This is a genomic window from Pseudomonas sp. v388 (assembly GCF_003935425.1).
Classification (GTDB): Bacteria; Pseudomonadota; Gammaproteobacteria; order Pseudomonadales; family Pseudomonadaceae; genus Aquipseudomonas.
This window is the reverse complement of sequence record NZ_RHQN01000006.1, coordinates 57672-283747: the sequence shown is the minus strand read 5'-3', so window position 1 is coordinate 283747 and position 226076 is coordinate 57672. Positions and strand designations below refer to the sequence as shown.

The window sequence follows — 226076 nt, the reverse complement described above, 5'->3', positions numbered from 1 at the left end:
TCGCTGCACGGCTATTTCCTGCGCCCAGGCGACGCCGGGTTGCCGGTGGTCTATCAGGTTGACCGGGTGCGCGACGGCGGCAGCTTCAGCACGCGCCGGGTCACGGCCATCCAGAAAGGCAAGCCGATCTTTACCTGCAGCGCCTCATTCCAGTACGACGAAGAAGGCTTCGAACACCAGACTTCCATGCCCGACATCGTCGGCCCGGACAACCTGCCCTCGGAGCTGGAGCTGCTCACACAGCGTGCGCACCTGATCCCTGAAGCGATGCGCGACAAATTCCTGTGCCCCAAGCCCATCGAGTTTCGCCCGGTCACGGCCGAAGACCCGTACAACCCCAAGCCGGGCGAGCCGGTGAAGTACGTGTGGTTTCGCGCCGACGGCACCTTGCAGGACGTACCGGCGCTGCATAAATACATGCTGGCCTACGCCTCGGACTTCAATCTGCTGACCACTTCGCTGCTGCCGCACGGCAAGACCGTATGGCAACGGGACATGCAGGTTGCCAGCCTCGATCACTCATTGTGGTTCCACAACGATCTGCGCGCCGATGACTGGCTGCTCTACGCCATGGACAGCCCATGGGCCGGCAATTCCCGTGGTTTCTCCCGGGGCAGCGTGTTCAACCGCGCCGGGCAACTGGTGGCATCGGTGAGTCAGGAAGGCCTGATCCGGCACCGCAAGGACTGGGCATGACCCTCGACCAGGTTCGCCACTGGGTGTTCGACATGGACGGCACCCTGACCATTGCGGTGCATGATTTTCCGGCGATCAAGCGGGCGCTGGAAATTCCGCTGGAGGACGACATCCTCGGCCACCTGGCGGCTCTGCCTGCCGAGCAATCCATCGCTAAGCACGCATGGTTGCTCGAACATGAACGTGAACTGGCGGTGGCGTCGCAACCGGCGCAAGGCGCGGTGGAACTGGTGCGTGAACTGGCTGCGCGGGGCTATCGGCTGGGTGTGCTGACCCGCAACGCCCGGGAGCTGGCGCATATCACCCTGGAAGCGATTGGCTTGGCCGACTGTTTTGCTGTCGAGGATGTACTCGGGCGTGATGAAGCGACGCCGAAGCCGCATCCTGCAGGGCTGCTGAAACTGGCGCAGGCGTGGGATGTAGAGCCGTCGCGAATGGTGATGGTCGGCGATTATCGCCATGATCTGGATTGCGGCCGGGCGGCAGGCGCCAGGACCGTGCTGGTCAACCTGCCGGAAAACCCCTGGCCGGAGCTGACCGACTGGCACGCAGTGGATTGCATCGCCTTGCGGCGGATGCTGGGTTAATCCCCGTAGGAGCGAGCATGCTCGCGAAGACGTATTTCCGGGCGATGCGTCTGTTGCGGATGCATCGGCCATTCGCCAGCAAGCTGGCTCCTACAGCGAAGGCGTATTTCCAGGCGATGCATCTGCTGCGTCGGTACCGACCGTTCGCCAGCAAGACGGATCGCCGCCCGCTGGCTCCTACAGAGGGGCTGCGCGGCCTTTTTTACAACCCCTTGAACAACGCCGCCTGGCCTTGCGGTGAGGTGAAGATGCCGTCGCCGCTGTGGCCGATCCCGGGCACGATCACCAATTGCTGGTTCAAGCCCTCGGGGTGACGCTTTTCCAGATACTCGAAGTAATTCTGCCCACGCTGCAAGCGTGATTCACCTTGCGCTTCAGCCGCGCAGGTCTTGTCCAGCGCCGGGTGGTTGCGGTCGGTGTCCAGCTCGCCCAGCAGGTAGGTGATATCGCGCTTCACGTAAGCCTGCTCAATCTGCGTCGGGATTTCCTTGCCCGAGTAGAACGGCACCTTGTTCAGACCGTATTTCCAATCGTCGAAGTTCGGGCAGGTCTTGGCCGACACCGGCTGCGGGCGCTCGGCCGTGAACCAGGCGTAGGACGACGGGTTGGCGATCACATAGCGAAGTTTCACGCCCTCGCGGTGCAACAAGGCATCTTCCTTGCCGCCGATCATCGCGTAACGCTGCACCACCTGCGCGCCGCCGGAGTGACCGGCGATCACGATTTCCTTGAGGTTGGGAAACAGCTTGCTGTCACTCAATCGCTTGAGGATATGGTCCAGCACCACGAACGAACTGATCGGCTTGGGCCCGACGGCGGCGCCGCCTTCCATCCAGCTGTCGTGATGCCAGCGCAGGATGGTTTCAGGCAGGTGGTGCGCCACAATGTCACGTTCATCAAGAAACTGCGGCGCGATCAGCAAGGTCTTGCTGCGTTCCCTGGACTGGTTGGCGGCGCGCTCGATGCTGCGCAGGTACGTCTGCGCATTGCGCAGCCGACCGTGCAGCATGATGACCACCCGCTCGATGCGCGGTTTGGGGTGAACCCATTCCTGGCTCAGGCCCAGTGTCGCCTGGCTGCCATTGATAGCCAGCCGGTCAGGGCTGATCGATACGACCGCTTGATCCTCGGCACGAGCCATCGGGCTCAACAGGGCAGTGCTCAACAACAGGGCCACAAGCGGTTTGATCATGTATTCAGAGACTCTTGGCGGCGAACGTGTCGCATTGATTGATTTGGCCTTGCGCAAAACCGGTCTTGAACCAGCGCACCCGTTGGGCGGAAGTCCCGTGGGTGAAGGAGTCCGGCACGACATGGCCACGGCTTTGCTGCTGCAAACGATCATCGCCGATGGCGTTGGCCGCGTTCAGTGCCTCTTCAATATCACCCGGCTCCAGCCAGTTCAAACGGTTTTGTGCGTTATAGGCCCAGACTCCAGCCAGACAGTCGGCCTGCAACTCCTGGCGCACCAGCAGACCGTTGTCGCCTTCCATGCGTTGCCCGGCCTGGCGAGCCGCCTGAACCTTGGCCGAAACCCCCAACAGGGTCTGCACGTGATGCCCCACTTCATGAGCAATGACATAGGCCTGGGCAAAATCTCCAGCCGCCGAAAAGCGCTGGGCCATCTCGCGGAAGAACGCGGTATCCAGATACACCTGCTGATCTGCAGGGCAGTAGAACGGCCCGGTCGCCGAGGTGGCAAAGCCGCAGGCTGAGTTGACCTGGCCGCTGAACATCACCAGGGTCGGGTCCTTGTACTGGCGGCCGTTCTGGGCAAAGACCGCACGCCAGGTGTCTTCGGTGTCGCCCAGAATGCTGCGCACGAATTCCGCCTGCTGATCGTTGGCAGGTGGTGCCTGATGTGTCTGCGACGAGGGCGGTGCGGATTGCTCGGTCATCTGGCCGGTGAGCTGACCCAGGATCTGCATCGGGTCCTGACCGGTCAACAGGCCGAGCGCGACGATGATCACCACGCCGCCCAGGCTCAAGCCCTTACCGCCGATGCGCATGCCGCCGCCACCGCCGCTGTCACCACGTGCGTCGACTACGTTGTCGCTGCGACGGCCTTTTTTCCAGAGCATGTCGGGTTCCTCTCTCGGATCGTGCAAAAAGTGTAGCTGTAGAGGGAACGTGACGACATTTAGTTCGCTTGAACCTGGAAAACGCGTGGATCCTGCGACCTAGCGATGGGCCGGCTGGTGTTCGGCCTTCACCGAATGGATGAATGCCTGCATCGCCGAGGACTGGATGCGGTGGCGCCGAGTGATCAGCCCGTAAGGCGGCAGCCGCGCCTCGAAGCTGATGGGCAGCACCGCCAGCAGGTCGCGGCCCGGATAGTCCTCGACCACCGACAGCGGCGTGACGCCCAGCATGTCGGTCTGCTGCACCAGCGAAAGCAGGGTCATGATCGAGGTGGTTTCAACGATGCTGCTGGGAATGTCGACCCGTGCGTTGTGGAACACCTGGTTGATGATCGAGCGCATCGGGCTCGGATGCTGTTGCAACACCCAGGTCAGGTTCTGCAACTGTGCCCAGTCCAGAGTCTTGGCCTGCGCCAGTGGATGCTGGGCACCGGCGACCACGCACAGGGCTTCCTCGCCCAGGCTGTCGAAGATCAGTTCTTCGGCGCGGGCGCCGCTGGGGATGCGGCCCAGCACGATGTCCAGTTGGTCCTGCAAAAGCGCCTGGACCAGTACGTCACTGGTGTCGACCTGAATACTCATCGACAAGCGCGGATGGCTGTTCTTCAGGTGGGCGATGGTGCGGGTCAGCAGACCGGACGCCAGCGCCGGAATGGCGCCGACCGCCACCCGGCCCAGGTTGCCCGATTCCAGCGCCACCAGTTCCTCGCGCATGCCGCTCAACTCGGCGAACACCATGCGCGCGTAATAGATGACCGTTTCCCCGAAAGGCGTGGGGCGCATGCCGCGCGGCAACCGTTCGAACAGCTCGACGCCCAGCAGGTCTTCGGCTTCATGCAGCATCTTGGTGGCGGCCGGCTGAGTCATGCCGATGTGATCCGCCGCCCGCCGCAGCGAGCCCAATTCCTGTAGCGCCAGCATCAGCCGCAATTGCCGCAGGCGTAACCGGCTGTGGATAACAGTGGCGACAGGAATTCGGGTCATCGTCGTGGTCTCGGCAGACAGGTGCGGCGAGCCTGCCAAGAAACGTCCGACGTTGCCAGCCTTGCGTGTCAGGATATCGATTTTGCTTTGCCCTCCGTGCGACTGCGGGCGCTGAACAGCGACCTGATCGCCGCGCAAATCATCGGCCAGAACAGCATCAGCAGCGCCGCGGTCGTCAGGCCGCCCACCAGCGGGTTGGACCAGAAAATCCCGACGCTGCCGTCCGAAAACAGCATCGACTGGCGAAACGCGTCTTCGGCCTTGTCGCCCAGCACCGCCGCCAGCACCAGCGGCGCAATCGGATAACCCAGCTTCTTGAACAGATAACCCAGCGCGCCGAAGCCCAGCATCAACGCAATGTCGAACAGCGAGTTGTGCACTGAATAGGCACCGATTGCGCACACCATGATGATGATCGGCGCGATGATCGAGAACGGAATGCGCAGGATCGAGGCGAACAGCGGCACGGTGGCCAACACCACGATCAGGCTGACCACGTTGCCCAGATACATACTGGCGATCAGGCCCCAGACGAAATCATGCTGCTCGACGAACAGCGTCGGGCCGGGATGCAAACCCCAGATCATCAAGCCGCCGAGCATGACCGCCGCAGTCGCCGAACCGGGAATGCCAAGGGTCAGCATCGGCAGCAGGGCGCTGGTGCCGGCCGCGTGGTCGGCGGTTTCCGGTGCGATGACGCCTTCCACTTCACCCTTGCCGAACTGGTCGCGGTTACGCGAGAAGCGCCGGGCCAGGCTGTAGCTCATGAACGAAGCCGCCGTCGGACCGCCGGGCGTGATGCCCATCCAGCAACCGACCAGCGTGCTGCGCAGAATCGTCAGCCAATAGCGAGGCAGTTTCGCCCAGGTGCGCAGGATCGTCATCGGCGTGATGCGCGCATGCTCGCCGCGAAACACCAGGCCTTCCTCGACCGTACAGAGGATCTCGCCGATGCCGAACAGGCCGATCACCGCCACTTCGAAACTGATGCCGGTCATCAGGATCGGCTGGTCGAATGTCAGGCGCAGGTTGCCCGACACGGTGTCCATGCCGACCGCCGCCATGGCAAAGCCAATCAGCATCGCCACCATGGTTTTGAGCGGTGGGTTCTTGCTCATGCCGATGAACGTGCAGAACGCCAGCAGGTACACCGCAAAGAACTCCGGCGAGCTGAACGACATGGCGAATTCGGCGATGCGCGTCGAGAGAAAGGTCAGCAGCAGCACGCCGGCCAGGGCGCCGATCAGCGCGGAACTGAACGCGGCGGTCAACGCTTCGGCGGCGCGACCCTGCCGGGCCATCGGGTAGCCGTCGAAGGTGGTCGCCACCGACGACGGTTCGCCGGGAATGTTGAACAGAATCGAGGTGATCGAGCCGCCGAACAACGCGCCCCAATACATGCACGACAACAGGATGATGGCCGACACCGGCGACATGGTGAACGTCAGCGGCAGCAGCAACGCCACGCCGTTCGGGGCGCCGAGGCCGGGCAGGACGCCGACCAGAATGCCCAGCAGCACGCCGATCACCATCAGCCCGATGTGGCCGGGCGTCATGATCAGGCTCATGCCCTGCATCAGGGAATCGAACTCGCTCATTGCAGCGATCTCCCGGCCATCGCCAGCCAGTCGCCCATGGGGCCGGCATCCAGCGGCACCTTGAACCACAAGGCGAAGATCAGGTAACTGGCGAGCACCGCGCCGCCGGACACGCTGCAGATCATCAGCTTGCCGTAAGGCTTGGCCCGCAGGCGGTCGCGCCACATGAACCAGCCGATGAAGGCTGCCGACGCCAGGTAGATGCCGGTAAAGGGCATGGCGGCGACGAACAGCGCGATGGGGATGAACACCGACATGACCTGGGCAAACGCGGCTTTATTGACGAAGCTGACGCTCAGCGCCTGCCAGCGAATAACCGTCAGCACGATGTTGCCCAGGCTGGCGCAGGCCAGCAGCAGGCCGATGTAGAACGGGAAATAACCCGGCTCAGGACCGGAATCACCCCAGCCGATGCCCTGTTCGAGGCTGCCGTACATGACCACGGCGCCGATCAGCAATGTGAAAAGCGCAAGGCCGAGTTCCACCCAACGGGTGCCGACCAGCGAAGACGTGGGAGAAGAATGGGACATGGATCACCTCCAGCGTGAAGCTGCCGGGCGCACGACGGCCGAGCCGGCCGGCCATGCGCACGCAGCGGGGCGAATCACTTTTGCAGCCAGCCGGCTTCCTTGAACACCGGCGTTACCCGCGCGGTGTCCTGCTCGATGTAGGCGGTCAACTGCTCGCCCTGCAGGAACGTCGGCACCAGCGCATTCTGTGCCACGTAGGCCTTGAACTCCGGCGCCTCGGTCACCTTGCGCATCAGCTCCACGTAGAACGCACGCTGCTCGGCGCTGACGTCGCCGGGCATGAACACGGTGCGCGGGAAGCGGTACTCGTCGATGCCCAAACCTTGTTCATGACAGGTCGGTACGTCGGCCCAGGCTTTGTCACCGGCGACTTTGTCGGTGTAGCGCATGCGTTCCTTGCTGAACACGCACAGCGGCCGGACCTGATCGCCGCGCCACTGGCTGATGCTTTCGCTGGGGTTATTCACGTTGGCCGCGATGTGCTTGCCCGCCAGTTGCGTGGCCGCTTCGCTGCCGCTCTTGAACGGGATGTACACCAGCTTGCTGCCGGTGGTTTTGTTCAGCAGCAGGGTCAGGGTCTGGTCCACATCCTTGGACTGGCTGCCGCCCATGCGCAGTTTCGAGCTGTCGCCTTTCACCGTTTCATACAGCCCTTTGGCATCGGCCCACGGCGCGTCCTTGTAGGTCCAGAGGATGAAGTCATCCTGGGCCACGGCGGCGATGGGGGTCAGCTCCTGCCATTGGTAGCCCAGTTTCGACACCAGCGGCAGCAGGTAGATGTTGTTGGTGCCAATCACGATCTTGTCGGCATCGCCCTTGGACATCTTCATGTCCAGAAAAGCCTCGGCGCCATTGCCGCCGCCCTTGTTGAGCACGATGGTGTTCACGTCCAGCAGCTTGTGGGTGGTGATGATCGACTGGATCAGACGGCCCAGTTGGTCGGTGCCGCCACCAGGGCCGCCGGCGACCACGATTTCGACGTTCTTCTCCGGCTGCCAGGCATGGGCCAGGGCGGGAAGGGCGCTTGCGCAAAGGAGGGTGCAGCCGAGCAACAGACGTGAAGCGCCTCGGAAGGATGCGTTTCGCATGGTGAAACCTCTTTTTTTCTTGTAGTTGTTATGAAAAAAGACTGCGGTTCGACGATGCCGGGGGGCGAACCTTGGTACGGAGTGTGCGAAGCTCGGCGTTCGGCGTCTACTCAAAACAATACATACGGCGATAACCTAGGGTTATCGCAACATGGACGGCGACGGCTGCCGTGACATAGCCCATTCTCCGGTTAGGTATAGCCTGACGTTATCAGCGTATTTCAAGTTTTGATTAGACGGTTATCGGTGTGCCTCCGATAGTGACGCCACGGCGCAGCCTCGATGCAGCACCGGGCAGCACATACCCACAAAAACAATAAAGAGGTAGGCACCATGGCTCGTCACAGCGCCGATGCGCACTTGCCTGCGGCAAATGCGGATCAACGGCCATTCAACCCGGCAATCTCCACCACCGCCCGAGCCACCACGGTGCGCTGGCGGATCTTCGCAATCATCTTCCTGCTGACCATGGTCAATCTGATCGACCGGGTTTCCCTGTCCATCGCCATGCCCACAATCGCCAACGAATTCTCGCTGTCGCCGAGCATGCAGGGCTTGATTCTGAGCAGCTTTTTCTGGGCCTACGCCTTGCTGCAGGTGCCCGGCGGCTGGCTGATCGACCGCTATGGCCCGCGCCGGGTGATTACCTGGTCCACCGGTTTGTGGGGCACGTTCCAGGTGCTGGCCGGGCTGGCAACCGGTGGTGCGTCCATGTTGTTTGCGCGAGTCGCGCTGGGCGCCGCCGAAGCGCCGTTGTTCCCGTCGGGCGGCAAGCTGATTTCGCTGTGGCTGGCGCCCAGCGAACGCAGCCGTGGCGCGGTGATGATGGACAGCGGCAGCCCGCTGGGCGTGGCACTGGGCGGGCTGATCATCGCTTACCTGATTGCGACGCTCGATTCATGGCGTCTGGCGTTCGTGATCGCCGGTGTCGCGACCCTGGCGCTGGCCTGGGTCGCCCATCGTTATCTGCGTGACGATCCGGCGCTGCATCCGCAGGTCAACGCTCAGGAACTGGAGAAGATCAACGCCGGCCGCGCCACGCCCGCCGCTGAAGCCGCCCGTGAACAGGTCAAGGGGCTGGGGATTGCCGGTCGTTCGCTGGCCGGGCTGCTGATCGGCCGTTCCAGTTGGGCCATGGTGTATTTCGGCCTGTTGACCTGGGGGCCGAGCTACCTGGCGCAGGCGCGCGGTTTCGACATCAAGGGCATCGGCGCGGCCACCTTCGCCATTTTCATCTGCGGCGCGCTGGGTTCGCTGGCCGGCGGTTTTCTGTGCGACGGGCTGATCCGCAAAGGCGTGCGCCGCGGTCTGGCGGTCAAGGGCCTGCTGACGTTCTCCGGCCTGGTCGCGTTGTGCGCGCTGCTGTTACTGCCGACCCTGAGTAACCCGTTCGGCGCAGTAGGCTTGCTGGCCATGACCGCATTCTTCCTGATGTGGGGCAGCCTGTACTGGAGCTTTCCGGCGCTGTTGGCTGCACCTTCGCGAGTCGGGCTGATCGGTGGCGTGATGAATCTGGCCGGCAGCGTCGGCGGGATCTTCGTGCCGATCCTGGTCGGCGTCATCCTGCAATTCTTCGGTGGCTTCGGCGCGGTGCTGGCGTTCTTCGCCATCTGCGCGGCCCTGTTCGTCATGGCCACGCTGTTCATCAGCCTGGATGGCAAGCGCGAGGTGAGCGATGTCTGAACTCTGGAACGGCCCGATTGTGGACGCCCATCACCATTTCTGGGACCCGCAGACCAATTACCATCCCTGGCTGGCACCTGAAGCGAACATTGCGTTTCGCTACGGCGATTACTCGGCGATCAAGCGTCGGTACTTGCCGCCGGACTATTTCGCCGACGTCGGTGCGCATCGGGTGATGCAGACCGTCTACGTGGAAACCGAGTGGGACCCGCGCGATCCGATAGGCGAAAGCCGCTTTGTCGAGCAGCTTGCGGCGCGCTACGGCGTACCCAACGCCATGGTCGCCCAGGCCTGGCTAGACCATCCCGATGCCGTGGCGGTGCTGACCGAACAGGCGGCGTTCAGCGCGGTGCGCAGCGTGCGTCACAAGCCCGGCGGCCCCGCGTCGCCGCAGCAGGTTGGTGAAGTGACCAGCCTGATGAGCGACGAACACTGGCGCCGCAGCTACGCCGCACTGCACGGGCTGGGTCTGCACTTCGACCTGCAGACACCCTGGTGGAATCTGGACGAAGCCGGGCGCCTGGCGCGGGATTTTCCGGAAACCACCTTGATCCTCAACCACGCCGGCCTGCCGTCCGACCGCAGTGAGCAAGGCCTGGCCGGTTGGCATGCGGCAATGGTGCAGCTGGCCGAGCAACCCAACGTGGCGGTGAAAATTTCCGGTCTCGGCCAGCGCGGCAAACCCTGGCGCGCACAGGACAACGCCTGGATCGTGCAGGAAATCATCGCCATGTACGGCAGCGAGCGGGCGATGTTTGCCAGCAATTTTCCGGTCGACAGCCTGTGCGGTTCGTTCGACGACATCTACAGCGGCTTCAAATCCATCGTTCGTGATCTGCCCCCCGCCGATCAGGAGCGCCTGTTCTACAGCAACGCGCGACGCATCTACCGTTGCGAATCTCCAGCCACCGACCAGACGTGGCCTGACCACATGAGGAATCGAGCATGAACAAGACCCGAATCGCGATGGTGCTGGGTGACCCGGCGGGCATCGGCCCGGAATTGATCGCACGCCTGCTGAGCGATGCGCAGGTGCGCAGCCAGGCGCAGGTGATCCTGATTGCCGATGAAGGCGAGATGCGGCGCGGCATGGACATCGCCGGTCTGGAATTTCCCTACCGTCGCGTGGAAGCCCTCGACCGGCTGGAGTTCACCGACGACGTGCCGCTGTTCTTTGACTTCCGGGGTGATACCCATGGCGAGTTTGCCCGCAGCGAAGCCAGTGTCGCGGGCGGGCGCTACTGCCTGGATACGCTCAAGCTGGCGGTTGAATCCACCGCCGCCGGCAACACCGATGCGGTGCTGTTCGGGCCGCTGAACAAGACGTCCCTGCACATGGCCGGCATGGCCCACAACGATGAGCTGCACTGGTTTGCCGAGCTGCTGGGCTTCGACGGGCCGTTCTGTGAATTCAACGTGATGGACAACCTGTGGACCTCGCGGGTGACTTCGCATGTGGCGTTGTCAGCGGTACCGGCGATGATCAGCCATGACCGGGTGGTGCAGGCCATCGAGCTGATCGACACCGCGCTCAAGCGCAACGGCCTGGAGCGGCCGCGCGTCGGCGTCTGCGGCCTGAACCCACACAACGGCGACAACGGCTCGTTCGGCCGCGAAGAGCTGGACATCATCGGCCCGGCCGTCAAGACCGCGCAGGCCCAGGGGATCGCCGCCGAAGGACCGTATCCGGGCGACACGATCTTTCTCAAAGTGCAGGGCGATGCCAGTGCGTTCGACGCGGTGGTCACCATGTACCACGACCAGGGCCAGATCGCGATCAAGTTGATGGGCTTCTCCCGTGGCGTCACGGTCCAGGGCGGCCTGCCGATTCCCATCACCACCCCGGCCCACGGCACCGCGTTCGACATCGCCGGGCAAGGCAAGGCCAACGTCGGAGCGATCCGCCAGGCCTTCGAAATCGCCTGTCGGATGGGGCGCGGCGGTTACTGACCACCCCGTCCTTCACTGCGGGAACGGACCGGGCGGCGCTCCCACGCAATGGCAATCCGATAACCCATTAACGCGGCACGGCTTTCAACCGATCACCTGCGGCTATCACTGGATACGCAGAAGTGATTAGCCGCCCAACCGGCGTGCTGGCTAAAGTCGAGCCATCGGTAGCCCGGCTGCGGCCTGGCTATCGACCGACAACTACAAGAAGCCGTCCTGCTCCCCGCAGGTTCCCATCGGCACTATTACGCAGTGGCAAGGAAACTGTCCCTATGAAAATCAAAGCGATCCGTACCCGTGTATTCGAGTGGAAAGGCAAGGTCGTCCCGCCTCAGGCACATTTTTGCACCAATGCCAGCGATATCCTGTTCGAGCGTGGCGATGCCATGGGCTCGTTCCGTTTCCACGGCTGGCTGGTGGTGGAAGTGGAAACCGACTCCGGCATCGTCGGCATCGGTAACTGCGCGCTGGCACCCCGCGTCGCCAAGGAAATCATCGACACCTACCTGGCACCCATCGCCATCGGGGAAGACCCGTTCGACAACGAATACATCTGGCAGAAAATGTATCGCCAGAGTCACGCCTGGGGCCGCAAGGGCATTGGCATGGCGGCCATCTCGGCCATCGACATCGCCATCTGGGACATCATGGGCAAAGCGGTGAACAAGCCGGTGTTCAAACTGCTGGGCGGCCGCACCAAGGAAAAAATCTGGACCTACGCGTCCAAGCTCTACGCCAACGACAATCTGGACCTGTTCCTCGAAGAGGCCCAGGGCTATCTCAATCAGGGTTTCACCGCCCTGAAGATGCGTTTCGGCTACGGCCCGAAAGACGGGCCGGCCGGTATGCGCAAGAACATTGAACAAGTCCGCGCGCTGCGCGAACTGGCCGGGCCGGATGTGGACATCATGCTCGAATGCTATATGGGCTGGACCCTGGAATATGCACGTCGAATGCTGCCCAAGCTGGCCGGATTCGAGCCGCGCTGGCTGGAAGAGCCGGTCATTGCCGACGATATCGAAGGCTACGTCGAGCTGAAAAAAATGGGCATCATGCCGATCTCCGGCGGCGAGCATGAATTCACCTCGTATGGCTTCAAGGATCTGCTGGAGCGCCGCGCTGTCGACGTCATCCAGTACGACACCAACCGTGTCGGCGGCATCACCGCAGCCCGCAAGATCAACGCGCTGGCCGAAGCCTGGTCGGTGCCGGTCATTCCCCATGCCGGGCAGATGCACAACTATCACCTGACCATGTCCACCACCGCGTCCCCGATGGCTGAATTCTTCCCGGTGTTCGACGTCGAGGTCGGCAACGAACTGTTCTACTACGTGTTCAAGGGCGAGCCGCAGCCGGTCAACGGTTACATCCAGCTTGAAGACGACAAGCCGGGGCTGGGCCTGGAAATTTCCGATGAATACCTGAGCGAGTTCAACATCGTCGAATGACGAAGGCTCACCACGCGTCGCCGTTATGTCGGCGACGCCTCGGAATGGACAGGAGGCTGCAATGCGCTTGATTCAATTTGAAAACGACACCGGGCGGCGTCAGGTGGGAATGGTCGACGGCGACCGCATCAACGTGGTTCGCGACACCGCCAGCACCCGCGAACTGGCCTTGTCGGCCATCGCCGCACAACACAGTCTGGAAACCGAAGTGCTGAAACGCGGCACCGCGCCGGGCCCGTCCTACGCCCGTCTGTTGGAAAACCGACAGGTCCTGCCGCCGCTGGACCATGAAGACCCGGCCCATTGCCTGATCAGCGGCACCGGCCTCACGCATCTGGGCAGCGCCTCGGCGCGGGACAAAATGCATCAGCAGGAAGGTCAGGTCGAAGCGGGCATGACTGACACCATGCGCATCTTCAAATGGGGCATCGAAGGCGGTAAACCGGCGGCCGGCCAGGTCGGTGCGCAGCCCGAATGGTTCTACAAGGGCGACGGCCGCATCGTGGTCCGGCCCGGCGCGGATTTTCCGGTACCGAACTTCGCCGAGGATGCCGGTGAGGAACCCGAACTGACCGGGCTGTATGTCATCGGTCACGACGGCCAGCCGTATCGACTGGGCTATGCGCTGGGCAACGAGTTTTCCGACCACGTCATGGAACGACGCAATTACCTGTATCTGGCCCATTCCAAGCTGCGCTTTTGCGCGTTCGGCCCGGAACTGCGCATCGGCGAGCTGCCACGGCACCTGTCGGGTATGAGCCGGGTGCTGCGTGACGGTGAGGTGGTATGGGAAAAGGAATTCCTCAGCGGCGAGGACAACATGTGCCACAGCCTGGCGAACCTGGAGTACCACCACTTCAAGTACGCACAGTTCCTCAACCCGGGTGACGTGCATATCCATTACTTCGGCACCGCCACACTGTCATTCGCCGATGGGATAAAGGCCCGGCCCGGCGACCGTTTCCAGATCAGCCTCGACGAGTTCGGTGCACCGCTGGAAAACGGCATCGGCGAAGGCGCCGCGCCGCTGGCGCCGGGGCAGGTCCGCGCGCTGTGAACCGGTCGGTCAGCCTTGGCGTTTGTCCAGGCTGACCGGCTCGACCGGCGAGGCATCGGCAAAACGATCCACTTGGCGCAGGGATTTGAAACCCACCATCCAGGCGCCGACCACGCCCAGCGTGCACACGCCGCCCATGATCGCCGCAGGAATCGCGCCCATCAGCGACGCGCTGGTGCCGGCGCGGAACTCGCCCAGTTCGTTGGAAGAACCGATAAACAGCATATTCACCGCGTTCACCCGGCCACGCATGTTGTCCGGCGTGGAAAACTGCACCAGCGCCGAGCGAATGTACACGCTGACCATATCCGCAGCACCGGCGATCAACAGCGCCAAACACGACAGCCAGAACAGTGTCGAGAGGGCGAAGACCAGGTTGGCGATACCGAAAATGCCGACCGCCAGGAACATGGTCATGCCGACATTGCGATCCAGCGGACGCATGCTCAGGTACACCCCGACCGCCAGTTCGCCCAGGCTCATCGAAGCGCGCAGCACGCCCAGCCCTTGCGGCCCGAGGTGCAGGACTTCGTGGGCGTAGATCGGCAGCAGAGCCACCACGCCGCCGAGCAATACGGCGAACAGGTCCAGGGAAATGGTGCCGAGAATGATCGGCCGCGAGCGAATGAAGGCGATGCCGGCGGTAAAGCGCTGCCAGGCGCCGTCGGTGAGGTCCATGGGCTTGCCGGCGAACGGCGTCGGCACGCGGCTGAGCAGCACGATCCCCGCGATGAAGGCGGCGACGCAGGTCGAATAGGTCAGTTCGGCACCGCCCAAGGCGTACAGACCGCCACCAATCAGCGGGCCTGCCACCGTTGAGCAGCGCATGATCACGCTGTTGGTGGCAATTGCCGAAGCGAGTTTTTCCCGTGGGACGATCTGCGGCAGCAGACTTTGCAGCGCCGGGCCGGTAAAGGCGCGGGCACCGCCGTAGAGCACCAGGGCCGCGTAAATCAGGCGCACGTCTTGCAGATTCAGGGCCGAGAACACCAGCAGAATCAAGCCGCACAACGCCTGCACGCCCCAGCTCAGGCGCAGGATCAGCTTGCGGTCGAAGCGGTCGATCAGGTCGCCGGCGGGCATCAGCAACAGAAGCATGGGCACGAACTGCGCAAGGCCGACGTAGGCCAGCGCCATGGGTTCGCGGGTCATGTCATAGACCTGCCACGCCACCACCACGGCCTGAATCTGCATGGCAAACACCGCCAGCAAACGCGCCATGATGAAACTGAGAAAGCCCGGCTGCGCGGACAGTTTGAAAGACGTGGCGGAGGATTCAGAACTCAAGACGGCATCCCATCGAAGCGGCGAACACGCGGTCGCGTTTATACCTTAATGCATCGATAGGCTGCTAATTAAATAGTTCACATTTGTGCGTGTCAGGGGCTTGTTGGCGGACTGATGCTGCGCCTGCACCGGCCCCTTCGCCAGCAAGCCGGCTCCTACAATGATCGAGGATGCTTGAAATCTGTGGGAGCCAGCTTGTTGGCAAAGACCACCTCAACGTCGAACCAGCAACACCCCGGACTCCATGTGGTGGGTGTACGGGAACTGGTCGAACATTGCGCAGCGTTCGATGCGGTGGGTGTCGTTCAACTGGGCGATGTTGGCCGCCAGGGTTTCCGGGTTGCAGGAAATGTACAGAATCCGGTCGAAACGACGGGTCAGCTCGCAGGTGTCCGGGTCCATGCCGGCACGCGGCGGGTCGACGAATACACTGCCGAACTCGTAGCTCTTGAGGTCCACGCCCTGCAGGCGACGGAACGGACGCACGTCGTTGAGCGCCTGGGTCAGCTCCTCGGCGGACAGACGCACCAGCGTGACGTTATCCACCGCGTTGTCTTCCAGATTGCTCAGCGCCGCATTCACCGACGTCTTGCTGATCTCGGTCGCCAGCACCTTGCGCACGCGGGTTGCCAGCGGCAGGGTGAAATTTCCGTTGCCGCAATACAGCTCCAGCAGATCGTCTTGCCGCTCGCCCAGTGCCTCGAATGCCCAATTCAGCATCTTGCCGTTCACCGTGCCGTTGGGCTGGGTGAACGCACCTTCCGGCTGGCGATAGCTGAAACGGCGGCCGGCGACGTCCAGTTCCTCGGTGACGTAATCGCGCCCGATCACCAGCCGTTGCCCCTTGGAACGGCCGATCAGGCTGACATTCAGCTCGGCGGCCAGGATTTCGGCTTCCGCCTGCCAGGCGTCGTCCAGCGGGCGGTGATAACACAGGGTGATCATTGCGTCGCCGGCCAGGGTGGTCAGGAAGTCGACTTGAAACAGCTTGTGATTCAGCGTCGCACTGGCTTCCCAGCGCTCGCGCAGCACCGGCATCAGCGCATTGATCCGCTCGCTGGCAATCGGCAGGCCTTCGAGCAGGATCGGGGTGCGGTTGTCGCCGGGATTGAACATCGCGTAATAGCGTTTCTGATCCTCACGCCACAGGCGGAATTCTGCGCGCAAGCGGTAATGCTCGCGCGGCGAATCGAATACCTGCGGCTGCGGCGCATCGAACGGCGCCAGCAGCTCGCGCAGACGGTTGGTTTTCTCTTCGAGCTGACGGTCGTAGCTCGCGGGATCGAAGGGAACACTCATGCGTTGAACCAGCCCAGCTTGATGACGAACAGAATCGACAGGATAACCAAAGCGGCGTTCAGCTCCCGACCACGGCCCGACAGCAGCTTGATCGCGGTCCAGGAAATGAAGCCGAAGGCGATGCCGTTGGCGATGGAGTAAGTGAACGGCATCGCCAGGGCAGTGATCACCACTGGCGCGGCGACGGTAATGTCGTCCCAGTCGATCTCGGCCATGCCGGATGCCATCAGCACGGCCACGAACAGCAGGGCCGGCGCCGTGGCGAACGCCGGAACGCTGCTGGCCAAGGGGGCGAAAAACAACGCCAGCAGGAACAGGACCGCCACCACAATGGCCGTCAGGCCGGTGCGGCCACCGGCGCTCACGCCCGCAGCAGATTCGATATAGCTGGTGGTGGTCGAGGTGCCCAGCAGGGAACCGGCCATGGCGGCGGTACTGTCGGCGATCAGCGCACGGCCCATTTTCGGCATGTGGCCGTCCTTGCCCATCAATCCGGCACGCTTGGCAACGCCGATCAGGGTGCCGGAGTTATCGAAGATATCCACGAACAGGAAAGCGAAGATGATGCTGACCAGGCCAACGTCCAGCGCGCCCATGATGTCCAGTTGCAGGAAGGTCGGCGCCAGCGACGGCGGCATCGACACGACACCGCCGAACTGGCTGAAGCCCAGCAGGATCGAGACGATGGTCACGGCCAGGATGCCGATCAGCACGGCGCCGCGCACTTTGAGTTTGTCCAGGGCGACGATCAGGAAGAAACCCAGGGTGGCCAGCACCGGTGCCGGCTGCTTGAGGTCGCCCATGCCGATCATGGTGGCCGGGTTGCTGACCACGATTCCGGCGTTATGCAGGGCGATCAGCGCCAGGAACAGGCCGATACCGGCGGCAATCGCCGAGCGCAGGGGCAGGGGAATGCTGTTGATGATCCATTCGCGGATGCGGAAGATCGACAGCACGAAGAACATCACCGCCGAAATGAACACCGCACCCAGCGCGACCTGCCAGGTGTGGCCCATGTGCAGGACCACGGTGTAAGTAAAGAAGGCGTTGAGGCCCATGCCCGGCGCCAGGGCGATCGGGTAGTTGGCAATCAGGCCCATCACCGCCGAGCCGATGGCGGCCGCCAGACAGGTGGCGACGAACAGCGCGCCCTTGTCCATGCCGGTTTCGCCGAGGATGCTCGGGTTGACGAACAGGATGTAGGCCATTGCCAGGAAGGTGGTGAAACCCGCGAGGATTTCGGTCCTCACATTGGTGTTGTGTGCCTTGAGTTGAAACAGCCTTTCCAGCATGTCTGGCTCTCCGTGACGCGGCCTGCGTCGTGAATGATACGACTCCAACAGCAAAGCACAGACTGCCGGAGCAGCCCGTCTGTATTTCGCGGGTCGGAAAAAGCCGCGCATCATACCAGCAGCTTGCCGCGCTGGCTGCCCGTGGATGAGCTTCGCGCTCATCGAGAATGGCTGAACGTTGCATACCCCACGAAGTCGTACCCCTCAAGACGCATATAAATGCGCTGGATGAGTACCTACCGTGAGGTTTCCATGAGTGCAACGAACCCGAACCCCAAGGATTTCGCCGGTCACGCGATCTCGCTGACCCTCAACGGCCAGCCGCGTCAGCTGACTGTTCAACCCTGGACCACGCTGCTGGACCTGCTGCGTGACGGCCTGGACCTGGTCGGCACCAAGAAAGGCTGCGACCACGGCCAGTGTGGCGCTTGTACCGTACTGCGCGACGGCAAGCGCATCAATGCCTGCCTGACGCTGGCGATCATGTGCGACGGCGCCGAACTGACCACCATCGAAGGCTTGGCCGACGGCGAACAGCTGCACCCGATGCAGCAGGCGTTCATCAAACACGATGCGTTCCAGTGCGGCTATTGCACGCCGGGGCAGATCTGTTCGGCGGTGGGCCTTGCGAATGAAGGCCGCGCGCACAACCGCGCCGAGATCCAGGAACTGATGAGCGGCAACCTGTGCCGCTGCGGTGCCTACAGCAATATTCTGGCGGCGGTGGAAGAAGTGCTGCCGCAGATTCAGGTTACCCAGGTAGAAACGGAGGCAGGCCGATGAATCCTTTCGCCTATAGCAAGCCGGCCGATGTGTCGGCAGCGATTCACCTCAGCGGCCCGGCCACGCGTTTCATTGCCGGCGGCACCAATCTGCTCGACCTGATGAAGGAAAACGTCGCACGGCCCGAGCATCTGATCGACATCACCGGCCTGCCGCTCAAGGATGTCACCGAAACCGCCAGCGGCGGCCTGTTGATCGGTGCGTTGGTGAGCAACGCCGATCTGGCCTGGCATCCGCTGATCGAGCAGCGCTATCCGCTGTTGAGCCAGGCAGTGCTGGCAGGCGCTTCGCCGCAGCTGCGCAATATGGCCAGCACCGGTGGCAACCTGCTGCAACGCACCCGTTGCTATTACTTCTATGACACCAAGGTGCCGTGCAACAAGCGCGAACCGGGCACCGGCTGCCCAGCGAAGGACGGCGTCAATCGGATTCACGCGATTCTCGGCGCCAGCGATCAGTGTGTGGCGACACATCCTTCCGATATGTGCGTGGCCTTGGCGGCGCTGGAAGCGGTGGTGCATGTGCAAGGGCGTGGCGGTCTCCGCACCATCGAGTTCGCCGATTTCCATCGCCTGCCGGGCGATACGCCGGAGCGCGACAACCTGCTGGCCGACGACGAGCTGATCACCGGCATCGAACTGCCCGCCGAGAGCTTTGCCGGCCACAGCAACTATCTGAAGATTCGCGATCGTGCCTCGTACGCGTTTGCCTTGGTGTCGGTAGCGGCCGCGCTGGAGATGGACGGCGGCGTGATCGGCAAGGCCCGCATTGCATTGGGGGGCGTGGCGCACAAGCCATGGCGTGACAAGGCCGTCGAGCAGTTGCTGGTCGGCAAGCCAGCCACCCGCGAACATTTCGCTGCGGCTGCCGACGCGATGCTGGCCGATGCTCAGCCGCTGGCGCACAACGCATTCAAGGTCAAACTGGCACGTCGGGCGATCATTCGCGCCCTGAGCGACGCCGCTGTTGGAGGTGCCGCCCAATGAACACGCCATTTTCCCCCATGGGCCAACCGGTCGACCGCGTTGATGGTCGGCTGAAAGTCACCGGCCACGCGCGTTATGCCGGCGAATACCCTGAAGACGGTCTGCTGCACGGCAGCGTGGTCTCCAGCAGTATCGCCAGCGGGCGCGTGCTCACTATCGATACCCGTGAAGCCCTGAAGGTGCCGGGTGTTGTTGCTGTAATCGACCACACCAATCGCCCGCCGGTTGCCAGCTACGACGAAAAATACGAAGACGCCGACTCGGCCGAAGGCTCGCCGTTTCGCCCGTTCTACAACGACAAGGTGCTGTACAGCGGCCAGCCATTGGCATTGGTGGTAGCCGAAACCCTTGAGCTGGCGCGGCATGCCGGATCGCTGGTGCGCATCGAGTACGAGCAAAAGCTTCACGAGACCGATTTGAGCACCGCTCTGGATCAGGCCCACGATGCGCCTGCCGAATTGCCCGAGCCACGCGGCAATTTCGAGGCCGAGCTGGCAGGCTCGGCCCTGAGTGTCGACGTGACCTACAGCACGCCCAGCGAATATCACAATCCGATGGAGCCGCACGCTTCCACCGTGCTGTATCAGGCCGACGGCAGCCTGAATATCCATGACAAGACTCAAGGCCCACAGAACTGTCAGGACTATCTGCACAAGGTCTTCGGTCTGGATAAAGACAAGATCCGCGTCCAGGCAGCGTTTGTCGGCGGCGCATTCGGCTCGGGCCTGCGCCCGCAGTATCAGTTGCCCTTGGCGGTGATGGCCGCGTTGCAGCTCAAGCGCTCGGTCCGCGTGACCCTGACTCGTCAGCAAATGTTCACCTTCGGTTACCGCCCGCGCACCGTTCAGCGCTTGCAGCTCGGCGCTGCGGCCAACGGTCGTTTGCTGGCGGTCGGGCACGAGGCAATCGGCCAGACCTCACGGTTCGAGGACTTCACCGAACACGTCGTCGAGTGGAGCGGCATGCTCTACCACTGCGACAACGTCAAGCTGACCTACAAACTGGTGCCGCTGGACGTGTACACCCCGCTGGACATGCGCGCGCCCGGTGCGGCGCTGGGCATGATCGGCCTGGAATGCGCGATGGACGAACTGGCCTGCGCGGTCGCCATCGACCCGGTGCGGCTGCGGGTCATCAACTTCGCCGAGCGCAACGGCAACGAAGACAAACCGTATTCGAGCAAGGAATTGCTCGAATGCTATCGCCAGGGCGCCGAGCGTTTTGGCTGGGAGCAGCGTAATCCGGAACCGCGCAGCATGCGGGAAGGACGCCAGCTGGTCGGTTGGGGCATGGCCGGTGGTGTGTGGGAAGCCATGCAGAACAAGGCCAGTGCCAAGGCGCGTATCGATGCTCAGGGTAAATTGGTGGTCAGCAGTGCCACGACGGATATCGGCACCGGCACCTACACGGTCATGACTCAGATCGCTGCCGAGTCTTGCGGTGTCGAGCTGGACAACGTCACGTTCCTGTTGGGCGATTCGTCGTTGCCGACCGCGCCGCTGCAAGGTGGCTCGTTCACGGTTTCTTCGGTAGGTACTGCGGTTCAGCAGGCGTGTCAGGCCCTGCAGCGCCAATTGCTGGAAGTGGCCAAAGAGCTGCACCCGGCGTACGCCTCGGCGACCCCCGACCAGGTGCGATTCGAGGCGGGTCAACTGCATCTGGGTAACCAGGCCGTGTCCATGGCTGAACTGGCGGCGGCCCAGGCTGACGGCGCCATCGAAGTACAAGTCGATGCCGAACCTGACAAGAAGCGCGACGCCTACGCCACGGCCACGCATTCGGCGGTGTTCGTCGAAGTGCTGGTGGACGAAGACCTGGGCACGATCCGCGTCAACCGGGTGGTCAACGCAGTGGCAGCGGGCCGCGTGGTCAATCCGAAAATGGCCCGCAGCCAGATTCTCGGCGGCGTGGTCTGGGGCATGGGCATGGCCCTGCAGGAAGAGGCGTTGCTCGACCATGACCTGGGTCGACCGATGAATCACAGCCTGGCCGAGTACCACATCCCGGTGAACGCGGACATCGGCGACATAGACGTGCTGTTCGTCGAGGAGCACGACGAGATCGTCAACGCGCTGGGTTCCAAGGGCGTGGGCGAAATCGGCATCGTCGGTGTCGCGGCAGCGATAGCCAATGCGGTCTACCACGCCACCGGCAAGCGGGTCCGGGAATTCCCGATCACGCTGGATAAGTTGCTGTAGCACCGGTCCCTTCGCCAGCAAGGCGGCGATCCGCCTTGCTGGCGAAAACGGTGTTTCTGGCAAAGCATTTTCTGCGTATGTGCCGGCCTCGTCGCGAGCAAGCTCGCTCCTGCCGGTCTGCAGCATCTGCGCCAGAGCGGGTGGGGCAACTCGTCACGCGACAAAAGACCACACGGCCCAAGTCCCTAAACCGGACTACTCTTTCACCGTCGGCTGACATGTGTCAAAGCAATGCAACACAAAGTATGAGCCGGCCGTCCTGCCGCCCGCAGCAGGATCGAACCACTAGAAATGCAAGTACTCCACACCGTAGGGGTATTCACTATTGGCCCATAGGGCCAGCAGCCGGTTTCACCTGAGAGAGGAACACATATGTTCGGTTTGGAGGCTATCGATCTCGCCCGAATTCAGTTCGCATTCACGATTTCGTTTCACATCCTTTTCCCTGCCATCACCATCGGTCTGGCAAGTTATCTGGCTGTGCTCGAAGGCTTGTGGCTGAAAACCCGCGAAGATGTCTATCGAGACCTTTACCATTTCTGGTCCAAGATCTTTGCCGTCAACTTCGGTATGGGCGTGGTATCCGGGCTGGTCATGGCCTATCAGTTCGGCACCAACTGGAGCCGTTTTTCCGACTTTGCCGGTGCTGTCACCGGGCCGTTGCTGACCTATGAGGTCCTGACGGCGTTCTTCCTCGAAGCCGGTTTCCTCGGCGTAATGCTGTTTGGCTGGAATCGCGTCGGTCGCAACCTGCACTTTTTCTCCACCGTGATGGTGGCGATCGGCACGCTGATCTCCACGTTCTGGATTCTGTCGTCCAACAGCTGGATGCAGACGCCGCAAGGCTTCGAAATCATTGATGGCCGGGTCATCCCGACCGACTGGTTCGCCGTGGTCTTCAACCCGTCGTTCCCGTATCGCCTGACGCACATGGCGATCGCCGCGTTTGTGGCAACCGCGTTCTTCGTCGGTTCCTCGGCCGCCTGGCACCTGCTGCGCGGTCGCGATACGCCGGCGGTTCGCAAGATGCTGTCGATGGCCATGTGGATGGCCCTGCTGGTCGCGCCGATCCAGGCAGTGGTCGGCGACTTCCACGGTCTGAACACACTCAAGCATCAGCCGGCGAAAATCGCGGCTATCGAAGGTCACTGGGAAAACGTCGGTGACGAGCCGACCCCGCTGATCCTGTTCGGTATCCCCGACATGAAGGAAGAGCGCACCAAGTACGCGGTGGAAATCCCGTACCTGGGCAGCCTGATCCTGACTCACAGCCTGGACAAACAGGTTCCGGCGCTCAAGGAATTCAAGCCTGAAGACCGTCCTAACTCGCTGATCGTGTTCTGGTCGTTCCGGATCATGGTCGGTTTGGGCATGCTGATGATCCTCACCGGTCTGTGGAGTCTGTGGTTGCGCAAGCGCGACGCGTTGTACACGTCCCGGCCGTTCCTGTACCTGGCGTTGTGGATGGGGCCATCCGGCCTGATCGCGATCCTGGCCGGCTGGTTCACTACCGAAATCGGCCGTCAGCCGTGGGTTGTCTACGGTCTGATGCGCACCGCCGATGCTTCGTCCGGTCACAGTGTGGCGCAGATGAGCATTACGCTGGTGCTGTTCGTGGTGGTCTATTTCGTTCTGTTCGGTGCAGGTCTGGGCTACATGATGCGTCTGGTTCGCAAAGGGCCGAAAGCCTACGTCGAGCACGTGCCGCACGGCGGTCCCGGCCAGAAACGCACTCCAGCCCGTCCGCTCTCCGCTGCCGTTGAAGGCGCCGAAGAAGGTGACGAAGTTGACCAGCTGAGCAAGGGGAACTGAGTCATGGGTATTGATCTTCCGCTGATCTGGGCCGTCATCATCATCTTCGGCATCATGATGTATGTCGTGATGGACGGCTTCGACCTGGGTATCGGGATTCTCTTCCCGTTCATGAAAGAGAGCCATGACCGCGACGTGATGATGAACACCGTCGCGCCGGTCTGGGACGGCAACGAAACCTGGCTGGTACTGGGCGGCGCTGCGCTGTTCGGCGCTTTCCCGCTGGCCTACGCCGTGGTGCTCTCGGCGCTGTACCTGCCGCTGATTTTCATGCTCATGGGCCTGATCTTCCGCGGCGTGGCTTTCGAATTCCGCTTCAAGGCCACCGAAGCCAAGCGCCACCTGTGGGACAAGGCGTTCATTGGTGGCTCGCTGGCTGCGACCTTCTTCCAGGGCGTTGCGCTGGGGGCTTTCATCGAGGGCATTCCGGTAGAAAACCGCCAGTTCGCCGGGGGTTCGCTGGACTGGCTGGCACCGTTCCCGATGTTCTGCGGCCTGGCCCTGATCGTCGCTTACGCGCTGCTGGGTTGCACCTGGCTGATCATGAAGACCGAAGGCCCGCTGCAAAAGGCCATGCACGATCTGGCACGCCCGTTGGCGCTGGTGCTGCTGGCGGTCATCGGCATCGTGAGCCTGTGGACGCCGCTCGCTCATCCGGATATCGCGAATCGCTGGTTCAGCATGCCTAACCTGTTGTGGTTCATGCCCGTACCGATTCTGGTGCTGGTGACCATGTACGGTCTGTTCAAGGCGGTGGCGCGCAATGCTCACTACACCCCGTTTCTGTTGACGCTGCTGCTGGTCTTCCTGGGCTACAGCGGTCTTGGCATCAGCCTGTGGCCGAACATCATTCCGCCGTCGGTTTCGATCTGGGATGCCGCTGCGCCGCCGCAAAGCCAGGGCTTCATGCTGGTGGGCACGCTGTTCATCATCCCGTTCATCCTGGGCTACACCTTCTGGAGCTACTACGTGTTCCGGGGCAAGGTGACCACCGAAGACGGTTATCACTAGTTTGCAGAGGAGTTTGGCGATGTCTGGCAAGAAACCCGTACATCACGAGCCCGATCCGGCAATGAGCAAGCCGCTGTGGCAGCGGCTGGCCTGGCTGGTCGGCATATGGGCCGGCAGCGTGTTGGCGCTGTTCATCGTCGCCAGCCTGATGCGCATGTTCATGAATGCTGCGGGTCTGACCACTCACTGACCTGCTTGCGAATACCTTTTCGACCCTCCTGACGGAGGGTTTTTTTTTTGCCTGCGGGAGCGCTTATTTACGGGCTTTGAGGATCACGAACTTGGGCGTGGCCGCCACTTGCTCGACGCCGCGGAACAGGCGCGCCAGCTTGCTGTGATAACCCAGATGCCGATTGCCGACGATATACAGGGCTCCGCCGGTCACCAGCGCGGCGCGTGCCTGCAGGAACATGCGCCAGGCCAGATGGTCACCGACCACCTGTTGCTGGTGGAACGGCGGGTTGCACAGCACCACGTCCAGAGAATCCGGCTCCTGAGCGGCCAGGCCGTCGCCGGCATGAATCAGCGCCTCCCGATCGCCGAACACGGCCTGCCAGTTCTGCGCAGCGGACTGCACCGCCATGAAAGACTCATCGACCAGCGTGTAGTGAGCGTCGGGATTGTCCAGCGCGCTGGCGATGGCTAGCACTCCGTTTCCGCAGCCCAGATCGGCGACCCGCGCGGTGCCGAGATTTTTCGGCAGCCAGGGTAGAAAGGCTCGGGTGCCGATATCCAGACCTTCACGGCAGAACACGTTGGCGTGGTTGACCAGCTCGATAGCGGGCTCGTCCAGCGAATAGCGGGTCGGGTAGGGCGAGGGCAGGACTTCCCGCGGTTGCGGCGTTGCGAACAGCAGGCGCGCCTTCTTCACTGCCAGTGAGGCTTGAACCGGCCCGACGTAGGTTTCCAGCAAGTCACCCGCCGAACGCGGCAGGTGCTTGACCATGGCGGCAGCCACCACGCGGGCACCGGGTGCCAACTGGCCTTGCAGGCGAACCAGCTGTTCTTCGAGCAATGCGAGGGTCTTGGGGATGCGGATCAGTACCCAGTCGAACGGGCCGGTCAATGGCTCGCTGGCCGGGACCAGCGGCACTGCGTCGTAGGCCATGCCGTTACGCGTCAGGTTTTTCTCCAGGCCTTGGGCCGCCAGATACGAGTCGGTACTGCTGACCACTGTCGCATGTTGCGCCAGACTGGCGGCCAACGCGCCGAAACTGTCATTGAGCACCAGTACCCGGCTTTGCAATGTCAGGCCGGTTTCGGCCACGTGGCTGAGCAGATACTCATCGGCAGCGTCGAACGCTTGCAGCGGTTCGTCCTGTTGCTCGGGCTGGCGAATGAGGTCAAGTTGAGCGAACGGGCTGATGAGCAGGGGCATGGGCAGGCGAACTCTGGGCAATCGAACGTATGTCTCGCAAGCCTGATCGGCCAGGCTCGCTGAAGCCGGTGATTCTACGTACTTTTGCCTTTTGGCACCTGCCAACTTGCCGGGTGTCGCGCCGGTAAATAACGCGGTTGTTCAAAACATGCCGTGCAGGGCTGCCTGCACGACGGCTGCAGTCTTGTTGCAAACCCCCATTTTCTGAATCGCGCTGGCGATGTGGAAATGAATGGTGCGTTCCTTCAGGCAGAGAATGATGGCGATATCGCCAGCCGTCTTGCCCTCTGCGGACCACTTGAGGACTTCGATCTCTCGATGAGTGAGTGTCTTGGGTTTGAGTGAGCGTAGTGAATTGCTTTCCATGTGTTCCATGATCGCCTCCATACCTTTGATGGCGAGCCAACGTGTACTGATCCTCATGAAGAAAATAGATCGGGAATCTGATACGCAAAGCGCGTGTAGACGGATGGGCTGCCTGCAGGTTTGCACGCAAAAAGGCAGCGAATCGCTGAAAACGCCGTGCCAGTGGGGTTGGCGGCACGGCGATATGTCAGACCCTTAAGACAGGTTGATAAGTACCAGAACCAAATACTCTAACTCCGTATCGCCGCTCAAGGACAAGCCACTACAAACCAGCGGTGTTTATCGCGCGCGCTTTGCGCGAAACTGGTTCGGGACTTTCACGATTCAGGAGCCAAAGGCGCACCATGACCGTCAGCGAAGACAAGTTCACCCGTCAGACATTGCAGCGCGTTACGCCCCTGACGCCCAACCTGTTCACCCTGCGCACCACGCGTGATCCGGGTTTCCGGTTCAGGGCCGGGCAGTTCGCGCGACTGGGCGTCACCAAGGCGGACGGTACGACGGTCTGGCGTGCCTATTCCATGGTGTCGTCGCCTTACGATGAATTTCTGGAATTCTTCTCCATCGTGGTTCCGGACGGAGAATTCACCAGCGAGCTGAGTCGCTTGCGCGAGGGCGACAGCGTGCTGATCGACAAGCAGGCTTTTGGTTACCTGACGCTGGATCGCTTCACCGACGGCCGCGACCTGTGGCTGTTGTCCACAGGCACAGGCGTGGCCCCGTTCCTGTCGATTCTTCAGGACTTCGAAGCCTGGGAGAAATTCGAGCGCATCATCCTGGTCTACAGCGTGCGCGAATCCAGGGAGCTGGCTTATCAGGAACTCATCGCCGAACTGACCCGACGCGAGTATCTCGCCGAATACGCCGACAAGTTCGTGTTCGTGCCGACCGTGACCCGTGAACGGCATCCGGGGGCACTGAACGGACGCATTACCGGTCTGATCGAGAGTGGCGAGCTCGAGCGCGCGGCAGGCGTCACGCTGACGCCCGAGCACTCAAGGGTGATGCTGTGCGGCAATCCGCAGATGGTCGACGACACCCGGGCACTGCTCAAGCAGCGCGACATGCGTCTGGCCCTGTCCCGCAAGCCCGGTCAGATCGCCGTGGAAACCTACTGGTAAGCCCGCGACCGCCGAACCTTGCGGGTTGCGCCATCAGAGTGGGCGGTGAGGATCGACCACCACAGGTTCGCTCGGCTTGTGCTGCTCTTTGAGCAGGTCGCGAATCTCGCTGAGCAGAACTTCCTGCTTGGAGGGCGCGGCCGGGGCACTGGGCGCCTTGGCTTCTTCACGCTTGAGACGATTGATGGCCTTCACACCCATGAAGATCGCAAACGCGACGATCACGAAGTCGACCACGGTCTGGATGAACTTGCCGTAGGCCAGCAATACCGCCGGGGTGTCGCCTTGTGCGGCGCGCAGGGTCACAGCCAGGTCGCTGAAATCCACGCCACCGATCAACAGGCCCAACGGAGGCATGATCACATCGCCGACGAACGACGAAACGATCTTGCCGAATGCTGCGCCAATGATGATACCGACGGCCATATCGACCACGTTACCTTTGACGGCAAAGGCTTTGAATTCGCTGAGTACGCTCATGGGTCATTCCTTGTTACAGATGAGTTGATCATGTGCAGTGTAAAGCAGCGATGGCTATCGCGGCGGGCACACGTTAAATCGACCGGGTCTGGCCGGGTAAGTTTTATCGGAACGTGAAAAACCCCGTGCGACCGGGCTGAGGCAAGCGGCATCTGCGTTATCATGGCCGCTTTTGCGACTGGGGTTGTCATGGCCAAGGCCAAACGCTTGTACGGCTGCACTGAGTGCGGCGCGACTTTTCCCAAGTGGGCAGGCCAGTGCGCCGATTGCGGTGCCTGGAATACGCTTGTCGAAACCATGATCGAGGCCAATGCCCCCGCCGCGCCCAGCGGCCGCACCGGTTGGGCCGGCGCCCAGGCGCAGATCAAGACCCTGGCCGAAGTCAGCGTCGAACAGATCCCGCGTTTCTCGACCCACTCTGCCGAGCTTGACCGCGTGCTGGGCGGCGGTCTGGTGGACGGCTCGGTGGTCCTGATTGGTGGCGACCCCGGCATCGGCAAGTCGACCATTCTCTTGCAGACCCTGTGCAATATCGCCGAGCGCATGCCGGCCCTTTATGTCACCGGCGAAGAGTCCCAGCAACAGGTTGCCATGCGTGCGCGCCGCCTGGGCCTGCCCCAGGACAAACTGCGGGTGATGACTGAAACCTGCATCGAATCGATCATCGCCACGGCGCGGGTCGAGCAGCCCAAAGTGATGGTCATCGACTCGATCCAGACCATCTTCACCGAGCAGTTGCAATCGGCCCCAGGCGGCGTTTCGCAGGTCCGTGAGAGCGCGGCGTTGCTGGTGCGGTATGCCAAGCAGAGCGGCACGGCGATTTTCCTGGTCGGTCATGTCACCAAGGAAGGCGCGCTGGCCGGTCCGCGGGTGCTGGAGCACATGGTCGATACGGTGTTGTACTTCGAAGGTGAGTCCGACGGGCGTCTGCGCCTGTTGCGCGCGGTGAAGAATCGTTTCGGTGCGGTCAACGAACTGGGTGTGTTCGGCATGACCGACAAGGGGCTGAAAGAAGTCTCCAACCCATCGGCGATTTTCCTGACGCGTGCACAGGAAGAAGTCCCCGGCAGCGTGGTCATGGCGACCTGGGAAGGGACGCGGCCGATGCTGGTGGAAGTCCAGGCGTTGGTGGATGACAGTCACATGTCCAATCCACGGCGGGTGACGCTGGGCCTGGATCAGAACCGTCTGGCGATGCTGCTCGCGGTCCTGCATCGCCATGGCGGCATTCCGACTCACGATCAGGACGTTTTCCTTAACGTGGTGGGCGGGGTCAAGGTGCTGGAAACCGCGTCCGACCTGGCCTTGATGGCGGCGGTCATGTCGAGTCTGCGCAATCGACCGTTGCCGCATGACTTGCTGGTGTTCGGCGAGGTGGGCTTGTCCGGCGAAGTGCGGCCGGTGCCCAGCGGTCAGGAGCGGTTGAAGGAAGCCGCCAAGCACGGCTTCAAACGCGCCATCGTTCCCAAGGCCAACGCCCCGAAAGAAGCACCGCCGGGCTTGCAGATCATTGCCGTCACCCGCCTCGAACAAGCGCTGGATGCGTTGTTCGAGTAGGAGTGGGCGTTATTCAGCTAAACCTCAATCAGAGCCGCCAGCTCCCGGTCCAGCTCGTCGTGGTCCGCCAGGTTCAGCTCGATCAGGCGCTTGAGGTGGCTGATCGACTCCAGGCCGATGTGCAGGCAGACAAACCCCAGCTGATTGTGATCGTCGTGCATCAGTCGCGTTTCCATCTCCACATACACGTCAGGACTCAGGTAGATATCGACGAGAAACGGTTCGTCCGGGTTTCCGGTCCAGGGTTCCGGTCGCTCGATCAGCAGGCCTTTGAGTGACAGGTCCACGAGCTGCACTTTCCAGCGCCGCTCACCCTGGCTCAGTTCGGTCTTGGCGTCGAAAGCGATGCGTTTGAAGCGACGGCGATCTGCATGGGGGTCGGTCATCGAATGAACTCTCCTGGATGCGACTGCCTGCACCACGTGGCCAGGCCTGGAATCAACAGCACCTTCATGTACCGACGATAGACCTGAATGGCCTGCTCGGACAGCGCCGGACGTAACATTTATGAGCCGGGTCGGCAGGCCCCGAGCCGGGCTTTTACTTCTCTCAATACAAATCCCTCTCTAGACCAATGTGGGGGTGGCCTTTCGCTGTGACAGCGCTAAACTCCGACTGCTTGCCTTCTAGTCAACTCTGCTGGAATAAGAAAATGAAAAATAATAATAGTCTGATGCGCCATGTTCCCTGGCTCATAGTCGCAATTGTTGGGGCATGTGCCCTGGGGGTCGTGGCCCTGCGCCGCGGAGAAGCAATCAACGCCTTGTGGATCGTGGTGGCGGCGGTCGCCATCTATCTGGTCGCTTACCGTTACTACAGTCTTTTCATTGCACGACACGTCATGCAACTTGACCCGACGCGGGCAACGCCTGCCGTGGTCAACAACGATGGTCTGGACTATGTGCCGACCAACAAACACATTCTTTTCGGCCATCATTTTGCAGCCATCGCCGGCGCCGGACCATTGGTCGGCCCGGTGTTGGCAGCGCAAATGGGCTATCTGCCCGGTACGCTCTGGCTGATCGCCGGCGTGGTGCTGGCCGGCGCGGTGCAGGACTTCATGATCCTGTTCCTCTCCACACGCCGTAACGGCCGTTCGCTGGGCGACATGGTCCGTGAGGAAATGGGCCGCATTCCCGGCACCATCGCCTTGTTCGGCTGCTTCCTGATCATGATCATCATCCTGGCGGTGCTGGCGCTGATCGTGGTCAAGGCCCTGGCCGAAAGCCCGTGGGGCATGTTCACGGTCATGGCGACCATCCCGATCGCGATGTTCATGGGCGTCTACATGCGCTACATCCGTCCGGGCCGCATCGGCGAGATTTCCATCATCGGTGTCATCCTGCTGCTGGCTTCGATCTGGATCGGCGGCGCTGTGGCGGCTGACCCGAACTGGGCGCCGATGTTTACCTTCACCGGCGTGCAGATCACCTGGATGCTGGTGGGCTATGGTTTCGTGGCGGCGATGCTGCCGGTCTGGCTGCTGCTGGCGCCGCGTGACTATCTGTCGACGTTCCTGAAAATCGGCACCATCGTGGCTTTGGCCATCGGCATTCTGGTACTGGCGCCCGAGCTGAAAATGCCGGCCCTGACCCAGTTCACCGACGGTACCGGCCCGGTCTGGAAAGGCACACTGTTCCCGTTCCTGTTCATCACCATTGCCTGCGGCGCGGTCTCGGGCTTCCACGCCCTGATCTCGTCGGGCACCACGCCCAAGCTGCTGGATAACGAAGTCAACGCCCGTTACATCGGTTATGGCGGCATGTTGATGGAATCCTTCGTCGCCATCATGGCCATGGTTGCCGCTTCGGTAATCGAGCCGGGTGTCTACTTCGCCATGAACAGCCCAGCGGCAGTAGTGGGCAGCGATGTCGTGTCGGTGGCGGCGACGGTCAGCAGTTGGGGCTTCACCATTACCCCCGATCAACTGACGGCGGTTGCCAAGGATATCGGCGAAAACACTATCCTGGCCCGTGCCGGTGGTGCGCCGACCTTGGCGGTGGGTATCGCGCAAATTCTTCACCAGGCGCTGCCGGGTGAGAACACCATGGCGTTCTGGTACCACTTCGCGATTCTTTTTGAAGCGCTGTTCATCCTGACAGCGGTAGACGCCGGTACTCGCGCCGGTCGCTTCATGCTTCAGGATCTGCTGGGCAGCTTCGTGCCGGCCCTGAAACGCACCGAGTCCTGGACGGCCAACGCGATCGGCACCGGCGGTTGCGTAGCGCTGTGGGGTTACCTGCTGTACCAGGGTGTCATCGATCCGTTGGGCGGCATCAACACCTTGTGGCCGCTGTTCGGTATTTCCAACCAGATGCTGGCCGGTATCGCCCTGATGCTGGCGAGTGTGGTGCTGATCAAAATGAAGCGCCAACGTTACGTGTGGGTTACTGTGCTGCCTGCGACCTGGCTGTTGATCTGCACCGTGACGGCGGGCTTTATCAAGCTGTTCGATTCCAACCCTGCGGTCGGCTTCCTGGCCCTTGCCAAGAAATACAGCGCAGCGGCGGATGCGGGTCAGATCCTGGCTCCGGCCAAGACCATGGACCAGATGCAGCATGTGATTTTCAACGCCTACACCAACGCCGGCTTGACCGTGCTCTTCCTGTTCGTGGTGTTCAGCATCCTGTTCTACGCCTTGAAAATCGGTATCGCCGCGTGGGGCAAGAAAGAACGCACCGACAAGGAAGCACCGTTCCAGGCGATGCCACCGGCGCCAGGTGTTTAATGAAACCGTCCAGCAGAGGGTATGCCCATGTTCAATGACCTGAGTCGCCTCGGGAAATACCTCGGTCAGGCCGCACGCCTGATGGTGGGCATGCCGGACTACGACACCTACGTCGAGCACATGCAGAACACGCATCCGGACAAGCCCCTGATGACCTATGAGGAGTTCTTCCGGGAACGCCAGGAGGCGCGTTACGGCGGCAAGGCCGGGCCGAAGTGCTGCTGATCCGCTTGTACTGAGTTATCGTAGAACCCGCGCGCCGCAGGCCACCACCTGCGGCGCGTTTTCATTTCCAGCCCGGCGACCCACAGAGGACTTTATGAGCGAGCTTCAGACCATCCCCGTTACTGTCCTGACCGGCTTTCTCGGCGCTGGCAAGACCACGCTGCTGCGCCATCTGTTGAAAGCCGAGCACGGCCTGAAGATCGCGGTGATCGAGAATGAATTCAGCGATGCCGGGATCGACAGCCAGTTGCTGGGCACGGATCCGGTGCAGGTCATGACCCTGTCCAACGGCTGCGTGTGCTGCACTATTCACACCGACCTCACCAAAGCGCTGTATCTGCTGCTCGAACGCCTGGACAGCGGCGAGATCGCCTTTGACCGCCTGGTGATCGAATGCACCGGCTTGGCCGATCCTGCGCCAGTGGCGCAAACCTTCTTCATCGACGAGGAACTGCGCGAGCGCTACATCCTCGATGGCATCATCACTTTGGTCGACGCCGCCCACGCCGATACGCACCTGACTCAGACCATTGCCCAGGCGCAGATCGGCTTTGCCGACCGACTGCTGGTGAGCAAACGTGATCTGGTGGACGACGCGACCTTCGATGCCCTGAGTGCACGCCTGTCCCGCATCAACCGCCGCGCGGCTATCCGCACCGTCGACCACGGACGCATCGACCTCGCCGAACTGCTGGACGTGCGCGGCTTCAACCTCAACGCCGACCTCGGCGGCGGCATGAGCCTGCGCCCGGTTGCGCCTGCCGGCCAATCTGCCGACCGCATCACCAGCCTGGTGCTGCGCACCGACCAGCCGCTGGATATCGACAAACTCAGCGCCTTCATGAACGACCTGCTGGAAGACCACGGCAAGCAACTGCTGCGCTACAAAGGCGTACTCAACATCGCCGGCGAACCGCGCCGACTGGTGTTTCAGGGCGTGCTCAAGCTGTACGGCTTCGACTGGGATACCGAATGGGCCGAAGGCGAGCAGCGGGAAAGTGTGATCGTGTTCATTGCCGATGAATTGCCGGAAGAGAAGATTCGGGCGGGGTTTGCGCAGATGGCTGGCTCGTAACCTAGGGATGGCAGGTTGGAGCGGCTGGGGCAGTAAGCCGCTTCTTTATTGCGCTTTGCAGGCCTCCAGCTCGGCTTGTGTTTTAAGAGTCGTCTCGATGCCCGAACGATATTTGCAGTAGTCGATGACCTGCTTTCGTTCCTCCTCATCCAGTTCATTCAGCCGCTGGTCGTCGGCATCACTGTCGAAAATGTTCACGAAAGTCATTTGAAACGTGGGTGTCCTTTTTATAAAAAAATGAGCCTATTGTCTTCCGCTCAGCGTGTTTCGTAGTAGCCGGTGAACAGTAGAGCGAACAGGGCGAGCGCTGCGATAAATGTGATCTTCTTCATAGGTCTGTCAGTATAAGGGGGTAGTGGTAACACTAGTCTCTTTGGATTGCGGTCAATCCTGCGCGCATCCAGGGCTCAGTAGGTCGAGTATCATGCTAGCGGCGTTTGCATTCTTCCAGTTGTTCTTCGTTCTCCAGTCGAGTGTCTATCCCCAGTCTGTATTTGCAATAGTTAATTACGATGTTGGCTTCCACGGAGTTCAAGTTGGCGAAATTGTTGGTGTCGCCGTCTCTTGTATATAGGTTCTTGAATTTCATTTGAAGTGTCGGATATTTCTTTATAAAAAACACTGTTGATTCGTCGTGGATGCTTTGCGGCGTGTAATACCCAATGTACAGGTGTGCGGTGGCTATTAATGGCATTGCTATAAAAATTATTTTCATTCTGTAGATAATATAGTCAGTTGGCTTGAACGATCTACGCCTTCTCCGGTTACGAAGATTTTGCTAGCGATTTGGGAGTACTCATGCGCACAGAACCCGCTGCTTGTTGAGTGGTTTGGTTCCGACTGTTGTGTGTTACCAAGCTGTACAGGCCGCCAACTCATCTTCTGTTTCCAGCTTGGAGTCAATTCCCAAACGATATTTCCAATAGCTAATAACCTTTTGCCGTTGCTGGGTAGTGAGTTCGTGAAGCGGTCTCGGGTCAGTGTTGTTAGCGTGTATGTTGTAAAACTTTATTTGTAGTGTGGGGCTTTTTTTAATAAAGAAGTGGCTGTGAAGTTCCGCATCTTCAATGGAATTGTAATAGCCAGTAAATAGCCATGTGAGCGTGCCCAGCAGGAGTGCCGCGAAATATTTTTTCATGCCCTAGGTTTTTCATATGGTTTGGGTCGGAAGGTCTAATATTTTTAATGTCATTTGTCGATGTCGATGAGCTTCCAAGAAATCGCCAAAGCGATTCTGGGGCAGGAGGAAAAGTACGTATGCTCACTGCGGCTTGGGGCAGCTAAGCTTGGCTTCCTGCAGCAGCTCTTCATAGGGTTTGTGATATCTCGCATCGTAGGGGGCAGCGCTAATAAAATAAAGTTTTTTGATGTAGAGGCTGTCACTGTATCTCACTCTGAGTATCCATTGCTCTCCCTTGTATGTAGCGGAGAGTCTGAAGTAATGAGCGTCTATTTGGCTGTCTTCATTGATGTAGGTGTGTATATATTGCAAGCGTTGGTGCCAATTTTTTGTCTTTAATGTTTCATTTATGAACTCTATGGCAGCTTGCTGCTTTTGAGGGGGTGAGGTGTAGGTGTCGATTTCGATATTTTTGTTTTCTCTGAAGTCATCATCTGGAAAAGACTTAGGAGTTTTGCTTACCAAATGCCAGCGGATGCAATTATATGCCCACTCGCCAGATCTCACATATCTGTCGCCTTTGATGACTATGCCGTTGCCCCAGTCGGTGACGTAATAATTGTCGTAAGGCAAGAAAAGTAGGTATCCGAGTGTTAGCGAGAGACCTGTATATTTTTTTTTAAGCATTGGGTTTGAATTCAATTAACCCTCTAGCGGGGCCGTAAGGCGAACTGCCTGGCGCTACGGGTTTTAAAGCACCGGAACGTTGGTACGTGGAAGTAAATTTTTCTTTGCTGCCTTTTCGCTCATTCATGGCTGCACCCCACTCACCGCACCATTCTTCACCAGGCAAGCTTTTGGATGTGATTTTACAGATCTCTCCCTCCCGCCTATCCATAAAAGACCCCCAAGTATTCTTGTAGTCCGACCTCGTCACAAACGCATGAACCGGAACCTTCAGATGATTCGCCAACTTCTGCGCCAGACTTGCCTCGGACTGTGGATTCAGTTGGACCCCCCCTTCAATTTCCAGATCCTGTGGGTTACCCATGCCGGTGCGGCAGGCGAAAGAGGTGATTTTTGCGGTCGGGCTGAAGGCCGCAGGTGAGAATTGTTGGTAGTTGTGCAGCCCAAGCGACATCGTTGCCTCTTCCTCCAGCTGATAGCCAAAGGAAACATGCAAGGGGATGCCGTGGCTGAACAGGTCGAATCGGGCTACCGGATGCTTCTGGCGATCCTTGCCGCTGTTGATGTAACCGATTAGCTCATCCGCAGTGTTGATGGTCTTGAACGCAGCCTGGTAAAGATCCGCCGATTCGCGAGCGGCATCGATCATCGCCTCGCTGTAGCCAGAGTTGAATACGATCAAGGTTCGTGGTCTGGCCGGGTGTTCACGTTTGTACTCCTTCAATTGGCGAACAGCTTGCCCGATGAACATCATCTTATTGCCCGCAGCTTCGTCGTGCTGGCTGCCCGCAACCGCGATCAACTCAGGAAGATCGGCTTCAGGAGCCTGCGGGAAGGGCGCATCGCTACTCTGCACCAACGCCCCCGCATCCCGAGCCCGCTCTTCAAGCTTCGGATCACTCAGCAGCTCTGCCATGAGCTCTTCATCAACCGAGCCATCCGCCCTGACGGCCCCAAGCGTGCCGAAATTCACCACCAGTTTCGAGGTCATGAAATTCACTTCGCCGCCCACGCAGTCATGGCTGCCGTTGGTGATGGTGCCGCCGTGGCTGGTCAGGCTGCCTTTATGGGCCATAGGGCGGTCGTTGACGAGGATGTGGGGGAAGCCGGAGACGATCACTGCGCCGCAGCCGGTTATATCGCCCACACGTGCGACCGGGATGCCGTCTACAGATACGGTGCCGCCGACCGGGATGATGGGGGTGATGCCGTGGATAAGTGTTGGGCAGGAATGGAAGTCGGTCTGTCGGGCGATGGGAATCATGGTCGGCCATGCGGTAGCGAAGAGGGCTGCATCCTCGCGCTTGGGGCCGGGGGTTTATGTAGGGCGGTTCATCAGTGGCTGACGGAAAGGGCTGAGCGGGTTGTCATCGTATGCCTTTATGGCCAAAGTCGCGGGCAAGCGCGCTCCTACAAGCTCTTAGAATGCTAGAAACAGAAAAGCCCGGCACAGGGCCGGGCTTTTCAGTGCTGCGGGTGACTACGCTATCAAGCGCCGTAAACCGGCAGCTTGGCGCAGATGGCCTTGACCTTCTCACGAACGACGTCGATTACCGCTTCGTTGTTCAGGTCAGCCAGGATGTCGCAGATCCAGCCGGCCAGTTCCTTGCACTCTGCTTCCTTGAAGCCGCGAGTGGTCACAGCCGGAGTACCGAAGCGCAGGCCGGAGGTGACGAACGGGGAGCGTGGGTCGTTCGGGACGGAGTTCTTGTTCACGGTGATGAAGGCGCGGCCCAGGGCGGCGTCTGCGTCTTTACCGGAAATGTCCTGCTTGATCAGCGACAGCAGGAACAGGTGGTTTTCAGTACCGCCGGAAACCACGTCGAAACCGCGCTCGATGAACACGCCGGCCATGGCCTTGGCGTTCTTGACCACTTGTTGCTGGTACGCCTTGAACTCAGGCTGCAGCGCTTCCTTGAAGCACACGGCCTTGGCGGCGATGACGTGCTCCAGCGGGCCGCCCTGGGCGCCTGGGAATACGGCAGAGTTGAGCTTCTTCTCGATGTCGGCGTTGGCGCGCGCCAGGATCAGCCCGCCACGTGGACCGCGCAGGGTCTTGTGGGTGGTGGTGGTCACCACGTCGGCGAACGGGACCGGGTTCGGGTAGACGCCAGCGGCAACCAGACCGGCCACGTGGGCCATGTCGACGAACAGGTAGGCACCGACCTTGTCGGCGATTTCGCGGAAGCGCGGGAAGTCGAGGATCTGCGAGTAGGCAGAGAAACCCGCAACGATCATTTTCGGCTTGTGTTCAACGGCCAGGCGCTCGACTTCGTCGTAGTCGATCATGCCGTTGGCGTCGATGCCGTACTGAACGGCGTTGTACAGCTTGCCCGACGAGCTGACGCTGGCGCCGTGAGTCAAGTGGCCGCCATGCGCCAGGCTCATGCCCAGGATGGTGTCGCCGCCTTGCAGCAGGGCCAGGTAAACGGCCGAGTTGGCCTGGGAACCGGCGTGCGGCTGAACGTTGGCATAATCGGCGCCGAACAGTTCCTTGGCGCGGTCGATGGCCAGCTGCTCAACGACGTCGACGTACTCGCAACCACCGTAGTAACGCTTGCCTGGATAGCCCTCGGCGTACTTGTTGGTCAGCACGGAACCCTGAGCTTCCATGACCGCCGGGCTGGTGTAGTTTTCCGAGGCGATCAGCTCGATGTGCTCTTCCTGGCGCAGAGCTTCTTGCTCCATGGCGGCAAAAAGATCGGAGTCGTACTTCGCGAGAGTCAAATCACGGCTGAACATGGCATTCCTCAAGGGGCATGGCAGAAAAGGGGGGCATTCTACCCCATCGGGTTTTATCTGGCATATGAAAGGCAGTCATGTGCCGGATGAATGGGGTGCAGGTTTTGTTGTAGGTGCGCGCATCGGTTCTGCTGCCGCTCTGTAGCAGATCGCCAGCCAGTTGGCTCCTACAAGCGGTGTATTTCTGCTCAGTCGAACATGAACAACGCGTCGTTGCTGAATTGCGCTTCGAACTGGCTGGCGGGCATCGGGCGGCCGAAGAGGTAGCCCTGGACTTCGTCGCAGTCGTGCTGGCGCAGGAACTCCAGCTGTTCGTGGGTCTCGACGCCCTCGGCGATCACGGCCAGGTTCAGACTGTGGGCCATGGCGATGATGGCGCGGGCGATCTGGGCGTCCTGTTCACCGGATGGCAGGCCGTCGACGAAGGTGCGGTCGATCTTCAAGACGTCGATAGGGAACTGCTTGAGGTAGTTGAGCGACGAGTAGCCGGTGCCGAAGTCATCGACTGCAATGCTCAGGCCGAGCTTTTTCAGGCCGTCGAGGATCTGCATGGCCTCGCCGACTTCACGCATCAGGATGCTCTCGGTCAGCTCCAGTTCCAGGCAGGCCGGTGGCAGGCCGGTTTCGCCCAACATGCGGGCGATACGGTTGCCCAGTTGACCGTCCGAGAACTGCCGCGCCGAAATGTTGACCGACACCTTGGGGACCCGCACTTTCGCCATGTGCCAGCTCTTGAGCTGACGGCAGGCTTCGGCCAGCACCCAGTCGCCGACTTCCACTACCAGGCCCAGTTCTTCGAGCACCGGAATGAAGTCATTGGGCGGCACCAGCCCGCGCCGCGGATGGCGCCAGCGCAGCAGGGCTTCGGCACCGGTCAGCCGCTTGCCGTCACCGCTGAACTGCGGTTGGTAATAGAGGGTAAATTCCTGCTGTTCCAGGGCATGGCGCAGGTCGCTTTCCAGTTCCAGGCGCTCCAGCGCCGTGGCGTTCATGTCCGCCTGGTAGAACTGGAAGTTATTCTTGCCACGCTCTTTGGCGTGGTACATCGCCGTGTCGGCGTTCTTCATCAGCTGGCTCAGTTCGTGGCCGTCCTGCGGGCTCAGGGCGATGCCGATACTGGCGGTCACGAAGAACTCCCGGCCTTCCAGCACGAATGGCGTGACCAGACTGTTGAGGATCTGCTCGGCCACGTGAATGGCGCGGTTGAGCGCGATGTCGCGGGTTGCGCCCGGCTGCAGCAGCAAGGTGAACTCGTCGCCACCCATGCGCGCCACGGTGTCGTCGTTGGCGACACAGGCGAGCAGGCGGGTTGCCATTTCCTGAAGCATCCGGTCGCCGGCCGCGTGACCGAGCGAGTCGTTGATCGGTTTGAAACGGTCCAGATCGAGGAACATCAGCACCACCCAGGCCTGCTGCCGTTCGGCATGTTGCAGCGCAGAATGCAGGCGGTCCTGGAACAGCGTCCGGTTGGGCAGAAGAGTCAGTGCGTCGTAATAGGCCAGGCGGTGGATGTGTTTTTCACTGGCCTTGCGTTCGCTGATGTCACTGAAAAAACACACGTAGCTGGCCAGGTCGCCTTCGTCGTCGACCACGGCGGTGATGCCCACCCAGGCCGGATACTCCTCGCCGTTGCGCCGCCTGAGGCTGATCTCGCCTTCCCAGGTACCGGTCTCATTCAGCTCTTTGAGGATGTAGCGCAAATGAGTCCGCTGCTCGCCCTCGACCGTCAGCAAGCCAGGCAACTGGTCAAGAACCTGCGACGCTTCATAGCCGCTCACTCGCGTGAACGCCTCGTTGACCTGCACGATATAGCCCGCCGGGTCGGTGATCAGAATCGCCGAAGTCGAGTGCTCGAATACGGTGGCGGCCATGCGCAGGTCTTTTTCGGCCCGACGTTGCTGGCTGATATCGCGGCCGACGCCGAGCACGCCTTCGAAGGTGCCGTGCTCATCCCAGACCAGCACCAGGCGCAGCTCTATGGGAATCTTGCGGCCATCGGCGCGCAGGGAGTCGAACAGAAACAGTTGGGTCGGAATCTCGGTGCGCAGCGCAGCCAGCGCTCGAGGCGAGTCCAGCACTTTGCGAATGCGCGCCAACAGGGCATTGAGGCCGGCCATCTGCTGTGGATTGGCAACTGTCGAGTCCCAGCCATGCTGGATGATCCATTCAGCGTCGTAGCCCAGAACGCCCAGGACCGATGGGCTGACATAGTTGGTCTTGAGCGTGTTGTCGGTAGAGAAAATGACGTCGCTGATGCTTTCGGCGAGCATGCGATAGCGTTGTTCACTGTCGCGCAGTGACTGGCTGGCCGAAACCTGCTCGGTGATGTCTTTCGCCACACCGATGATCCGCGTGACCAGATTGTCCCGGTTGCGGGCCAGAGCCTGTTCGCGAATATCGAAGCAGCGCCAGCGGTTGTCACTGTCGCGAAACCGCAATACGCACTCGGACAGCTCGTTGTGCCCGTGATGACGCTGGCGCAGGCGCATGTCCTGGTAGACCTTGGCGTCTTCGGGATGCAGCAAAATCTCCCAGAAAAACTCGCCCATGGTGTGCAGCTGGGTCCTGCTGTAGCCCAGCGTCTGGCCCAGGTGGTGGTTGCTGTAGATCATCCGTTGGCTCAGCACGTCCTGCACATACAGATGATCGGGCACGGTGCGCACCACATCCGACCAGAAGCTTTCGCGCTCCTGCAGCGACAGTTCGATCTGCTTGCGGCTGGTGATGTCGCCGATGCTGAGAATCACGGCGTCAAAGTCGGCGCGGGTTTCCGGCAGGCGTAGAACCAGCCACAGGTGCTGGTCCTGACCGTGTTCGCGGGTGATGCGGATTTCCAGTTCGAGCCGCGCCTGTTTGTCCAGCATCGCCTCTATGATCTGCACGCCGATGCCGGGGCTGGCCCGCGACTCGCCTTCGATCAACTGCCGCCAGGCCTGTTCTGTACAGGTGACGTTGAGCAGATCGAGGGCGACCTGGTTGACCTCGGTGATGCGCAGTTGCTGAAGCAACCGCTTGGCATGCCCTGAGTGAAGTTTGAACAGCTGCTCGAGATCGTCGCGGGTCCGAATCTGCAAGGCTTCCAGTTGCTCGGGCAGGCCCGAGATGTCCAGCACGCAGATCGCCACGCCGGCGCCTTCGAAAATGTCCCGATAGCGGCGACGGCTTTCCAGCAACTGGCGCTGGCGGCGACGCAGGCTCAGCAGGGTGGCCAATGGCAGGATGGCGAACAGCAGACCGACCATGGCTTTGCCGATCAGCGGCGCGACGAGTTCCTGGCGGGCCTTGTGAGCGTCGAACAGGCCCCGCAACTGCCAGTCGCTATTGCTTAGCGGTTGCAACAGCACGGTCTCGGGTTGTCCTCCCTCGGCCTCGTCATTTGAGGAAGCTTCGCGCAGCAGCGTCCGTTGTGTGCTGCGTTCTTCCAGCTGCCAGAGGTGCTGGGCATCTTGCCTGGGCTGGACGATCAATGTCTTGAGGATATCCGGATCGAGTCGGGCGACCCAGTAGGCGCCGCTGGCGCTGCCGGTCTGGCGCAGCAGCAGATAAACGAGCGAAGCGTCTTCGGATGAACGGTAGAAATAGGGCCGGTCTGCGGCTTGGGCAAGCGTGCTCTTGAGAAAGGCGGCGTCGCGAGCCCGTGCGCTGTCATTGATGACATCGCCGGCCGAGGTCAGCCAGGCGATGCTGCGCAAGGAGGGCAGGGTTTCGCTCAGGCCGATCACCGTTTGCGGTTGCTCCAGCCGGACGCCCGAAGAAGCGGCTTCTTCCAGCAGATTGACGGTGACCTGAGCGTTGAGCGCCATGTTCAGGCTCAGCCGGTCCGCCTGTTGGAGGCTGTGATCCAGGCTGCGCTGGCGTTGCCTGTCCTGGGTTTGATGGAACTGATCGACCTGCTGCCAGATCAGCAGCGCAAGCATCAGCAACACCAGCACGGCCAACGCGCCCCGTAGCGAGCCATGTAATGGCCTGACGCTGCCGCTGGAGAGGCTCGTGGGCGATGAGGGCGATGTTGTAGGCAAACCGTTGCTCCTGACTACTGGACTGAAGCAGCGAATACGTTATGCCTGACGCCCAGAGGGCGCATAGCATGCCTTGAGTTGTGGCAGAGTGCCAGACCCCGTTGGCCGGATCGTTTGCCCTGCAGGCTGCATTCGGGTAGCTTTACGCAAGTCCGACTCCTGCATTAGTGAATCCACTGTGTGCACATATCGATCCAGTTTCAGATCTGCCCGCATGCCGAAGTCGGTTTCCCGCCTGCCTTGATTCAAGGCGCGGAATGCCCGGGCGGCAAGTCCGGCAGGCAAATAAAAGCTTTTTTCAGGGCAGGGCCACAAGGGTGCTCTAAAAACGTAGGCAAGGCAGTCAGCGCAAGGCAAGAACAGGCGAAAAAGCGCAGTTTACCGGTTGTAAATGAGCATTTTGAGCCTGTTTTCAAAGCAGCGATGGCAACGCAGGTAGTTTTTAGTGGTGTCCTTGGGCTCCGTCTCATCCCTCCTTATCGCAGACGCTAGGTTTTCATTCCATGGCTCAATACGTCTACACCATGCATCGGCTGAGCAAAGTTGTGCCGCCGAAGCGTGAAATCCTGAAGAACATTTCCCTGTCTTTTTTCCCCGGCGCCAAGATCGGCGTACTGGGCCTCAACGGTTCGGGCAAGTCGACCCTGTTGAAAATCATGGCCGGCGTCGACACCGAGTTCGACGGCGAAGCGCGTCCGATGCCGGAGCTCAACGTAGGTTATCTGCCGCAAGAGCCACAGCTTGACCCCAACAAGACCGTTCGTGAAGTGGTCGAGGAAGCGGTCAGCGTCATCAAGGACGCCCAGGCGCGTCTGGACCAGGTCTACGCCGAATACGCCGAGCCGGACGCCGACTTCGACAAGCTGGCGGCCGAGCAGGCCAAGCTGGAAGCGATCCTGCAGGCCAGTGACGGTCACAACCTAGAGCGTCAGCTGGAAGTCGCCGCCGATGCGCTGCGTCTACCGGCCTGGGACGCCAAGGTGTCCGTGCTGTCTGGTGGTGAGAAGCGCCGCGTGGCGCTGTGCCGCCTGCTGCTGTCTGCGCCGGACATGCTGCTGCTCGACGAGCCGACCAACCACCTGGACGCCGACTCGGTGGCCTGGCTCGAACACTTCCTGCACGACTTCCCGGGCACCGTGGTTGCGATCACGCACGACCGTTACTTCCTGGACAATGTTGCCGGCTGGATTCTGGAACTGGACCGCGGCGCCGGCATTCCTTACGAAGGCAACTATTCGGGCTGGCTGGAAGCCAAGTCGGATCGTCTGGCCCAGGAATCCAAGCAGCAGAGCGCTCACGAGAAGGCCATGAAGGACGAGCTGGAATGGGTCCGCAAGGGCGCCAAGGCACGTCAGTCCAAGTCCAAGGCTCGTCTGCAACGCTTCGAAGAAATGCAGTCGCAGGAATTTCAGAAGCGCAGTGAGACCAACGAGATCTACATCCCGGCCGGTCCGCGTCTGGGTGACAAGGTCATCGAATTCAAGAACGTCACCAAAGGCTATGGCGACCGCGTGCTGATCGACAACCTGTCGTTCTCCATGCCCAAGGGCGCGATTGTTGGCGTGATCGGCGGTAACGGCGCCGGTAAATCGACCCTGTTCCGCATGCTGATGGGCAAGGAAACGCCTGATTCGGGCAGCATCGAAATCGGCGAAACCGTACAGCTGGCCTGTGTGGACCAGAGCCGTGACGATCTGGACGGCAGCAAGTCGGTGTTCCAGGCCGTTTCCGATGGCTCGGATGTGATCCGCATCGGTAACTATGAAATCCCGTCGCGTACCTACGTCGGTCGTTTCAACTTCAAGGGTGGCGACCAGCAGAAGTTCGTCAAGGACCTGTCCGGTGGTGAGCGCGGTCGTCTGCATTTGGCGCTGACGCTCAAAGAGGGCGGCAACGTCCTGCTGCTCGACGAACCGTCCAACGACCTCGACGTTGAAACCCTGCGTTCCCTGGAAGAAGCTTTGCTCGACTTCCCGGGCGCCGCGATTGTGATCTCCCACGATCGGTGGTTCCTTGACCGCGTGGCTACCCACATCCTGGCGTACGAAGACGACTCGCAAGCCGTCTTCTTCGAAGGCAACTACACCGAGTACGAAGCCGACCGCAAGAAACGCCTGGGCGAGGCCGCCACCATGCCGCACCGCGTGCGTCACAAGAAGCTGGCGTAATCCAAAACCCTTCGTCGTATCGCCGCCCGCTGCGGGCCGCGATCCGACGAAGGGACCGCTGGTCACGCAGCAGATTTACGGTTCACGCCGACGCGTCAAACTCACCCCTCATCCGCCTCGATCAACACCACTTCGATCATCTGATCGCCCGCCGGACGCTTCCACAGCACTTCATCGCCCACCTGCGCTCCCAGCAAAGCGCGGCCAAGTGGCGAGCCCCAATTGATCAAGCCCTGACCGGCATTGGCCTGGTCTTCTCCCACCAGTTGCACCCGCTGCCGCTTGTCATCTTCATCTGCGAAGGTCACCCAGCTGCCGATCTGCACCTTGTCGGTGGACAGCGCTGGCGTGACGACCTGAGCCGTTTGCAAGCGTTGGGTGTAGTAGCGCAGATCGCGTTCCAGATCCGCCACCCGCTGTTTATCGGACGTATCACCCAATGCTGTCTGGGCGCTGTGCTGGACCTGCAAACTGCGCACCTGCTTTTGCAGCAGCACCAGGCCGCGGGCGGTGACGTAGTTGGGTTGGTTGCTGACCAGACGCTCGACCGGTTGGCTGGCATCGGCGGCGGCGTTGTCTTCGTTGACGAATGCGCGACTCATAACGTTCCTCCCTCAATAGAGGTTGGGCCATGTGCGCAACCGATTGGTTTCGTCGGATGTCTAGCGCGGTCGGTAAGCCTCGCTGGCGCTGCGGGATTTTTCGCGTTCCCAGTCCCGGTCCCGATCGCTCAAACCGGCAGGCGTTCTGTCGCGGCTATCCTGCATGGCCTGGCATTGGCGAAAGCCATCGGCCCAGCCCTGGGAGTAGAGCGAATCTTTCAGAAAGCGGGGCGCGTCCTTCTTGAATTCCCCACCAATCGCGCCGGCCGCCTGACGGCCACTGCCACATCCATCCTGATACCCGTCGGCAAACGCGGGCGGATAACCCTCGGCCAGCAGTTGATCACGGGTGGACTGACAACCTGCCAGCCCGACGGCCAGCGACAACAACACCCAACGCAGCTTCATGGTGGCTTCCTCTTGTATGAGAGGAGTCTAGAAGGCAATTTGTGACTTATTTGTAAAAAATAGGTGGGTGCAAGGAATGGTTGCTGCCGCTGCGCGCCAGATCGCCAGCAAGACATCAATAGTGATACCACTTCACCTCGAGCATCACTTCATTCTGCGGTGAGCTCAGATGAGTGAATTCGCGCTGAGCGCTAAGCCGCAGGCCCAGGTTGCGCGACAGTTCCCATTGCTGGTTGAGGCTGATGCTGCGGCGAACCTCGCCATTGGCGAAGTAATCGCCTTTGGCTTCCAGACTCAGGTTGCCCAGCGGATTGCGCCACAACACGCCGGTGTTGAACCCGGCCGCGGGCGAAATGAATTCGGCGAAGTCATTGTTGTGTTCGAGGCGTGCCGTGCCCAGCGCAAAGCCCAGCACTTCATCGCCCAGCTGCCACGTGCCGCCGGCGCCACCGTTGACATGGCTGACCAGATTTTCATCCCCGTGCTTGCCGGGCACTCGCTCCAGGCCGCCGGTGACTTGCCATGACCAGGGTTGCAGCAGCGCATTGCGAGGCGTCAACGAGCGGATGGTGGCCAGATCCAGCTGCTGAACCTGCCAGTCATTGCCTTCGTATTGACGCAACTTGAGCTGCAGGATTTCGATCTGCGCGCCGAGCGGAAAACCGTAAGCGTTGTCATTCAGATCGTGATAGGCCATGCGCAGGCCGTATTCGGCGAATGCCCGATCATCCCGACTGCCCACGCCCAGCTGCCAGGTGCGGGACTCATGGCCCTCTTCGGGCAGGCCGGGCTGCGCAATGTCCAGCTCCGGCGGTGGGTTGCGGTTGATCGCCTGCAACAGCTCGAAGCTGCGCTGGGACCGGTTAGCGTCGCGCTCCAGGCCGTTGGCGCGATAGCGCTCCAGGCGATAGGCCGCATCCTGGATCAGCGCCTGACGCTCTTTGGGCAGTGCAAGGTAATCGGCAGCCTTGAGGCGGGTCTGATCGGCGCTGACCTTCAAGACCCACTGCTGTTCGTCATCACTCAGCGGTTCGGCGCGGCTGAGCAGTTCACGCTCACGGGAAGGGCGATAGACCGTCTTTTCCACAAGGCCCGCGGCCTTGATGGCTTTCACGGTATCGGTCGGAATGGCGGTCAGGCCGAACTGGTCTGTCAGCTTCAGGCCGGGCCTTGCGACCTGCAATAGTTCGAGCAGGCGATACGAGCAGTTTTCATCGAAGAAAAAGTAGCTGAAGCGGATCTGTTTCAGCTCCCAGACGTGCTCGACCATGCGCCCGGTTTCCTCGGGCGTCAGGTTCAGCCGGTATTCCCACAGGTCGCGGTTCTCCAGGCTACGGTATTCCGACAGTTTTTCCTGATAGGGCACCAGCGCGAACAGGCCCGGATAGCCGCCCATCAGGCCTTTCCAGGCATACAGGATGCTGTTGTCCATGCCCTCGATGTAGGCGCCGAAGTTGATTGCGTAGCTGAGCAGCGTGGTGTCGTTGGTCCTGGCGCTGGCCGGGTCAATGCGCAGCAGCGTGTGGCCGAACATCGACGAAGGGCTGTTGAGGTAGGCCGCCGGAAAGATCAACACCGTGCTGTCCGGCGCAACATCCTTGAACCAGCTTTTGTAGTCCTTGCAGTCCGGTGCCGGAAGGTCGGTCAGTTTCAGCTCATCGCGCAACCAGCGAGTGCGCGCCGGGTAAACGCATTGAGCGTGGGCCTGAGCGTCGCCGACCGGGGCGTAGAGGGCCTTGAGGGTCGCGCTCAGCTCGGCTTGCGGATCAGGGGCGCCGTCTGCCGCGAGAAAGAATTTGGGGTCGTCGACATAGCTGCGCCAGCCGCCCAGCTTGCCGGCTTCATAGTGGCCCAGTGAAAGCCAGAACGGTTGGTTGGCCAATTGCTGCAAACGGTCGGCCGCCACTTGGGGCATGGCGGACAGTGGGGCGCAGACAAAGAGCGCCAGGTACGCAAGACGTTTGAGCATAGAGGGCAACTAGATCAGAAATGAGAGAACCGCTCCCCGGAACGGGGAGCGGTCAGCGACTTTAAGCCTGGGTAGCGTATTTGGCCAGGGTCGGGTCGTTTTTCAGCACCGCATTGGTGTTGTTGTGGACGTCTTCAGCAGTGGCGTCGGCCTTGGTGAAGATCTGCGAGAAATGCTCGTGGGTGACTGCGGCGAAATGCGCACGGTCTTCAGGTGCAACGCCCAACACGACCGCGTAGGTGGTCAAGGCTTCGCCCTTGCCCATGGCCATGTCCTTGGACAGCTCGTCCATCATGCCATTCATGGCCAGCCAGGACTTGCCGCCGTAGGTCAGCGCGCTGTTGGTGGAGCAGCCATTGGTGCCCGAGGTCATGCCGAAGGTGGCGTTACCGGACGTACCGTTGGTGGTGGAAGCCAGGAAGTGAGCCGGCGTGCCGCGCTGGCCTTCGAACAACATGTTGCCCCAGCCGCAGTCCGGGCCGCCCGGTGCTTGAGCCATTGCGTTGATGGAAACAGCGGTGAAGAGCGTACCAAGAAGAATCCGTTTCATAGCTTATTCTCTATTTATTCAACCAAGGGTCGGGGTTCTTGACGCAATCCGGCTCGAAACTGGTTGTGCCTGGCTCTGCAGCTTGAACAACAGAACTTGGTTCACCGATGACAGGCCGAACGGCTCATCAAGTCAGATGGCCATCAAATAATCATCTGCGCACGTTGGAGTTTAGGCAGGTTCCCGGGGTTCCGTGGATTATTGCAATTTGTTGCCCGAAAAGCGTCGGTACCCTCGTCGTGGCCCGTGTTTGCGCATGCGCCAGCCATTCAGGGTTTTCCTGTCTTGCAACTGGCGTCCGGCGAGCGCCAGAATGCCGACATCTGCCCCGCCTGATGTAAGGAACACTGATGCCCGATTCTGTCGCAGCCAGCCTTCGTCTAGCGCCTCACGCGCTGACACGTCCGTTTTCCGCTGAACAGTTCAGCTTTTCGACGACCAATGATCTGGAACCCTTTCGTGGCGTACTCGGCCAGGAGCGAGCCGTAGAAGCGCTGCAGTTCGGGGTCGCGATGCCACGCCCTGGTTACAACGTGTTCGTCATGGGCGAGCCCGGCACCGGCCGCTTTTCCTTCGTCAAGCGCTACCTCAAGGCCGAGGCCAAGCGCATGCAGACCCCGTCGGACTGGGTCTACGTCAATAATTTCGATGAGCCGCGCGAGCCGCGGGCGCTGGAGTTGCCTCCGGGCAGTGCTCACGAGTTCATGGCCGACATCGGCGGCCTGATCGACAACCTGCTGGCGACATTTCCCGCAGTATTCGAACACCCGTCCTACCAGCAGAAGAAAAGCGCCATTGATCGCGCGTTCAATCAGCGTTACGACAAGGCGCTGGATGTCATCGAGCGTCTGGCGCTCGAAAAGGGCATTGCGCTGTACCGCGACAGTTCCAACATCGCCTTCACGCCGATGGCGGACGGCAAGGCGCTGGACGAGGCCGAGTTTTCCCAATTGCCGGAAGCCGAACGCGAGCGCTTTCACGACGATATTTCCGGTCTCGAAGAGCGACTGAACGAAGAACTGGCCAGCCTGCCGCAGTGGAAGCGTGAGTCGAACAACCAGCTGCGTCAGCTCAATGAAGAAACCATCATCCTGACCCTGCAACCGCTGCTGGCGCCGCTGTCGGAGAAATATGCCGAGAACGCCGCCGTCTGCGCCTACCTGCAGGCGGTGCAGGTTTACCTGCTCAAGACTGTGGTCGAGCAACTGGTCGACGACAGCAAGACCGATGCCCAGGCGCGCAAGTTGCTTGAAGAGCAATACAGCCCCAGCCTGGTGGTTGGTCACACCCATGATGGCGGCGCGCCGGTAGTCTTCGAACCGCATCCGACCTATGACAACCTGTTTGGCCGCATCGAATACAGCACCGATCAGGGCGCGCTCTATACCACCTATCGGCAGTTACGCCCCGGTGCACTGCATCGCGCCAATGGCGGTTTCCTGATTCTGGAAGCGGAGAAGATGCTCAGCGAGCCGTTCGTCTGGGACGCGCTCAAGCGCACGCTCCAGTCGCGCAAATTGAAGATGGAGTCACCGCTGGGCGAGCTGGGGCGCGTCGCCACTGTGTCCCTGACGCCGCAGGTCATTCCCTGGAACGTCAAGATCGTCATCATCGGTGCGCGGTCGTTGTACTACACCCTGCAAGACCTGGACCCGGACTTCCAGGAAATGTTTCGGGTGCTGGTGGACTTCGACGAAGAAATTCCCATGGTCGACGAAACCCTGGAGCAGTTTGCCCAGCTGTTGAAGACGCGGACCTCGGAGGAGGGCATGGCGCCCTTGACCGCCGATGCCGTGGCGCGCCTGGCGACCTACAGCGCTCGGCTGGCCGAGCACCAGGGACGCCTGTCGGCCCGGATCGGCGACCTTTTTCAACTGGTCAGCGAAGCGGATTTCATTCGCCAGCTGGCCAGCGACGAACAGACCGATGCCGGCCATATCGAACGTGCGCTCAAAGCCAAGGCCACTCGCACCGGGCGCGTGTCCGCCCGGATTCTGGATGACATGCTGGCCGGTATCATTCTGATCGACACGGACGGCGCTGCGGTAGGCAAGTGCAACGGCCTGACCGTGCTGGAAGTCGGGGACTCGGCCTTTGGTGTGCCGGCGCGCATTTCCGCCACGGTGTATCCGGGCGGCAGCGGCATTGTCGATATCGAACGCGAGGTCAACCTCGGCCAGCCGATTCATTCCAAGGGCGTGATGATCCTGACCGGGTATCTGGGCAGTCGCTATGCCCAGGAATTCCCGCTGGCGATTTCCGCCAGCATTGCGCTGGAACAGTCCTACGGCTATGTCGACGGAGACAGCGCTTCACTGGGTGAAGTCTGCACACTGATTTCGGCCTTGTCCCGCACGCCGCTCAAGCAGTGCTTTGCGATCACCGGTTCGATCAACCAGTTCGGTGAAGTGCAGGCGGTAGGCGGCGTCAACGAGAAGATCGAAGGCTTCTTCCGGCTGTGCGAAGCGCGCGGTCTGACGGGGGAGCAGGGCGCGATCATTCCCAAGGCCAACGTTGCCACGTTGATGCTGGATGAACGCGTGCTGCAAGCCGTGCGCGCCGGTCAGTTCCACGTCTACGCCGTCAGCCAGGCTGACGAGGCGCTGAGCCTGCTGGTGGGCGAAGCGGCTGGCGAGCCCGACGAGAACGGCGAGTTTCCCGAAGGCAGCGTCAATGCACGAGTGGTGGAGCGCCTGCGCGATATCTCGCAGATGCTCAGCGATGAGGACCTCAAGGACGAACTGGAAAAGGAGCCTGCGCAGCTGCAACCCGAACTCAAGGCCTGACCGCTTTCGGGCCGGGTGTCGGGCGATCTTCGGGTCGTCCGGCTCCCGTTCATCCGGCGTGCTTTCCGTGCGCCACTTTTCTTCTATCCTGAATTATCACAAGAGTGGCCGGACAAACCGGCGCACCCTCCGCTTCCGCTCAAGCAGGGAGGTGAAGACTATCACTCGCGAGGAACTCGCCATGTCGCGTAGCCTCTGTCTTACCCGTCAATGCCTTGGGCTGATGACCCGAATCGAGTGTTCGGTTCGCCCGCTGTGTGGTGAAAACGGCATGTGGATGCTGTTGTTTGCCGCCGGCATGTCCGGCGAACAGCCGTCGGCGATCAAATCCCAAGGGCCGTTCAACGGTCTTCCCGCCGCCGAAGGCGTGCTCACCGCCATCGCTGAAAGCCTGGCACTGCACGGCTACCAGCTCAGCGATGACATCCCGATCTGGAGCCTGCACCTGCAAAGCGAGCTGCGCCGGATCAACAACGACCTGTCAGGCTACCAGCGCTCCTCTCCCTTCTGATCGACTGGCCTGATTGCTGCGTTATTTCGTCGCAGGGTTAGAGTCGACTGTTCCCGCTGATATACTCGCCCGTCATTTTTCATTCTCTGGCGAGTCGCAATGGAACGTTTTTTTGAAAATGCCATGTACGCATCGCGGTGGCTGCTGGCGCCGATCTACTTTGGCCTTTCTCTTGGATTGCTGGCGCTGGGCCTGAAGTTCTTCCAGGAGATCTTCCACGTCCTGCCCAACATCTTTGCGCTTGCTGAAGCCGAGCTGATCCTGGTACTGCTGTCGCTGGTCGACATGGCCCTGGTTGGCGGCCTGCTGGTGATGGTGATGATCTCCGGCTACGAGAACTTCGTATCCCAGCTCGATATCGATGAAGACAAGGAAAAGCTCAACTGGCTGGGCACCATGGATTCGTCTTCTCTGAAGATGAAAGTGGCTGCGTCCATCGTCGCCATCTCCTCGATCCACCTGCTGCGGGTGTTCATGGACGCCGCCAACATCGAAGCCGAGCACCTGAAGTGGTATGTGATCATTCACATGACCTTCGTGGTGTCTGCCTGTGCAATGGGTTACCTGGATAAAGTCACCAAGCACTGAGTCCGGTTGCACATGCCGCCCGCCTTGAGCTCGAACCGAGCCGGGCGGGCGGTTGCGTTTCTGGCATGTGCTTTGGGGATGCTGTAGAACAGGGGGGCATCTTCCCGGTCGCAGACGAGGCTCGTTCATGAACGTTCAGGAATTCACCCAGCACGCCCAGGCCGGGCGTGTGCGGGAACTCAATCTGATTTCCATCGAAGGCGGGATCTATCTGCTGGAAGTCTGTCTCGATGATGTGTCGCGGATGCTCAAGGCCCGCGATGGCAAAAGCCTGCACCTGCGCTCTGTCGAGCACGCGCGGGACCTGCTCAAGGATCTGCCGGTGATTCCGTTCTTTCTCGTGCATGCCGTCGCCCATGACGAGCTGTGCGGCATGCCGGCCAGCGAACCCTCTGTGATGCGCCTGCCGATCGCTTTTCACTCGGCCTGGTCTTGAGCTGTCGCAGCGTTGCGACCCGGCGCGGTAGGGTCTGAAAGGGCATCTGTGCTAGTCTGCTGGCCCTTTTATTCGGGGCGCACCGCCACAGACACGCGCCCCTCTGCGGAGCAGCGTCATGTCCGAAGTCAATTTGTCCACCGACGAAACCCGCGTCAGCTACGGCATCGGCCGTCAGCTGGGCGACCAACTGCGCGACAACCCGCCACCGGGCGTCGACCTGAATGCCATCGTGGCCGGTCTGACTGATGCGTTCAACGCTCAGCCGAGCCGTGTCGGTCAGGAAGAAATGTCCGCTGCCTTCAAGGCGATCCGCGAAATCATGCAGGCCGAAGCTGCCGTCAAGGCCGAACAGGCTGCGGGCGCGGGCCTGGCTTACCTGGCTGAGAATGGCAAGCGTGAAGGTGTGACCACCCTGGCTTCCGGTCTGCAATTCGAAGTGCTGACCACCGGTGATGGCGCCAAGCCCACCCGTGAAGACCAGGTGCGCACGCACTACCACGGCATGCTGATCGACGGCACTGTATTCGACAGCTCCTACGATCGTGGCGAGCCTGCTGAATTCCCGGTCGGTGGTGTGATTGCCGGCTGGACCGAAGCGCTGCAACTGATGAACGCCGGCAGCAAGTGGCGTCTGTACGTGCCAAGCGAGCTGGCCTACGGCGCGCAAGGCGTGGGCAGCATCCCGCCGCACAGCGTGCTGGTGTTCGACGTGGAGCTGCTGGCCGTTCTGTAACGGCTGGTCGGCTACCCATGCTTGCCGGGCGAATCCTGTGGACTCACCCGGCATCAGCTTTGCGGTGGCGTCATCTTCAGTGCAACTCCCCCATCGGGCGCAACGCCCGGGCATAGCAGAACAGAAACAGATTGCGCACCATTTCCTTGAGTACCACCGGCTCGCTTGAGCTGAGACTGTGCACGTCCAGGTCGCCCTGATCCCGTAGCTCCTCCAGTGCTTCTTCCTCAAGTACAGCGCACACCTCGCCGGTTTCCCGGTGCAGGATACGCAGGTAAGGATGTGGGCGGTCCAGCCATGCATCGATCAAATAAGTCATGTCTCATCTCCTGTAGCGGTTAGATGAGAATAATTCCTATCAAGATAATAGCAAGCTTCTATTTGAGATTAATTCGCATTTTGCGCCGAACGGTTGATTCGTGTCAGCGGGAGCGCGATGGCAATAAAAAACCCGTCACAAGGACGGGTCTTTTCAAGCAGCTGAATCGATCAGTGCGTGCGGGCTACTGCGAATTCGCTCAGCTCCACCAACGCGTCGCGGTACTCGCTTGGCGGCAGCGTTTCCAGGCAGGCGATGGCGCGTGCGGCGAAATCGCGGGCCAGCCGGGCGGTGTAGTCCAGGGCGCCGGCGCTCTCGACGGCATTGCGGATGCTTTCGAGATCTTCCAGGCCGCCTTTCTGAATAGCCTGGCGGACCAGGGCCGCCTGTTCGGGCGTGCCTTCGCGCATGGTGTAGATCAGCGGCAGGGTAGGCTTGCCCTCGGCCAGATCGTCACCGACGTTCTTGCCCAAAGTCTCGGCATCGCCACGGTAATCGAGCAGGTCGTCGACCAGCTGGAACGCAACGCCCAGGTGATCGCCGAAGGTACGCAGCGCTTCGCTCTGCTCCGGGGTCGCCTGGCACAAAGCCGCAGCGCTGTGAGTAGAGGCCTCGAACAGCATGGCGGTCTTGCCGCGGATGACCTCCATGTAGGTTTCTTCGGTGGTGCTGGCGTCACGGACCTTGGAAAGCTGCAGCACTTCGCCTTCGGCGATCACGCGGGTGGCCTTCGACAGGATCTGCATGACCGGCATCGAACCCAGCTCGACCATCATTTCGAACGAGCGGGAATAAAGGAAATCGCCGACCAGTACGCTGGGCGCATTGCCCCACAGGGCGTTGGCGGTGGAGCGGCCACGACGCATGCCGGACATGTCGACGACGTCGTCATGCAGCAGCGTGGCGGTGTGCAGGAATTCGATGGTGGCGGCCAGCAGGCGCAGATCGTCGCCTTCACGGCCAAGCGCCTTGCCACACAGCAGAACCAGCAGCGGACGCAGTCGTTTGCCGCCGGCGGACGTGATGTAATCGCCGATTTTCGAGACCAGCGGTACACGCGACGTCAGCTGCTTCTTGATGATAAGGTCAACGGCACTAAAGTCGTCCGCCACCGCGCGGTAGAAGGCTTGGGGTTGCATCAGCGACACGTGCTCCGGATAGGTTGCGCCGCATGCTAGGTCGCGGGTCAGGGCGTGTCAAGGCATGACGAGCGGCCCCTTGCAAGCGCTGTGGTCCTTGCGTACAATCGCGCACCCTAACTTTCCTGGGCAGCACCTGCCTTACGCAATTGCACAACGGGCCGTTCCAGCCCTGTGCAGCCATGCCAGCCGATACTCTTCTTATAAAGAGCTGGGTGAGCAGGATTTTCGGAGAAATACCATGTACGCAGTAATTGTTACCGGTGGCAAGCAGTACAAAGTCGCCCCAGGTGAATACCTGAAAATCGAAAAACTGGAAATCGCTACTGGCGAATCCGTCACTTTTGACCGCGTCCTGCTGGTTGGTAACGGCGACGACGTCAATATCGGTGCTCCAGTGGTTGCTGGCGCTACCGTCGTGGCTGAAGTAGTTTCGCAAGGTCGTCACGATAAGGTTCGCATCATCAAGTTCCGTCGTCGTAAGCACCACATGAAGCGTATGGGCCACCGCCAGTGGTACACCGAGATCAAAATCACAGGTATTCAGGCTTAATTCAGCCTAATCCTCATTTGGAGAATTGACTCATGGCACACAAAAAAGCTGGTGGTAGTACCCGTAACGGTCGCGACTCAGAAGCCAAACGCCTTGGTGTGAAGATGTATGGCGGCCAGGCTATCATTCCTGGCAACATCATCGTGCGTCAGCGCGGCACCCAATTCCACGCTGGCTACGGCGTTGGCATGGGTAAAGATCACACTCTGTTCGCTAAAGTCGAAGGCGTGATCAAGTTTCAGGTCAAAGGCGCCTTCGGTCGTCGCTACGTGAGCATCGTTCCGAAGACTGAAGTCTCCGCAGCGTAATCACGCAGTAGCTGAAAAGCCCTGTCTTGCGACGGGGCTTTTTTGTTTGTAGAGGTAGGTGAGTCTCTTGCAAAGCTGTTTGTGCGGGCTGTTGTGATGTTGACCCTTGAGGTCACTGGTTTCTGATCGGTATCGCAACGCTCATCTTTGCAAGAGTCTTATGTAATTTATGTGGTTCTGCTCGTCCCTGTGGCGGGAGGCGTGCGTTATGAAATTTGTAGATGAAGTATCCATTCGAGTAAAAGCCGGCGACGGCGGCAACGGTTGCATGAGCTTCCGTCGCGAGAAATTCATCGAGAACGGTGGTCCGAACGGTGGTGACGGCGGCGACGGCGGCTCGGTCTACATGATCGCCGACGAAAACCTGAACACCCTGGTCGACTACCGCTACACTCGTCACTTCGACGCCGAGCGCGGTTCCAATGGTGGCAGCACCGACTGCACCGGGCGCAAGGGCGAGGAACTGGTGTTGCGGGTGCCGGTCGGCACCACCATCATCGATGCGACCACCCAGGAAATCATCGGTGACCTGACCAAGGCCGGTCAGCGCATCATGGTTGCGCAGGGCGGCTGGCACGGATTGGGCAACACCCGTTTCAAATCCAGCACCAACCGTGCGCCACGCCAGACCACGCCGGGCAAGCCGGGCGATCAGCGTGACCTGAAGCTGGAATTGAAAGTGCTGGCGGACGTGGGTCTGCTGGGCTTGCCGAATGCCGGCAAGAGCACGTTCATTCGCTCGGTTTCGGCGGCCAAGCCAAAGGTTGCGGACTATCCGTTCACCACGCTGGTGCCGAACCTGGGTGTGGTCAGTGTCGATCGCTGGAAGAGCTTCGTGGTGGCGGACATCCCGGGTCTGATCGAAGGCGCTTCCGATGGCGCGGGCCTGGGCATTCGCTTCCTCAAACATCTGGCGCGTACCCGTCTGTTGCTGCACCTAGTCGACATGGCGCCGCTGGATGAAACCAGCGCTGCGGACTCGGCTGAAATCATCGTCAATGAGCTGGTCAAGTTCAGTCCGGCCCTGGCAGATCGTGATCGCTGGCTGGTGCTGAACAAGTGCGACCAGTTGCTCGAGGACGAGCAGGAAGCGCGCAAGCAGGAAATCGTCGAGCGCCTGGAGTGGACTGGTCCGGTGTACGTGATTTCGGCCATCTCCAAGCAGGGTACCGAGCAGTTGTCTCGCGACATCATGCGTTACCTCGAAGAGCGCAGTCTGCGCATTGCTGAGGAGCCTGGTTACGCTGAAGAGCTGGCCGAGCTGGATCAGCGCATCGAAGACGAGGCGCGTGCCCAGCTGCAGGCTCTGGATGATCAGCGTGCCCTGCGCCGTAGCGGCGTGAAGAGCGTGCATGACATCGGTGACGATGACTGGGATGAGGAAGATGTGGATGATGAAGATGGTCCGGAAATCATTTACGTCCGCGACTGATCGCTTGCAGTAAACTTGAACGCCGCTACCGAGTGATAGCGGCGTTTTTGTATCCCGAATTTGAAAACTCTCTGGCTAAGGTTGGAAGATGATGCGCAGCAAAGTGACGGGCGCCCAGCGCTGGGTTGTGAAGATCGGAAGTGCCTTGCTCACGGCGGATGGCAAGGGGCTGGATCGCACGGCCATGGGTGTATGGGTCGAGCAGATGGTGGCGCTGCATGAGGCGGGTGTCGAACTGGTCCTGGTTTCTTCCGGCGCCGTGGCCGCCGGGATGAGCCGTCTGGGCTGGACCGTTCGACCCAGTGCCATGCACGAGTTGCAGGCCGCTGCTGCCATCGGTCAGATGGGGTTGGTGCAGGCCTGGGAGTCGAGCTTTGCGGAACACGGTCGGCACACTGCACAGATTCTGCTAACCCATGACGACCTTTCCGACCGCAAGCGTTACCTGAACGCGCGCAGCACGTTGCGCGCGCTGGTCGAGCTGGGTGTCGTGCCGGTGATCAACGAGAATGACACGGTCGTTACCGATGAGATTCGCTTTGGCGATAACGACACGCTTGCGGCACTGGTCGCCAATCTGGTGGAAGCCGACCTGCTGGTGATCCTCACTGATCGCGATGGCATGTTTGATGCCGACCCGCGCAATAATCCCGAAGCCCGGTTGATCTACGAAGCACGTGCCGATGATCCGGCACTGGACGCAGTCGCGGGCGGTACCGGCGGTGCGTTGGGTCGTGGTGGGATGCAGACCAAGCTGCGTGCTGCGCGGCTGGCGGCGCGCTCCGGTGCGCACACCGTCATTGTCGGTGGTCGCATCGAGCGTGTGCTGGCGCGCCTGAAGGGCGGTGAGCGCCTCGGGACCTTGCTGTCGCCTGAGCGCGGCATGCTGGCCGCTCGTAAGCAGTGGCTCGCCGGGCACTTGCAGACGCGCGGCACGCTGGTGCTGGATGACGGTGCGGTCGCAGCGCTGGCCAGGGATCACAAAAGCTTGCTGCCGGTGGGGGTGAAGCTGGTCCAGGGCAGTTTTCGTCGCGGCGAGATGGTCGTCTGTGTGGCGGCGGACGGACGAGAGATCGCACGCGGCCTGAGCAATTACAGTGCGGTCGAAGCGCAGAAGATCATTGGTCAGTCCTCGGACGCCATCGTCCGTGAGTTGGGTTATATGGCTGAGCCTGAGCTGATCCATCGCGATAACCTGGTACTGGTTTGATTTGCGCTCTGCAAGGAAAAGTCCGATGCGTTTAGTGAAGGGTGTTCTGGTCGCGCTGCTGGCCTTGCCGGTAGTGGCGGCCGCCGAGGAAATCGGTCAGGTGTCGACGGTGTTCAAGGTATTGGGGCCGAATGACCGGATCGTGGTCGAGGCGTTCGATGATCCGAAAGTCGAAGGCGTGACCTGCTATCTGTCCCGTGCCAAGACTGGCGGGGTCAGGGGTGGTCTGGGGCTGGCGGAAGACCGTGCCGAGGCGTCCATCGCTTGTCGGCAGGTCGGGCCGATCCGCTTCCAGCCTCCGCTCAAGGAGGGTGAAGAGGTGTTCAAGGAGCGCACGTCGCTGGTCTTCAAGACCATGCAGGTGGTGCGCTTCCTCGACAAGAAGCGCAATGCGCTGGTGTATCTGGTCTACAGCGACCGCCTTATCGAGGGTAGTCCGCAGAATGCCGTGACGGCGATTCCTATCCTGCCGTGGCCCGAAACGCCCTGATCTTTGCTTGCGGCATCAAATCTCAGGCAATAAAAAACCGACCCTTGGGTCGGTTTTTCAACAAGCTGGACGCTTAGGCGGCAGCAGCAAGGCTCAGGGCCTTGATGTGACCATTCAGACGGCCTTTATGGCGAGCAGCTTTGTTCTTGTGGATGATGCCTTTGTCGGCCATGCGGTCGATAACAGGCACTGCCAGAACATAAGCAGCTTGCGCTTTTTCAGCGTCTTTTGCGTCGATGGCTTTAACTACATTCTTGATGTAGGTACGAACCATGGAACGCAGGCTGGCGTTGTGGCTGCGACGCTTCTCAGCCTGTTTTGCACGTTTTTTGGCGGAAGGTGTGTTGGCCACCGTCGAGCTCCTCGAAAGACTTTGTGAAATAGCGAACAAAATAGGCCGCGAATCATGCCGATGACTGGAAGAGTTGTCAAGGGCAGTTAGGGCGTTCCGCTGAGTGGTCACTACATTTTTCCGGAGGATTCATTTCCGGCGTGCGACCTGTAAACTCGCGGGCTTTGACTTCGGGCCTTTTGCGGCGCGGAGTATCGCATAAATGGATCGCTCCATCGCAGATCCTTTGGCAAAGGCGCACAACTCTTTACATGAATCTACTCAAGTCACTGGCTGCGGTCAGCTCCATCACCATGCTTTCCAGGGTGCTGGGCTTCATTCGCGACACGATCATCGCCCGCACCTTCGGTGCCGGGATGGCCACGGACGCCTTTTTCATCGCCTTCAAGCTGCCCAACCTGCTGCGCCGGATCTTCGCCGAGGGTGCGTTCTCCCAGGCTTTCGTGCCGATCCTGGCGGAATATAAAAGCCAGCAGGGCGAAGAGGCGACCCGCACTTTTGTCGCCTATGTCACCGGCTTGCTCACCCTGGCGTTGGCGCTGGTCACGCTGCTGGGCGTGGTGTTCGCGCCGTGGGTGATCTGGGCCACGGCCCCCGGCTTCGTCGATTCTCCTGAAAAGTACGCGCTGACCACCGACCTGCTGCGGGTAACCTTTCCTTATATATTGCTGATCTCCCTGTCTTCGCTGGCCGGCGCGATCCTCAATACCTGGAACCGCTTTTCCGTTCCGGCCTTCGTGCCGACGCTGCTGAACGTCAGCATGATCGGTTTCGCCCTGTTCCTGACACCGTACTTCGATCCGCCTGTCATGGCGCTGGGCTGGGCGGTGCTGGCCGGTGGTCTGTTGCAACTGCTCTATCAACTGCCGCATCTCAAGCGCATCGGCATGCTGGTGCTGCCACGTCTGAACCTGCGTGACTCAGGCGTCTGGCGGGTAATGAAGCAAATGTTGCCGGCGATCCTCGGCGTCTCCGTCAGTCAGATTTCCCTGATCATCAACACCATCTTCGCCTCGTTCCTGGTCGCAGGTTCGGTGTCGTGGATGTACTATGCCGACCGCTTGATGGAGTTGCCGTCCGGAGTGCTGGGCGTGGCATTGGGTACGATCCTGTTGCCGATCCTGTCGAAAACCTACGCCCAGAAGGATCGCCACGAATATTCGCGAATCCTCGACTGGGGCTTGCGCCTGTGTTTCGTATTGGTGCTGCCGTGTACGCTGGCCCTGGGCCTGCTGGCTGAGCCGCTGACGGTGTCGCTGTTCCAGTACGGCAAGTTCGACGCGCTGGACGCGGCCATGACCCAGCGTGCACTGGTCGCCTATTCGGTGGGCCTGCTGGGCATCATCCTGATCAAGGTGCTCGCGCCGGGGTTCTACGCGCAGCAGAACATTCGCACTCCGGTGAAGATCGCGGTATTCACCCTGATCGTGACTCAGTTGCTCAACCTGGCCTTCATCGTGCCGTTACAGCACGCGGGGCTGGCGCTGGCGATCAGTGTCGGTGCCTGCATCAATGCCGGCCTGCTGTTCTGGCAGTTGCGTCGTCAGGATCTGTTCCAGCCGCAACCGGGCTGGACGAAGTTCCTGATCAAGCTGATCGTCGCAGTCACGGCCATGTCGGCGGTATTGCTGGGACTGATGCACATAATGCCCGCCTGGGACCAGGGCCAGATGCTCGAACGGTTCATGCGCCTGGGTGTTCTTGTGGTCGCGGGTGTGGTTACCTATTTCGCCATGCTGCTGTTGATGGGCTTTCGCCTCCGGGACTTTGCCCGCAAGGCGATCATGTAGACATTTTCAAAAGGGTGGCTGCCGGTTTTTCGCAGTGCGTGCCGGCAGCCGTTATCGGGCCTTGGCGTGTTGCCTGTCGTCCTGGGCCGTGTGTGGTTATAATCGGCCACTTTATGAGCAAGAAGTGCGTTATGCAGCTGGTCAGAGGCCTCCACAATCTGCGCCCCCATCATCGGGGCTGCGTCGCCACGATTGGCAATTTCGACGGTGTACACCGCGGCCACCAGGCTATCCTGGCGCGGCTGCGCGAGCGTGCGGTCGAGTTGGGTCTGCCCAGCTGCGTGGTGATTTTCGAGCCGCAGCCGCGTGAATTCTTCGCCCCGGAGACGGCTCCGGCCCGACTGGCCCGCCTGCGCGACAAGCTCGAACTGCTCGCCGCCGAAGGCGTGGACCGGGTGCTGTGCCTGTCGTTCAACCAGCGCCTGAGCAAGCTCAGCGCTGTGGAGTTCGTCGAGACCGTGCTGATCGATGGTCTGGGTATCGAGCATCTGGAAGTCGGCGACGATTTTCGCTTCGGTTGCGACCGCATCGGCGACTTCGACTTCCTGCAACAATTCGGCGAAACCCACGGCTTTACCGTGGAAGCGGCGCAGACCGTTGAAATCGATGGCGTTCGCGTCAGCAGTACCAAGGTGCGTAAGGCCCTGGCTGGCGCGGATTTCCCCCTTGCCGAGCGCTTGCTCGGCCGCCCGTTCCGGATTGCCGGACGGGTACTGCACGGCCAGAAGCTGGCGCGCCAGTTGGGTACGCCCACGGCCAACGTGCAGCTCAAGCGTCGTCGCGTGCCGTTGAGCGGGGTTTACCTGGTCAGCGTAGACGTCGACGGCAAGGCCTGGCCGGGAGTTGCCAATATTGGTGTGCGTCCGACCGTGGCCGGAGACGGCAGTGCCCACCTCGAGGTACACCTTCTGGATTTTGCCGGTGATCTTTATGGCCGGCGTTTGACGGTGGCTTTCCACCACAAGCTGCGTGATGAGCAGCGTTTTGCCTCGCTGGAGGCGCTCAAGACGGCGATCAATGCGGACGTCGCCGCCGCCCGTGCCCACTGGCATGGTTAACTGCAAATCAAGAGCCTGAAATGACCGACTATAAAGCCACGCTAAACCTTCCGGACACCGCCTTCCCTATGAAGGCCGGCCTGCCCCAGCGCGAGCCGCAAACTCTGCAGCGCTGGGACAGCATTGGCCTGTACCAGAAGCTGCGCGAAATTGGCAAGGATCGTCCGAAGTTCGTCCTGCACGACGGCCCTCCTTATGCCAACGGCACGATTCACATCGGTCATGCGGTCAACAAGATCCTCAAGGACATGATTCTGCGTTCCAAGACCCTGTCGGGCTTCGACGCGCCTTATGTTCCAGGCTGGGACTGCCACGGTCTGCCGATCGAGCACAAGGTCGAAGTGACCCACGGCAAGAACCTGCCTGCCGACAAGACGCGTGAGTTGAGCCGCGCCTATGCCGCCGAGCAGGTCGAAGGCCAGAAGTCCGAATTCATCCGTCTGGGTGTTCTGGGCGACTGGAGCAATCCGTACCTGACCATGAACTTCTCCAATGAAGCCGGGGAAATCCGTGCGTTGGCGGAAATGGTCAAGGGCGGCTTCGTCTTCAAGGGGCTCAAGCCGGTCAACTGGTGCTTCGACTGTGGCTCGGCTCTGGCCGAAGCCGAAGTCGAATACCAGGACAAGAAATCCTCGACCATCGACGTCGCGTTCCCGGTTGCCGACGAGGCGAAGCTTGCTGCGGCATTCGGCCTGCCTGCGCTGGGCAAACCGGCTTCGATCGTGATCTGGACCACCACCCCGTGGACCATCCCGGCCAACCAGGCGCTGAACGTTCATCCGGAATTTGAGTACTCGCTGGTCGACGTCGGCGACAAACTGCTGGTGCTGGCTTCCGAGCTGGTTGAGAGCTGCCTGACGCGCTACAAGCTCGACGGCGCGGTGATTGCCACGACCACCGGCCAGTCGCTGGACCTGATCAACTTCCGCCACCCGTTCTATGACCGTCTGTCGCCGATCTATCTGGCCGACTACGTCGAACTGGGCGCCGGCACCGGTGTGGTCCACAGCTCGCCGGCCTACGGCGTCGATGACTTCAACATCTGCAAGCAATACGGGATGAGCAACGACGACATCCTCAGCCCGGTGCAGAGCAACGGCGTGTATGTCGAGTCGCTGGAGTTCTTCGGCGGCCAGTTCATCTTCAAGGCGAACCAGAACATCATCGACAAGCTGCGCGAAGTCGGCAGCCTGATGGACACCGAAACCATCAGCCACAGCTACATGCATTGCTGGCGCCACAAGACGCCGCTGATCTACCGCGCCACCGCGCAGTGGTTCGTGGGGATGGACAAGCAGCCTGATGCCGGCGACACCCTGCGTGAACGTGCGGTCAAGGCCATCGAAGACACCAAATTCGTGCCGGCCTGGGGTCAGGCGCGTCTGCATTCGATGATCGCCAACCGTCCGGACTGGTGCATCTCGCGTCAGCGCAACTGGGGCGTGCCGATCCCGTTCTTCCTGCACAAGGAAAGCGGCGAACTGCACCCACGCACCGTCGAGCTGATGGAAGAAGTGGCCCAGCGCGTCGAGAAAGAGGGCATCGAGGCGTGGTTCAAGCTCGACGCCAGCGAACTGCTGGGCGACGAAGCCGCCAAGTACGACAAGATCTCCGACACGCTCGACGTCTGGTTCGATTCCGGCACCACACACTGGCACGTTCTGCGCGGCTCGCACCCGATGGGCCACGACAGCGGTCCACGCGCCGACCTGTACCTGGAAGGCTCCGACCAGCATCGTGGCTGGTTCCACTCGTCGCTGCTGACAGGTTGCGCCATCGACAACCACGCGCCATATCGCGAACTGCTGACCCACGGGTTCGTGGTCGACGAGAATGGCCGCAAGATGTCCAAGTCGCTGAACAACGTCGTGGCTCCGCAAAAGGTCAATGACTCGCTGGGCGCCGACATCATGCGTCTGTGGGTTTCGGCGACCGACTATTCGGGCGAAATGGCGGTGTCGGACCAGATCCTGCAGCGCAGCGCCGATGCCTATCGCCGCATTCGTAACACTGCGCGCTTCCTGCTCTCCAACCTGTCGGGCTTCAACCCGGCGACCGACATCCTGCCGGCCGAGGAAATGCTCGCCCTGGATCGTTGGGCGGTGGACCGCGCCTTGCTGCTGCAACGCGAGCTGCAAGAGCATTACGGCGAATACCGCTTCTGGAACGTGTACTCCAAGATCCACAACTTCTGCGTGCAGGAGCTGGGTGGTTTCTACCTGGACATCATCAAGGACCGTCAGTACACCACTGGTGCCAACAGCACCGCGCGTCGCTCCTGCCAGACCGCGCTGTTCCACATCTCCGAAGCGCTGGTGCGCTGGATCGCACCGATCCTGGCGTTCACTGCAGACGAGCTGTGGCAATTCCTGCCGGGCGAGCGCAACGAATCGGTGATGCTCAACACCTGGTACGAAGGCCTGACCGAAATGCCGGAAGGCTTCGAGCTGGACCGCGCCTATTGGGAGCGGATCATGGCGGTGAAGACGTCGGTCAACAAGGAAATGGAAAACCTGCGCGCTGCCAAGGCCATCGGCGGCAACCTGCAGGCAGAAGTGACCCTGTACGCGGAAGAGTCGCTGGTGTCCGATCTGTCGAAGCTGGGCAACGAGCTGCGCTTCGTACTGATCACCTCGACTGCCAGTGTCGCACCGCTGGTATCGGCTCCGGCCGATGCGGTCGTGACGGAAGTGGCTGGCCTGAAGCTGAAAGTAGTCAAATCCGGCCACACCAAGTGCGCCCGTTGCTGGCATCACCGCGAAGACGTCGGCGTGAATCCGGAACATCCGGAAATCTGCGGTCGTTGCGTGGACAACATCAGTGGTGCCGGCGAGGTGCGTCACTATGCCTAACTCGGCGCAGGGCCGTTTTGGCCGTTTGAGCTGGTTGTGGTTGAGCGTGCTGGTCGTGGTCATTGACCAGGCCAGCAAGTACTACTTCGAAAACCGGCTGGATCTGTACGAGCAGATCGTGATCATTCCCGACTACTTCAGCTGGATGCTGGCGTACAACACCGGAGCGGCGTTCAGCTTTCTCGCCGACAGCTCCGGTTGGCAGCGCTGGTTGTTTGCGCTGATCGCGATCGTGGTCAGTGCAGTGCTTGTCGTCTGGCTCAAACGTCTCGGCCGCGACGACACCTGGCTGGCGGTGGCGCTGGCGCTGGTATTGGGTGGGGCGCTAGGTAACCTGTATGACCGGGTCGCCATCGGACACGTGATCGATTTCATCTTCGTACACTACAAAGAGCATGGCTTCCCGGCGTTCAACGTGGCCGACAGCGCAATTACCGTCGGTGCGATCATGCTGGCGCTGGACATGTTCAAGAGCAAGAAAACCGGAGAAACCGTCAATGACTGATCAGTCTTCGGCCTCGGGCGCAGCAAACGAGTTGCGCATCGGCCAGAACACGGAAGTCACCCTGCATTTCGCCCTGCGTCTGGAAAACGGTGACACCGTGGACAGCACGTTCGACAAGGCTCCGGCCACGTTCAAGGTCGGTGACGGCAACCTGTTGCCAGGTTTCGAAGCGGCGATTTTCGGCTTCAAGGCTGGCGACCGCCGGAGTGTGCAGATCCTGCCGGAAAACGCCTTTGGTCAGCCCAACCCGCAAAACGTGCAGATCATGCCACGCTCGCAATTCCAGGACATGGAACTGTCGGAAGGCTTGCTGGTGATCTTCAATGATGCGGCCAACACTGAACTGCCCGGCGTGGTGAAAGCGTTCGATGACGAACAGGTCACCATCGACTTCAACCACCCTCTGGCCGGCAAGACCCTGGACTTCGAAGTGCAGATATTCGAAGTGAAGGCGATACTGGCTTCCTGAATGGCTCCATGACCCGGCTTCGGCCGGGCTGCTCCGCACGTAAATACGAGGCACAGCATGCAAATCAAACTCGCCAACCCCCGCGGCTTTTGTGCCGGTGTGGACCGCGCGATCGAAATCGTCAATCGTGCCCTGGAAGTGTTTGGTCCGCCGATTTATGTGCGCCATGAGGTCGTTCACAACAAATTCGTCGTCGAAGACCTGCGCTCGCGTGGCGCGATCTTCGTCGAAGAGCTCGACCAGGTGCCGGACGACGTCATCGTGATCTTCAGCGCCCACGGCGTTTCCCAGGCGGTACGCACCGAAGCTGCCGGTCGCGGACTGAAAGTGTTCGACGCCACCTGCCCGCTGGTGACCAAGGTGCATATCGAGGTTGCCCGCTACAGCCGCGACGGCCGTGAATGCATCCTGATCGGTCACGAAGGCCACCCGGAAGTCGAAGGCACCATGGGGCAGTATGACGCGAGCAACGGTGGCGCCATTTATCTGGTCGAAGACGAAGAAGATGTTGCCGGTCTGCAGGTTCGCAACCCTGAAAGCCTGGCATTCGTCACTCAGACCACCTTGTCCATGGATGACACCAGCCGGGTGATCGACGCGCTGCGGACACGCTTCCCGGCCATTGGCGGTCCGCGCAAGGACGACATCTGCTACGCCACGCAAAATCGCCAGGACGCCGTGAAACAACTGGCCGACGAGTGCGATGTGGTGCTGGTGGTCGGCAGCCCGAACAGCTCCAACTCCAATCGCCTGCGTGAACTGGCCGAGCGGATGGCGACTCCGGCGTACCTGATCGATGGCGCCGAAGACATGCAGCGCAGCTGGTTCGACGGCGTTGAGCGCATCGGCATTACGGCCGGCGCCTCGGCACCGGAAGTGCTGGTGCGCGGCGTGATCCAGCAGCTCCACGCCTGGGGCGCGACCGGCGCCGATGAGCTGGCGGGGCGCGAGGAAAACATCACGTTCTCCATGCCCAAGGAACTGCGGGTCAAGTCGCTGCTGTAAGTCGCTTCATGCGCAGGGTGGGTGCGGGGTCCTGGTGTCTTCGACCCTTACCCGACCTGTGATGCTGACGATGATCCGGTAGTGGCTGACCGGCTGGTCTTTCACGCAGACGTGCAATGTGCCATTGGCGGCTCGCCGCAAGCCCCCGAGGCCGTCGAAGCTCAGGTACTGCGCCACCTTGCTGTTACCGACGATTCGGGTTTTCGCGCCGCTGGCCCGCTCGACCAGCAGCACGTCCTTTTCGTCGGGGCCGCGGCCGTCCAGGTCGGTGATGATCCTCCAGCCGTTGCTCCAGTCTGCATCAATGGCATGAATCGTTATCACCTGACTGCGTGTCACGGCGGTGAGACGTGCCGAGCGGATACCGCTCGCCAGTTCCTGGGCGGCGGCCTGTCTGCGCTGGCTACCCAGCAGGTCAGTGAAAGAAGGGGCCGCCGCGCCAGCCAGCACTGCCAGCAACGCCAGTACGATCAGCAGCTCGATCAGAGTAAAACCTCCATGTTTCACACGCTTTCCTCCCTGGAAAACACGGTTGGCAACGCTTCCGGGCACTCGTCATCGCAAAACTACCGTACGTCCCGCTATGGCTTTTCCAGAGGCGTTGCTGCCTTATAGTCGTAACGTCTAGGAGACACTCAATGCGCCGTATCGCCAAGGGATTCAGCCTCGTGGAATTGTTAGTCACTGTGTCCCTGGTGGGCATCCTGGCTGCCATTGCCATCCCGAATTTCAGCAGCTCCATTCAGAACAACAAAGTGGAAACCGAGGTGAGCGATCTGCAGCGGGCGCTCAACTATGCGCGTCTTGAGGCGATAAACAGAGGAGTGACGGTACGCATCGCGCCAACCAGCGGAACCGACTGGGCGACCGAGTTGCAGGTGACCCTGGCCACTGCGGCAACGGTCTTGCGCAAGGTTCCGGCTTTAAGCAGCGGCGCGACACTGGTGGTCGCTAACGTCAATGCGATGGACTTCAACAATCTCGGCGGCTTGAACACGCCGAGCTCGGCGGTGGCGATGACTTATACGCGTGGCTCGATAACCAAGACCGTCAATGTCTGCCTGACCGGGCGGATCACGGTAGGTGTAAGTTCACCATGCGGAAATTGACTCTACAGCGCCAGAACGGCATGACCCTGATCGAAGTTCTGGTCTCGGTCCTGATACTTGCCATCGGCCTGCTGGGCGCGGCAGCGATTCAGCTCAACGCCCTGCGCTACACAGACAGCGCAACCATCAGCAGCCAGGCCAGCTTCATCGCCTACGACATGATGGATCGCATACGCGCCAACGTTGACGGCAACGCGTCTGCCAACGGTTCGACCGACGTGCTGGCGCTCTATGACCTTCCCATCGCTGGTACTGCGCCTGTCGGTAACCAGACCAATGCCAAAGACCAGGATCTTGCCGATTTTCGGGCCAACATCGAAGGGCTGCCAAGCGGTACCGGCAGTATCGTTGTCAAACCGAATCGATTCGTGACCATTACTGTCGGCTGGGACGACACCCGCGCCGCAGCCGCCACCGCGCAGGCTTCCGGCGGGACAGCCCAGGCCAGCAATCCGCAGAAAATCGAGATTACCTCACGCATCGGTGTGACCCCATGAGAAAGCTTTCCAGAGGCTTCGGTCTGGTCGAAATCATGGTGGCACTGGTCCTTGGGTTGGTCGTCAGCCTGGGCATCATCCAGATATTCACCGCCTCCCGAAACACCTTCGTGACGCAGAACGCCTCGGCACGCATGCAGGAAGATGCGCGCTTTGTCTTGAGCAAGATGCTTCAGGAGTTGCGCATGGCGGGGATGTATGGATGTTTGCAGCTGGACAGCGCGCTGGCGACGGGGGCTATCGCCAGGCCCGCTGCGCTCACTAATCCGATCCTGTGGGATGCCACCAACAGGGCCCTGACGGTAGTGACCGCTGATGTCGGAACGTCCGGCACGTCGCCCACCTGGACGATCATCTCGGATTGTCAGACCACTGCTCAGCTCTATCCCAATTCCAAAGCGCCGGCGGCAGGGCAAACCGCCTTCCCACTGCGACAGCTGATTTACAGGCTGAACGGAACAGATCTGACGATGCAGCTAGGCACGGCTCAACCGCAGCCCTTGCTGCAGAACGTCCGTAGCTTTGAGATTTCGTTCGGAATGAAGGGCCAGCCCATGACCTACTCCCTTGCGGCCAATCCGATCACTGCCGGCAATGGGGCGGATGTCCTGAGCGTCCGAATCAGGCTTGAGCTGTCCGATCCGGACGCGAGAGTTCGGAACCAGCAGTTCAACGCAGTCGCTTACCTGCGCAACCGTTTTTGATGCGAGCCTGAACATGACCACAGAACGAAGAGCATTGAGCCCCAGGTTCGCCCGACAGCAGCAGGGCATGGTGTTGCTTGTCAGCCTGGTGTTTCTGTTGCTGCTGACCATGTTGGGCATTTCCTCCATGCAGAACGCGACCTTGCAGGAGAAGATGGCCGGCAGTGTGACTCAGCGTAACAAGAGCTTTCAGATGGCGGAAGCGGCTCTGCGGATGGGAGAGTCCTCGATCAAGGCCAAGGATTTCAAGATGGATAAATGTGTCGGAGACACGCGTTGCGCTCCTCCGGCGGAGGCCGCGACCGTCAATTCCGAACAAACCAATAATACTTCTGGTGTGGCATGGAAGGCAGGCGGCGGCGGCTACTTTGGCCTCCAGAACCTGGGCACGACGGCCACGCCGATCATACGGCCCAATTGCAGCGGGACGGTCACGCTATACCGCGTCACAGGAGTCGCCACCGACGGCGCCTCGACTACCGTACTGGAGAGTATTTATGCCAGTTGCTGAGACGATTCGCCGGTGCTTGAAATATATCTATGGCGCGGGGCTGATGCTTTACCTCGCAGCACCCGCCTATGCATTTACCCCGGCCCAAGTGCCACTGTTGAGTTCCTCGGCCGTGACGCCCAACGTCATGCTGCAGGTAGATAACTCCGGCAGTATGGATACCATCATCTTTGATGCAGGCTTCGATGCCTCGCTGCCCAGAACAGCAGTTTATAAATCTCGCTATGTCTGCATTCTTGTGCTGTGCTCGTACGTTCAAGGGGAAGAGATTTCGACTGCGGAAAACAGCTATGTAACTTTGAGCAGCTTGAATACCGACGGCTGTGGAAGCAACTACAGTTTTTTCAGAAACGGGGCTGTCATATGCTTACGTTTGCCCGATCCGGCTGAGGGGCGTACGACCCGTTACCCTGGGAGATATCTTTCCTATCTGGTCGCTCAAGCCGCAGCAAACAAGACCGTTACCGTTTCCAGCGAAAGTCGGATGACGGCAGCTGTTTCAGTCGCACGCAAGCTGGTTGAGGCTAACAGCTCCCTGCGCATCGGTCTCGCAACCTACAACCCTGTGAACCGTGACAATGGGCCCGGTGGCAATATCCTGCGTGATGTTCTAGACCTGAGCTATGTTGCACCCAGCGTATATCAACCCGATGGAGTCAATGCGAAGACGGCCAAAGAGAACTATGACGCGCTTCTCAAGGCTATCGATAATTTAAGGGCAGTGGCCAATACGCCCTTGGCTGAAACGTACTATCAGGTAACCCGTTATTTTCGAGGCCTCTCGCCTTTCCCAGCTTATGGTGGCTCGCCTTCGATTTATACAAGCCCTATTCAGTACCGTTGTCAGAAAAACTATGGGGTCGTTCTTACCGATGGTTTGCCGACCTACGACAGAACTTTTGCCACCGATGACCCGGACGATCCTTTGGACAGCTCGAGACGGAGGCGCCTGCCCAACTGGGACGGGATCAGCAACGACGGGCCTCTGCGGGATGAGAGTAATGAAGGGGACTCGCTATATCTGGACGATATCGCCCAGTTCGCCTACGACATCGATATGATGAAGGGGCCATCGACGAACCAGCGCAAAGAACTCACTGGAAAGAACTGGGACACTGCAGGTTTTCCCAAACAGAACCTGACCACCTATACCATCGGCTTCACGCTCGATAACCAGATGCTGCTCGATGCTGCCGACAATACGCACGGGCGCGGAAAGTATTTTCAGGCCAACGACAGTGCCGGACTTACGTCTGCGCTGAACCTGGCACTGAGCGACATCTATGCCAAGGCTGGTTCCGGCGGTGGCGGGGCGGCAAGCTCTTCAACGCTGGCGACCGGCACGCGTTATTACCAGGCCCTGTACGATCCCACCGACTGGCACGGTACGATCAACGCTTTCAACCTCAACCCCACAACCGGCGAAAGCGACTCGCTCGCCTGGACCACTGACACAACCATAACCACGAACACGACAGCGCCGACATTTGAAACGTGGGCCGCCTCCAGAGCAGTCTTGGAGTTCTCGAATCTGACCGCTGCGCAACAGGTAGACATTACCGCCACGCTGCCAACAGGAGTAACAGGCCCCGAACTCATCGCATGGGCGAAAGGCACTGCCAATGCAAAATTGCGTGCTCGTACTCGCCTTTTGGGCGACTTGATCAACACCAACCTGACGGTTGCCGTGCCTTCGGCCAAGACTTCGACCGACTTCGGTACGGGGCCTTCCTACACTGATTACCTGACAAGAAAGGCCGCGAGCATGCCCTTGCGTTTGCTCGTGAACGCCAACGATGGCTTCTTCAACGTGATCAACGGCGACGGCAGGCGTACTTACGCTTATATGCCGTCGACCGCGCTGACGTCGCTTGCGACTATTGCGTCCACCACGTACGGCTCAGGCGTCCATAAATTCACGGTCGACGGCCCGATTTCCGTGTTTGACACGCAACAAGCGGGAGGTGCCTGGCGTACGGTTGCGGTAGGTGGGCTTGGTGCCGGCGGCAAAGCCTTTTTCGGCATCAAATTGTTCGAGGGAATTAGCAGCACAGTCAGCGCTCTGTGGGAGGTGAAGGCACCTGGTACTAACACGCCAGCCGATAAGTTCAACAACCTCGGGTATACATACTCCAAGCCTGAAGCCGCTCGAATGGTAAACGGGACTGGCATTGTCGTGGTAGGGAATGGGTACGGCAGTTTTACCGGAAGAGCTTCGTTGTTCGTGTTGAACGCTAGTACCGGAGAACTGATCGCCGAGATTCCCACCCCAGCGACCGAAACCGACAACGGGCTGTCGTCAGTGCGGTTGCTGGTCAATGCACAGAACGTGGTCCAGGCCGCTTATGCAGGCGACCTGAAAGGGCGATTGTGGAAGTTCGACCTCAGCGGCGCGGCCGCGACCAGCTGGAAGGTGGCCTATGACGGAGCGCCACTGTTTACGGCTCCCGGTAAAGCCAGCCAGCCGATCACTGTGCAGCCTTTCGTGCTGGACCACCCAGTGAACGGAAAGATCATTTACTTCGGCACGGGTAAGTTCCTGGAAGCCACAGACAAGCAAACCAACGGGCAGCAGGCTTTTTATGCGGTATGGGACGCCAATGGTGCATCCGGGGACCTTGGTCAGGGCAGCTTGCAAGTTCAGAACTCAGTCGAGACGGTCAATGACTCCGGCGGCAGCTACTTCAAATCGACAGGGAATAACGTGGATTGGACCACCAAGAGGGGCTGGTACATCCCACTATTCACCTCGGCGCCCTATATCGGAGAACGCATTATTTTTCCAGCCCAAACCAGTCGTGGACGAATCCTGTTCACTACGGCTGCCGTTAACTCCAGCGATCCTTGTGAAAGTACAGGAACGGGGCGTTTGTTCGAACTGGATGCCGCAACCGGAAACATGTTGACCTACGCCGTGCTGGACACCAATGGAGACGGCTTGGTCAATGCCTCGGACAAGCTGATTGCGGGAGTGAGTATAGGCACCGGCATACCTGTTATTACCGCCGTCCTCGAGCCGGCAGGTGCCGGGACCAGCGACTCGTCCCCCGCCGACGATTACAAGTATCTGCAGGACTCCAGCGGAAACTGGCAACGGTTACCCGAAGAGGGCGGTGCGGCTAGTGTTTTCCAACGCATCATGTGGCGACAAATCCAGTAGGGAAGTGATTATGCGAGCGACAACCAAAGGCTTTACCTTGATCGAACTCATGATCGTGGTCGCAATTGTCGGTATTCTGGCGGCCATTGCGTATCCCAGTTACACCGAATATGTGAGGCGTACCCATCGGGCCGATATCGCGACGTTGTTGAGCGAGCAGTCCCAGATACTGGAGCGTTGGTACTCGAGGAACGGTGTCTACAACGGGACCCCTGGGCCGACGATATCCGGTGGCAACACCTACTACGATATCGTGCCTACGCTCGCCCCTCAGACCTTCTCCCTCGCCGCGACCGGCAAAGGCATGATGGCCAATGACAAGTGCGGCGTATTCACGATTACCAACACCGGTGCACGCACCAACACAGGCGGCACCGTCACCAGCACCAAAGAATGCTGGGGCCGTTAACCTACTTTTTTGCCAGAGACCAAGATGCCCAAGCAACACGTTGTGATCGTCGGTGGCGGTGTCATCGGATTGTTGACCGCCTTCAACCTTGCATCCGAACAGATCGGCGTGACGTTGCTTGATCGGTCCGGCGTTGGCCAGGAATCATCATGGGCCGGTGGCGGGATCGTCTCGCCGCTCTATCCATGGCGTTACAACCCTGCGGTCACGGCGCTGGCGCATTGGTCGCAGGACTTCTACCCACATCTGGCCGAGCGCCTGTTCGGCAAAACCGGCATCGATCCCGAAGTGCATAAAACCGGCCTCTACTGGCTGGATCTGGACGACGAACAGCAGGCGCTGGAATGGGCCGCCCGCGAGAATCGTCCGCTGCAACCCATCGACGTCGCTACCGTACACAAGGCGGTTCCGGCACTGGGTGGCGGTTATTCTCGGGCGGTCTATATGGCCGACGTCGCCAACGTGCGCAATCCGCGCCTGGTCAAATCCCTCAAGGCGGCCTTGCAGGCCATGCCCGATGTCGAGATTCGCGAGCACTGTGAAGTTCAGGGTTTCGTCCAAAAAGGCGAAGTGATCGCGGGCGTTCGTACCTCAATGGGCGAGGTGCTGGGTGATCGCGTGGTGCTGGCGGCTGGCGCCTGGAGTGGAGAACTGCTCAAGACGCTGGGGTTGGCGCTGCCGGTTGAACCGGTCAAAGGCCAGATGATTCTGTACAAATGCGCGTCGGATTTTCTATCGAGCATGGTGCTGGCCAAAGGGCGTTATGCGATTCCTCGCCGCGACGGGCACATCCTGATCGGCAGTACGCTGGAACATGAGGGTTTCGACAAGACCCCGACTGATGCGGCGCTGGAAAGCCTCAAGGCCTCGGCCATCGAATTGTTGCCGGCACTGGCAGATGCCGAACCGGTTGCCCAATGGGCCGGACTGCGTCCCGGTTCGCCGCAAGGCATTCCCTACATCGGCCCGGTGCCGGGTATCGATGGCTTGTGGCTCAACTGCGGCCATTACCGCAACGGCCTGGTGCTGGCCCCGGCGTCCTGTCAGTTGTTGACGGATCTGCTGCTGAAGCGCGAGCCGATTATCGACCCGGCGCCCTATGCTCCAACAGGGCTGTAACTCTCCGCGTTCCCAGTTCCGTCTTCGCCGGCAGCCGGCTCCTCCAGGTCAAGCACGCGCTCTGTAGAAGCCAGCGGGCGGCGATCCGTCTTGCTGGCGAAGGCTCAATCCAGCCCCAGCTTCTTCAAGCGATAGCGCATCGACCTGAACGACAGGTTCAGCCGTTGCGCCGCGGCCGTGCGATTCCAGCGGGTTTCTTCCAGCGCCTGGAGGATCAGTTTGCGTTCGATGCTTTCCAGATAATCTTCCAGATTGTCGATGTCGGCGAGGCTGGGGCCGTCTTGTTCCTGAGGCGCAACAGAATCGGACAGGCGCAGGTCGGACGCATGAATCTCGTCGTTCTCGCACAAGGTATACGCCCGCTCCAGCATGTTCTCCAGCTCCCGCACGTTGCCGGGAAAACGGTAACTGCGCAGGGTTTCCAGCGCCGAAGGATGCAGTTTTGCAGCCGGCTGCCCGCAACTGCCGGCGAGGCGTTGCAGCACGCTGGCGGCCAGCGGGTCGATATCCTCGCGCCGCTCACGCAGGGGTGGAACGCGTAATTCAATGACGTTCAGGCGGTAATACAAATCCTGGCGGAAGCGCCCGGCTGCCACTTCCGCACTGAGGTCTTTGTGAGTGGCGCAAAGGATCCGTACATCCACCACTTGTTCCTGCTGGTCGCCGACGCTGCGGATGGATTTTTCCTGGATGGCCCGAAGCAGTTTCACCTGCATGTTCACCGGCAGGTCCGCGACTTCGTCAAGGAACAGCGTACCGTCATGGGCGGCCCTGAACAGGCCGGGCTTGTCTTCATGGGCGCCGGTAAAACTGCCTTTGCGATGCCCGAAAAACTCGCTTTCCATCAGCTCGGAAGGAATGGCGCCGCAGTTGACCGGCACGAACGGCTTGTCGCTGCGCGGACCTTGTTCATGGATCAAGCGGGCCACCAGTTCCTTGCCGCTGCCTGACTCACCGCTGATGTAGATCGGCGCCTGGCTACGCGCCAGCTTGCTGATCTGCTTACGCAAGGTGCGCATGGGCGGCGAGTTGCCCAGCAAGCGGCTGTCGATGCTGCGCTCATTCTGTGCCACCGGATGCAACCGCAACGCGCTTTTGACCAGTTCCCGCAGGCGGTGCAGGTCCACCGGCTTGGTGAGGAAATCAAACGCCCCGGCCTTTAACGCGTGGATGGCGGTATCCAGATTGCCGTGGGCGGTGATCATCGCCACCGGCAGTTGTGGATAGCTCTGCTGGATATGCTGCACCAGTTCCAGGCCGTTGCCGTCGGGCAGGCGCATGTCGGTCAGGCACATGTCGAATGACTCGCGCGCCAGCCAGTCACGCGCCTCGGCCACATTGCGGGCGCTGCGAGTCTCGAGCTTCATGCGTCCCAGCGTGATCTCCAGGAGTTCACGGATATCGGGCTCGTCATCGATTATCAGGATCTTTTGCCGTGGGCTCATGCTCAGCTCGGTTTGAACGGGTGGGCGAAGGTAATGCGCAGACAACTGCCGCCGCCTTGGCGCGGGCTGTAATTGAGGTACGCCTGGTTGCTTTCGCAGAGTTCGCGCGAAAGGTAGAGGCCCAGCCCCGTGCCTTTGCTTTCCGTGGTGAAGAACGGCTCGAATATCTTGCTCAGGTGCTGCTGCGCCACGCCCTGGCCGTCATCCACAACCTCAAGGGTCGGCAGATCGCTCTTGGGGTCGTGAAACAGTTTCAGCCACACCTGAGCTACGTCATGGATCTTGCCGCTGTGGCGCAGTCCGTTCTGCAACAGGTTGGTCACCACCTGAGTCAATTGCTCCGGGTCCATGCGCGTGGTCAGCGTGCCTTGGCCGATCTCGGTGTGCGTGAGCTGGTGGGGTGGGGCGCTGCGGCGAATGTCCGCCACGAAATTCTCCAGCCACAGCTTCAGGTCCAGCAATTCGGGTTGCGATTCGCGGCGCCTGGAGAGTTGCAGGACGTTCTCGATCACCAGGTTGATGCGCCGCGACTGGTCGAGAATGATCTGCCCGAGGCGTCGGTCCGGTGCTTCAAGCTCTTCGGATTCGTTGAGCAATTGAGCCGCATGGCTGACCGCACCCAGCGGGTTGCGAATCTCATGGGCGATGCTGGCGGTAAGACGCCCCAGTGCCGCGAGTTTGAGTTGCTGCGCCTGCTGGGTGATCTGCGACAGATCTTCGAGAAAGATCAGCGTCTGGCGCTGGTCTCCACGGTTGAGGGCGGCAAAGCTGGGTTGCAGAATGGGGCCCAGTGCCGAAGTGGTGATGCTGCGCGGCACCATGATCGGGTTGATCATCCATTGCCGCAGGCGGTCGACCAGCTGCGGGGAATAGTCGTCGATCACTTCTCCGACCAGTTGCTCGTGGCCCAACAGGGTCAACGCGCCTTGGTTGGCGAGCAGGACCTGGCGGCGTGCATCCAGCACCACGATACCGGTACGCATCCGTTGCAGGATCAACGCATTGAGTTCTTCCAGATTGTCGACATCCGCCGCCCGTTGCTCTGCCAGCACCTCGCTGACATGCATGCGCGAGGTCAGCGCCTGCACCAGCAGAGCGGCGGCGAAGCACAGGGTTCCCAAAGAGCCTGCCTGCACGTAGTCATTGGAAACCGCCGGGGTGCTGAAGCTGATGTAGAACGTCAGGTAGATGATGCCGATGGCCGAAGTCGCGGCGATCACCAGGCCGAAGCGGCCGCGCAGCAGAACGTTGCTGATCGCGACCGAGGCGATCAGCAGATTGCCGATGCCGCTCGAGGGTCCGCCAGCGGCGTAGAACAGACCCGACAGCAGGATCGCGTCGATCATTGCCAGGCTGAAAAGCTGGGCTTTGCGGCGGGGCCGTTCCAGCAGCACCACCACCAGAATGTTGAATACCAGATACAGCCAGCAGCCCGCGCGGAACAGGTTGGTGTCGGCCATCTGCAGCAGTTCGGTGTCCAGGCTGCTAGAGATCAGCAGGACCAGCAAGACGCCGATGGTCAGCCGATACAGGTGGTACAGGCGCAGGATGCGCTGCGCCTGCGGACTGTCGAGTGACAGCGTTTCAGCGGTCACGAGCCGCAGGGCCTTCCAGCCGGTGCGACTCGCTGCAATACCATTGCTGTTCCTGGCTCAATGCACGGTCACGAGGAAGATGAACGCCACAGTTGGCGCAACGCACCATGGGAGCCGCGGCATCTCCAGGCGGCTGAGGGCGTTTTTTTGGTGTGGGTGGGTTGATCAGACGCTTGACGAACCAGATCGCAATCGCGATCAATGCGGCCCACATAATTATGCGAAACATGAGTACCAGCTTTGTGAGGGAAGTTTGAGCAGTGTAGCCAAGCTGCGGGCGGCCGGACAGAGGCGAATCGTTGCAGCTCCAGGCACGGAGGTGGAACGGCAGGCATAAAAAAAGAGGCCCGCAGGCCTCTTTCTTCAAACGCAGGTATCAGTCGAACAGACCCAGGGTCATGTAGCTGAACCAAGAGCGGCTTTTCTCGCCTCGCGCTTGGGCTTCTTCCTCGGCTTGCTCGTCCAGTTCCGCCTGGTTTTCCGGCAGCAACTCTTTCGGGATGGCGTCCTTGGCGTCCTGGTACTGACGCTGGACATCCTGGTTGGCGCGGGTCTGACCCGGCGGCAGCGGCGTGCTGCCGTCGATCAGGCCCAGCGTCGCCTTGGACAGCCACGAGCGGTTGTCGGCCTCGGCCTGACGTGGCGTGAACTCGCCATCGGCCAGTTGCGGGTGATTCGGGTAGTTGGTCTTGAGGACTTCCAGGCTGGTGGCTGCCAGTTCGTCCAGATGCAGGCGCTGGTACGACTCGACCATCACGGCCAGGCCGTCGGCAACCGAAGGTGTTTCCTGGAAGTTTTCCACGACGTAACGGCCACGGTTGGCCGCAGCGACATAGGCCTGACGGGTCAGGTAGTAGTCGGCTACGTGAATTTCGTAGGAAGCCAGCAGGTTGCGCAGGTAAATCATGCGCTGCTTGGCATCAGGCGAGTAGCGGCTGTTGGGGTAGCGGCTGGTCAGCTGGGCGAATTCGTTGAACGAGTCGCGAGCGGCGCCCGGGTCGCGCTTGGTCTGGTCCAGCGGCAGGAAGCGCGCCAGCAGGCCGACATCCTGGTCGAAGGAGGTCAGACCCTTCATGTAATAGGCGTAATCGACGTTGGGGTGCTGCGGATGCAGGCGAATGAAACGCTCGGCAGCCGACTTGGCGGCCTCGGGTTCACCGTTCTTGTAGTTCGAGTAGATCAACTCGAGCTGGGCCTGATCGGCGTAGCGACCGAACGGATAGCGTGATTCCAGCGCCTTGAGCTTCTCGGTGGCGCTGTTATAGCTGTTATTGCCCAGGTCGGCCTGCGCCTGCTGGTACAGCTCGACTTCGCTGAGGTTTTCGTCGATGACTTCCTTCGACGAACAGGCCGCAGTCGTTGCGAGGATGGCGATCAGCAGCAGGTGTTTCACTTGCATGGCGGCTTGCGTCCCTATAACGGCCCGCTGTCTTGGGCGTGGCCGTCCTGTTATGATGAGCGCCCCGCGAAACCTGCGGGACAAAAGACGCCGTATTTAACCACAAGCGCGCTGCCGAAACCAAAGGCTAGCCGCCACCTAGTCTGGTCATGTCCGAAAATATAGAACTCCGCGCAGAGGTGCCGTCCGAATTGGGTGGTCAACGCCTCGACCAAGTCGCCGCACAATTATTCGCTGAGCACTCGCGCTCGCGCCTTTCCGCCTGGATCAAGGACGGCCGCCTCACTGTGGACGGTGGCGTGCTGCGCCCGCGTGACATTGTGCATGGTGGCGCGGTCCTGCAACTGATCGCCGAGCAGGAGGCCCAGGGAGAATGGGTCGCCCAGGACATCGAGCTGGATATCGTCTACGAAGACGACCAGATCCTGGTGATCAACAAGCCGGCCGGGCTTGTCGTGCATCCGGCCGCCGGCCATGCCGATGGCACCTTGCTCAATGCGCTGCTGCATCACGTACCGGACATCATCAATGTCCCGCGTGCCGGCATCGTGCACCGTCTGGACAAGGACACCACCGGCTTGATGGTCGTTGCCAAGACCATCCAGGCGCAGACGCAGCTGGTTACCCAGCTGCAGAGCCGCAGCGTCAGCCGTATCTATGAATGCATCGTGATCGGCGTGGTGACGGCGGGCGGCAAGATCGATGCGCCTATCGGCCGTCACGGTCAACAGCGCCAGCGCATGGCGGTGATGGAAGGCGGCAAGCAGGCGGTCAGTCATTACCGTGTGCTGGAGCGCTTCCGTTCCCATACCCATGTGCGGGTCAAGCTGGAAACCGGCCGCACTCACCAGATCCGCGTGCACATGGCGCACATCAACTATCCGTTGGTCGGCGACCCAGCCTACGGTGGTCGTTTCCGCATTCCGCCGGCAGCCAGCCTGACCATGGTCGACTCGCTCAAAACGTTCCCGCGTCAGGCGCTTCATGCCCGCTTCCTGGAGCTGGATCACCCGACGACCGGCAAGCGCATGAGCTGGGAATCGCCACTGCCCGACGACTTCGTCTGGCTGCTGTCGTTGCTCAAGCAGGACCGCGAGGCGTTCATCGGGTGAACGACTGGCTGATTCCCGACTGGCCCGCGCCTGCATCGATCAAATCGTGCGTGACCACGCGTTCCGGTGGGCTTAGCCTTCCCCCGTTCGACAGCTTCAATCTGGGGGATCATGTCGATGATCGTCCGGAGGCGGTTGCCAGCAATCGCCTGCTGCTGACTTCCCGGCTCCGGGTCCAGCCCGCCTGGCTACGTCAGGTGCACGGTGTGGCGGTTGCCCACGCCGATCCGACGGTGGTTGCCGAGGCCGACGCCAGCTGGACCGACACACCCGGTATTGCCTGCACCATCATGACCGCCGACTGCCTGCCGGCCCTGTTCTGTACGCGGGACGGCAGTCGTGTCGCAGCTGCCCATGCCGGATGGCGCGGGCTGGCGGCCGGAGTGCTGGAAGCTACGGCGGCCAGTCTTCAGGTAGCGCCTGACCAGATAATGGTCTGGCTCGGTCCTGCCATTGGTCAGCAGTCCTTTGAGGTGGGTACCGAAGTGCGCGATACCTTTATGAACACTCATCCCGAAACCGCTTCCGCGTTTCTGCCCAGCATGAATGCCGGCCGGTTCATGGCCAACATTTATATGCTGGCGCGTCTGCGTCTGGCCGCTCAAGGCATTACCGCCTTTTATGGGGGCGGTTTCGATACCGTCACCGATCTGCGCTTCTTTTCCTATCGTCGTAGCGCCCGCACCGGCCGCTTCGCCTCGCTGATCTGGATCGAACACGCCTGATTACCGGCTATCCGCGCAAGGCCAGCTAGGCTTTCCTGACCATTGGCCTGACTTGTATCAATCGAACCAAGCTTGAAACCCGCAGAATCGGCCGCATCTACAGGGCTATCCAGCAGGTTTTCGTTATAGGTGTGTTCATTGCTCCGGCCTGCATTGAAAGGAAGGTGACTAATGCGTATCGATAGATTGACCAGCAAGTTGCAATTAGCGTTATCCGATTCCCAATCGCTTGCCGTTGGCCTCGATCACCCGGCCATCGAGCCTGCGCACTTGATGCAGGCGTTGCTTGAACAGCAGGGCGGTTCGATCAAGCCCTTGCTGCTGCAAGTGGGTTTCGACATCAACAGCCTGCGCAAGGAGTTGAGCAAAGAGCTCGACCAGCTGCCGAAAATTCAGAACCCCACCGGCGACGTCAACATGTCGCAGGATCTGGCGCGCTTGCTCAACCAGGCCGACCGTCTGGCGCAGCAGAAGGGTGACCAATTCATTTCCAGCGAGCTGGTGCTGCTCGCTGCGATGGACGAGAACAGCAAGATCGGCAAGTTGCTGCTCGGCCAGGGCGTCAGCAAGAAAGCACTGGAAAACGCCATCAACAACCTGCGCGGTGGCGATGCGGTCAACGACCCCAATGCTGAAGAGTCCCGCCAGGCGCTGGACAAATACACCGTCGACCTCACCAAGCGTGCGGAAGAGGGCAAGCTCGACCCGGTGATCGGTCGCGATGACGAGATTCGTCGCACCATCCAGGTCCTGCAGCGCCGCACCAAGAACAACCCGGTTCTGATTGGCGAGCCAGGCGTGGGCAAGACCGCCATCGCCGAAGGTCTGGCGCAGCGCATCATCAATGGCGAAGTGCCGGACGGCCTGCGCGGCAAGCGCTTGTTGTCGCTGGATATGGGCGCGCTGATTGCCGGTGCCAAATATCGAGGGGAGTTCGAAGAGCGCCTGAAATCGCTGCTCAATGAACTGGGCAAGCAGGAAGGGCAGATCATTCTGTTCATCGACGAGCTGCACACCATGGTCGGCGCCGGCAAAGGCGAAGGCTCCATGGATGCGGGCAACATGCTCAAGCCGGCGCTGGCCCGAGGCGAGCTGCACTGCGTCGGTGCCACCACGCTCAATGAGTACCGCCAATATATAGAGAAGGATGCGGCGCTGGAGCGACGCTTCCAGAAAGTCCTGGTGGACGAGCCGAGCGAGGAAGACACCATTGCGATCCTGCGTGGCCTCAAGGAACGCTATGAGGTTCACCATAAGGTCGCCATCACCGACGGCGCGATCATCGCGGCGGCCAAGCTCAGCCACCGCTATATCACCGACCGCCAGCTGCCGGACAAGGCCATCGACCTGATCGACGAAGCCGCCAGCCGCATCCGTATGGAAATCGATTCCAAGCCGGAAGTGCTGGATCGTCTTGAGCGCCGCCTGATTCAACTGAAGGTCGAGTCCCAGGCGCTGAAGAAAGAGAAAGACGATGCTGCGATCAAGCGCCTGGAAAAACTCCAGGTCGAGATTGAGCGGCTGGAACTGGAATATGCCGATCTGGAAGAGATCTGGACCTCTGAGAAAGCCGAGGTCACCGGCTCTGCGCAGATCCAGCAAAAGATCGAGCAGTCTCGTCAGGAGCTGGAAGCCGCGCGGCGTCGTGGCGATCTGAACCGCATGGCCGAGTTGCAGTACGGGATCATCCCGGACCTGGAACGTAGCCTGCAGATGGTCGACCAGCACGGCAAGCCCGAGAATCAGCTGTTGCGCAACAAGGTGACCGAAGAAGAAATCGCCGAAGTGGTCTCCAAGTGGACCGGTATTCCGGTTTCCAAGATGCTCGAAGGCGAGCGCGAAAAGCTGCTGAAGATGGAAAGCCTGCTGCATCAGCGCGTTATTGGTCAGGATGAAGCAGTGGTTGCAGTGGCCAATGCCGTGCGCCGGTCCCGTGCCGGCTTGTCCGACCCGAATCGCCCAAGCGGCTCGTTCATGTTCCTCGGCCCGACCGGCGTCGGCAAGACCGAACTGTGCAAGGCGCTGGCCGAGTTCCTGTTCGATACCGAGGAAGCGATGGTCCGTATCGACATGTCCGAGTTCATGGAGAAACATTCCGTGGCGCGGCTGATCGGTGCGCCGCCGGGCTACGTCGGCTATGAAGAGGGCGGTTACCTGACCGAAGCGGTGCGTCGCAAGCCGTACTCGGTGATCCTGCTCGATGAGGTAGAGAAGGCGCATCCGGACGTGTTCAACATTCTGCTGCAGGTGCTGGAAGACGGCCGCCTGACCGACAGCCATGGCCGCACGGTGGATTTCCGCAATACCGTGATCGTCATGACGTCGAACCTGGGTTCGGCACAGATCCAGGAATTGGTCGGCGACCGCGAGGCGCAGCGTGCTGCGGTGATGGATGCGGTCGGCTCTCATTTCCGTCCGGAATTCGTCAACCGGATCGACGAAGTGGTGATCTTCGAACCTCTGGCTCGTGATCAGATCGCCGGTATTACCGAGATCCAGCTGGGGCGCCTGCGCAGCCGTCTGGCCGAGCGCGAGCTGTCGCTGACCCTCAGCCCCGAAGCAATGGACAAGCTGATTGCCGTCGGCTACGACCCGGTCTATGGCGCACGGCCGTTAAAGCGCGCCATACAGCGCTGGATCGAGAACCCGTTGGCGCAGCTGATCCTGTCGGGCAGCTTCGTGGCAGGCTCCAGCATCACCGGCTCGGTGAGTGACGACGAGATCGTGTTTGCCTGATTTCGCCCTGCTATATGGACGCCAGCGAAGGGCTCCCCGATGGGAGCCCTTTTTTATGGAGCAGCCGTGCTGAAAAACCGAAGCGGGGAGGCGATCTGAAAAAAAATCGCAAATCATTGTCTTCAAAGCAATTTAGAGGGTTGACAGGGGTTTTTAAAATTGTAGAATAGCGCGCCTCAGAGACGTGAACGCAACGATACAAACGCGGCGTAAACGACGAAGAGATTGAAATTGAACGGTTAACAGCAGGTCAGTTTCAATGCGGTAAGTTGTAAAGTTGAATCTGAAATCGATAGTTCCGCGATAGCTCAGTTGGTAGAGCAAGTGACTGTTAATCACTGGGTCCCTGGTTCGAGTCCAGGTCGTGGAGCCAGATTTCGATAGATTCGCTGTTTCAGTCGGGGTATAGCGCAGTCCGGTAGCGCGCCTGCTTTGGGAGCAGGATGTCAGGAGTTCGAATCCCCTTACCCCGACCATTTTTGGGTCGTTAGCTCAGTTGGTAGAGCAGTTGGCTTTTAACCAATTGGTCGTAGGTTCGAATCCCACACGACCCACCATTTTTGGCTAGTTTGTATCTGGCCGGATCTTAGGGAGTGATGCATAACAGCGTCATCCAGATAAAAAGCGCCTTTAATTAGGTGCTTTTTAGCATCATCGGGGTATAGCGCAGTCCGGTAGCGCGCCTGCTTTGGGAGCAGGATGTCAGGAGTTCGAATCCCCTTACCCCGACCATTTTCGCCTGGCTGTTTCAGGGTTGAAAATCAAGGATTCAAAATCAGTTGTTTTGAATCCAACAAAAAGGCGTCCTTCGGGACGCCTTTTTTGTTTTCAAGCTCTGTAGGAGCGGACTTGTCCGCGAAGAGGCCGGTCCAGACGCAAGAGACAAGGCGCCTGACACGACGCCTCCGCTCCTACCACATCCTTATAAACTCAGTGCAACTTCATCCGCGGCTCAGTCCCCTTACCGATCCGGCTGCCCAGCATCAGCATCAACGTTCTGAACGTGCCATACAGCGCCATCTGGTGCATGCGATACAGCGAGATGTAAAACATCCGCGCCAGCCAGCCCTCCAGCATCACACTGCCCATCAGGCTGCCCATGAGGTTACCGACTGCCGAGAAGCTCGACAGCGAGATCAGCGAGCCGTAGTCCTTGTAGGTGTATTCCGGCAGCGCCTTGCCTTCGATTCTGTAGCGCAGCGATTTGACCAGTAACGAAGCCTGCTGATGCGCCGCCTGGGCACGCGGTGGCACATTGCGGTCGCTGCCTTTCTGCGGGCACGCGGCGCAGTCCCCGAAAGCGAAAATGTTCTCGTCGCGCGTCGTCTGCAAGGTAGGCAGCACTTGCAGCTGATTGATGCGGTTGCTTTCCAGACCCGCCAGTTCATGCAGGAAACCCGGTGCACGGATGCCGGCAGCCCAGACTTTCAACGTCGCGGGGATGAATTGCCCGCTGGCCGTTTTCAAGCCTTCGGCGGTCACTTCGCTGACGGCCGAGTTGGTCAGGACCGTCACGCCCAATTTCTCCAGGGTCTTGTGTACCGGGCCACCGATTCGCTCGGGCAAGGCCGGCAATACCCGCGGGCCAGCCTCGATCACAGTGATGCGCAGGTTTTCCGGCTTGAGCTGGCCCAGGCCGTAGGCCGCCAGTTCGTGCGCCGCGTTGTGCAGTTCTGCCGCCAGCTCCACGCCGGTCGCTCCCGCACCGACGATGGCCACGGTGATTTCCTGGGTGCCGTCGCTCTCGCCGGCATGCGCGCGCAGGTAGTGATTGAGCAGCAACTGGTGAAACCGCTCGGCCTGCTTGCGGCTATCCAGGAACAAGCAGTGCTCGGCCGCGCCCTGCGTGCCGAAATCATTGGTGGTGCTGCCAACGGCCAACACCAGCGAGTCATAGTTCAGACTCCGCTCTGGAACCAGCTCGGCGCCCTGTTCGTCGAGGGTCGCGGCCAGATGGATCTGCTTGCTTTCGCGGTCCAGGCCGGTCATACGCCCCAACTGGAACTGAAAGTGGTTCCACTTGGCCTGGGCTACATAGTTCAGCTCATCCTCGTACGAGTTGAGCGAGCCGGCGGCCACCTCGTGCAGCAGCGGTTTCCAGATGTGGGTGAGGTTGGCGTCGACCAGCGTAACGCTGGCCGTGCCTTTTTTGCCCAGGGTCTTACCCAGACGGGTAGCCAGCTCCAGACCGCCGGCGCCTCCGCCAACGATGACAATGCGATGAGTCATTAGGATTTCTCGAAAGGTTAAAGGAATTCGTAAGCCCGATCTTCGCGAGCGCAAGGCAGCTCATAGCGTCAGATGGCTCAATAAACGGCTCAACAGGCCCAGGCCGGCCACCACGACAATCAGCAGCACAAGAAGCAGCCAGGGCCGGAAGGGGCGGCGCTCGACTTGATGCTGGGGGGCTCGAAGGTACTCTTCGACACGCCTTTGGTCGTCGGGGTTCAGGCGGCTGCTCATTTTAGCCTCTTGATGAACCGAGATGTGACTGGGCACCGTCCTGCGTAACGTCAGACAGCGGCTCGACCTGCAAGCCGTCGTCCAGTCGGATGATCCCGCTTTGTATCACTCGCGCAGTGATTCCGCCATGGCCGCGTACCGCCTGAAAGGTCCCGTGGCCGAGGCGTTGCTCGAGTTTGGCGCAGGGTTGGCACCAGCCGGTGGTTTCGAAGATGGCCTGGCCGATCCGGAAACGCCGGCCCTTGAGGCTGAACAGATTGATGCCGCTGATCACCAGGTTGCGTCGCAGGTCCTGCGGCAGTATGGGCTGTTCGGCACTGCGGCCCAGGATAGAGCCGACCACTGCCAGATGCTCCCACTGAATCAGCGTGACCTGCCGTGCATTGCGCGGGCCGGGGCGGGCGTGATCGCCGGTCAGCCCCGCTTCACGCCGGGCCTCCACGGCCTCCAGCTCGATCATCTCGGCCCGTGATACCGGGCGTACACCGATCCAGCGCACGCGACCTTGCTGCGGCACGTCGGCCAGCAATTCTTGCAGCGGGCTCATAAACTGATTCCAACATCAAAGACCACACTGCGGCCCAGGTTGGTCCGCAGGAAATCCGGAGCGTCCGGGTGCGCGAACAATACCCGAGCGAAGGTCGGCCCGACCAGTGACAACGAGCGCCAGCCCTGGCGCAGATATTCTGTTGGAGGCGGGAAGTGGCTGTTGAGGTCCAGCACTTCGCGTTTCAGACTGGCGAAGGCGATGATGTCCAATTCACCCAGGTCCAGACCACGTTCCTGGTAGTTATGGGCTTTTTTGCGCAGAGTCGGGGCGAGCCGGCGCAGCAGTTCGGCCGCAGGTATCCGCTTGGGCTTGGCTTCACGGCGTACCAGCTGGCTGAGGGAGAACGCGCTGCGTCGGCGTTCCAACTCTTCGCGCCACTCATCGTTCAGACGTCGGCCTTCGTCCAGGACAAAGAACACTTCGAAACAGGCATCGCGAAACAGCACGTCCGGCGGTTCCTGCCCCGCGGATGTGAAGTCCTCATTGCGATGGGCTATGTTGAGGCCTTGCAACAGGCGTTGGCAAACCCAGCGCTCGCGTTCCCACTTCCGCGCGTTGGAAAGAAAGGTGTTGGCTTGTTCGGCCTGGATCGTCAGCAGGCGCAGGTAGTCTGAATCGTCCATGTGCCCAAGCTTAGCGTCACGGACGCCTCGACTGAAAGAGTGATCTGAAGGGGTGGACTGGCTTTTTCATCGATGTAGTCTGTCCTCCGGCCATCGCGTCCGAACCCGGCAACGCATTTCTCGCCCAGGCCGGGCGTCAAACGCGCCAATACTCTTGAGGATACGTCTTTGAAACTCCTGCCCATCCTGCTCCTGGCCTTGCTGCCGCTGACTGCCCACGCTCTGGAAGCCGGCGACCGCCTTACGCCGTGGACGCTGCTCGATCAATACGATCAGCCTTACACCCTCGACGGTCAGGCCCAGACACTGCTGGTGGCCCGCAGCATGGAGGCCGCGAAGCTGGTCAACGCAGCGCTGGAAAACAAGCCCAAGGGGTTCCTCGAGTCGCGCCAGACCGTGTTCGTTGCTGACATCCAGAAAATGCCGGCGTTGATTGCCCGGATGTTCGCAATCCCCAAGATGCGGGACTATTCGTACCGGGTGATGCTGGACCGCGAAGCACGCATCGTACCGCAATACGCCGGTGACGAAGATAAAGTGCTGTGGTTGCAGTTGCGCGACGGGCAACTGGTCAGCCGGCAGCAGTTCAGCAGTGCCGAGCCATTGCGCGCCGCCCTCGAACGGCCATGATCGGCGCACAGGTACTGACCGCAGGCACCCAGACCCTGGGCTGGCTACTGTATGTGCCTGTGCTGGGTTGGGCGATCTGGCGTTCGCCCTGGGTCGAATTGTGCAGCGACCGCCGCCGGCAGCACCTGCTACTGGGCACGGTATTCGCGCTGTTGTTGCTGTGGCTGGTGCGGCGCGACTTCGACACCGGCGTTGCCTACCACTTCATCGGCATGACCGCCGTGACCTTGCTGTTGGACTGGCCGCTGGCGCTGGTTGGAGGGTTCACGGCGCAACTGGCATTGGTCGCTTCGGGGCGGCAGGATCTGGCGGCATTGGGTGTCAACGGCGTGCTGTTCGTGGCGCTGCCGGTGCTGGTGACGGAAGTCTGCGCCATTCTGGTCGAGCGAGCGCAACCCAAAAGCCCCTTTGTATACATCTTTTGCTCCGGATTTCTCGCGGCAGCTGTCGCGGCGCTGCTGAGCCTCACGTTGGCGCTGAGCGTGCTGAAGATGGAGGGGATTTTCGAGATGCCGTACTGGCTGAGCGATTACGTCGGTTACCTGTGGCTGCTGGTTTTTCCCGAAGCATTCATCAACGGCATGGTGATCAGCGCCTTGGTGGTCTTCAGCCCCGAATGGCTGGAAACCTTCAACCGCACCCGCTACCTCTCGGCACCGTGGAATGATGATGACAGTTGAAGGTCAGAGGCGTTTGGGTATGCAGGAGCCAGCGGGCGGCGATCCGGCTTGCTGGCGATGAGGCTGGAATAGACGCAGAACATACCTCGCCAGGACTTGCGCTTTCGCGAACAAGCTCGCTCCTGCAGGACGTGTGTTTGTTTAATGCCCGCGCGGCGGCTGGTCGAAATCACCCGAAAACAGCTCGTCTTCGGCATCAGGGCTGACTGGAATCGCATGTTCTTCGGCAGCCCACGCCCCCAGATCAATCAGCTTGCAACGGTCCGAACAGAACGGCCGGGCAGGGCTGGCAGCGCTCCACTCCACCGGGGCTCCGCAGGTAGGGCATTGGACGGTTATTGGTTGGCTCATGGTCGGCCTCCACTCAAAGTTAGATAAAAATGATGCAGCCGCTCGACTTCGCGCTTGAGCCAGGCGTGGTCGCGGTCATTGACCAGCACGTCGTCGGCATGACTGAGCCGATCTTCACGCAGCGCCTGGGCCTTGAGGATCGCCTCGACCTGTTCCTGGCTGGAGCCGTCGCGCAGCATGGTGCGTTCGATTTGCAGGGTCTGCGGCGCATCGATCACCAGCACACGCTGCACCGTACTGTAGTGGCCGGACTCGATCAGCAGCGGTGAGACCAGAATCGCGTAAGGCGATTGCGCACGAGCCAGATGCTCTGCGATTTCCAGCCTGACCAGCGGATGCAGCAAGGCCTCCAGCCACAGCCGTTGATCGGTATTGGCGAAGATCCGCTTGCGCAGTGCGCTGCGGTCCAGCTCGCCACTGGCCTGCAGAACCTCAGAGCCGAAATGCTCGACGATGCGGGCCAGCGCCGGACGGCCAGGCTCGACCACCCAGCGCGCGGCGTGGTCTGCGTCTACGGTATGGATTCCCAGATCGGCAAAACATCGCGCCGCAGCGCTCTTGCCGCTGCCGATGCCGCCCGTAAGGCCAAGAATCCAGGGTGTTGAAGCGGCTTGGGTCATCTGAAACCGGCAAATTGCAAATAGGAGTCGGTTATTTGACCACCCCAGAGCAAAGCGATCCAGCCTGCGATTGCCAGATAGGGTCCGAACGGGATTGGCGTACCCGCCTCAACCCTGCGCACCCGCAGCATGATCACGCCCAGAACGGCCCCCACCAGTGACGACATCAGAATCGTCAGCGGCAGGATCTGCCAGCCACCCCAGGCGCCCAGCATGGCCAGCAGTTTGAAGTCGCCGTAGCCCATGCCTTCCTTGCCGGTCACCAGCTTGAACAGCCAGAACACCGACCACAGCAGCAGATAACCGGCGACTGCGCCCCACAACGCGTCGCTGAGCGACGTGAACAGCCCGTAGGAATTGACGATCAGGCCCAGCCACAGCAAAGGCATGACCAGCGAATCCGGCAGCAGCTGGTGATCCACGTCGATCATGCTCATCGCCAGCAGACCCCAGGTCAGCACCAGCATTGCCGCGGTCTGCCAGCCATAGCCGAAATGCCAGGCGACGTAAGCCGAGAGCACGCCACACGCCAGCTCCACCAGCGGATAGCGTTTGCTGATCGAGGCGTTGCAGTGGGCGCAGCGGCCACCGAGCATCAGGTAACTGATCACCGGCAGGTTTTGCCAGGCTCGGATCGGTTGATTGCAGTGCGGGCAGCTGGAGTGAGGCAGTATCAGGTCGAACCGCGGTGCTGGAGGTTCGGCGGGCAGGCCGAGCATTTCCCGGGATTGAGTTTTCCAGTCGCGTTCCATCATTTTCGGCAAGCGGTAGATCAGCACATTCAGGAAACTGCCGACCAGCAAACCCAGTACGCCGCAGGAAATAATCAAGGCCAGCGGGTACAGGGCCAAAAAATCGAGTAAAGGCATGTCAGACGACGTTTCCGAGTTGGAAGATGGGCAAATACATGGCGATGACCAAGCCGCCGACCACGACACCCAGCACGGCCATGATCATCGGTTCCATCAGGCTGGTGAGGCTGTCGACCATATTGTCCACTTCGGCCTCGTAGTAGCTGGCGACCTTGTCGAGCATGTTGTCCAAAGCGCCGGATTCCTCGCCGATGGCAGTCATCTGGATTGCCAGGCTCGGAAACACCTGGGTAGAGCGCATGGAGAAATTGAGCTGCATGCCGGTTGAAACATCTTGCTTGATCTTCATTACGGCATTCTTGAACACCACGTTGCCTGTGGCACCTGCAACCGAGTCCAATGCTTCGACCAACGGCACACCGGCCGCAAACGTCGTCGCGAGGGTGCGGGCGTAACGGGCGACCGATGATTTGTAGATCAAAGGGCCGATGATCGGCACTTTCAGCAGAAAGCGGTCGATGCTGTCGCGGAATTTCTGCGATTGTTTATAGGCGCGTTTGAACATGAAGAATCCGGCAACGAACAGGCCGATGATCGCCAGCCACCACTGCTGAACCACGTTGCTGAGTCCTATAACCATCAGGGTAAATGCCGGCAGTTCGGCGCCAAATCCTGCGAAAACCGACTGGAATTGCGGGACGACCTTGACCAGCAGAATACCCGACACGATGATTGCCACAACCAGAACCGCGATGGGATACGTCATCGCCTTTTTGATCTTGGCCTTGAGCGCTTCGGTCTTTTCCTTATAGGTCGCGACCCGGTCCAGCAGGCTTTCCAATGCACCGGCCTGTTCACCGGCATCCACCAGATTGCAAAACAGCTCATCAAAGTATTCGGGCTTCTGCCGCAGTGCCGTCGCAAAACTGTTACCCGCCGAGACTTCCTGTTTCAGGGAGTCCACCAGTGCGCGCATGTTCGGGTTTTCGGCACCTTCGCTGATGATGTCGAATGACTGCAGCAGCGGCACGCCGGCCTTCATCATGGTCGCCATCTGCCGGGAGAAAAAAGCGATATCCAGCGGCTTGATCTTCTTGCCCTTGCTGAACAGCGACGTGGATTTTTTGCGCACCTTGGTCGGGTTGATGCCCTGTTTGCGCAGTTGCGCCCTGATGAGCGGCAGACTGTGACCGCTCAACTCGCCGCTGACCTTGGTGCCTTTACGATCCACGCCTTCCCAGGTGTAGACGATGACTTTGGGTGCCTTAGTGGCCATGCTCAATCCTTGGTCACGCGGTTGACTTCTTCCAGGCTGGTGATGCCCTGCATGGCCTTGTGCAGGCCGGAGGTGCGCAGGTCATTGAAGCCGTCCTTGCGCATCTGGACGGAGATATCCAGCGAGTTGCCTTCCTCCATGATGATGCGTTCCAGCTCCGGCGTCTTCTTGACCACCTCATAAATGCCGACGCGACCCCGATAGCCGCCGTTGCAATGATCACAGCCTACCGGGCCGTAGATCTTGAACTTGCCGATCTCCGCTTCCGGAAAGCCTTCCTTGAGCAGCGTGTCGTGGGGAATGTCGACTTCCTTCTTGCAGTGCGGACACAGCTTGCGCGCCAGCCGCTGGGCAATGATCAGGTTGATGGCGGTAGCGATATTGAAGGCCGCTACGCCCATGTGATGCAGGCGCGTCAGGGTTTCGGCGGCGCTGTTGGTGTGCAGCGTGGAAAGCACCATGTGACCGGTCTGCGAGGCCTTGATAGCGATTTCGGCGGTTTCCAGGTCGCGAATCTCGCCGACCATGATCACGTCCGGGTCCTGGCGCAGAAACGCTCGCAGTGCCTGGGAAAAGTCCATGCCCTGGCGCGGATTGACGTTGACCTGATTGATGCCTTCCAGGTTGATCTCGACCGGATCTTCGGCGGTGGAAATGTTGATATCCACGGTGTTCAGGATATTCAGACCGGTATACAGGGAAACGGTTTTACCTGAGCCGGTCGGCCCGGTGACCAGAATCATGCCTTGCGGTTGCTTCAGCGCTTCCAAATACAGCGCTTTCTGATCCGGCTCGTAACCTAGCGCGTCGATGCCCATCTGCGCACTGGTCGGGTCGAGAATACGCATCACGATTTTCTCGCCCCACAGCGTCGGCAGGGTGTTCATCCGGAAGTCGATGGCTTTGTTCTTGGAGACCCGCAGCTTGACCCGGCCGTCCTGAGGCTTGCGCCGCTCGGAGATGTCCAGGCTGGCCATGACTTTCAGGCGCGCGGCAATCCGGCTTGCCAGGTGAATCGGCGGCCGGGCGACTTCATGCAGGATGCCGTCGGTGCGCAGGCGCACCCGGAAAATCTTCTCGTAGGGCTCGAAATGCAAGTCCGAAGAGCCGAGGCGAATGGCGTCCATCAGCATCTTGTTGACGAAACGCACGACTGGAGCGTCGTCGGCATCGCTTTGCCCGCTAAGGGAGGTTTCCTTTTGCGGCCCATCAATGGCTTCGATTTCCAGGCCCAGATCGACGTCGGCCAGGTTGCCCATCCCATTGTCGGTGTCGAAGAACTTGTCGATGGCGTTGGTGAGTTTGTCGTCCTCGACCAGAATCGCTTCAGTGGTCAGGCCGGTGCTGAACTGGATATCGGTCACGGCCTGGTGGTTGGTCGGGTCGGATATGCCGATGAACAGCTTGTTGCCTCGACGCCACAAGGGCAGCGCATGGTGCTGGCGCGCGAGCTTCTCGCTGATCAAGCCCTTGGGTTGGCTTTCCTTGTCGAGGGTGGCCAGGTCCATGAACGGGATACCGAACTGGTCGGAAGCCATCTCGGCCAGCGTCAGACTTTTGACCAGCTGGTTCTGGACCAGATGAGTGATCAGCGAAATCTTGTCGCGGCGTGCTTGCTGGAGGGCTTGCTGCGCGGCTTTCTCAGTGAGTAATTCGGCCAAGACCAATTGTTTGGCCAAACCGGTGAGGACAACATCAGTCATAAAACCACCAGACACAGACAGTGTGAGGGTTATAACGCAGTCGGCGGGTGGTGCCAAATGGTGGAGGGGGATGTGACGAAAATTGTCAGTTTCTGTTGATTTCCGAGGGTGATTGGGTCGGCAGAAACGCGGTTTTGGTCAGCAACAGTTCAGGAAGGCGGGTTGGCACGACGCGTGCTATTACCTTCTCAAGGCACCACTAATTGACGCCTCGGAGAAGTAGATATGAACGCACAAAAAGGTTTTACGCTGATCGAGCTGATGATCGTGGTTGCGATCATCGGTATTTTGGCGGCGGTAGCAATCCCTCAGTACAACTCCTACACCATGAAGGCCCGCTATTCCGAGGTTATCTCGGTTGCCAATGGGTATCAGGCCGCTGTAGCTGCGTGTGTTCAGGAGCTTGGCGGCCGTGTCGGTTGCAACTCCGGCACGAACGGTATTCCTGCTACTCAAGCTACTACTCACGTTGCGTCAGTAGCTGTAGCGGATGGGGTAGTTACTGTTGTTCCAACGGCAACTACCAGCGCTGCAGCCACCTACGTAGTTACTCCTGTTCCAGGCGTTGGTGCTCTGACCTGGACTCAAAGTGGCGGATGCCTCACATCGACTCCAGCCCTTTGCAGGTAATGACGTTCTGGATGTGCCCGGTTTGCCAGCTAAAATGATTGCGCAATAAGGTTTAGCCGGAATAGCTCAGCCCGGTAGAGCAGCGCACTCGTAACGCGAAGGTCGCAGGTTCGATTCCTGTTTCCGGCACCAGAAAACGAAAAGCCCGATCACATCACGGATCGGGCTTTTTCGTTTCTGTCGTTTGAGCCTGTAAGGCAAAACCCGCCTTCATACATCTTCAGCAGGATTTCCCCAGGCTCATCCGAGTTATCTCACCACTTGATCAACCCGTGGCTGCTTGCGAAACCGGCGGCGGATCACGATGATTACCGCCAGCACAAGCAGCGCGAAAACGCCGAAGAAGATCGCGTTGAACACCGGGAAGGGTTCGTCGCGGCTGCTGGTCATCTGGATTTCGGTCACGTTGGGGAACATCGAGAGGATTGTGATGCGCCAGCCGTAGTAACGAATCAGGGCCAACTGGTTGGCGTCGCGGGAATAGCCCTGGGCCTTGGCCTGGATATCCGCCGAGTCGAACTTGAAGTACCACGGGAAGCTCCAGGCGGTGTCCTCGTTGCGGTAAACCACGACCTTCTTGGTGTCCGGGTGTTCGGTGTTGATGAAATACACGTCGCGGGTCGGGCCGTCGGCCGGGTTTTCGGCGTTGACCACGCCGTCAGCGTCCATTCGTTTTACTTCCACGCCAGTGATCATCACGACATCATGACGCGGCAGGACGTAGTAAAGGCTCAAAGCGCCGATCCCCAGTGCAACCAGTACCACAAGCCAAATCGACCTTCTAAGCCACTTCATGTCATTGTCCCCTATCGAAAAAATTGCGTGACTTTGCCCTAAACCGAACACATTGAAGCAAAACAGTTATTACAAAATTCGACAAGGCCCGTTCAGAGCGCCTCGTCCCCCGGAGATCTACATGATTTGGTTCCTTGAAGGGCAGTCCAGCCAGCGCGAAGTCATCATGGGTGCGCGCGAAACATTACCGGCATCAGTGAAGATCATTGCCTCCCACCGCCATGACCGTCTGGAAATCACCGGGCAGGCGGATCAGGCGTTGCAGGAACCGGCCGCGAACGAGGAGCGTATCGACTGGGTCATCGATACGGCACGAAGTCTAGGCGTAAAAGTCGTCGTGGCCGGGCGGATCGGCAGCTTTTATGAGACCCATCGCGACCGCTTCGTCGCGCAGGATCTGGATCTGGTAACCGGTGGCACCTCCATGCAAACCTTTCTGGAGGTGGATGACAAAAGTCGATTCACCGCAGCCGCCCAGGCAGCGGGCCTGGCCTGCATCCCTGGCATTACCGCGAATGACGCGGAGCAGTTGCAGGCGGCGTACCGGGAACTCAGCAAGACCGGCGAAGTGTGCATCAAGCCTACAGTCGGGATTTTCGGCCACGGATTCTGGCGCTTCAAGGACGATGTCGACGATTTCCGCTGCTTCGCCAACCCGGACGCCCGCGAGACCACTTTCGAGGCGTACTTCAACGCCTATCGCAAATCCGAGGCGCGAGCGCCGATGCTGCTCATGCCCTACATGCCGGGCAGCGAATGCTCGGTCGATATGGTCTGTGAGCAGGGTAAAGCGATTGCCTTCGTCGGTCGCCGCAAGCAGGGGACGAATCAGACCTTCGAACGCGACAGCGAGGCGGTCCGTCTCGCCGTCCAGGCGGCCGAGCATTTCGGCTGCGACGGTTTGATCAACGTCCAGACCCGCGACGATGCCGACGGCAATCCTCGCCTGCTGGAGATCAACCCGCGCTACTCGGGCGGCATCGGCTACACCCGAGAAACCGGGGTCAATCTGCCCGGCATATTTGCGGCCCGCCGCCTGGGAATGAAAGAACCGGAAACACATTGGCAGGAGAATATTAGAGTCAAGGCCATCACCGTCGCTGTACGGGCCTCGGTTTGATCAGGATAATAGTTTTTTGCTATTACTTATCGCTCTAATCATGGAGGATCGAGCATGAAGGTGCTGGCACCGGGTGCAAACGTCGCGTTGGCCAATTCCGATTGCACCTGGAATCTGGAAACCGGCAGGAGATCGGTTTTCGGAGAGTACGGCGCCGTTGCGTTGCTGCCGGTCAATGAGAAGCGCCAGCCCATGGGTGAGCCTGCGTTGCTCCATCAGGAACAAAGCTGGATGGCGTGGAGCGGAGGCCCCGAGAACGTGGGCTGTTCGCTGCAGCTCAGCCGTCTGCCAGCCGGCAGTGACCGCGTGTTGTTGTTGGTCTATGTGTTCGCCGCAATGGGGCCTGTGAGGGAAATGGGCAGCCTGCATCTACAGGTGGACGCGGATATCGAGCACCGGGTGAACCTGCAGGACAACGGCGAAGCGGCGATCATCATCGGCGAGTTCTACAAGCGCAACGAGCAATGGAAGTTTCGTGCCTTGAGCGAAGGCTCGGCCTACGGGCTGTCGGCGTTCGGACGCAAGATCGGGCTTGAGGTGGACGACCGGCACCCGCGCCGCCCGTCCGGTGGTTCGGGTGGTGGTCCGCGTCATGAGTCTGCGACCGGTACGGCCTTCGTGGTCGGACCGGGGCACGTGATGACCTGCGCCCATGTCATCGAAGACATGAACGTGCTGCACATCACCTCCCTGGAAGGCCGTTACAAGGTCGAGCCGGTGGTGGTGGACCGGCGCAACGATATCGCGCTTTTGCGGGTGCAGGGTGCATCGCCGCTGCGGCCGTTGACCTTCCGCGATGGCGAGGGTTGCGAGCCGGGCGATACGGTGGTGGTGCTGGGCTATCCGCTGGCGTCGATTTCCGGCGGTGGGTTGCAGGTCACACAGGGCGGAATCTCGGGGCTGTTCGGTTTGCACAGCGACGCGAGCCTGTTTCAGTTCACGGCGCCCATCCAGCCCGGTTCCAGCGGCAGCCCGCTGTTCGATCACGGCGGGGCGGTCATAGGGATGGTGACCTCCACCGTGCCGGACGGGCAAAACATGAATTTCGCGGTGAAATCCGCGCTGCTTTTGTCTTTTCTACAGGCCTGCCGCGTCGATGCGTCCCGCGCCCGTGTAGAAAAGTCGTATACCACTACAGAAATCAGTCGCTCTGCACAGGCATCGCTCTGGCTCGTCGAAGCCTCTCGGGAGTGATGCCGGTCCCCCTTTTTCTGGGGCGGCAGGCGTCAGGGGCATCGGCCCCGTTAAATCAGGAATTGAATGATGGACAGCAGCACAGCTCTTTCCAAACCTGCAACGCTTAGTGCTGATCTGCTTCGTGGGCGCCTGGACGTAATGGTCGACGCTTCCACCATTGCTCCGGACTCGTTGTTCGGCTTCGCCGAGCGCCGCAATCCCAAGCGTGCCTTTCTGTTCGTATCCCGGGTACTGGGGCGGCACATTCCTGTGCGCCCCAGCGTAATGCTCAAGAGTTTCGAAGACCTGGCGCACAAGATCCCCGCCGATCTGCCTGGCCCGGTGCTGGTCATCGGCATGGCGGAAACGGCAGTGGGCCTCGGCGCCGGCGTGCATCGGGCCTACAGCCGGACGCGCCCGGACGCCCTTTATCTGGTGAGCACTCGCCACCCGACCGGCACCGAGCTGTTCGCTCGTTTCGAAGAAGAACACAGCCACGCCAGTGCCCATCTGCTGCACCTGCCGACCGATCCTGCCTTGCGCGAAATGATGCTCAACGCCCGCTCGCTGGTGCTGGTCGATGACGAAGCCTCCACCGGCAAGACCTTCATCAACCTGCACCGCGCGCTGGTCGACGCAGGGCTGAACAAGCTCGAACGCGTCGTGACCTGCGTGCTGACCGATTGGTCGGCAGGCGCGGTCAGCTCCACCATGGGGGCGGTGGCCGAGCAGGTATCGTTGCTGCAGGGTTCGTATTCGTTCGCCGAGGATCTGGCCGCGCCGCTGCCGGAGATGCCGGAAGTGGGTACGGTCGCGGCAGGAGACTGGCCGCTGGTGACCGCCAACGATTGGGGGCGGCTGGGTGTGCGCTCGGTGGTCGATACCCTGGCGCCCGGCTTGCAGGTGGCCAAAGGCGAACGCGTACTCGTGGTCGGCACCAGCGAGTTCGTCTGGCGCCCGTTCCTGCTGGCCGAGCGCCTGGAAAAAGCCGGGGCGGACGTGCACTTCAGTTCCACCAGTCGTTCGCCGATTGCCCTGGGACATGCCATCGGTCATGCGCTGTCTTTTTCCGACAACTATGGGTTGGGCATTCCGAATTTTCTCTACAACGTGCAGCCCGGTCAGTTCGACCGCGTGCTGATCTGTACCGAAACCCCGCGGCAGGCCGTGCCCGCCGAGCTGGTCCAGGCGTTGAACGCTGAGGTCATCTGTGATGAATAACGATCGCCCGCTGATTTTCGTGGACCTCGACGACACGCTGTTCCAGACCGCGCGTAAGACTGCTCCCGATATCGAGAAACATGTCGCGACCGTCGACATCGTGGGTAACCCCAACGGCTACATGACCAACGTGCAACAGTCATTCGCGCGCTGGCTGCTGGCCCATTCCGATGTGGTTCCGGTCACCGCCCGCAGCGTCGAGGCGTTCAGCCGGGTCAAACTGCCGTTCACCGCAGGCGCCATCTGTTCCCACGGCGGGGTGATGCTCGATGCGACAGGGCGTCTGGACCGCGACTGGAACGAGCAGATGACCCAGACCCTGGCGTCGTACCAGACGCGTCTGCACGAACTCAGCGCCACGACCTTGGCAATCGGCCAGGAGCAGGGCGTGTCGCTACGGGGTTGGGTGGTCGAGGAAGCCCGGCTGTTCCACTACGTGGTAACCAAGCACAACGAAAGCGACGACGGCATTCTGGATCGGGTGCTGGCCGAGGTCCGCGCGCGCGGTCTGCTCGATGGCATGCATGTCCACGGCAACGGCAATAACCTGGCTTTCCTGCCCGATGGCCTGGCCAAGCGCTACGCGGTGCAGGAGTGGCTGCGTCGCGACAAGGCGGTCAACGGTGAGCGTCCGGTGCTGGGTTTCGGCGACAGCATCACTGACCTGGGTTTCATGGAGGAGTGCCACTGGTGGGCAACGCCTGCCCGCAGTCAGCTGGCAAAAATGTTCGCAGGTCTGACCCATGAGTCCGGTGCGATCCATGAGTGACGCCGTGCACGGGCTGGACACGGTGGGCAGCGGCAGCTATCTGCCGGATGATGTGCATTTCCTGCTGCGCAGCGTCGATCTGCAGACCACGGGCGTGGAAGAAAAGGAACGCTTGATTCAGAGCGGGCAAAAGCATTACTCGGAGATGATCAGCCAGGAATCGGCCCCCAGCGACGCGCATCAGCGGCTGTTCGAACGGACCCTCGAACAGAACGGCGCGCGGATGGCCGCAGACGTCCAGGCGCTGGCCCAGGCGCTGGTCCGTGAATACCCCGCCGGTGAGATCGTTCTGGTGTCGTTCGTGCGCGCCGGACTGCCGTTGGGGGTTCTGCTGCGTCGGGCGTTGCTGGGTCTGGACCGCAAGGCCGTTCACTATGGCATCAGCGTGATCCGTGATCGAGGGATCGACCCGGTGGCGCTGGAGGCCATCGTCCGGCAGCACGGCGCGCAGAATATCGTGTTTGTCGACGGCTGGACCGGCAAGGGCGCGATCAGCGGTGAAATCAGGCGCAGTCTGGCAAGCGACCCGCGCTTCCCGAAAAACCCGCGACTGGTCGTGCTGGCCGATCCGTGCGGCGCCGCCTGGCTTGCCGCATCGTCGGAAGACTGGGTGATCCCGTCCGGGATCCTGGGGGCGACGGTGTCCGGTCTGGTGTCGCGTTCGATCTGGCCGGCCGACGGCGGCTTGCACGGCTGCATGCTATACGAGCACCTGCGCGGCCAGGACGTGACCCAGGCCTTTATCGAGCGGATCGAACGGCATCGTCGCAGCCTGCCGTCAGTCGCCGACGTCGCGCCATGGACGCCGGGGCAGGGTGAAATGTTGCAAGCCGGGGCGCAGAAGGTGGTCAACGATCTCGCCGCACGTTTCGGTATCACCAACCTCAATCGCGTCAAACCGGGCATCGCCGAAGCGACGCGTGCGGTCATGCGGCGGGTGCCCGACCATGTCCTGGTGCGCAGTACCGCAGACAGCGACGTACAGTTGCTCATGCACCTGACCGAAAAAGCGGGTATCCCGGTCGAAGAGGCCGGCGCTGCCCTGGGGCCCTATCGGGCAGTCACCATCATTCGGAGTCTCAGCTAATGGCCATACTTTCGCCTTATGCTTTGGGGGCAACGCTCTACATGCCTGCTACCCGGGATGACATTCTCGATGTGGTATTCGCAGAGAAACTCCCCGAACTGCGTTCGCTGGTCGTGTGCCTGGAAGACGCTGTAGCACTCATCGACGTAGAAACCGCGCTCTCCAACCTGCGCGATGTCCTGACCCGCATCCACGACCGCGGCGGTCGACCCGCCCAAGGCCCGCTGCTGTTCGTGCGCCCGCGTGATGCGCAGATGGCCCGGATCCTCAACGACTGGCCGCTGATGGCGCACGTCGACGGGTTCGTCGTGCCCAAGCTTTCGCTGAACAGCCTGCCCAGTTGGGAAGCGGCGGTGACCAACCCGGCGCTGGCGCTCATGCCGACGCTGGAGACGCCGGAAGTGTTCAATCCCACCGCAATGGTCGAGCTGGGACAAGCCCTCAAGGCCAATCTCGACGAGCGGATCATCGCGCTGCGCATTGGCGGCAACGATTTGATGGGCTGCCTGGGCCTGCGTCGCCATCCGGCGATGACGCTGTACGGCACGCCCATGGGCTACGTTATCCCGATGCTGGCCGGTGTCATGGGTTCGCAGGGGTTTGCCCTGACCGCGCCGGTCTTCGAGCAGTTGGCAACGCCGGAGATCCTCAAGCAGGAACTGACGCTGGACATCGCCAACGGTCTGGTCGGTAAAACGGCGATCCATCCGTCGCAGATTGGTATCATCCAGAACGCTTTGCGCGTCAGTCTGGAAGACATGAACGCCGCACGGATGATTTTGAACTCTGTCGCACCGGCGGTGTTCAAGTACAACGACGCCATGTGTGAACCGGCCACGCACTACAAATGGGCAACCCACATCATGGAGCGCGCCAAATGGCATGGGGTCCTGCCGACTCCCGCTTCCATCGTGGATGCCAGCATTCGACTTGCTGAGGCAGCTAGCTAAATGATTGAGCCCGATCTGGAAGTCGAAGTCGAACAGCGCCTGCTGGCGGTCTTCGACTTCGATGGGACTTTGACCCATCACGACAGCTTTGTACCCTTTCTCAAATTCGCTTTCGGTCAGCGCCGATTTTCCGTGCGCATGGCCCGGCTGGTGTTGCCGAGCCTGAGCTACCTGGCCCGACGCGTGACCCGCGACGAACTCAAAGGCCGCTTGATCAAGGCCTTTCTGACCGGTGTCGAAGAGCAGTGGGTCAGGCAGAAAGCCGAAGAATTCTGTGAACGCTACTGGTCGCGACTCATGCGGCCGGCGGCGCTGGAATCGGTTGCGGCAGAAATTGATAAAGGTGCGATTGTCACCTTATGTTCAGCATCACCTGAGATGATCCTGCAACCTTTTGCGGATCGCCTGAAAGTCGAGTTGATCGGCACCAATCTGGAGGTGATCGACGGTAAACTCACCGGGTTGATCGAAGGGGCGAATTGCCGCTGCGACTCCAAGGTTGCGCGGCTTGAAGGGGTCTACGGGCCGCTTTCGCAGTTCCGCGTGAGGGCCTGGGGCGACACTCGGGGTGACCACGAATTGCTCGCCGCGGCGCAGGATGCGCACTGGCGACACTTCCATCCGTCATGGCGACGGGGCAGCTATAAAGTGCCGGCCAAAGAGCCCATTAACGCCAAGTTACACATTCCTGATGGCAAAGATGACTCCGCAAGGTAAGGCTGTAACACTTTTATCCGAATTCCGTAGTTCACATGGAGCGAAAAATGGCACTCACTTTGGCAAAAAACCAGACGATTTCCCTCGAGAAAACCGCTGGTACCGGCCTTAAGAAAGTCAGCATGGGCCTGGGATGGGATCCTGAGAAAGCCAGCGGTTTCTTCGGCAAACTATTGGGCGGCGGCGGTGGTGACATCGACCTCGATGCCTCCTGCATCATGCTCGACGCCGACAAGAAGCCGCTGGATCTGGTCTGGTTCCGCCAGCTGCAATCGCGTGATGGTGCCATTCAGCACTCCGGCGACAACCGTACCGGCGAAGGCGCAGGCGACGACGAAACCATCAGCGTCGATCTGGAGCGCCTGCCGGCTACCGTGAAATACCTGGTCTTCACCGTGAACTCGTTCACCGGCCAGAACTTCGAAAAAGTCGCCAACGCCTATTGCCGTATCGTCGATCTGGGCAGCCGCAACGAGTTGGGCCGCTTCGACCTGTCCGAGAAAGGCCAGCACACTGGCGTGGTCATGTCGTACCTGTCGCGCACCGCAAGCGGCTGGGACTTCACCGCTGTCGGTCAGGCCACCAATGGCCGTACCGCTGACGATCTGGTCGACCTGGCCATTGGAGCCGTGCGCGGATGACCCAACTTGTCCCAGGTGCGAACGCGCCGGTAGCGACCGGCCCGTTGACGGTAACGGTCAGTTACTCGCCACTGGCGGGCGCGGACATCGATGTGTCTGCGTTCCTGCTGACCGGCACGGGCAAGGTCCGTGGCGATCACGACATGTGTTTCTACGGCCAGAAGAGCGTGAACGGCGGTGCGGTCCAGCTGACGGAAGCGTCGACCGGTCGTGCAGTGTTCAGCCTTGATCCGAGCCGTCTGGATGCGGTCATCGAGAAAGTCGCGCTGACCGCGACCATCTATGAAAACAAGGCCAGCTTCGACAGCGTGTCGCAGTTGGTCCTGAGCATCACCGGTGGGATCGAAGCGGTCATACCCACCTCGGGCATGAAGGAAACCGCGCTGATTCTGGGTGAGTTCTACCTTCGCCAGGGCGCGTGGAAATTCCGCTGCGTGGCCCAGGGCTTTGCCGGCGGCCTTGAGCCTTTGGCCAAGAACTTTGGCGTGGAAGTGGCCGCGCCCGAAGCGCAGCCTGCTCCTGCTCCTGCTCCTGCTCCTGCTCCTGCTCCTGCTCCTGCTCCTGCTCCTGCTGCACCGGCGCCAACGCCTGCGCCTGCCGTGAAATCGACGGTCAGCCTCAGCAAGATCACGCTGGACAAGACGCGCGCTTCGATCAGCCTGGAAAAAACCAGTGCCGGTTTCGGCGAGATCAGGGTCAACCTGAACTGGAACCGTCGCAGCGAAAACAAGGGTGGCGGCTTCTTCTCCATGAAGAAGAGCAATGCAATCGACCTTGATGTAGGCTGCCTGTTCGAGTTGCAGGACGGCCATAAAGGCGCTGTCCAGGCGCTTGGCAACTCGTTTGGCTCCCTCAATACCGAGCCGTTCATCAAGCTGATGGGCGACGACCGTACCGGTTCGGTGAGTGACGGAGAGTGGCTGCACATCAACGGTGCCCACTGGAACAAGATTCGCCGCATTCTGGTCTACGCCTTCATTTACGAAGGGGCGCCGAACTGGAAGGAAACCGACGGTGTGGTCACCATCCATGCGCCGAGCCAACCGCCTATCGAGGTACGCCTCAATGAGGAGGGTGGTCGCCAGGGCATGTGCGCGATCGCTCTGCTGGAGAACGACAACGGCGCGGTCAAGGTGACCCGTCGCGTTGACTTCCACAATGGGCACAGCAACATGGACAAAGCCTACGGCTGGGGTATGCGCTGGGCTGCAGGTTCCAAGTAAACAAACGATGATATTGTCTGAGGCTGGCCTTGCCGCCTCACGGGGGATTGAAATGCTGGACTGGCTGAAAACGAACGCAACTGCGGCGCGCGACAAGCTCGCTTCTGAAGTCTCCAAGTTCAAGAACCGCGAGTTCATGGACGCCGTGGTCTCGGGTTGTGCCCTGGTCTCTGCGGCGGATGGCGATATCAGCTCCAGTGAAAAACAGAAAATGGCCGGCTTCATCCAGAACTCCCAGGAACTGAAGGCCTTCGACATGAAGGTTGTCATCCAGGCGTTCCAGGACGCATGCGCCAAGTTCGAGTTCGACGTGGAAATCGGCCGTGCCGAAGCGTTGAAAACCATTGGCAAGATCAAGAACAAAGAAGACGCCGCCCGCCTGCTGGTGCGTGTCTGCTGTGCCATCGGTGGCGCAGATGGCAGCTTCGACGAGAAAGAGCGGGAAGTCTGCCGCCTGATCTGCCGTGAGCTTGGCCTGACTCCATCCGATTTCGACCTGTAACTTTTATCCCCTGAGGAACGCAGTTAAATGGAAAGCACCGCTATTGGCTTCCCTCCACTCACCATGGCCGTCTTCATCGGCCTGGCCGTTGTGGCCATGGCCATCGACATGTTCTCCCACCGCGGGAACAAGCCGATCACGCTCGCGCAAGCGTCTGCCTGGTCGATTTTCTGGGTTGCCATCTCGCTGGCCTTCGCCGGCTTCCTGTACGTGCAGCACGGCTCTGAAGTCGCCACCCTGTTCGTAACCGGTTATGCCCTCGAGAAAGTACTGAGCGTCGACAACCTGTTCGTGTTCATGGCTCTGTTCACCTGGTTCAAGATTCCGGATGGCCTGCGCCACCGCGTTCTGTACTGGGGCATCATCGGCGCCATCGTGTTCCGCGGCATCTTCGTCGCCATCGGCACCGGCCTGCTGGCTCTGGGCCCGTGGGTCGAAGTGGTGTTCGCGATCATCGTCGCCTGGACCGCCATCATGATGCTGCGCGCCGGTGATGACGATGACGAGGAAATCGATTACTCCCAGCACATGGCGTATCGCTTCGCCAAGAAGCTGTTCCCGGTCTGGCCGAAGCTGCACGGTAGCGCGTTCTTCGTGCGCCGCTCGGTCCTCGAAGAAGAAGTGAAGAAGCCTGAGAACGCCGGCATCAGCCTGGCTGCCAAAGGCGCGCTGTTCGCGACCCCGCTGTTCCTCTGCCTGGTCGTCGCCGAGATTTCCGACGTGCTGTTCGCCTTCGACTCCGTTCCGGCCATCATCGCCGTGAGCCGCGAGCCGCTGATCGTGTTCTCGGCCATGCTGTTCGCCATCCTGGGCCTGCGTACTCTGTACTTCGTGCTTGAAGCACTGAAGCGCTACCTGGTTCACCTGGAAAAAGCGGTCATCGCGCTGTTGTTCTTCATCGCCATCAAGCTGGGCCTGAATGCGACTGACCACATCTTCCATCACGGCTACAACATCAGCGCCAATGCGAGCCTGCTGGTCGTTGTGGTAGTACTGGCGATCGGCATCATCGCCAGCCTGCTCTTCCCGGGAAAGGAAGAGTCGGCTGAAGAAAAAGCGTAAAACACTGGATAAAGGAGATTAACGAATCATGGCTTTGACTCTGCAAAAAGGTGGCAACCTTTCGCTGTCGAAAACCGACCCGACCTTGACCAATGTCCTCATCGGCCTCGGCTGGGACCCGCGTGCCACTGACGGCCAGGAGTTCGACCTGGATGCCAGCGCATTCCTGCTGAACGCTAGCGGTAAAGTCCGTAGCGAAGCTGATTTCATTTTCTACAACCAGCTCAAGAGCCTCGACGGTTCGGTCGAGCACACCGGCGACAACCGCACCGGCGCTGGCGACGGCGACGATGAGGTGATCAAGGTTGACCTGACCCGTGTTCCTGCGGATGTCGAGAAAGTCGTATTCGTCGTGACCATTCACGATGCCGATTCTCGCAAGCAGAACTTCGGTCAGGTGGGCGGTTCGTTCATCCGCGTGATGAATGAGAAGTCCGGTTCGGAAATCGTCCGTTACGATCTGGCTGAAGACGCTTCGACCGAAACCGCGATGATCTTCGCCGAGCTGTACCGCAATGGCAGCGAGTGGAAATTCCGCGCCGTAGGCCAGGGCTATGCAGGTGGCTTGAAGGCTGTAGCCAACGCTCACGGTATGAATTTCTGATTCGTACCCCACCCATTTTCGAGAAGGATTACGCACATGGCTGTAAGTCTGAGTAAAGGCGGCAACGTTTCCCTGTCCAAGGAAGCACCTGGCCTGACGGAAATCACCGTTGGCCTGGGCTGGGATCCGCGCGTCACTGACGGCACCGAGTTCGACCTGGACGCTTCCATTTTCATCGTTGGTGAAAACGGCAAGGTTCTGGACGACAACAGCTTCATTTTCTACAACAACAAGAAATCGGCCGACGGTTCGGTCGAGCACTTGGGCGACAACCGCTCCGGCGCGGGCGAAGGCGACGACGAGTCGGTCAACGTCAAGCTGACCGGTCTGGCTGCTGCTGTGAAGAAGCTGGTTTTCGCCGTGACCATCCACTCCGCCGACGAGCGCAAGCAAAGCTTCGGTCAGGTTTCCAACGCTTACATCCGCGTTGTGAACAAGGCTGACGGCAAGGAAATCGCGCGTTACGACCTGTCGGAAGATGCATCGACCGAAACCGCAATGATCTTCGGCGAGCTGTATCGCAACGGCGAAGAGTTCAAGTTCAAGGCCATCGGCCAGGGCTTTGCCGGCGGCCTCAAGCCATTGGCAGAAGCACACGGCGTCTCGATCGGCTAAACCCGAACGGCACCCAGCAAAAACCCCCGCCAGTGATGGCGGGGGTTTTTTATTGGCGGTCTCTGCCGGTGGGGCGGACCGGGCGGCGCTCCGCTTGTCCGCGAACAGGTCTGCAAAGCCGTACCAGGTGTATTGTCTGGAATGCCGCTTTCGCGGACAGGTCCGCTCCTGCCGTCAGAGAATCCCGGCCGTTTTCGCCGCCTTGAGCCAGTCCGGAAACTCTTCCATCAGCAGGTCGTAGAGTTTCTCTTCCGGAATTTCGTCGAGGCGGTCCAGGGCGAAGAAGTTGCAGTTGTCGACCACGCGGCCATCCATGTCGTCCAGTTTCTCCAGGATGCCGTAGCCGCGTCCGCCCAGGCCCACGAACTGCCAGAAGATCGGCAGGCGCGCAGCTTCGATCATGAGTTTGGTGATCTTGCTGTTTTCATGCACGCCGCCATCGCTGATGAACAGGATGTAGACCGGCGTCTTGTCGCCCGACTGCTTGTAGTAGTCGATGACCATGCGCATGGTCTTGGGCTCATCGTTGACCCTTGCTCCCAACTCCCACTTTTTCCAGCCGCCGTGATCCGTAGCGATATAGTCCTTGAAGTTGCTCAGGGTCACCGGCGACAACTGCTGGGGCTTGGCGCCGAACGCCCAGCAGTCCAGCGCGCCGTCGTCGTCGAAATGCACCGCCAGCGGCAGCAGGCGATTGACGACTTCCTGCACATGGCCGCGTGTATATTGCGCATTCATGGAGCCAGAGGCGTCGAGCACCAGGCCGACCCGCGCCTTGGTGTCGGTCAGTTTGGCTTTTTCCAGGCTGATCTGGGCTTTCTTGGCGAGGCTGACGAGTTGCGGCGCTGCGGCGGCGATTTTCTTCTCCAGGGAAATCCTGGCCGGTGCCGCAGGCGGTGGCGGCGCATCGGCAATCTCGCCGCCGAAATGCACCACCAGCGCGTCCAGCCCGGCGTTGTAGCCCTGCAGGTTCGACGCCAGACGCCATTCGCCGTTCTTGCGGTAGATATCGGCAACCATGATCGCCTTCTCTGCCGCGAAGGTCGCGCCGGAAAAGTCACAGCGAGCCGCTTCACGGCCGGATGCATCCTTGATGGCGAAGTGGCTCGCCCGAATGTCGCTCATCACGCCGGGGCCATCGATGGAGGCGGTGAACACCAGCCTGTCGATAGAGGCGGGAAGACCTGCCAGTGCCAGGTGGAACTCGCCGCCATCGGACTGCCTGACGCTGCCGCAAGGGCTGGCCGGCTGGTTGAAAAAGACCATGTACCGATCATCCGACAGCTTGCCCTGGGCATCCACGCCGAAGCACACGAAATCGATCTCATGAGGCGACTGGATGCCGATGGACAGCGTCAGCTCCGAGCCCTGAAGCAGCGTGGAGAGTGGGATGCGTTGGCCTTGAGCAATCTGCATGGGTCTTCCTTGGGAATGTGAGCAATCATCAGCAACTGAAAACGTCAGGTTCGATCAACGCTCGCTTCGGGCGACGCCGGCAGGACTCGCCGCCAGCATGCGCCCGGCCAGGCGGGAAAACGGCAGGCTTTGCAGCCAGACGGTGCCGGGTCCGGTCAGGCGGGCGAAAAACACACCTTCGCCGCCGAACAACATCGACTTGATGCCGCCGCCCACCATCCGGATGTCATAGTCGACAGTCTGGGTCATCGCGGCCAGACAGCCGGTGTCAACGTCAAGCGCTTCGCCCGGCGCCAGATCGATCTTGCGAACGGTTCCGCCCATATGAACGAACACCCAGCCGTCGCCCTCAAGCTTTTGCAGCACGAAGCCCTCGCCGCCGAACAGGCCGGTCAGGATCTTCTTCTGAAACTGAATGCCAATGGCGACCCCTTTGGCACCCGCAAGAAAGCTGTCCTTCTGACAGACCAGCTTGCCGCCGAAGTCGCGCAGGTTCAGCGGCAGGATGGTGCCGGGGTAGGGCGCTGCGAAGGCGACACGGCCCTTGCCGGAACCCTGCTGGGAAAACACTGTGGTGAACAGGCTCTCTCCGGTCAACAAACGCTTGCCGGCGCCGAGCAGTGAACCCAGCAGGCCCGACGACTGCTGGCTGCCATCGCCAAACAGGGTCTCCATCTGCACATCACAGGTTTTGTACATCATGGCGCCGGCCTCGGCGACGGCGCTTTCACCCCGGTCCAGTTCCAGCTCCACGAACTGCGTTTCCGTGCCGTAGAGCTTGAAGTCGACGCCCTCGGTGGTCTGGGACGAGCCGTAGCCGCCGGAAGCGTTCGGGTCGGCTGTAAACGACGGGCGGCGCAACGGGGCAGGATTTTGCGCGGGAGCCGAAGAGGACGTCGGCGCAGCCTGTGCGGGCAAGGACGACGGCCTGGGCTGGATCATGTCCGGCGTCGGGTCGGGGAACGGCGTGACGCCGTCTTTTTTCACGGCCCGTACTTCAGCGACCTGATAGATAGGCAGCCAGTCGGCCATGCCTTGCTTCCAGCACCACGCGCCCGGCGCCTCGCGGGCGATCAGCCGAGCCGCCGCTGCGTCCATCGGGCCCAGCTGCTTGCCGGCGTTCATTACAAACCAGTGTTCCAAGACCGTTCCCCTCGGTAAGTGAGTCGTGGTGTCGGTAATCAGATGCTCAGGCGCATGGAAAGGTCGACTGCCTTGACGTCCTTGGTCATTGCGCCAATGGAGATGTAATCCACGCCGGTTTCGGCGATGACCCTGAGCGTGTCGTCGTTGATCCCGCCACTGGCTTCGAGTTTGGCGCGTCCGGCGGTCAGGCGCACCGCTTCGCGCATGTCATCCAGGCTCAGCTCGTCGAGCATGATGATGTCGGCTCCGGCGTCCAGCGCCAGCTTGAGTTCGGCGAGGTTCTCGACCTCGACCTCCACCGGCTTGCCGGGAGCGATCCTGTGCGCGGCTTCGACGGCCTGAGCGATCCCGCCACAAGCGGCGATATGGTTTTCCTTGATCAGGAACGCATCGTAGAGACCGATTCGGTGGTTATGGCAGCCGCCGCACGTCACCGCGTATTTTTGCGCAAGACGCAGGCCGGGCAGGGTTTTGCGGGTGTCGAGCAGGTGCACCTGAGTGCCGTCCACCATATCGGCGAAATACCGTGCCCGAGTGGCGACGCCCGACAGCATCTGCAGGAAATTCAGCGCGCTGCGCTCGCCGGTCAACAGGGAACGGGCAGGGCCTTCGAGATGAAATAACGCCTGGTCAGGATTGACACGGTCGCCATCGGCCACCTGCCAGTGCACGGCTACTCGCGGGTCGAGCTGGCGGAAGACCGCGTCGACCCAGGCCGTGCCTGCGATGACGGCAGCGTCGCGGGAAATGATGGTGGCCTTGGCCAGTCGTTCCGCAGGAATCAGTTGCGCGGTGATGTCCCCGCTGCCGACATCTTCAAGCAGCGCGCGACGCACGTTGGCTTCGATTTCTGCTGTCAGGGCAGCGAGTCGTAAATTCGGCATATCGGCCTCCACTAACAAAGTCTGCCGAGTATAAGGCACCGCACCTTCGTTACGTACCCGCGCTCGGCCCACAGTATTGCAGCCGAGACATGCAGTTGGTCGGTTTTGCGAGAGGGCGTGCGATGGAATGCCATTTCCGCTGTCTATCTCAGCACATTTCCCGGCATACGCCTTCTCGACCAACCGTGAAGACTTCGCTGGCGTCTACTACAAGTTATGAAAGATAATCCGACTTGTAATTGACGTCATAGGTTTGACGTAGCGTATGACCTGGGTTCGCTTCACTTGCGAGGGTTACAAACCGCGCCGGTGATGGGATTAACGCAGTTCCTGTCAGGGGGTTTGATGCATAACGACGAGAAAGTAGTGCCGTTGAGCAAGGCGCTTCCTTTGCAGGGAGCAACGCCGCCATTGGCGCGACTGCCCGTCGTCTTGCTCCAGGTGCGGGACAAGGCCGCCCAGCAGCTCAAGGACGCCTTGCAGGCGCTGTTCGATAACGCCGACGACACGCTGTTCGAAATGGCCGACCGCGCTCACAGCAATTCGGACCAGAACACCTTTTTCGAAGCCATGCGCGACCTGCGGCTCAAGCGCAAAAGCATCGAACGCGGTTTTCTCGACAAGTTCTACGAGTCGTTCCTGGCGCTGGGTCAGTACCAGATCACCGAGCCTGTGCTTCCGACTGCGGTGTCGTTCGACAAGCTGGAACTGGTGCATAACGACGAGCTTGAAAAAACCGTCGCCGTCGATGCGATGGTCGCCAAGGTCATGAGTCGCGACAGCGTCGCACTCGGCCAGTTGACCACGCGCCTCAATGAACTGATTCCCCAGCCGATCACCGACGACGGTAATCCGGTGGCGCCGGCGATGCTGTGCAATTTCTTCCTGCAGGCCGGGCGCAGCCTTGGCGTGGGGATCAAGGTCAAGCTGATCATTCTCAAGTTGTTCGAGAAGTACGTGCTGGCCAATACCGATCATCTTTATGCCGAAGCCAACCAGTTGCTGGTGGCGACCGGCATCCTGCCCGAACTCAAAGCGTTGCCGGCGCGGCGCTCGTCCGATCGCGCCGCCCCGAGGGCGCGTGGCCCTGCACTGTCGGAGCCGGCCCTGGCCGACGCCGCCGACAAGCTCGATAAGGGCGTGATGGAAGTCTTTTCGGCCTTGCAGGAATTGCTGTTTCAGTTGCGTGGCAATCTTGCGCCTCGTCATGAGCCCGACGCCGAAGTACGGCCGATCTCCAGCAAGGATCTGCTGCGCCTGCTCTCGCATTTGCAGCAGTACGTGCCGTCCCAGGAAACCGGAGACGACGTCGACCTGCGCAATCAGCTGGAACAGTTGCTGACCCGTGTCAGCGTCAAGAGCGGCAAGTCCCGCAGTTTTGGCGCCGGCGATGAAGACGTCATCAATCTGATCGCCATGCTGTTCGAGTTCATCCTCGATGACCGCAACCTTCCCCATTCGCTGCGTGCGTTGATCGGGCGTCTGCAGATCCCGATGCTCAAGGTTGCAGTGCTCGACAAGAGCTTTTTCAGTCGCGGCAGCCACCCGGCGCGCCGCCTGCTAAACGAAATTGCGACGGCCGCGCTGGGTTGGGGTGGGCGCGACGATTATCAGCGCGATTCGCTGTATGTTCGCGTCGAGCAGATCGTGCAGCGCCTGCTCAACGATTTCGTCGACGACCCGGCGATCTTCTCGGACCTGCTGGCGGAGTTCCTGGCGTTCACCAGTGACGAGCGCCGGCGCAGCGAATTGCTCGAACAGCGCACCCGCGATGCCGAAGAAGGCCGTGCCCGCGCTGAGCTGGCGCGTCATCGGGTGCAGCAGGAATTGAATCAGCGCCTGCTCGGCAAGACCCTGCCCGAGGCAGTGGTTCGACTGTTGCAGGAAGCCTGGAGCAAGGTGCTGTTGCTGACATGTCTCAAGCACGGCGAAGCGTCTGCCGAATGGCAGGCCGGGCTCGATACGGTGGATGACCTGATCTGGAGCGTGGAGCTGCATCATGAGCCTGAGGCCCGTCAGCGCTTGCTCGAACTGGTTCCCGGCCTGCTCAAGGCGCTGCGTGACGGCCTGACCAGCGCGGCCTTCGATCCGTTCGCCACCAGTGAATTCTTCAGCCAGCTCGAATCGTTGCATGTCCAGGCGTTCCAGCATTTTTCCCGGTTGCAGGACGGGCAGGGCGAAGACATCCGCAGTGCGGCTGCGTCGCCCGAAGGCGAGACCGAGCATGGGCCGGCGATGATGGCAGTCGTGGAAGAAATCGTGCTGGTCGGACCGGATGAGCAGGTGCTCAGCGAGCCGTCATTGCAGCTGCCCGAGGACGATCCGGGTCTGCTGATGGTCGACAAGCTGCGTGTCGGCTGCTGGGTCGAAATCCTCGAGGACGAAGACCACAAGCTTCGCTGCAAGCTGACCACCATCGTCGAGCCCAGCGGCCGCTATGTATTCGTCAACCGCACTGGCATGAAGGTGCTGGAAAAGACCCGCATGGGCCTGGCCGTCGAATTCCGCCGTGGTGCAATTCGCATTCTGGACGACGCCCTGCTGTTCGACCGCGCGCTGGCGTCGGTGATTGGCAACCTGCGCAAACTGAAGGGTTCGTAAGCAACAGGCTTGCCGTGGGAGCGGACTTGTCCGCGAAGAGTCGACCACATTCGCAGCATCTGCTGGGTCTGATATGCAGTCTTCGCGGACAAGTCCGCTCCTACGAAAAAGCGATCCTGTTCATACCACGTCAGTCCATCTCCAACGCCCACATCCTCTTCCATCACGGGCATACTTGCCAACATTCAACTCCGGCATCAAAGGACCTTTCATGCAGCTGGACTTCGCGAGCGGTTGGTGTGAAGGCGTACAGCATTGCCCGTCGCCGAATTTCAACGAGCGGCCCGATGGTGAGATTTCGTTGCTGGTCATCCACAACATCAGCTTGCCACCCGCGCAATTCAAGACCGGCAAGGTGCAGGCCTTCTTCCAGAACCGGCTCGACACCGCCGAGCATCCTTACTTCCAGGGCATTGCCGAGCTGCGCGTTTCGGCGCATTTTCTGATTGAACGTGATGGCGAGGTCACTCAGTTCGTCTCCTGTCTGGACCGCGCGTGGCATGCGGGCGTGTCCAGCTTTCAGGGGCGCGAGACATGCAATGATTTTTCCATCGGGATCGAGCTGGAAGGTACGGATGAGCAGCCGTTCACCGACGCGCAATACAGCGCACTGATCGAGCTGACCCGCCAGTTGCGCGCTGCCTTCGTCGCTATCAGCCCGCGGCGCATCTGCGGTCATAGCGACATCGCTCCGGGGCGCAAGACCGATCCGGGGCCGTTTTTCGACTGGGCACGGTTCCTCGCAGCCGTGCAGGATTGATGTAAGGAGCAAACGATGAGCTTTCTGGTGTTACTGCTGGCTGTCTGGGTGGAAAAGTTTTCTGCCCTTCGTCAGCGGGTGCAACGCGACGGCCCTTGGCTGAGCGAGCTGCACAAGTTCGAGGCCCGCCCGAAGACCGCCAGGCGCCCGTGGTTGATTCTTGCGCTGCTGATCCTGCTGCCGTTGGTGCTGCTGCAACTGGCGCTGACGGTCATCGGCTCGGTCGCCTACGGTTGGCTGGCCTTGCCGGTGCATTTGCTGGTGCTTATTTACAGCCTTGGCCGCGGCGATCTGCTCGCGGCCCTGGGGCCGTTTCGTGATGCCTGCCGCCGGGGAGATGCCCAGGCCGCGGTGCATGTCGCCGAGCGCGACATGGGCGTACTGGCCGATAACAGTGAACAACTGCTGCACGGTGTGCAGGGCTATCTGCTGTGGCAGGCGTATCAAAGCTTTTTCGCGGTGATCTTCTGGTACTTCCTGCTCGGACCGGTCGCGGCACTGGCGTATCGGTTACTGGCGCTGGCGGCGGAACACAGCAGCACCCCGGCGGTGGCCGAGCGCGCCGCACAACTGCGCCATGCCTTCGACTGGGTACCGGTCAGGCTGCTGGCGGCCAGCTTTGCCCTGGTCGGTAACTTCGTGGCGGTCAGCCGGGTAATGCTCCATGAGCTGCTGAACTGGAATATCAGCGCCGCTCAGTTGATCACCCGCATCGGTTGCGTGGCCAGCGAGGTGCCGAAGCCGGTGATGGGCGCTGAAGGCGTGACCGGTCTGGACATGCTGTGGGAGTTGCTGATTCGCGCAGCGATCGTCTGGTATGCAGGCTTCGCGCTCTGGACACTGCTGGTCTGACGCCAAGGCGTTCAGTTCCAGCCGAACACATCGCAGGCGTTGCGGGTGCTGGCTTCGGCCAGCTGCTGCGGCTCGACGCCGATCAAGGCCGCCAGTGTTTCGCAGATGGCCGGCAGGTGTTCAGGGCTGTTGCGCTGGTCAGGAAACATGGCTGGCGCCATGTCCGGTGAGTCGGTCTCCAGCACCACACTCTCCAGCGGTAAGCGGGCCAGTACCCGATGCATGCGCAGGGCTTGCGGCCAGGTCGCCGCGCCGCCCAGCCCCAGTTTGAACCCCAGCCTGATGTACTCCCGCGCTTCTTCGAAGCTACCCGCGAAGGCGTGGACGATGCCGCTGCGCTTGAGCTTGTGACGCTTGAGGGTCGCGATCACATCGGCGTGGCTGCGGCGCACATGGAGCAGGACCGGCAGCTCGAACTCTGCGGCCAGCCGCAACTGCGCCTCGAAGACCTCCTGTTGGCGTTGCCGGTCGAGATCGGCGACGTAGTAGTCCAGGCCGATCTCGCCGATGGCGCACAGCTGGGAATGGCCTTTCAAGCGGCTCAGCCACTCGCCCAGTTCGGTCAGGTGCTCGTCCCGGTGCTCGTCGATATAGATCGGATGCAGACCAAACGCCGCATGCAGCATCGGCTCTGCCACGGCCAGTTCCCACACTCGACTCCAGTTGCGCTGATACACGCCCAACACCACCAGCCGCTCGACGCCTTGCACGCGGCAGTTGTACAGCACCTGTGCGCGGTCGGCATCGAAGTCCGGAAAGTCCAGGTGCGTGTGGGTGTCGATCAGCCGCATGTTCACACCTCGTGAATACGTTGCTTGAAGGTTCGGACAATGGCGTGCACACCCGGTTGGTACTGATCCTTCTCGATGGCCGCCAACGCCAGTTGCAGTGCCTTGTCGGCAATCAGCTGGTGCTGTTGCGACATTGCGTTGACCGGCAAGGGCAGGAAGTCGAGCAGCTGGGTATCGCCGAACGTCCCCAGATGCAACTGCGCCGGATTCAGGCTTTGGCTCTGCAGGACGTCGAACACGCCTTGGAGCAAGACGTAGGAGGTGGTGATCAGTGCGTCGGGCAAGTGCCCCAGGCGTTGCAGCATGTCGCTCATCAGGCGTTGGCCGCACTGGCGACTGAACGCCTCGCCGTGCTCAACCGTAGCGGTGCCGGTGAAGCCGTCCAGCGCGTGTCGGAAACCCTCGGCCCGTGCCCGGCTGATGCTCAGTTCAGGGCGTGCGCCGATCAATGCGATGTGCTGGGGATGAGTCTGTAACAGGCTGCGGGTCAGTTGTAGGCTGGCATCATGGTCATCACTGACCACCGAACAGAAATGGTCGGCATTCATCTCCCGGTCGATGGCGATGATCGGCAGGCCTTTCTTTTGCAATTCGCGATAACTGTCGTCGCTGGCCGGCAGGCAACTGGCGACCAGCAGGGCATCGCAGCGCCTTGCGCGGAACAGTTGGAGCAGTTGCAATTCGCTGATGGGGTCGTCATCGGAGCTGGCAATCAGCAACTGATAGCCATGAGCCCGGGCGCCCTGTTCCAGCAGCTTGGCGATGCGGGCGTAGCTGGGGTTTTCCAGATCCGGAAGAATGAAGCCCAGCGTCTTGCTATGGCGGCTGCGCAGGCCGGCGGCCTGGGGGTTTGGCCGGAAGTCGTGCATGTCCACCACGGCGCGAACGCGTTCGACAGTCGCGGTGCTGATGCGCTGTTGTTCAGCCTTGCCGTTGATCACGTAGCTGGCCGTGGTGACGGAAACCCCCGCCAGACGAGCAATGTCGCTGAGTTTCACCCAGAAAATTCCTTTTGTTATTTCATTGCCTTCAATCGGCGGACAGTGTCGCCGATTGAAACCTCTGTTTACACCAGACTGCCGGAAATTCCCAAGTAGTCGTCATATTTTGAGAAGTCTCCTACAGCGATCAGACCGACTGGGCTTCAACCTATGGACAGAATCGAGTAACGTGCCGGGCATTGTAGATTAAACGATTCAGCAGCCTGATTTCCCTTGCTGTAATCGCGATGAGTGCGCGGTCCGGATGTCTGTCGCCATCATCACCTAAGCTGTCGATCAGCGATGATCGTCATCAAAACAAGAATCAAGCGGCGTTTCGGCGCCGCGCAGGAGTCAAAGGCAATGCTCGAACTGAATCTGGAGCAAATATCCATGGCCCAGGTGGCGGTGGATAAGACTGCCGCACTGCAGCTGCTTGCCGACCATCTGGTCGCCGACGGGCTGGTTGCGCCAGGCTACCTCAAGGGCCTCACGAACCGCGAACAACAAGGTTCGACCTTTCTCGGCCAAGGCATTGCGATCCCCCACGGCACGCCCGAAACCCGCGAGCTGGTGTTCACCACCGGCGTTCGTCTGATGCAGTTCCCCGAAGGGGTGGATTGGGGTGACGGGCAGATCGTGTACCTGGCGATCGGCATTGCGGCCAAGTCCGACGAACACTTGCGGCTGCTGCAACTGCTGACCCGCGCGCTGGGCGAAGCGGACCTGGGCCAGGCATTGCGCGAAGCAAGCACGCCCGAAGAGCTGCTCAAGCTGCTGCAGGGTGCGCCGCAGGAACTGGCGCTCGACGCCCAGATGATCAGCCTGGGCGTTTCCGTCGACGATTTTGAAGAGCTGGTATGGCGCGGCGCCCGTTTGCTGCGCAAGGCCGACTGTGTGAACAACGGTTTTGCTGCCGTGCTGCAGCAGGTCGAGGCGTTGTCGCTGGGCGATGGCATCTGGTGGCTGCACAGCGAGCAGATGGTCAAACGTCCGGGGCTGGCATTTGTAACGCCGGACAAGCCGATGCGCTATCTGGGCCAGCCGTTGACCGGCCTGTTCTGCCTGGCCAGCCTGGGCGAAGCGCATCAGGCGCTGCTCGAACGTCTGTGCCTGCTGTTGATCGAAGGCCGCGGCCATGAACTGGGCCATGCCACCAACAGCCGGGTGATTCTTCAGGCGCTGGGCGGCGAGCTGCCGGCCGAGTGGCCGACGCAACAGATTGTCCTGGCCAATGCCCACGGGCTGCATGCTCGCCCGGCCAAGATCCTGGCGCAACTGGCCAAGGAATTTGACGGCGAAATCCGCGTGCGGGTGGTGGAAAGCAATGACAACGCGGTATCGGCCAAGAGCTTGAGCAAGTTGCTGAGCCTCGGCGCGCGCCGTGGTCAGACGCTGGAATTCATTGCCGAACCGACCATCGCCACCGATGCGCTGCCCGCTATTCTGGCGGCCGTCGAGCAAGGTCTGGGTGAAGAAGTGGAGCCGCTGCCGGCTGCCGGTGCAGCGCAGGCCGCGCCGGTTCAGGCTGCCGTGAAAGTGGCCGTTGCGCCCGTGGCCGGCAGTGTGTTGACAGCGGTTCCCGCTTCGCCGGGCATCGCCATCGGCCCTGCTCATGTGCAAGTGCTGCAAGCGTTCGAGTACCCGGCACAGGGCGAGTCGGTTGCCGCGGAGCGTGAGCGCTTGACCACGGCTGTGGCTGAAGTGCGCCAGGACATCGAGAGCCTGATCCAGCGCAGCAAATCCAAGGCCATTCGCGAGATCTTCGTCACCCACCAGGAAATGCTCGAAGACCCGGAATTGGCTACCGAAGTGGAATTGCGTCTGAACAAGGGCGAAAGTGCTGCGGCGGCCTGGGCGGGCGTGATCGACGCCGCAGCTTCCCAGCAAGAACAATTGCAGGACGCGCTGCTGGCCGAGCGCGCGGCGGATTTGCGCGATGTCGGTCGCCGTGTGCTGGCGCAGATCTGCGGTATTGAAACCGTCGCCGCGCCGGACGAACCCTACATTCTGGTGATGGACGAAGTCGGCCCGTCCGACGTGGCGCGTCTCGATCCGGCGCAAGTGGCGGGTATTCTGACTGCCCGTGGCGGCGCGACCGCCCACAGCGCCATCGTCGCCCGAGCACTGGGCATTCCTGCGCTGGTCGGTGCAGGCGATCAGGTGCTGCTGCTCAAACCGGGCACCGTGCTGCTGCTGGACAGCCAGCGTGGCCGCCTCACCGTTGCGCCGGATGAGTCGACGCTGCAACGTGCCGTTCATGACCGCGACGTTCGCGAACAGCGCCTCAAGGCCGCCGCCGAGTCGCGCATGGAGCCTGCGGTCACCCGCGACGGCCATGCCGTCGAGGTATTCGCCAATATCGGCGACAGCACCGGCACGGCTTCCGCGGTGGATCAGGGTGCCGAAGGCGTTGGCCTGTTGCGCACCGAATTGCTGTTCATGGCCCATTCCCAGGCGCCGGACGAGGCAACTCAGGAAGCCGAATACCGGCGCGTCCTCAAGGACCTCGGCGGTCGGCCACTGGTGGTGCGCACCCTGGACGTGGGCGGCGACAAGCCGCTGCCGTACTGGCCGATCGACAAGGAGGAAAACCCGTTCCTTGGCGTGCGCGGCATTCGCCTGACCCTGCAACGCCCGGATGTCATGGAAAGCCAGCTGCGCGCCTTGCTGCGAGCGGCCGACAGCGGCCCGCTGCGCATCATGTTCCCGATGGTCGGCACGCTTGAAGAGTGGCGTCAGGCCCGAGACATGACCGAGCGTCTGCGCCTGGAGATTCCGGTCAGCGACCTGCAACTGGGGATCATGATCGAAGTACCGTCGGCCGCTTTGCTGGCGCCTGTGCTGGCCCGCGAAGTGGACTTCTTCAGCGTCGGCACCAACGACCTGACGCAATACACCCTGGCCATCGACCGGGGCCATCCAACCCTGTCGGCGCAGGCCGACGGCTTGCACCCGGCGGTTCTGCAACTGATCGATATCACCGTGCGCGCCGCCCATGCCAATGGCAAATGGGTGGGCGTGTGCGGCGAACTGGCGGCCGACCCGTTGGCGGTGCCGGTACTGGTCGGTCTGGGCGTCGACGAACTCAGCGTCTCGGCGCGCAGCATCGGCGAGGTCAAGGCCGGCGTTCGTGAGCTGACGCTGACGGATGCTCGACAACTGGCGCAGAACGCGCTGACGGCGGGCAGCGCCGCCGAAGTCCGCGCGCTGGTGGAGGCCCTCTGATGGCGAAGATTCTTACCCTGACCATGAACCCGGCGCTGGACCTGACCGTACAGCTGAGCCAGCTCGAACTGGGGCAGGTCAACCGTAGCCAGGCAATGCTCACCCACGCGGCGGGCAAGGGTCTCAACGTTGCGCAGGTACTGGCCGACCTGGGGCATTCCCTGACGGTTTCCGGGTTTCTGGGTGTCGATAACCAGCAGGCGTTCGAAGGCCTGTTCGCGCGTCGTGGGTTCGTCGATGAGTTCGTGCGCGTGCCGGGCGAGACCCGCAGCAATATCAAGCTGGCGGAAACCGGCGGACGAATCACCGACCTGAACGGGCCTGGCCCGATGGTCAGCGAAGAAGCGCAGCAGGCATTGTTTGCCCGCGTCGAGCAGATTGCGGCCGATTTCGATGCCGTCGTCGTCGCCGGCAGCCTGCCCCGTGGCGTGTCGCCCGAGTGGCTGCACACATTGCTGGTGATGCTCAAAGGCTTGGGCCTGAAGGTGGCACTGGACAGCAGCGGGCTGGCGTTGCGTGCCGGCCTGGCCGCCGGGCCGTGGCTGATCAAGCCCAATACCGAAGAACTGGCCGATGCGCTCGATGCGCCGATCATCTCCATCGCCGCCCAAGCCGAAGCCGCCGCGCGCCTGCGCGCTGAAGGCATCGAGCATGTGGTGATTTCCCAGGGCTCGGAAGGCGTGCACTGGTTCAGTTCCGGCATCGCGTTGCACGGCCTGCCGCCCAAAGTCAGCGTCGCCAGTACCGTGGGCGCTGGAGATTCATTGCTCGCAGGCATGGTCCATGGCCTGCTCAGCGGTCATGAGCTTCATCAGACGCTGCGCACCGCCACCGCGATTGCCGCCATGGCGGTGACTCAGATCGGTTTCGGCATCAACGATGCCGCGCAACTCAAACGGCTTGAAAGCGGCGTCATCGTGCGCAGCCTGGCAGAAGAATAAGAGAGGATCGTCATGAAGTTAGCCATAGTAACGGCCTGCCCGAACGGCAAGGTCAGCAGCGTACTCAGTGCACGATTGCTCGACGCGGCGGCGCAGCGCCTGGGCTGGGAAACCAGCGTCGAGGTGGTCGACCCGAACAAGCCGGACCGCCAGCTGTCGGCACTGGACATCGAAGCGGCGGACTTGATCCTGGTGGTCAACACCGGCCCGCTGGACTTGAACCGCTTCGTCGACAAGCGCCTGTTCCAGAGCACTCCGGCCCAGGCGTTGCAGGATGTCGACGGGTTTCTGCATCGCGCCGCACAGGACGCCCAGACTCACGTCGCCGCACCGCAGGCCGAACCCGGTGCAAACAGCGCTGCCGACCGCGCGCCGCGCATCGTCGCAGTCACCGCTTGCCCGACCGGCGTCGCTCATACCTTCATGGCAGCCGAGGCAATCCAGCAAGCCGCCAAGCGCCTGAGCTACGATCTGCAGGTCGAGACTCAAGGTTCGGTCGGCGCTCGTAATCCACTCAGCGCGCAAGCCATTGCCGAGGCTGACGTGGTGTTGCTGGCCGCTGATATCGAAGTGGCGACCGAGCGTTTCGCCGGCAAGAAAATTTACCGTTGTGGCACCGGCATTGCGCTGAAACAGTCCGAAGCCACGCTGAACAAAGCACTGGCCGAAGGCAAGGTCGAGTCTGCCGCCAGTGCCGGCAGTGCACCGGCCAAGCAGGAGAAGACCGGCGTCTACAAGCATTTGCTGACCGGCGTGTCCTTCATGCTGCCCATGGTGGTAGCGGGTGGTCTGCTGATCGCTTTGTCCTTCGTGTTCGGCATCAACGCCTTCAAGGAAGAGGGCACGCTGGCGGCCGCCTTGATGCAGATCGGCGGCGATGCAGCTTTCAAACTGATGGTGCCGCTGTTGGCAGGTTACATCGCCTATTCCATCGCCGACCGTCCAGGCCTGGCGCCGGGCATGATCGGAGGGTTGCTGGCCAGTACGCTGGGTGCGGGGTTCATCGGCGGTATCGTCGCCGGTTTCCTGGCCGGCTACAGCGCGGCGGCGATCAATCGCTATGCGCGTTTGCCGGCGAGCGTCGAGGCACTCAAGCCGATCTTGATCATTCCGCTGTTTGCCAGCCTGTTCACCGGTCTGGTGATGATTTATGTGGTCGGCAAGCCGGTTGCGGGCATGCTCGAAGGGCTGACGCATTTCCTCGACAGCATGGGCACTACCAACGCGCTGCTGTTGGGCGTGCTGCTGGGCGCGATGATGTGCGTCGATCTGGGCGGGCCGATCAACAAGGCGTCCTACGCGTTCTCGGTCGGGCTGCTGGCCTCGCAAAGCTACGCGCCGATGGCCACCGCCATGGCGGCGGGCATGGTGCCGCCCATCGGTATGGGCATTGCAACCCTGCTGGCGCGACGCAAGTTCGCCCAGAGCGAGCGTGAGGCGGGGAAAGCCGCGTTCGTGCTGGGGCTGTGCTTTATTTCCGAAGGCGCGATTCCCTTCGCGGCCAAGGACCCGTTGCGGGTGATTCCGGCCAGTGTGCTGGGCGGCGCACTGACCGGCGCGCTGTCGATGTACTTCGGCTGCAAACTGATGGCGCCCCATGGCGGCCTGTTCGTGATGCTGATTCCCAACGCCATCAACCATGCGTTGCTGTACCTGCTGGCGATCGTGGTCGGCAGCGTGGTAACCGGCGTCGTGTACGCGGTGCTCAAGCGCCCGGAAGTGGCAGAGCTGGAAGTGGCGCCTGCCGGCGCTTGATCCAAGCCAGTGGGAGCGGACCATAGTCAGTTGGGAAGGTAAAAACAGTTGGCTCCCTCCCACAGGATCGGGGTATGACCTGACTTCGTAGGTACGCCGCGAATTGTATAGGAGGGACCTTGGTCGCGATCTGGCGCGTAGCGGCAGCAATAATGGGTACATCCGCAGCTGATCCATTGCCTCGAATGCCTTCGTCACGAGCAAGCTCCCTCCCACAGGGTTTGCGTCAAACAGTGGGAGCGGACCGGGCGGCGCTCCGCTTGTCCGCGAAGACATATTCACACCGACACATCTACTTAGGATGTACCGGCTCCTTCGCGGACAAGTCCGCTCCCACAACAACACCCTTGCAGCAGTTCACCACGGCTTGTCACACAGCCCCAACATTCCCCTGCTAGCGTGCCCTTTTCCAGTCTGCAAAGGGGTAAGCCATGAGCCACTTCGATCTCAAGCGTCGGCGCATCATTCAGGCGGTGGGTGCCGGGTTGCTGCTGCCCGGGCTGGCGCCTGCGGTGATTGCTTCGGTCAAGGATCGTCCGAAGATTACTGACGGCGTACAGTCCGGCGACCTGTCGGGCGAGCGGGCGATGGTCTGGAGTCGCAGCGACCGGCCTTCGCGCATGGTCGTCGAGTGGGACACCCGCAGCACTTTCAACAACCCGCGTCGCCAGGTTTCGGCCCTTGCCGACCAGCGTACCGACTTCACCGCACGCGTGGAGTTGAGTGGATTGCCCGCCGATCAGGCGATTTTCTACCGCGTGCTGTTTGAAGACGCGCAATCAGGCGTCGCCAGCGAGCCCTGGTTCGGCCACCTGCGCAGCATGCCGCAGAACAAGCGCAACATCCGCTTTGTCTGGAGTGGCGATACCGTTGGTCAGGGCTTCGGCATCAATCCGGACATCGGCGGCATGCGCATCTATGAAGCCATGCGCCTGCGCCTGCCGGATTTTTTCATCCACAGCGGCGACACTATCTATGCCGACGGCCCGGTGCCTGCGCAGATCACCACCGAAGGCGGGCGCATCTGGCGCAACCTCACTACCGAAGCCAAGAGCAAGGTGGCCGAGACCCTCGACGAGTATCGCGGCAATTACCGCTACAACCTGATGGATGAAAACCTGCGCCGCTTCAATGCCCAAGTGCCGCAGATCTGGCAATGGGACGACCACGAAGTGACCAACAATTGGTCGTCCAGCAAACAGCTCGATGATCGCTACAAGGTCAAGGATATTCAGGTGCTGGCGGCGCGGGCACGCCAGGCGTATCTCGAATATGCGCCCTTGCGTCTGCAGCAGGCCGACAACGGCGGGCGTATTTATCGCAAGATGCCCTACGGGCCGATGCTCGATGTGTTCGTGCTCGACATGCGCAGCTACCGGGACGGCAACGACGCCAATCTTGCCGACAAACCCGGCCCGACCACGGCGTTTCTCGGCCGCGAACAGCTGGCGTGGCTCAAGCGCGAACTCAAGGCCTCGACGGCGCAATGGAAAATCATTGCCGCCGATATGCCGATCGGCCTGGGCGTTCCGGACGGCGAAGTCAGCCCGGGCGTGGCGCGCTGGGAGGCCATCGCCAACGGCAACGACGGCCCGGCGCTGGGGCGTGAGCTGGAAGTGGCCGAACTGCTGGGTTACCTGCGGGCCGAGAAAATTCGCGATTGCGTATGGCTGACGGCCGACGTGCATTACTGCGCAGCGCATCACTACCATCCGGATCGCGCGGTATTCCAGGATTTCGAGCCGTTCTGGGAATTCGTCGCCGGCCCGCTCAATGCCGGCAGCTTCGGGCCGAACCCGCTGGACAAGACCTTCGGCCCGGAATTGGTGTTCCAGAAAGCGCCGCCTGCGCAGAACACGTCGCCGTTTGCCGGCTTCCAGTTTTTCGGGGAGGTGAACATCGACGGCCAGACCTCAGAACTGACGGTGAATCTGCGCGACCTCGACGGTGTATCGGTTTTCGAGCATAAGTTGCAGCCATCGGTATAGCCTGCTGGCGAACATGGCTGCGTAAGATGAGGAAATTCCTTGCAACACCACTTCGTCAGGTGGCTTATGATGAGGCACCTAACGACAGGGCAGGGTTGCAAGGCATGCTGGGTATTTTTCTCGAAACCCTGAACATCACCGCGCCAGTGTTCGCCATGCTGTTTCTCGGCGTGTTCCTCAAGCGGGTCGGCGCCATCAACGACGGTTTCATCGTTTCCGCTTCCGGCCTGGTGTTCAACGTCACCATGCCGGCGCTGCTGTTTCTGGGCATCATCCACGCCAACCTGCGCGACGCGTTGCAGCCCAAGCTGCTGATCTTCTTCAGTGTCATCACCTTGCTCAGCTTTGCCTGCACCTGGGCGTGGGCGATCTGGCGCTGCCCGTATGCCGAGCGAGGCATCTACGTCCAGGGCTCGTTTCGCGGCAACAACGGCGTAGTCGGCCTGGCACTGGCGGCCAGCATGTACGGCGAGTACGGCATCTCGCTGGGTGCCATTCTCGCGGCGCTGGTCATCGTGTTCTACAACACCTTGTCGACCATCGTGCTGGCGGTCTATAGCCCGGTGATCAAGTCCGACCCCTGGAGCATCTTCAAGAGCGTGCTGGCCAATCCGCTGATCATCAGTGTGATCGCCGCGTCGCCTTTCGCCTACTTCGGCATCGGCCTGCCCAACTGGCTGGAAAAGTCGGGCAGCTACCTGGCCCAGATGACGTTGCCGCTGGCGCTGATCTGCATCGGCGGCACCTTGTCGCTGGCGTCTTTGCGCAAGAGCGGCAATCTCGCGGTCAGCGCCAGCCTGGTGAAGATGGTCTGGCTGCCGCTGCTCAGTACGCTGGCGGCGTGGCTGGTGGGCTTCCGTGGGGCGGAGCTGGGGATTCTGTTCCTGTACTTCGGCAGCCCGACGGCGGCCGCCAGCTACATCATGGCGCGCACGGCCAACGGCAATTACGAGCTGGCGGCGGCGATCATCGTCATCACCACGCTGGCGGCAGCGGTCACCACCAACATCGGCATCTTCATTCTGCAATGGGGCGGCTGGATCTAGTGCTGGCGCCGCCAGGCACGAACGATACCGAACGCGACGATCACGCCCAGCACCGGCAACACGTACTTGAGCATCGCACCTTCCAGCCGTTCGGCCAACAGCATGCCGGTGCTGATTGAGACGATGTGCAGCCCGTAGGTCAGGTACAGCGACAACAGCATCAGCCCTTCGATCCGGTCGATCCGGTAGCCGGAATAGAACACCGGCAGGCACAGCGCTGCGACTCCCAGCAGGACCGGCAGGTCGAACAGCAGCGCGTTGGGCGATACTGACAGCGCTTCGGGAGCCACCATCGCCGTAAGCCCCAATACGCCCAGCAGGTTGAACAGGTTGCTGCCGATCACGTTGCCCACCGCGATATCGCGTTCGCCGCGCAGGGCCGCAATCAGCGAGGTAGTCAGGCCGGGCAGCGAAGTCCCGATGGCGATGACGGTCAGGCCGATAATGCGTTCGGACAGCCCCAGGTTGAGCGCGATCACCACGGAAGCATCCACCAGCAAGTGGCCGCCAAGGGCCAGGGTCAGCAGCCCGCCGATCAGCATCGCCAGCCGCGAGCCGGTGCGCGGTTGCTCGGCACTGGCCGTATGACCGTGGCGGGCAGCGCTTTGCCCGGCCTGACGCAAGACGATGAACAGGCAGGCGCACAGCCCGGCCAGCAGCAGGGCGCCGTCGAGCTTGTCCAGCTGATGGTTCCAGGCCAGCCCCGTTACCAGCAGGCAGGCGCCGATCATCAACGGAATATCGATGAGCAGTACCTGACGTGCCACCCGCAGCGGGATGATCAAGGCGCACAGGCCGAGGATGACCAGCACATTGAAGATGCTGCTGCCGATGACGCTGCCTACGGCGATGTCGGTGTTGTGGGAAAACGCCGCCTGCAGGCTGACGGCCATCTGCGGCGCGCTGCTGCCCAACGCCACCACGGTCAGGCCGATGATCAGCGGACGAATCCGCAGGATGGCCGCCAGATGCACAGCGGCGCGTACCGAGAGTTCGGCGCCGAACAGCAACAGCAGCAAGCCGCTCAGCAGTTGAATGAGGGCGGGAGCAGGTAGGGTTGATAGCTGGAGAATTCGGGTTTCCTCAATCCAGGCTCTGGATGCGGACTTTTGCGACACCGCTGCGCAGCATGCCGAGCTGTTCAGCCGCGCCACGTGATACGTCGATCAGTCGCCCGCGGGTATGCGGGCCGCGGTCGTTGATGCGCACGATGACGGTTTTTTCGTTGCTCAGGTTGGTCACTTTGACCCGGGTGCCGAACGGTAGCTGCCGGTGGGCGGCGGTCAGGGCATTCTGGTTGAACGCCTCGCCGCTGGCAGTGCGCTTACCGTGGTGGCGAGCGCCGTAGTACGACGCGCTTCCGGTGTCGTCATAGCCATGTGGATCGATTTCGTGACTGGCACAGCCGGCCAGCAGGGCCATGAGGCTGAAGGCAGAGAGAAGTCGGCGCATGTAGGGTTCCTGGGTATAGGAGACGATGTGGGAGGGAGCTTGCTCGCGACGGCAGAGTTCACAACCCTGAAGATGTTGTGAACGTCCCGCACCTGTCGCGAGCAAGCTCCCTCCCACAGGGGCTGCTCTTTCACATCCTTTCGAGCGATCAGCCTTCCAGCTTGGCCTTGAGCAGCTGGTTGACCTGCTGCGGGTTGGCCTTGCCTTTGGAGACTTTCATCGCCTGGCCGACGAAGAAGCCGAACATCTTGCCGCGCTTGGCCTCGTCGGCGGCGCGGTATTGTTCGACCTGTTCGGCATTGGCCGCGAGCATCTCGTCGAGCATCGACTCGATGGCGCCGCTGTCGGTAACCTGCTTGAGACCGCGCTTGTCGATGATTTCATCGGCGCTGCCTTCACCATTGGCCATGGCCTCGAACACCATTTTGGCGATCTTGCCGGAAATGGTGTTGTCGCTGATGCGCTTGAGCATGCCGCCCAGTTGCTCGGCGCTGACCGGCGATTGTTCGATCTCCACACCCAGCTTGTTGAGCAGGCTGCCCAGCTCGACCATGACCCAGTTGGCCGCCAGCTTGGCGTCGCCGCTGATGCTGACCACCTGTTCGAAGTAATCGGCCTGCTCGCGGCTCGATGCCAGCACGCTGGCGTCGTAGGCCGACAGCCCGAACTGGCTCTGGAAGCGTTCGCGTTTCTGCGGCGGCAGCTCCGGCAGCGTGGCGCGGGTCTCTTCGATGAACGAATCTTCGATGACCACCGGCAACAGGTCAGGGTCGGGGAAGTAACGGTAGTCGTTGGCTTCCTCCTTGCTGCGCATGGCGCGGGTTTCGTCTTTGTTCGGATCGTACAGGCGCGTTTGCTGGATCACCTTGCCGCCGTCTTCGATCAGGTCGATCTGGCGCTGGATCTCGCTGTTGATCGCCTTTTCGATGAAGCGGAACGAGTTGACGTTCTTGATCTCGCAGCGCGTGCCGAACTCGACCTGACCCTTGGGGCGGATCGATACGTTGCAGTCGCAGCGCAGCGAGCCTTCGGCCATGTTGCCGTCACAGATGCCCAGGTAACGAACCAGTGCATGCATGGCTTTGACATACGCCACCGCTTCCTTGGCCGAACGCATGTCCGGTTCGGAAACGATTTCCAGCAGCGGCGTGCCGGCACGGTTCAGGTCGATGCCGGTCATGCCGCTGAAGTCTTCGTGCAGGCTCTTGCCTGCGTCTTCTTCAAGGTGGGCACGGGTGATACCGACGCGTTTGACCGTGCCGTCTTCCAGGGTGATGTCCAGGTGACCCTTGCCGACGATGGGCAATTCCATCTGGCTGATCTGGTAGCCCTTGGGCAGGTCCGGGTAGAAGTAGTTCTTGCGGGCGAACACGTTGTGCTGGCCGATCTCGGCATCCACCGCCAGACCGAACTTGACGGCCATGCGCACGGCTTCCTTGTTGAGCACCGGCAGCACGCCCGGCATGCCCAGGTCGACAAGGCTGGCCTGGGTGTTGGGCTCGGAACCGAACGTGATGGCGCTACCGGAAAAAATCTTCGATTGGGTCGATAGCTGGGTGTGAATCTCCAGCCCGATGACGACTTCCCATTGCATATAAGTTGCTCCTCAGAAGCCTTCAGGTGTGCGCGTGTGCCAGTCAGTCACCTGCTGGTACTGATGAGCCACATTCAACAGACGGCCTTCCTGGAAATACGAGGCCAGCAATTGCACGCCGACCGGCAGACCTTCCACGAAGCCCGCCGGCATCGACAGGCCCGGCAGGCCCGCGAGGTTGGCGGTGATGGTGTAGAAGTCTTCCAGGTATTCGGCGATCGGATCGTTGGTCTTGGCGCCGATTTTCCAGGCCGGGTTCGGCGTGGTCGGACCCAGGATCACGTCGACTTCGGTGAAGGCGGCCATGAAGTCGTTTTTGATCAGGCGACGGATTTTCTGCGCTTGCAGGTAGTAAGCGTCGTAGTAGCCCGCCGACAGCGCGTAGGCACCGACCATGATGCGACGCTGCACTTCCGGGCCGAAGCCTTCGGCGCGGGAGCGCTTGTACAGGTCGGTCAGGTCTTTGGGATCTTCACAGCGGTAGCCGAAGCGCACCCCGTCGAACCGCGACAGGTTGGAAGACGCCTCGGCCGGAGCGATGACGTAGTAGGCTGGAATGCCGTGCTGCAGGTTCGGCAGGCTGATTTCCTTGACCACCGCGCCGAGCTTTTCCAGCTCCTTGACGCTCTCCTGCACCAACTGCGCGATGCGCGGGTCCAGGCCGGCGCTGAAGTATTCCTTCGGCAGGCCGATGCGCAGGCCCTTGATGGAAGCATTCAGGTTGGCGGAGTAATCCGGCACCGGCTCGTCGATGCTGGTGGAGTCCTGCGGATCGAAGCCGGCCATGCCTTGCAGCAGCAGCGCGCAGTCTTCAGCGGTGCGTGCCATGGGGCCAGCCTGATCGAGGCTCGACGCGTAGGCGATCATGCCCCAGCGTGAGACGCGGCCGTAGGTAGGCTTGAGACCGGTGAGGTTGGTCAGCGCGGCCGGCTGGCGGATCGAGCCGCCGGTGTCGGTGCCGGTTGCGGCAGGCAGCAGGCGCGCCGCCACGGCTGCGGCCGAACCACCGGACGAGCCGCCGGGAACGTGTTCGAGGTTCCACGGGTTCTTCACCGGGCCGTAGTGGCTGGACTCGTTGGCCGAACCCATGGCGAATTCGTCCATGTTGGTCTTGCCCAGCGTCACGGTGCCGGCGGCGGCGAGCCTGGAAACCACAGTGGCGTCATACGGCGCCTTGAAGTTGTCGAGCATCAGCGATGCGCAGCTGGTGCGGATGCCCTGGGTGCAGAACAGGTCCTTGTGCGCCAGCGGAGCGCCGAGCAGGGCGCCATTCTCGCCGGCGGCGCGACGGGCGTCGGCAGCCTGGGCCTGGGTGATCGCCAGGTCTTCGGTCAGGGTGATGAAACTGTTGAGCTGAGGGTCGAGCTGCGCGATTCGCGACAGCAGCACACGGGTCAGTTCTTCAGAGGAAAACTTCTTTTCGGCGAGTCCGCGGGCGATCTCGGCCAGAGTCATTTGATGCATGCAGGCTCTTTCCCTTACTCGATGACTTTCGGAACCAGATAGAGGCCGTCTTGGACCGCTGGTGCGATGGCTTGGTAAGTGTCGCGACGATTGTGCTCGGTAACGGCGTCATCGCGCAGGCGCTGAGAGGCTTCCAGCGGGTGGGCGAGCGGCTCGATGCCGGTGGTATCGACCGCCTGCATCTGATCGACCAGCCCAAGAATGCTGTTAAGTGCTTCGGTGGTGCGTGGGATATCGGCGTCATTGAGGCCCAGTCGGGCCAGATGAGCGATCTTTTCCACGTCGGAGCGTTCAAGCGCCATCGGGTATCTCCAGTGGAAGGCCGGCGGCTCGTGGCCGTCGGCGGATTGCGGAACACCCCCGCGTTCTTGCGGTCACATGCCGCCAACGCCTTGGGTCGTGTTCAGAAAACCGCCAATTTAACATATTGGCTCCTTGCCCAAAATCCCTGTCGTTGTTAGAGTTTGCCGCACTTTTTTACCCACGCGTTCCCTAGGGTCCCTTTCCCATGTTCAAGAAACTGCGTGGCATGTTTTCCAGTGATCTTTCCATCGACCTGGGCACTGCCAACACCCTTATTTACGTGCGTGAGCGCGGTATTGTCCTGAATGAACCCTCTGTCGTGGCCATCCGTACCCACGGCAACCAGAAGAGTGTCGTGGCCGTCGGTACCGAAGCCAAGCGCATGCTGGGCCGTACTCCAGGCAACATCGCAGCCATTCGTCCCATGAAAGACGGCGTCATCGCCGATTTCAGCGTGTGCGAAAAGATGCTGCAGTATTTCATCAACAAGGTTCACGAAAACAGCTTCCTGCAGCCCAGCCCTCGTGTGCTGATCTGCGTTCCGTGCAAATCCACCCAGGTTGAGCGCCGCGCCATTCGCGAGTCGGCCCTGGGTGCCGGTGCCCGCGAAGTGTTCCTGATCGAAGAACCGATGGCCGCTGCCATCGGTGCCGGCCTGCCGGTCGAAGAAGCCCGTGGTTCCATGGTCGTCGACATCGGCGGCGGCACCACCGAGATCGCGCTGATCTCCTTGAATGGTGTGGTCTACGCCGAATCCGTTCGGGTCGGCGGCGACCGTTTCGACGAAGCGATCATCACTTACGTGCGTCGCAACTACGGCAGCCTGATCGGCGAATCCACCGCCGAGCGTATCAAGCAGGAAATCGGCACCGCTTACCCCGGTGGCGAGGTTCGTGAAGTCGACGTCCGTGGCCGCAACCTGGCCGAAGGCGTGCCGCGCGCGTTCACCCTCAATTCCAATGAGGTGCTCGAAGCACTGCAGGAATCGCTGGCGACCATCGTGCAGGCGGTCAAGAGCGCTCTGGAGCAATCACCTCCGGAACTGGCCTCGGACATCGCCGAGCGTGGTCTGGTCCTGACCGGCGGCGGCGCGCTGCTGCGCGATCTGGACAAGCTGCTGGCCCAGGAAACCGGTCTGCCGGTAATCGTTGCCGAAGACCCGCTGACCTGCGTGGCTCGCGGCGGTGGCCGTGCGCTGGAAATGATGGATAAGCACACCATGGACCTGCTCTCCAGCGAGTAAATCGCCGGGGTTTGTCTTCATGGAGCCTTTGTATGCAGGTAGCGCGTGTGCTACCTGTATGCGTTAGGCTGACGCCAAAACAGGGCGCCTATTTCTTCCATTTGCCCAGGCCGGTTCCATACCGCATGAATTACAGCCAATTGATGCTCGAAGCCTCGAGCGCATGCCCCGGAGGAGCGGCCTATTAAACCGCTTTTCGCAAAAGGCCCATCCTTGGGCGTACGCCTGCTTGTGCTGGTCGTGCTGTCGGTCGCGTTGATGGTGGTCGATGCCCGGTTCTCGGTACTCAAGCCCGTGCGCAGCCAGATGTCCCTGGTGCTGATGCAGTCCTACTGGATCGTCGATCTTCCACAGCGCATGTTTCAGGGTGTTGCCAGCCAGTTCGGCAGTCGCACCGAACTGCTCGCCGAAAACGAAAAACTCAAGACCGAAGCCCTGCTCCTGCAAGGTCGCCTGCAAAAGCTGGCGGCACTGACCGAGCAAAACGTTCGCCTGCGCGAGTTGCTCAATTCCTCGGCGCTGGTCAACGAGAAAGTCGAAGTTGCCGAACTGATCGGCATGGACCCGAATCCTTTCACCCACCGCATCATCATCAACAAGGGCGAGCGCGACGGCGTGGTCCTCGGCCAGCCGGTGCTCGATGCCCGCGGCCTGATGGGGCAGGTGGTGGAACTGATGCCTTACACCTCGCGTGTGCTGCTGCTGACCGACACCACCCACAGCATTCCGGTACAGGTCAACCGCAACGGCCTGCGCGCCATCGCCAGCGGCACGGGCAATCCGGAACGCCTGGAATTGCGCCACGTGGCCGATACGGCGGACATCAAGGAAGGTGACCTGCTGGTGAGTTCCGGTCTGGGCCAGCGTTTCCCGGCCGGTTACCCGGTGGCGACGGTCAAGGAAGTGATCCACGACTCCGGCCAGCCGTTCGCGATTGTCCGGGCAGTGCCGACCGCTGCGCTGAACCGCAGTCGTTATCTGCTGCTGGTGTTCTCGGACGGTCGCTCGCCGGAAGAGCGCGCTGCGGATGCCGCTCAGGCGCAGGAGTCGATCGACAAGGGCGTGGAGCCCGCGATCATGCCGACCCTGCCGCCGCTGGCGCCGGCCTTCCCGATGTGGCCGCAGCCGGTTACGCCGCTGTTCCCTGTCGAAGCGATGCACCCCAGGCCCGCCGCATCAGGCGTAACCCCACCGGCGAGCGCACCTTCCGCAACGCCGGCGGCACCTGCGCCACGACCCGCCGCGCGGCCTGCCGGCACCCAGGCGCCGGCTTCCGCTCCATCCACTTCTCGGGGGCCAATCGATGGCTAGGCATGTTTCCGGGCGCAACGGCTGGGTGGTCTGGCTGAGTTTCGCCATCGGCCTGCTGCTGAGCGTAGCGCCGCTGCCGCAATTCATGGAAATCTTCCGGCCGTTGTGGCTGGCGCTGCTGGTGACATTCTGGGCGCTGATGCTGCCGCACAAGGTGGGGATGACCACCGCCTTCCTGCTGGGGCTGATGGAGGATGTGCTCTACGGCACCCTGCTGGGCCAGAACGCGCTGATTCTGTGCCTGATCACTTTTCTGGTCATGACCTTGCAGCAGCGTTTACGCATGTTTCCCATGTGGCAACAGTGTCTGGTGCTGCTGGTGGTCTTTGGTCTGGCGCAGCTTGCCCAACTCTGGCTCAGTGCCTTGACCGGCAATCGCCAACCCACCTTGGCGCTGGTGCTGCCGGCGCTGGTCAGTGCCTTGCTGTGGCCATGGGTCAGTTACGGCCTGCGTGGCCTGAGCAAACGCCTGAGAATCAGCTAGGCGCAACGTGAGCGCGGACGCCTGTATGCGTAACGCCGCGCTTGCTTCACCGACACGGAGATGTCTGTATGCCCACACTCCATCTGGCTTCCGGGTCGCCGCGCCGTCGTGAACTGCTCACTCAGATCGGCGTGCGGTTCACCACGCTCAGCGCGCAGATCGACGAAACTCCCCTCATCGACGAAACCCCGACGGCCTATGTCGAACGGCTGGCACGCGGCAAGGCCGAAGCCGGTCTGGCTTCCCTGGCCACGGTCGAGGGCGCCTGCGTCCTGGGCGCCGACACCGCCGTGGTGCTCGACGGACGCATTCTCGGCAAGCCGGTGGATCAGACCGACGCGCTGGCGATGCTCGCCGCTTTGTCCGGGCGCGAGCACCAGGTGCTGACCGCAGTCGCCGTCATCGATCATCAGCGCAGCGAAACCTGTGTGGTGGCGAGCCGGGTTCGATTCCGCGCGATCACGCCCGGTGAAGCGCTGGTCTACTGGTCCAGCGGTGAGCCGCAGGACAAGGCCGGCAGTTATGCGATTCAAGGCCTGGCGGCGGTCTTCGTCGAGGGTTTGCAAGGCAGCTATTCTGGGGTGGTTGGGTTGCCTCTGTGCGAAACCGCAGAATTGCTGGGCCGTTTCGGCATAACCTGTTGGCAATGCCTGGAAGGTGACAAGCCATGAGTGAAGAGATCCTGATCAACATCACCCCGATGGAATCGCGGGTGGCGGTGGTGGAAAACGGTGTGTTGCAAGAGGTCCACGTCGAGCGGACCCAGCGACGCGGCATCGTCGGCAATATCTACAAAGGCAAGGTGGTTCGTGTGTTGCCCGGCATGCAGGCGGCCTTCATCGACATCGGCCTGGAACGGGCGGCGTTCATCCACGCTTCGGAAATCTCCATGCGCGAAGGCCCGGCGGTGGAGACCATCAGTTCCCTGGTCCACGAAGGCCAGAGCCTGGTAGTGCAGGTCACCAAGGACCCCATCGGCAGCAAAGGCGCGCGGCTGACCACCCAGCTGTCGATCCCGTCGCGTTACCTGGTCTACATGCCGCGCACGGCTCACGTCGGCATTTCGTTGAAGATCGAAGATGAAAGCGAGCGTGAGCGGCTGAAGAAGGTGGTCAGCGACTGCGTGGCGCTGGAAGGCATCAAGGAATCGGGTGGCTTTATCCTGCGCACGGCTGCCGAAGGCGCCGGTGCCGATGAAATTCTCATGGATATCCGCTACCTGCGCCGACTCTGGGATCAGATCGGCGAGCAGATCAAGTTCGTCAGCCCGCCCAGCGTGATCTACGAAGACCTCGGCCTGGCGCTACGTACCTTGCGCGATCTGGTCAGCCCCAAGATCGAGAAAATCCGCATCGACTCGCGGGAAACCTTCCAGAAGACCACTCAGTTCGTGGCCGAGCTGATGCCGGAAATCGCCGATCGTCTCGAACACTATCCCGGCGAACGTCCGATCTTCGATCTCTACGGCGTCGAGGACGAAATCCAGAAGGCGCTGGAGCGCAAGGTGCCGCTCAAGTCCGGCGGCTATCTGGTGGTCGATCCGGCCGAAGCCATGAGCACCATCGACGTCAACACCGGCGCGTTCGTCGGTCATCGCAACCTCGAAGAAACCATTTTCAAGACCAACCTGGAAGCGGCCACCGCCATTGCCCGTCAACTGCGGCTGCGCAATCTGGGCGGGATCATCATCATCGATTTCATCGACATGGAAGACGGCGAGCACCAGCGGCAAGTGTTGCGCACCCTGGAAAAGCAGCTCGAACGCGACCATGCCAAGACCAACATCATCGGCATCACCGAGCTGGGCCTGGTGCAGATGACGCGCAAGCGCACCCGGGAAAGCCTGGAGCAGGTGCTGTGCGAGCCGTGTCACTGCTGTCAGGGCCGGGGCAAGCTCAAGACCCCTGAAACCATCTGCTACGAGATATTCCGCGAAATCCTGCGCGAAGCCCGGGCCTATCAGGCAGTGGGTTATCGTGTGCTGGCCAACCAGCGGGTGGTGGACCGCCTGCTCGACGAAGAATCGGGCAACGTTGCGGAACTGGAAAGCTTTATCGGCAGGACCATCCGCTTTCAGGTAGAAACCATGTATTCACAGGAACAATACGACGTCGTGCTGCTCTGAGATGGCTGACTTCGCCGATAACCGAAACGCTCCCGTCTGGACAATCCCCGAGGGCATGCGGCAGGAAGCCTTCTTGACGAGTACGATGCGTGGCAAATGAGCGATACCTGAACCTGGTGACACCTGTACATGTGAGCCGGGTACGTTTTAGGCAAGCTGACTGGCACACCGCATTGTGGAGGACCCTCTGACATGGAGCGTCTCCCCCGTTTCTTTGCAGCCCTGACGCGCTGGGGATTGAGCCTGTGCGCGCTGCTTTTGGTGCTCGCGGCGTTGTACGTCAGCCTCGGGCGCCAGTTGGCACCGATGGTCGCCGAATACCGTGTCGACGCCGAGACCCGAGCCAGCGCCACCCTCGACATGCCGATTCGTATCGGCAGCCTCAAAGGCAGCTGGTCGGGCTTCGCTCCGGTACTGCAGGCCCATGACGTCACGGTGGGCGAGGGCGCCAACGCCTTGCATCTGGATCGCGTGCAGGTAGTGCCGGACCTCTGGCAAAGCCTGATGACCCGCCAGCTCAGGCTGGCCCATCTGGAAATCAACGGGTTGCAGGTGATCCTCAAGCAAGGGCAGGACGGCAAATGGGCAGTACAGGGCCTGCCGCTACGCGATGACGCCCCGACCGATCCCGAGCAGTTGCTCAATCAGATGCAGATGGTTGCACGGCTCTCGCTGTTCGACAGCCAGGTTACCTTGCAACCTCTCGACGCGGCGCCCCTGACCCTCACCTATGTCAGCTTTAGCCTGCTGACCGGCAGCTATCACCAGCGCCTGGACGCTCGCCTGACCTTGCCTGACGGACAGCCGCTGGCGCTGAACCTGCGCACGCGGATCGAGGCTCACCAGTGGAAAGAGGGTCAGGCCGATCTGTATGTCAGCCTGCCGCAGAGCGACTGGGCGAAATGGGTGCCCAAAAGCCTGACTCGACAATGGAAACTGTCGAGCTTCAAGGCCGGCGGCGAGCTGTGGCTTGGCTGGGGCAAGGGCACGGTGCAGAGCGCTGTCGCACGCTTCAATGCGCCGACCGTTCGCGCAGCCTACGCCGAGCGCAAGCCGGTGACGCTGGATAACGTGGCGCTGAACGCATGGTTCAAACGCAACGAACAGGGCCTGGACCTCACCGTCGACTCCCTGGCGATGAGCCTGGGCAAGGATCGCTGGGAAAGCCGCCTGAACCTGACCCAGACCGCCGCCAGCGCCGAGCACGAAGAGCTCTGGCACCTCCAGGCGGATCGCCTCGACCTGACGCCGCTGACCCCATTGATCGACTCGCTTGCGCCGCTGCCTGAGCAGGCCATGCTGGCGGTCAATCACCTCAAGGCCACCGGCACACTGCGCAATGTACTGCTCGACATCCGCCCGCAAGCCGCCGGCGACCAGCGCCTGAGCTTCGCGGCGAACCTGGACAAGGTCGGTTTCAGCGCTTACCACGGTGCACCCGCTGCCGATAACGTCAGCGGCGCCATCAGTGGCGACCTGGGACGTGGCGAGCTGCGTCTGGCGAGCGAAGAATTCATGCTGCACCTGGACCCGATCTTCGCCAGGCCGTGGACCTATCCGAAAGCCAATGCGCGTCTGACCTGGACGCTCGATAAAGAGGCATTCACCCTGACCGCGCCGTATATCAAGGTGCTGGGCGATGAGGGCAAGATTGCGGCGGACTTCCTGATCCGGATTTATCTGGATCACTCCAGGGGCCAGGACGACTACATGGACCTGCGGGTCGGCATGGTCGATGGCGATGGCAGCTACACCAGCAAATACCTGCCTGCGGTGCTCAGCCCTGATCTGGATCACTGGCTGCGCACGGCCATCGTCAAAGGCGCGGTCAACCAGGGTTTCTTCCAGTATCAAGGCTCGCTGAGCAAGAGTGCGCCCAACACTGCGCGGGTGATCAGTCTGTTCTTCGACGTCAGCGATGCCACATTGGCATTCCAGCCGGGATGGCCGTCTCTGACCGGCGTTGACGGCAAGGTGTATGTGGAGAACAGCGGTGTGCGGGTCAGGGCCAGCAAAGGCCGGTTGCTCAACACCCGTGTCAGCGATGTACAGGTCGACATTCCCCACGCGCCGGCGGGCCAGCCCAGCCATCTGCTGGTGGATGGCGGATTCAAGGGCACGCTGGTCGACGGTCTCAAGATCCTGCAGGAAGCGCCCATCGGTACCGCCAGTGTTTTTGAGGGCTGGCAGGGCGAAGGCCCGCTGGATGGCAGGTTGAAACTGGATATCCCGCTGGCCAAAGGCATCGAGCCGAACATCGTGGTGGATTTCAGCACTGTGGGCGCGCGTTTGCAGTTGGCCGAACCCAAGCTCGAATTGAGCGCCCTCAAGGGTGATTTCCGTTTCGACAGCGCCAAAGGGCTCAGCGCCAAGGGTGTGCGGGCGCAGGCGTTCGATCAGCCGGTGACCGCCGAGATTGCGGCCGAGGGCAAGCCCGGCGCGAACCTGACCCGCATCGTCGCCAACGGGCAGATCACGGTCGCCAGACTCACCCAGTGGCTGAACGTCGAGCAGCCGTTACCGGCGTCCGGCACTTTGCCTTACCAGTTGCAGCTGTCGCTGGATGGCAAGTCCACGCCGCTGGTGATCAACTCGCCGCTCAAGGGCGTGACCGTTGACTTGCCCGCGCCGTTCGGCAAAGCAGCCGAGGAGTCTCGCGCCAGTGAATTTCGCATGACCCTGCAAGGCGCCGAGCAACGGTTTGGCGCCAATTACGGCAACCTGGCCAGCCTGGCTTACGCCGCTCCCAAGGGAAAACCGGCGGACGGGCGCGGCGAGTTGTATCTGGGGCAGGGCGGCGCCATTGTGCCGCAAGCCAAGGGCTTGCGCGTGCGCGGCGAGTTGTCCGAGCTGGACACGGCCACCTGGCAGGCGGTCGGCCAGCGCTACACCGGCGATGAGACCGGCGGCAGCGCCAAGCAGTTGCTCAGCAGTGTGGATCTGCAGATCGGCAAGCTGACGGCGATGGGGACTACGCTGGATAACGCCCGTGTGCAGTTGCAGCGCAACGCAGCGGCCTGGGCCTTGTCGCTGGACAGCCAATTGATCAAGGGCACGGCAACCCTGCCGGATGCCAAGGGCGTCCCGATCGGCGTGGATATGCTGTACGTGCGTCTTCCGGCCTCCGACCCCAACGCCGTGGCGGTGGAAAACCCGCCGGACCCGCTGGCCGATGTCGATCCAGGCAAGATCCCGGCGTTGAACATCAAGGTCGCCCAGGTGTTTCAGGGTGATCAGCTACTGGGCGCCTGGGCCTTGAAAATGCGGCCAACGGCCACCGGCATCCGTCTCTCCGATCTGAGCCTTGGCCTCAAGGGCTTGTTGCTGGAAGGCGAGGGCAGTTGGGAAGGCGCACCGGGGTCGAGCAGCAGTTGGTTCAAGGGCAGGATGGGCGGCAAGAACCTGGCGGACGTGCTCAAGGCCTGGGGGCTGGCGCCTACGGTGACCAGCGAGAGTTTCGAGGTGAACCTCGACGGTCGTTGGCCGGGCTCACCGGCCTGGGTGGGGCTCAAGCGTTATTCGGGCAGCCTGGACGCCACGCTGCACCGCGGCCAGTTCGTCGAAGTCGAAGGGGGCGCCCAGGCGTTGCGGGTGTTCGGCTTGCTCAACTTCAACTCCATCGGCCGTCGCCTGCGTCTGGATTTCTCTGATCTGCTGGGCAAAGGGCTGAGCTATGACCGGGTCAAGGGCCTGCTGGTGGCCAGCGACGGCGTGTACGTCACGCGCAACCCGATCACCATGACCGGCCCGTCCAGCAACCTGGAGCTCAATGGCACGCTGGATATGGTCAAGGACCGGGTCGATGCCAAGTTGCTGGTGACTCTGCCGGTGACCAATAACCTGCCAATCGCCGCGCTGTTGGTCGGCGCACCGGCCATTGGTGGGGCGTTGTTCCTGGTGGACAAACTGCTGGGTGACCGGGTCGCGCGATTTGCCAGTGTGCAGTACAAGGTCGAAGGCCCCTGGAAGGAACCGAAAATCACGTTCGACAAACCCTTCGAGAAACCTCAGTAGCGCGTCATGGGGTACAGTGATGACCTCCTGTAAGGAAAACGTCATGTCATTCGCCGTGATTCAGATGGTCAGCCAGAGCGACGTCATGGGCAACCTGGCCCAGGCACGGCACCTGCTGGAACAGGCAGCCCAGAGCGGCGCGCGTCTGGCGGTGCTGCCGGAGAATTTCGCCGCCATGGGGCGTCGCGACGTGGCCGACCTCGGCCGGGCCGAAGCCGTTGGGCGGGGGCCGATCCTGCCCTGGTTGAAACAGACCGCCCGCGACCTCAGGTTATGGATAGTTGCCGGCACACTGCCGCTGCCGCCGGCGAATAATCCCGATGGCAAGGTGACGGCATGCTCATTGTTGATCGATGAACACGGCCAGCAGGTGGCGCGTTATGACAAGCTGCATCTGTTCGATGTGGACGTGGCAGACACTCGCGGCCGGTATCGGGAGTCGGATGACTATGCTCATGGAAACAACGTGGTGGTGGTCGACACGCCGGTGGGCCGTCTGGGCCTGAGCGTGTGCTATGACCTGCGTTTTCCGGAACTCTATACGGCATTGCGCGAAGCGGGCGCTGAGCTGATCACTGCGCCATCGGCGTTCACGGCAGTGACGGGGGCGGCGCACTGGGAAGTCCTGATCCGCGCTCGCGCCATCGAAACCCAGTGCTACCTGTTGGCGGCAGCGCAAGGCGGCGTCCATCCAGGCCCGCGGGAAACCCATGGCCATGCGGCGATCATCGACCCCTGGGGACGCGTGCTGGCCTGCCAGCCCCAGGGCGAAGCGGTGCTCATGGCGCAACGAGACATAGAAGAACAGGCGTCCATACGGGCGCGGATGCCGGTGTCCAGTCACCGGCGCTTTTTTTCGCAGGACGCTGTGCGGCCTGCTTCGGAGTGAATATGAGTGACTTGTCCTCTGTCAGCGAACACCTTCTGGCGCCCGGCGGCCTGAGTCTCGACAGCCTGCAATCGGTGCTGGGTGAGCTGGCAGGCCCTGGAATCGACGCCGCGGATCTGTATTTCCAGGGCGTGATTTCCGAGTCATGGTCCCTGGAAGACGGCATCGTCAAGGACGGCAGTTTCAATCTTGACCAGGGCGTGGGCGTTCGCGCGCAGTCCGGCGAGAAAACCGGTTTCGCCTACAGCAACGCCATCACCCTGGAGGCCCTCAATACGGCGGCCCGCGCTGCACGTTCCATTTCCCGCGCCGGGCAGAACGGCCGCGTTCAGGCGTTCACCACCCAGGACGTTGCGCAGCTGTATGGCCCGGACAACCCGCTGGAAGTGCTGACCCGCGCCGAGAAAGTCGATCTGCTCAAGCGCATCGATGTAGCGACCCGTGCGCTGGACCCGCGCATTCAGCAGGTGTCGGTGAGTATGGCCGGCGTCTGGGAACGCATTCTGGTGGCTGCTGCCGATGGCAGCCTGGCCGCTGATGTGCGCCCGCTGGTGCGTTTCAACGTCAGCGTTATCGTCGAGCAGAACGGCCGTCGCGAGCGCGGCGGGCACGGTGGCGGAGGGCGTACCGACTACCGCTATTTCCTCAACGAAGACCGCGCCATGGGTTATGCCCGTGAAGCGCTGCGAATGGCGCTGGTCAATCTGGAAGCGATTCCCGCTCCGGCCGGCACTCTGCCGGTGGTGCTGGGTTCTGGCTGGTCAGGCGTGCTGCTGCATGAAGCGGTCGGCCATGGTCTGGAAGGTGACTTCAACCGCAAGGGCAGTTCCGCATACAGCGGGCGCATGGGCGAGAAGGTGGCGTCGAGCCTGTGCACCATCGTCGATGACGGCACGCTGGCGGGTCGTCGCGGCTCGCTGAGCGTGGACGACGAAGGCACGCCGACCGAGTGCACCACGCTGATCGAAAACGGCATCCTCAAGGGCTACATGCAGGACAAGCTCAATGCACGCCTGATGGGCGTGGCGCGTACCGGCAACGGTCGTCGCGAATCCTATGCGCACCTGCCGATGCCGCGCATGACCAACACCTACATGCTGGGCGGCGAAAGCGACCCGCAGGAAATCATCGCGTCGGTGAAGCGAGGCATCTACTGCGCCAATCTTGGCGGCGGACAGGTGGACATCACCAGCGGCAAGTTCGTGTTCTCCACCAGCGAGGCGTACTTGATCGAAGACGGCAAGATCACCGCGCCGGTCAAGGGGGCTACGCTGATCGGCAACGGCCCGGAAGCCATGAGCAAGGTGTCGATGGTGGGTAACGACATGTCGCTGGACAGCGGCGTCGGCACTTGTGGCAAGGACGGACAGTCAGTGCCGGTGGGTGTGGGTCAGCCGACGCTGAAGATCGATGCGATCACGGTCGGTGGCACGGGCAACTGAAGGTGAGAGGGGCTGGCGGCAGATCGCCGGCCCCAAGGTTGAAATCAACGCAGACCGCGGTGAATTTCATCCAGCTCACGGATGTATTTGAAGATTTTGCGGCTGGTGGCCGGCGGTTTGTTGCGTGCAACTTCGTGTTGCGCCTGACGGATCAAGGACCGCAGTTGCTGGCGATCGGCATCCGGGTATTCGACGACGAACTTTTCCAGGTCGCCATCGTCACCCCCGATCAACCGGTCACGCCAGCGTTCGAGCGCGTGGAAGCGTTCGTTGTACTGGCGAGTGGAGGCATCGAGTTGATCGAGCAGTTGCAGAATGGCGTCCTGATCCTGGTCGCGCATCAGTTTGCCGATGAACAGGATGTGCCGTTTGCGCGCGATATGAACCGTATGCTTGGGCGCTTCGGCCAAGGCCTTGCGCAGCGCATCGGTCAACGGCAGCTTGGCCAGCACGTCGGGCTTGAGTGTTGTCAGTCGCTCGCCGAGATCAACCAGAGCATGAAGCTCTCGCTTGACCTGGGTTTTGCTTTTCTCCCCGTCGAGGGAGTCGTCGTAAGAATCAACCATGGGGGCAGTCCGCAAATAAACGCCGCCATGATAACCAGTCGGGGGCCGCTTGTCCGGCCCGCTCGGTATTCGGCCTGTGCCGAAAGCAGAATTTGATGGAGAAAGTCATGAGTGCAACCCAAAGCGTCGGCCCGCAGGCCTTGCCCGAACTGCAAGAACAGGTCGAGCAGATCATCGCCGAAGCCAGGCGCCAGGGCGCCAGCGCCTGCGAAGTAGCGGTTTCGCTGGAACAGGGGCTGTCGACATCGGTTCGTCAGCGTGAAGTGGAAACCGTAGAGTTCAATCGCGACCAAGGGTTCGGCATCACCCTGTACGTCGGCCAGCGCAAAGGCTCGGCCAGTACCTCGGCTACCGGCGCCGATGCGATTCGCGAAACCGTGGCCGCGGCGCTCGCAATTGCCAAGCACACTTCCGAGGACGAGAGCGCAGGCCTGGCCGATCCTGCGTTGATGGCCCGCGAGAATAAGGACTTCGATCTGTTCCACGCCTGGGACATCAGCCCTGAACAGGCCATCGAAAAGGCGCTGATCTGCGAAGCGGCAGCCTTCGAGGCCGACAGCCGGATCAAGAATGCCGATGGCACGACCCTCAACACTCATCAGGGCTGCCGGGTATACGGCAACAGTAACGGCTTTGTCGGAGGCTACGCATCGACCCGCCACAGCCTGAGCTGCGTGATGATTGCCGAAGGCGAAGGCCAGATGCAGCGCGACTACTGGTATGACGTCAGCCGCCAGGGCGAGTTGTTGGCCGACGCCCAGAGCATCGGGCGCAAGGCCGCGCAGCGTGCCGCCAGCCGCTTGGGCGCACGCCCGGTCCCGACCTGTGAAGTGCCGGTGCTGTTTTCCGCCGAGCTGGCGGGCGGTCTGTTCGGCAGCTTCCTGGGCGCCATTTCCGGCGGCAACCTGTATCGCAAGTCGTCGTTCCTGGAAGGGGCGCTGGGCCAGCGCCTGTTTCCCGAGTGGATGACCATCGATGAGCGTCCGCACTTGATGCAGGCCATGGGCAGTTCCGCATTCGATAACGACGGTTTGGCAACCTATGCCAAGCCGTTCGTCGAAAATGGCGAGTTGGTGTCCTACATCCTCAGCACCTATTCGGGCCGCAAACTGGGCCTGCCGAGCACCGCGAATGCCGGCGGCGTGCACAACCTGTTCGTGACCCACGGCAGTGAAGACCAGCAAGCGCTGATCCGGCGCATGGGGCGCGGGCTGTTGGTCACCGAACTGATGGGCAGCGGCCTGAACATGGTCACGGGTGACTATTCTCGCGGCGCAGCGGGATTCTGGATCGAAAACGGCGAAATCCAGTTCCCGGTGCAGGAAGTAACCATTGCCGGCAACATGCGGGACATGTTCAAGCAAATCGTTGCAGTTGGCAGCGATCTTGAGCTGCGCAGCAACATCCGCACCGGCTCGGTTCTCATCGAGCGCATGACCGTGGCTGGTAGCTGATTTTCCTTCCCGACCTGGATGCTGTGGGAGCAATCCGCTCCCACAGCCACCGATAACTCCCCAATTACCGCCTTGCTCTTGTTTTGATTCTTAATCTCATTCAATAATGAATATCATTTCTGCAATGAGAGGCGGTCATGAGGTCGGTGCTGTACGAGCTGCCCTATCTGGAAAACTGGCGCGGACTGAGTCTACGGATTCGGTGTGCGCTGGAGCCTGACGAGCCGCGGCTCATCGAGCATTACCTCGCCGAAGGCCGTTACCTGGCGCGTTTTACTGCCACGCCTCAAACCCTGATCGCTGAAACCTCCTTGCGCCTGCTACTGGACACTGCGCGTGACACGGTGCTGCCGTGGCATTGGCGTTGCCTGTGTCTGGACCAGGCATGGCGACCGCTGCGCGACGTCCAGGCGCTGGCCTTGACGCCCGCTCGCCGGCAGCGCTGGGAAGCCTGCGTCCGAGAGCTGGCGACCTGCGTGCTGCAACCTTCGATTTCTCTCACTGAACTGGTGCAAGGATCTTCCGATGAGTAATACCCGTATCGAACGCGACAGCATGGGCGAACTGCAGGTGCCGGCCGAGGCGCTGTATGGCGCCCAGACTCAGCGTGCGGTGGACAACTTTCCCATCAGCGGGCAGCGCATGCCGCGACAGTTCATTCGCGCGCTGTTGTTGGCCAAGTCCGCAGCCGCTCAGGCCAACCTCGAACTGGAGCAGATCAGCGAAGCGCACAGCCGCGCGATTGTCAGCGCGGTCGAAGCCCTGCTGGCCGACGACTTCATGGCCCACTTTCCGGTGGATATCTTCCAGACAGGTTCCGGCACCAGCACCAACATGAACGCCAACGAGGTCATCGCGACCCTTGCCAGCCGCGTCCTGGGCAGTGAGGTCAATCCCAACGATCACGTCAATTGCGGGCAGAGCAGCAACGACATCATTCCCACCACGATCCATGTCAGCGCGGCGCTGGCGCTGCATGAGCAGTTGTTGCCGGCTCTGAAGCATTTGATCGAGGTCACCGAGCGCAAGGCCGAGCAGGTCCACGTATTCGTCAAGACCGGCCGTACTCATCTGATGGACGCCATGCCGGTGCGCATGAGCCAGGTGCTCAACGGCTGGACCCAGCAGATTCGCGCCAATGTCGAGCATCTGCAGCGCTTGCAGCCCAGCCTCCAGGCGCTGGCCCAAGGCGGCACGGCGGTAGGCACGGGCATCAACGCCCATCCGGAATTCGCCGCCCGTTTCTGTGCGCAGCTGAGCACTCTCAGCGGCGTGCCGTTCGCCCAAGGCAAAGATCTGTTTGCCCTGATCGGTTCCCAGGACACCGCCGTGGCGGTCTCGGGGCAACTCAAGGCGACAGCGGTTTCGTTGATGAAAATTGCCAATGATCTGCGCTGGATGAACTCCGGCCCGCTGGCAGGGTTGGGCGAGATCGAGCTTGAGGCGTTGCAGCCAGGCTCATCGATCATGCCGGGCAAGGTCAACCCGGTCATTCCGGAAGCCACCGCGATGGTGGCAGCCCAGGTCATCGGCAATGACGCCGCGATCACCGTGGCAGGGCAATCCGGCAACTTCGAGCTCAACGTCATGCTGCCGATCATTGCCGACAACCTGCTGAGCAGCATCGAACTGCTGGCCAATTCCAGCCGTCTGCTGGCCGACAAGGCAATTGCCAGCTTCAAGGTCAACGAGGCCAAGCTCAAGGAAGCGCTGTCGCGCAATCCGATTCTGGTGACCGCACTCAACCCGATCATCGGCTACCAGAAGGCCGCGGAAATCGCCAAGCAGGCGTATCGCGAAGGGCGTCCTGTGATCGATGTCGCGCTGGAGAACACCGATTTGCAACGCAGCCAGCTGGAGGTGTTGCTCAACCCCGAAAAACTCACGGCCGGCGGGATCTGACCCGTCGGTCCATGCCTCTGGAGGTATGCCATGCAGCATTGGAAACGCACCATCGAGCAAGCCAATCGCTGTTTCAATCTCGGCGAATGGGTTGAGGCCCGCGAGCTGTACCTCCAGGCGCTGGCACTGGCGCAGGTGCTGTTCGAGCGTTGGCCGGACGCCGACGAAGCGGTCGCGGCGTGCGTCATCTCGCATCACAACCTGGCGGACCTGCACCTGAGCCTGGGGCAGCCGGAGGAGAGCGCAGAGTATTTGTGTGCCATTCACCAACGCCTGTTGCAGACCATGCAGGACAGCCGCCTGCAACCGGCCTTACGCCAGGCTGCCCTGCGCCACAGCAACAAAACCTACGCCGAGCTGCTGGGCTTCATCAGCGAGCATGGCGAATACCCGCGCACCCATCGGTTGCTGAACAGCAATGGCGAGCACAGCCGCTCGGCGTTGCAACGCGGTTCGGCCGCCACGCCTGACCTTTTCTACGGAGCACATTGATATGCCTTATACCTTGCCTGCACTGCCTTACGCTTACGATGCGCTGGAACCGCACATCGATGCGCAGACCATGGAAATCCACTACACCAAACATCACCAGACGTACATCAACAACCTCAATGCTGCCGTTGAAGGCACCGAGTTCGCCGAGTGGCCGATTGAAAAGCTGGTCGCCGGCGTTGAGCAATTGCCGGAAAAATTGCGTCCTGCAGTGATCAACCAGGGCGGCGGCCACGCTAACCACTCATTGTTCTGGACGGTAATGTCGGCCAGCGGCGGCGGTCTGCCGAGCGGCCCGGTGGCCAAGGCCATCGACGAGCAACTGGGCGGCTTCGACAGCTTCAAGGACGCTTTCACCAAAGCCGCGTTGACGCGCTTCGGCAGCGGCTGGGCGTGGCTGAGCGTGACCCCCGAGAAAAAACTGGTCGTCGAGAGCAGCGGCAACCAGGATAGCCCGCTGATGAACGGCAATACACCCATTCTGGGCCTGGACGTGTGGGAGCACGCTTACTATCTGCGTTACCAGAACCGCCGTCCGGAGTACATCAACGCGTTCTACAACGTGGTCAATTGGGACGAAGTGGCCCGGCGTTATCAGGCTGCCTTGGCCTGATTCCAACAACAAGATCCTGGGTAGCCTATGCGTTCGGAGATTCTCGCGATCAGCAGTGTTCGGTTGTTTCGGCTGGCGGTCGGTACCGTGTTGTTGCTGGCTGGGCTTGCATTGCTGGTGGCGCAGGGAATGGCTTGGCTGAACCTTGAACCGCGCCTGTTGCGAGCACTGGAAGGTGGTGCCGTCTGCGCGCTCGGCACTTCGCTGGGTGCGGTTCCGGTACTGGTGATCCGCAACATGCCAGTAGCAGTCTCCGACGGATTGCTGGGATTTGGTGCCGGGGTGATGCTTGCAGCCACCGCCTTTTCGCTGATCGTTCCTGGGCTGGAGGCGGCTGAGGGTCTCGGTTTGTCGGCCTGGGGTGCGGCCGGCCTGATAAGTCTGGGAATCGTGATGGGCGCCTTGGCTCTGTTTGCGGTTGATTACAGCGTTTCCAGAGGTGCTGCTTCAGATGGTACGCCTGAGCATCCGTCAATCGCGCCACGGATCTGGCTGTTCGTGATTGCCATCGTGGCCCATAACATTCCGGAAGGCATGGCCATCGGCGTGTCGGCGGGCGGCGGACTGTCGGAGGCTGACAGTCTGGCGATCGGCATCGCCTTGCAAGACGTGCCGGAAGGATTGGTCATCGCCATGGTTCTGGCGGGGGCCGGGATGTCGCGAGTGAAGGCGTTTCTGATCGGTGCTGCGTCGGGGCTGGTCGAGCCGCTGTTCGCGGTACTGGGTGCCTGGCTGGTGGCCATTGCCGAACCTTTTCTGCCGTTCGGGCTGGCGTTGGCGGCGGGTGCGATGCTGTTGGTGGTGACTCGTGAGATCATCCCGGAGTCGCGAATGAACGGTCACAACAAGATCGCCAGCCTTGGGCTCATCGTCGGTTTCTGCCTGATGATGGTGATGGATACCGCACTGGTCTGATCGGGCTCAAACAGTCTCGATCAACAGCGTTTTCAACCACGACATGGCCGCATCGTTATCGGTGCGGTCGTGCCACGCCAGAACCTTGCTGAATCCGGCAATTTCCAAGGGCGGCTCAATCAACACCACACCTTCGTTTTCCCGCACCAGGCGACTCGGCACCACAGCGATCAGATCGCTGGCTTTCAGCAGGTCCAGAAGTACCAGAAAGCTGGGCATCGAGACACTGACCCGCCTTTTACGGCCAATCCTGGCCAGCGCTTCATCGGTCACACCACGAAACCCTCCACCGGCGTAGGACACCATCGCGTGTTCAAGTTCGCAGAACCGATCTACGGTCAGCGGCTCGCCCAGGATCGGGTGGCCTTCGCGGATGGCACACAGATAGCGTTCGTCATAAAGCGGGTGCGTGTTCAGGCCGCTCGGGGTGGTTTCCGGCGTGAGAATGGCCAGATCGAGCTTGCCGCTTTCAAGGTCGTTGTTCACCCGCGAATCATCGATGGGGTGCACTGCGACGCATACACCGGGAGCCTGCAGTCGCAAAGTTGCCAGAAAAGGCATCACGATGGTGTGTAATGCGTAATCGGTCGCGGCGATGGCAAGGTTCATATTGGCCGTGCCCGGATTGAACGCCTCGGGTTGCAGCATCTGTTCGACCTCGCGGAGCAGCCGCTTGATCGGGTTTGCCAACTCCAGCGCGCGTGGCGTAGGTACGATTCCACGTGGCGCGCGGATGAACAACGGGTCGCCGAACGCTTCACGCAGACGTGTCAGCATGCCGCTCACGGCTGGTTGCGTCAGGGACAAGCGGGCTGCGGCCTTGGTAACGCTGCGCTCATCGAGCAACGCCTCCAGAGTTTTCAGCAAATTGAGATCCAGGGTTCTGATATCACGCTGCATTATGAGTCTCGTCAGAAATCACGATTATCCTTATACAGCTTGGTTGCCCATCATGATCCTCGTCAACGGGCGTTGCCCGATTATTCGAGGATTGAACATGAGTACCATCATCTGGCCTGAAGAGTTCACTCCGGGCATCACTGACAACTTTGTCTCCAACGAGATCATCGTGAGCGGCCTGAGCGCGGCGCAGGTCTGGGCAACTCTGAACGATACGGCTCTGTGGCCTGGTCTGTACGGCAACGTCTCCGAGATCCGGTTCCATGACGGCTCGGGTCCGTCGCTGTCTGCAACAGCGCGATTCCGATTCACGACTTTCGGCTTTCCGGTCGAAGCCCAAGTGGTTGAATACCAGGCGCCGCAGGGTACGACTCCAGCGCGAATCGCTTGGCACGGCTGGGTCGAAGGAGATTCGCAGAGCCGCCTGGACGTTCACCATGCATGGCTGTTCGAGGATTTGTCGGGTGGCCGCGTGCGGATACTGACACAGGAAACCCAGAACGGCGCACCGGCTCGTGAGTTGGCTGCCACATTGCCCAATCCCATGCTCAATGCACATCAGGAATGGATTGAAGGGCTAGCGCGGCAGGCGCAGGCTCTGAATATCTAGGAATGGACCTGTAGGCTGTGCGCTACTCGCCTTCGTCGAACTTGTTGTTGATCAGCTCGACCAGCCCGTCCAGCGCGTCCTGTTCACCTTCACCTTCGGTTGAAAGGTGGATTTCCGTGCCTTTGCCGGCGGCCAGCATCATGACGGCCATGATGCTCTTGCCGTCGACCATGCTTTCAGGTGTGCGGCCGACCCGGATCTGGCAAGAGTGCTTGCCCGCAACGCCTACGAACTTGGCGGCTGCGCGGGCGTGCAGGCCCAGTTTGTTGATGATGGTGATTTGACGAGCGGGCATCGCAGTGAAGATCCTTCAGCTTAGGTCGCGGTGGCGGACTTGAACGTTCTTGAGTGAGGTTTGCAACACCTGGCCCAGGCGCTCGGTCAGGTACACAGAGCGGTGGTGTCCGCCGGTGCAGCCTATCGCAACCGTGACATAGGAGCGATTGCTGGCGGCGAAGCGGGGTAGCCACTTGTTGAGGTAACTGGAAATGTCCTGGAACATTTCTTCGACGTCCGGCTGCGCCGCCAGATACTCGATGACCGGTTCTTCAAGACCCGAGTGATCGCGCAGCTCAGGCTTCCAATACGGGTTGGGCAGGCAGCGCACGTCAAACACCAGATCGGCATCCACCGGCATGCCACGCTTGAAACCGAACGACTCGATGAGAAAGGCCGTGCCTGGTTCGGGTTTGTTGAGCAGTCGCAGCTTAAGGGTATCGCGCAGCTGATACAGGTTCAGGTGCGTGGTATTGATCTTGAGGTCGGCCAGATCGGTAATCGGCCCCAGCAGGGTGCTTTCGTCACGTATCGCTTCGGCCAGCGAGCGGTCGGAGGTGCTCAACGGGTGCCGGCGACGGGTTTCGGAAAAGCGTTTGAGCAAGGTGGCTTCGTCGGCGTCCAGATAGAGCACGTCACACTGGATGTTACGGGCGCGGACTTCGGCAAGCATCTGCGGAAAGCGGGTCAGGTGGCTGGGCAGGTTGCGGGCGTCAATGGAGACCGCGAGCAGTGGTTCGGCCAGTTCGGTGGTGATCAGCGCGCGTTCGGCCAGCTCCGGAAGCAGGCCGGCTGGAAGATTGTCGACGCAGTAGAACCCGCTGTCTTCCAGCACATCGAGTGCCGTGCTCTTGCCGGAGCCAGAGCGGCCACTCACGATGATCATGCGCATGGTCAGTTGCCGTTCTGTACGTCCAGCACCACTTGATAAAGCGTTTCACCGCTTTTGGCACTGCGTAGGCGGTCGCGCACGTCGGCACGGTCAAGCATGCTGGCGATCTGACGCAGCAGCTCCAGGTGTTCATCGGTAGCGGCCTGGGGGACGAGCAGCACGAACAGCAAGTCGACCGGGGCGCCGTCGATGGCGTCGAATTCCACGGGGGCGTCAAGATGGATGACCGCACTGACAGGTGCGGCACAGTTCGGCAGGCGGCAGTGAGGAATGGCGATGCCATTGCCAAAGCCGGTCGAACCCAGTTTTTCACGGGCAACCAGACTCTCGAACACCGTCTGCGAATCCATTTCCGGCACTTCGCGCCCGATCAGGTTGGCAATGGTTTCAAGTACACGTTTCTTGCTGCCGCCCGGCACGTTCACCAGGGAACGGCCGGGGGTCAGGATGTTTTCGATTCGGATCATTGGGATGTAGTGTCAGCGAGCTGTCGCACCCTTGAGGATGTTCTGCTGCTTTTCCTTATGCTTTAGCAATTGTCTGTCCAGCTTGTCAGTCAGCAGGTCGATGGCCGCATACATATCGTCGTGTTCCGCATTGGCAACGACTTCCCCTCCGGGGATGTGGAGTGTGGCTTCCACCTTCTGCTTCAGCTTCTCGACCGTCATGATGACTTGCACGTTGGTAATCTTGTCAAAATGCCCCTCGAGCTTTTTCAGTTTCAGCTCCACGTATTCACGCAGGGGTTTGGTCACTTCGAGTTGGTGTCCACTGATGTTGACTTGCATACAGCTTTCTCCTTTGCCAGTGCATAAAGTGGCGGGTAAGGAACCCGCCGCTGGAACGCTGTGGCGCGGCCTGCATCACATCAGTCGCTTACGCTCGCTTGACGGCGCAATCCCAAGAGATTCGCGGTATTTGGCGACTGTGCGGCGGGCTACTTGAATGCCTTGTGCCTCCAGTAAACCAGCGATCTTGCTATCACTCAACGGCTTTTTCTGATTTTCCGCAGCAACCAGTTTCTTGATGATTGCGCGAATTGCCGTCGAAGAGCATTCGCCGCCTTCGGAGGTGCTTACGTGACTGGAAAAGAAGTATTTCAGCTCGTAAATGCCCCGCGGGGTATGCATGAACTTCTGCGTTGTCACGCGCGAGATGGTCGATTCGTGCATGCCCACCGCTTCGGCAATATCGTGCAGCACGAGGGGCTTCATCGCTTCGTCGCCGTATTCGAGGAAGCCACGCTGGTGCTCCACGATCTGGGTGGCCACTTTCATCAGCGTCTCGTTGCGGCTTTGCAGGCTCTTGATGAACCAGCGCGCTTCCTGCAACTGATTGCGCATGAAGGTGTTGTCGGCGCTGGTGTCGGCACGCCGTACGAACCCTGCATATTGTGGGTTGACCCGCAGGCGCGGCACCGATTCCTGGTTCAGCTCTACCAGCCAGCGCTCATTGTCCTTGCGCACGATCACATCGGGAATGACGTATTCAGGCTCGGTGGACTCGATCTGCGAGCCGGGACGCGGATTGAGGCTTTGCACCAGTTCGATCACCTGGCGAAGCTCGTCTTCCTTGAGCTTCATGCGGCGCATCAGCTGCGCGTAGTCGCGGCTGCCCAGCAGATCGATGTAGTCGGTGACCAGGCGCTGCGCCTCGGGCAGCCAACGGGTCTTGACCGGCAGCTGGCGCAGTTGCAGCAACAGGCATTCGCCCAGGTTGCGGGCGCCGATGCCGGCAGGCTCGAATTGCTGGATGCGGTGCAGGACGGCCTCGATTTCATCCAGTTCGACATCCAGTTCAGGGTCGAAGGATTCGAGGATCTCGTCCAGGGTCTCGTCGAGGTAGCCCTGATTGTTGATGCAGTCGATCAGGGTGACGGCGATCAGCCGATCCTTGTCGGACATCGGCGCGACGTTCAGTTGCCACAGCAGATGGCTTTGCAGGCTTTCGCCCACAGAGGTGCGGGTAGTGAAGTCCCACTCGTCGTCATCGTTGCTGGGCAGGCTGCTGGCGCTGGTCTGGTAGACGTCTTCCCATGCGGTGTCCACCGGCAGTTCATTGGGAATACGGTCGCCCCAGTCGCCGTCCTCCAGGTTGTCCACCGTCGAGGCGGTGGTTTCCTGATAGGTCGGCTCCTGAGCCTCAGGCGTGGGCTTTTGTTCGATGTTGTCGGCCAGCGGATCGGAATTGTCGAAGTCGTCGCCTTCTTCCTGCCGTTCCAGCATAGGGTTGGATTCCAGCGCCTCCTGAATCTCCTGCTGGAGATCCAGGGTCGAGAGCTGGAGCAAGCGGATGGCCTGTTGCAGCTGCGGTGTCATCGTCAGCTGCTGGCCCATTCTCAAGACTAGCGATGGTTTCATGGCAGGGGCTTAACACCTTATTCGCCGGCGCACATGCGCCATCTACTACCGGGCGCCTGAGCGCCAACTTAAGCAAATTATATGCCTGAAACCGATAGCTTTGCCTAGAGCGCTGTGACAAATAAAGCGTTGTCAAGCTCGCCTTAGGCAGGAATCGCCTGAAAGGGCGACTCCAGGCTGCTTACAGGCGGAATTCGTGACCGAGGTAAACCTCTTTCACTAACTGATTGGCCAGGATGGTCTGCGCGTCGCCTTCGGCGATCAGTTGCCCATCGTTGACGATGTACGCGGTTTCGCAGATATCCAGGGTTTCGCGGACGTTGTGATCGGTAATCAGCACGCCGATGCCCTTGGCTTTCAAGTGATGAATGATCTGCTTGATGTCTCCGACGGAAATCGGGTCGACGCCGGCGAAGGGTTCATCCAGAAGGATGAACTTGGGTGCTGTCGCCAACGCCCGGGCAATTTCCACCCGGCGGCGCTCACCACCGGACAGGCTCATGCCCAGGTTGTCGCGGATGTGGCTGATGTGGAATTCCTGCAGCAGGTTTTCCAGCTCTTTGCGGCGCGCGGCAGTATCGAGTTCCTTGCGGGTCTCGAGGATCGCCATGATGTTGTCGGCCACCGACAGCTTGCGGAAGATCGAGGCTTCCTGCGGCAGGTAGCCGATGCCTGCACGGGCGCGACCGTGCATGGGCTGGTGGCTGACGTCCAGATCATCGATCAGGACGCGGCCCTGGTCGGCCTGCACCAGGCCGACGATCATGTAGAAGCAGGTTGTCTTGCCGGCACCGTTGGGGCCGAGCAAGCCAACGATCTGACCGCTTTCGATGGACAGGCTCACATCGCGTACGACCTGACGGCTCTTGTAGCTTTTAGCCAAATGCTGGGCTTTAAGCGTCGCCATTTACTGGGCCTTCTGCGGTTGTTCGGATTTCTTTTTCGGCTGGATGACCATGTCGATGCGAGGGCGAGGTGTGGTCACCTTGCTGCCGCCATTGGCACGGCCGGCGCTTACGATCTGTCGCACGGTGTCGTAGACGATCTTTTCGCCTTCGGACGTGTTGCCGTCGTTGATGACCTTGGCCTTGTCGATCAGGACGATGCGATCCTGCGCCGCGAAGTACTGAATGGTCACGGCGTAGGCCTGCACGATCGGCTTTTCCACCGATGGCTTCTGCTCGTAGTAGGCCAGGTTGCCGACGGAGGTGAACACGTCGACTTCGCCTTGCGCATTACGGGTGATGGTCACGGTATTGCCGGTGATCTTCATCGAGCCTTGAGTGATGATGACGTTGCCCTTGTAGGTGGCCACGCCTTTCTTATCATCGAGTTGCGCATCGTCGGACTGGATATGGATCGGCTGATCCCGGTCCGTAGGCAGGGACCAGGCGCTCGCGCTTCCCAGTGCTGCGCCCAGACCGAGCAAGAAAGGAAGGGTTTTAACGAGCCTCATACTGTCCTCTTACGTTGGACAGCAGGTCCATCCTGCCGTCGTTCAAATACGCTTTCATTCCCTTGGCTGTGGTCGCGCCACCCCCAGCGTCGATTCTAACGACTTGCTGGGTCTGCGCATATTGCTTCTCGGGGAATACGGTCATACGACTGCTGGTGATGATAGTCGTACGGTTCTTGTCGTCGGTGCGGGCAATGCGCACCGAGTCGATCAGTTCGACTTCGGTGCCGCCCGGCGAAACCTCGCCCTGCTTGCTTTGAACGTGCCACGGAAAGAGCGTTCCGCGGTACATCTGCAGGTCAGGGGTAGTCAGCAGGGTCACGTCGGTGGCTTTGACGTGCTCGACCTTGTCGGCGGTCATCTCGTACTGGAGCTTGCCGTCGGGCAGGTACTGCACGCTGCGCGCATTGATTGCGTAATAGTCGATGGCCGTCTCGTCGACACTGGCGACGGGCTGGTCCATGAAGCGTTCCGGGCTGACGTTCCAGTAGCCGGCGGCGGCGACCAGAAGGCCGATCACGCCGAAAACCAGGAACGAGCGAATTTTTTTGCTGAGCATAGTCGGCTTCTATAGATAGGCGGCGTGGGCCGCTTCGAGGTTGCCCTGGGCGGTCAGAATCATTTCGCAGAATTCACGCGCAGCACCTTCACCGCCGCGTGTCCGGGTCACGCCGTGCGCATGCTCGCGCACGAAGCTGGCGGCATTGGCCACCGCCATGCCCAGGCCGACACGTCGGATCACCGGCAGATCAGGCAGGTCGTCACCCAGGTAGGCGACCTGTTCGTAGGTCAGGTTGAGGGTGGCCAGCAACTGATCCAGCACCACCAGCTTGTCTTCGCGGCCCTGAAACAGATGCTCGATGCCCAGGTTCTTGGCTCGGCGCTCAACGACAGGCGACTTGCGGCCGCTGATGATCGCGGTGGTCACACCCGAGGCGATCAGCATCTTGATGCCCTGGCCGTCCAGCGTGCTGAAGGACTTGAACTCGCTGCCGTCTTCCAGGAAGTAGAGCCGGCCGTCGGTCAGCACGCCATCGACATCGAAGACGGCCAGTTTGATCGGCTTGCCGCGTTGCATCAGTTCAGTGGTCATCGAAATACCTTCCATTACATGACGCCTGCGCGCAAGAGATCCTGCAGGTTGAACGCGCCGATTGGACGATCTTCGTCATCCACGACGATCAGCGCGCCGATCTTGAAGTCTTCCATGATTTTCAGCGCCTCGGCAGCCAGCATCTCGGGGCGCACGGTCTTGCCATGCACGGTCATGACATCGTCGATGGCGCTCTGGCGTATATCCAGGGCGCAATCGAGGGTGCGACGCAGGTCGCCGTCCGTGAAGATTCCCGCCAGCTTACCATCCGCTTCGACAATGGCGGTCATTCCCAGGCCCTTGCGGGTCATTTCGAGAAGTGCGTCACGCAGCGGGGTGCCGCGCTGCACCACCGGCAGCGTCTCGCCGCTGTGCATGACATCTTCGACCTTGAGCAGCAGGCGACGACCCAGCGCGCCGCCGGGATGGGAGAACGCGAAGTCTTCGGCGGTAAAGCCGCGGGCTTCGAGCAAGGCAACCGCCAGCGCGTCGCCTATGACCAGCGCTGCGGTGGTGGAAGAAGTGGGCGCCAGGTTCAACGGGCAGGCTTCATGTTCCACGGCGGCGTTGAGGTTGACGTCGGCTGCCTTGGCCAGGGTCGAATCCGGGTTGCCGGTCAGGCTGATCATCTTGATGCCCAGGCGCTTGATCAGCGGCAGCAGGGTCACGATCTCGTTGGTGGTGCCCGAATTGGAGAGCGCCAGGATGATGTCGTCCCGGGTGATCATGCCCATGTCGCCATGGCTGGCTTCGGCCGGGTGCACGAAAAACGAAGTGGTGCCGGTACTCGCCAGTGTCGCGGCGATCTTGTTGCCGATGTGTCCGGACTTGCCCATGCCGACGACCACGACACGCCCCTTGCTGGCCAGGATCATTTCGCAGGCCCGCACGAAGTCTGTATCGATATGCGCAAGCAGGCCCTCGATCGCTTCGATTTCGAGGCGAATGGTGCGCTGTGCGGATTGAATCAGGTCGCTGGATTGGCTCATGTCTTAAATCGGTCAGCTTTCAAAAGGCGGCGATTATAGCGGGATTGTGCGATTCCCTCACGCCTGATCGTCGCAGGGTTATCGCCGACGGCTTTCGCGCCCCTGTTTCAGACGCGTGATGCCGGTAATCCGCTGCAGATGGCCATCACACGGTGGCGGCGGATATTCACAGGGACGCCGGTTCTCTTCTTGGGTGGCCTGTCTGTGAGTGATATAGTTCGCCGCTTGTTCGGCCCACCCGGACGGTGCATTTCCCGCGAGGGCGTGCAGCCACGGGAAGTGGCCGTATTGCAAGGAGTTTAGATGAGTGCCGATGACGCCTACGCGGTCGAGTTGAAAGGACTTTCCTTCAAACGAGGGACGCGCAGCATTTTCAATAATGTCGATATCCGTATCCCGCGTGGCAAGGTCACCGGGATCATGGGGCCATCCGGTAGCGGCAAGACGACCCTGCTTCGCTTGATGGGCGCACAATTGCGTCCTACCGAAGGCCAGGTGTGGGTCAACGGCCAGAACCTGCCGGAGCTTTCGCGCAGTGATCTGTTCGATGCGCGCAAGCAGATGGGCGTTCTGTTCCAGAGCGGCGCGCTGTTCACCGACCTGGACGTGTTCGAGAACGTGGCCTTTCCGTTGCGGGTACACACCCAGCTGCCCGAAGAAATGATCCGCGACATCGTCCTGCTCAAGTTGCAGGCGGTCGGTTTGCGCGGCGCCATCGAGCTGATGCCGGACGAACTGTCGGGCGGCATGAAGCGTCGCGTGGCGCTGGCCCGCGCCATCGCCCTGGATCCGCAGATTCTCATGTACGACGAGCCTTTCGTCGGGCAGGACCCGATCGCGATGGGCGTCCTGGTGCGCCTGATCCGGCTGCTCAACGATGCGCTGGGGATCACCAGTATCGTCGTATCCCATGACCTGAGCGAGACGGCGAGCATCGCCGACTACCTGTACGTCGTCGGCGACGGCCAGGTGCTGGGGCAGGGCACGCCGCAGGAACTGATGAACTCGGACAATCCGCGCATCCGTCAATTCATGACCGGCGAGCCGGACGGCCCTGTGCCGTTCCATTATCCGGCGCCGGATTTTCGCGAAGATCTGTTGGGGAAGCGCTGATGCGCAAGAAATCACTGATGGACCGCGTTCGCCTGTTCGGGCGCGCGGCCCTGGATATCGTCACCGTGCTGGGCCGCTCCGGCCTGTTCCTGAGTCATGCGCTGCTGGGTCGCGGCGGGATCGGTGGCAGCTTTCAACTGTTGGTCCGGCAACTGTACTCGGTTGGCGTGATGTCGCTGGTCATCATCGTGGTGTCCGGCATGTTCATCGGCATGGTGCTGGCGCTCCAGGGCTACAGCATCCTGACCAAATACGGTTCGGAGCAGGCCGTGGGGCAGATGGTTGCCCTGACGCTGCTGCGTGAACTGGGGCCGGTGGTGACCGCGCTGCTGTTCGCAGGCCGTGCCGGCTCCGCGCTGACGGCCGAAATCGGCAACATGAAATCCACCGAGCAGCTGTCGAGCCTTGAAATGATCGGCGTCGACCCGCTCAAATACATCGTCGCACCTCGCCTGTGGGCCGGTTTCATCTCCCTGCCGCTGCTGGCCATGATCTTCAGCGTCGTGGGGATCTGGGGCGGCTCCTGGGTCGCGATCGATTGGCTGGGAGTCTATGAAGGCTCTTTCTGGTCGAACATGCAGAACAGCGTGTCGTTTACCGGCGATGTGCTCAATGGGGTGATCAAGAGCGTCGTATTCGCTTTCGTGGTGACCTGGATCGCTGTGTTTCAGGGTTATGACTGCGAACCCACTTCAGAAGGTATCAGCCGCGCCACGACCAAGACGGTCGTTTACGCATCGCTTGCCGTGCTGGGCCTGGACTTTATTTTGACCGCCTTGATGTTTGGAGATTTCTGATGCAAAACCGCGCCATCGAAACCGGTGTCGGCCTGTTCCTGCTGGCCGGGATACTGGCTCTGCTGCTCCTGGCCCTGCGAGTCAGCGGGTTGAGCGCCAGTGCGACCAACGACAGCTATAAACTTTATGCGTATTTCGACAATATTGCCGGATTGACTGTCAGAGCCAAGGTAAGCATGGCCGGTGTCACGATCGGCAAGGTGACGGCCATCGATCTGGATCGCGATACTTTCACCGGTCGCGTCACCCTGGAAATCGAGAAAAAGGTGGATAACCTGCCTTCGGACTCCACGGCCTCGATCCTGACGGCCGGCTTGCTGGGTGAAAAATATGTGGGTATCAGCGTGGGCGGTGAAGAGGCGTTGCTCAAGGATGGCGCAACCATCCATGACACGCAGTCATCGCTCGTACTGGAAGACCTGATCGGAAAATTCCTGCTCAATACAGTGAGTAAAGACGCTAAGTGAGGAGCTTCAAATGATCTCTATTCTGCGCCGTGGCCTGCTGATATTGCTGGCTGCCATGCCTTTGCTGGCCAACGCGGCAGCGACCCCGTCGGCCCATGACCTGGTGGACCGCACGACCAAGGAACTGCTGAGCGACCTGGCTCAAAACAGAGAGCAGTACAAGGCCAATCCCGGTGCCTTCTACGATGCCCTGAACCGCATCGTCGGCCCGGTGGTGGATGCCGACGGCATCTCCCGCAGCATCATGACCGTGAAGTATTCCCGCAAGGCGACCCCTGCGCAGATGCAGCGCTTCCAGGAAAACTTCAAGCGCAGCCTGATGCAGTTCTATGGCAACGCCTTGCTGGAGTACAACAACCAGGGCATTACCGTTTCGCCTGCCAAGGATGAAGGCGCTGATCGCACCAGCGTCGAAATGCAGGTCAAGGGCAACAACGGCGCGGTCTATCCGGTTTCCTACACGCTGGAGAAAATCTCCGGTGAGTGGAAGGTGCGCAACGTGATCATCAATGGCATCAACATCGGTAAGCTGTTCCGTGATCAGTTCGCCGACGCCATGCAGCGCAACGGCAACGATCTGGACAAGACCATCGATGGCTGGGCCGGCGAAGTCGCCAAGGCCAAGGAAACCACCGATGAAGCCGCACAGAAGACCGCGCAATGAGCGAGACCGCAGTCCGTCTCGTCGGGCCGGGTGAGTTGAAGCTGGTTGGCGTGCTGGATTACCGCACCGGGCCGCAACTGCGCAAGCAGGGCGCGGCCTTGATCAAGTCCGGCGATCTGCCGAGCCTGACCCTGGATTGTTCCGGTGTGGAGAAATCCAGCAGTGTGGGCCTGGCGCTGGTGCTGGCGTTCATGCGTGACGCCAGCGAAGCCGGCAAGTCGATCAAGGTCCAGTCGCTGCCCGAAGACATGCGCAAGATTGCCCAGGTGTCCGGTTTGAACGAGTTGTTGGACATCCATTAACAGGTCCGACGGAAAAGCCCTTTGTCTGGCACCCCTTTGCCGGGGTTCGCATAGCATGGGCTTTTTTGTATGATGGCCGACCCGCGCGCGTCCGGCGCCGATCGAGGTTAAGCATGCAGGCTGTAGAAGTTAAGAGCTTCCTTGAAGGAAAGCTGCCCGAAATCAAGGTGGAAGTTGAAGGCGAAGGCTGCAACTTCCAGCTGAACATTATCAGTGACGAGCTGGCCAGCCTGAGCCCCGTCAAGCGTCAGCAACAGATCTATGCCCATCTGAACCCTTGGATTGCCGATGGCAGCATCCACGCGGTGACTATGAAATTTTTCAGCCGCGCTGCCTGGGCCGAGCGCACCTGAGCCAATTGGTGTCGAGATTCTAATGGATAAATTGATTATTACCGGCGGCGTTCGTCTTGATGGCGAAATCCGCATTTCCGGTGCAAAGAACTCTGCCTTGCCGATTCTGTCGGCAACCTTGCTGGCCGATGGGCCGGTAACCGTTCAGAACCTGCCGCACCTGCACGACATCACCACCATGATCGAGCTGTTCGGCCGCATGGGCATTGAGCCTGTGATCGACGAGAAGCTCAGCGTCGAAATCGACCCGCGCACCATCAAGACCCTGATCGCACCTTACGAGCTGGTGAAAACCATGCGTGCGTCGATCCTGGTACTTGGCCCGATGGTCGCCCGCTTCGGCGAAGCTGAAGTCGCGCTGCCCGGCGGTTGCGCCATTGGTTCGCGTCCGGTCGATCTGCACATCCGTGGCCTTGAAGCCATGGGTGCGATCATCGATGTCGAAGGCGGCTACATCAAGGCCAAGGCCCCGGAAGGCGGCCTGCGCGGCGCGAACTTCTTCTTCGATACCGTGAGTGTGACCGGTACCGAAAACATCATGATGGCCGCCAGCCTGGCCAACGGCCGCAGCATCCTGCAAAACGCGGCGCGCGAGCCTGAGGTCGTCGATCTGGCGAATTTCCTGATCGCCATGGGTGCGAAAATCCAGGGCGCGGGCACCGATACCATCATCATCGACGGCGTGAAGCGCCTGGGTTCGGCCACCTACAAGGTGATGCCTGACCGTATCGAAACCGGCACCTATCTGGTCGCCGCTGCCATCACCGGCGGCCGCGTCAAGGTCAAGGACACCGATCCGACCATCCTCGAAGCCGTATTGCTCAAGCTTCAGGAAGCTGGCGCCGAGGTAACGACCGGCAACGACTGGATCGAGCTGAACATGCACGGCAAGCGTCCGAAAGCCGTCAACATTCGCACCGCCCCGTACCCGGCGTTCCCGACCGACATGCAGGCGCAGTTCATCTCCCTCAACGCCATTGCCGAAGGCACCGGCGCCGTGATCGAGACGATCTTCGAAAACCGCTTCATGCACGTGTATGAAATGCACCGCATGGGCGCGCATATCCAGGTCGAAGGCAACACCGCCATCGTGACCGGCACCGAAACCCTCAAGGGCGCGCCGGTCATGGCGACCGACCTGCGTGCTTCGGCCAGCCTGGTGATCTCGGCGCTGGTGGCCGAAGGCGACACGCTGATCGACCGCATCTACCACATCGACCGTGGCTACGAGTGCATCGAAGAGAAGCTGCAGATGCTGGGCGCCAAGATCCGCCGCGTTCCGGGCTAGTCTGTTCGATAGTGGATAAACCGCCGCGCTCAGTCGAGCGCGGCGGCTTGCGTCACGACAAGAGTTTCCTGATAAGGACTTACGCTTTCCATGCTGACCATCGCATTGTCCAAGGGCCGCATCCTTGACGACACGTTGCCGCTTCTCGCTGAAGCCGGGATCGTGCCGACCGAGAATCCGGACAAGAGCCGCAAGCTCATCATCCCCACCAGCCAGCCGGACGTGCGTCTGCTGATCGTGCGTGCCACGGATGTGCCGACTTATGTCGAGCATGGTGCCGCCGATCTGGGCGTGGCGGGCAAGGATGTGCTGATGGAATACAGCGGCCAGGGTCTTTACGAACCTCTGGACCTGCAGATTGCCAAGTGCAAGCTGATGACCGCTGGTGCCGTCGGCGCCGTCGAACCCAAGGGGCGTTTGCGCGTGGCGACCAAGTTCGTCAACGTCGCCAAGCGCTACTACGCTGAACAAGGCCGTCAGGTCGATATCATCAAGCTGTACGGCTCGATGGAGCTTGCTCCGTTGATCGGGCTGGCCGACAAGATCATCGACGTGGTGGACACGGGCAATACGCTGCGTGCCAATGGTCTCGAACCCCAGGAACTGATCGCTACGATCAGCTCGCGCCTGGTGGTGAACAAGGCTTCCATGAAAATGCAGCACGCGCGCATCCAGGCGCTCATCGACACCCTGCGCAAGGCAGTGGAGTCGCGACACCGCGGCTGACCCGACCATGCGACGTTGAGTCGCGTCCAGCTATCCGTGTCATAGCCAAATTTCTCAGGTGCCTGCGCGGATAGCTTGGTAGCTTTAGGCTCCTGAGCATCCGCCAATTACTGAGGCCCCGCTATGACCACTTCCACTGCAATACGCCGACTCGATGCTGCCGATCCGGATTTCGCTCGACATCTGGATCATCTGCTGAGCTGGGAAAGTGTGTCCGACGACTCGGTCAACCAGCGGGTGCTCGACATCATCAAAGCCGTGCGTGAGCGCGGTGACGCTGCAGTGGTTGAATTCACCCAGCGGTTCGACGGCCTTGAAGTGGCATCGATGGCTGACCTGATCCTGCCCCGCGAACGCCTTGAACTGGCCCTGACTCGCATTACCGCCGCCCAGCGGGAAGCCTTGGAAAAAGCGGCGGAGCGGGTACGTGTCTACCACGAAAAACAGAAGCAGGACTCCTGGAGCTACACCGAGGCCGATGGCACGGTGCTGGGCCAGAAAGTCACGCCGCTGGATCGTGCCGGCCTGTACGTGCCGGGCGGCAAAGCTTCGTATCCGTCTTCGGTATTGATGAATGCGATCCCGGCTAAAGTGGCAGGCGTTGCCGAGGTGGTCATGGTCGTGCCGACTCCGCGTGGTGAAATCAACGAACTGGTGCTCGCCGCTGCGTGCATCGCGGGCGTCGACCGGGTGTTCACCATTGGTGGCGCACAGGCTGTGGCGGCGCTGGCCTACGGCACCGAAAGCGTGCCCAAGGTCGACAAGGTCGTCGGCCCCGGCAATATCTATGTTGCGACCGCCAAGCGTCATGTGTTCGGTCAGGTAGGCATCGATATGATCGCCGGTCCTTCGGAAATCCTCGTCGTGTGCGATGGCCAGACCGATCCGGACTGGATCGCCATGGACCTGTTCTCCCAGGCCGAGCACGACGAGGATGCCCAGGCCATTCTGGTCAGCCCCGACGCGGCGTTCCTGGATCAGGTCGCCGCCAGCATCAGCAAGCTTCTGCCGACCATGGACCGCGCGACTATCGTCGAAAAGTCCATCAACGGCCGTGGCGCCTTGATCAAGGTGGCCGACATGCAGCAGGCCATCGATGTTGCCAACCGCATTGCACCTGAGCACCTTGAACTGTCGATTGCCGACCCGGAAGCCTGGCTGCCGCAGATTCGCCACGCCGGTGCGATCTTCATGGGTCGCCATACCTCGGAAGCGTTGGGTGATTATTGCGCCGGCCCCAACCACGTGCTGCCGACCTCAGGCACCGCGCGGTTTTCCTCGCCATTGGGCGTATACGACTTCCAGAAGCGCTCGTCGATCATCTATTGCTCGCCGCAAGGCGCTTCCGAGCTGGGCAAGACCGCTTCGGTGCTGGCCCGTGGCGAATCGTTGAGCGGCCACGCGCGCAGTGCCGAATACCGCATCACCGACCCCGACTGGAAACCCGGCAGCGCAGAGGATGGCCAATAAATGAGTAAATTCTGGAGCCCTTTCGTCAGCACCCTGGTGCCGTATGTGCCGGGCGAGCAGCCCAAGCTGACGAAGCTGACCAAGCTCAATACCAATGAAAACCCTTATGGGCCGTCGCCCAAGGCCATCGAGGCGATGCGCGGCGCGTTGACCGACGACCTGCGCTTGTACCCGGACCCTAACAGCGACCTGCTCAAGCAAGCCGTCGCCAGTTATTACGGCGTACAGACCGGGCAGGTGTTTCTGGGTAACGGTTCCGACGAGGTGCTGGCGCACATCTTTCATGCGCTGTTCCAGCACGACAAGCCGCTGCTGTTCCCGGACATCAGCTACAGCTTCTACCCGGTGTACTGCGGCCTGTACGGTATCGAGCATGAGGCGGTGCCTCTCGATGAGCAGTTCCAGATTCGTGTCGAAGACTATGCAAGGCCCAATGGCGGGATCATCTTTCCCAACCCGAATGCGCCGACCGGTTGTCTGCTGGCGCTGGAGGCAGTCGAGCGCATCCTCAAGGCCAGCCCTGACTCGGTGGTCGTGGTGGATGAGGCTTACATCGACTTTGGTGGGGAAACCGCGATCAAGCTGGTCGACCGCTACCCGAACCTGCTGGTGACCCAGACGCTGTCCAAATCGCGGTCCCTGGCCGGATTGCGTGTTGGCCTCGCGGTGGGCCATCCGGATCTGATCGAAGCGCTGGAACGGGTCAAGAACAGCTTCAATTCTTATCCACTGGATCGGCTGGCCAATGTCGGCGGTGCCGCGGCGTTTGAAGATCGCGAGTACTTCGAGTTCACCTGCAAGGCGGTGATCGACAGTCGCCAGGCCTTGGTCGAGCAACTCAAAGGCAAGGGGTTTGAGGTGTTGCCGTCGGCGGCCAATTTCATCTTCGTCCGTCACCCGCAACATGACGCTGCGGGCCTGGCGGCCAGGCTACGTGAGCAAGGCGTGATCGTGCGGCACTTCAGGCAGGCGCGGATCGCTCAGTTCCTGCGTATCAGCATCGGGACGCCGGAGCAGCATCAGGCCTTGCTGGATGGTCTGGGCGACCTCTGAAGGGTAAAAAAAACCCCGCCGTTCCGAGAACGGCGGGGGTTTTGGGTTCTACTGTTTTGCCGCCGGCGCCGGTGCCGGCGTGGGGGCCGCAGGAGCGGGCGGGGGACGCATGCCGACTTCCGCGCTGAGGCGCAATTCCTTGCCGTTGCGCATCACGTCAATCGCGATCTTGTCCTTGGGCCGCACGCGGGCGACCTGATTCATCGAACGACGCCCGTCGCCCGCAGGCTCGCCGTTGATGCTCAGAATCACATCTCCCAGCTGCAAACCGGCTTTCTGCGCCGGACCATCACGGAAAATCCCCGCCACCACAATGCCCGGTCGATCCTTCAAGCCGAAAGATTCGGCCAGCTCCTGAGTCAAGGGTTGAACTTCGATCCCCAGCCAGCCACGAATGACCTGACCGTGTTCGATGATGGACTTCATGACGTCCATCGCCAGCTTGGTCGGAATCGCGAAACCGATGCCTTGCGAGCCGCCGGATTTGGAAAAGATTGCCGTGTTGATGCCGGTCAGGTTGCCGGTGGCATCGACCAGAGCACCGCCGGAGTTGCCGGGGTTGATGGCGGCGTCGGTCTGGATGAAGTCTTCATAGGTGTTCAGGCCAAGCTGATTACGCCCGGTTGCACTGATGATCCCCATGGTCACGGTCTGGCCGACGCCGAACGGGTTGCCGATGGCCAGCGCCACGTCGCCGATGCGGATGCCGTCCGAGCGGGCGATGGTGATCGACGGCAGGTTCTTGAGGTCGATCTTGAGCACCGCCAGATCGGTTTCCGGGTCGTTGCCGATCACCCGGGCGATGGTCTCGCGTCCGTCCTTGAGTGCCACGACGATCTGGTCGGCGCCGGTCGTCACGTGGTTGTTGGTCAGCAGGTAGCCTTCGGGGCTCATGATCACGCCTGAACCCAGGCTCGATTCCATGCGCTTCTGTTTGGGGGTGTTGTCACCGAAGAAGCGGCGGAACTGCGGGTCTTCGAAAAGCGGGTTGCTGCTTTTGTTCACCATTTTGGTGGTGTACAGGTTGACCACCGCAGGTGCTGCGGCGCTGACGGCATCGGCATAGGACGAAGGCCCCTGCAGGATGTTGGTCGGCTGCGCGGCCTGTTGCAGATTCACGTCCAGGCTTGGCAGCCCGACCCATTCTGGATAACGCTGGATGATTAGCAGGGCAATAAGCACACCGGCCAGCAATGGCCAGCCGAAAAAACGCAGTGCCTTGAACATTGAGCAAGTCCTGGTAGTGGCAGGCGCGAAATAATTAGTCACAGGCGCGCCATAATGGCGGGCATTATACGAGTACAAAGCAGCTCTGAACTGCATATTTAGGAGACTTTTATGGCTGTTGCCCTGAGCACCCTGGTTGAAGAAGCCGACCGCTATCTCAACAGTGCACGGATCCAGGATTACTGCCCGAATGGCTTGCAGGTGGAAGGTCGTCCGCAGGTGATGCGCATCGTCAGCGGCGTGACGGCCAGCCAGGCATTGCTGGATGCCGCGGTCGAGGCCCAGGCGGATCTGATCCTGGTTCATCACGGTTACTTCTGGAAGGGCGAGAACCCCTGCGTCGTCGGCATGAAACAGCGCCGGCTCAAGACGCTGCTCAAGCACGACATCAGTCTGCTGGCATATCACTTGCCGCTGGACGTGCATCCGGAGGTCGGCAACAACGTGCAACTGGCGCGGCAGCTGGATATCACCGTCGAAGGCCCGCTGGACCCTGACAACGCACGGGTCGTCGGTCTGGTGGGTTCGCTCGCGGAACCGATGACACCACGCGACTTCGCTCGCCGGGTCCAGGAGGCACTGGGGCGTGAGCCGCTATTGATAGAAGGCAGTCAGATGATCCGGCGCGTGGGCTGGTGCACCGGCGGCGGGCAGGGTTACATCGACCAGGCCGTGCTTGAAGGCGTGGACGTTTTCCTCAGTGGCGAGGCCTCGGAGCAGACCTTCCACAGCGCGCGGGAAAACGACATCAGCTTTATCGCGGCCGGCCATCATGCCACTGAACGCTATGGTGTCCAGGCCCTTGGCGACTATCTGGCGCGGCGCTTTGCCGTCGAACATATCTTCATCGACTGCGCCAATCCGATCTGATCGTCCAAACGTGCGGGCATATCGATAGATCGTTTCGATATAGACCTGTCGCTGATAAGGCCGTATCGAGCATGATAAAGTGCGCGGCTCGAACACGGCCCGCTGGCCGCTCCGGGCATAGAAAGCCCGGCCCATAACGAATTGCAATCCGTGAGTACCCATGGTCGACAAACTGACGCATCTGAAACAGCTGGAGGCGGAAAGCATCCACATCATCCGCGAGGTCGCCGCCGAGTTCGATAACCCGGTGATGCTGTACTCGATCGGCAAGGATTCGGCCGTGATGCTGCACCTGGCACGCAAGGCCTTCTTTCCGGGCAAGCTGCCGTTTCCGGTCATGCATGTCGATACCCGCTGGAAATTCCAGGAGATGTACCGTTTCCGCGACAAGATGGTCGAGGAAATGGGCCTGGACCTGATTACCCACGTCAACCCCGATGGCGTTGCGCAGGGCATCAACCCGTTCACCCACGGCAGCGCCAAGCACACCGATATCATGAAGACCGAGGGCCTCAAGCAGGCGCTGGACAAGCATGGTTTCGACGCAGCTTTCGGCGGCGCGCGGCGTGACGAGGAAAAATCCCGCGCCAAGGAACGCGTCTACTCGTTCCGCGACAGCAAACACCGCTGGGACCCGAAGAATCAGCGCCCTGAGCTGTGGAACGTGTACAACGGCAACGTCAACAAAGGCGAGTCGATCCGCGTATTCCCGCTGTCGAACTGGACCGAGCTGGACATCTGGCAGTACATCTACCTGGAAGGCATCCCGATCGTACCGCTGTATTTCGCCGCCGAGCGCGATGTGATCGAGAAGAACGGCACGCTGATCATGATCGACGATGACCGCATCCTCGAACACCTGACCGACGAAGAAAAAGCGCGCATCGTCAAGAAGAAGGTGCGCTTCCGCACCCTGGGTTGCTACCCGCTGACCGGTGCTGTCGAGTCCGAGGCCACCAGCCTGACCGACATCATCCAGGAAATGCTTCTGACGCGAACGTCCGAACGCCAGGGCCGAGTCATCGACCACGACGGCGCAGGCTCCATGGAAGAGAAAAAACGCCAGGGCTATTTCTAAGCGGCAAGTGAGCGGCTTCGGGCTACGGCCTGAAGCGCACTTGAATTAACAGGTTTACTGACTGGTTGTACGCCGACAAGCTTGCCGCTTGAAGCTTGCAGCCTGGAGCTCCAATAGATGAGTCACCAATCCGATTTGATCAGCGAGGATATCCTCGCCTATCTGGGCCAGCACGAACGCAAGGAAATGCTGCGTTTCCTGACCTGCGGCAACGTCGATGACGGCAAGAGCACCCTGATCGGGCGCCTGCTGCACGACTCCAAGATGATCTATGAAGATCACCTGGAAGCCATCACCCGCGATTCCAAGAAATCCGGCACCACCGGCGACGATGTGGACCTGGCCTTGCTGGTGGACGGCCTGCAGGCCGAGCGCGAGCAGGGCATCACCATCGATGTGGCCTACCGTTACTTCTCCACCGCCAAGCGCAAATTCATCATTGCCGATACGCCCGGTCATGAGCAGTACACCCGCAACATGGCAACCGGCGCCTCGACCTGCGACCTGGCGATCATTCTGGTCGACGCCCGCTACGGCGTGCAGACCCAGACCCGTCGCCACAGCTATATCGCTTCGCTGCTGGGCATCAAGCACATCGTTGTCGCCATCAACAAGATGGACCTCAACGGTTTCGACGAAAGCATTTTCGAGTCGATCAAGGCCGACTACCTGACGTTTGCCGAAGGCCTGGCGTTCAAGCCGACCACCATGGCTTTCGTTCCGATGTCCGCGCTCAAGGGCGACAACGTGGTGAACAAGAGCGAGCGTTCGCCCTGGTACACCGGCCAGTCGCTGATGGAAATCCTTGAGACCGTGGAAATCGCCAACGATCGCAACTATGCGGACCTGCGGTTCCCGGTGCAGTACGTCAACCGCCCGAACCTGAACTTCCGTGGTTTTGCCGGTACTCTGGCCAGCGGCATCGTGCACAAGGGCGACGAGATCGTCGTGCTGCCGTCGGGCAAGAGCAGCCGCGTCAAGTCTATCGTCACGTTCGAGGGCGAGCTGGAGCACGCCGGTCCAGGCCAGGCCGTGACCCTGACCATGGAAGACGAGATCGACATCTCTCGCGGCGACCTGCTGGTCCACGCCGACAACGTCCCGCAGGTCAGCGATGCGTTCGACGCCATGCTGGTGTGGATGGCCGAAGAGCCGATGCTGCCGGGCAAGAAATACGACATCAAGCGTGCAACCAGCTATGTGCCGGGCTCGATCGCCAGCATCACTCATCGCGTGGATGTGAACACTCTGGTCGAAGGTCCGGCCAGCTCGCTGCAACTCAACGAGATCGGTCGCGTCAAGATCAGCCTCGACGCGCCCATCGCGCTGGATGGCTATGACAGCAACCGGACCACTGGTGCGTTCATCGTCATCGACCGCCTGACCAATGGCACCGTTGCCGCAGGCATGATCCTCGCCAAGCCGGTTTCCACCGGTGGTTCGCAGCATCATGGCCAGCTGGCTCATGTTTCCACTGAAGAGCGCGCCCAGCGCTTCGGCCAGCAGCCGGCCACCGTGTTGTTCAGCGGCCTGTCGGGCGCCGGCAAGAGCACCCTGGCCTATGCGGTCGAGCGCAAGCTGTTCGACATGGGCCGTGCGGTCTACGTGCTGGACGGCCAGAACCTGCGTCACGACCTGAACAAGGGCTTGCCGCAGGACCGTGCCGGGCGCACCGAAAACTGGAGCCGTGCCGCCCACGTGGCGCGCCAGTTCAACGAAGCCGGCCTGCTGACCCTGGCCGCTTTCGTGGCGCCGGACGCCGAAGGTCGTGAACGCGTCAAGGCGTTGATCGGCAAGGAACGCTTGCTGACCGTCTACGTCCAGGCCTCGCCGGCTGTCTGCCGCGAACGCGATCCACAGGGCCTGTACGCCGCCGATGGCGACAACATTCCTGGCGAGTCCTTCCCTTATGACGTGCCGCTGGATGCCGATCTGGTGATCGACACCCAGACGCTGAGTGTGGAAGAGAGCGTCAAGCAGGTGCTGGAGCTGTTGCGTAGTCGCGGCGCGATCTAACGATCAGCTGTACAGAAGCCCCGACAGGACGAACGTTCCGTCGGGGCTTTTTTTATCCGTCCAGATTAGTGGGTGCTATCGACCCCTTCGCGGACAAGTCCGCTCCCACATGATCGGTGCATAACCCGTGGGGCGGCAGTTCCGGTCGTCTCCCTGGAGAGCTGGTGATGCAAAAAAACCCGCCATTCTCACGAGTGGCGGGCTTTGGGTGTGGCTGGTCGGGCGTTACTTCTTCAAGCCGTAGTGCTCGTCGAGCATGCCTGGGGTGTTGGGCGATTTCGGAGCGTAGTCCTTTGGCGCTTCCGTATCGCGCGGTGGGGTCAGGCGGTCGCGCGGGGCGGTGTTCGCGTCCGGATGCAGCGCTGCCAGCAGGCGTTGACGGGTGATTTCGTCAAGGGCCAGGTGGTTGGCGCCCTCGGCGAGATGCTCCTGCACATCGTGATAGCTTTGCGACAGTTTCTGTACCAGGGTAGCCGTGCTGTTGAAGTGAGTGACCACCTCGTTCTGATAGGCATCGAAACGCTCCTGAATATCATCCAGCTGGCGCTGGGTGCTGTTCGGAACGGTGTTGGGCAGCAGACGTGCGGCCAGGAAACCAATGACGACACCGGCAACCAGGGCGAGAGTCGGCAACAACCAAACTAAGAGCGAGTGTTCCACGAGTCCTTCCTCTATAAACGGCTTTGCTTTACGTTAACGGCTCGAACCTGCGCTGTATACCCGCGACGCGTCGTTGATATGCCAGCCACAGACATTCAGCTAGACGTGTCGACCCATTTCGAGGTCACGGAGTTCTATTCTACCCATGCGTGAGACCCCTGTTTTTATCGACGGCCCCGAAGGCCAGCTTGAAGCACTCTATCAGGACCTGCCCGATGCCAAGGGCATCGCGCTGATTTGCCATCCTAACCCGATTCAGGGCGGAACGATGCTCAATAAAGTGGTCTCCACGTTGCAGCGCACCGCGCGCGACCAGGGACTGATCACCTTGCGCTTCAATTACCGCGGCGTCGGCGCCAGTGCCGGCACCTCCGTGGCAGGTCCGGGCGAGATCGATGATGCCCAGGCTGCGGCGCAATGGTTGCGTGACCAGCACCCGGATCTGCCAATGACGCTGTTCGGCTTTTCCTTCGGCGGCTATGTGGCCGCCAATCTCGGTGGTCGCCTCGAAGCGCAGGGCGAAAAGCTCACCCATCTGTTTCTGGTGGCTGCGGCAGCGTCGCGTTTGTCGGACCAGAGCGTGCTGCCGCAGGACTGCCCGCTGACCATCATCCAGCCGGAAACCGACGAAGTCATCGATCCTGAATCGGTCTACGCCTGGTCTGCTGCGCTGCAACGCCCCCATGAGCTGCTGAAAGTGGCAGAATGCGGACACTTTTTTCACGGCAAGCTGACCGACCTGAAAGATCTGGTCGTTCCGCGCCTGTCGAACTGATTGCAGCATCTGGATAAGCGACCCGCCATGACCACTCGTATCCTGACCGGTATTACCACCACCGGCACTCCTCACCTGGGCAACTACGCCGGCGCGATTCGTCCGGCCATCGTCGCCAGCCGCCAGCCCGGTGCGGACTCGTTCTACTTTCTGGCCGACTATCACGCCCTGATCAAATGCGATGACCCGCTGCGCATCCAGCGCTCGCGTCTGGAAATCGCCGCGACCTGGCTGGCTGCCGGCCTGGATGCCGACCGCGTGACGTTCTACCGCCAGTCCGACATTCCGGAAATCCCTGAGCTGACCTGGCTGCTGACCTGCGTGGCCGCCAAGGGCCTGCTCAACCGCGCCCATGCGTACAAGGCGTCGGTGGACAAGAACGTCGAGACCGGCGAAGACCCGGACGCGGGCATTACCATGGGCTTGTACAGCTATCCGGTATTGATGGCTGCCGACATTCTGATGTTCAACGCCCACAAGGTGCCGGTCGGCCGTGATCAGATCCAGCACGTCGAAATGGCGCGGGATATTGGTCAGCGCTTCAACCATCTGTTCGGCAACGGCAAAGAGTTCTTCGTCATGCCCGAAGCGCTCATCGAAGAAAGCGTCGCCACCTTGCCTGGCCTGGATGGCCGCAAGATGTCCAAGAGCTACGACAACACCATTCCGTTGTTCAGCAGCGCCAAGGACATGAAAGATGCCATTTCCCGCATCGTCACCGACTCCCGTGCGCCAGGCGAAGCGAAGGACCCGGACAACTCGCACCTGTTCACGCTTTATCAGGCGTTCGCCACACCGGAGCAAGTCGCCGCGTTCCGCTCCGAACTGTTGCAGGGTCTGGGTTGGGGCGAAGCCAAGAATCGTCTGTTCACGCTGCTTGATGGCGAGTTGAGCGAGGCGCGGGAGAAATACAACGCGCTGATCCAGCGTCCTGCCGATCTGGAAGATATTCTGCTGGCCGGCGCTCAGAAAGCTCGCCGCGTCGCGACGCCGTTCCTTGAGCAACTGCGCGAGGCGGTTGGCTTGCGTTCCTTCCGCAGCGTGGCCCAGGTCGCCGAGACGGGCAAGAAGAAAGCCGCCAAGGGCGCGCGTTTCGTCAGCTTCCGCGAAGACGACGGCAGTTTCCGCTTCCGCCTGTTGGCCGCAGATGGCGAACAGCTGGTGTTGTCGCGCAGCTTCGCCGATGGCAAGGCTGCCGGAGCGGTCAGCAAGCAGCTGCAACAGGGCGGTGAATTGGACGTGCGCGCCGAAGATGACCGCTTCACTCTATGGCTCGACGGCGCCTGCGTCGCCGACAGCCCCGCGTTCGCCGATGCCGGCGCACGCGACGTCGCTATCCAGACGCTCAAGTCGGCGCTCGCTCCTCAACAGGACTGATTGCCATTCCCCGGGGCCGTCGCTACAGTGACGGCCCGTTTTTGTTGCCTTGCTAACGAATATGACGCCTCTAGAACGATATCAAGCTGATCTGAAACGCCCGGATTTCTTTCACGATGCCGCACAGGAAAATGCCGTGCGTCATTTGCAGCGCCTGTACGACGATCTGGTGGCCGCCGGCGACAGCAAGCCGGGTCTGTTCGGCAAGTTGTTCGGCAAGAAAGAGCCGGCCCTGGTCAAGGGACTGTACTTCTGGGGCGGCGTAGGCCGTGGCAAGACTTACCTGGTCGACACCTTTTTCGAGGCTCTGCCGTTCGAGCAGAAAGTCCGCACTCACTTCCACCGCTTCATGAAGCGCGTGCACGAAGAGATGAAGACCCTCAAGGGCGAGAAAAACCCGCTGACGCTCATCGCCAGGCGCTTTTCCGACGAAGCGCGGGTGATCTGTTTCGACGAGTTCTTCGTGTCCGACATCACCGACGCCATGATTCTCGGCACTCTGATGGAAGAGCTGTTCAAGAATGGCGTGACCCTGGTCGCCACGTCCAACATCGTGCCCGACGGCCTGTACAAGGATGGCCTGCAACGTGCGCGCTTCCTGCCGGCCATTGCACTGATCAAGCAGAACACCGATATCGTCAACGTCGACAGTGGCGTGGATTATCGTCTGCGCCACCTGGAACAAGCCGAGCTGTTCCACTTCCCGTTGAACGAAGCGGCCCAGGAAAGCATGCGCAAGAGCTTCAAGGCGCTGACCCCGGAATGCGCGCAGACCGTCGAAAACGACGTGCTCATGATCGAGAACCGGGAAATCCGCGCGTTGCGTACCTGTGACGACGTGGCCTGGTTCGACTTCCGCGAACTATGCGACGGCCCGCGCAGCCAGAACGACTACATCGAACTGGGCAAGATCTTCCATGCCGTGCTGCTCAGCGGCGTCGAGCAGATGAACGTCTCCACCGACGACATTGCACGGCGCTTCATCAACATGGTCGACGAATTCTACGACCGCAACGTCAAGCTGATCATCTCGGCCGAGGTCGAACTCAAGGACCTCTACACCGGCGGCCGCCTGATGTTCGAGTTCCAGCGCACCCTCAGCCGGTTGCTGGAAATGCAGTCCCATGAGTTCCTCGCTCGGGCGCACAGGCCTTAGGGCAAGCGCTGAGCACGCTTGTGCTTGCAGCTTGCCGCTCGCTCATGCCGCCTGCTGAAACTGCTGCCGATACTGATTCGGCGACAGCTCGGTGTGCTGCCGGAACAGGCGGGCAAAGAAGCTGGCGTCGTCGTAACCCACTTCGTAGCTGATGGTCTTGATGCTCTTGCGCGTGCCGGAGAGCAGGCCTTTGGCGGTTTCGATCCGCAGCCGTTGCAGGTAGTGCAGCGGCTTGTCACCGGTCGCGGTCTGAAAGCGGCGCATGAAATTGCGGATGCTCATCCCGTGGTCGCGTGCCACGTCTTCGAAGCGAAACTTGTCCGCGAAGTGCTCTTCGAGCCAGTGCTGGATCTGCAGAATGATCACATCCTGATGCAGCTTCTGTCCGCCAAAACCGATCCGGCCGGGTGAGTAGCTGCGGCGTACTTCATAGAGAATGTCGCGGGCCACGGCCTGGGCGATGCTGGCGCCGCAGAAACGCTCAATCAGATAAATGTAGAGATCACAGGCCGACGTGGTGCCGCCGGCGCAGTACAGGTTGTCCGCGTCGGTCAGGTGTTTCTCCTGATTGAGCAGTACGTTGGGGTAGCGCTCGGCAAAGGCATTGAAGAAGCGCCAGTAGGTCGTGGCCTCCTTGCCGTCCAGCAGGCCTGCCTCGGCCAGCCAGAACACGCCCGTCGCCTCCGCGCACAACACCGCCCCGTTGGCGTGTTGTTCGCGAAGCCAGGGAATGACTTGCGGATAGCGCTGGGAAAGCACCTCGAAATCATCCCAGAAGGCCGGGATCACGATGATGTCGCATGGCCCCAGCTGACCGTCCACCGGCAGCGTGACGTCGCTGAAGCTGTGGACGGGAAGACCGTCGGGACTGACCAGTCGGGTTTCAAAAGCCGGGACCAGGCCTTGGCCCAATTGCTTGCTGTAGCGCAGGCTGGCCAGATGAAAAAAATCCTTGGCCTGCATCAGGGTCGAGGCGAACACCTTGTCGGTGGCCAGAATGTTGACGCGCCGCAGATACGCGGAGGGTGGGATCGGCATATTCTTTTCTTTGTTCTTATAGGGTTTATTGGTCAGGTAACGGCTGGATCGTCTTATTTTTCGCCGCGCCTGTCCAGCCTTGCCCTGTTGCCGGAAACGTCCGCTGCGGTGCCTGCGCTGCGGATTCAAAAATCTGGTTGAGGATATTTTCGCAGCCTGTATAATCCGCCAGCTCTTTGCAGTGGAAGTGATGCGCCGTCTGCCGAAGAATCTTGCCGTATAACGGACGCGCTGACCCGAGCCCCCGATAGCGTCTGTTTCCGGCTGCCTTTGACTTGTCAAAGTACGCACTATTCAGTAAGATCCGCCGTCTAATTTTCAGGGCGGCCCCTGAGGCTATAAAGAATGAAAACTTTTACTGCTAAACCGGAAACAGTTAAGCGCGACTGGTTCGTCGTCGACGCTGCTGGTCAGACCCTGGGTCGTCTGGCCACCGAAATCGCGAGCCGTCTGCGTGGCAAGCACAAGCCGGAATACACTCCGCACGTCGATACCGGCGATTACATCGTCGTCATCAACGCCGAGCAGATCCGCGTTACCGGTGCCAAGACTACCGACAAGATTTACTACTCACACTCCGGTTTTCCGGGCGGGATCAAATCGATCAACTTCGAAAAGCTGATCGACAAAGCTCCTGAGCGCGTGATCGAGACCGCGGTCAAAGGCATGCTGCCTAAGAACCCGCTGGGTCGCGACATGTATCGTAAGCTGAAAGTCTATGCGGGCGCTGTACACCCTCATACTGCTCAGCAGCCCCAAGAACTGAAGTTTTAACGGAATAGTTCATTATGTCGGCGACTCAAAATTACGGCACTGGCCGTCGCAAGACCGCAACCGCACGCGTTTTCCTGCGTCCGGGCACTGGTAACATCTCGATCAACAACCGTTCCCTGGACACGTTCTTCGGCCGTGAAACTGCCCGCATGGTAGTTCGTCAGCCGCTGGAACTGACCGAGACCGTTGAAAAGTTCGACATCTACGTCACCGTTATCGGTGGCGGCGTAAGTGGCCAGGCTGGCGCAATCCGCCACGGTATCACTCGCGCTCTGATGCAGTACGACGAGACTCTGCGCGGCGCACTGCGTAAAGCAGGCTTCGTCACTCGTGACGCTCGTGAAGTTGAACGTAAGAAAGTCGGTCTGCGTAAAGCGCGTAAGCGTCCGCAGTACTCGAAGCGTTAATTCGTTTCTTCGTTCAAGAAGAACGCCCGCTCCTCACGGAGTCGGGCGTTTTTTTATGCCTGTTAATTATGTGTGACAACGTGACACACGGCTGGAAGCCACGGTTTACAACATATCCTACTTTTAGTGAGGTCTTATGACCTTGTTTGTTGAAGGGTTTTTCATTTACCATCCGGCGAAATTTATAACAGCTAGATTGTTATGAAGTAGACGCCTGATTGATCAGGCCACATAGCGGATGGGAGAGGACGGAATGAGCAATGACGGCGTGAATGCAGGCCGGCGTCGCTTCCTCGTGGCAGCCACATCTGTGGTGGGTGCTGCGGGAGCGGTGGGGGCGGCGGTCCCGTTCGTGGGGTCATGGTTCCCCAGTGCCAAGGCCAAAGCGGCGGGAGCGCCGGTCAAGGTGAACATCAGCAAGATCGAAGCCGGGCAGCAGATGGTTGCCGAGTGGCGAGGCCAGCCGGTATTCATCGTTCGTCGTACCCAAGAGATCCTGGATAACCTCGGCAAGCTCACGGGCCAGTTATCCGACCCCGAGTCCAAAGCCTCAGTCCAGCCCGACTACGTCGACCCCAGCCTGCGCTCGATCAAGCCGGAAATCCTGCTGCTGGTCGGCATCTGCACCCACCTTGGCTGCTCGCCAACCTTCCGTCCTGAAGTTGCACCTGCCGACCTTGGCAAAGACTGGGTCGGCGGCTATTTCTGTCCGTGTCACGGCTCTCATTACGATCTGGCCGGTCGGGTCTACAAATCGCAGCCCGCGCCTCTGAATTTGCCGGTGCCGCCACATTCCTATGAGTCGGACAGTGTCATCGTCATTGGCGTCGATAAGGAGGGTGCGTGATGAGTAAATTCATGGATTGGGTGGATGCTCGCTTTCCTGCCACCAAAATGTGGGAAGACCACCTCAGCAAATACTACGCCCCGCGTAACTTCAATTTTTTCTACTACTTCGGTTCGCTCGCCTTGCTGGTGCTGGTAAACCAGATATTGACGGGCGTCTGGCTGACCATGAGCTATACGCCGACGGCCGAAGGCGCGTTTGCCTCGGTCGAATACATCATGCGCGACGTCGAGTACGGCGCCATCCTGCGCCTGTTGCACTCCACCGGCGCATCGGCGTTCTTCATCGTCGTCTATCTGCATATGTTCAGGGGGCTGTTGTATGGCTCCTACCAGAAGCCGCGCGAGCTGGTCTGGGTGTTCGGTATGTTGATCTACCTGGCTTTGATGGCTGAAGCCTTCATGGGTTATCTGCTGCCATGGGGCCAGATGTCCTACTGGGGAGCACAGGTCATCATCTCGCTGTTCGGCGCCATTCCACTCATCGGTGACGATTTGACGCAATGGATTCGCGGCGATTACCTGATCTCGGGCATCACCCTCAACCGCTTCTTCGCCCTGCACGTCGTGGCCCTGCCGATCGTGATCCTCGGGCTTGTGGTCCTGCACATCCTGGCGCTGCACGAAGTGGGCTCCAACAACCCCGACGGCGTCGATATCAAGAAGCTCAAGGATGAAAACGGCAAGCCGCTGGATGGCATTGCCTTTCATCCGTATTACACCGTCAAAGACATCGTCGGTGTAGTGGTGTTTCTGTTCGTGTTCTGCTCGATTGTGTTCTTCTTTCCGGAAATGGGCGGTTACTTCCTGGAAAAGCCGAACTTCGAAGCGGCCAATGCTTTCAAGACGCCCGAACATATCGCGCCGGTCTGGTACTTCACGCCGTTCTACGCAATCCTGCGGGCAATCCCCGACAAGCTCATGGGAGTGATGGCGATGGGGGCGGCGATTGCGGTGTTGTTCGTGCTGCCGTGGCTTGACCGCAGCCCGGTCAGATCCATGCGCTACAAGGGCTGGCTGAGCAAAACAGCGCTGCTGGTGTTCTGCGTCGCTTTCGTGATCCTGGGCGTACTGGGTGTACTGGCGCCTACGCCGGGCCGCACTCTGCTGTCCCAGATATGCACCTTTCTCTACTTTTCCTACTTCATTCTGATGCCGTTCTATACCCGGCTCGAGAAGACCAAACCGGTTCCAGAAAGGGTGACTGGCTGATGAAAAAGTTACTGGTTGTATGGCTTCTTGCGGTGCTGCCTGTCGTCTGTTTCGCCGCCGAACATGGCGCCAGCGAGCTGGAAAGCGTGGACATCGATGTCTCGGACAAGGCGGCAATGCAGGACGGCGCACGCACCTTTGCCAACTATTGCATGGGCTGCCACAGCGCCAAGTACCAGCGGTACGAACGCGTGGCGGATGATCTGGGCATTCCCCACGAGATGATGCTGGAAAAGCTGGTATTCACCGGGGCAAAGATCGGCGATCACATGAATATCGGCATGTCGCCAAACGATGCCAAGACCTGGTTTGGCTCCGCGCCGCCGGACTTGACCCTGGTGGCGCGGGTGCGCGGCACTGACTGGCTCTACGGTTATCTGCGCTCGTTCTATGAAGATCCGGCGCGTCCCTGGGGTGTCAACAACAAGGTCTTCCCCAATGTCGGCATGCCGAACGTTTTGGTCGGTCTGCAGGGCCGGCAGGTTATCGGCTGCAAGCAAGTGCAAGTGGTGGAGGACGGCAAGAAACAATACGACCCGCTGACCGGCGCGCCGCTGACGCACGAGGCGTGCGACCAGCTGACCATCGTGCCCAAGACCGGCAGCCTGAGCGAAGAGCAGTTCGACGAGAAGATCAAGAATCTGGTGACCTTTCTCGCCTACTCGGCCAACCCGGTTAAACTGCAGCACCAGCGAATTGGTACCTACGTGTTGCTGTACCTGGCCTTCTTCTTCGTATTCGCCTATCTGCTCAAGCGCGAGTACTGGAAGGACGTTCACCACTGATCGGCACGGGATCACCGTTCAACAAAGCGCTCCAGAGCGTCTCGATAGCTGAATATCGCGGTGCGGGTAACGTATCAGCACAAGATTGCAGAATTTACATCGCGTAAATGAGCTATCTTGTCGCCCGCGACGAACACCTGCCTGGGTCCATTCGTTATCGAAGGCGCCGCTGGGGCGCCTTTGTTTGTCTGTTCGATCAATTTCAACAAGCGAGGAGGATCGCCATGGGCGTGACCAACCGGTTGGCCTGTTACTCCGACCCCGCCGACCACTATTCCCACCGCGTGCGCCTGGTGCTCGCTGAGAAGGGTGTCAGCGCCGAGATCATCGACGTTGCGGCGGGGCGGCAGCCGCCTCAACTCATCGAAGTGAACCCGTATGGCAGCGTGCCGACCCTGGTCGACCGTGACCTGGCCTTGTACGAGTCCATGGTGGTGATGGAATACCTGGATGAGCGCTACCCACATCCGCCGCTGATGCCGGTCTATCCGGTAGCGCGCGGCAACAGCCGGCTGCTGGTCCACAGGATCCAGCGTGACTGGTGTGGTCTGGTGGATCTGATTCTGGATCCGCGCTCCAAAGAGGCTGCCCGCGTGCAAGCCCGAAAAGAGCTGCGTGAAAGCCTGACCGGCGTTTCACCGTTGTTTGCGGACAAGCCTTTTTTCCTCAGTGACGAGCAAAGTCTCGTCGATTGCTGTCTACTGCCCATACTCTGGCGTTTGCCAGTCCTGGGTATCGAGTTGCCGCGGCCTGCCAAGCCGCTGCTTGATTATATGGAACGCCAATTCGCGCGTGAGGCCTTTCAGTTGAGTCTGTCTGCCGCCGAACGCGAGATGCGCTAAGGCTTAAGGAGCCGTTGATGAACTCCAGTCGCCCTTATCTGGTTCGTGCTCTTTATGAGTGGATCGTCGATAACGATTGCACCCCGCATGTGCTGGTCAATGCAGAATACCCATCCGTGCAAGTGCCCCAAGGCTTTGCCAACGATGGACAGATTGTCCTGAACGTTTCGCCAAGTGCCGTGCGTCACCTGCACATGGATAACGACGCGGTCAGTTTCGAAGGCCGCTTCGGCGGCGTGCCGCATTCGCTGTATGTGCCTGTGGCTGCGATCCTGGGCATCTATGCCCGGGAAAACGGTCAGGGCATGGTGTTCGACCTCGAAGCGCCGATGGGTGAGGACGAGGAAATCGAGCTGGACGACGATGCGCCGCCTCCGGACAGTGAGCCACCGCGACCAAGCGGCCGGCCAAGTTTGAAAGTGGTGAAATGAAAAAAGGCGATCCGGATGGATCGCCTTTTTCATGGTCGTCGTGAAGGCGCGGATCAGTCGATGTATTCGAACAGCTTGACGATCTTCTGCACGCCGCCGACGCCCTGTACCAGGCTGGTTGCGCGGTTCGCTTCGTCCTGGGTCACCAGGCCCAGCAGGAAGACGATGCCGTTCTCGGTCACGACCTTGATGCGCGAGCCTGGGATCGAATTGTCGGCCAGCATCTGGGTCTTGATCTTGGTGGTCAGCCAGGCGTCGTTGTTGCGGGCCAGCAATGAGGAGGGCGCCATCACCTGGATTTCGTTATTGACCTTCTTCACGCGCTGAACGGCGGCGGCCGCCTGTTCGGCGGTAGCCTTGAGGTCTGCGCGAGGCGTCTGGCCGGCCAGCAGCACGATGCCGTTGAAGCTGGTGACGACGATATGCGAGCCTTCGGCGAGGTCCGGATGGGCCTTGGAAATATTGACGGCGGCCTTGGTCTCGATCAGTGAATCATCGATCTTGCTGCCGATGGTGCGCGTGCCACGGTCGTCGTCGATCGGCTTGTCGCGAGCCGCCGTTAGGACCGAGCTGCAGCCGCTGAAGCCGAGGCACAGGGTCAGGACCAACAGGCTGAGGCGATTAGGGGTCATTCTTCACTCCCGAACAGTTGGCTGTCGATCAAATCGCAAAGGCAATGGATCGCCAGCAGATGGACTTCTTGTATGCGGGCCGTGACATTGGCCGGTACGCGGATTTCCACGTCCTCAGGCAGCAACAGCGAGGCCATGCCGCCGCCGTCGCGTCCCGTCAATGCTACGACAATCATTTCACGATCATGTGCGGCCTGGATGGCTTGAATAATGTTTGCCGAGTTGCCGCTGGTGGAAATCGCCAGCAGGACATCACCCGGTTGCCCCAGGGCGCGGATCTGCTTGGAGAAAATCTCGTTGTAGCTGTAATCGTTGGCGATAGAGGTGATCGTCGAGGTATCGGTGGTCAGCGCGATGGCCGGCAGGCTCGGCCGTTCGCGTTCGAAGCGGTTGAGCAGTTCCGAGGAAAAATGCTGGGCATCACCCGCAGAGCCGCCATTGCCACAGGCCAGCATCTTGCCCTCGTTCAGCAGAGCGTTGACCATCACCTGGCTGGCTTGCTCGATATACGGAGCAAGGACTTCCATCGCCTGTTGCTTGGTGTCGATGCTGGCCTGGAAGAGCCGGCGGATTCGGGATTGCATGTCCATCAATGTGACCTTAATGAGAGCGTACTGCGGCTGGTCGTGGCGCCCGGGGTTACCGGAAGCTGCCCGGCACACTGCGTGTGCGGCCTGCAAAAGAACAAATAGCGAAATCGGGGTTCAAGGCATCGTTGCGCGCGGCGCCAGGCTTCAAGCAGCGAATGCCGGGCGAGTCAACTGTCGAAAGCGTTCTGGACCCAATTCAACGGAGCGGCGTCATGCGGGTCTCCGTCGACCGCGATCACGTCGAAACGACAAGGGTGATCGGCCCACTGGGGCTCCTGTTGCAAGAACAGTTGTGCGGCCAGAATCAGCCGTTCCTGCTTGCGAAAATCGACGCTGCCCATGGCTCCGCCCCACTCTGAATGGCGGCGGTAGCGAACTTCGACGAATACTACTGCATCGCCGTCGAGCATGACTAGATCAAGCTCGCCGCGTTTGCATAACCAGTTTCGCGTGATCAGCTGCAGACCCTGCTGCTGGAGGTACAGCAGGGCGTAGGCTTCCGCCTCTCGCCCTGCCTGTTGCCGGGTACCGCGTTGCATCAAGGCGCAGTGTCGGGAAGGCGCTGGATCTTGCCGTCAACGAACTCGGCCCATGGCAGCTGGCGTTCCACGCGGCGGCTGGGGTTCATGCTCAGGCTGCCGGACAGACCGTCGATGCGGCTTTCAGGCAATGCCTTGAGTTGAGCCAGGCGCGGCGCCAGACGATAGGCATCGATACCCATCGCATACAGCCGGCCAAGACTGCCTGCCGCTTGCGGCCATTGGGCTGTGACTTGCTGGCGCAGCGGATCGTTGGCGTTGAGCAGCCAGGGGGTTTCGCAGAAGCGCACACCGTTGAGGTCCATGTACATGGCCTGGTCGTTGCTGTTGGTGAACAGATGCGACGTGGCGTAGACCGGAACGTCGCCGGCGTACTGGAAAACCATGGTCGGTTTGATCTGCTGGGCTTGCTGAGGCGTGGCGGCCAGGAACATGAAGTCGATGTCCTGGCGACGTGCGGGCTGGGCGGCGACTTGGGTGCCGACAGTGCTTTGCACGCGCTGGGCACGGCCTTCGCTCTTGCGCAGCTGGAACAGGTCGGCGACCTGCTGGGCCAGCGCCACCGGCTGATCGACGTGTTCGGCGGCGATGAGAGTACCGCCCTTGGCTTGCCAGCTCTGGCGGAACGCTTCCAGAACGCGGTCGCCCCATTCACCTTTCGGCACCATGGCCACGGCGCTGCGCTTGCCGTCGGCCCAGGCACGACGAGCCACTTCGCGGGCCTCGTCCTCGGCGGCGAGGCCGAACTGGAACAACTGCGCAGGCCCTTCAGTGCCCGCATCGCTGTAGTTCAGCGCCAGCGTGGTGACAGGCAGTTGTTCACGGCTACTCAACTGTTTGACCAGATTCTTTTCCAGCGGGCCGACCACCAGTTGCACACCGGCGGCTTTGGCCTGGTTGTAGAACTCATCCATGGAGGTGATGCGCGAGCTGTCGAAAACCTGAATGGCCGGTGGGTTCTGACCGGCTTGTTGAGCCTGGAAATGTGCAGCCATGAAGCCTTCACGCAGGGCCTTGGCGACGGAAGCCAGTTGGCCTTCCTGCGGTAACAGCAGAGCAATTTTGGTCAGCGGCTCGCTGGTCAGGGCGCGCAACTGGGCAAGGGTGGTCGGCAGCTGTGCGGCGGCTGGATGTTGCGGGTGCCCGGCTTTCCAGGTGTCGATCGCAGCCTGCTGCTGTTCGAGCGTACCGGCGCCCTTGACCGAGCGAGCCAGATCAAGCCAGCCGCCCATGTCGTCCGTCGAGGTGCTCTGGAGCTGATCGGCAGGCAGCGCGGCAACCAGCGCCCAGATGGCGTCATTGTTGGCCAGGGCGTCCGGACCTTGCAGCAATGGGCCGGCAAATACGCGTTCGCTGGCGGCCGGGAGGGTCTGGCCGTCGGCTTCCAGGGCGCGGGCCTTGACCATGTGCGTGCGAACCTGTTGTTCGACGGACAGCTCGCCGAGGCGCTGCATGCTCGGATGATTCAAGGCGGTCAACGCCGCTTTGGGCTGATTACGTCCCAGCGCAAGCTCGGCGGACAGGGTGCTGGCAAATACCTGCAGGCCCGGCTTGAGCTGGTCCATCTGCACTTGCCCCAGAATCTGCGCGGCGCGGCCGGCATCGTTCCGGCGGTTGGCCAGGTCCGCAGCGCTCAGGCGCAGCGTGGCGGCCTCTTGCGGGGTCTTGGCGGCAGCGGCCTGGTCGAGCAGTTGCTCGATAGTGGCGTCGGGAGTGCGAGGCAGTTCACCGAGACTGGAGGAGGGTGAGCTGGCGCAGGCAGCCAATAAGGCAGCGAGGCAGAGGGCAGAGAACAGCCGCAGGCAAGCGATCATGTATGTGTTCCTGATACTCAAGCGAATTAGCGGAGAATTGTACCCAAGCACTGGCCGGGGTGCGACTTCGATGGTGTTCTAAAGCGGTGATGCCGTAATACAGTCTGATCGTCCATGTCGTTCCTTTTTATTACTTCCCAGGTGGCGTGCGCCGTTTGTCGAGCCTGTAGCCTGTACAATGCCTTTTTTTCAAGACATCAGGACTTACAAACATGAGGTCTGCGCTTTGACTGCCCCGGTTGCTTCGAATTCCGCCCCAGGCTCGCTTTATGTAGTGGCCACGCCGATCGGCAATCTGGACGACATGAGCGTGCGGGCATTGAAGGTGTTGCGTGAAGTGGCATTGATTGCCGCCGAGGATACCCGTCATTCGGCGCGCCTGATGCAACATTTCGGCATCGGCACACCGCTGGCGGCCTGCCATGAACACAATGAGCGCGACGAGGGCAGCCGATTCATCACCCGCTTGCTGGCCGGCGACGACGTGGCGTTGATTTCCGATGCGGGCACTCCGCTGATCTCCGATCCGGGCTACCACCTGGTTCGTCAGGCGCGGGCGGCGGGTATTGCAGTGGTTCCGGTGCCCGGTGCCTGCGCGCTGATCGCTGCGCTGTCGGCTGCGGGCCTGCCGTCGGATCGTTTTATCTTCGAGGGTTTCCTGCCCGCCAAGGCGGTCGGCCGTCGGGCCAGGCTGGAGCTGGTCAAGGAAGAACCGCGCACCCTGATCTTTTATGAGGCGCCGCATCGGATTCTTGAGTGCCTGCAAGACATGGAGCTGGTGTTCGGTGCCGATCGCCCGGCGCTGCTGGCTCGCGAGCTGACTAAAACCTTCGAGACGCTCAAGGGTTTGCCCTTGGGTGAGTTGCGGGCGTTCGTCGAGTCCGACAGCAACCAGCAGCGGGGCGAATGCGTTGTGCTGGTGGCCGGCTGGACGCTTCCGGAAGATGAAGACGCGGTCGGCTCCGAAGCCCGGCGCATCCTGGATCTGCTGCTCGAAGAGATGCCGCTCAAGCGTGCGGCGGCCCTTGCCGCGCAGATTACCGGCGTGCGCAAGAACCTGCTGTATCAGGTCGCACTGGACAAGCAGAGCGGCGAATAAGCAGATTTTTCAAGGACTCGCGCGCCACTATCGGGCTATTAAAGCTTGTCCTCGGCGGCGCGTGCCGCTAACCTTGGCGGCGGAGAGTCGATTGGACAGTCGCTGCCTCTTGTTGTTCTGCAACAAGGGGGGGAGGAAAGTCCGGGCTCCATAGGGCGGAGTGCCAGGTAACGCCTGGGGGGCGCGAGCCTACGGAAAGTGCCACAGAAAATAACCGCCTAAGCACTTCGGTGCCGGTAAGGGTGAAAAGGTGCGGTAAGAGCGCACCGCACGTCTGGCAACAGTTCGTGGCTAGGTAAACCCCACTCGGAGCAAGACCAAATAGGGTTCCAAGGCGTGGCCCGCGCTGGAACCGGGTAGGTTGCTAAAGACGTCCAGTGATGGCCGTCGTAGAGGAATGACTGTCCTCGACAGAACCCGGCTTACAGATCGACTCTCCACCTTATTCCCTCTGCTGCTAATCACAGCAGACACCCCTCCGTAATATCAAAAAATTCTTACACTTGATAAATCACTTTAACTTCAGATCGTAATGAGCTGAATTGAGTAGGATTTATCCGTAGGAACCGTACAAAAATTCTCTCTCGTTCTGCGAAACCTCTCCTAAATCTCCGAAATGTAAGGCTTTTCCTTGAGAGCGCGCCTTGACTGCGCGGTGGCCGGATTCCTATAGTGTGCGCAAGTGGCAGAAAGTGGCACGAAGTGGGTTTTTCTAGCGCAAAAAGATAATATTCGGAGAAAGCGCCTGTGTTCCGTGGTGCCAACGCGATCAACCTCGATGCAAAGGGCCGTCTCGCTATGCCGAGCCGGTACCGCGACGAGCTGGATTCGCGTAGTGGCGGGCAATTGATTGTCACCATTGATGCCGTTGACCCCTGCTTGTGTCTTTATCCGCTGTCCGAGTGGGAACTGATCGAAGCAAAACTGCGTGAACTCGCTACTTTCCGTGAAGAAAACCGTCGCTTGCAGCGGCTTTTGATTGGTAATGCGGTCGATCTTGAGCTGGATGGCAGCGGGCGTTTTCTCGTGCCGCCGCGTCTGCGCGAATATGCCAGGTTGGATAAGCGCGTCATGCTGGTTGGCCAGCTCAACAAGTTTCAACTGTGGGACGAGGACGCCTGGAACGCACTTGCTGATGCCGACCTTGCTGCCATTCAACAACCTGGCGCGATGCCCGATGAATTACGTGACCTGATCCTGTGACTATGACTAGCGGCTTTACCCACATCACCGTACTGCTCGAAGAAGCCGTCGAGGCTCTCGCGGTGCGCGCCGATGGCTGCTATCTGGACGGCACGTTCGGGCGTGGCGGCCATAGCCGCCTGGTCCTGCAGCACCTGGGGCCGGACGGGCGACTGTTGGGGTTCGACAAGGACCCACAAGCGATTGCCACCGGGCAAGCGCTGGCGGCCGAAGACGGCCGCTTTGTCATTGTGCAGCGCAGCTTTGCCGAACTCGGCGACGAAGTTCAGGCGCGCGGGCTGGCGGGCAAGGTCAACGGTATCCTGCTGGATCTCGGCGTCTCGTCGCCGCAACTGGACGACCCCGAGCGTGGCTTCAGCTTCATGAACGACGGCCCGCTGGACATGCGCATGGACCCGAGTCGCGGAGTCAGCGCCGCCGAGTTCATCGCCACGGCCCCGGCTGAAGAAATCGCCAGGGTTTTCAAGGAATACGGGGAAGAGCGGTTCGCCAGGCGCATGGCCAATGCCGTGGTGCAGCGCCGCGAAGTGCAGCCGTTCGAGCGCACCGCCGACCTGGCCGAAGTGCTCAAGGTCGCCAACCCTGCCTGGGAAAAAGGCAAGAATCCTGCGACGCGTGCCTTTCAGGGGCTGCGCATCCATGTCAATAACGAACTGGGCGACCTGGAAGCCGGCCTTGAGGCTGCCCTGGACGCCCTGGAAGTGGGCGGCCGTCTGGTGGTGATCAGCTTCCATTCCCTGGAAGACCGCATCGTCAAGTTGTTCATGCGCAAGCTCGCCAAGGGCGAAGCCGACACCATGCCGCGCAACCTGCCGATCCAGTTCAAGGCGTTCGACCCCAGAATCAAGATCCACGGCAAGGCCCGCTTCGCTTCGGACGAAGAAACCCGTGCCAACCCACGCTCGCGCAGCGCGGTCATGCGCGTGGCGGAGAAGCTCAGGTGAGCCGTCTGTTTCTCAAACCGCTTCCAGGTGGCAGCTTCTTCATGCTGCTGCTGTTCATTGCCGTCCTGATTTCCGCAGTCGGCGTGTCTTATAGCGCCCACTGGAACCGTCAGTTGCTCAATTCGCTGTATGCGGAAATGAGCGTGCGTGACAAGGCGCAGGCCGAGTGGGGTCGGCTGATCCTTGAGCAGAGCACCTGGACCGCCCATAGCCGCATTGAAACCCTGGCCACCGAACAACTGAAGATGCGCATCCCGAATGCGGCCGAAGTGCGGATGGTGGCGCCATGATGAAGCTGGAAGGCGCACTCTATCCGTGGCGCTTCCGGCTTGTGGTCGGGCTGCTGGTGATGCTCGTGCTCGCGATCTGCTGGCGCATCGTCGACCTGCAGGTCATCGATCACACTTTCCTCAAGGAGCAGGGCGACGCACGCAGCCTTCGTCATATTCCCATTCCTGCGCACCGTGGCCTGATCACCGATCGCAATGGTGAGCCGCTGGCCGTCAGCACGCCTGTCACGACCCTGTGGGGCAACCCCAAGGAAATGCAGCAGGACAAGAGCAAGTGGCCTGCACTGGCAGCCGCGCTGGGCCAGGATCTCAAGTCCTTCACCGAGCGTCTGGATGCCCAGGCCGGCAAGGAATTCATCTATCTGGTCCGCGGCCTGACGCCGGAGCATGGCCAGTCGGTGCTCGATCTCAAGGTGCCGGGCGTCTACGGCATCGAAGAGTTCCGGCGCTTCTATCCTGCCGGTGATGTCACCGCCCATATGGTCGGCTTCACTGACCTGGACGATCACGGTCGCGAAGGGGTCGAACTGGCCTACGACGACTGGCTCGCCGGGGTGCCGGGCAAACGGCAGGTCATCAAGGACCGTCGCGGACGCCTGATCAAGGACGTCCAGGTGACCAAGAACGCCAAGGCCGGTAAGACCTTGGCTTTGTCTATTGATCTGCGCCTGCAATACCTGGCGACCCGCGAGCTGCGCAACGCCATCGTCGAGAACGAAGCGAAGGCCGGCAGCCTGGTGATCATGGACGTCAAGACCGGTGAAGTGCTGGCGATGGTCAACTCGCCCACTTACAACCCCAACAACCGCCGCACCATGGTGCCGGCCGCCATGCGCAACCGGGCGATCATCGACGTGTTCGAACCCGGTTCGACCATGAAGCCGATTTCCATGTCCGCAGCGCTGGACAGCGGCCGCTGGAAGCCGACCGACAAGGTCGAGGTCTATCCCGGCACGCTGCAGATCGGCAAGTACACCATTCGCGACGTGACCAAGACCGAAGGCCCGGTGCTCGACCTGACCGGCATCCTGATCAACTCCAGTAACGTGGGCATGAGCAAGGTGGCATTCGACGTCGGCGGCGAAGCCATCTTCCAGACCATGCAGCGCGTGGGCTTCGGCCAATACACCGGCCTGGGTTTCCCCGGCGAGCGCGTCGGCAACCTGCCCAACTACCGCGAGTGGCGCAAGGCTGAAACGGCGACCCTGTCGTATGGCTATGGCTTGTCGGTCACCGCTCTGCAACTGGTGCATGCCTATGGCGCGCTGGCCAACAACGGCCGGATCGTGCCGCTGACCATTCTCAAGGGCGATGCACCGCCGACCGCCGTGCAGGCGATTCCGGAAACCACCGCCAAGACCCTGCAAGGCATGTTGCAGCAGGTGATCGAAGACTCTCGCGGCGTGTATCGCGCCCGTGTGCCGTCCTATCACGTCGGCGGCAAGAGCGGTACGGCGCGCAAGACCTCCATCGGCACCAAGGGTTATGCCGAGAATTCCTACCGTTCCCTGTTCGCCGGTTTTGGCCCGATGAGCAACCCGCGTTACGCCATCGTCGTGGTGATCGACGAACCGAGCAAGGGCGGCTACTACGGCGGCCTGGTATCGGCGCCGGTGTTCAGCAAAGTCATGTCCGGCACGCTGCGTCTGATGAACGTGACGCCCGACAATCTGGCGCCGCCAGAACAAGCGAATGTTGTACCGGTCGCCAAAGGAGGGCGCGGGTGATGGCTTTCAATCTGAGCAAGATCTTCCCGCACACCGACCGCGACGCGCTGATTCGTGAGCTGACGCTCGACAGCCGCAAGGTGCGTCCCGGCGACTTGTTCCTGGCCGTGCCCGGTATTCAGGTCGACGGGCGGGCGCACATTGCCGACGCATTGCAACGCGGTGCAGCGGCGGTTGCTTACGAGTCCGAAGGCGCCACCGTGCTGCCGATCACTGACGTGCCTCTGATCCCGGTCAAGGGCCTGGCGGCGCAACTGTCGCACATCGCCGGGCGCTTTTATGGCGACCCGAGCCGCAGTCTGAATCTGGTGGGTGTCACCGGCACCAATGGCAAGACCAGCGTTACTCAACTGGTGGCCCAGGCGCTGGACCTGCTCGGTCAGCCTTGCGGAATCGTGGGCACGCTCGGGACCGGTTTCTACGGCGCGCTGCAAAGCGGCCGTCACACCACGCCCGATCCGATTGCCGTGCAGGCAACCCTTGCCGACCTGAGAAAGGCAGGCGCACGGGCAGTCGCGATGGAAGTGTCGTCCCATGGTCTGGATCAGGGTCGAGCCACTGCTCTGGCCGTGGACGTGGCGGTGCTGACCAACCTGTCCCGGGACCACCTGGATTATCACGGCACCATGCAAGCCTATGCTGCCGTCAAGGCCAAGCTGTTTGCCTGGCCGGATCTGCGTTGCCGCGTCCTCAACCTCGACGATGACTTCGGGCGCGAGCTGGCCAGCATCAAGCAAGAGTCCCGGTTGATTACCTACAGTCTGTCGGACAGCAGCGCCAGGTTGTACTGCCGTGATGCGAAGTTCGATGACGATGGCGTGCGCGCCACGCTGGTGACGACCCATGGCGAGCACCACCTGCGCAGCCGTCTGCTGGGCCGTTTCAATCTGAGCAACGTGCTCGCCGCCGTGGGCGCGCTGCTCGGGCTTGAGTACGCGCTGGACGAAATTCTCAAGGTGCTGCCGAAACTGGAAGGTCCGGTCGGCCGCATGCAGCGCCTCGGCGGTGCCGACAAGCCTTTGGTTGTGGTCGACTACGCCCATACCCCTGACGCGCTGGAGCAGGTGCTTGCCGCCTTGCGTCCCCATGCCAAGGGTCGCCTGTTGTGCCTGTTCGGCTGCGGCGGCGATCGGGATCGGGGCAAGCGGCCACTGATGGCCGAAGTGGTAGAGCGACTGGCCGATGGCGTCTGGGTCACCGACGACAATCCGCGCACCGAATCGCCGCTGCGCATTTTCGACGACATACGCCCCGGTTTCGCCAACGCCGGCAACGTGCGGTTCGTCGAGGGACGCGGTCGCGCCATCGCCGAACTGATTGCCGCTGCCAGTGCCGATGACGTTGTCGTCCTGGCCGGCAAAGGGCATGAGGACTACCAGGAAATCCACGGCGAGCGGCAGGCATTTTCCGATCTCGAAGAAGCCGCCAAAGCGCTGTCAGCATGGGAGCCGGCCAATGTTTGAGCCAATGACTTTCAGTGACCTGGTCGCACCGCTCGATGCACGCCAGGTCGGCGCCGATTGCCGCTTCGACGGCGTGAGCACCGACAGCCGCGCCATCGTGCCGGGCCAACTGTTCGTGGCCCTGACCGGGCCGCGTTTCGACGGTCATGAATACCTGGAGCAGGTCGCGGCCAAAGGCGCGGTCGGTGCGCTGGTCGAACGTGAGGTTCCAGGCGTCGCACTGCCGCAACTGGTGGTGCTCGATACCCGCAAGGCGCTGGCACAACTGGGCGCAATGAACCGCAATGCGTTCGTGGACCGTCCGGTTGCCGCCGTGACCGGTTCCAGCGGCAAGACCACGGTCAAGGAAATGCTCGCCAGCATCCTGCGCACGCGCGGGCCGGTTCTGGCCACTCGCGGCAACCTGAACAACGAATTGGGCGTTCCGCTGACGCTGCTGGAACTGGCGCCGCAATACACCTCGGCCGTCATCGAACTGGGTGCTTCGCGGGTCGGTGAAATCGCGTTCACCGTCAGCCTCGCCAAGCCGCACGTTGCCATTCTGACCAATGCCGGCACCGCCCATGTGGGCGAATTCGGTGGTCCGGACAAGATCGTCGAAGCCAAGGGCGAAATCATCGAAGGGCTGGACGCCAATGGCGTCGCCGTTCTGAATCGTGACGACAAGGCTTTCGACATCTGGCGCGCCCGTGCCGGTAGCCGCAAAGTCCTGAGTTTCGCGCTCCTTGATACCTGCGCCGACCTGCACGCCAGTGACCTGAGCCGTGATCCGCGCGGTTGCGCCGGTTTCACCTTGCACAGCCCGTTGGGCAGCGCACCGGTGCAGTTGAATCTGTTGGGCGCGCACAACGTCGCCAATGCCCTGGCCGCAGCCGCTGCTGCGTTTGCACTGGGCGTGACCCTCGATGGAATCGTCGCGGGACTGAACAACGTACAGCCGGTCAAGGGCCGTGCGGTTGCGCAGATCACCGGCAACGGCCTGCGCGTGATCGATGACACCTATAACGCCAACCCCACGTCGGTGAACGCTGCGGTCGACATCCTCGCCAGCTTTGCGGGCCGGACCGTGCTGGTGCTGGGCGATATCGGCGAGCTGGGCGACTGGGCCGAGCAAGGTCACCATGATGTCGGCGCCTACGCGGCCGGCAAGGTTTCGGCGCTGTACGCCGTCGGCCCGCTGATGGCCCATGCGGTCAAGGCCTTCGGCGAGCACGCACACCATTTCACCACCCAGGCCGAGCTGATCGCGGCACTGGCAGGTGAACACGACAAAAACACCACTTTATTGGTCAAGGGTTCGCGTAGCGCTGCGATGGAAAACGTCGTGGCCGCACTGTGCGGTTCTAGCCTGGAGAAACATTGATGCTGCTGCTGTTGGCCGAGTTTTTACAACAGTTCCACAAAGGCTTTGCCGTCTTTCAGTACCTGACGCTGCGCGGCATTCTCGGCGTGCTCACGGCCCTGACCCTGTCGCTGTGGCTTGGGCCGTGGATGATCCGCACCTTGCAGATGCGCCAGATCGGCCAGTCCGTGCGCAACGACGGCCCGCAATCGCACCTGTCCAAATCGGGCACACCGACCATGGGCGGCGCGTTGATCCTGTCGTCCATCGGTATCAGCACTCTGCTGTGGGCTGACCTGAGCAATCGTTACGTCTGGGTGGTGCTGCTGGTGACCTTGCTGTTCGGCGCCATCGGCTGGGTTGATGACTATCGCAAGGTGATCGAGAAGAATTCCCGTGGCCTGCCGAGCCGCTGGAAATATTTCTGGCAGTCGGTGTTTGGCCTGTGTGCCGCGATCTTCCTTTATGTCACGGCGCCTTCGGCGACCGAGACCACGCTGATCATTCCGATGCTCAAGGACGTCAGTATTCCATTGGGTATCGGCTTCGTCGTCCTGACCTATTTCGTGATCGTCGGCTCCAGCAACGCGGTGAACCTCACGGACGGCCTGGACGGACTGGCAATCATGCCGACCGTGATGGTCGGCGGTGCATTGGGCATTTTCTGCTACCTGTCCGGTAACGTGAAATTCGCCGAGTACCTGTTGATTCCCTACATTCCGGGCGCGGGCGAGTTGATCGTGTTCTCCGGCGCGCTGATCGGCGCGGGGCTTGGCTTTCTGTGGTTCAACACTTATCCGGCACAAGTGTTCATGGGTGACGTCGGCGCACTGGCGCTGGGCGCAGCGCTGGGCACCATGGCTGTGATCGTTCGTCAGGAAATCGTGCTGTTCATCATGGGCGGCGTGTTCGTGATGGAGACCCTTTCAGTGGTCATTCAGGTCGCGTCCTTCAAGCTTACCGGTCGCCGGGTTTTCCGCATGGCGCCCATTCATCACCACTTTGAACTCAAGGGCTGGCCCGAGCCACGCGTGATCGTCCGTTTCTGGATCATCACCGTGATTCTCGTGTTGGTCGGCCTTGCAACGCTGAAACTGAGGTAAGACGAGTGTCCCTGATCGTTTCCGACCGCTTCCGCATTGTCGTAGGTCTCGGCAAAAGCGGCATGTCCCTGGTTCGCTTCCTGGCGAACCGGGGCGTGTCGTTTGCCGTGGCCGACACGCGGGAGAATCCGCCGGAACTGGTGACTCTGCGTCGTGACTACCCGCAAGTGGAAGTGCGTTGCGGCGAACTGGACGTGGAGTTTCTCTGCCGCGCCGACGAGTTGTACGTGAGCCCCGGCCTTGCGCTGGCCACGCCTGCCTTGCAGCAGGCCCAGGCCCGTGGCGTCAAGCTGCTCGGCGATATCGAGCTGTTCGCGCGTTACGCGAAGGCGCCGATCGTGGCAATTACCGGTTCCAACGCCAAGAGCACCGTGACCACGCTGGTCGGCGAGATGGCTGTGGCCGCGGGCAAGCGCGTGGCGGTCGGCGGCAACCTCGGTACACCGGCGCTCGATCTGCTCAGCGACGACGTCGAGCTGTACGTCATCGAGCTTTCCAGCTTCCAGCTGGAAACCACCGATCAGCTCAACGCCGAAGTCGCCACCGTACTCAACGTCAGCGAAGATCACATGGACCGTTACAGCGGCCTGCCGGCCTACCATCTGGCCAAGCACCGCATCTTCCGTGGCGCGCGCCAGGTCGTGGTCAACCGCCAGGATGCCTTGTCCCGGCCGTTGCTGGGCGAGGGCATGCCGTGCTGGACCTTTGGCCTGAACAAACCCGACTTCCACGGTTTCGGCCTGCTGGAAGAGCACGGCGAGAAGTACCTGGCGTTCCAGTTCGACACGCTGATGCCGGCACGCGAGCTGAAAGTTCGCGGCGCCCACAACCAGTCCAACGCATTGGCGGCTCTGGCCCTGGGCCATGCGGTCGGCCTGCCGTTCGACGCCATGCTCGCCAGCCTGCGCGAGTTCACCGGCCTGGAGCATCGCTGCCAGTGGCTGCGTGAATTGGCCGGCGTGAATTACTACAACGATTCCAAGGCCACCAACGTCGGTGCCGCGCTGGCTGCTATTGAAGGCCTGGGCGCCGACATCGCCGGCAAGCTGGTATTGATTGCCGGCGGAGACGGCAAGGGCGCCGACTTCAGCGGCCTGCGCGCAGCGGTTGCCGGGCATTGCCGAGCAGTGGTTCTGCTGGGCCGCGACGCCGAGGCGATTGCCGCGGCGCTCGGCGATGTCGTGCCGCTGGTGCGCGTTGCAACCCTGGACGAGGCCGTACAACGCAGCGCCGAACTGGCGCAGGCGGGCGACGCGGTGTTGCTGTCGCCGGCTTGCGCCAGCCTGGACATGTTCAAGAATTATGAAGAGCGCGGACAGGTGTTCGCGCAGGCAGTGGAGCGCTTGTCATGATCTTCGGTGTGATCAAGCCTTACCCATCGCCCCTGATCAGCGGACGCGGCATCGACCTCGACTTCCCGATGCTGGCCGGCTGCCTCGCGCTGCTGGGCCTGGGCCTGGTGATGATCACGTCGGCTTCGTCCGAAGTGGCCGCCGTACAGTCGGGCAACACGCTGTACATGATGACTCGCCACCTGGTTTATCTGCTGCTCGGGCTGGGCGCGTGCGGCGTGACCATGATGATTCCGGTCGCGACCTGGCAACGGTTGGGCTGGCTGCTGTTGATCGGCGCATTCGGCCTGCTGGTGCTGGTGCTGGTGCCCGGCATCGGGCGCGAGGTCAACGGCTCGATGCGCTGGATCGGCTTTGGTGCGTTCAACGTGCAGCCCTCGGAAATCGCCAAGGTATTCGTGGTGATCTTCCTGGCCGGCTATCTGATTCGCCGCCAGCAGGAAGTCCGGGAAAGCTGGATGGGTTTCTTCAAGCCGTTCATCGTGCTGCTGCCGATGGCCGGCCTGCTGCTGATGGAGCCGGACTTCGGTGCGACCGTCGTGATGATGGGGGCCGCGGCCGCCATGCTGTTCCTCGGCGGCGTCGGGCTGTTCCGCTTCTCGCTGATGGTGGTGCTGGCCGTGGCGTCGGTGGTCGTGCTGGTTCAGGCACAACCCTACCGTATGGCGCGCCTGACCAACTTCACCGACCCGTGGGCCGACCAGTTCGGTTCCGGCTACCAGTTGACCCAGGCGCTGATCGCCTTCGGGCGCGGCGAGTGGTTTGGCGTGGGCCTGGGCAACAGCGTGCAGAAGCAGTTCTACCTGCCTGAAGCGCACACCGACTTCGTGTTTTCGGTTCTGGCTGAAGAACTGGGCGTGATCGGTTCGCTGCTGACCGTTGGCCTGTTTCTGTTCGTCAGTATTCGCGGCATGTACATCGGGCTGTGGGCCGAGAAAGCCAAGCAGTTCTTCGGCGCCTATGTTGCCTATGGCCTGTCGTTCCTGTGGATCGGCCAGTTCCTGATCAATATCGGCGTGAACGTCGGCCTGCTGCCGACCAAGGGCCTGACCCTGCCGTTCCTCAGCTACGGCGGCAGCTCGTTGGTGATCTGCTGCGCCAGCCTTGGCTTGTTGCTGCGGATCGAGTGGGAGTCGCGCAACAACATGGGCAGTGAAGAGGCCGAGTTCAACGAGAGCGACTTCGCCGAGGAGACGCCTCATGGACGCTAACGTGCTGATCATGGCCGGCGGAACCGGCGGACACGTGTTCCCGGCACTGGCCTGCGCCCGCGAGTTTCAGGCGCGCGGTTACAAGGTTCATTGGCTCGGCACGCCGCGCGGCATCGAGAATGAGCTGGTGCCCCAGGCCGGGCTGACCCTGCACCTGATCGACGCCAGCGGCCTGCGCGGCAAGGGCAAGCTGTCGCTGCTCAAGGCGCCCTTGATGCTGCTCAAGGCGCTGCGCCAGGCGCGCAAGGTAGTGCGGGAAGTGCAACCGACCTGCGTGGTCGGCTTCGGCGGATATGTGACCGGTCCCGGCGGTCTGGCCGCCAGGCTGGCCGGCGTACCGTTGATCATCCACGAACAGAACGCCGTCGCCGGCACCGCCAACCGCAGCCTGGCCTCGTTTGCCAGCCGTGTGTGCGAAGCGTTCCCCGACACCTTCGCGGCTTCCGACAAGCGCCGCACCACCGGCAATCCGGTGCGTACCGAACTGTTTCTCGAGACACCGCGTCAGGCGTTGGCCGGGCGCAGGGCGCGCTTGCTGGTCCTGGGCGGCAGCCTGGGCGCCGAGCCGCTGAACAAACTGCTGCCTGAAGCGCTGGCTCAGCTGCCGGTGGAGATCCGCCCGGAAGTGTTCCATCAGGCGGGCAAGCAGCACGACCAGATAACCGCCGAGCGCTATCGCAACGTGGGCGTCGAGGCGCAGGTCGCGCCGTTCATTCAGAACATGGCCCAGGCCTATGGCTGGGCCGATCTGGTCGTGTGCCGTGCCGGTGCATTGACGATCAGCGAACTGGCGGCCGCAGGCCTGCCGTCGCTGCTGATACCGCTTCCCCATGCAATCGACGACCACCAGTCTCGAAATGCTGACTATCTGGCCCGCGAAGGCGCAGCCTTCGTCATGCCGCAAGCAACAACCGGCGTCGCCGAAATGGCCGAACGTCTGAAAGAGGTCTTGATGCAACCCGAACAACTGAACCGCATGGCCAGTACCGCACGCCGTCTGGCCAAGCCCGATGCGACCAACACCGTGGTCGACGTCTGTGTGGAGGTGGCCAATGGTTGAAAGTCAACGCGCCATGCCGCAACCGGAAATGCGCCGTATCCGCCGTATCCATTTCGTCGGCATCGGCGGTGTGGGCATGTGCGGCATCGCCGAGGTGCTGCTGAACCTGGGTTATCACGTGTCCGGTTCGGACTTGAAGAAATCCCCTGTGACCGAGCGGCTTGAGTCGTTCGGCGCCGAGATCTTCATCGGCCATCGTGCGGAAAACACCGTTGGCGCCGACGTGCTGGTGGTTTCCAGCGCCGTGAACACCTCCAACCCGGAAGTGGCCACCGCTCTTGAGCGTCGCATTCCCGTAGTGCCGCGTGCCGAGATGCTTGCCGAACTGATGCGCTATCGCCACGGTATCGCCGTGGCCGGCACCCATGGCAAGACCACCACGACCAGTCTGATCGCTTCGGTGTTCGCCGCCGGTGGCCTGGACCCGACGTTCGTGATCGGTGGCCGTCTCAACGCTGCCGGTACCAATGCCCAGCTCGGCACCAGCCGTTACCTGATCGCCGAAGCCGATGAAAGCGACGCCAGCTTCCTGCACCTGCAGCCGCTGGTCGCCGTCGTCACCAATATCGACGCCGATCACATGGCGACCTACGAAGGCGACTTCAACAAACTGAAGAAGACCTTCGTCGAATTCCTGCACAACCTGCCTTTCTACGGGCTGGCGGTGATGTGCATCGACGATCCGGTGGTCCGCGAGATCCTGCCGCTGGTCAAGCGCCCGACGCTGACCTACGGCTTCAGCGAAGGTGCCGACGTGCGCGCGATCAACGTGCGCCAGGACGGCATGCTGACGTTCTTCACCGTGCTGCGCCGCGACCGTGAGCCTTTGGATGTGTCGGTGAACATGCCGGGCAACCACAACGTGCTCAACTCGCTGGCGACCATTGCCATCGCCACGGATGAAGGCGTGAGCGATGAAGCAATCGTTCAGGGCCTGTCGGGCTTCCAGGGCGTCGGTCGGCGCTTCCAGGTGTACGGCGAGCTGCCGGTCGAAGGCGGCAACGTCATGCTGGTCGACGACTACGGTCATCACCCGCGTGAAGTGGCCGCCGTGATCAACGCTGTGCGAGGCGGCTGGCCGGATCGGCGTCTGGTGATGGTTTACCAGCCGCACCGCTTCAGCCGGACCCGCGACCTGTACGACGATTTCGTACAGGTGCTGGCCGATGCCAACGTCCTGCTGCTGATGGAAGTCTACCCGGCCGGCGAAGAGCCGATCCCCGGCGCGGACAGCCGCAACCTGTGCCACAGCATCCGCCAGCGCGGTCAGCTGGACCCGATCTACATCGAGCGCGGCATTGAGCTGGCGCCGCTGGTCAAGCCACTGCTGCGCGCCGGTGACATTCTGCTGTGCCAGGGCGCCGGTGATATCGGCGGTCTGGCTCCGCAATTGCTCAAGAGCGCACTGTTCGCCGGTGCCAAGGTCGCCTCCAGTGAAGGAAAGCTGAAATGACCGCCTGCGCCCAGTCCCTGCGTTCGACCCTGGAGCCGAAAAGTTTCGGCCGCGTCGCCGTGCTCTACGGCGGCAAGAGCGCCGAGCGGCCGGTCTCCCTCAAGTCCGGCCAGGCCGTGCTCGAGGCGCTGCAAAGCGCGGGCGTGGATGCGTTCGGCATCGATGTGGGCGATGACTTCCTGCAGCGACTGGTCAGCGAGCGGATCGACCGCGCCTTTATCATCCTGCACGGGCGTGGCGGCGAAGACGGCACCATGCAGGGCCTGCTCGAGTGCCTGGAGATCCCCTATACCGGCAGCGGCGTGCTCGCGTCGGCACTGGCGATGGACAAGCTGCGCACCAAGCAGGTGTGGCAGAGCCTGGGATTGCCGACGCCGCGCCACGCCGTGCCGACCAGCGAATCCGACTGTATTTCTGCGGCGACGGAACTGGGCTTCCCTTTGATCGTCAAACCGGCCCATGAAGGTTCAAGTATCGGTATGGCGAAGGTGACCAGCGTCCAAGAGCTGGTCGACGCATGGAAAGCCGCCAGTACCTACGATTCGCAAGTGTTGGTCGAACAATGGATTCAAGGTCCGGAGTTTACGGTTGCCTGCCTGCGCGACCAGATTTTGCCGCCCATCGGCCTGGGCACTCCCCACAGTTTCTACGACTACGACGCCAAGTACCTGGCTTCCGATACCCAGTACCGGATTCCATGCGGGCTGGACGCAGCCAAGGAACAGGAACTCAAAGACCTTACCGCCCGCGCCTGCGAAGCCATCGGCATCGCCGGTTGGGGACGCACGGATTTCATGCAGGACGCCGATGGCAACTTCTGGCTGCTGGAAGTGAACACCGCGCCTGGAATGACCGATCACAGCCTGGTCCCTATGGCGGCACGTGCCGCGGGCCTGGATTTTCAGCAACTGGTGTTGGCGATTCTGGCCGACAGCGTTCAGGCGCGAGGTTAAGCCATGAACGGCTCGTCGGCACGTCATCAGTCACCCGCTCCCGGCCGCAAGCCGGTGCCGCGTGGCGCCAGCCGGATGGTGGCCAAGGAGCCGCTGTCGTCGCGCGTGCCGAAAGCGAACTTCAGTTTCCTGAAGCGTCTGTTCTGGCCGGTGATGCTGGTGGTGCTGGGCTTTGGCACGTACGAAGGTGCGCAGCGCCTGATGCCGTATGCTGATCGCCCGATCACCAAGATCAATGTGCAGGGCGACCTGAGCTACATCAGTCAGCAGGCGGTGCAGCAGCGCATTGCGCCGTACGTGGCGTCGAGCTTCTTCAAGATCGACCTGGCGGGCATGCGCACCGAGCTGGAACAGATGCCGTGGATTGCCCATGCCGAAGTCCGGCGGGTATGGCCGGATCAGGTGGTGATCCGCCTGGAAGAACAGTTGCCGGTCGCACGCTGGGGCGATGAGTCATTGCTCAACAACCAGGGACAGGCGTTCACGCCGCGTGAGCTGTCCAACTATGAACACTTGCCGCAGTTGTTCGGCCCACAACGGGCCCAACAGCAGGTCATGCAGCAGTACCAGGTATTGAGCCAGATGTTGCGCCCCATGGGCTTCTCCATCGTGCGCCTGGAACTGCGCGAACGCGGCAGCTGGTTCCTGACCACCGGTGCCGGCAGTGCCGGACCGGGTATCGAACTGCTGCTGGGACGGGATCACCTTGTGGAAAAAATGCGCCGCTTCATCGCGATTTACGACAAGACCCTGAAAGAACAAATCACGAATATTGCGCGCGTCGACCTGCGCTACTCCAACGGCCTTGCGGTCGGTTGGCGGGAACAGGTAACGCCGACGTCGGACAAACCCGCCGTCGCGAAGAATTGATAAGAGGCAGGACCATGGCAAATGTGCAAAGCGGCAAAATGATCGTCGGCCTGGATATCGGTACCTCCAAAGTGGTGGCGCTGGTAGGCGAAGTCGCGGCCGATGGATCGCTGGAAATCGTGGGTATCGGTACGCATCCATCCCGTGGCCTGAAAAAGGGCGTGGTGGTGAATATCGAGTCCACGGTCCAGTCGATCCAGCGCGCGATCGAAGAGGCCCAGCTGATGGCGGGCTGCCGCATTCACTCGGCGTTCGTCGGCGTGGCCGGCAGCCATATCCGCAGCCTCAATTCCCACGGCATCGTCGCGATCCGTGACCGTGAAGTGAGCGCCGCGGACCTGGAGCGCGTGCTCGACGCCGCGCAAGCCGTTGCCATCCCTGCCGACCAGCGGGTGCTGCACACCCTGCCTCAGGATTACGTGATCGATAACCAGGAAGGCGTTCGCGAGCCGCTGGGCATGTCCGGCGTGCGTCTGGAAGCCAAGGTGCACGTGGTGACCTGCGCGGTGAACGCGGCACAGAACATCGAGAAGTGCGTGCGGCGCTGCGGTCTGGAAGTCGACGACATCATTCTGGAGCAACTGGCGTCGGCCTACTCGGTCCTTACCGATGACGAAAAAGAGCTGGGCGTCTGCCTGGTGGACATCGGCGGCGGCACCACCGACATCGCGATCTTCACCGAAGGCGCGATCCGTCACACCGCCGTGATCCCGATTGCGGGCGACCAGGTGACCAACGACATCGCCATGGCGTTGCGCACACCGACCCAGTACGCCGAAGAAATCAAGATTCGTTATGCCTGCGCCCTGGCCAAGCTGGCCGGCGCCGGTGAAACCATCAAGGTACCGAGCGTGGGCGACCGTCCACCTCGCGAGCTGTCGCGTCAGGCGCTGGCCGAAGTGGTGGAGCCTCGTTACGACGAGCTGTTCACCCTGATCCAGGCCGAACTGCGTCGCAGCGGTTATGAAGACCTGATCCCGGCCGGCATCGTGCTGACCGGTGGTACCTCGAAAATGGAAGGTGCGGTGGAACTCGCCGAGGAAATCTTCCACATGCCGGTACGCCTCGGCGTGCCGCATAGCGTCAAAGGGCTGGCCGATGTCACCCGCAACCCGATCTATTCGACGGGCGTAGGCCTGTTGCTCTACGGGCTGCAAAAGCAGTCGGACGGCATCTCGCTGTCCGGGCCGGGCATCACCAGTTACGGCGACGAACCCAAGGCTCCGGTGCTTGAACGCATCAAGCGCTGGGTGCAGGGCAATTTCTAAGCTTCAAGGTTTTACAGCTTCACAGCGGTAGCGGCAGTAGGCATAAATAAACTAGAGAGCGGAAGGAGAGAGAAAATGTTCGAACTCGTAGACAACGTCCCGCAAAGCCCGGTCATTAAAGTCATCGGTGTGGGTGGTGGTGGCGGCAACGCTGTCAATCATATGGTCAAGAGCAACATCGAAGGCGTCGAGTTCATCTGCGCCAACACTGATGCTCAGGCACTGAAGAACATTGGTGCACGTACCATCCTGCAACTGGGCACCGGCGTGACCAAGGGCCTGGGCGCCGGCGCCAACCCTGAAGTCGGTCGTCAGGCTGCTCTGGAAGACCGCGAGCGCATCGCTGAAGTCCTGCAGGGCACCAACATGGTGTTCATCACCACTGGCATGGGCGGCGGTACCGGTACCGGTGCAGCACCGATCATTGCCGAAGTGGCCAAGGAACTGGGCATCCTGACCGTCGCGGTCGTGACCCGTCCGTTCCCGTTCGAAGGCCGCAAGCGCATGCAGATCGCCGATGAAGGCATCCGCATGTTGTCCGAAAGCGTCGACTCGTTGATCACCATTCCCAACGAGAAGCTGCTGACCATCCTGGGCAAGGACGCCAGCCTGCTGTCGGCTTTTGCCAAGGCTGACGATGTACTGGCCGGTGCCGTTCGCGGTATCTCCGACATCATCAAGCGTCCGGGCATGATCAACGTCGACTTTGCCGACGTGCGTACCGTGATGAGCGAAATGGGCATGGCGATGATGGGTACCGGCTTTGCCAGCGGCCCGAACCGTGCACGTGAAGCAACCGAAGCAGCCATTCGCAACCCGCTGCTGGAAGACGTGAACTTGCAAGGCGCTCGCGGCATCCTGGTCAACATCACCGCAGGTCCTGACCTGTCGCTGGGTGAATACTCGGACGTCGGTAGCATCATCGAAGCGTTCGCCTCCGAGCACGCCATGGTCAAGGTCGGTACTGTTATCGATCCGGACATGCGCGACGAGCTGCATGTAACGGTGGTTGCCACAGGTCTGGGTGCGAAAATCGAGAAGCCGGTCAAGGTCATCGACAACACCCTGCAAGCTGCCCAGCAGGCTCCGGCCCACCAGGCTGCGCGTCAGGAAGCGCCATCGGTCAACTACCGCGACCTGGATCGTCCGACGGTCATGCGCAACCAGGCTCACGCCGGCGCTACGGCAGCGGCGAAGATGAACCCGAACGACGATCTGGACTATCTGGATATCCCGGCTTTCCTGCGTCGCCAGGCCGATTGATGAAATGTATCAGGGGTATTAGGGTGATTGGTGTTCAGCAAAGGCATGGTCTGCTATTATCGCCAGCCTTTGTTGATACCAGTTCGCAACTTGCGCTGAAGCGGCCATGCCATGATTAAACAACGCACCCTGAAAAATATTATCCGTGCCACAGGTATCGGCCTGCATTCCGGGGAGAAGGTTTACCTGACTCTCAAGCCTGCGCCTGTGAATACCGGCATCGTGTTCTGCCGAGCCGACCTCGATCCTGTCGTGCAGATCCCTGCGCGTGCGGAGAATGTCGGCGAGACGACACTGTCGACTACTCTCATCAACGGTGACGTCAAGGTCGATACGGTGGAGCACCTGCTTTCGGCCATGGCTGGCCTTGGCATCGATAACGCCTACGTCGAGCTCTCTGCCTCCGAAGTTCCAATCATGGACGGCAGCGCAGGCCCTTTCGTATTCCTGATTCAATCGGCCGGCCTGGAAGAACAGGACGCGCCGAAGCAATTCATCCGTATCCTGCGTGAAGTGACAGTGGAAGAGGGCGGTAAACGCGCTACTTTCCTGCCTTTCGAAGGGTTCAAGGTCAGTTTCGAGATCGATTTCGATCACCCGGTCTTCCGCGACCGCACCCAAAGTGCAAGCGTGGATTTTTCCAGCACTTCCTTCGTGAAGGAAGTCAGCCGTGCCCGGACCTTTGGGTTCATGAGTGATATCGAGTACCTGCGCAAGCACAACCTCGCACTCGGCGGCAGTGTGGAAAACGCCATCGTGGTCGATAAGGACGGCGTGCTGAACGAAGACGGCCTGCGTTACGAGGACGAATTCGTCAAACATAAAATCCTCGATGCCATCGGCGACCTCTACCTGCTGGGCAATAGCCTGATTGGTGAGTTCCGTGGTTTCAAATCGGGCCACGCTTTGAACAACCGTCTGCTGCGCACGTTGATTGAGCAGAAAGACGCTTGGGAAGTCGTGACCTTCGAGGATGCCAGTACCGCTCCTATTTCTTACATGCGTCCTGTCGCGGCCGTGTAAGCAGGCTTTACTCTCTTTCCTTTTATATTTTAAAGGCAGCTTTCGAGCGGCCTTTTTTTATGTCTGTAGAAGCGCAGGGGCGGCGAGCCTACGGCTGATCGGCAACTTCAAGCCGCGTCGGCAATACCCGCTTCCCTACGCCTGATAATCACCCGACTGGCCAGCAAACCCACTTCGAACAACATCCACATCGGCACGGCGAGCATCGTCTGTGAGAACACATCCGGCGGTGTCAGCAGCATGCCGACCACGAAGCAGCCGACGATCACATACGGGCGGCTTTTGCTCAGGGTTGCTACGTCGGTGATACCGGCCCAGACCACCAGAAAGGTCGCAACCGGTATCTCGAACGCCAGCCCGAACGCCAGGAACAGCGCCAGGATGAAATCCAGGTACAGACCGATGTCGGTCATCATCTCCACACCGTCCGGCGTGACGCTGGCGAAGAAGCCGAACATCATCGGGAACACCAGGAAGAACGCGAACGCCATCCCTGAATAGAACAGCACGACGCTGGCAATCAGCAGGCAGATCGCAACCCGCCGTTCGGTGCGGTAGACCACCGGCGCAATCAATCCCCATGCCTGATGCAGCAGCACCGGCATGGCAATGAACAGTGCAGTCATCATGGTCAGCTTGAACGGCGCCATCAGCGGCGAGGTGACGCTAGTGGCGATCATGCTGGCGCCTTCAGGCAGGAAAACCCTGAGTGGCGCGGAGATGAAGGTGTAGAGCTGCTGGGCGAACGGGAACAGCGCCGCGAACAAAACGACGATGGCCAGAATGCAGCGCAGCAGACGCGTGCGCACCTTGCGCAGTTGCCCCACCAGCATCTGCGGAGCCTCGTGTTCGATCAGGTTCATGGGCTCGTGGGTCCGTTGGTGGGCTGGGTGTTGGCGACCGGTGCAGGAGGGGCCAGGCGAATGCCATCGCGCAGTTCCTGTTCCAGTTGGCGCAGAGGCTGGCGATTCAGCTCCTGACGCACCTGTTCGGCATCCATCTCGCGTTCGATCTGCGCCTTGATGCCGCCCATGGTGCGCTTGGCCTGGCCGATCCAGCGTCCGGCCGTTGCGGCGGCCTTGGGCAGGCGTTCCGGGCCGAGCACCAGCAGTGCGATCACGCCCACCAACGCCAGTTCGGTGAAACCGATCTCGAACATCAGTGTTTGTTGTCCGATTGACCGGACGGCTGGGCGGTATCGTTCAGATACGGCTTGGGCGCGTCCTGCGGCTTGGTTTCGTCACCACCGACCGACGTGCGGAAGCCCTTGATCGCTTCGCCAACGTCAGCGCCCAGACCCTTCAAGCGCTTGGTGCCGAACAGCATGAACACGATGAGTAGCACGATCAGCAATTGCCAGATTCCGATTCCGCCCATGAGGCTCTCCAGGTGTTTGATTTGAAATGTGAAGAGGCATTCTGCCGAGCGTTTATGACGGCGCGGTGACGGTTTTATGCGGGTTTCATGAGGCTGCCACCTGCCTGAAACATTCAGCGTGTTGACTGACGCATCCAGCCTGAACGGACCGGCAAGATGATCGACAAAAGACAGCAGCGCGGTGCCGCCTTGCTCATGGTACTGGTCGCGTTGGCGATGCTGGCCGCGGGCTTGGCCTGGATGGTCGAGCAGGGGCGGCACGAAGTGAACGGCGTGCGCCTGGTGCAGCAGCGGCTGCAGGCGCGGGCAGTGGAGAAGGCGGCGCTGGCCTTTACCGAGCAGGCGCTCAAGGACCCGCTATGGCGCGCCAGTCCGCTGTTCTGGCAAGCGCTGCGCGGCCAGCCGTTGAGCTACAGTTTTGCGGGCGGCAAGGCGAGCATTCGCATTCTGGACTTGCACCGCTGCTTCAACGTCAACAGCCTGATTGGGCCGGACGCCGAGCGGGCCCAGCGGCAACTGGTCTATCTGCTTGGCGACGACATGGCTGCCGAGCGCCTGGCCCAGACGCTTTCCGACTGGCTCGACAACGATCATTCAAGCCGCCAGCAAGGCGCCGAAAACAATGAGTACCTGCGTCTGAAACCGGCGCGTCTGGCAGCCAATCAGCTGATGGTCGATACCAGCGAGTTGAATCTGCTGCTGCCTGCCGATCCCAGGCGCGAACAGCAATCAGGGCAGCTCTGCGCGCTCCCCGAGGTAACCGGCTGGCGCCTGAATGCCAACGCGCTGAATCTGGACGAATTGCCGCTGCTCGAGGCGCTGTATGAAGGTGAGATCGGTCGGGCTGAGTTGACCCGCCTGATCAGCAGTCGGCCGCCCGGTGGTTACAAGGATGCCAGTGAATTGCGCCAGGCCATGGGCGCCATGGACGACGAGAAATTCGCGCGGCTCACGGAGGGCCTGCAACTCAATGGTGACCATTTCCTGCTGCAACTGGAAACCGACCTTGACGGGCAGGTGTTCCGCAGCCAGTACCGGGTCGAAGCGCTGGGCGTCGTGAAATGGCACAGCCAGGTGCCAGCGCAGCAAATGGTGGTGCGGGAGCGTGAGGTGGGGATGTAAAACGCTGGATGGCAGCGGGGTGTAGGAGCGACCTTGGTCGCGATCTGGCGCGTAGCGGCAGCGTTGAACGGTGTGATGTCGGAGCGAGGGTTTGCTGCCGCTATGCGCCAGGTCGTCGGATTGCCTTCCACAGCAAGCTCGCTCCTATCAGGAGTCCGCTTGCTGGCGAAAGCATTACCAGCGAGGAATCAAACCCCCAGTTCACCTCCGTCGGCGCGCTGGATCACCACGGTGGAAGCTCGTGGGCGGACGGTGCCGGAAGTGACGTCGGTCGCTACGTCCGTGGACGGCCAGTTACCCGGATGCTGGATGTTGAGGAACATCGTCTTGTTGTCCGGGGTGAAGGTAATGCCGGTCACTTCGGCGCCGTTAGGGCCGACGAAGAAACGACGCAGGTCGCCCTGGTTCTGGGCGTTGACCGGAATCTGCTTGCCCGCGGCATCGACCATGTTGGACGGAATCACCGCCAGCATCTGATCGTTGGTGTAGCTGGTGATGGTTTTCTCGCCGTTGTCGGTCTGAATCCACATGATCCCGCGGCTATCGAAGGTCATGCCGTCCGGGCTGGCGAACTGGTTCAGTTCGGTCAGGCCGGAACGGTTCAGGTCCGGCGTGCCTGCCGCGTTTGCGCCGTAGACGAAGATGTCCCAAGTGAACGAGACATGATCGTCGCCATCGTTCCAGCGCACGATATGCCCGTGATTGTTGGGGACGCGCGGGTTGGCGGCATTGGCCGTGGTGCGTGCGGTGTTGTTGGTCAGGGTCAGGTACACATCGCCGTTGAGCGGGTTGACGGCGGTCCACTCCGGACGGTCCATCGGCGTTGCGCCCACGGCATCGGCCGCGCCACGGGTGTTGAGGATGATGCCCGGCAGGTTGGTGAACCTGGCGCCCAGGGTGCTGCCATCGCTGGTCGGCGTCATCACGTCGAGCAGCAACCAGACACCGCTGCCGTCAGCGTTGAACCGCGCGACATACAGTTTGCCGCTGTCCATGTACTTGGCGCCGGTCGCCAGGCGGTCGCTCGGGTTGGCGTCGGCCGCTTCCCAGAGCGCCGTGGACACGAACTTGTAGAGGTATTCGTTCTGCGAGTCGTCACCCATGTAGAAGGTCACCGGCTTGCCGACCGTGGTCAGGCCCGGCCAGCAGCCCTCGTGGCGGAAGCGGCCCAGCGCGGTGCGTTTGACCGGCAGGGTGGCGGCGTTGTACGGGTCGATTTCGACGATGTAGCCATAGGTGCTGGCTTCGTTACGGTAGTCGTCGGTTGCCGTGGCGCCGGTCGGGGTCACGTCGAAGCGGCGGAACTCATCGTTCACTTCCGAGGCGTCGCCTGCGGCCGTTTCCCAGTCGTAGTTGCCGGCTGACGAGCTGACACCGATGCGCACTTGATCCGCCGGGCGTACGCCCTTGTTGACGAAAATCCCAGGCCAGTTCTCTTCACAGGTCAGGTACGTGCCCCATGGCGTATAGCCGTTGCCGCAGTTGTTGTTGGTGCCGCGGGTCTGAGTGCCGGTGACCGAGAACTTGGTCTTGACGCTGTCGGTGCCCGCCAGCGGACCAGACAGGTTCATGACCGATGCGGTGGTGAAACGGCGGTTCAGCGGGTCGTTTTCCACCACCTGCCAGCGGTCGCCGGACTTGCGAACACGCACGACACCGGCGCCGTGGGCGTTGATCTCCTTGCGGACTTCTTCAGCCGGGCGCACGCCACCGACCGAGGTGGCGCCGGCCGGATGCAGGGCATCCTGGTCGATGTATTCGAAGTTGATCGCGATCAGGCCATCGGTCGAGCTGCCATTGATCGGGAAGAAGTGCATGCCGTCATGGTGCATGCCCATGGCGTTGGCCTGGTCGGCGGCGCTGTTGGTGCCGTCGCTTTTCCACTGCTCGGTGGCGTCGCTCAGGCGGGTGCCCCACGGCGCGAGCACATAAGCGGTGTAACCGGCGGCGACGCTGACTGCGTCGGTACGCGAACCCGGAATCGAGGTGAAGCCCAGTTGCAGTTTCGGGGTCGGCTCCGGCGTTGGAGTCGAGGGCGAGTCGTGATCGTTGTCGCTGTCGCTGTCGAAGCAGCCAGTCAGACCGGTCCCCGCAATCATGGCGATGGCGGCACCGAGGCCACCGCGCACGACACTGCGACGGCTCAGGAAGGTGTCCAGCACCGAGGCCATCGGTTCATTGCTGCTGAGATTGCGGTTCTGGTTATCACCGGTATTACGACTCATGCATCAGGCCCTTTTTTAACAGTGGGTTTGTAAAGGAACCGGGACTGTAGAAGTCGAGTGTGATGATTCATTGGCAGTTTTGTTAAGAAACGATCACCGACCCTTACTAGTTATTTCAAGATGTTACGAAGGTCGGTTTCCACCGCCATTCAGAAAAATGCCATCAAACTGTCATTTGCAGTCGCCAATATGCCGCCCCTGACATGAATCAGCCTCAGGATGTGGAAGATGGCTTCATTGGCGCGGCGCGATGTGTTGGGATGGATGACGGCCGGAGCCGTGCTGCCTCTGCTGCCGGGCTGTTCGAACCTTCAAGGAATGGGCAGCAGCAACGGCGGGCAAGTGGACCTGCTGTATGTAGCCGATACCCTCGACGCCCGTCAGCCTGGCAAGCCAGTCGTTCCCGCCACGCGCCTCGGACCTGCAACCCGCATCGGCCAGGCGCCGTGGATCAGCGGCGTCAACGCCCGCGTCGCGACACCGGATCAAGCCCAACTCAACGGCCTGCTGGACAGCAGTCTCAGCCAACACATCGAAACCGGCGGCTATCCGGTGCTCGGCGCGCTGCTCCACGGCTTGCGCCGGGAAGCGGGCGAGGGCAACAGCCTGACCCTGGAAAACGGTCAGTGCTGGAACGGCAGCGGTCTGGCTTACCTCACTCACGGGCAATCCGGCGTCCAGGGCAGCGCGCTGCTGGGCAGCGAAGTGCGCGTCAGCAGCGACGAGCGCCTGCTCTGGCCGCAGCATTGCGCCGGTTTGTACAAACAGTTCGGGCATCCTGTGCTCGGTGCCGGGCTCGCGGCGGCTACCGGCCAGCGCCTGGGCACTGAACCGGTGGCGTTCTTCAAGCGTGGCGGAATCCGGATTGCGGTGGTCGGCGTCACCGACCCCTATGCCCGCGACCAGCAAGCTTCCCTCAAACAATGGAACGACAGTCTGCAACCGGTGCTGGAACGCGCCCGCGCCGAGGCCGATCTGGTCGTCGCGCTGGCGGATGTCGGCACCGGTCCCGGCTTCTGGATGGCCGAGCGTCTGGCTCAGGTGGATCTGGTGCTGTGCGCACGCGGTCAGGATTTGTGGCCGCAACCGGTCGAGGTCACCCAGCCGTCCGGCAAGCGAGTGCCAGTGGTACTCGGCGGGACACGAGCCAGCGGCGCATTTCGCATCCGTTGCCAGCAGGCCGGTGGGCAGTGGCAATTCACGGCACGCTTCCATCCGGCGCTGGACGGCATCCTGAGTGCCGAGGATCAACTCGAAGCCCGCCGCATCCGCCAGCTCACCCAACAACAGCGCGCCGCCCATGCCGGCTGGCTCGACCAGCCGCTGGCCCACGCCCCGGAAAACCTCTGGCGCCGTGACGTGCGCGGCGGCAGCTGGGATCGTCTGCTGCACTCCGCACTGGCCGAAACGCCTGATTCGGCCGTGCTGCTGCCGGGCTTGCGCTACGACAGCCCGTTGGATCAGGGCCAGCCGATTACCCGCGAACACTTGATCAGCCTGACCGCCAGCTACCCCGCGCCGGTGGTCAGCGTTTCAGCCAGGCAGGTGCCGCGCGTCCTGGAAAACGCCGCCGAGCAGATGTTCAGCGAACCGTTGCTGCTGGATAACAGCCAGGACCTGCCGCGCTGGCTGGGTCAGCCATGGCAGATCACCTACAGCGCCGGCGGCAAACGCGTCAGCGGCCTCGGCGAACCAGCCGGGCAGTGCCGCACCTTCGGCCTGGGCTTCGACGCGCAGGCAGGTCAGCCACTCTGGCAACACCTTGAAGCCTGGTTGCGCGAGCAGCCCGCCAACTGGCGGATCGCGCCGTTGCAACTGCCGCAGATGCGCTATGTGCAAGGGCATCCGGGCTGGCACCCGCGTGAGCAGATCAGTTGAGTCGGCTCGTCAGTGCCAGTCATGTGCTGCTGGCGGCGCTGGCCGGATGGCTGGCCGCGCAATGCGTGTTGCAGATCTGGCACGGCCCGGCGGTTACAGCTGCCGCGAGCGTGCCGACGGCGCCTTCCGCCCGACTGCTGGGCGGCCACTGGCAAGCAGGGCCGGTGATCAGCAACGAGCTGCCACTGACCACGCTGGCCGTCGAGTACCTCGGCGGCTTCAAGGCCCGTGAACTGGCCTCCACCGTGGTGGTGCTGCGCTTCGAACAGCGCCAGCGCACCCTGGCCCGCGGTCAGCGCCTGGCGCCCGGCATTGTTTTGCAGGACATCGATGAGCTGGGCCTGGTGTTCGACAACAACGGCAAGCGCGAGCGTTTGCCCTGGCCCGCGCAACGTCCGTCATTCGGCTTCAAGCAACAGGGATAAGCATGACCATCAATCGCCTCAAGCAACCTCTGCGTCTCGCTGCCTTGCTCTGTGCCCTGACTCTCGGGCATGCGGCAGCCGAGGAAGAACCTGTTTATGAAGTCAATTTCGTCGACACCGAACTCAGCGAATTCATCGACAGCGTGTCGCGCATCACCCACACCAATTTCATCATCGATCCGCGGGTGAAAGGCAAGGTCACGGTCCGCAGCAGCGAGATGCTGGGCAGCGAAGAAATCTACGCCATGTTCCTCTCGCAGCTGCGCGCCCAGGGTTTTGCGGCTGTCGATCTGCCCAATGGCAGCGTGAAGATCGTGCCGGATCAGGCGGCGCGGCTGGAGCCGGTGCCGGTGGAAACCGCACGGCCCATCGGCCCGGTCAACGATGGCATGGCGACCCGCGTGTTCAATGTGCGCAATGCCGCCAGCGAACAGATGCTCAACATTCTCAAGCCGCTGATTGATCCGCGCGTGGGCGTCGTCACGCCATATCCGTCCGCCAATCTGCTGGTGATCACTGACTGGCGCAGCAACCTCGACCGCATCGACAGCCTGTTGGTGCAGCTCGATCAGGTCAGCCAGGAACCGCTGGAAGTCCTGCCGCTGAAACACGCCAACGCCAACGACACCGCGCTGCTGGTCACCCGCCTGCTGGCCCGCGAACAGGGTGCCGACGGCGCCCAGGTGGTGCCCGACCCGCGTAGTAACGCATTGCTGGTGCGCGGCAGCGCCGACAGCCGCGAACGCGTGAAAACCTTGCTCAAGAAACTCGACACGCCCCGCGACCCGTTGCAGAACGCCAATACCGTGGTGATCTACCTGCGTCATGCCAACGCCGCCGAAGTGGTCAAGGTGCTGCGCGGCCTGAGCCAGGACAACGCGGTGCCGACTTCAACCGCGCAGGAAGGCGAGAAGGCATTGCCGGTCAGCACGTCGGGCATTCGCATGGAATACGAAGAAGGCACCAACGCCGTGGTGATGGTCGGCCCGGACAGCGAGGTCAGCGCTTATCGCAGCATCGTCGAACAGCTGGATATCCGCCGCGCTCAGGTGGTGGTCGAAGCGATCATCGCCGAGGTTTCCGACACCCGCGCGCAGGAACTGGGCGTGCAGTGGTTGTTTCAGGGCGACAACTTTGGTGGCGGCGCGATCAACTTTACCGGCAGCGGCGCGCCGAGCGTCACCAGCGTGGCGGCACTGGCGCAGGCCAATGACACCACCGGCCTGGGCCAGTTGCTGTCCGGCGTGCAAGGCGTGACCGCAGGTGTCGGCAACCTCAGCGGCGGCGGTCTGAACTTTCTCGCGCTGCTCAATGCGCTCAAGAGCCAGAGCGGCTTCAACCTGTTGTCGACGCCGACGCTGTTGACCCTGGATAACGCCGAAGCCTCGATTCTGGTCGGCCAGGAAGTACCGTTCGTGACCGGCTCGGTGACCCAGGACAACACCAACCCGTACCAGACCATCGAGCGCAAGGAAGTCGGCGTGAAGCTGCGCATCAAACCGCAGATCAATGTCGACAACACGGTGCGTCTGGATATCGTCCAGGAAGTGTCCTCGATTGCCGACAGCGCCACTGCCAGTGACGTCATCACCAACAAACGCGAAATCAAGACCAAAGTCATGGTCGAGGACAATGGGCTGGTCGTGCTCGGCGGGCTGATCGGTGATGAAACCACCACCACCGACCAGCGCGTACCGTTTTTGGGTGACGTGCCGTTTCTGGGTCGTCTGTTCCGTTCCGACGCCAGCCAGCGGGTGAAACAGAACCTGATGGTGTTCATCCGCCCGCGCATCGTGCGCGACGGCGAAACCCTGGCCCGGCTCAGTAGCGAGAAGTACCGCAATCTCAAGGCCAGCACGTCGCTGGCACTGCCCGAGGAAGCGGCGAGCGACAGCTTGCTGCAACTGTTTCCGGCCAGCCGCGAACGGATGGGGCGCGACGTATGGTGACCGCGCTGCTGCCGTATCGCCTTGCCCGACAGGCCGGGGTTGCCAAGGTGCCCGCTGAACAGGGCTGGCAGCTCTGGCTGCGGCCGGAGGTCGATACCGATGCCTTGCAGGAAGTGCTGCGGGTACACGGTTTGCCGAAGGCGGTGGAGCACGTCTCGGCCCAGGAATACGAATTGCGTCTGAGCACGCTGTATCAGGCCGGTGAGTCTGCCACTGCCGCGCTGATCGAAGGCATCGGCGATCAGGTCGATCTCGACAGCCTGATGAGCGAGCTGCCCAAGGTCGAAGACCTGCTGGAAAACGACAACGACGCGCCGGTGATCCGCCTGATCAATGGCCTGTTCGCCGAGGCACTGCGTTTGCGCGCTTCGGACATTCATGTGGAAACCTTCGAGGCCAGCCTGGTCATTCGTTTGCGGGTCGACGGTCATCTGCGCGAAGTGCTGCGCCCACCGCGGGCCTTGTCCACGATGCTGGTGTCGCGGATCAAAGTCATGGCGCGGCTGGATATCGCCGAAAAACGCCAGCCCCAGGACGGACGCATCACCTTGCGTTCGGCCGGACGGGAAGTGGACATTCGCGTTTCGACCTTGCCGGGGATTTATGGCGAACGAGTCGTCATGCGGGTGCTGGACAAGCAAGCCAGCCTGCTGGATTTGAACAACCTGGGCATGCCCGCCGAAGTCGAGCGCGGCCTGCGGGCCTGCCTGCTGCGGCCCAACGGCATCGTGCTCAGCACCGGGCCGACCGGCTCCGGCAAGACCACCACGTTGTACGCCAGCCTCAACAGCCTCAACGATGGTTCGTGCAACATCCTGACCGTCGAAGACCCGGTGGAATATGCCATTACCGGTATCGGCCAGACCGCGATCAACCCGCGCGCCGGCATGACCTTCGCCAGTGGGCTGCGCGCCATTCTGCGCCAGGACCCGGACGTCATCATGCTCGGTGAAATCCGTGATCGGGAAACCGCGCAGATCGCGGTGCAGGCCAGCCTGACCGGTCACCTGGTGCTCTCGACCCTGCACACCAACAGCGCCGTGGGCGCCGTGACCCGTTTGCGGGACATGGGCATCGAACCGTTTCTGATCGCTTCCAGCCTCAAAGGCGTACTCGCTCAGCGGCTGGTCCGACGCCTGTGCGCCTGCGCCACGCCGCAACCGATGAACGACGCCGAACGGGCCTTGTGGCCGGAACTGGCCGGGCTGCATGAAAGCTTTCATCCCCAGGGCTGCGATGACTGCCAGCACACCGGCTACGACGGGCGAATGGGGCTGTACGAATTCATTGAACTGGACGCCGGGCTGATCGAGTTGCTGTACGCCGGCGCCAGCGAAGTTGTCATGCACGACTATCTCGCCGACAAGCGCCAGAGCCTGGCAGCGATGGCCACCGATTGCCTGCGTCGCGGCGAAACCAGCCTGGCCGAAGTGCTGCGCGCGGTGCGGGGCTGATCGATGCCGACTTATCGCTATCAGGCGCTTGATCCGGCAGGCCGTACCCGCAAGGCCAGCCTGCAGGCAGAAAACGAGCGTCACGCCCGACAACTGTTGCGCGAGCAGGGCCTGTTCGCCCGCGAACTGCAACTTCAGGATTCCACCTCTCGTAGCCCACGCGGCCAGCGGCTCAACCACGGCCAGTTGTGCGAGCTGACCCGGCAGCTGGCGACGCTGCTGAGCGCCGGTATTCCGCTGGTGGATGCGCTCTCGACCCTGGAGCGGCAATTGGCCGAACCGGCGATTCGTAACCTGCTGGTGGCGGTGCGCGGGGCATTGGGCGAAGGCCACAGTCTGGCGCAGAGCCTGCGGCGCCAAGGCGGTTTGTTCAACGGCTTGTATTGTGCGCTGGTGGAAGCCGGCGAAAGGTCCGGCAAGCTGGCACCGGTACTGGAACGCCTCGCCGAACACCTTGAGCAAGTCCAGCGCCAACGGCACAAGGCGCGCACTGCGATGATCTACCCGGCGGTGCTGATGCTGGTGTCGCTGCTGGTGGTGGTCGGCCTGATGACTTTTGTCGTGCCCAAGCTCACTGAACAGTTCAGCCACACCGGGCAAAGCCTGCCGATGATCACCCGCCTGTTGATGGGCATCAGCGAAGGGCTGGTGCTGGTCGGGCCGTGGTTGTTGGTGCTGGCCGTGCTGGTCGGCATCGGCGGCAGCCTGCTGTTGCGCAAACCGCAATGGCGCCTGCGCCGGGATCGCGACCTGCTGCGGCTGCCGCGAGTCGGTGCGCTGTTGACCGTGCTGGAAAGCGCCCGGCTGTCGCGCAGCCTGGCGATTCTGGTGGGCAGCGGCGTGCCGTTGCTTGAAGCCTTGCAGGTGGCGACCGCGACGGTCAGCAACCGGGAAATTCACCGCGCTCTGCAAACCGTGCGCGATCAGGTCGAAGGCGGCGTCAGCCTGCACCGGGCGCTCACCGGCGCCGGTCATTTCCCGCCGCTGCTGCTCAACATGGTCGCCAGCGGCGAGGCCAGCGGCACTTTGCCGGACATGCTCGAACGGGTCGCCGACAACCAGGAGCGCGGCTTTGCCCGCCAGGTGGACACGCTCATGGCGCTGTTCGAGCCGTTGATGATTCTGGTGATGGGCGGCGTGGTGCTGTTCATCGTCCTGGCCGTGCTGCTGCCGATCATGCAGCTCAATCAAGGCCTTACTTTCTGATCATGGAGACTTCATTCATGCCTTCGACCTTCAAGCCACGCCAGCGCGGTTTCACGCTGATGGAAATCATGGTGGTGATCTTCATCATCGGCCTGCTGATCGCCGTGGTGGCGCCCAGCGTGCTGGGCAATCAGGACAAGGCCATGCGCCAGAAGGTGCTGGCCGACCTGTCCACGCTGGAGCAGGCGCTGGACATGTATCGCCTCGACAACCTGCGTTATCCGACCACCGAACAGGGCCTGAACTCGTTGACCAGTGCGCCGAAAGTCGAACCGCTGCCGCGTTCCTGGCGCGCCGACGGTTACATCCGTCGCCTGCCGGACGATCCATGGGGCAACCCGTACCACTACCGCGCGCCGGGCGAGCACGGTCGCATCGATATCTATTCGCTGGGCGCCGACGCTGCACAGGGCGGCGAGGGGACTGACGGCGATATCGGTAACTGGAACCTGTAAATGCAGCGGTCGCGTGGGTTTTCACTGCTGGAGATACTGGTGGTGCTGCTGGTCGTCGGCCTGTTCAGCGCCATGAGTGTCGCCTGGCTGGACACCGGGCCTGCGCCGATGCAGCGGGCGCTTGAACGACTGGCCGCCGAGACCCGAGCGCAGGCGGCCCAGGCCCGACACAGCGGGCAGATCGTGGGCATGCGCTGGAACGGCCGGCAGCCGGAGTTCGTGCATTGGCAGGCTGACAAGGCATCGGCGCGCTGGGTGCCCGATGCATCGCCCACGGGTTCGTGGCCCGCGGAATTGAAAGCTGACTGGCCGGTGTCCAGCGAACCGATCGTGGTGTTCACCCCCACCGGGCTGGCTGCGCCGGTGATCTTGAACTGGCACTGGCCGGAAGGTGGGCAGCGCTGGCAATGGCTGAGCGACAACCGTTTGAGCCGGGTCGATCTGCCATGAAGCGCCAGCGTGGCTTTACCCTGCTGGAAGTGATGGTGGCGCTGGGGATTGCGGCGGTGATGGCGGTCATGGTCAGCCAGTTGCTGCGCCAGCGCATCAGCGTGCATCAGGCCGTGCAGCAACACCGCTTGGGCAGCCTGTGTGCCCGCGAACTGGAAGCGCAGTTCAACGTCGAGCGCTACTGGCCGCAGCTCAATCAGGTGCGCGGCGAATTGCGCCAGGGCGATGCGACCTGTTACTGGCGCATGGATCTGGCCATGACCGGCGTGCAGCGCCTGCGCCGTGGTGAACTTGCGCTGTACGCCGCCAGGGACGAACGCGAGCCGTTGGGGCAGTTCACGCTGTTTCTGGTGCGACCTTGAGTGCAAGGCAGCGCGGCCTGACGCTGATCGAATTGCTGGTGGCCATGGCCCTGACGGCGGTGATCGGCGTGGTGCTGGCGGCGCTGGTCAACGGTTGGCTGAAGGTGCGCGAGCGTTTGACCGAGCCCGGTAACGAGCCGCAGGTGCTGGAGTTCTGCATGGCACTGGAGCGTCGCTTCGACGGACTGGTGCTGCGTCAGCTGTATGAAAACCGCCTGCCGTTGCCGGTGAGCTGGCTGGACTGGCAGCCGGACGCCAACCGTCTGCAATGGGTGGCGATAAGCGGCTGGTCGGGTGCGGCAGGAGAATCCGGCCTGCAACGCCAGCGGCTCACATTCGAAGCTGGTGAGCGACGCTTGAGCCTGGCGACATCGAGCGACCTGTACGCCGCTGGCGAGCCGCAATGGGACAGCCGTGAACGGCTGGAGGCGGTGGATAAGCTGCACATCGGTTTTTATCAGGGGACGCGCTGGCTGGCGTTTCCTTCCACGGTCGCGGTGCAACCCAATCGGGGCGTGCGACTCGAATTCGAGCGTCAGGGAGCGCCTTATGTGTGTACTTTCGCCTTGCCCGATACCCGTCCATGAAGCGGCCTGACGCCCTGTTCGAACAATGGCGCGCCGGGCGTCGCAATGCGCGCGGCTGGTTGCTGGTTCGTCCGCCTGTCGATCCGGAGAACGGCTGGCAGTGGTGTCGCATGCCCGGCAATCAGTCCGGCGACTGGCCGCCGCCTGCGCCTCTGTTGCCTGAAACCGTCGCGCTGATCATTCCGGCAGCGCTGTGCAGCCACTTTCAGGTCGCGGCACCGCCAGGGCTCAAACGCCACGAATGGCCGATGCTGCTGGAAGACGTGCTGCAACAGCCGGTCGATCAGGTGCAGGTCAATTGCCTGTCGCGGGCCAACGGGCAACTGGAACTGCTGGTGGTGGAGCGTGCCAGGGTGAATGGCTGGCTGGCGGAGTGCGAAGCGTTGGATCTTGTGCCGACCTGCCTGTGGGCCGAGCCGCAACTGCTGCCGCATCAAGCGCCCGGTCAGTTGTTGTGCTGGTCGCGAACCGATGGCGCTTGCTTCAAGCGCGGCGGTGATGACGGCACCCAGGCCTGGCTGTTCTGGCCGCCGGTTCTCGGCCAATGTCCCGGCCAATGGCAGCAGCCGACGCAGCGGATGCAAGGCGCCTGGCCTTCGCAATGGGCGCCTTTGGAGCGCTTGCCCAATCTGTTGGAAAGCCCTGCAACGCGCCGCGTGACAACACCTCGTGGTCCGGCACTTTTCAGTCGCACTCAACGCCGACTGGCCGCCGTTTGCGCGCTGCTGGTGCTGTGCTGGGCCGGCGTGTCGGCAGTGCAATTCTGCCAGCAAGTGCCGGGCTGGAAGGCTCAGGTCGAGGCGGTGACCGGGCCGGTCGGTACTGCCCAACAGGCCGCTCGCTCGCTGGCGCGCCTGCAGGCCCGACAAACCGACTGGCGCAGTCGTCAGCAGCAGGTTGCGGAACTGGAGCTGGCTGTCTCAGACTGGCTTGCTGCCCAGCCGGGCTGGGGCGTGTCGGGCAACTATTTCGATGGCCGCAACTGGCGACTGGTGCTCAACGGTAGTGTTGCAGCGCCACCGCTGGCGCATTGGCAGGCGATGGGCAAGGCGGTCGGGGCGTCCGCGAGCGTCGAAGCCAATGACCAAGCCTCGCTGCTGACCGTGAATTTCGACTTGGGTGTACAGCCATGAAAGCTTTGATCCACCGCGCTTCGAGCGCCATCCATGCACTGCCGCCGACCCGACGCTATGCGCTGCTGGCCGGTTGGGTGCTGGTGCTGACGTTGCTGCTGGTGGTGATCGGCCGGCCGGTGGTCGCGGCCGTCAAGGAGATCAGCCAGTGGCCGGCGCTGGCCCGCCAGGCGCAAAGCCTGAGCCCCGGCCCAGGATTTTCCACCGACTATTGGCAAACCCTGGCCAGCGCCCGCGGGCTGGTGCTGACCAAGGTCGAGCAACGCGGCGATATCTGGCTGCTGCGCGGCGAGTTGACCCGCGCCGAGCCTTTGGCGCAGTTGATGCGCAGCGTTCAGGGGCGCGGTGGTCGGCCGTTGCGCTGGAGCGTGGAACAAGGCCATCAGGCGATGATCTTCAGCCTGGACGTCGGGAGTGCAGTGCCGTGAATCGCAGAATCTGGATCATTGGCGGTGTCGTGCTGGCGCTCACCGTGCTGCTGAACCTCCCGGCTTCGCTCATCGCGCGAACGATCAGCTGGCCGCCGGGCTGGCAGCCGGAGGGCATCAGCGGCACGCTGTGGAGCGGGAACGCGGTAAGCGTCGGCCCCATCGGCCCGCTGATCTGGAAGTGGCGACCCTGGATGGCCGAGGCGCAGTTCAGCGGCGGCTTTCAGCAACAGGCCTGGGATCTGTCGGTCACCGGCTGGCCATGGGCGTGGCAGGCTGATCTGCTGCCGGGCGAGCCGCTGATCACGCCGCCTTCGGCCTACACCCTGGACGGTCACTGGAAAGGCCGGTTGCAGCTACGCGGTCGCGGCTCACGTTGCACCGCCAGCGAAGGCGAATTGCGCAGCGAAGACATGGCGCTGCTGGCGCCCTGGATGATGGTGCTGGGCAATGCCACGCTCAACGTGGACTGTCGCGAGGCGTTACAGGTGCTGGCCGATGTGCGGCGCGAGGGTGAACATCGTTTCACCGTCAACGCCGAGCCTTTGGCCCGTCGCGCAACCATCGCCGGCGAAGTCGAGCCCCAGGCCAGCGTGACGCCGCTGTTGCGTCAGGCGGGAATATTGAAAGTCGGCGAGTCGCGTTTCGAGAAAACGCTGGGCTGGCGTTGAGCGGCCGCTACGGCTTGTTGCGGGCGTGGCCGGCCAGACGTTCAAGGGCGGCGCGCAGTTTCGGGTCGGCGATGCCCTGGGCGGTGGCCTGGATGTTTTCCGCGGCGACGGTCGACAGGTCGATGGTGTGCCCGACGGTCTTGCTCTGCACCGTGGGCGGCTGCACCTTGAACACGATGCGAGTCAGGTTGGCGAATTCGTCGAAGGCCAGCATTTGCCGGTGCAGACGTTTTTGTTGATAGCGCAGGCGCGTAGCCCAGTGCCCGTCGGTGACGATCAGCAACAGGCAGCCTTCACGCCAGGATGCCACGTGACAATGTTCGCGGGCGGCCGGTTGCAGCTGGCTTTCGAGCAGGCGTTGCAGATGGCCCAGGCGTTCGGCGTGACGGAAGATGGCTTTGAGCGGCTTGGCCTCGCGCAGCAGGACGGCAGGTGCGCGGGCGTTGAGAGGACGAAAGGCCATGGGGGGCAATGCCTGGGAGTAACAAGGCGGTTATCTTAACAGAAAGCGTTCGCGGCGCTGGGTCGCAGGCGCTTTCCGTGCTTTCATAGGCAAATCAATGAGTAACTTCAACAACTTAGGGGTTGAAGTGCTGAAATATGGCCCCATTGTAGATCTGCCCCGTCACAGCGCTGTGCCAGCATCGTGGATTAACGCCACTTTCCTCACCACCGTTTCCGGGTAGAATGCTCGTTCGCATGCGGCCGTTAGGGCCGCACGGGCGACTCACGGGGCCGCCCTCCATTCCTATGTGTGGAAGATCCTGTCGATATGTTTGCGCCTTTGTTAAAAAAACTTTTTGGAAGCAAGAACGAGCGTGAAGTCAAGCGCATGCTCAAGACGGTACAACTCGTCAATGCCTTCGAAGAGCAAATGTTGGCCCTCACGGACGAGCAACTGCGCGCCAAGACCGAAGAGTTCAAGGCCCGCATAGCCAAAGGCGAGACCCTCGATCAACTTCTGCCGGAAGCCTTTGCCGTCACCCGCGAAGCGGGTAAACGCATCATGGGCATGCGCCACTTCGACGTTCAGTTGATCGGCGGCATGACCCTGCATGAAGGCAAGATCGCCGAAATGCGTACCGGCGAAGGCAAGACGCTCTGCGCCACCCTGGCTGTTTACCTCAACGCGCTGTCTGGCAAGGGCGTGCACGTGGTGACCGTCAACGACTACCTGGCCCGCCGCGACGCCAACTGGATGCGTCCGCTGTACGAATTCCTCGGCCTGACCGTCGGCGTCGTCACGCCGTTCCAGCCGCCTGAAGAGAAGCGTGCCGCCTACGCCGCGGACATCACCTACGGCACCAACAACGAATTCGGTTTCGATTACCTGCGCGACAACATGGCGTTCAGCATGGACGACAAGTTCCAGCGTGAACTCAATTTTGCCGTGATCGACGAAGTCGACTCAATCCTGATCGACGAAGCCCGTACGCCGCTGATCATCTCCGGCCAGGCTGAAGACAGCTCCAAGCTGTACACCGAAATCAACCGCCTGATTCCCAAGCTCGAGCAACACATCGAGGAAGTGGAAGGCGAAGTCACCAAGCCGGGCCATTTCACCGTCGACGAGAAGACCCGTCAGGTCGAACTCAACGAAGCCGGTCACCAGTTCATCGAGGAAATGCTCACCGAAGCCGGCCTGCTGGCCGAAGGCGAGAGCCTGTACTCGGCGCACAACCTGGGCCTGCTGACCCACGTCTATGCCGGTCTGCGTGCGCACAAACTGTTCAACCGCAACGTCGAGTACATCGTCCAGGACGGTCAGGTATTGCTGGTCGACGAACACACCGGCCGTACCATGCCGGGTCGTCGTCTGTCCGAAGGTCTGCACCAGGCCATCGAGGCCAAGGAAAACCTGAACATCCAGGCCGAAAGCCAGACCCTGGCGTCGACCACGTTTCAGAACTACTTCCGTCTGTACAACAAGCTGTCCGGCATGACCGGCACCGCCGACACCGAAGCGTTCGAATTCCACCAGATCTACAACCTGGCCGTGATGGTCATCCCGCCGAACAAGCCGCTGGCGCGCAAGGACTTCAACGACCTGGTCTACCTGACCGCGGAAGAGAAGTACGCGGCCATCGTTGCCGATATCAAGGCATGCATGGCGGAAAACCGTCCGGTGCTGGTGGGTACGGCGACCATCGAAACCTCCGAGCACATGTCGCGGCTGCTGACCCAGGAAGGCATCGAACACAAGGTTCTGAACGCCAAGTTCCATGAAAAGGAAGCCGAGATCATTGCCCAGGCCGGTCGTCCGGGTGCGCTGACCATCGCCACCAACATGGCCGGTCGCGGTACCGACATCCTGCTGGGCGGCAACTGGGAAGTCGAAGTCGCCAACCTGGAAAACCCGACCCCCGAGCAGATCGCGCAGATCAAGGCCGACTGGCAGAAACGCCATCAGCAAGTGATCGAAGCGGGCGGCCTGCACGTGATCGCTTCCGAGCGCCACGAATCGCGGCGTATCGACAACCAGCTGCGCGGCCGGGCCGGTCGTCAGGGCGATACCGGTTCCAGCCGCTTCTACCTGTCGCTGGAAGACAGCCTGATGCGCATCTTCGCCTCCGACCGGGTCAAGAATTTCATGAAGGCCCTGGGCATGCAGTCCGGCGAAGCCATCGAACACCGCATGGTGACCAACGCCATTGAAAAAGCGCAGCGTAAAGTGGAAGGTCGCAACTTCGACATCCGCAAGCAGTTGCTCGAATTCGACGACGTGGCCAACGAACAGCGCAAGGTGATCTACCACATGCGTAACAGCCTGCTGGCTGCTGCGAATATCGGTGACACCATTGCCGACTTCCGCGAGGAAGTGCTCACCAACCTGATCAGCCAGCACATTCCACCGCAATCCCTGCCTGAGCAGTGGGACGTGGCTGGTCTGGAAGCTGCCTTGAACACCGACTTCGCGGTCAAGCTGCCGATCCAGCAGTGGCTCGACGAGGACGACCACCTGCACGAAGAAACCCTGCGCGAGAAAATCATGGCGCAGCTGCTGGTGGCCTACAGCGAGAAGGAAGATCAGGCGAGCGCCGAAGCCCTGCGCACGTTCGAGAAGCAGATTCTGCTGCGCGTCCTGGACGACCTGTGGAAAGACCACCTGTCGACCATGGACCACCTGCGCCACGGTATTCACCTGCGCGGCTACGCCCAGAAGAACCCGAAGCAGGAATACAAGCGCGAGTCCTTCACCCTGTTCCAGGAACTGCTGGATTCGATCAAGCGCGACACCATTCGCGTTCTGTCCCACGTCCAGGTACGTCGCGAAGATCCAGAGGAAGAAGAGGCGCGTCTGCGTCAGGAATCCGAGGAGCTGGCCAAGCGCATGCAGTTCGAACACGCCGCTGCACCGGGCATCGAACAGCCTGTGCTGGAGGAAGAAGCCGGTGACGTCGCGGTCGCTCAGGCGCCGGTCCGCAACGAGCAGAAGCAGGGCCGCAACGAGCTGTGCTGGTGCGGCTCGGGCAAGAAATACAAGCACTGTCACGGCCAGATCAACTGACGCCTGACTCTGCAGTAACCACGCCGCGACCGGCCTGCCTGTCGCGGCGTTTTTTCATTGATTGCCGTCCCGATGCGCACGGCACAGATTGTCCTTGAGGAGCACATCCATGGCTGTTGGTCTTGGTCCTTTGCCTACGCTGCACCCGGTTCCTGGTTTCGAACTGGGTATATCCTCCGCCGGCATCAAGCGCCCAGGGCGCAAGGACGTCGTCGTCATGCGCTGCGCCGAAGGCTCAAGCGTCGCGGGCGTGTTCACCCTGAACGCGTTCTGCGCAGCGCCGGTGATCCTCGCCAAACAACGTGTCCAAGGCACCGTGCGCTACCTGCTGACCAACACCGGCAACGCCAACGCCGGCACCGGCGAGCCGGGCCTGGCTGCCGCACGCCGCACCTGCGAGAAGCTTGCCGAGCTGACCGGTGTCGACGCTGCGGCCGTATTGCCGTTCTCCACCGGCGTGATCGGTGAGCCGCTGCCTGTCGAGAAGATCGAAGGGGCCTTGCAGGCCGCTCTCGATGATCTGTCTGTGGATAACTGGGCCGCAGCTGCCACCGGCATCATGACCACCGACACTTTGCCCAAGGGCGCCAGCCGTCAGTTCCAGCATGATGGCGTGACCGTCACCGTGACCGGCATCAGCAAAGGCGCGGGCATGATCCGCCCGAACATGGCGACCATGCTCGGCTACATCGCCACCGACGCCAAGGTTTCCCAGAGCGTGTTGCAGGACCTGATCCGCGACGGCGCCAACAAGTCGTTCAACCGCATCACCATCGACGGCGATACCTCGACCAACGACTGCTGCATGCTGATCGCTACCGGCCAGGCCGACGTGCCTGAAGTGACCGAAGCCAGCGGCCCGCTGTTCGATGCGTTGAAGAAGGCGGTGTTTGACGTCTGCATGGAAGTGGCCCAGGCCATCGTGCGGGACGGCGAGGGCGCGACCAAGTTCGTGACCGTCGAAGTCAACGGCGGCGGCAATCACCAGGAATGTCTGGACGTCGGCTACGCTGTAGCGCATTCGCCGCTGATCAAGACCGCACTGTTCGCCTCCGACCCGAACTGGGGCCGCATCCTGGCCGCTGTCGGCCGCGCCGGCGTGTCGGATCTGGACGTGAGCAAGATCGACGTATTTCTCGGTTCGGTGTGCATCGCCAGCCAGGGCTGCCGCGCCACGACCTACACTGAGGAGCAGGGCTCGGCGGTGATGGCCGAAGCGGAGATCACCATCCGCGTCGAACTGGGACGCGGCCAGTGCAGCGAAACGATCTGGACCACCGACCTGTCCCACGAATACGTGAAGATCAACGCCGAATACCGTACGTAAACAGCCTCCAGGGGCCGGACATGTAGAAACAGACCTGCGGGAGCGGACCTGGTCCGCGAATACGTCTATGCAGACGATGCCGATGTAGCGGCTGCACCGGCTCATTCGCGGACAGGTCCGGCTCCCAAAGCGCCTTTATGGACCGACGGACTACCTTCATTTTCTGGAGCCAACCACATGCCTTTGCACCTGATTATTGGCGACAAACGCTACTCCTCCTGGTCGCTGCGCCCCTGGCTGGTGCTGGAAATGACCGGTGTGCCGTTCACCGATCAGGTGATCCGCCTCAACCAGCCCGATACCCGGCAGAACATTCTTCAGTACTCGCCAACCGGCAAAGTGCCAGCGCTGCAAAGCGAGCATGGCACCATCATCGATTCCCTGGCGATCTGCGAATACCTCGTGGAGCGCTTTCCGGACGCCGAGCTGTGGCCGCGTGATATCGCCGCCCGCGCTCAGGCCCGTTCAGCGTGCGCGCAGATGCATAGCGGCTTCATAAGCCTGCGCAGCAACATGCCGATGGACCTGCGCCAGGATCAGGCGCTGGAAGTGATTCCCGTCGACACCCAGAACGATATCGACCGTATCGTCGAGCTGTGGGCCGAGTGCCGTGCAGCGGCGGTCGAAAACGGTCCGTTCCTGTTCGGCAAGCCAAGCATTGCCGACGCTTTCTTTGCGCCGGTTGCGGTTCGCCTGCGCACCTATCATGTGGACTTGCCGCCCGAGGCGCTGGCCTACGTCGAAACCATCTACCAGTGGCCCGCTTTCAAGCGCTGGCAGCAGGCGGGCCTGGAGGAATCCTGATCGTGAAACGCGTGCATGTGGCCGCGGCCGTCATTCGTGGCGTCGACGGCAAGATCCTGATCGCCAAACGTGCCGATACCCAACATCAGGGCGGCCTCTGGGAATTTCCCGGAGGCAAGGTCGAGGAGGGCGAAGCGGTGCAAGCAGCCTTGAGCCGTGAACTGGCTGAAGAGTTGGGCATCGTCGTTACGGCGTCGCGTCCGCTGATCAAGATCCACCACGACTATGCCGACAAGCATGTGCTGCTTGACGTGTGGGAAGTGTCTGGATTTACCGGCGAGCCCCATGGTGCGGAAGGCCAGCCATTGCGCTGGGTCACGGCTCGCGAACTGGCGGACTATGACTTCCCGGCCGCCAACCGACCCATCGTGGCGGCAGCGCGACTGCCGAGCGAATACCTGATCACGCCGCAAGGCCTGGAAACGCCGGAAATGTTGCGTGGTATTCGTGCTGCTATCGCGAATGGCAGCCGTTTGATCCAGCTGCGGGCGCCGGGCGGCTACGACCCTCAGTATCGCGATCTGGCCGTGGACGCGGTGGGTTTGTGCGCGGGCAAGGCGCAGCTGATGCTCAAGGGCCCACTGGAATGGCTGGGTGATTTTCCGGCTGCAGGCTGGCACCTGACCGCCGAGCAATTGCGCAAATACGCTGCCAAAGGGCGTCCGTTTCCGGAGCATCGCTGGCTGGCGGCTTCGTGTCACAACGCTGAAGAACTGGCACTGGCCGAGCAGATGGGCGTGGATTTCGTCACGTTGTCGCCGGTTCAGCCAACCCAGACTCACCCCGATGCACCGCCGCTGGGTTGGGAACTGGCTGGCGAGCTGATTGCCGGGTTCAGCAGGCCGGTGTTCCTGCTCGGCGGCGTCGGCCCCGACCAGCGCGGGCAAGCCTGGAGCGCCGGCGCCCAAGGCGTGGCCGGCATTCGCGCGTTCTGGCCCTCAGAAATCTGAGGTCTGAGATTTCATTGTGGGAGGCGCTCTTAAGCGGGCTTTTGCGCGGCCTGCCACAAGATCTCCGCCACACCCTGGCGGCGAGCGATCAGGCGGGCGGCGACGAACAGCAGGTCTGACAGCCGGTTGATGTACGCCAATCCAACGCCCTCCAGCGGTTCCACCGCATTGAGCTGCTGACAGCGCCGCTCCGCGCCACGCGCCAGGCTTCGGCAGACGTGCGCCTGGGCAATCAGCGGCGATCCGCCGGGCAGGATGAAATTCTCCAGCGGTCCCAGTTCGTCATTCCACAGATCAATCGCGGCTTCCAGACGGTCCACTTCAACGTTCGTCAGCGCTTTATAGGCAGGCATCGCCAACTCGCCGCCCAGATCGAACAACCGATGCTGACAAGGCTGCAACACTTCAATGATCTCACCCAGCGCCGGTGTTTGCGGCACGGCAAGGTGCAACTGCGCCAGTAACAGCCCTAACTGGCTGTTCAGGGTATCGACCTCGCCGATTGCCTCTACTCGAGGATGATCCTTGGGCACCCGGCGACCATCGCCCAGGCCGGTTTCGCCGCTGTCCCCGGTGCGGGTGTATATCTTCGACAAACGAAAGCCCATGTGGGTGGCTCCTGGTTACAGCTTTGAAATGACATGTTCCTGCACATCCACCTGGCTGGCTACCAGCGGCAGCCTCAGCGTGAAACAGGTACCCGAGCCGACGGAAGATTGCACCTCCATCTGGCCGTTGTGATTGTTGGTGATGATGAAGTACGACACCGACAGCCCAAGGCCGGTGCCCTGGCCGATTTCCTTGGTGGTGAAAAACGGCTCGAAAGTCCGCTTGCGCACGTTTTCCGACATGCCGACGCCATTGTCCTCCACCTGGATTTCGGCCCACGGCGGGTTCAGGCGGGTGCGCAAAATGATCCGGCCCGCTTCGGCGCCTTCGGGACGCTGGTGGATCGCCTGGGCGGCGTTCTTCAACAGATTGAGCAGCACCTGCTCCAGCTCGTTGGCGATACACGGTACCTGGCCCAGTTCCGGGTCGAACTGGCGGATAATGTTCTGGCCCTTGAAATCGAAGCCGATGGTCAGGTCGAAATCGTTGCCGGCGATCTCCACAGCCTGGTCGATGAGCGCTGGCAGGTCGCAGGGCGACAGCTGACGATTGCTCAGGCGGCTGAAGTTGAGCATATGGCTGACAATCTTCGCCGCTCGCCCGCCGGCTTGCTGAATACCGTCGAGCAGTTGCGGGACTTCACGGCTGACCAGGTAGTTGTTGACCATCGTCAGATCCACGCCGTCGGCCTGGGCCTGTTCGATATTTTTCGGCAGGTCGGGCGACAGTCGGCGCCGGATGTTCTGCACGTTGTGCAGGATCGCACCCAGCGGGTTGTTGATCTCGTGGGCCATGCCGGCCGCCAGACCGCCCACCGAGAGCATTTTCTCGGACTGCACCATCATTTCTTCCAGGGAAATGCGCTGGGTGATGTCGTCGATGCGGATGACCACGCCTCGCCCGGCATCGCCGGTCAGCGGGTAGAAGGTCAGGGCGTAGTGGCGGGTTTCCTCCTGCTTGATCCAGGTCACCCGCTCGATCTTGGTCACGCTGTGCCGCTCGACGGTCTGCTTGATTTGCGGCAGGAACGAGCGCATTGGTTCGAAGGCAATGAAGATCGGCTGGTTCAGCGCTTCGTCCAGCCGGGTGCCGGAGAGCGCCGTAGCCTCCTGGTTCCACTGGGTGACGTAAAGCTGCTCGTCCAGCGCGATCATGGCAGAGGGCATCGAGTCGATGATGCTGTTGAGGTAGTTTTGAAAGCCGGTGAGCTTTTTTTCGATCTTGCTGCGCACCTGGACTTCCAGCTCCAGCTTGCGGTTGGTATGGCGGGTTTCCTCGGCCAGCCCTTGCGCCTGATCGTAGGCTTCCTGGGAATCGTCCCGGGCGCGCTTGAGTTGCTGCTCACGGGCTTCGATGCGCGACAGCATGGTATTGAAGGCTTCTGCCAGGCTGCCGATCTCATCTTCGTTGCCGGGCATGGCCCGCAGGGCGTAATTTTCTTCGCGAGTGACCTGCCGGGACAGTTCTTCTAGCTGATAGATGGGCTCGGTGATCAAGC

The 226076-nt window shown here is 61.2% G+C and carries 217 protein-coding genes, 5 tRNA genes, 1 other RNA gene and 1 pseudogene (2 of these 224 cut by a window edge); 147 read left to right on the top strand and 77 right to left on the bottom strand.

The genetic code is table 11. The features are described from left to right. Nucleotides 1-696, top strand: the 3' portion of a protein-coding gene (tesB, locus tag EGJ27_RS16180) for an acyl-CoA thioesterase II (protein ID WP_125831751.1). It extends 174 nt beyond the left edge of the window; the window shows 696 of its 870 coding nt (coding positions 175-870); its start codon lies beyond the left edge, outside the window; it ends in the stop codon at nucleotides 694-696. Further along, nucleotides 693-1283: an HAD family hydrolase gene (locus EGJ27_RS16175; protein ID WP_125831750.1), complete on the top strand. Its 591-nt coding sequence runs from the start codon at nucleotides 693-695 to the stop codon at nucleotides 1281-1283. The genes tesB and EGJ27_RS16175 overlap by 4 nt, the downstream gene beginning before the upstream one ends. 202 nt (nucleotides 1284-1485) lie before the next feature. Here EGJ27_RS16175 and EGJ27_RS16170 read toward each other — a convergent pair whose 3' ends face one another. The 6 genes from EGJ27_RS16170 to EGJ27_RS16145 all read right to left on the bottom strand — a co-directional run bounded on the left by EGJ27_RS16170 (nucleotide 1486) and on the right by EGJ27_RS16145 (nucleotide 7624). After that, nucleotides 1486-2475, bottom strand: a complete 990-nt coding sequence (locus EGJ27_RS16170) for an alpha/beta hydrolase (RefSeq protein ID WP_125831749.1) — start codon at nucleotides 2473-2475, stop codon at nucleotides 1486-1488. Nucleotides 2476-2479: 4 nt separating this feature from the next. Then, nucleotides 2480-3364: a neutral zinc metallopeptidase gene (locus EGJ27_RS16165; RefSeq protein WP_125831748.1), complete on the bottom strand. Its 885-nt coding sequence runs from the start codon at nucleotides 3362-3364 to the stop codon at nucleotides 2480-2482. Between the two features lie 99 nt (nucleotides 3365-3463). Beyond that, the gene (locus EGJ27_RS16160) at nucleotides 3464-4408 is read right to left on the bottom strand and encodes a LysR family transcriptional regulator (protein WP_125831747.1); all 945 of its coding nucleotides are present in this window, start codon (nucleotides 4406-4408) and stop codon (nucleotides 3464-3466) included. Between the two features lie 68 nt (nucleotides 4409-4476). Next, nucleotides 4477-6006 (bottom strand): tripartite tricarboxylate transporter permease, encoded by a 1530-nt coding sequence (locus EGJ27_RS16155; RefSeq protein WP_125831746.1) that lies wholly within the window; start codon nucleotides 6004-6006, stop codon nucleotides 4477-4479. After that, on the bottom strand, nucleotides 6003-6536 hold the full coding sequence (locus tag EGJ27_RS16150) for a tripartite tricarboxylate transporter TctB family protein (RefSeq protein WP_125831745.1): 534 nt from the start codon (nucleotides 6534-6536) through the stop codon (nucleotides 6003-6005). The genes EGJ27_RS16155 and EGJ27_RS16150 overlap by 4 nt, the downstream gene beginning before the upstream one ends. A gap of 74 nt (nucleotides 6537-6610) precedes the next feature. Further along, nucleotides 6611-7624 carry a tripartite tricarboxylate transporter substrate binding protein gene (locus EGJ27_RS16145; protein WP_125831744.1) on the bottom strand — a complete coding sequence of 338 codons (1014 nt, stop codon included), beginning with the start codon at nucleotides 7622-7624 and terminating at the stop codon, nucleotides 6611-6613. A 333-nt stretch (nucleotides 7625-7957) separates the two neighbouring features. On the opposite strand from EGJ27_RS16145, the gene EGJ27_RS16140 reads away from it, so the two are divergent. From EGJ27_RS16140 to araD1, 5 genes are all read left to right on the top strand, one after another. Then, nucleotides 7958-9307 (top strand): MFS transporter, encoded by a 1350-nt coding sequence (locus tag EGJ27_RS16140; RefSeq protein ID WP_125831743.1) that lies wholly within the window; start codon nucleotides 7958-7960, stop codon nucleotides 9305-9307. Continuing rightward, nucleotides 9300-10256 carry an amidohydrolase gene (locus EGJ27_RS16135; RefSeq protein ID WP_125831742.1) on the top strand — a complete coding sequence of 319 codons (957 nt, stop codon included), beginning with the start codon at nucleotides 9300-9302 and terminating at the stop codon, nucleotides 10254-10256. The genes EGJ27_RS16140 and EGJ27_RS16135 overlap by 8 nt, the downstream gene beginning before the upstream one ends. Then, nucleotides 10253-11257 carry a 4-hydroxythreonine-4-phosphate dehydrogenase PdxA gene (locus EGJ27_RS16130; RefSeq protein WP_125831741.1) on the top strand — a complete coding sequence of 335 codons (1005 nt, stop codon included), beginning with the start codon at nucleotides 10253-10255 and terminating at the stop codon, nucleotides 11255-11257. Before EGJ27_RS16135 ends, EGJ27_RS16130 begins: the two co-directional genes overlap by 4 nt. Nucleotides 11258-11529: 272 nt before the next feature. Continuing rightward, a complete protein-coding gene (locus tag EGJ27_RS16125) occupies nucleotides 11530-12705 on the top strand; it encodes an L-rhamnonate dehydratase (protein WP_125831740.1) in 1176 nt (391 codons plus the stop codon). 61 nt (nucleotides 12706-12766) lie between these two features. Beyond that, nucleotides 12767-13762, top strand: coding sequence for an AraD1 family protein (araD1, locus tag EGJ27_RS16120; RefSeq protein WP_125831739.1), 996 nt, complete (start codon nucleotides 12767-12769; stop codon nucleotides 13760-13762). Nucleotides 13763-13771: 9 nt separating this feature from the next. On the opposite strand, the gene EGJ27_RS16115 is transcribed toward araD1, so the two are convergent. The 3 genes from EGJ27_RS16115 to EGJ27_RS16105 all read right to left on the bottom strand — a co-directional run bounded on the left by EGJ27_RS16115 (nucleotide 13772) and on the right by EGJ27_RS16105 (nucleotide 17640). After that, complete coding sequence (locus tag EGJ27_RS16115) at nucleotides 13772-15049, bottom strand: MFS transporter (RefSeq protein WP_125831738.1); 1278 nt, start codon at nucleotides 15047-15049, stop codon at nucleotides 13772-13774. 213 nt (nucleotides 15050-15262) lie between these two features. After that, on the bottom strand, nucleotides 15263-16348 hold the full coding sequence (trmA, locus tag EGJ27_RS16110; RefSeq protein ID WP_125831737.1) for a tRNA (uridine(54)-C5)-methyltransferase TrmA: 1086 nt from the start codon (nucleotides 16346-16348) through the stop codon (nucleotides 15263-15265). Beyond that, on the bottom strand, nucleotides 16345-17640 hold the full coding sequence (locus EGJ27_RS16105) for an NCS2 family permease (protein WP_125831736.1): 1296 nt from the start codon (nucleotides 17638-17640) through the stop codon (nucleotides 16345-16347). Before EGJ27_RS16105 ends, trmA begins: the two co-directional genes overlap by 4 nt. A 252-nt stretch (nucleotides 17641-17892) precedes the next feature. Here EGJ27_RS16105 and EGJ27_RS16100 point away from each other — a divergent pair, with 252 nt between their 5' ends. The 6 genes from EGJ27_RS16100 (at nucleotide 17893) to EGJ27_RS16075 (ending at nucleotide 24620) form a co-directional block, all read left to right on the top strand. Beyond that, nucleotides 17893-18423, top strand: a complete 531-nt coding sequence (locus EGJ27_RS16100) for a (2Fe-2S)-binding protein (protein ID WP_125831735.1) — start codon at nucleotides 17893-17895, stop codon at nucleotides 18421-18423. Beyond that, nucleotides 18420-19409, top strand: a complete 990-nt coding sequence (locus EGJ27_RS16095; protein ID WP_125831734.1) for a xanthine dehydrogenase family protein subunit M — start codon at nucleotides 18420-18422, stop codon at nucleotides 19407-19409. The genes EGJ27_RS16100 and EGJ27_RS16095 overlap by 4 nt, the downstream gene beginning before the upstream one ends. Next, nucleotides 19406-21607, top strand: coding sequence for a xanthine dehydrogenase family protein molybdopterin-binding subunit (locus EGJ27_RS16090; RefSeq protein WP_125831733.1), 2202 nt, complete (start codon nucleotides 19406-19408; stop codon nucleotides 21605-21607). Before EGJ27_RS16095 ends, EGJ27_RS16090 begins: the two co-directional genes overlap by 4 nt. A 372-nt stretch (nucleotides 21608-21979) precedes the next feature. Continuing rightward, nucleotides 21980-23419, top strand: a complete 1440-nt coding sequence (locus tag EGJ27_RS16085) for a cytochrome ubiquinol oxidase subunit I (protein ID WP_125831732.1) — start codon at nucleotides 21980-21982, stop codon at nucleotides 23417-23419. Between the two features lie 3 nt (nucleotides 23420-23422). Further along, a complete protein-coding gene (gene cydB / locus EGJ27_RS16080) occupies nucleotides 23423-24430 on the top strand; it encodes a cytochrome d ubiquinol oxidase subunit II (RefSeq protein WP_125831731.1) in 1008 nt (335 codons plus the stop codon). Between the two features lie 19 nt (nucleotides 24431-24449). Beyond that, entirely contained in the window at nucleotides 24450-24620 is a 171-nt protein-coding gene (locus tag EGJ27_RS16075) for a DUF2474 domain-containing protein (protein ID WP_125831730.1), read from the top strand. A 63-nt stretch (nucleotides 24621-24683) separates the two neighbouring features. Here EGJ27_RS16075 and EGJ27_RS16070 read toward each other — a convergent pair whose 3' ends face one another. After that, nucleotides 24684-25808 carry a methyltransferase gene (locus EGJ27_RS16070; RefSeq protein WP_125831729.1) on the bottom strand — a complete coding sequence of 375 codons (1125 nt, stop codon included), beginning with the start codon at nucleotides 25806-25808 and terminating at the stop codon, nucleotides 24684-24686. Nucleotides 25809-25949: 141 nt separating this feature from the next. Further along, entirely contained in the window at nucleotides 25950-26183 is a 234-nt protein-coding gene (locus EGJ27_RS16065) for a response regulator transcription factor (protein WP_125831728.1), read from the bottom strand. A gap of 335 nt (nucleotides 26184-26518) precedes the next feature. Between EGJ27_RS16065 and EGJ27_RS16060 the strand changes: the two genes are divergently transcribed. After that, nucleotides 26519-27295: a ferredoxin--NADP reductase gene (locus tag EGJ27_RS16060; RefSeq protein ID WP_125831727.1), complete on the top strand. Its 777-nt coding sequence runs from the start codon at nucleotides 26519-26521 to the stop codon at nucleotides 27293-27295. Between the two features lie 33 nt (nucleotides 27296-27328). On the opposite strand, the gene mscL is transcribed toward EGJ27_RS16060, so the two are convergent. Next, nucleotides 27329-27775, bottom strand: coding sequence for a large-conductance mechanosensitive channel protein MscL (gene mscL / locus EGJ27_RS16055; RefSeq protein WP_125831726.1), 447 nt, complete (start codon nucleotides 27773-27775; stop codon nucleotides 27329-27331). A gap of 189 nt (nucleotides 27776-27964) precedes the next feature. On the opposite strand from mscL, the gene radA reads away from it, so the two are divergent. Beyond that, nucleotides 27965-29332: a DNA repair protein RadA gene (gene radA / locus EGJ27_RS16050; RefSeq protein WP_125831725.1), complete on the top strand. Its 1368-nt coding sequence runs from the start codon at nucleotides 27965-27967 to the stop codon at nucleotides 29330-29332. 17 nt (nucleotides 29333-29349) lie between these two features. Here the strand turns inward: radA and EGJ27_RS16045 are convergent, their stop codons facing one another. Then, entirely contained in the window at nucleotides 29350-29718 is a 369-nt protein-coding gene (locus EGJ27_RS16045) for a PilZ domain-containing protein (RefSeq protein WP_125831724.1), read from the bottom strand. A 266-nt stretch (nucleotides 29719-29984) separates the two neighbouring features. Here EGJ27_RS16045 and EGJ27_RS16040 point away from each other — a divergent pair, with 266 nt between their 5' ends. The 3 genes from EGJ27_RS16040 (at nucleotide 29985) to yjiA (ending at nucleotide 33360) form a co-directional block, all read left to right on the top strand. Then, on the top strand, nucleotides 29985-32060 hold the full coding sequence (locus EGJ27_RS16040; RefSeq protein WP_125831723.1) for a carbon starvation CstA family protein: 2076 nt from the start codon (nucleotides 29985-29987) through the stop codon (nucleotides 32058-32060). A gap of 27 nt (nucleotides 32061-32087) precedes the next feature. Next, entirely contained in the window at nucleotides 32088-32285 is a 198-nt protein-coding gene (locus EGJ27_RS16035; RefSeq protein ID WP_125831893.1) for a YbdD/YjiX family protein, read from the top strand. A 94-nt stretch (nucleotides 32286-32379) separates the two neighbouring features. After that, on the top strand, nucleotides 32380-33360 hold the full coding sequence (yjiA, locus tag EGJ27_RS16030) for a GTPase (RefSeq protein ID WP_125831722.1): 981 nt from the start codon (nucleotides 32380-32382) through the stop codon (nucleotides 33358-33360). A gap of 45 nt (nucleotides 33361-33405) precedes the next feature. Here yjiA and EGJ27_RS25210 read toward each other — a convergent pair whose 3' ends face one another. The 6 genes from EGJ27_RS25210 to EGJ27_RS16000 all read right to left on the bottom strand — a co-directional run bounded on the left by EGJ27_RS25210 (nucleotide 33406) and on the right by EGJ27_RS16000 (nucleotide 41826). Further along, nucleotides 33406-33567: a hypothetical protein gene (locus EGJ27_RS25210; RefSeq protein WP_306085282.1), complete on the bottom strand. Its 162-nt coding sequence runs from the start codon at nucleotides 33565-33567 to the stop codon at nucleotides 33406-33408. 643 nt (nucleotides 33568-34210) lie between these two features. Further along, the gene (locus tag EGJ27_RS16020; RefSeq protein WP_125831721.1) at nucleotides 34211-34498 is read right to left on the bottom strand and encodes a hypothetical protein; all 288 of its coding nucleotides are present in this window, start codon (nucleotides 34496-34498) and stop codon (nucleotides 34211-34213) included. A 123-nt stretch (nucleotides 34499-34621) separates the two neighbouring features. Then, complete coding sequence (locus EGJ27_RS16015) at nucleotides 34622-35182, bottom strand: hypothetical protein (protein WP_125831720.1); 561 nt, start codon at nucleotides 35180-35182, stop codon at nucleotides 34622-34624. Beyond that, the gene (locus EGJ27_RS16010) at nucleotides 35160-36431 is read right to left on the bottom strand and encodes a PAAR domain-containing protein (protein ID WP_125831719.1); all 1272 of its coding nucleotides are present in this window, start codon (nucleotides 36429-36431) and stop codon (nucleotides 35160-35162) included. Before EGJ27_RS16010 ends, EGJ27_RS16015 begins: the two co-directional genes overlap by 23 nt. Before the next feature lie 224 nt (nucleotides 36432-36655). Next, a complete protein-coding gene (gene glyA, locus EGJ27_RS16005; RefSeq protein WP_125831718.1) occupies nucleotides 36656-37909 on the bottom strand; it encodes a serine hydroxymethyltransferase in 1254 nt (417 codons plus the stop codon). Between the two features lie 188 nt (nucleotides 37910-38097). Beyond that, nucleotides 38098-41826 (bottom strand): EAL domain-containing protein, encoded by a 3729-nt coding sequence (locus EGJ27_RS16000; RefSeq protein ID WP_177523045.1) that lies wholly within the window; start codon nucleotides 41824-41826, stop codon nucleotides 38098-38100. Between the two features lie 605 nt (nucleotides 41827-42431). On the opposite strand from EGJ27_RS16000, the gene ettA reads away from it, so the two are divergent. After that, on the top strand, nucleotides 42432-44096 hold the full coding sequence (gene ettA, locus EGJ27_RS15995) for an energy-dependent translational throttle protein EttA (protein WP_125831716.1): 1665 nt from the start codon (nucleotides 42432-42434) through the stop codon (nucleotides 44094-44096). Between the two features lie 101 nt (nucleotides 44097-44197). On the opposite strand, the gene EGJ27_RS15990 is transcribed toward ettA, so the two are convergent. From EGJ27_RS15990 to EGJ27_RS15975, 4 genes are all read right to left on the bottom strand, one after another. Beyond that, nucleotides 44198-44698 carry a GreA/GreB family elongation factor gene (locus EGJ27_RS15990; protein WP_125831715.1) on the bottom strand — a complete coding sequence of 167 codons (501 nt, stop codon included), beginning with the start codon at nucleotides 44696-44698 and terminating at the stop codon, nucleotides 44198-44200. 60 nt (nucleotides 44699-44758) lie between these two features. After that, the gene (locus EGJ27_RS15985) at nucleotides 44759-45106 is read right to left on the bottom strand and encodes a hypothetical protein (RefSeq protein ID WP_125831714.1); all 348 of its coding nucleotides are present in this window, start codon (nucleotides 45104-45106) and stop codon (nucleotides 44759-44761) included. Between the two features lie 115 nt (nucleotides 45107-45221). Continuing rightward, a complete protein-coding gene (locus tag EGJ27_RS15980; protein ID WP_125831713.1) occupies nucleotides 45222-47075 on the bottom strand; it encodes a DUF4105 domain-containing protein in 1854 nt (617 codons plus the stop codon). A 61-nt stretch (nucleotides 47076-47136) separates the two neighbouring features. Next, nucleotides 47137-47625, bottom strand: coding sequence for a DUF3015 domain-containing protein (locus EGJ27_RS15975; protein WP_125831712.1), 489 nt, complete (start codon nucleotides 47623-47625; stop codon nucleotides 47137-47139). Between the two features lie 350 nt (nucleotides 47626-47975). On the opposite strand from EGJ27_RS15975, the gene EGJ27_RS15970 reads away from it, so the two are divergent. The 5 genes from EGJ27_RS15970 (at nucleotide 47976) to EGJ27_RS15950 (ending at nucleotide 52682) form a co-directional block, all read left to right on the top strand. After that, complete coding sequence (locus tag EGJ27_RS15970) at nucleotides 47976-50411, top strand: Lon protease family protein (protein WP_125831711.1); 2436 nt, start codon at nucleotides 47976-47978, stop codon at nucleotides 50409-50411. 181 nt (nucleotides 50412-50592) lie between these two features. Then, nucleotides 50593-50922, top strand: a complete 330-nt coding sequence (locus EGJ27_RS15965; RefSeq protein WP_125831710.1) for a hypothetical protein — start codon at nucleotides 50593-50595, stop codon at nucleotides 50920-50922. Nucleotides 50923-51021: 99 nt separating this feature from the next. Then, a complete protein-coding gene (locus EGJ27_RS15960; protein WP_125831709.1) occupies nucleotides 51022-51510 on the top strand; it encodes a TIGR00645 family protein in 489 nt (162 codons plus the stop codon). Nucleotides 51511-51637: 127 nt separating this feature from the next. Next, the gene (locus EGJ27_RS15955) at nucleotides 51638-51946 is read left to right on the top strand and encodes a DUF6482 family protein (protein ID WP_125831708.1); all 309 of its coding nucleotides are present in this window, start codon (nucleotides 51638-51640) and stop codon (nucleotides 51944-51946) included. 118 nt (nucleotides 51947-52064) lie between these two features. Continuing rightward, a complete protein-coding gene (locus EGJ27_RS15950; RefSeq protein ID WP_125831707.1) occupies nucleotides 52065-52682 on the top strand; it encodes an FKBP-type peptidyl-prolyl cis-trans isomerase in 618 nt (205 codons plus the stop codon). Between the two features lie 76 nt (nucleotides 52683-52758). On the opposite strand, the gene EGJ27_RS15945 is transcribed toward EGJ27_RS15950, so the two are convergent. Continuing rightward, nucleotides 52759-53001 carry a hypothetical protein gene (locus EGJ27_RS15945; protein ID WP_125831706.1) on the bottom strand — a complete coding sequence of 81 codons (243 nt, stop codon included), beginning with the start codon at nucleotides 52999-53001 and terminating at the stop codon, nucleotides 52759-52761. 170 nt (nucleotides 53002-53171) lie between these two features. After that, nucleotides 53172-54140, bottom strand: coding sequence for a polyprenyl synthetase family protein (locus EGJ27_RS15940; RefSeq protein ID WP_125831705.1), 969 nt, complete (start codon nucleotides 54138-54140; stop codon nucleotides 53172-53174). A gap of 241 nt (nucleotides 54141-54381) precedes the next feature. Here EGJ27_RS15940 and rplU point away from each other — a divergent pair, with 241 nt between their 5' ends. From rplU to EGJ27_RS15915, 5 genes are all read left to right on the top strand, one after another. Next, nucleotides 54382-54693, top strand: coding sequence for a 50S ribosomal protein L21 (gene rplU / locus EGJ27_RS15935; RefSeq protein WP_002551971.1), 312 nt, complete (start codon nucleotides 54382-54384; stop codon nucleotides 54691-54693). 32 nt (nucleotides 54694-54725) lie between these two features. Continuing rightward, on the top strand, nucleotides 54726-55001 hold the full coding sequence (gene rpmA / locus EGJ27_RS15930; protein ID WP_002551972.1) for a 50S ribosomal protein L27: 276 nt from the start codon (nucleotides 54726-54728) through the stop codon (nucleotides 54999-55001). A 208-nt stretch (nucleotides 55002-55209) separates the two neighbouring features. Continuing rightward, nucleotides 55210-56433 carry an Obg family GTPase CgtA gene (cgtA, locus tag EGJ27_RS15925; RefSeq protein WP_125831704.1) on the top strand — a complete coding sequence of 408 codons (1224 nt, stop codon included), beginning with the start codon at nucleotides 55210-55212 and terminating at the stop codon, nucleotides 56431-56433. Nucleotides 56434-56524: 91 nt separating this feature from the next. Beyond that, a complete protein-coding gene (proB, locus tag EGJ27_RS15920) occupies nucleotides 56525-57643 on the top strand; it encodes a glutamate 5-kinase (RefSeq protein WP_125831892.1) in 1119 nt (372 codons plus the stop codon). A gap of 25 nt (nucleotides 57644-57668) precedes the next feature. Next, nucleotides 57669-58133, top strand: a complete 465-nt coding sequence (locus tag EGJ27_RS15915) for a CreA family protein (RefSeq protein ID WP_125831703.1) — start codon at nucleotides 57669-57671, stop codon at nucleotides 58131-58133. A 73-nt stretch (nucleotides 58134-58206) separates the two neighbouring features. Here the strand turns inward: EGJ27_RS15915 and rpsT are convergent, their stop codons facing one another. Next, a complete protein-coding gene (rpsT, locus tag EGJ27_RS15910) occupies nucleotides 58207-58485 on the bottom strand; it encodes a 30S ribosomal protein S20 (RefSeq protein ID WP_003344603.1) in 279 nt (92 codons plus the stop codon). Between the two features lie 251 nt (nucleotides 58486-58736). On the opposite strand from rpsT, the gene murJ reads away from it, so the two are divergent. From murJ to ispH, 6 genes are all read left to right on the top strand, one after another. Beyond that, nucleotides 58737-60275: a murein biosynthesis integral membrane protein MurJ gene (gene murJ, locus EGJ27_RS15905; RefSeq protein WP_125831702.1), complete on the top strand. Its 1539-nt coding sequence runs from the start codon at nucleotides 58737-58739 to the stop codon at nucleotides 60273-60275. 131 nt (nucleotides 60276-60406) lie between these two features. Further along, on the top strand, nucleotides 60407-61333 hold the full coding sequence (gene ribF / locus EGJ27_RS15900; RefSeq protein WP_125831701.1) for a bifunctional riboflavin kinase/FAD synthetase: 927 nt from the start codon (nucleotides 60407-60409) through the stop codon (nucleotides 61331-61333). A 20-nt stretch (nucleotides 61334-61353) separates the two neighbouring features. Beyond that, nucleotides 61354-64185 carry an isoleucine--tRNA ligase gene (gene ileS, locus EGJ27_RS15895; RefSeq protein ID WP_125831700.1) on the top strand — a complete coding sequence of 944 codons (2832 nt, stop codon included), beginning with the start codon at nucleotides 61354-61356 and terminating at the stop codon, nucleotides 64183-64185. Next, complete coding sequence (gene lspA, locus EGJ27_RS15890) at nucleotides 64178-64690, top strand: signal peptidase II (RefSeq protein ID WP_125831699.1); 513 nt, start codon at nucleotides 64178-64180, stop codon at nucleotides 64688-64690. The genes ileS and lspA overlap by 8 nt, the downstream gene beginning before the upstream one ends. Continuing rightward, nucleotides 64683-65159, top strand: a complete 477-nt coding sequence (locus EGJ27_RS15885) for a peptidylprolyl isomerase (RefSeq protein ID WP_125831698.1) — start codon at nucleotides 64683-64685, stop codon at nucleotides 65157-65159. Before lspA ends, EGJ27_RS15885 begins: the two co-directional genes overlap by 8 nt. A 57-nt stretch (nucleotides 65160-65216) precedes the next feature. Next, nucleotides 65217-66164 (top strand): 4-hydroxy-3-methylbut-2-enyl diphosphate reductase, encoded by a 948-nt coding sequence (gene ispH / locus EGJ27_RS15880; RefSeq protein WP_125831697.1) that lies wholly within the window; start codon nucleotides 65217-65219, stop codon nucleotides 66162-66164. 6 nt (nucleotides 66165-66170) lie between these two features. Here ispH and EGJ27_RS15875 read toward each other — a convergent pair whose 3' ends face one another. Next, nucleotides 66171-66671 carry a GspH/FimT family protein gene (locus EGJ27_RS15875; protein WP_125831696.1) on the bottom strand — a complete coding sequence of 167 codons (501 nt, stop codon included), beginning with the start codon at nucleotides 66669-66671 and terminating at the stop codon, nucleotides 66171-66173. A 131-nt stretch (nucleotides 66672-66802) separates the two neighbouring features. Here EGJ27_RS15875 and EGJ27_RS15870 point away from each other — a divergent pair, with 131 nt between their 5' ends. The 7 genes from EGJ27_RS15870 to thiO are packed head-to-tail and all read left to right on the top strand — an operon-like array spanning nucleotide 66803 to nucleotide 73673. Beyond that, nucleotides 66803-67273 carry a GspH/FimT family pseudopilin gene (locus EGJ27_RS15870; RefSeq protein WP_125831695.1) on the top strand — a complete coding sequence of 157 codons (471 nt, stop codon included), beginning with the start codon at nucleotides 66803-66805 and terminating at the stop codon, nucleotides 67271-67273. Then, the gene (gene pilV, locus EGJ27_RS15865) at nucleotides 67261-67770 is read left to right on the top strand and encodes a type IV pilus modification protein PilV (RefSeq protein ID WP_256672865.1); all 510 of its coding nucleotides are present in this window, start codon (nucleotides 67261-67263) and stop codon (nucleotides 67768-67770) included. Before EGJ27_RS15870 ends, pilV begins: the two co-directional genes overlap by 13 nt. After that, entirely contained in the window at nucleotides 67767-68474 is a 708-nt protein-coding gene (locus tag EGJ27_RS15860; RefSeq protein ID WP_125831694.1) for a PilW family protein, read from the top strand. The genes pilV and EGJ27_RS15860 overlap by 4 nt, the downstream gene beginning before the upstream one ends. A gap of 7 nt (nucleotides 68475-68481) precedes the next feature. Beyond that, nucleotides 68482-68985 (top strand): PilX N-terminal domain-containing pilus assembly protein, encoded by a 504-nt coding sequence (locus EGJ27_RS15855; RefSeq protein ID WP_371920863.1) that lies wholly within the window; start codon nucleotides 68482-68484, stop codon nucleotides 68983-68985. Continuing rightward, nucleotides 68972-72145: a pilus assembly protein gene (locus EGJ27_RS15850; protein ID WP_125831693.1), complete on the top strand. Its 3174-nt coding sequence runs from the start codon at nucleotides 68972-68974 to the stop codon at nucleotides 72143-72145. The genes EGJ27_RS15855 and EGJ27_RS15850 overlap by 14 nt, the downstream gene beginning before the upstream one ends. 10 nt (nucleotides 72146-72155) lie before the next feature. Beyond that, nucleotides 72156-72554 (top strand): type IV pilin protein, encoded by a 399-nt coding sequence (locus EGJ27_RS15845; RefSeq protein ID WP_125831692.1) that lies wholly within the window; start codon nucleotides 72156-72158, stop codon nucleotides 72552-72554. Between the two features lie 24 nt (nucleotides 72555-72578). Then, a complete protein-coding gene (thiO, locus tag EGJ27_RS15840; RefSeq protein ID WP_125831691.1) occupies nucleotides 72579-73673 on the top strand; it encodes a glycine oxidase ThiO in 1095 nt (364 codons plus the stop codon). A 104-nt stretch (nucleotides 73674-73777) separates the two neighbouring features. Here the strand turns inward: thiO and EGJ27_RS15835 are convergent, their stop codons facing one another. The 4 genes from EGJ27_RS15835 to EGJ27_RS15820 form a co-directional block, all read right to left on the bottom strand. After that, nucleotides 73778-75118: a sigma-54 dependent transcriptional regulator gene (locus EGJ27_RS15835; RefSeq protein ID WP_125831690.1), complete on the bottom strand. Its 1341-nt coding sequence runs from the start codon at nucleotides 75116-75118 to the stop codon at nucleotides 73778-73780. A gap of 2 nt (nucleotides 75119-75120) precedes the next feature. Then, nucleotides 75121-76713, bottom strand: coding sequence for a PAS domain-containing sensor histidine kinase (locus EGJ27_RS15830; protein WP_125831689.1), 1593 nt, complete (start codon nucleotides 76711-76713; stop codon nucleotides 75121-75123). Beyond that, the gene (locus EGJ27_RS15825; RefSeq protein WP_256672863.1) at nucleotides 76703-76942 is read right to left on the bottom strand and encodes a PP0621 family protein; all 240 of its coding nucleotides are present in this window, start codon (nucleotides 76940-76942) and stop codon (nucleotides 76703-76705) included. Before EGJ27_RS15825 ends, EGJ27_RS15830 begins: the two co-directional genes overlap by 11 nt. A 147-nt stretch (nucleotides 76943-77089) precedes the next feature. Next, entirely contained in the window at nucleotides 77090-78112 is a 1023-nt protein-coding gene (locus EGJ27_RS15820) for an outer membrane protein assembly factor BamD (protein ID WP_125831688.1), read from the bottom strand. A 149-nt stretch (nucleotides 78113-78261) separates the two neighbouring features. On the opposite strand from EGJ27_RS15820, the gene rluD reads away from it, so the two are divergent. From rluD to EGJ27_RS15785, 7 genes are all read left to right on the top strand, one after another. Further along, on the top strand, nucleotides 78262-79224 hold the full coding sequence (rluD, locus tag EGJ27_RS15815) for a 23S rRNA pseudouridine(1911/1915/1917) synthase RluD (RefSeq protein WP_125831687.1): 963 nt from the start codon (nucleotides 78262-78264) through the stop codon (nucleotides 79222-79224). Then, nucleotides 79221-79949 (top strand): peptidoglycan editing factor PgeF, encoded by a 729-nt coding sequence (gene pgeF / locus EGJ27_RS15810; RefSeq protein WP_125831686.1) that lies wholly within the window; start codon nucleotides 79221-79223, stop codon nucleotides 79947-79949. The genes rluD and pgeF overlap by 4 nt, the downstream gene beginning before the upstream one ends. A 171-nt stretch (nucleotides 79950-80120) precedes the next feature. Next, nucleotides 80121-82685, top strand: a complete 2565-nt coding sequence (gene clpB, locus EGJ27_RS15805) for an ATP-dependent chaperone ClpB (RefSeq protein WP_125831685.1) — start codon at nucleotides 80121-80123, stop codon at nucleotides 82683-82685. A gap of 297 nt (nucleotides 82686-82982) precedes the next feature. Continuing rightward, a tRNA-Asn gene (locus EGJ27_RS15800) sits at nucleotides 82983-83058 on the top strand. 26 nt (nucleotides 83059-83084) lie between these two features. Continuing rightward, nucleotides 83085-83161 (top strand) — tRNA-Pro (locus EGJ27_RS15795). A gap of 5 nt (nucleotides 83162-83166) precedes the next feature. Beyond that, nucleotides 83167-83242: transfer RNA gene (locus EGJ27_RS15790), tRNA-Lys, on the top strand. Between the two features lie 98 nt (nucleotides 83243-83340). Beyond that, nucleotides 83341-83417: transfer RNA gene (locus EGJ27_RS15785), tRNA-Pro, on the top strand. Between the two features lie 198 nt (nucleotides 83418-83615). On the opposite strand, the gene EGJ27_RS15780 is transcribed toward EGJ27_RS15785, so the two are convergent. Genes EGJ27_RS15780 through EGJ27_RS15765 form a run of 4 tightly spaced genes read right to left on the bottom strand, consistent with a single transcriptional unit; the run spans nucleotide 83616 to nucleotide 86321 of the window. After that, on the bottom strand, nucleotides 83616-84914 hold the full coding sequence (locus EGJ27_RS15780; RefSeq protein ID WP_125831684.1) for an NAD(P)/FAD-dependent oxidoreductase: 1299 nt from the start codon (nucleotides 84912-84914) through the stop codon (nucleotides 83616-83618). Between the two features lie 60 nt (nucleotides 84915-84974). Then, entirely contained in the window at nucleotides 84975-85148 is a 174-nt protein-coding gene (locus tag EGJ27_RS15775) for a DUF3094 family protein (RefSeq protein WP_125831683.1), read from the bottom strand. 1 nt (nucleotide 85149) lies between these two features. Then, entirely contained in the window at nucleotides 85150-85695 is a 546-nt protein-coding gene (locus EGJ27_RS15770) for an MOSC domain-containing protein (RefSeq protein WP_125831682.1), read from the bottom strand. Continuing rightward, the gene (locus tag EGJ27_RS15765) at nucleotides 85692-86321 is read right to left on the bottom strand and encodes a DUF1780 domain-containing protein (RefSeq protein WP_125831681.1); all 630 of its coding nucleotides are present in this window, start codon (nucleotides 86319-86321) and stop codon (nucleotides 85692-85694) included. Before EGJ27_RS15765 ends, EGJ27_RS15770 begins: the two co-directional genes overlap by 4 nt. Nucleotides 86322-86489: 168 nt before the next feature. Between EGJ27_RS15765 and EGJ27_RS15760 the strand changes: the two genes are divergently transcribed. Next, nucleotides 86490-86951: a hypothetical protein gene (locus EGJ27_RS15760; RefSeq protein WP_125831680.1), complete on the top strand. Its 462-nt coding sequence runs from the start codon at nucleotides 86490-86492 to the stop codon at nucleotides 86949-86951. Then, the gene (locus EGJ27_RS15755; RefSeq protein WP_125831679.1) at nucleotides 86948-87631 is read left to right on the top strand and encodes an energy-coupling factor ABC transporter permease; all 684 of its coding nucleotides are present in this window, start codon (nucleotides 86948-86950) and stop codon (nucleotides 87629-87631) included. The genes EGJ27_RS15760 and EGJ27_RS15755 overlap by 4 nt, the downstream gene beginning before the upstream one ends. 141 nt (nucleotides 87632-87772) lie before the next feature. Here the strand turns inward: EGJ27_RS15755 and yacG are convergent, their stop codons facing one another. From yacG to pilB, 5 genes are read right to left on the bottom strand one after another with little or no spacing between them, the layout of a single operon-like run. Next, nucleotides 87773-87982 carry a DNA gyrase inhibitor YacG gene (yacG, locus tag EGJ27_RS15750; protein ID WP_125831678.1) on the bottom strand — a complete coding sequence of 70 codons (210 nt, stop codon included), beginning with the start codon at nucleotides 87980-87982 and terminating at the stop codon, nucleotides 87773-87775. Next, the gene (gene coaE, locus EGJ27_RS15745; protein WP_125831677.1) at nucleotides 87979-88602 is read right to left on the bottom strand and encodes a dephospho-CoA kinase; all 624 of its coding nucleotides are present in this window, start codon (nucleotides 88600-88602) and stop codon (nucleotides 87979-87981) included. The genes yacG and coaE overlap by 4 nt, the downstream gene beginning before the upstream one ends. Further along, a complete protein-coding gene (locus tag EGJ27_RS15740; protein WP_125831676.1) occupies nucleotides 88599-89471 on the bottom strand; it encodes an A24 family peptidase in 873 nt (290 codons plus the stop codon). The genes coaE and EGJ27_RS15740 overlap by 4 nt, the downstream gene beginning before the upstream one ends. A 1-nt stretch (nucleotide 89472) precedes the next feature. Further along, nucleotides 89473-90690, bottom strand: a complete 1218-nt coding sequence (locus EGJ27_RS15735) for a type II secretion system F family protein (protein ID WP_125831675.1) — start codon at nucleotides 90688-90690, stop codon at nucleotides 89473-89475. A gap of 2 nt (nucleotides 90691-90692) precedes the next feature. Then, the gene (pilB, locus tag EGJ27_RS15730) at nucleotides 90693-92393 is read right to left on the bottom strand and encodes a type IV-A pilus assembly ATPase PilB (protein ID WP_125831674.1); all 1701 of its coding nucleotides are present in this window, start codon (nucleotides 92391-92393) and stop codon (nucleotides 90693-90695) included. 225 nt (nucleotides 92394-92618) lie between these two features. Between pilB and EGJ27_RS15725 the strand changes: the two genes are divergently transcribed. Continuing rightward, the gene (locus EGJ27_RS15725; RefSeq protein ID WP_125831673.1) at nucleotides 92619-93023 is read left to right on the top strand and encodes a prepilin-type N-terminal cleavage/methylation domain-containing protein; all 405 of its coding nucleotides are present in this window, start codon (nucleotides 92619-92621) and stop codon (nucleotides 93021-93023) included. A gap of 55 nt (nucleotides 93024-93078) precedes the next feature. Beyond that, nucleotides 93079-93155: transfer RNA gene (locus EGJ27_RS15720), tRNA-Thr, on the top strand. Between the two features lie 117 nt (nucleotides 93156-93272). On the opposite strand, the gene EGJ27_RS15715 is transcribed toward EGJ27_RS15720, so the two are convergent. Beyond that, the gene (locus EGJ27_RS15715; protein ID WP_125831672.1) at nucleotides 93273-93818 is read right to left on the bottom strand and encodes a DUF1523 family protein; all 546 of its coding nucleotides are present in this window, start codon (nucleotides 93816-93818) and stop codon (nucleotides 93273-93275) included. Nucleotides 93819-93939: 121 nt separating this feature from the next. Between EGJ27_RS15715 and EGJ27_RS15710 the strand changes: the two genes are divergently transcribed. From EGJ27_RS15710 to EGJ27_RS15650, 13 genes are all read left to right on the top strand, one after another. Then, the gene (locus tag EGJ27_RS15710; RefSeq protein WP_125831671.1) at nucleotides 93940-94938 is read left to right on the top strand and encodes an ATP-grasp domain-containing protein; all 999 of its coding nucleotides are present in this window, start codon (nucleotides 93940-93942) and stop codon (nucleotides 94936-94938) included. A 54-nt stretch (nucleotides 94939-94992) separates the two neighbouring features. Further along, the gene (locus EGJ27_RS15705; RefSeq protein WP_125831670.1) at nucleotides 94993-96132 is read left to right on the top strand and encodes a trypsin-like peptidase domain-containing protein; all 1140 of its coding nucleotides are present in this window, start codon (nucleotides 94993-94995) and stop codon (nucleotides 96130-96132) included. Between the two features lie 69 nt (nucleotides 96133-96201). Beyond that, nucleotides 96202-97335 carry a phosphoribosyltransferase domain-containing protein gene (locus EGJ27_RS15700; RefSeq protein WP_125831669.1) on the top strand — a complete coding sequence of 378 codons (1134 nt, stop codon included), beginning with the start codon at nucleotides 96202-96204 and terminating at the stop codon, nucleotides 97333-97335. Beyond that, nucleotides 97328-98104 carry a trehalose phosphatase gene (locus EGJ27_RS15695; RefSeq protein WP_125831668.1) on the top strand — a complete coding sequence of 259 codons (777 nt, stop codon included), beginning with the start codon at nucleotides 97328-97330 and terminating at the stop codon, nucleotides 98102-98104. Before EGJ27_RS15700 ends, EGJ27_RS15695 begins: the two co-directional genes overlap by 8 nt. Beyond that, complete coding sequence (locus EGJ27_RS15690; protein ID WP_125831667.1) at nucleotides 98097-99191, top strand: cysteine protease StiP family protein; 1095 nt, start codon at nucleotides 98097-98099, stop codon at nucleotides 99189-99191. Before EGJ27_RS15695 ends, EGJ27_RS15690 begins: the two co-directional genes overlap by 8 nt. Beyond that, entirely contained in the window at nucleotides 99191-100141 is a 951-nt protein-coding gene (locus EGJ27_RS15685) for an HpcH/HpaI aldolase/citrate lyase family protein (RefSeq protein ID WP_125831666.1), read from the top strand. The genes EGJ27_RS15690 and EGJ27_RS15685 overlap by 1 nt, the downstream gene beginning before the upstream one ends. After that, nucleotides 100142-100858: an HAD family hydrolase gene (locus tag EGJ27_RS15680; protein ID WP_125831665.1), complete on the top strand. Its 717-nt coding sequence runs from the start codon at nucleotides 100142-100144 to the stop codon at nucleotides 100856-100858. It begins immediately after the preceding gene. A 47-nt stretch (nucleotides 100859-100905) separates the two neighbouring features. Further along, on the top strand, nucleotides 100906-101499 hold the full coding sequence (locus EGJ27_RS15675) for a TerD family protein (RefSeq protein ID WP_125831664.1): 594 nt from the start codon (nucleotides 100906-100908) through the stop codon (nucleotides 101497-101499). After that, nucleotides 101496-102722, top strand: a complete 1227-nt coding sequence (locus EGJ27_RS15670; RefSeq protein ID WP_125831663.1) for a TerD family protein — start codon at nucleotides 101496-101498, stop codon at nucleotides 102720-102722. The genes EGJ27_RS15675 and EGJ27_RS15670 overlap by 4 nt, the downstream gene beginning before the upstream one ends. A 52-nt stretch (nucleotides 102723-102774) precedes the next feature. Further along, nucleotides 102775-103224 carry a tellurite resistance TerB family protein gene (locus EGJ27_RS15665; protein WP_125831662.1) on the top strand — a complete coding sequence of 150 codons (450 nt, stop codon included), beginning with the start codon at nucleotides 102775-102777 and terminating at the stop codon, nucleotides 103222-103224. A gap of 27 nt (nucleotides 103225-103251) precedes the next feature. Continuing rightward, complete coding sequence (locus tag EGJ27_RS15660) at nucleotides 103252-104286, top strand: TerC/Alx family metal homeostasis membrane protein (protein ID WP_125831661.1); 1035 nt, start codon at nucleotides 103252-103254, stop codon at nucleotides 104284-104286. A 28-nt stretch (nucleotides 104287-104314) separates the two neighbouring features. After that, the gene (locus EGJ27_RS15655; protein WP_125831660.1) at nucleotides 104315-104890 is read left to right on the top strand and encodes a TerD family protein; all 576 of its coding nucleotides are present in this window, start codon (nucleotides 104315-104317) and stop codon (nucleotides 104888-104890) included. A 36-nt stretch (nucleotides 104891-104926) separates the two neighbouring features. Next, on the top strand, nucleotides 104927-105505 hold the full coding sequence (locus EGJ27_RS15650) for a TerD family protein (RefSeq protein WP_125831659.1): 579 nt from the start codon (nucleotides 104927-104929) through the stop codon (nucleotides 105503-105505). A 174-nt stretch (nucleotides 105506-105679) separates the two neighbouring features. Here EGJ27_RS15650 and EGJ27_RS15645 read toward each other — a convergent pair whose 3' ends face one another. The 3 genes from EGJ27_RS15645 to nadC are packed head-to-tail and all read right to left on the bottom strand — an operon-like array spanning nucleotide 105680 to nucleotide 108951. Continuing rightward, complete coding sequence (locus tag EGJ27_RS15645; protein ID WP_125831658.1) at nucleotides 105680-106921, bottom strand: VWA domain-containing protein; 1242 nt, start codon at nucleotides 106919-106921, stop codon at nucleotides 105680-105682. Nucleotides 106922-106975: 54 nt separating this feature from the next. Further along, complete coding sequence (locus EGJ27_RS15640; RefSeq protein WP_158619356.1) at nucleotides 106976-108064, bottom strand: TIGR00266 family protein; 1089 nt, start codon at nucleotides 108062-108064, stop codon at nucleotides 106976-106978. 38 nt (nucleotides 108065-108102) lie between these two features. Beyond that, nucleotides 108103-108951, bottom strand: coding sequence for a carboxylating nicotinate-nucleotide diphosphorylase (gene nadC, locus EGJ27_RS15635; RefSeq protein WP_125831657.1), 849 nt, complete (start codon nucleotides 108949-108951; stop codon nucleotides 108103-108105). 345 nt (nucleotides 108952-109296) lie between these two features. Between nadC and EGJ27_RS15630 the strand changes: the two genes are divergently transcribed. From EGJ27_RS15630 to ampE, 3 genes are all read left to right on the top strand, one after another. Continuing rightward, complete coding sequence (locus EGJ27_RS15630; protein WP_125831656.1) at nucleotides 109297-111552, top strand: DUF1631 domain-containing protein; 2256 nt, start codon at nucleotides 109297-109299, stop codon at nucleotides 111550-111552. 211 nt (nucleotides 111553-111763) lie between these two features. After that, nucleotides 111764-112312, top strand: a complete 549-nt coding sequence (gene ampD / locus EGJ27_RS15625; RefSeq protein ID WP_125831655.1) for a 1,6-anhydro-N-acetylmuramyl-L-alanine amidase AmpD — start codon at nucleotides 111764-111766, stop codon at nucleotides 112310-112312. A gap of 15 nt (nucleotides 112313-112327) precedes the next feature. After that, a complete protein-coding gene (ampE, locus tag EGJ27_RS15620; protein WP_125831654.1) occupies nucleotides 112328-113164 on the top strand; it encodes a regulatory signaling modulator protein AmpE in 837 nt (278 codons plus the stop codon). Nucleotides 113165-113175: 11 nt separating this feature from the next. On the opposite strand, the gene EGJ27_RS15615 is transcribed toward ampE, so the two are convergent. Further along, on the bottom strand, nucleotides 113176-113961 hold the full coding sequence (locus EGJ27_RS15615) for a TatD family hydrolase (protein ID WP_177523040.1): 786 nt from the start codon (nucleotides 113959-113961) through the stop codon (nucleotides 113176-113178). Further along, nucleotides 113958-114953, bottom strand: coding sequence for a catabolite repressor/activator (cra, locus tag EGJ27_RS15610; protein ID WP_125831652.1), 996 nt, complete (start codon nucleotides 114951-114953; stop codon nucleotides 113958-113960). Before cra ends, EGJ27_RS15615 begins: the two co-directional genes overlap by 4 nt. 345 nt (nucleotides 114954-115298) lie before the next feature. Here cra and ptsP point away from each other — a divergent pair, with 345 nt between their 5' ends. The 5 genes from ptsP to EGJ27_RS15585 all read left to right on the top strand — a co-directional run bounded on the left by ptsP (nucleotide 115299) and on the right by EGJ27_RS15585 (nucleotide 123893). Beyond that, entirely contained in the window at nucleotides 115299-118163 is a 2865-nt protein-coding gene (gene ptsP / locus EGJ27_RS15605) for a phosphoenolpyruvate--protein phosphotransferase (protein ID WP_125831651.1), read from the top strand. Beyond that, the gene (gene pfkB / locus EGJ27_RS15600) at nucleotides 118163-119104 is read left to right on the top strand and encodes a 1-phosphofructokinase (RefSeq protein WP_125831650.1); all 942 of its coding nucleotides are present in this window, start codon (nucleotides 118163-118165) and stop codon (nucleotides 119102-119104) included. The genes ptsP and pfkB overlap by 1 nt, the downstream gene beginning before the upstream one ends. 12 nt (nucleotides 119105-119116) lie before the next feature. Then, a complete protein-coding gene (locus EGJ27_RS15595; protein WP_125831649.1) occupies nucleotides 119117-120859 on the top strand; it encodes a PTS fructose-like transporter subunit IIB in 1743 nt (580 codons plus the stop codon). Between the two features lie 431 nt (nucleotides 120860-121290). After that, a complete protein-coding gene (locus tag EGJ27_RS15590) occupies nucleotides 121291-122847 on the top strand; it encodes an alkaline phosphatase (RefSeq protein ID WP_125831648.1) in 1557 nt (518 codons plus the stop codon). Nucleotides 122848-122951: 104 nt separating this feature from the next. Continuing rightward, nucleotides 122952-123893 (top strand): AEC family transporter, encoded by a 942-nt coding sequence (locus EGJ27_RS15585; RefSeq protein ID WP_125831647.1) that lies wholly within the window; start codon nucleotides 122952-122954, stop codon nucleotides 123891-123893. Here the strand turns inward: EGJ27_RS15585 and EGJ27_RS15580 are convergent. The 5 genes from EGJ27_RS15580 to gatC all read right to left on the bottom strand — a co-directional run bounded on the left by EGJ27_RS15580 (nucleotide 123890) and on the right by gatC (nucleotide 128705). After that, entirely contained in the window at nucleotides 123890-124924 is a 1035-nt protein-coding gene (locus EGJ27_RS15580; protein ID WP_125831887.1) for a calcium/sodium antiporter, read from the bottom strand. The two genes, EGJ27_RS15585 and EGJ27_RS15580, sit on opposite strands and share 4 nt — an antisense overlap. Before the next feature lie 52 nt (nucleotides 124925-124976). Then, nucleotides 124977-125345: a septal ring lytic transglycosylase RlpA family protein gene (locus tag EGJ27_RS15575; protein ID WP_125831646.1), complete on the bottom strand. Its 369-nt coding sequence runs from the start codon at nucleotides 125343-125345 to the stop codon at nucleotides 124977-124979. 148 nt (nucleotides 125346-125493) lie between these two features. After that, nucleotides 125494-126939 (bottom strand): Asp-tRNA(Asn)/Glu-tRNA(Gln) amidotransferase subunit GatB, encoded by a 1446-nt coding sequence (gene gatB / locus EGJ27_RS15570; RefSeq protein ID WP_125831645.1) that lies wholly within the window; start codon nucleotides 126937-126939, stop codon nucleotides 125494-125496. 12 nt (nucleotides 126940-126951) lie between these two features. Further along, nucleotides 126952-128403, bottom strand: coding sequence for an Asp-tRNA(Asn)/Glu-tRNA(Gln) amidotransferase subunit GatA (gene gatA, locus EGJ27_RS15565; RefSeq protein WP_125831644.1), 1452 nt, complete (start codon nucleotides 128401-128403; stop codon nucleotides 126952-126954). A gap of 14 nt (nucleotides 128404-128417) precedes the next feature. Then, nucleotides 128418-128705, bottom strand: a complete 288-nt coding sequence (gene gatC, locus EGJ27_RS15560) for an Asp-tRNA(Asn)/Glu-tRNA(Gln) amidotransferase subunit GatC (protein ID WP_125831643.1) — start codon at nucleotides 128703-128705, stop codon at nucleotides 128418-128420. Between the two features lie 206 nt (nucleotides 128706-128911). Between gatC and mreB the strand changes: the two genes are divergently transcribed. From mreB to tldD, 8 genes are all read left to right on the top strand, one after another. Further along, nucleotides 128912-129949, top strand: coding sequence for a rod shape-determining protein MreB (gene mreB, locus EGJ27_RS15555; RefSeq protein ID WP_002555108.1), 1038 nt, complete (start codon nucleotides 128912-128914; stop codon nucleotides 129947-129949). A gap of 231 nt (nucleotides 129950-130180) precedes the next feature. Then, complete coding sequence (mreC, locus tag EGJ27_RS15550; RefSeq protein ID WP_371920862.1) at nucleotides 130181-131260, top strand: rod shape-determining protein MreC; 1080 nt, start codon at nucleotides 130181-130183, stop codon at nucleotides 131258-131260. Further along, nucleotides 131253-131744, top strand: coding sequence for a rod shape-determining protein MreD (mreD, locus tag EGJ27_RS15545; protein WP_125831641.1), 492 nt, complete (start codon nucleotides 131253-131255; stop codon nucleotides 131742-131744). Before mreC ends, mreD begins: the two co-directional genes overlap by 8 nt. 68 nt (nucleotides 131745-131812) lie before the next feature. Next, nucleotides 131813-132415, top strand: a complete 603-nt coding sequence (locus EGJ27_RS15540) for a nucleoside triphosphate pyrophosphatase (protein WP_125831640.1) — start codon at nucleotides 131813-131815, stop codon at nucleotides 132413-132415. Next, nucleotides 132412-133869 carry a ribonuclease G gene (gene rng, locus EGJ27_RS15535; RefSeq protein WP_125831639.1) on the top strand — a complete coding sequence of 486 codons (1458 nt, stop codon included), beginning with the start codon at nucleotides 132412-132414 and terminating at the stop codon, nucleotides 133867-133869. The genes EGJ27_RS15540 and rng overlap by 4 nt, the downstream gene beginning before the upstream one ends. A 192-nt stretch (nucleotides 133870-134061) precedes the next feature. Continuing rightward, nucleotides 134062-137883 (top strand): YhdP family protein, encoded by a 3822-nt coding sequence (locus EGJ27_RS15530; RefSeq protein WP_125831638.1) that lies wholly within the window; start codon nucleotides 134062-134064, stop codon nucleotides 137881-137883. A gap of 43 nt (nucleotides 137884-137926) precedes the next feature. Continuing rightward, complete coding sequence (locus tag EGJ27_RS15525) at nucleotides 137927-138772, top strand: carbon-nitrogen hydrolase family protein (RefSeq protein ID WP_125831637.1); 846 nt, start codon at nucleotides 137927-137929, stop codon at nucleotides 138770-138772. Between the two features lie 2 nt (nucleotides 138773-138774). Further along, nucleotides 138775-140214, top strand: coding sequence for a metalloprotease TldD (gene tldD / locus EGJ27_RS15520; RefSeq protein WP_125831636.1), 1440 nt, complete (start codon nucleotides 138775-138777; stop codon nucleotides 140212-140214). A gap of 44 nt (nucleotides 140215-140258) precedes the next feature. On the opposite strand, the gene yjgA is transcribed toward tldD, so the two are convergent. Further along, the gene (gene yjgA, locus EGJ27_RS15515) at nucleotides 140259-140780 is read right to left on the bottom strand and encodes a ribosome biogenesis factor YjgA (protein WP_125831635.1); all 522 of its coding nucleotides are present in this window, start codon (nucleotides 140778-140780) and stop codon (nucleotides 140259-140261) included. A 107-nt stretch (nucleotides 140781-140887) separates the two neighbouring features. Between yjgA and pmbA the strand changes: the two genes are divergently transcribed. From pmbA to EGJ27_RS15485, 6 genes are all read left to right on the top strand, one after another. Next, nucleotides 140888-142234, top strand: coding sequence for a metalloprotease PmbA (gene pmbA / locus EGJ27_RS15510; RefSeq protein WP_125831634.1), 1347 nt, complete (start codon nucleotides 140888-140890; stop codon nucleotides 142232-142234). Nucleotides 142235-142371: 137 nt separating this feature from the next. Continuing rightward, nucleotides 142372-142767: a FagA protein gene (locus tag EGJ27_RS15505; RefSeq protein ID WP_125831633.1), complete on the top strand. Its 396-nt coding sequence runs from the start codon at nucleotides 142372-142374 to the stop codon at nucleotides 142765-142767. Further along, nucleotides 142760-144136, top strand: a complete 1377-nt coding sequence (locus EGJ27_RS15500) for an aspartate ammonia-lyase (protein WP_125831632.1) — start codon at nucleotides 142760-142762, stop codon at nucleotides 144134-144136. Before EGJ27_RS15505 ends, EGJ27_RS15500 begins: the two co-directional genes overlap by 8 nt. Before the next feature lie 30 nt (nucleotides 144137-144166). Beyond that, the gene (locus EGJ27_RS15495) at nucleotides 144167-144628 is read left to right on the top strand and encodes a tetratricopeptide repeat protein (RefSeq protein WP_125831631.1); all 462 of its coding nucleotides are present in this window, start codon (nucleotides 144167-144169) and stop codon (nucleotides 144626-144628) included. Between the two features lies 1 nt (nucleotide 144629). Next, nucleotides 144630-145241, top strand: coding sequence for a superoxide dismutase (locus EGJ27_RS15490; RefSeq protein ID WP_125831630.1), 612 nt, complete (start codon nucleotides 144630-144632; stop codon nucleotides 145239-145241). 27 nt (nucleotides 145242-145268) lie between these two features. Continuing rightward, entirely contained in the window at nucleotides 145269-146156 is an 888-nt protein-coding gene (locus tag EGJ27_RS15485; protein ID WP_125831629.1) for a ZIP family metal transporter, read from the top strand. Nucleotides 146157-146162: 6 nt separating this feature from the next. Here EGJ27_RS15485 and EGJ27_RS15480 read toward each other — a convergent pair whose 3' ends face one another. After that, complete coding sequence (locus EGJ27_RS15480) at nucleotides 146163-147056, bottom strand: LysR family transcriptional regulator (RefSeq protein WP_125831628.1); 894 nt, start codon at nucleotides 147054-147056, stop codon at nucleotides 146163-146165. A 52-nt stretch (nucleotides 147057-147108) separates the two neighbouring features. Between EGJ27_RS15480 and EGJ27_RS15475 the strand changes: the two genes are divergently transcribed. Next, the gene (locus tag EGJ27_RS15475) at nucleotides 147109-147666 is read left to right on the top strand and encodes an SRPBCC domain-containing protein (RefSeq protein WP_256672859.1); all 558 of its coding nucleotides are present in this window, start codon (nucleotides 147109-147111) and stop codon (nucleotides 147664-147666) included. 22 nt (nucleotides 147667-147688) lie between these two features. Here the strand turns inward: EGJ27_RS15475 and EGJ27_RS15470 are convergent, their stop codons facing one another. The 10 genes from EGJ27_RS15470 to EGJ27_RS15425 all read right to left on the bottom strand — a co-directional run bounded on the left by EGJ27_RS15470 (nucleotide 147689) and on the right by EGJ27_RS15425 (nucleotide 154732). Continuing rightward, nucleotides 147689-147961, bottom strand: a complete 273-nt coding sequence (locus EGJ27_RS15470) for an HPr family phosphocarrier protein (RefSeq protein ID WP_125831627.1) — start codon at nucleotides 147959-147961, stop codon at nucleotides 147689-147691. 15 nt (nucleotides 147962-147976) lie between these two features. Next, entirely contained in the window at nucleotides 147977-148834 is an 858-nt protein-coding gene (gene rapZ / locus EGJ27_RS15465) for an RNase adapter RapZ (protein WP_125831626.1), read from the bottom strand. Between the two features lie 2 nt (nucleotides 148835-148836). Beyond that, nucleotides 148837-149301, bottom strand: coding sequence for a PTS IIA-like nitrogen regulatory protein PtsN (gene ptsN / locus EGJ27_RS15460; RefSeq protein WP_125831625.1), 465 nt, complete (start codon nucleotides 149299-149301; stop codon nucleotides 148837-148839). 12 nt (nucleotides 149302-149313) lie between these two features. Further along, nucleotides 149314-149622, bottom strand: a complete 309-nt coding sequence (gene hpf / locus EGJ27_RS15455) for a ribosome hibernation-promoting factor, HPF/YfiA family (protein ID WP_125831624.1) — start codon at nucleotides 149620-149622, stop codon at nucleotides 149314-149316. Nucleotides 149623-149697: 75 nt separating this feature from the next. Then, nucleotides 149698-151194, bottom strand: a complete 1497-nt coding sequence (locus EGJ27_RS15450) for an RNA polymerase factor sigma-54 (RefSeq protein ID WP_125831623.1) — start codon at nucleotides 151192-151194, stop codon at nucleotides 149698-149700. Between the two features lie 181 nt (nucleotides 151195-151375). Continuing rightward, nucleotides 151376-152101: an LPS export ABC transporter ATP-binding protein gene (gene lptB, locus EGJ27_RS15445; protein WP_125831622.1), complete on the bottom strand. Its 726-nt coding sequence runs from the start codon at nucleotides 152099-152101 to the stop codon at nucleotides 151376-151378. Then, complete coding sequence (gene lptA / locus EGJ27_RS15440) at nucleotides 152102-152650, bottom strand: lipopolysaccharide transport periplasmic protein LptA (protein ID WP_125831621.1); 549 nt, start codon at nucleotides 152648-152650, stop codon at nucleotides 152102-152104. Next, nucleotides 152637-153209 carry an LPS export ABC transporter periplasmic protein LptC gene (lptC, locus tag EGJ27_RS15435; RefSeq protein ID WP_125831620.1) on the bottom strand — a complete coding sequence of 191 codons (573 nt, stop codon included), beginning with the start codon at nucleotides 153207-153209 and terminating at the stop codon, nucleotides 152637-152639. The genes lptA and lptC overlap by 14 nt, the downstream gene beginning before the upstream one ends. 9 nt (nucleotides 153210-153218) lie before the next feature. After that, nucleotides 153219-153743, bottom strand: a complete 525-nt coding sequence (locus tag EGJ27_RS15430; protein ID WP_177523039.1) for an HAD family hydrolase — start codon at nucleotides 153741-153743, stop codon at nucleotides 153219-153221. Between the two features lie 14 nt (nucleotides 153744-153757). After that, entirely contained in the window at nucleotides 153758-154732 is a 975-nt protein-coding gene (locus EGJ27_RS15425; RefSeq protein ID WP_125831618.1) for a KpsF/GutQ family sugar-phosphate isomerase, read from the bottom strand. Between the two features lie 303 nt (nucleotides 154733-155035). Between EGJ27_RS15425 and EGJ27_RS15420 the strand changes: the two genes are divergently transcribed. The 10 genes from EGJ27_RS15420 (at nucleotide 155036) to hisC (ending at nucleotide 162965) form a co-directional block, all read left to right on the top strand. After that, nucleotides 155036-155845, top strand: a complete 810-nt coding sequence (locus tag EGJ27_RS15420; protein ID WP_125831617.1) for an ATP-binding cassette domain-containing protein — start codon at nucleotides 155036-155038, stop codon at nucleotides 155843-155845. Then, on the top strand, nucleotides 155845-156642 hold the full coding sequence (mlaE, locus tag EGJ27_RS15415; RefSeq protein WP_125831616.1) for a lipid asymmetry maintenance ABC transporter permease subunit MlaE: 798 nt from the start codon (nucleotides 155845-155847) through the stop codon (nucleotides 156640-156642). Before EGJ27_RS15420 ends, mlaE begins: the two co-directional genes overlap by 1 nt. Next, nucleotides 156642-157109 carry an outer membrane lipid asymmetry maintenance protein MlaD gene (gene mlaD, locus EGJ27_RS15410; RefSeq protein ID WP_125831615.1) on the top strand — a complete coding sequence of 156 codons (468 nt, stop codon included), beginning with the start codon at nucleotides 156642-156644 and terminating at the stop codon, nucleotides 157107-157109. Before mlaE ends, mlaD begins: the two co-directional genes overlap by 1 nt. A 10-nt stretch (nucleotides 157110-157119) precedes the next feature. Beyond that, nucleotides 157120-157773 carry a phospholipid-binding protein MlaC gene (locus tag EGJ27_RS15405; protein ID WP_125831614.1) on the top strand — a complete coding sequence of 218 codons (654 nt, stop codon included), beginning with the start codon at nucleotides 157120-157122 and terminating at the stop codon, nucleotides 157771-157773. Next, complete coding sequence (locus EGJ27_RS15400; RefSeq protein WP_125831613.1) at nucleotides 157770-158075, top strand: lipid asymmetry maintenance protein MlaB; 306 nt, start codon at nucleotides 157770-157772, stop codon at nucleotides 158073-158075. Before EGJ27_RS15405 ends, EGJ27_RS15400 begins: the two co-directional genes overlap by 4 nt. 113 nt (nucleotides 158076-158188) lie before the next feature. Further along, a complete protein-coding gene (locus EGJ27_RS15395) occupies nucleotides 158189-158428 on the top strand; it encodes a BolA family protein (protein ID WP_125831612.1) in 240 nt (79 codons plus the stop codon). Nucleotides 158429-158450: 22 nt separating this feature from the next. Beyond that, on the top strand, nucleotides 158451-159716 hold the full coding sequence (gene murA, locus EGJ27_RS15390; protein ID WP_125831611.1) for a UDP-N-acetylglucosamine 1-carboxyvinyltransferase: 1266 nt from the start codon (nucleotides 158451-158453) through the stop codon (nucleotides 159714-159716). A 90-nt stretch (nucleotides 159717-159806) separates the two neighbouring features. Continuing rightward, the gene (hisG, locus tag EGJ27_RS15385) at nucleotides 159807-160442 is read left to right on the top strand and encodes an ATP phosphoribosyltransferase (protein ID WP_125831610.1); all 636 of its coding nucleotides are present in this window, start codon (nucleotides 159807-159809) and stop codon (nucleotides 160440-160442) included. Between the two features lie 123 nt (nucleotides 160443-160565). Continuing rightward, nucleotides 160566-161912, top strand: coding sequence for a histidinol dehydrogenase (hisD, locus tag EGJ27_RS15380; protein ID WP_125831609.1), 1347 nt, complete (start codon nucleotides 160566-160568; stop codon nucleotides 161910-161912). After that, nucleotides 161913-162965, top strand: coding sequence for a histidinol-phosphate transaminase (gene hisC, locus EGJ27_RS15375; protein ID WP_125831608.1), 1053 nt, complete (start codon nucleotides 161913-161915; stop codon nucleotides 162963-162965). Nucleotides 162966-163013: 48 nt separating this feature from the next. On the opposite strand, the gene algW is transcribed toward hisC, so the two are convergent. Next, nucleotides 163014-164192, bottom strand: coding sequence for a Do family serine endopeptidase AlgW (algW, locus tag EGJ27_RS15370; protein ID WP_125831607.1), 1179 nt, complete (start codon nucleotides 164190-164192; stop codon nucleotides 163014-163016). Between the two features lie 111 nt (nucleotides 164193-164303). Between algW and EGJ27_RS15365 the strand changes: the two genes are divergently transcribed. From EGJ27_RS15365 to cysN, 3 genes are all read left to right on the top strand, one after another. After that, nucleotides 164304-165062 (top strand): Nif3-like dinuclear metal center hexameric protein, encoded by a 759-nt coding sequence (locus tag EGJ27_RS15365; protein ID WP_125831606.1) that lies wholly within the window; start codon nucleotides 164304-164306, stop codon nucleotides 165060-165062. A gap of 160 nt (nucleotides 165063-165222) precedes the next feature. Then, on the top strand, nucleotides 165223-166140 hold the full coding sequence (gene cysD, locus EGJ27_RS15360; protein WP_025261761.1) for a sulfate adenylyltransferase subunit CysD: 918 nt from the start codon (nucleotides 165223-165225) through the stop codon (nucleotides 166138-166140). Nucleotides 166141-166257: 117 nt separating this feature from the next. Further along, nucleotides 166258-168156, top strand: coding sequence for a sulfate adenylyltransferase subunit CysN (gene cysN, locus EGJ27_RS15355; protein ID WP_125831605.1), 1899 nt, complete (start codon nucleotides 166258-166260; stop codon nucleotides 168154-168156). Between the two features lie 225 nt (nucleotides 168157-168381). Here cysN and EGJ27_RS15350 read toward each other — a convergent pair whose 3' ends face one another. Further along, the gene (locus EGJ27_RS15350; protein ID WP_125831604.1) at nucleotides 168382-168816 is read right to left on the bottom strand and encodes a YhcB family protein; all 435 of its coding nucleotides are present in this window, start codon (nucleotides 168814-168816) and stop codon (nucleotides 168382-168384) included. 145 nt (nucleotides 168817-168961) lie between these two features. Between EGJ27_RS15350 and EGJ27_RS15345 the strand changes: the two genes are divergently transcribed. The 3 genes from EGJ27_RS15345 to zapE all read left to right on the top strand — a co-directional run bounded on the left by EGJ27_RS15345 (nucleotide 168962) and on the right by zapE (nucleotide 172124). Next, nucleotides 168962-169591 (top strand): alpha/beta hydrolase, encoded by a 630-nt coding sequence (locus EGJ27_RS15345; RefSeq protein ID WP_125831603.1) that lies wholly within the window; start codon nucleotides 168962-168964, stop codon nucleotides 169589-169591. A 27-nt stretch (nucleotides 169592-169618) separates the two neighbouring features. Next, nucleotides 169619-170968, top strand: a complete 1350-nt coding sequence (locus EGJ27_RS15340; protein ID WP_125831602.1) for a tryptophan--tRNA ligase — start codon at nucleotides 169619-169621, stop codon at nucleotides 170966-170968. Between the two features lie 61 nt (nucleotides 170969-171029). Next, nucleotides 171030-172124: a cell division protein ZapE gene (gene zapE / locus EGJ27_RS15335; RefSeq protein WP_125831601.1), complete on the top strand. Its 1095-nt coding sequence runs from the start codon at nucleotides 171030-171032 to the stop codon at nucleotides 172122-172124. A 42-nt stretch (nucleotides 172125-172166) separates the two neighbouring features. Here zapE and EGJ27_RS15330 read toward each other — a convergent pair whose 3' ends face one another. Beyond that, on the bottom strand, nucleotides 172167-173063 hold the full coding sequence (locus EGJ27_RS15330; RefSeq protein WP_177523043.1) for a GlxA family transcriptional regulator: 897 nt from the start codon (nucleotides 173061-173063) through the stop codon (nucleotides 172167-172169). 444 nt (nucleotides 173064-173507) lie between these two features. Here EGJ27_RS15330 and rplM point away from each other — a divergent pair, with 444 nt between their 5' ends. The 7 genes from rplM (at nucleotide 173508) to EGJ27_RS15295 (ending at nucleotide 178459) form a co-directional block, all read left to right on the top strand. Further along, entirely contained in the window at nucleotides 173508-173936 is a 429-nt protein-coding gene (gene rplM, locus EGJ27_RS15325) for a 50S ribosomal protein L13 (RefSeq protein WP_004881525.1), read from the top strand. 14 nt (nucleotides 173937-173950) lie between these two features. Continuing rightward, nucleotides 173951-174343 (top strand): 30S ribosomal protein S9, encoded by a 393-nt coding sequence (rpsI, locus tag EGJ27_RS15320; RefSeq protein ID WP_074753897.1) that lies wholly within the window; start codon nucleotides 173951-173953, stop codon nucleotides 174341-174343. A 253-nt stretch (nucleotides 174344-174596) separates the two neighbouring features. Next, entirely contained in the window at nucleotides 174597-175190 is a 594-nt protein-coding gene (gene petA / locus EGJ27_RS15315; protein WP_125831599.1) for a ubiquinol-cytochrome c reductase iron-sulfur subunit, read from the top strand. After that, nucleotides 175190-176401: a cytochrome bc complex cytochrome b subunit gene (locus tag EGJ27_RS15310; RefSeq protein WP_125831598.1), complete on the top strand. Its 1212-nt coding sequence runs from the start codon at nucleotides 175190-175192 to the stop codon at nucleotides 176399-176401. Before petA ends, EGJ27_RS15310 begins: the two co-directional genes overlap by 1 nt. Then, complete coding sequence (locus EGJ27_RS15305; RefSeq protein WP_125831597.1) at nucleotides 176401-177186, top strand: cytochrome c1; 786 nt, start codon at nucleotides 176401-176403, stop codon at nucleotides 177184-177186. Before EGJ27_RS15310 ends, EGJ27_RS15305 begins: the two co-directional genes overlap by 1 nt. Nucleotides 177187-177410: 224 nt before the next feature. Further along, nucleotides 177411-178028 (top strand): glutathione S-transferase N-terminal domain-containing protein, encoded by a 618-nt coding sequence (locus tag EGJ27_RS15300; protein WP_125831885.1) that lies wholly within the window; start codon nucleotides 177411-177413, stop codon nucleotides 178026-178028. Between the two features lie 17 nt (nucleotides 178029-178045). Then, nucleotides 178046-178459, top strand: coding sequence for a ClpXP protease specificity-enhancing factor (locus tag EGJ27_RS15295; protein ID WP_125831596.1), 414 nt, complete (start codon nucleotides 178046-178048; stop codon nucleotides 178457-178459). A 53-nt stretch (nucleotides 178460-178512) separates the two neighbouring features. On the opposite strand, the gene EGJ27_RS15290 is transcribed toward EGJ27_RS15295, so the two are convergent. The 4 genes from EGJ27_RS15290 to EGJ27_RS15275 form a co-directional block, all read right to left on the bottom strand. Next, a complete protein-coding gene (locus tag EGJ27_RS15290; protein ID WP_125831595.1) occupies nucleotides 178513-179091 on the bottom strand; it encodes a BON domain-containing protein in 579 nt (192 codons plus the stop codon). Then, nucleotides 179088-179681, bottom strand: a complete 594-nt coding sequence (locus EGJ27_RS15285) for a phosphoheptose isomerase (protein ID WP_125831594.1) — start codon at nucleotides 179679-179681, stop codon at nucleotides 179088-179090. The genes EGJ27_RS15290 and EGJ27_RS15285 overlap by 4 nt, the downstream gene beginning before the upstream one ends. A gap of 167 nt (nucleotides 179682-179848) precedes the next feature. Beyond that, a complete protein-coding gene (locus EGJ27_RS15280; RefSeq protein WP_125831593.1) occupies nucleotides 179849-180220 on the bottom strand; it encodes a YraN family protein in 372 nt (123 codons plus the stop codon). Then, a complete protein-coding gene (locus EGJ27_RS15275; RefSeq protein WP_125831592.1) occupies nucleotides 180220-182034 on the bottom strand; it encodes a penicillin-binding protein activator in 1815 nt (604 codons plus the stop codon). The genes EGJ27_RS15280 and EGJ27_RS15275 overlap by 1 nt, the downstream gene beginning before the upstream one ends. Nucleotides 182035-182260: 226 nt before the next feature. Between EGJ27_RS15275 and rsmI the strand changes: the two genes are divergently transcribed. The 18 genes from rsmI (at nucleotide 182261) to lpxC (ending at nucleotide 201658) form a co-directional block, all read left to right on the top strand. Further along, nucleotides 182261-183133 (top strand): 16S rRNA (cytidine(1402)-2'-O)-methyltransferase, encoded by an 873-nt coding sequence (gene rsmI / locus EGJ27_RS15270; RefSeq protein WP_125831591.1) that lies wholly within the window; start codon nucleotides 182261-182263, stop codon nucleotides 183131-183133. Between the two features lie 83 nt (nucleotides 183134-183216). Then, an RNA gene (rnpB, locus tag EGJ27_RS15265) (RNase P RNA component class A) lies at nucleotides 183217-183574 on the top strand. 306 nt (nucleotides 183575-183880) lie between these two features. Beyond that, nucleotides 183881-184336, top strand: coding sequence for a division/cell wall cluster transcriptional repressor MraZ (gene mraZ, locus EGJ27_RS15260; RefSeq protein ID WP_125831590.1), 456 nt, complete (start codon nucleotides 183881-183883; stop codon nucleotides 184334-184336). 2 nt (nucleotides 184337-184338) lie between these two features. Continuing rightward, nucleotides 184339-185280 (top strand): 16S rRNA (cytosine(1402)-N(4))-methyltransferase RsmH, encoded by a 942-nt coding sequence (gene rsmH, locus EGJ27_RS15255; RefSeq protein WP_125831884.1) that lies wholly within the window; start codon nucleotides 184339-184341, stop codon nucleotides 185278-185280. Next, complete coding sequence (gene ftsL, locus EGJ27_RS15250; RefSeq protein ID WP_125831589.1) at nucleotides 185277-185570, top strand: cell division protein FtsL; 294 nt, start codon at nucleotides 185277-185279, stop codon at nucleotides 185568-185570. The genes rsmH and ftsL overlap by 4 nt, the downstream gene beginning before the upstream one ends. After that, nucleotides 185570-187297, top strand: coding sequence for a peptidoglycan D,D-transpeptidase FtsI family protein (locus EGJ27_RS15245; protein ID WP_371920861.1), 1728 nt, complete (start codon nucleotides 185570-185572; stop codon nucleotides 187295-187297). Before ftsL ends, EGJ27_RS15245 begins: the two co-directional genes overlap by 1 nt. Then, nucleotides 187297-188760 carry a UDP-N-acetylmuramoyl-L-alanyl-D-glutamate--2,6-diaminopimelate ligase gene (locus EGJ27_RS15240; RefSeq protein WP_125831587.1) on the top strand — a complete coding sequence of 488 codons (1464 nt, stop codon included), beginning with the start codon at nucleotides 187297-187299 and terminating at the stop codon, nucleotides 188758-188760. Before EGJ27_RS15245 ends, EGJ27_RS15240 begins: the two co-directional genes overlap by 1 nt. Next, a complete protein-coding gene (gene murF / locus EGJ27_RS15235) occupies nucleotides 188753-190123 on the top strand; it encodes a UDP-N-acetylmuramoyl-tripeptide--D-alanyl-D-alanine ligase (RefSeq protein ID WP_125831586.1) in 1371 nt (456 codons plus the stop codon). Before EGJ27_RS15240 ends, murF begins: the two co-directional genes overlap by 8 nt. Continuing rightward, on the top strand, nucleotides 190123-191205 hold the full coding sequence (gene mraY / locus EGJ27_RS15230) for a phospho-N-acetylmuramoyl-pentapeptide-transferase (RefSeq protein WP_125831585.1): 1083 nt from the start codon (nucleotides 190123-190125) through the stop codon (nucleotides 191203-191205). The genes murF and mraY overlap by 1 nt, the downstream gene beginning before the upstream one ends. A 5-nt stretch (nucleotides 191206-191210) precedes the next feature. Further along, nucleotides 191211-192557: a UDP-N-acetylmuramoyl-L-alanine--D-glutamate ligase gene (murD, locus tag EGJ27_RS15225; RefSeq protein WP_125831584.1), complete on the top strand. Its 1347-nt coding sequence runs from the start codon at nucleotides 191211-191213 to the stop codon at nucleotides 192555-192557. Continuing rightward, complete coding sequence (gene ftsW, locus EGJ27_RS15220) at nucleotides 192554-193768, top strand: putative lipid II flippase FtsW (RefSeq protein WP_125831583.1); 1215 nt, start codon at nucleotides 192554-192556, stop codon at nucleotides 193766-193768. Before murD ends, ftsW begins: the two co-directional genes overlap by 4 nt. Further along, the gene (gene murG / locus EGJ27_RS15215) at nucleotides 193758-194828 is read left to right on the top strand and encodes an undecaprenyldiphospho-muramoylpentapeptide beta-N-acetylglucosaminyltransferase (RefSeq protein WP_125831582.1); all 1071 of its coding nucleotides are present in this window, start codon (nucleotides 193758-193760) and stop codon (nucleotides 194826-194828) included. Before ftsW ends, murG begins: the two co-directional genes overlap by 11 nt. Further along, complete coding sequence (gene murC, locus EGJ27_RS15210; protein ID WP_125831581.1) at nucleotides 194821-196281, top strand: UDP-N-acetylmuramate--L-alanine ligase; 1461 nt, start codon at nucleotides 194821-194823, stop codon at nucleotides 196279-196281. Before murG ends, murC begins: the two co-directional genes overlap by 8 nt. Then, nucleotides 196278-197234, top strand: a complete 957-nt coding sequence (locus EGJ27_RS15205) for a D-alanine--D-alanine ligase (protein WP_125831580.1) — start codon at nucleotides 196278-196280, stop codon at nucleotides 197232-197234. Before murC ends, EGJ27_RS15205 begins: the two co-directional genes overlap by 4 nt. Before the next feature lie 3 nt (nucleotides 197235-197237). Continuing rightward, complete coding sequence (locus EGJ27_RS15200) at nucleotides 197238-198104, top strand: cell division protein FtsQ/DivIB (RefSeq protein WP_125831579.1); 867 nt, start codon at nucleotides 197238-197240, stop codon at nucleotides 198102-198104. 14 nt (nucleotides 198105-198118) lie between these two features. Beyond that, nucleotides 198119-199372 (top strand): cell division protein FtsA, encoded by a 1254-nt coding sequence (ftsA, locus tag EGJ27_RS15195; protein WP_125831578.1) that lies wholly within the window; start codon nucleotides 198119-198121, stop codon nucleotides 199370-199372. 75 nt (nucleotides 199373-199447) lie between these two features. After that, nucleotides 199448-200635, top strand: coding sequence for a cell division protein FtsZ (gene ftsZ / locus EGJ27_RS15190; protein ID WP_125831577.1), 1188 nt, complete (start codon nucleotides 199448-199450; stop codon nucleotides 200633-200635). Between the two features lie 111 nt (nucleotides 200636-200746). Continuing rightward, a complete protein-coding gene (lpxC, locus tag EGJ27_RS15185) occupies nucleotides 200747-201658 on the top strand; it encodes a UDP-3-O-acyl-N-acetylglucosamine deacetylase (RefSeq protein WP_125831576.1) in 912 nt (303 codons plus the stop codon). 107 nt (nucleotides 201659-201765) lie between these two features. On the opposite strand, the gene tatC is transcribed toward lpxC, so the two are convergent. From tatC to tatA, 3 genes and pseudogenes are all read right to left on the bottom strand, one after another. Then, complete coding sequence (gene tatC, locus EGJ27_RS15180; RefSeq protein ID WP_125831575.1) at nucleotides 201766-202521, bottom strand: twin-arginine translocase subunit TatC; 756 nt, start codon at nucleotides 202519-202521, stop codon at nucleotides 201766-201768. Next, nucleotides 202518-202817, bottom strand: coding sequence for a Sec-independent protein translocase protein TatB (tatB, locus tag EGJ27_RS15175; protein WP_125831574.1), 300 nt, complete (start codon nucleotides 202815-202817; stop codon nucleotides 202518-202520). Before tatB ends, tatC begins: the two co-directional genes overlap by 4 nt. A gap of 80 nt (nucleotides 202818-202897) precedes the next feature. Further along, nucleotides 202898-203035: pseudogene (tatA, locus tag EGJ27_RS25205) on the bottom strand (twin-arginine translocase TatA/TatE family subunit); the annotation flags it as partial. Between the two features lie 159 nt (nucleotides 203036-203194). Here tatA and gspK point away from each other — a divergent pair. Continuing rightward, a complete protein-coding gene (gene gspK / locus EGJ27_RS15165; RefSeq protein ID WP_125831883.1) occupies nucleotides 203195-204157 on the top strand; it encodes a type II secretion system minor pseudopilin GspK in 963 nt (320 codons plus the stop codon). A gap of 188 nt (nucleotides 204158-204345) precedes the next feature. Here the strand turns inward: gspK and EGJ27_RS15160 are convergent, their stop codons facing one another. Then, complete coding sequence (locus EGJ27_RS15160; RefSeq protein ID WP_125831572.1) at nucleotides 204346-206382, bottom strand: PhoX family phosphatase; 2037 nt, start codon at nucleotides 206380-206382, stop codon at nucleotides 204346-204348. 228 nt (nucleotides 206383-206610) lie between these two features. Here EGJ27_RS15160 and EGJ27_RS15155 point away from each other — a divergent pair, with 228 nt between their 5' ends. From EGJ27_RS15155 to EGJ27_RS15100, 12 genes are read left to right on the top strand one after another with little or no spacing between them, the layout of a single operon-like run. After that, nucleotides 206611-208260, top strand: a complete 1650-nt coding sequence (locus EGJ27_RS15155; protein ID WP_125831571.1) for a lipoprotein UxpA — start codon at nucleotides 206611-206613, stop codon at nucleotides 208258-208260. Beyond that, the gene (locus EGJ27_RS15150; RefSeq protein ID WP_125831570.1) at nucleotides 208257-208685 is read left to right on the top strand and encodes a pilus assembly protein PilZ; all 429 of its coding nucleotides are present in this window, start codon (nucleotides 208257-208259) and stop codon (nucleotides 208683-208685) included. The genes EGJ27_RS15155 and EGJ27_RS15150 overlap by 4 nt, the downstream gene beginning before the upstream one ends. 2 nt (nucleotides 208686-208687) lie before the next feature. Further along, entirely contained in the window at nucleotides 208688-210634 is a 1947-nt protein-coding gene (gspD, locus tag EGJ27_RS15145) for a type II secretion system secretin GspD (protein ID WP_125831569.1), read from the top strand. Nucleotides 210635-210639: 5 nt separating this feature from the next. Further along, the gene (locus EGJ27_RS15140; protein ID WP_125831882.1) at nucleotides 210640-212088 is read left to right on the top strand and encodes a GspE/PulE family protein; all 1449 of its coding nucleotides are present in this window, start codon (nucleotides 210640-210642) and stop codon (nucleotides 212086-212088) included. Nucleotides 212089-212091: 3 nt separating this feature from the next. Beyond that, a complete protein-coding gene (gspF, locus tag EGJ27_RS15135; RefSeq protein ID WP_125831568.1) occupies nucleotides 212092-213294 on the top strand; it encodes a type II secretion system inner membrane protein GspF in 1203 nt (400 codons plus the stop codon). 17 nt (nucleotides 213295-213311) lie between these two features. After that, the gene (gene gspG / locus EGJ27_RS15130) at nucleotides 213312-213749 is read left to right on the top strand and encodes a type II secretion system major pseudopilin GspG (RefSeq protein ID WP_125831567.1); all 438 of its coding nucleotides are present in this window, start codon (nucleotides 213312-213314) and stop codon (nucleotides 213747-213749) included. Continuing rightward, nucleotides 213750-214199, top strand: a complete 450-nt coding sequence (gene gspH, locus EGJ27_RS15125) for a type II secretion system minor pseudopilin GspH (RefSeq protein WP_125831566.1) — start codon at nucleotides 213750-213752, stop codon at nucleotides 214197-214199. Beyond that, nucleotides 214196-214561 carry a type II secretion system protein gene (locus EGJ27_RS15120; RefSeq protein WP_125831565.1) on the top strand — a complete coding sequence of 122 codons (366 nt, stop codon included), beginning with the start codon at nucleotides 214196-214198 and terminating at the stop codon, nucleotides 214559-214561. The genes gspH and EGJ27_RS15120 overlap by 4 nt, the downstream gene beginning before the upstream one ends. Further along, a complete protein-coding gene (locus EGJ27_RS15115; protein WP_125831564.1) occupies nucleotides 214558-215148 on the top strand; it encodes a type II secretion system protein J in 591 nt (196 codons plus the stop codon). The genes EGJ27_RS15120 and EGJ27_RS15115 overlap by 4 nt, the downstream gene beginning before the upstream one ends. Next, nucleotides 215145-216281: a type II secretion system protein GspL gene (locus EGJ27_RS15110; protein ID WP_125831563.1), complete on the top strand. Its 1137-nt coding sequence runs from the start codon at nucleotides 215145-215147 to the stop codon at nucleotides 216279-216281. Before EGJ27_RS15115 ends, EGJ27_RS15110 begins: the two co-directional genes overlap by 4 nt. After that, entirely contained in the window at nucleotides 216278-216709 is a 432-nt protein-coding gene (gene gspM / locus EGJ27_RS15105; RefSeq protein WP_125831562.1) for a type II secretion system protein GspM, read from the top strand. Before EGJ27_RS15110 ends, gspM begins: the two co-directional genes overlap by 4 nt. Continuing rightward, nucleotides 216706-217380 (top strand): hypothetical protein, encoded by a 675-nt coding sequence (locus EGJ27_RS15100; protein WP_125831561.1) that lies wholly within the window; start codon nucleotides 216706-216708, stop codon nucleotides 217378-217380. The genes gspM and EGJ27_RS15100 overlap by 4 nt, the downstream gene beginning before the upstream one ends. Before the next feature lie 7 nt (nucleotides 217381-217387). Here EGJ27_RS15100 and EGJ27_RS15095 read toward each other — a convergent pair whose 3' ends face one another. Beyond that, complete coding sequence (locus EGJ27_RS15095) at nucleotides 217388-217843, bottom strand: DUF721 domain-containing protein (protein WP_125831560.1); 456 nt, start codon at nucleotides 217841-217843, stop codon at nucleotides 217388-217390. Between the two features lie 309 nt (nucleotides 217844-218152). On the opposite strand from EGJ27_RS15095, the gene secA reads away from it, so the two are divergent. From secA to EGJ27_RS15075, 4 genes are all read left to right on the top strand, one after another. Next, complete coding sequence (secA, locus tag EGJ27_RS15090; protein ID WP_125831559.1) at nucleotides 218153-220888, top strand: preprotein translocase subunit SecA; 2736 nt, start codon at nucleotides 218153-218155, stop codon at nucleotides 220886-220888. A 109-nt stretch (nucleotides 220889-220997) separates the two neighbouring features. After that, nucleotides 220998-222215 (top strand): bifunctional glutamate N-acetyltransferase/amino-acid acetyltransferase ArgJ, encoded by a 1218-nt coding sequence (argJ, locus tag EGJ27_RS15085; RefSeq protein WP_125831558.1) that lies wholly within the window; start codon nucleotides 220998-221000, stop codon nucleotides 222213-222215. A 177-nt stretch (nucleotides 222216-222392) separates the two neighbouring features. Beyond that, complete coding sequence (locus EGJ27_RS15080) at nucleotides 222393-223019, top strand: glutathione S-transferase family protein (protein ID WP_125831557.1); 627 nt, start codon at nucleotides 222393-222395, stop codon at nucleotides 223017-223019. Between the two features lie 2 nt (nucleotides 223020-223021). Continuing rightward, entirely contained in the window at nucleotides 223022-223969 is a 948-nt protein-coding gene (locus EGJ27_RS15075; protein ID WP_125831556.1) for a Nudix family hydrolase, read from the top strand. 29 nt (nucleotides 223970-223998) lie between these two features. Here the strand turns inward: EGJ27_RS15075 and EGJ27_RS15070 are convergent, their stop codons facing one another. Beyond that, nucleotides 223999-224577 (bottom strand): cob(I)yrinic acid a,c-diamide adenosyltransferase, encoded by a 579-nt coding sequence (locus EGJ27_RS15070; RefSeq protein WP_125831555.1) that lies wholly within the window; start codon nucleotides 224575-224577, stop codon nucleotides 223999-224001. 15 nt (nucleotides 224578-224592) lie between these two features. After that, nucleotides 224593-226076, bottom strand: partial view of an ATP-binding protein gene (locus EGJ27_RS15065; protein ID WP_125831554.1) — the 3' portion only. It continues 553 nt past the right edge of the window; 1484 of the gene's 2037 nt are visible here — the last part of the coding sequence; its start codon lies beyond the right edge, outside the window; it ends in the stop codon at nucleotides 224593-224595.

Excerpts from the sequence above, each read along its gene's own strand:
- tldD (WP_125831636.1), top strand. The coding sequence starts at position 138,775 with ATGAGTGACTTGTCCTCTGTCAGCGAACACCTTCTGGCGCCCGGCGGC.
- EGJ27_RS25210 (WP_306085282.1), bottom strand. The coding sequence starts at position 33,567 with ATGACTTTCGTGAACATTTTCGACAGTGATGCCGACGACCAGCGGCTG.
- ampE (WP_125831654.1), top strand. The coding sequence starts at position 112,328 with ATGAGCTTTCTGGTGTTACTGCTGGCTGTCTGGGTGGAAAAGTTTTCT.
- mscL (WP_125831726.1), bottom strand. The coding sequence starts at position 27,775 with ATGAGCGTACTCAGCGAATTCAAAGCCTTTGCCGTCAAAGGTAACGTG.
- cysN (WP_125831605.1), top strand. The coding sequence starts at position 166,258 with ATGAGTCACCAATCCGATTTGATCAGCGAGGATATCCTCGCCTATCTG.
- lpxC (WP_125831576.1), top strand. The coding sequence starts at position 200,747 with ATGATTAAACAACGCACCCTGAAAAATATTATCCGTGCCACAGGTATC.
- gatA (WP_125831644.1), bottom strand. The coding sequence starts at position 128,403 with ATGCATCAAATGACTCTGGCCGAGATCGCCCGCGGACTCGCCGAAAAG.
- yjiA (WP_125831722.1), top strand. The coding sequence starts at position 32,380 with ATGAGCGAGCTTCAGACCATCCCCGTTACTGTCCTGACCGGCTTTCTC.
- cgtA (WP_125831704.1), top strand. The coding sequence starts at position 55,210 with ATGAAATTTGTAGATGAAGTATCCATTCGAGTAAAAGCCGGCGACGGC.
- EGJ27_RS16020 (WP_125831721.1), bottom strand. The coding sequence starts at position 34,498 with ATGAAAAAATATTTCGCGGCACTCCTGCTGGGCACGCTCACATGGCTA.
- EGJ27_RS15775 (WP_125831683.1), bottom strand. The coding sequence starts at position 85,148 with ATGAGCAGCCGCCTGAACCCCGACGACCAAAGGCGTGTCGAAGAGTAC.
- EGJ27_RS15405 (WP_125831614.1), top strand. The coding sequence starts at position 157,120 with ATGATCTCTATTCTGCGCCGTGGCCTGCTGATATTGCTGGCTGCCATG.
- EGJ27_RS15500 (WP_125831632.1), top strand. The coding sequence starts at position 142,760 with ATGAGTAATACCCGTATCGAACGCGACAGCATGGGCGAACTGCAGGTG.
- EGJ27_RS15590 (WP_125831648.1), top strand. The coding sequence starts at position 121,291 with ATGAGCCACTTCGATCTCAAGCGTCGGCGCATCATTCAGGCGGTGGGT.
- EGJ27_RS15660 (WP_125831661.1), top strand. The coding sequence starts at position 103,252 with ATGGAAAGCACCGCTATTGGCTTCCCTCCACTCACCATGGCCGTCTTC.
- EGJ27_RS15340 (WP_125831602.1), top strand. The coding sequence starts at position 169,619 with ATGACCACTCGTATCCTGACCGGTATTACCACCACCGGCACTCCTCAC.
- EGJ27_RS15645 (WP_125831658.1), bottom strand. The coding sequence starts at position 106,921 with ATGCAGATTGCTCAAGGCCAACGCATCCCACTCTCCACGCTGCTTCAG.
- ribF (WP_125831701.1), top strand. The coding sequence starts at position 60,407 with ATGCAGCTGGTCAGAGGCCTCCACAATCTGCGCCCCCATCATCGGGGC.
- EGJ27_RS16140 (WP_125831743.1), top strand. The coding sequence starts at position 7,958 with ATGGCTCGTCACAGCGCCGATGCGCACTTGCCTGCGGCAAATGCGGAT.
- EGJ27_RS15310 (WP_125831598.1), top strand. The coding sequence starts at position 175,190 with ATGAGTAAATTCATGGATTGGGTGGATGCTCGCTTTCCTGCCACCAAA.
- EGJ27_RS15400 (WP_125831613.1), top strand. The coding sequence starts at position 157,770 with ATGAGCGAGACCGCAGTCCGTCTCGTCGGGCCGGGTGAGTTGAAGCTG.
- EGJ27_RS15480 (WP_125831628.1), bottom strand. The coding sequence starts at position 147,056 with ATGCAGCGTGATATCAGAACCCTGGATCTCAATTTGCTGAAAACTCTG.
- rpmA (WP_002551972.1), top strand. The coding sequence starts at position 54,726 with ATGGCACACAAAAAAGCTGGTGGTAGTACCCGTAACGGTCGCGACTCA.
- EGJ27_RS16150 (WP_125831745.1), bottom strand. The coding sequence starts at position 6,536 with ATGTCCCATTCTTCTCCCACGTCTTCGCTGGTCGGCACCCGTTGGGTG.
- EGJ27_RS15495 (WP_125831631.1), top strand. The coding sequence starts at position 144,167 with ATGCAGCATTGGAAACGCACCATCGAGCAAGCCAATCGCTGTTTCAAT.
- thiO (WP_125831691.1), top strand. The coding sequence starts at position 72,579 with ATGCCCAAGCAACACGTTGTGATCGTCGGTGGCGGTGTCATCGGATTG.
- pmbA (WP_125831634.1), top strand. The coding sequence starts at position 140,888 with ATGAGTGCAACCCAAAGCGTCGGCCCGCAGGCCTTGCCCGAACTGCAA.
- EGJ27_RS15505 (WP_125831633.1), top strand. The coding sequence starts at position 142,372 with ATGAGGTCGGTGCTGTACGAGCTGCCCTATCTGGAAAACTGGCGCGGA.
- EGJ27_RS15985 (WP_125831714.1), bottom strand. The coding sequence starts at position 45,106 with ATGAAGCTGCGTTGGGTGTTGTTGTCGCTGGCCGTCGGGCTGGCAGGT.
- EGJ27_RS15755 (WP_125831679.1), top strand. The coding sequence starts at position 86,948 with ATGATCGGCGCACAGGTACTGACCGCAGGCACCCAGACCCTGGGCTGG.
- EGJ27_RS15295 (WP_125831596.1), top strand. The coding sequence starts at position 178,046 with ATGAACTCCAGTCGCCCTTATCTGGTTCGTGCTCTTTATGAGTGGATC.
- EGJ27_RS16155 (WP_125831746.1), bottom strand. The coding sequence starts at position 6,006 with ATGAGCGAGTTCGATTCCCTGATGCAGGGCATGAGCCTGATCATGACG.
- mreB (WP_002555108.1), top strand. The coding sequence starts at position 128,912 with ATGTTCAAGAAACTGCGTGGCATGTTTTCCAGTGATCTTTCCATCGAC.
- EGJ27_RS15870 (WP_125831695.1), top strand. The coding sequence starts at position 66,803 with ATGCGCCGTATCGCCAAGGGATTCAGCCTCGTGGAATTGTTAGTCACT.
- EGJ27_RS15485 (WP_125831629.1), top strand. The coding sequence starts at position 145,269 with ATGCGTTCGGAGATTCTCGCGATCAGCAGTGTTCGGTTGTTTCGGCTG.
- EGJ27_RS15530 (WP_125831638.1), top strand. The coding sequence starts at position 134,062 with ATGGAGCGTCTCCCCCGTTTCTTTGCAGCCCTGACGCGCTGGGGATTG.
- EGJ27_RS16010 (WP_125831719.1), bottom strand. The coding sequence starts at position 36,431 with ATGATTCCCATCGCCCGACAGACCGACTTCCATTCCTGCCCAACACTT.
- trmA (WP_125831737.1), bottom strand. The coding sequence starts at position 16,348 with ATGAGTGTTCCCTTCGATCCCGCGAGCTACGACCGTCAGCTCGAAGAG.
- rapZ (WP_125831626.1), bottom strand. The coding sequence starts at position 148,834 with ATGCGCATGATCATCGTGAGTGGCCGCTCTGGCTCCGGCAAGAGCACG.
- EGJ27_RS15665 (WP_125831662.1), top strand. The coding sequence starts at position 102,775 with ATGCTGGACTGGCTGAAAACGAACGCAACTGCGGCGCGCGACAAGCTC.
- tatB (WP_125831574.1), bottom strand. The coding sequence starts at position 202,817 with ATGTTCGAGATCGGTTTCACCGAACTGGCGTTGGTGGGCGTGATCGCA.
- EGJ27_RS15915 (WP_125831703.1), top strand. The coding sequence starts at position 57,669 with ATGCGTTTAGTGAAGGGTGTTCTGGTCGCGCTGCTGGCCTTGCCGGTA.
- murG (WP_125831582.1), top strand. The coding sequence starts at position 193,758 with ATGGACGCTAACGTGCTGATCATGGCCGGCGGAACCGGCGGACACGTG.
- EGJ27_RS15715 (WP_125831672.1), bottom strand. The coding sequence starts at position 93,818 with ATGAAGTGGCTTAGAAGGTCGATTTGGCTTGTGGTACTGGTTGCACTG.
- EGJ27_RS15160 (WP_125831572.1), bottom strand. The coding sequence starts at position 206,382 with ATGAGTCGTAATACCGGTGATAACCAGAACCGCAATCTCAGCAGCAAT.
- hisD (WP_125831609.1), top strand. The coding sequence starts at position 160,566 with ATGACCACTTCCACTGCAATACGCCGACTCGATGCTGCCGATCCGGAT.
- lptC (WP_125831620.1), bottom strand. The coding sequence starts at position 153,209 with ATGCTCAGCAAAAAAATTCGCTCGTTCCTGGTTTTCGGCGTGATCGGC.
- ileS (WP_125831700.1), top strand. The coding sequence starts at position 61,354 with ATGACCGACTATAAAGCCACGCTAAACCTTCCGGACACCGCCTTCCCT.
- EGJ27_RS15700 (WP_125831669.1), top strand. The coding sequence starts at position 96,202 with ATGGACAGCAGCACAGCTCTTTCCAAACCTGCAACGCTTAGTGCTGAT.
- EGJ27_RS15575 (WP_125831646.1), bottom strand. The coding sequence starts at position 125,345 with ATGCGCCGACTTCTCTCTGCCTTCAGCCTCATGGCCCTGCTGGCCGGC.
- EGJ27_RS15305 (WP_125831597.1), top strand. The coding sequence starts at position 176,401 with ATGAAAAAGTTACTGGTTGTATGGCTTCTTGCGGTGCTGCCTGTCGTC.
- ptsN (WP_125831625.1), bottom strand. The coding sequence starts at position 149,301 with ATGATCCGAATCGAAAACATCCTGACCCCCGGCCGTTCCCTGGTGAAC.
- EGJ27_RS16000 (WP_177523045.1), bottom strand. The coding sequence starts at position 41,826 with ATGCTTGCGCTGCTGATCTGGCAGCAGGTCGATCAGTTCCATCAAACC.
- rpsI (WP_074753897.1), top strand. The coding sequence starts at position 173,951 with ATGTCGGCGACTCAAAATTACGGCACTGGCCGTCGCAAGACCGCAACC.
- EGJ27_RS15780 (WP_125831684.1), bottom strand. The coding sequence starts at position 84,914 with ATGACTCATCGCATTGTCATCGTTGGCGGAGGCGCCGGCGGTCTGGAG.
- EGJ27_RS16040 (WP_125831723.1), top strand. The coding sequence starts at position 29,985 with ATGAAAAATAATAATAGTCTGATGCGCCATGTTCCCTGGCTCATAGTC.
- EGJ27_RS16135 (WP_125831742.1), top strand. The coding sequence starts at position 9,300 with ATGTCTGAACTCTGGAACGGCCCGATTGTGGACGCCCATCACCATTTC.
- lptB (WP_125831622.1), bottom strand. The coding sequence starts at position 152,101 with ATGGCGACGCTTAAAGCCCAGCATTTGGCTAAAAGCTACAAGAGCCGT.
- clpB (WP_125831685.1), top strand. The coding sequence starts at position 80,121 with ATGCGTATCGATAGATTGACCAGCAAGTTGCAATTAGCGTTATCCGAT.
- mreD (WP_125831641.1), top strand. The coding sequence starts at position 131,253 with ATGGCTAGGCATGTTTCCGGGCGCAACGGCTGGGTGGTCTGGCTGAGT.
- EGJ27_RS15365 (WP_125831606.1), top strand. The coding sequence starts at position 164,304 with ATGGCTGTTGCCCTGAGCACCCTGGTTGAAGAAGCCGACCGCTATCTC.
- ispH (WP_125831697.1), top strand. The coding sequence starts at position 65,217 with ATGCAAATCAAACTCGCCAACCCCCGCGGCTTTTGTGCCGGTGTGGAC.
- EGJ27_RS15155 (WP_125831571.1), top strand. The coding sequence starts at position 206,611 with ATGGCTTCATTGGCGCGGCGCGATGTGTTGGGATGGATGACGGCCGGA.
- EGJ27_RS15940 (WP_125831705.1), bottom strand. The coding sequence starts at position 54,140 with ATGCAACCCCAAGCCTTCTACCGCGCGGTGGCGGACGACTTTAGTGCC.
- EGJ27_RS15725 (WP_125831673.1), top strand. The coding sequence starts at position 92,619 with ATGAACGCACAAAAAGGTTTTACGCTGATCGAGCTGATGATCGTGGTT.
- EGJ27_RS15450 (WP_125831623.1), bottom strand. The coding sequence starts at position 151,194 with ATGAAACCATCGCTAGTCTTGAGAATGGGCCAGCAGCTGACGATGACA.
- EGJ27_RS15955 (WP_125831708.1), top strand. The coding sequence starts at position 51,638 with ATGAACGTTCAGGAATTCACCCAGCACGCCCAGGCCGGGCGTGTGCGG.
- EGJ27_RS15205 (WP_125831580.1), top strand. The coding sequence starts at position 196,278 with ATGACCGCCTGCGCCCAGTCCCTGCGTTCGACCCTGGAGCCGAAAAGT.
- EGJ27_RS15110 (WP_125831563.1), top strand. The coding sequence starts at position 215,145 with ATGAAGCGGCCTGACGCCCTGTTCGAACAATGGCGCGCCGGGCGTCGC.
- petA (WP_125831599.1), top strand. The coding sequence starts at position 174,597 with ATGAGCAATGACGGCGTGAATGCAGGCCGGCGTCGCTTCCTCGTGGCA.
- EGJ27_RS16100 (WP_125831735.1), top strand. The coding sequence starts at position 17,893 with ATGAGTGCAACGAACCCGAACCCCAAGGATTTCGCCGGTCACGCGATC.
- mraY (WP_125831585.1), top strand. The coding sequence starts at position 190,123 with ATGCTGCTGCTGTTGGCCGAGTTTTTACAACAGTTCCACAAAGGCTTT.
- tatC (WP_125831575.1), bottom strand. The coding sequence starts at position 202,521 with ATGAACCTGATCGAACACGAGGCTCCGCAGATGCTGGTGGGGCAACTG.
- EGJ27_RS15095 (WP_125831560.1), bottom strand. The coding sequence starts at position 217,843 with ATGGCCTTTCGTCCTCTCAACGCCCGCGCACCTGCCGTCCTGCTGCGC.
- EGJ27_RS15820 (WP_125831688.1), bottom strand. The coding sequence starts at position 78,112 with ATGCAAGTGAAACACCTGCTGCTGATCGCCATCCTCGCAACGACTGCG.
- hisG (WP_125831610.1), top strand. The coding sequence starts at position 159,807 with ATGCTGACCATCGCATTGTCCAAGGGCCGCATCCTTGACGACACGTTG.
- EGJ27_RS16060 (WP_125831727.1), top strand. The coding sequence starts at position 26,519 with ATGACCGTCAGCGAAGACAAGTTCACCCGTCAGACATTGCAGCGCGTT.
- lspA (WP_125831699.1), top strand. The coding sequence starts at position 64,178 with ATGCCTAACTCGGCGCAGGGCCGTTTTGGCCGTTTGAGCTGGTTGTGG.
- EGJ27_RS15975 (WP_125831712.1), bottom strand. The coding sequence starts at position 47,625 with ATGAAACGGATTCTTCTTGGTACGCTCTTCACCGCTGTTTCCATCAAC.
- algW (WP_125831607.1), bottom strand. The coding sequence starts at position 164,192 with ATGTTCAAGGCACTGCGTTTTTTCGGCTGGCCATTGCTGGCCGGTGTG.
- EGJ27_RS15475 (WP_256672859.1), top strand. The coding sequence starts at position 147,109 with ATGATCCTCGTCAACGGGCGTTGCCCGATTATTCGAGGATTGAACATG.
- EGJ27_RS15740 (WP_125831676.1), bottom strand. The coding sequence starts at position 89,471 with ATGCCTTTACTCGATTTTTTGGCCCTGTACCCGCTGGCCTTGATTATT.
- EGJ27_RS15980 (WP_125831713.1), bottom strand. The coding sequence starts at position 47,075 with ATGCTCAAACGTCTTGCGTACCTGGCGCTCTTTGTCTGCGCCCCACTG.
- EGJ27_RS15070 (WP_125831555.1), bottom strand. The coding sequence starts at position 224,577 with ATGGGCTTTCGTTTGTCGAAGATATACACCCGCACCGGGGACAGCGGC.
- rluD (WP_125831687.1), top strand. The coding sequence starts at position 78,262 with ATGTCCGAAAATATAGAACTCCGCGCAGAGGTGCCGTCCGAATTGGGT.
- hisC (WP_125831608.1), top strand. The coding sequence starts at position 161,913 with ATGAGTAAATTCTGGAGCCCTTTCGTCAGCACCCTGGTGCCGTATGTG.
- EGJ27_RS15965 (WP_125831710.1), top strand. The coding sequence starts at position 50,593 with ATGTCGCGTAGCCTCTGTCTTACCCGTCAATGCCTTGGGCTGATGACC.
- ftsA (WP_125831578.1), top strand. The coding sequence starts at position 198,119 with ATGGCAAATGTGCAAAGCGGCAAAATGATCGTCGGCCTGGATATCGGT.
- EGJ27_RS15080 (WP_125831557.1), top strand. The coding sequence starts at position 222,393 with ATGCCTTTGCACCTGATTATTGGCGACAAACGCTACTCCTCCTGGTCG.
- EGJ27_RS15240 (WP_125831587.1), top strand. The coding sequence starts at position 187,297 with ATGGCTTTCAATCTGAGCAAGATCTTCCCGCACACCGACCGCGACGCG.
- EGJ27_RS15685 (WP_125831666.1), top strand. The coding sequence starts at position 99,191 with ATGGCCATACTTTCGCCTTATGCTTTGGGGGCAACGCTCTACATGCCT.
- rplM (WP_004881525.1), top strand. The coding sequence starts at position 173,508 with ATGAAAACTTTTACTGCTAAACCGGAAACAGTTAAGCGCGACTGGTTC.
- ettA (WP_125831716.1), top strand. The coding sequence starts at position 42,432 with ATGGCTCAATACGTCTACACCATGCATCGGCTGAGCAAAGTTGTGCCG.
- gspM (WP_125831562.1), top strand. The coding sequence starts at position 216,278 with ATGAAAGCTTTGATCCACCGCGCTTCGAGCGCCATCCATGCACTGCCG.
- EGJ27_RS15845 (WP_125831692.1), top strand. The coding sequence starts at position 72,156 with ATGCGAGCGACAACCAAAGGCTTTACCTTGATCGAACTCATGATCGTG.
- nadC (WP_125831657.1), bottom strand. The coding sequence starts at position 108,951 with ATGCCGAATTTACGACTCGCTGCCCTGACAGCAGAAATCGAAGCCAAC.
- gspH (WP_125831566.1), top strand. The coding sequence starts at position 213,750 with ATGCAGCGGTCGCGTGGGTTTTCACTGCTGGAGATACTGGTGGTGCTG.
- EGJ27_RS15470 (WP_125831627.1), bottom strand. The coding sequence starts at position 147,961 with ATGCCCGCTCGTCAAATCACCATCATCAACAAACTGGGCCTGCACGCC.
- EGJ27_RS15540 (WP_125831640.1), top strand. The coding sequence starts at position 131,813 with ATGCCCACACTCCATCTGGCTTCCGGGTCGCCGCGCCGTCGTGAACTG.
- EGJ27_RS15945 (WP_125831706.1), bottom strand. The coding sequence starts at position 53,001 with ATGACTTATTTGATCGATGCATGGCTGGACCGCCCACATCCTTACCTG.
- EGJ27_RS16035 (WP_125831893.1), top strand. The coding sequence starts at position 32,088 with ATGTTCAATGACCTGAGTCGCCTCGGGAAATACCTCGGTCAGGCCGCA.
- gspD (WP_125831569.1), top strand. The coding sequence starts at position 208,688 with ATGACCATCAATCGCCTCAAGCAACCTCTGCGTCTCGCTGCCTTGCTC.
- EGJ27_RS16045 (WP_125831724.1), bottom strand. The coding sequence starts at position 29,718 with ATGACCGACCCCCATGCAGATCGCCGTCGCTTCAAACGCATCGCTTTC.
- EGJ27_RS15420 (WP_125831617.1), top strand. The coding sequence starts at position 155,036 with ATGAGTGCCGATGACGCCTACGCGGTCGAGTTGAAAGGACTTTCCTTC.
- EGJ27_RS16095 (WP_125831734.1), top strand. The coding sequence starts at position 18,420 with ATGAATCCTTTCGCCTATAGCAAGCCGGCCGATGTGTCGGCAGCGATT.
- proB (WP_125831892.1), top strand. The coding sequence starts at position 56,525 with ATGCGCAGCAAAGTGACGGGCGCCCAGCGCTGGGTTGTGAAGATCGGA.
- hpf (WP_125831624.1), bottom strand. The coding sequence starts at position 149,622 with ATGCAAGTCAACATCAGTGGACACCAACTCGAAGTGACCAAACCCCTG.
- EGJ27_RS15345 (WP_125831603.1), top strand. The coding sequence starts at position 168,962 with ATGCGTGAGACCCCTGTTTTTATCGACGGCCCCGAAGGCCAGCTTGAA.
- yjgA (WP_125831635.1), bottom strand. The coding sequence starts at position 140,780 with ATGGTTGATTCTTACGACGACTCCCTCGACGGGGAGAAAAGCAAAACC.
- mlaD (WP_125831615.1), top strand. The coding sequence starts at position 156,642 with ATGCAAAACCGCGCCATCGAAACCGGTGTCGGCCTGTTCCTGCTGGCC.
- ampD (WP_125831655.1), top strand. The coding sequence starts at position 111,764 with ATGCAGCTGGACTTCGCGAGCGGTTGGTGTGAAGGCGTACAGCATTGC.
- EGJ27_RS15300 (WP_125831885.1), top strand. The coding sequence starts at position 177,411 with ATGGGCGTGACCAACCGGTTGGCCTGTTACTCCGACCCCGCCGACCAC.
- EGJ27_RS15290 (WP_125831595.1), bottom strand. The coding sequence starts at position 179,091 with ATGACCCCTAATCGCCTCAGCCTGTTGGTCCTGACCCTGTGCCTCGGC.
- EGJ27_RS16085 (WP_125831732.1), top strand. The coding sequence starts at position 21,980 with ATGTTCGGTTTGGAGGCTATCGATCTCGCCCGAATTCAGTTCGCATTC.
- EGJ27_RS15765 (WP_125831681.1), bottom strand. The coding sequence starts at position 86,321 with ATGGACGATTCAGACTACCTGCGCCTGCTGACGATCCAGGCCGAACAA.
- EGJ27_RS15675 (WP_125831664.1), top strand. The coding sequence starts at position 100,906 with ATGGCACTCACTTTGGCAAAAAACCAGACGATTTCCCTCGAGAAAACC.
- mlaE (WP_125831616.1), top strand. The coding sequence starts at position 155,845 with ATGCGCAAGAAATCACTGATGGACCGCGTTCGCCTGTTCGGGCGCGCG.
- EGJ27_RS15120 (WP_125831565.1), top strand. The coding sequence starts at position 214,196 with ATGAAGCGCCAGCGTGGCTTTACCCTGCTGGAAGTGATGGTGGCGCTG.
- ftsW (WP_125831583.1), top strand. The coding sequence starts at position 192,554 with ATGATCTTCGGTGTGATCAAGCCTTACCCATCGCCCCTGATCAGCGGA.
- EGJ27_RS15630 (WP_125831656.1), top strand. The coding sequence starts at position 109,297 with ATGCATAACGACGAGAAAGTAGTGCCGTTGAGCAAGGCGCTTCCTTTG.
- EGJ27_RS15970 (WP_125831711.1), top strand. The coding sequence starts at position 47,976 with ATGCCCGATTCTGTCGCAGCCAGCCTTCGTCTAGCGCCTCACGCGCTG.
- pilV (WP_256672865.1), top strand. The coding sequence starts at position 67,261 with ATGCGGAAATTGACTCTACAGCGCCAGAACGGCATGACCCTGATCGAA.
- EGJ27_RS15200 (WP_125831579.1), top strand. The coding sequence starts at position 197,238 with ATGAACGGCTCGTCGGCACGTCATCAGTCACCCGCTCCCGGCCGCAAG.
- glyA (WP_125831718.1), bottom strand. The coding sequence starts at position 37,909 with ATGTTCAGCCGTGATTTGACTCTCGCGAAGTACGACTCCGATCTTTTT.
- lptA (WP_125831621.1), bottom strand. The coding sequence starts at position 152,650 with ATGAGGCTCGTTAAAACCCTTCCTTTCTTGCTCGGTCTGGGCGCAGCA.
- secA (WP_125831559.1), top strand. The coding sequence starts at position 218,153 with ATGTTTGCGCCTTTGTTAAAAAAACTTTTTGGAAGCAAGAACGAGCGT.
- EGJ27_RS15690 (WP_125831667.1), top strand. The coding sequence starts at position 98,097 with ATGAGTGACGCCGTGCACGGGCTGGACACGGTGGGCAGCGGCAGCTAT.
- EGJ27_RS16105 (WP_125831736.1), bottom strand. The coding sequence starts at position 17,640 with ATGCTGGAAAGGCTGTTTCAACTCAAGGCACACAACACCAATGTGAGG.
- EGJ27_RS16070 (WP_125831729.1), bottom strand. The coding sequence starts at position 25,808 with ATGCCCCTGCTCATCAGCCCGTTCGCTCAACTTGACCTCATTCGCCAG.
- murJ (WP_125831702.1), top strand. The coding sequence starts at position 58,737 with ATGAATCTACTCAAGTCACTGGCTGCGGTCAGCTCCATCACCATGCTT.
- rplU (WP_002551971.1), top strand. The coding sequence starts at position 54,382 with ATGTACGCAGTAATTGTTACCGGTGGCAAGCAGTACAAAGTCGCCCCA.
- cydB (WP_125831731.1), top strand. The coding sequence starts at position 23,423 with ATGGGTATTGATCTTCCGCTGATCTGGGCCGTCATCATCATCTTCGGC.
- EGJ27_RS15860 (WP_125831694.1), top strand. The coding sequence starts at position 67,767 with ATGAGAAAGCTTTCCAGAGGCTTCGGTCTGGTCGAAATCATGGTGGCA.
- EGJ27_RS16090 (WP_125831733.1), top strand. The coding sequence starts at position 19,406 with ATGAACACGCCATTTTCCCCCATGGGCCAACCGGTCGACCGCGTTGAT.
- EGJ27_RS16160 (WP_125831747.1), bottom strand. The coding sequence starts at position 4,408 with ATGACCCGAATTCCTGTCGCCACTGTTATCCACAGCCGGTTACGCCTG.
- EGJ27_RS15585 (WP_125831647.1), top strand. The coding sequence starts at position 122,952 with ATGCTGGGTATTTTTCTCGAAACCCTGAACATCACCGCGCCAGTGTTC.
- gspG (WP_125831567.1), top strand. The coding sequence starts at position 213,312 with ATGCCTTCGACCTTCAAGCCACGCCAGCGCGGTTTCACGCTGATGGAA.
- EGJ27_RS15430 (WP_177523039.1), bottom strand. The coding sequence starts at position 153,743 with ATGACCACTGAACTGATGCAACGCGGCAAGCCGATCAAACTGGCCGTC.
- EGJ27_RS15705 (WP_125831670.1), top strand. The coding sequence starts at position 94,993 with ATGAAGGTGCTGGCACCGGGTGCAAACGTCGCGTTGGCCAATTCCGAT.
- EGJ27_RS15825 (WP_256672863.1), bottom strand. The coding sequence starts at position 76,942 with ATGTTTCGCATAATTATGTGGGCCGCATTGATCGCGATTGCGATCTGG.
- rng (WP_125831639.1), top strand. The coding sequence starts at position 132,412 with ATGAGTGAAGAGATCCTGATCAACATCACCCCGATGGAATCGCGGGTG.
- EGJ27_RS15490 (WP_125831630.1), top strand. The coding sequence starts at position 144,630 with ATGCCTTATACCTTGCCTGCACTGCCTTACGCTTACGATGCGCTGGAA.
- EGJ27_RS15735 (WP_125831675.1), bottom strand. The coding sequence starts at position 90,690 with ATGGCCACTAAGGCACCCAAAGTCATCGTCTACACCTGGGAAGGCGTG.
- EGJ27_RS15595 (WP_125831649.1), top strand. The coding sequence starts at position 119,117 with ATGAAGTTAGCCATAGTAACGGCCTGCCCGAACGGCAAGGTCAGCAGC.
- EGJ27_RS16165 (WP_125831748.1), bottom strand. The coding sequence starts at position 3,364 with ATGCTCTGGAAAAAAGGCCGTCGCAGCGACAACGTAGTCGACGCACGT.
- murA (WP_125831611.1), top strand. The coding sequence starts at position 158,451 with ATGGATAAATTGATTATTACCGGCGGCGTTCGTCTTGATGGCGAAATC.
- radA (WP_125831725.1), top strand. The coding sequence starts at position 27,965 with ATGGCCAAGGCCAAACGCTTGTACGGCTGCACTGAGTGCGGCGCGACT.
- EGJ27_RS16145 (WP_125831744.1), bottom strand. The coding sequence starts at position 7,624 with ATGCGAAACGCATCCTTCCGAGGCGCTTCACGTCTGTTGCTCGGCTGC.
- zapE (WP_125831601.1), top strand. The coding sequence starts at position 171,030 with ATGACGCCTCTAGAACGATATCAAGCTGATCTGAAACGCCCGGATTTC.
- ptsP (WP_125831651.1), top strand. The coding sequence starts at position 115,299 with ATGCTCGAACTGAATCTGGAGCAAATATCCATGGCCCAGGTGGCGGTG.
- EGJ27_RS15990 (WP_125831715.1), bottom strand. The coding sequence starts at position 44,698 with ATGAGTCGCGCATTCGTCAACGAAGACAACGCCGCCGCCGATGCCAGC.
- EGJ27_RS15425 (WP_125831618.1), bottom strand. The coding sequence starts at position 154,732 with ATGAGCCAATCCAGCGACCTGATTCAATCCGCACAGCGCACCATTCGC.
- EGJ27_RS15275 (WP_125831592.1), bottom strand. The coding sequence starts at position 182,034 with ATGATCGCTTGCCTGCGGCTGTTCTCTGCCCTCTGCCTCGCTGCCTTA.
- pilB (WP_125831674.1), bottom strand. The coding sequence starts at position 92,393 with ATGACTGATGTTGTCCTCACCGGTTTGGCCAAACAATTGGTCTTGGCC.
- EGJ27_RS15695 (WP_125831668.1), top strand. The coding sequence starts at position 97,328 with ATGAATAACGATCGCCCGCTGATTTTCGTGGACCTCGACGACACGCTG.
- EGJ27_RS16130 (WP_125831741.1), top strand. The coding sequence starts at position 10,253 with ATGAACAAGACCCGAATCGCGATGGTGCTGGGTGACCCGGCGGGCATC.
- pfkB (WP_125831650.1), top strand. The coding sequence starts at position 118,163 with ATGGCGAAGATTCTTACCCTGACCATGAACCCGGCGCTGGACCTGACC.
- EGJ27_RS15525 (WP_125831637.1), top strand. The coding sequence starts at position 137,927 with ATGTCATTCGCCGTGATTCAGATGGTCAGCCAGAGCGACGTCATGGGC.
- EGJ27_RS15670 (WP_125831663.1), top strand. The coding sequence starts at position 101,496 with ATGACCCAACTTGTCCCAGGTGCGAACGCGCCGGTAGCGACCGGCCCG.
- EGJ27_RS16175 (WP_125831750.1), top strand. The coding sequence starts at position 693 with ATGACCCTCGACCAGGTTCGCCACTGGGTGTTCGACATGGACGGCACC.
- EGJ27_RS15650 (WP_125831659.1), top strand. The coding sequence starts at position 104,927 with ATGGCTGTAAGTCTGAGTAAAGGCGGCAACGTTTCCCTGTCCAAGGAA.
- murF (WP_125831586.1), top strand. The coding sequence starts at position 188,753 with ATGTTTGAGCCAATGACTTTCAGTGACCTGGTCGCACCGCTCGATGCA.
- rsmH (WP_125831884.1), top strand. The coding sequence starts at position 184,339 with ATGACTAGCGGCTTTACCCACATCACCGTACTGCTCGAAGAAGCCGTC.
- araD1 (WP_125831739.1), top strand. The coding sequence starts at position 12,767 with ATGCGCTTGATTCAATTTGAAAACGACACCGGGCGGCGTCAGGTGGGA.
- EGJ27_RS16075 (WP_125831730.1), top strand. The coding sequence starts at position 24,450 with ATGTCTGGCAAGAAACCCGTACATCACGAGCCCGATCCGGCAATGAGC.
- coaE (WP_125831677.1), bottom strand. The coding sequence starts at position 88,602 with ATGACCCAAGCCGCTTCAACACCCTGGATTCTTGGCCTTACGGGCGGC.
- EGJ27_RS15280 (WP_125831593.1), bottom strand. The coding sequence starts at position 180,220 with ATGCAACGCGGTACCCGGCAACAGGCAGGGCGAGAGGCGGAAGCCTAC.
- gatC (WP_125831643.1), bottom strand. The coding sequence starts at position 128,705 with ATGGCGCTTGAACGCTCCGACGTGGAAAAGATCGCTCATCTGGCCCGA.
- EGJ27_RS15655 (WP_125831660.1), top strand. The coding sequence starts at position 104,315 with ATGGCTTTGACTCTGCAAAAAGGTGGCAACCTTTCGCTGTCGAAAACC.
- EGJ27_RS16065 (WP_125831728.1), bottom strand. The coding sequence starts at position 26,183 with ATGGAACACATGGAAAGCAATTCACTACGCTCACTCAAACCCAAGACA.
- gatB (WP_125831645.1), bottom strand. The coding sequence starts at position 126,939 with ATGCAATGGGAAGTCGTCATCGGGCTGGAGATTCACACCCAGCTATCG.
- EGJ27_RS15950 (WP_125831707.1), top strand. The coding sequence starts at position 52,065 with ATGTCCGAAGTCAATTTGTCCACCGACGAAACCCGCGTCAGCTACGGC.
- murC (WP_125831581.1), top strand. The coding sequence starts at position 194,821 with ATGGTTGAAAGTCAACGCGCCATGCCGCAACCGGAAATGCGCCGTATC.
- cysD (WP_025261761.1), top strand. The coding sequence starts at position 165,223 with ATGGTCGACAAACTGACGCATCTGAAACAGCTGGAGGCGGAAAGCATC.
- EGJ27_RS16170 (WP_125831749.1), bottom strand. The coding sequence starts at position 2,475 with ATGATCAAACCGCTTGTGGCCCTGTTGTTGAGCACTGCCCTGTTGAGC.
- EGJ27_RS16125 (WP_125831740.1), top strand. The coding sequence starts at position 11,530 with ATGAAAATCAAAGCGATCCGTACCCGTGTATTCGAGTGGAAAGGCAAG.
- EGJ27_RS15885 (WP_125831698.1), top strand. The coding sequence starts at position 64,683 with ATGACTGATCAGTCTTCGGCCTCGGGCGCAGCAAACGAGTTGCGCATC.
- EGJ27_RS15770 (WP_125831682.1), bottom strand. The coding sequence starts at position 85,695 with ATGAGCCCGCTGCAAGAATTGCTGGCCGACGTGCCGCAGCAAGGTCGC.
- EGJ27_RS15835 (WP_125831690.1), bottom strand. The coding sequence starts at position 75,118 with ATGAGCCCACGGCAAAAGATCCTGATAATCGATGACGAGCCCGATATC.
- ftsZ (WP_125831577.1), top strand. The coding sequence starts at position 199,448 with ATGTTCGAACTCGTAGACAACGTCCCGCAAAGCCCGGTCATTAAAGTC.
- argJ (WP_125831558.1), top strand. The coding sequence starts at position 220,998 with ATGGCTGTTGGTCTTGGTCCTTTGCCTACGCTGCACCCGGTTCCTGGT.
- yacG (WP_125831678.1), bottom strand. The coding sequence starts at position 87,982 with ATGAGCCAACCAATAACCGTCCAATGCCCTACCTGCGGAGCCCCGGTG.
- gspF (WP_125831568.1), top strand. The coding sequence starts at position 212,092 with ATGCCGACTTATCGCTATCAGGCGCTTGATCCGGCAGGCCGTACCCGC.
- EGJ27_RS15710 (WP_125831671.1), top strand. The coding sequence starts at position 93,940 with ATGATTTGGTTCCTTGAAGGGCAGTCCAGCCAGCGCGAAGTCATCATG.
- EGJ27_RS15680 (WP_125831665.1), top strand. The coding sequence starts at position 100,142 with ATGATTGAGCCCGATCTGGAAGTCGAAGTCGAACAGCGCCTGCTGGCG.
- EGJ27_RS15285 (WP_125831594.1), bottom strand. The coding sequence starts at position 179,681 with ATGGACATGCAATCCCGAATCCGCCGGCTCTTCCAGGCCAGCATCGAC.
- EGJ27_RS15960 (WP_125831709.1), top strand. The coding sequence starts at position 51,022 with ATGGAACGTTTTTTTGAAAATGCCATGTACGCATCGCGGTGGCTGCTG.
- EGJ27_RS15395 (WP_125831612.1), top strand. The coding sequence starts at position 158,189 with ATGCAGGCTGTAGAAGTTAAGAGCTTCCTTGAAGGAAAGCTGCCCGAA.
- EGJ27_RS15850 (WP_125831693.1), top strand. The coding sequence starts at position 68,972 with ATGCCAGTTGCTGAGACGATTCGCCGGTGCTTGAAATATATCTATGGC.
- EGJ27_RS15245 (WP_371920861.1), top strand. The coding sequence starts at position 185,570 with ATGAAGCTGGAAGGCGCACTCTATCCGTGGCGCTTCCGGCTTGTGGTC.